Origin of the sequence: Acerihabitans arboris (assembly GCF_010131535.1) — a bacterium.
GTDB lineage: Bacteria > Pseudomonadota > Gammaproteobacteria > Enterobacterales > Enterobacteriaceae > Acerihabitans > Acerihabitans arboris.
This window is the reverse complement of the sequence record NZ_WUBS01000002.1, coordinates 115344-346029: the sequence shown is the minus strand read 5'-3', so window position 1 is coordinate 346029 and position 230686 is coordinate 115344. Positions and strand designations below refer to the sequence as shown.

Here is a 230686-nt window from a genome sequence, read left to right as displayed (position 1 = left end):
TATCTGGATGGCGAAGACCAGGAACCAGCCGTGGGCCAGGGCGCTGTGCCAGGTCCCGGGCAGCTCAATAAACCGCATGCTGATCAAAAAGGCGGTGAACAGGATCAGCACCCGTTTGGTATTGTCCAGCATTTCAACCGCTATCTGGTAGAGAGCGCTGTGCCTGCCGGTGCTCCATTGCTTTACCCTGCGGCCCACCAATTGGATAGCCCTGGAGATAACCCAATGGATGATGAGGGTGGCGGCGATAATAATGGCGATATTCAGCCAAAAATCGCCGGAGGTGATAAGCCGGAAAAAATTGAGGTTCCTTAACATCTCCATACGGACTCTCCCAAGCGAAAAAATTAAAAAAAATACTTATTATAAAAATTATGATGATTACAAAGTGGCACATGATCGTCGATGCGGCAAATGCGGCCCGCGCAGGGATCGCCGTCAGCCATAACGCTGCTGATGGGACTTCTTGCGCCGCAGGTAATCGTCGTCCGCGCGCAGCCGGTCCCAATAGAGCTTAAATACCGCGGCGGCGTCGGCCTTTTGCCGGTCAAGGCCATAGGGCAGCACCGTGCCGTCGGCGGCATATTTTCTACCGCCCTGGTGGTTGGCATAACGCCGGGCGCGGGTATACCCCATCTGGATAAATTTGCGCGCCATATCCATGCCGACAAAATCGTCCTGCCGACGATAATGCTCGAACATGGCATGAATTTTTTCGGCGGATGCCCTGGCGATGTCGGCGTTTTTGAACCGCCAGTGGGGCAGTATCTCGCTTTTATAAGGCTGTACCAACAGCACGCCCTGTTCGCCGCGCCCTACCTGGTATAGCTCGGGATGTTGCCGAAAATCCGTATTGTCAAAATCCTGCTGGTAATTGAATGCTCGCATGGCGTGATATATTTTCATGGATGTAGTCCAAGGATAGTCAAAGAGGAGAAAAAAATGAATGTCAACCAACCCCGCGCCCGCCCGCCTTATCAGGCGCTGCGCGACAAGATGGCGTGTCCCGGCGCGCTGGCCCATGCCATGGCAGCGCATAATCCCCTGTCGGCGAAGCTTGCCGGGCAGGCGGGCTTTGATGCCGTTTGGGGCAGCGGCTTCGAGCTCTCGGCAAGTTATGCGGTGCCGGACGCCAGCATCCTGTCCATGTCCACCCACCTGGAGATGATGCGCGCCATCGCCGCCACGGTTGAGATACCGGTAATCGCCGATATCGACACCGGCTTTGGCAACGCGGTCAACGTCGCCTTCGTGGTGCCGCAGTATGAGGCCGCCGGGGTCAGCGCCATCGTCATGGAGGATAAGACCTTCCCCAAGGATACCAGCCTGCGCGCCGACGGCCGCCAGGAGCTGGTCAGGGTGGCGGAGTTCCAGGGTAAGATAGCGGCGGCCTGCGCCAGTCGCCGCGACGTGGGGTTGATGATTATCGCCCGCACCGAGGCGCTGATTGCGGGACTCGGGCAGCAGGAGGCGCTGATGCGGGCGCGCGCTTACGTTGAGGCGGGAGCGGACGCCATCCTGATCCACTCAAAACAGCCCGCGCCGGATGAAATCCTGGCCTTTATCGCCGCCTGGCAAGGGGAAGCGCCGCTGGTGCTGGTGCCCACCGCCTACCCGCAGCTGACCGAACGGGACATCCGCAGCCTGGGCAAGGTTGGGCTGGTGATTTACGGCAATCACGCCATCCGCGCGGCGGTGGGGGCGATGCGGGAGGTTTTTGCCCAGATTCGGCGGGACGGCGGCATTAATCAGGTCGATCGGACGTTGCCGACGGTAAAGGACATTATTGAGCTGCAGGGCGATGCGGCCATGCGTGTCCTGGAACAACGCTACCTGCGCTGAGGCTGGCGGTCGCGCCATGCGTGCCGGGCGGGGGGCTTTGCCCCGCCGGTAACTTGGGCTGGAAACGCTATACTCCTGAGACAAGCCGCTACATGTTGGCGTTGATGATATTTGAGGAGAGAAGCATGACTCAGCCCGCAGCAAAAGTCGCCGTGGTCACGGCATCCGATTCGGGGATTGGCAAAGCCAGCGCCGTCGCGCTGGCAAAGCAGGGTTATGATATCGGCGTTACCTGGCATTCAGACCGGGAAGGGGCCGAAGAAACCGCCGGCGAAGTCGAAAAACTCGGCCGTAAGGCGCAGGTGCTGCAATTGGACCTGACCCAACTACCGGCGGCGGCGGAGGTCATCGATCAATTCAGCCGGTCTTTCGGGCGTCTTGATATGCTGGTGAACAATGCCGGCGCCAGCGCCGCCGGTCCTTTTCTGGATTTGTCCTTCGCGGATTGGCGCTCGACGTTTTCCATCGTGCTGGACGGCGCCTTCCTTTGCGCGCAGCGCGCCGCCAGGCAAATGGTCAACCAGGGGCGGGGCGGGCGGATAGTCAACATCACCTCGGTCCATGAACATACCCCCTTGCCGGAGGCCAGCGCCTATACGGCGGCGAAACATGGGCTTGGCGGCCTGACCAAATCCATGGCGCTGGAATTATCCCCTTATGGCATTTTGGTCAACTCGGTGGCGCCCGGCATGGTGGCCACCCCCATCAACAATATGCGCGAGGATGACGCCTGGACGATCAAGGAGCCGGGCATTCCATTGGGGCGCCCCGGCCATGTCCTTGAGATTGCCGCGCTGGTTGCCTGGCTCGGCTCCGACGGCGCCGCCTATACCACCGGGCAGTCGCTGATCGTCGACGGCGGTTTTATGCTGGTCAATCCGCAGTTCAAGGCGCAACAAGAGCAGGCCGGCAAATAAGCGCCGGCTCCACGCCGCGGCGGGGCGACATCGGGCGGGGCCGGTGATCTTACGCTAATTAGGATGTATATACTTTTACGCGTCATATATCTCATGTATGGTTATAAATACGTTCCCTTTTTTTATCTGACCTATGCCTATTTCGCTATTGTTGCATGTCGATATTCCCGCCGCGCTCCGGCCCGCCTTCGAGCAGGCCGGTTTTCGCCTTTGCCCCGCGCTGCGGGAAAACGAGCATAGCCCGATCCTGCCCGCCGACGGCGCCTTTGACCCTTCCTCCATAAACGCGGTGCTGACCATCGGTTCCATCGGCCTGAGCGAGGCGCACATGGCCGCGCTGCCCAACCTGCGCCTGATCTGCTGCCAGGGCGTGGGGTATGAAAAAGTGGATCTGGATGCCGCGCGGGCGCGGGGCATTATGGTGGCCAACGGCGCGGGCACCAACGATACCGCCGTCGCCGATCACGCGCTGGCGCTGCTGGCCGCCATGGTGCGCGATATTCCCGGTCTCGATCGGGCAGTCCGCCGCGGGGAATGGCAGCAGGCGCGCCAGACCCGGCCACAGTTGACGGGCAGGCGCGTGGGGATCCTGGGCTTGGGCAATATCGGCCTGAAAATCGCCAAACGATGCGCCCAGGGGTTTGATATGGAGGTGGCTTACCATAACCGGCAGCCGCGCGCCGACAGCGAACTGCGCTATTGCGACACGGTGGATGCGCTGGCGCATTGGGCTGATTTCCTGGTGGTGTGCACTCCTGGCGGCGCGGGCACCCGGCATCTGGTTAATGCCCGCACGCTTGAGGCGCTGGGCGCCGACGGCTTTTTGATTAATGTATCCCGCGGCAGCGTGGTGGATACCGGCGCGCTGATCGATTGCCTGCGGCGCCGCGCCATTGCCGGCGCCGCGCTGGATGTGGTGGAGGGCGAACCAGAGGTTCCCGCCGCGCTGACGGCGCTTGATAATATTATCCTGACGCCGCACGTGGCCGCGCGTTCACCCGAGGCGCTGGAAGCGATGTTCGCGCGGGTGTTGGATAGCCTGACCTGCTATTTCTCCGGCAGGCCGGTGCCGGCGCCGGTACCGGGCATGGCATCATCAACAGCAGCTTAGTCAAACAGTACGATGCTTCACAGTCATAGTAAGGAACAGGCATGACGGATTACCGTGAACTCATAAGTCCCCCCTCGCTAAAACTCTCGTTACAGCTGGAAAGCGATGCGCCGGCCATATTTAACCTGGTGCGCGAAGAACGCGAGCGGCTGGGCAGGCATCTGTCCTGGCCGCCGCTGATCAATGAGGTCGGTGATACCCTGGCCAATATACGTCATAACCGGGCCGATTTTGCCGAAGGGCGATCGGCGGTATACGTGGTGCGCTGGGATGACGCGATCGCGGGCATCCTCTCCTTTAACACCATCAACGACAAGCAGGCGGAAATCGGCTACTGGCTGGCCGCGCGGTTTGAAGGCCGGGGCGTGATGTCCCGGGCGGTGACGGCGCTGATGGCGTGGTATGGCGATACGGGCAAACTGGACCAGTTTATCATTCGCTGCGGGGTGGCCAACCGTCCCAGCAACCGGCTGGCCCAGCGGCTGGGGTTTGTGTTCGACTATTGCCAGGTGCGGGCGGAAAAGATCGGCGATCGTTATGTGGATCATAACGTCTATTGCCGCCAGTATAAAAAACGCCAGGCCTAGCGGATCGGCCCGCCGCGCAGGCGGATATCCTCCAGCAGGCGGCGCAGTACCGAGGCCGATTGCCGCAGGCCGTCATGCTGGTATTCATTGGTCACCCAGGCCTGCAGATTGCCGACCCGGCCGGCGGTATCGAGCGACAGGCCGGCGTCGACGAACATATCGTCATGATACACCGCCGCCGCCACCGGCACCTCGTTGGCCGCCAGCCGAGTATGGTCATACAGCGGCGGATAGCCGCCGCGTCCGGCCAGCACCCCGGCCACCTCCCGGAAGGGCCGCAGCGAACGGATTTCCTCGAACATCCAGGGATACATCATCTCGCCGGTAAACAACAGCGGCCGGCGCTCCGGGGCAAACTCAGGGAACTGCGTGCGCATGCGCTCCGCGCTCCACCGGCCGGCACGGTCGTCATGGCCGTAAATGATTTCCTGCAGCACGGCGTAAAGCGGGTTGCCGTCATACGAGGTCAGCGCCATGACCGACGCGAGGAAATGGTCGGATAACCGTGTTTCTTCCTGGTCGCTAAAGGCTTCGTCCATCAGCCAGTGGATATTTTCGAACCCCGGCGCCATGCCAAAATCGTTGCCCAGGGTTTGCAGGCGCCGTACGCTCAGGCGATCGCCGTCCGGCAGGCGCACGTCATGGGCGGCGATCGCTTCCGCCACCCGGGCGATACGGGAGTCGTCATCCGGGTAGCGCCGGTAATAGATGTCATTTTTCGCGGCAACCCGCGGGTAGGTGCGGCGATAGACATCGTCCGCATCGGCGTCAAGCCCGGCCAGGCCGCCGGTGATATAACAGGCCGCCAGGCCCTGCGGCGCCATTGACAGATAGCTCAGCGAGATGAATCCCCCGTAGCTCTGGCCCAGAATTTCCCATCGCCCGCCGCCGAATACGCTGGTGCGCAGGTATTCATAGTCATGCACGATACTGTCGGCGCGAAACAGCCAGAGATAATCGGCGGCCGCGTCGGCATGCCCGAACGCGGACAGGGTGGCGGATTCCACGCGGGTGCTGCGCCCGGTGCCGCGCTGATCGACCAGGATCACCCGGTGGGTTTTCAGCGCTTCCGCCAGCCACGCCGGACCGCCGCCGCCGGGGCGCGGCCCTTTGCCGCCGGGGCCGCCCTGGACATAGGCCAGCTTGGGTAAATCGGCGTCGCGCAGCAACGGATCAACCACTTCCCGCGCGAAGATCTTGATGGTGCGGCCGTCTTCGGGACGGGTCCAGTCCAGCGGCACGGTGACCAGGCGATCGCGTATCAACATCCCTGGAATAGTATATTCGGACAAAATCAACGTCGTCTCCTTGATCAAGTCATCCCCATGGCCGCTCTCTGCCAGGGCCTAGCGGGGCGATTTTGGCGTTTCCGGCGGCAAGGGCCTTGGCGTTTCAGCGCGAAAACCCAGGCCGATAATACGGCCGGTGATCAACGGCACCCAGGGCTGTCGCCGCATCCAGCCGCCGAAGGCGGACGCCCCGCGCGTCTTTTTTTGCGGCCGGTTGTTTTTACCGGTCATCATGATTTGCAACGATTGCAAGGCCCAGGTGGGAAAGCGCCTGCGCCGCTGCACCCGGTTTAACTGCCTCAGGCTGACGCGGCCTTTTAACAGGGGGGCGGCCAGCAGATTGGCCGTCGCCACCGCATCCTGGATCGCCAGGTTGACCCCGATGCCGCCGATGGGCGACATGGCATGGGCGGCGTCACCGATACATAATACGCCGGGCGCGGCCCATTGTTGCAAACGATCGATGCGAATCACCAGCAGTTTAGCCTGCGGCCAATCGCCGATCGCGTCGGCAAAACGGTCATAACTGAACGGCGCAACATCGGCCACCTGCCGCAAAAAAGCCGCCAGCCCCTGCCGGCGCAGGCTGTCAAAACTGCCTTTTTCGATGCTATAGCCGCACTGCCAGTAGTCGCCGCGATCCAGCATGATAAAATTATTTTTGGGGCCGCCGTGGCCGCTGGCCTGGTTCGCATCGCCGGATTGCTTGGGCAGCTTGATCCATACCACGTCGCGGGGCGCGCCGAATTCACGCACCGGCAGGCTCGCGGCGGCGCGCACCATGGACTGCCGGCCGTCGGTCCCGACCACCAGGGCGGCGTGGATGCGCAGCGGCGTCCCGTCCGTGCCGGCGGCCACGACGCCGCATACCCGCCCGTCGGCGTTGAGCAGTTCCCGCGCCGTGGTGGAGCGCAGCAGCGTGAAGCCCGGCAGAGCCTCGGCGTGGTTCGCCAGGAAATTCAGGAACTCCCACTGCGGCATAAACGCCATGAATTTACACCGGGTGGGCAGGTGGGAGAAATCCGCCAGGGTGACGGTTTCGCCGTGAAATTCACCGCGCAGTTTTTCCACCCGCTGGTGCGGCAGGGCCAGGAACTCCGTCAGTAAACCGAGATGATGCATTATCTCAAGCGTCGATGGATGAATGGTATCGCCACGGAAATCACGCAGGAAATCCGCATGTTTTTCCAGTACCGTGACGGCGACGCCGGCCCTGGCCAGCAGGTAGCCCAGCATCAGGCCCGCGGGACCGCCGCCGACGATGCAGCAGCCGGTGTGAACGTCCGGCAGGAGCATGGCGGGCGGGGAGAGGTCGGGACGGGACGGATAAACAGCCATAAGGGAGTGCCGCGGCGATGAATAGATGATAATTGATAATACGTATCAATTATCATCTTGCAAGCGAATCAGGCGCTGAGCGGATTGGCGCCAGGACGCGGCATCACCCCGCCGGGGGCGGGTAAAAGCCGATATTGCCCAGGCTGATCGCGCCCCTGTCGGCCGACAGCGGACCGAGGAAACGCAGCAGCGCCTTATGGATGGCGGCCTGGCCATGGGTTTGATCGACGGTGACGTAGCTTTTTTTCTGCGCGTCAACCAGATGGATGATATCGCCGGTCTTGATAATATTGCAGGCATGTCCGGCCACCGGGCTGAACAGCCGGCGCCAGCGTGGCCGCACCAGGGTCAATACCGCGTTGATATCTCCGCCCTGACCGAGCCTGCCGGCTAATTCACCGGTGGAGTCGAACAGCGTCCTGGATACGTTGCCGAAGGTGGCAAACTCATCGGGACTGCCGCCGCGCAGATGCGGATCGGCACGGTGCAATACGCCCTGCCTGAGGGTATCGGCCACCGCCGTGGCGCATGACAGGCAGTTGGTTTGCCCTACGCCGTGAATACCCAGCCAGGAGGCGACGGCCGCCAGCGGCCTTAACCATAGGGGTGGCCTGCCGTCGGGGTTGACCTCATTGAGCACGGTTTCCCGGATATAGGTTTTCAGCCTGATGGCGTAGACGGTATTTTCACCCGGTAAGGCGGGATAACGGGGCGGACGGGCACACTTCGGCTGCGCCGGATTGCGATAGGCGGTTTTAACGGGAAGGCTGTCGACGGCAGCGCGCAATGAATCTGCGACGCTCGTCCAGTCTTCATCATCATCGGGGACAGGGCGCGAGCCGGCGTGATTCGCCGCTGCCATTGCGCCGGCCGCGTGCCGGTTGCCGGCCACCAACCGGCCTTGAGGCAAGCGGTCATCGGCGCGAATCCCGGTGAACAGGACAAAAAACTTATCCCATATCTTTTGCTGCAGGTTTTTAGCCGTTGGTATAGCGATCGGCTGTACGGCGTTTTCCAGCGGGTTAATTATCATAACCGAGGTGTCATCAGCCGCTGCTGCGCTACGACGAGAATCGGTTTGGTCGTTGCGTATATTGTTACACCGCCCCGTTAACGCATTGGCAGTGTTCTCGCTGGCGCCGTCGAGGATGACATTGTCGTTCGATAAAAAAAAATTTACAGGTGCATTATTATATACATCAGTCATACAAAGCTATTTTTCCTAATAAATGATTTCACGAATTTAATGCTATAAAAATAATGGTAAGTGAAATAAATTTTGTTTCCAGTAAAATAAGTTTACTGAAAATATTTTGACGAAGATAATACGTCTGTAGCGTGAAAAGAAAACGATCCAGGCACCTTATTCTAACGGCAAATAACACAACGGCTGATAAACAGCGCTGATAATTCAGCGCCGTTTATCAGTAAAAATCATAAAATTATTTGCCGGTTTTATCTTGCAGCTGCGGCAGGCCGCTGTTGTCCGTGGCGGACAGCAGGCCGGTGCTCATGTAGTTGATCAGCTTTTCCCGGGTATCGGCGATATCCAGGTTGCGCATGGTCAACTGGCCGATCCGGTCTTCAGGCGAGAAGACGGAATCGCCTTTTTCCATGGTCAGGCGTTCCGGCATATAGGTCAGGTTATCCGAAACGGTATTGAGAATGGAATAATCATTGCCGCGCCGCAGCTCCAGGGTCACCTCGCCGGTGATCTCGCTGGCAATCCAGCGCTGCGACGAGTCGCGCAGCATCAGCGCCTGCGAATCGAACCAGCGGCCCTGGTAGAGCAGGCGGCCCAGCTGACGTCCGTTAGCGTGGTATTGGGCAATGGTATCCTCATTATGGATACCGGTGACCAGGCGCTCATAGGCTATATGCAGCAGCGCCATGCCGGGGGCTTCGTAGATGCCGCGGCTCTTGGCTTCGATAATGCGGTTTTCAATCTGATCGCTCATGCCGAGCCCATGGCGGCCGCCGATCCGGTTGGCTTCCAGCATCAGTTCAACCTGGCTGCCGAAGGTGGCGCCGTTAATCGCCACCGGCAGGCCGCGCTCGAAGCGGAGCGTAACTTCTTCCGCCGCCACCCGCACGTTCTCGTCCCAGAATTTGACGCCCATGATCGGGTTAACGATTTTTACGCTGGAGTTAAGGAACTCCAGTTCCTTGGCTTCATGGGTGGCGCCGAGGATATTGGAATCGGTGGAGTAGGCTTTTTCAGCCGACATTTTATAATCGAACCCGGCCTGGGTCATGAATTCCGACATTTCATGGCGTCCGCCCAGTTCATCGATAAAGTCGGTGTCCAGCCAGGGTTTATAGATTTTCAGGTCGGCATTGGTCAACAAACCATAACGATAGAAACGTTCGATATCGTTCCCTTTATAGGTGCTGCCGTCGCCCCAGATGTTCACCCCGTCCTCTTTCATCGCGGCCACCAGCATGGTGCCGGTTACCGCGCGGCCCAGCGGCGTGGTGTTAAAATAAGTTACCCCGGCGGTGCTATTGTGGAATGCGCCGCATTGCAGCGCGGCAATGCCTTCCGCCACCAGTTGCCGGCGACAGTCGATGAGCCGGGCTTTTTCCGCGCCGTAGGCCAGCGCCTTGCGCGGGATGGCGTCGTAATCTTCTTCATCCGGCTGGCCCAGGTTGGCGGTATAGGCATAAGGCACCGCCCCTTTCTGACGCATCCAAAGCAGTGCGGCGCTGGTATCCAGGCCCCCGGAGAAGGCGATACCTACACGTTGGTTGACCGGAAGGTGCCTGAGAATCGTTTCCATGAATATGAACCCTATAAGAAAATATACAGCAAAATGTGCCGTCACCCGTCATCGCGATACCTCTGATCGCCAATGCGAGCCAAACCTTTTGCAATCAGATGATATCTTCATATTAAGGAAACTGGAGCCCAAACGCCACCCTGCAATGCGCCGTATGTTGCGTAGGGGGCGGCTATCCGGATTTTAGTCCCGGTTGCCAGGAGCGGGCGGCCATGCCGGGCGTTGCAAAACGCGGGTATGGACCTTGGTCTGATTACGGCGAAATAATGCCCGCGATAAAGCCGTTCGGGGAAAATAATTAAAGGAAAATAGCGGTGGTGGATAATAAAAAAGCTATTCCACCCAATGGGCTTGTCGGGTGGAATAGTAGACATGATAATAAGGATAATCCTATTTTTAATGGAACAATTTAAGTCTTTTCTTGGATCTGATTTCTGTATATCTGTTCGGTAATCTTGTTTTATCTTTATTTTTTTGATGCATTAACAGGGAGAATACCATTAACGCAATCAACAAGAATAAACCTATTACAGGTAGCATGATTTGCATTTTATCACCTAGTGCAATAATAACGTAATATAACTATGCTGTGTGCCTTATACTTTAACGAGCGGACGCTGGCAGGGTGCTTTTGCTACCCGCCAAAAAGTCCGGCGGTCAGCACTCTACTGGAATGAAGTGTACGGATTACGCGGGCGGGACGCATACCCTGTTTAGGGTATTATCGTGAAATAATATCATCCCTATCCGAAAAGTGGGAGATAAAGCACTATTTCCGTGCCCGCCGGCCCGCCCTGTATCGTCAGGCGCGCGCCAAGCTTATTGGCCCGCGAATGCATGCCGGCCAGCCCGTGGGAGCCGGGGCGGACAATCTCGGGCAACATGCCGTGGCCGTCGTCGGACACCCGGATGACCACTTCCTCACCCACCGGTTTGATCTCGATGCGGATACGGGACGGCTGCGCGTGCTGCAACGCATTATTAATGGCTTCCTGCACTATCCTCAGTATGGACAGCGCGGATTCCGGCGTCAGGTAGTTCAGGGAAGGGATCGGCGACACATCCCACTCCAGGTTGATGCCCAGCGCGCTCAGGCGCGGCTGCAGGCGAAAGCGCAGGTTTCCCAGCAGCGGCAGCAGGTCGTGCTCGGTCAGATCCAGCGAGTCGATAATCAGGCGTAAATCCTGCAATGACTCCTCGATATGGCGGGCCAGTTCCTCCGGGTCGCTGTCATGACGGCGCGCCAGGCGCAGGGCGGTAATCAGCTGCGCGCCCATGCCGTCGTGCATATCCTGCAGGATGCGCGCCCGTTCGGCGACAATGGCCGCGCGCTTTTCAATCTGGCTGCCTTCGCGATCGATAATAAACCGCTCGGCAAAGAAGTAGATCATGACAATACAAAACGGCAGGGCGCCGACAAAACTCCAGCGGAAGCTATCCCAGGGCAGCCATTCCATGATGATTAAATAGGACTGCGCGACGGTGAGCGTCCATAGCAGCCCGGTCGAGGATAAGGCAATGAGCTTAACCGAGCGCGTTTTCAAGCCACGGGCCAGCAACAGGCCGATGGGCACCAGGCGAAACGCCACATGGGGCCAGGTGATAAGCCAGGTGCGATCCGTCGCCTCGCCCACGATCATCGTGGCGATGACGATAATGATCGTCAGCAGGGTAAGCCCGTGCAGCAATGGCGGGAACCAGCGCAGCCGCGCGCCGGAAAGACGATAACCCGCCACGCACAGCGCCCAGTACATGATGGTGGTAATAATGACCCGCAGGGCCTCCTGGGCGCCCAGGGGAATAGCCAGGTCGGCCAGGTAGGCGAGCAGCGTGGCCAGTGAGGCCAGCAGGGCGAATTGGATAATAAACAGGCGCCTTTGCCGCCAGGTATAGGCCACCAGGAAACACAGGGAGCCGGCAATGAGCACCAGGAGCACATAAGGCACAATGACCTGCAGCAGATACCGCTCGAACCACACGGCGCGCAGCGACAATGCCGGCCCCAGGCGGATGGCGGAAAGACCGCTGCGCAGCGCGCTGTCCCCCTCCAGCCTGACGGCCAGCTGGTTATCGCCGTTACGGAATAAACCGGCTGGTAATACTATATATAACGGCGACTCATTCATCGGCACCACATGCCGCCCGGCGATGTCGTTGAACCGTACCCCCGGATTAAGCAGCGATCCGTTAAGCCAGATTTCCCCCGCCACCGAAAGATGCGGCAGGTATAAGGCCAGCGGCTGCTCCGGCAGCGAGTCGAGATGAAAGGCCAGCCGATACCAGGCGATACCGTTTAGCGTCGGCGCGCGCAAACGCCAGTTATCCGGCAACGTCACCGTGGCGCCATGCCGCGCCGGCGGCGTGCAGTCGCTGTTGATGATAAATTCGGCGCGATCCAGCAGTACCGTGTTATGCGGTTCGTCGGGATCGATGTCCAGCGGCGCCGCGGCGTCGGCAAGCAGCGCCAGGCTTGACAGCAGCGGCAGCAGGAGCGCCGTTGCACACCACGACCACATCCATCGCCTGCGTGTCGCGCGCATTAAATCAGGCCCTGGTTCCGTGCCTGGATAATGGCTTCTACCCGGTTGTGAACGGCCAGTTTACTGTAGATATTTTTGATATGGGTAGCGACGGTATGCGTCGATATATTAAGCATGCGCGCGGATTCCGCCACGGTAAATCCCTGTGAAATATGCCGGAGGATATCGACTTCGCGCGCGGTCAGGGCATCCGGCCGCGCCGTCGCGCTGGATTTTTCCACCGGTTCAAATCGTTTTAGCAGATGACGGGCGATTTGCGGCGATAACGGCGCGCCGCCGGCATGCACCAGCTCCACCGCCCTGGCGAATTCATCAAGGGATGTATCTTTGAGCAGATATCCGCGCGCGCCGGCTTCGATGGCGCGGATCACATGGGCCTCGTCGCCGAAGATGGTGGCCACCAGCACCGCCGTCCGGGACGCCTGCTGCTGCAACGATTTGATCAGTTCAATCCCGTCGCCGTCGTGCAGGCCCAGATCGATAATGGCGACATCCGGAACGGTATGCCGCAGCAGCGTCCATGCATCGCTTAAGGTAGAGACGCTGCCCGCCAGCGTCAAGCGGGGATGGCTTAATACCATGGACTCGAACTCCATGCGCATGGGTTCATCGTCTTCAACCAGTAAAACCGTGATGCTGGAAGTATTCATGATTACGCCAAAGGATTGGAATTAAATCAATAAGTCCAATAGGGATTATCTATGGCCCTAACCTGTGAATACTGTCCACGGGCCAGGGGCTATTTGATTATTTATCTTGATGAAATCGGTGAATTTAGTTTTACATGTAATGGACCCATTGTGAAGATCTGGTCAACGCCGGGTTAGCAATATTTTCGTTATCTTTACCTGTAAAAGACGTTATAAATAGTGATTCTCGCGGGCGGCTGGCCGGCCGGGCGAAAAATGCGGCTGGATGTTGATGTTACCGCCGTATATAAAGTTTTAGCATGGCGTGGCCCAGCGTTTTAATAATCAACATGCCTGCCGAATAACCATTAAATTTATTGATGATTGATTTTTCCCGGCCATGGAGGATATCGCGTTAGTTTATTAGCGCACCCGCGCAAATGCGGCGGGCGGGCGGCGGTAAAAACATATTCTTGCCCTTTATTCTTGGGTATCATGGCGGTGACCTGCATCAACTTGCTAGGGATATCCTTATGCTGGAAACCTCTCAATTCCTTCCTTTTGCCGCCATTGCGCTGGGTCTGGTGCTGACGCCGGGGCCGAATATGATTTATCTGGTTTCCCGTTCGGTATGCCAGGGGCCAAAAGCCGGAATGATTTCGCTGGGCGGCGTGGCGCTGGGGTTTGTATTTTATATGCTCTTTGCCGCGTTGGGCATCACGGCGTTATTAATGGCCATTCCTTTTGCCTATGACTCATTGCGCTTTGCCGGGGCGTTATACCTGCTTTATCTGGCATGGCAGGCGGTAAGGCGTGATGGGTCTTCCCCCTTCCAGGTCAGGCGGCTGTCGCGAGACAGCACGCCAAGGCTCTTCGCCATGGGACTGCTCACCAGTATATTGAATCCCAAGGTGGCGATACTGTATCTGTCGCTGCTGCCGCAGTTTATCATTCCGGCTCACGGCCATATATTCAGCCAGTCGCTGATGCTCGGATTGACGCAAATTATCATCAGCGTCAGCGTTAATGCGCTGATTGCGTGGTCGGCGGCCAGCATCGCCGCCTTCTTCGGCGCCCGGCCGTTATGGCTTACCCTGCAGCGCTGGATAATGGCCAGCGTATTGGCGGGGCTTGCCCTGCGCATGGCGGCCGAAGGGCGGCGCTGATACCGAATTATCACCTTAACGCTGAAGCCGGCTTTCGCCATCCCCCCTGCTGAGCACAGGACCCGTATGGGTCCGTTTATCTACAAATCCTGAAAGCTAATCTTTTATTGAGAAGTAAAAATCAATTAATAATATTTCATTTCAAAAGAAATAACTTTCATAATGTGATGCATATCTAACAAAACATAAGCTAAGACGGATATCTTAAGCAGCGCAATACGTCGATGCCCCCCATCGGCAAAGGTGCTTTTCCGCCTATTTACCACGAATGGAGAAAAATATGATTGAGGTGATCGCCCACGGCGCCGAGTGGTTTATCGGCCTGTTTCAAAAAGGCGGGTCGGTGTTTGTCGGTATGGTGACCGGCATCCTCCCGCTGCTTATCAGTTTATTGGTTATCATGAACGCCCTGATCGTCTTTGTCGGCCAGGGCAGGATCGAACGCCTGGCCCAACGCTGCGCGGGTAATCCGGTATCGCGTTATCTGCTGCTGCCGGTGATTGGCACCTTTGTTTTTTGTAATCCCATGACCTTGAGCCTGGGGCGTTTTATGCCGGAAAAATACAAACCCAGCTATTACGCCGCCGCCTCGTACAGTTGCCATTCCATGAACGGCCTGTTTCCCCATATCAATCCGGGTGAGTTATTTGTCTATCTCGGTATCGCCAACGGGTTGACTACGCTAAACCTGCCGCTGGGGCCGCTGGCGGTGAGTTACCTGCTGGTGGGGATGTTCACCAACTTTTTCCGCGGGTGGATAACCGATCTGACCACCTCGATTTTTGAACGCAAAATGCGTATCCAACTTGATCAGCATGTCCGCTTGTAACCCCAGGAGAAGGCGATGAACACGTTTATTCGTATTGAAAAAGGCGAAAGCGGTTGGGGCGGTCCCCTACTGATCGAGGCCGTGCCGGGCAAAAAAGTGGTGTATATCACGGCGGGCACGCGTCCGGCGATTGTCGATCGCCTGAGCCGGCTCACCGGCTGGCCGGCGGTGGATGGTTTCAGGGAAGGCGAGCCGCCGGCGGACGAGATTGGCGTGGTGGTGATTGATTGCGGCGGCACGCTGCGCTGCGGCATCTACCCCAAGCGCCGCATTCCCACCGTCAATATCCATGCCACCGGCCGCTCCGGACCATTGGCGCAATTTATCCTGGAGGACATTTACGTCTCCGGCGTGCGTGAACAGAATATTCAACGGGTGGCGGATGACGAATCCGACCTTGACGCCGCGCCATCGCCGCAGCCGGGCGCCCATCAGCCCACCCGGGACGAAAGCCCGCCGGCCAAGGCCCCGGGCCGCGATTACGACACCAGTAAAAAAATTACCGAACAAAGCGACGGACTGCTGGCGAAAGTCGGCATGGGCATGGGATCGGTGGTGGCGGTGTTCTTCCAGGCCGGACGTGAAACCATCGATACCGTGCTGAAAACCATCCTGCCTTTTATGGCCTTCGTGTCGGCGCTTATCGGCATCATCATCGCCTCGGGCCTGGGTGACTTTATCGCCCACGGCCTGACGCCGCTGGCCAATAGTCCCATTGGCCTGGTGACGCTGGCGCTGATCTGCTCCTTTCCGCTGCTGTCGCCGTTTCTCGGCCCCGGCGCGGTAATAGCGCAGGTTATCGGTGTTCTGGTCGGCGTGCAGATTGGCCAGGGCCATATTCCTCCCCATCTGGCGCTGCCGGCGCTGTTTGCCATTAATGCCCAGGCGGCCGCCGATTTTATCCCGGTCGGGTTGTCATTGGCCGAAGCCAAGCAGGATACGGTCCGGGTTGGCGTGCCTTCGGTGCTGGTCGGCCGTTTTTTGACCGGCGCGCCCACCGTCTTGCTGGCCTGGGCGGTGTCCGGGTTTATTTACCATTAATATCAACGGATTTTGGAGTATGTATGCAGACGATTTACCAGACCACCTTTACGCGTGTCGGTGATTATGCGCGCGAATCGCTGGCCGACAATATGCTCATTACCTTTCGGGAAGGCGCGCCGGAAGATATCGAGGCCTACTGTTTTATTCACCGTCCCGGCGATATGCAAGGAGAGTTGGAAGCCGGCGCCACCTTGACCCTGGCCAACGAGGTGTTCCCCATTACGGCGGTGGGTGAGGTGGCGGATAACAACCTGCGCGAGCTGGGCCATATCACCATAAGGTTTGATGGCGCGGCGCAGGCCGAATATCCCGGCACCATCCATGTCGCCGGTGCGACCCCGGTTGATGTTCCGGTTGGCAGCGCGTTAACCATTCAGGCTTAATTTATTATCATGTAGGAGCAGTATATGAAGCAGGTTGCGGTAGTCATTGGTGGTGGCCAAACCCTTGGGGCCTTTTTATGCGCGGGCGTGGCAGAGGCCGGTTATAGAGTAGCGGTGGCCGATTTAAATGCGCAGCATGCCTGGCAGGTCGCGTCCGATATCAACGCACGTCTGGGTGAGGATACGGCATTTGGTTTTGGCGTCGACGCGACGAATGAAGAGAGCGTGATACGCTTGTCCAAGGCGGTGGACGGGCAGTTCGGTCAGGTGAACCTGCTGGTCTACAGCGCGGGCCTTGCCAAGGCGGCGCCCATTACCCAGTTTAACCTGGTGGATTTCGATCTGTCGTTACAGGTTAATCTGGTGGGGTATTTCCTGTGCGCGCGCGAGTTTACCAAATTGATGATCCGTGACGGCGTCGCCGGGCGGATTATCCAGATAAACTCCAAATCAGGTAAAGTGGGCAGTAAGCATAACTCGGGTTATAGCGCCGCCAAGTTCGGCGGCGTGGGGCTGACCCAATCACTGGCGCTGGATCTGGCGGAGTACGGCATCACCGTCCATTCGCTGATGCTGGGCAATTTGCTTAAATCGCCCATGTTCCAGTCGCTGTTGCCGCAGTATGCGCAAAAGCTCGGGCTGCGCGCGGATCAGGTCGAACAATATTATATCGACAAGGTCCCGTTGAAACGCGGCTGCGAATATCAGGATGTGCTGAATATGCTGCTGTTTTATGCCAGTGACAAAGCGTCCTACTGTACCGGTCAATCGATCAATATTACCGGCGGGCAGGTGATGTTCTGACCGGCGCGGCCCCGCCGGAAGCCTCCGGCGGGCAATTTCCCCCCAAGGAGAACGACGGATGGGCGCAACCTCGCTGCTGGTGTTGATTGCGGTACTGGCCTGGATGGGCCAGATTATCCTGGGCGGATGGCAAATCCGCAGCTTTAACCGCGCCTTTGACGCCCTGTGCCGCCAGGGCGCGGTGGGCGTGGGCCGCTCCGCGGGCCGTTTTAAGGCCAGGGTGGTGCTGGCGCTGGCCTTTGACGGCGAGCACCGGGTATGCGACGGCTTTATCCTGCGCGGCATCACGGTATTTGCGCGCCCGCGGCGGTTGACGGCGCTTATCGGCCTGTCAAAAGAGCAGCTTATCCCTTATGCGCTGTTCCCAAAAGATCCGGCATTGCAAACCGCGCTGTCGTTGGCGATTAAACCGAAATTGTGATATTTTCATTTTAAAAGGTAACACCTTTTATTTGGAATGATGTTCAGGGTATAATATCCCCCGGAACGTTATTTTACCTGTCGGTTCGGAAATCGTTATGAAACCAAAGCAACGCCACGCAGCAATTCTGGAACACTTGCAAACGTACGGTAAAACGGCGGTGGAGGAACTTGCCAGCCGTTTTGCCACCACTGGTACCACCATTCGCAAGGACTTGACCTTATTGGAAGAGGAAGGGGCGGTTATCCGTACCTATGGCGGGGTAGTCCTGAGCCGGGAAGAGGGCGATCAGCCCATCGACCGGAAAACCCATATCAACACCGCCAAGAAAAAACAGATTGCCCGCCGGGCGGCCGGCCTGATCAATGACGGCGATTCCCTGATCTTCGACGCCGGCAGCACCGTGCTGCAAATGGTGCCGTACCTCGCGCAGTTCAACAATATTACCGTGATGACCAACAGCCTGACGATTGTCAATGAACTGGTGGAATTGGATAACGATCAAACCATTCTGATGCCCGGGGGCACCTATCGTAAAAACTCCGCATCGTTTCACGGTAGCCTGGCCGAGGCGGCGTTTTCCCATTTTAGTTTCGATAAGCTGTTTATCGGCGCCGACGGGGTGGATTTGAACGCCGGGGTCACCACCTTCAACGAAGTCCATACGGTTAGCCAGGCCATGTGCCGGGCGGCGCAGCAGCTGATCCTGCTGGTGGATTCATCGAAATTCGGCCGTAAAAGCCCGAATGTCGTCTGTGAGCTGAGTGCCGTGCATCTGCTGATCACCGACCGCGATATCAACCCCGTTTACCTTGCCGCGCTGCGGGAAATGGGCATCGAGGTGATGTTGGTGGGAGAAGATGATGAATGACATATTATTGGAATATGCGCGGGAAACCCTGGATATCGAAATAACCGAAGCGCGGCGCATGCGCGATCGCCTGGACGGCAGCGTGTCGCGCGCCTGCAGGCTGCTGCTGGACTGCCGGGGCAAAGTGGTGATTTCCGGTATGGGCAAGTCGGGGCATATCGGCAAAAAAATTGCCGCGTCGCTGGCCAGCACCGGCACGCCGGCCTTTTTTGTCCATCCCGCCGAGGCGCTGCATGGGGATCTGGGCATGATAGGCCGGCAGGATGTGGTGGTGTTTATCTCCTACTCCGGCCGCGCCCAAGAGCTGCGCCTGATTTTGCCCCTGCTGGCGGAAAGCGACATACCGGTGATTGCCGTTACCGGCAACGCCGATTCGCCGCTGGCCCGGGCCGCCGCCTGTGTGCTGGACGTCGGGGTGGCGCGGGAGGCCTGTCCGATGGGGCTGGCGCCGACCTCGAGCGCGGTGAACACCCTGATGATCGGTGACGCGCTGGCCATGGCGCTGATGCGTTACCGCGGATTTGACGCCGAGCAGTTTGCCCGCTCGCATCCCGGCGGCAGTCTGGGCGCCAGGCTGTTGAACCGGGTGCATCATGTGATGCGTCGCGGCGGGCAATTGCCGAAGATCGACCGGCAGGATAGCGTGATGGCCGCGATGCTGGAACTGAGCCGTACCGGCCTGGGGCTGGTAGCGGTCTGTGATGCTGAAAACCGGGTGGCGGGCGTGTTTACCGACGGCGATCTGCGCCGCTGGCTGGTAAAAGGGCGTAGGCTGGATGAACCCATCGCGCCGGCCATGACCCGGCCGGGCTACCTGTTGCCCGAGGAATGGCGCGCCGGGGCCGCGCTGGAGGCGTTGCATCAGCAACATATCACCGCCGCGCCGGTGGTGGATGTTAAGGGGAGGCTGGTCGGCGCGCTTAATCTGCACGATCTGCATCAGGCCGGGATAGGCTGACCGGACGTCATTGCCGGCAGCGGGTTTTACCGCCGGTTATATTTTCATGTAAGGCGCACGCATAAACCGGTAATTCGGCATTCTTTTTATTATTTGGTTGCAGAAACATTGAACGGCTATAATCAACCGCGGTATTATCACCCGCGGACGCGGGGTAAATTATATTTTTATATTGCCGGGAAAATAGGATATTTATACCGGTCAGGTAAATGTATTTATTATCAGCATACTTTTTTGATTAACTTTATCAGTTTATTTGATTAGATACCTGAGTGAATGTCGGGTAACGTAGCCCTACATTGTGACGAATATCATAGAAGATAACCCTTATGTTTACTGCTATTAATAATGGATTTGCACGTTTCGTTGATGGCCCCAATGCGGGTAAGCTGTTGCTACGCCTGACTTTCGGCATATTGATGTTGTTTCACGGTTATGCCAAAACCCAGCACGGCGTCGGCTGGATTGCAGATTTATTGCAGAGCCACGGCCTGCCCGGTTTTATTGCCTATGGCGCATTTATCGGCGAAATCATCGCCCCTATTATGATTATTGTCGGATTTATGACCCGCCTAGCGGGATTTATTTTTGCGTTTAATCTGCTGGTGGCTACATTATTGGTCGGCATGGGACATTTTTATAAACTGACGGAAGTTGGCGCCTGGGCGCTGGAAACGGAAGCACTCTATTTTTTCGGCGGCCTGATTATCATGCTGGTGGGACCGGGTAAATACGCGGTAATGAAAAACTGATATCGGCGGCGCGGTCCGGTTGCCATGGCCTGGCCGCGCCTCAGGTCAATGATGGCACGATAATCTCAGCGCCAGCGCCACCAGCGTGACCAACAGTACCGGCAAGGTCATCACCACCCCGACGCGAAAATAATATCCCCAGGAAATGTTCAGGTTCTTTTTGGCCAGGACATGCAGCCAAAGCAGTGTTGCCAGGCTGCCGATGGGCGTGATTTTGGGGCCGAGATCGCAGCCGATGACATTGGCGTAGATCATCGCCTGTTTAATGACCCCGGTTGCCGTGCTGCCTTCGATGGACAACGCCCCGACCAGCACGCTGGGCAGGTTATTCATGACGGAGGATAACAGCGCCGTCACGAATCCCGTGCCAAGGGTGGCCGCCCACAGGCCATGGGCGGCGAACCGGCTTAACAGCGCGGACAGCGAGTGGGTCAGCCCGGCGTTGCGCAGCCCATACACCACCAGGTACATTCCCAGCGAAAAAATAACGATTTGCCAGGGCGCGCCGCGCAATACCCTGCCGGTGTCGATGGCATGGCCCTTTTTCGCCACGGCAAACAGTATCAGCGCCCCTACGGCGGAAATCAGGCTGACCGGGACACCCAAGGGTTCAAGGCCGAAAAATCCCCCCAACAGCAGCAGTAAAACCACCCAACCGGCACGGAAGGTGGCCTTATCGCGAATGGCGTCCTTTGGCGCCGGCAGGCGCGTTAGATCATACTTTACCGGTATCTCGCGGCGGAAAAACAAGTGCAGCGTGATAAGGGTAGCGGCAACCGCGGCGAAATTTACCGGCACCATGACCGAGGCATAGGCATTGAACCCCAAGGTAAAATAATCCGCCGAAACGATATTCACCAGGTTCGACACCACCAGCGGCAGGCTGGCGGTGTCGGCGATAAAGCCCGCCGCCATGACAAACGCCAGGGTGGAGCTGCGCTTGAAACCCAGCGCCAGCAGCATGGACATGACGATAGGGGTGAGGATCAGCGCCGCGCCGTCATTGGCAAACAGGGCGGACACCGCGGCGCCCAGCAGGATGGTGTAGCTAAACAGCAGCCTGCCCCGTCCGTTTCCCCAGCGGCCGACGTGTAACGCCGCCCAGGTAAAGAAGCCGGATTCATCCAGCAGCAGGCTGATGATAATGATGGCGATAAAGGTGGCGGTGGCGTTCCAGACAATCTGCCACACCACCGCGATATCCGCCACGTGCACCACCCCGCTCAGCAGGGCAAGCACGGCGCCGAGCATGGCGCTCCAGCCGATGCCCAGTCCCTTGGGTTGCCAAATAACCAATACGATGGTGAGGATGAATATTGCTACGGCTGCTGCCATGACGCCCCTCTTTACGGACAGCGGGCGATTATCGTTGAGAAGCTGTCCGGCAGGTTATTAGTTGGCTAAATATAGCCATAAGTTATAAAAATGGGTATTCATTACCGCCTAAACCTGCGATGGCGCATCGGCAACCTCCCTGCGCGGCCGCCGGGCCGCCGGTTTATTTGGCGATGATCCTTAACGGCAGCAGCAGCGGTATCACGCCGATAAGCATCAGCGCCACAATGCTTAACGCGGGGACAATACCGATATGATCGCCAAGCGCGCCGTAAGCGATGGGCATTATCGCCCCGCAGCCAAGTGAAATGGTGTAGAAAATAGAGAACGCACGGGTCTGCTGGCCGGGTTTGGCGAGCTCCGCCACGGTGCCGTACAATATGGACGACGTGCCGTTCAGCGCAATGCCCAACGGAATAAATAACAGATAACTGACCGATAAGGGAGTAAATAACAACGCGATGATCAATCCGGCGGTTAGCGCTTCGCTGACGGCCACGGTGCGTAATATTCCCAGCCATGGCGCCAGCGCGCCGCAGGCTAATTTACCGCAGGCGCCGCCGATAAAAATGGCGGTTAACGCGAAGCCGACTTCAGCGTGCGTCGCCCCTTTGGCCGCCAGTAAAAAGGGCAGGAAGGTCAGGGTGCCCGCGCGCGTGGCGTTATCCAGGCTGCCGATCATACATAAACAAGCAAAGGCGAACTTACGCCGTGCCTCCGGCAGTAGGGCGTTTTCCGGGGCGGCGCCGGCGGGCGGGGCGGCGCGCGGCGCGGCGGATAGCGGCCCGGTGACTTTTCTGGGCAGTAAAAAACGCAGGCCGGCCGCCGTCACGCAACCCAGCGCCGCGATAACCTGTACCGATGTGCCCCAGGAGACGATCAATAACAAGCCTGAGATGGCGCTGGGAATCAGGCTTTTGCCGACATCGCCAAAAAAATTATAGGTACTTAGGGCCAGCCGGGTTTGCCGGGCGGCGAAACGGTGTGAAATATAGCTCGAGGCCAATGGGTGCTGCACGCTGGCCCCCATGCCGCCGAGAATAATCAGCGCCATAAGCTGAATGATGCCGCTGGAGAAAGCATATAAAAATAACGCCGAGGATAATAACAGCGTGCCGGCTATCAGCAGTTTGCGCTCGCCGAACTTTTTGCCCAATTCGCCCGCCGGGATTTGCCATACGGCCAGGGATCCCGAAAAAAGCGTCTTCAGCAACCCGATCTGCATCATCGACAGGCCGAACTGCTGCTGCCATATGGCAAACAGCAGGTAGTGCATGTCGGTGGCGCCGTCATGATATAAATGCGCCAGGCTGGTGGCGCTCAACACCCTTCGGCCGGCGCGGGCATCCGTTAACGTTTGCGCGGTGGCGTTATCTTTCGCTATCGTCATAAAAATCCTGATGGGGCATGGCCGGATACCCGCATGCGCGGCGTCGTTTGGCCTAACCGGCCCGGGCCGGTCAGCTGAATAAATGACAGGCAACATGATGCCTGTCGCCGAGGATGCGTTCAACCGGAACCTGCTCAAAACAATGCGCCGCCGCATGCGGGCATTTGCCGCTGAAGACACAGCCCCGGCCGGACGTGCGATCCGCGCCGGCGTTGGCTGCCGGCGGGCGGGCCGGGGCAATCCTCAAACCCGGATGGGACGGCGGAATCGAGGCCAGTAAATACTGGGTATAGGGATGCCGGGCGGCGGCAAACAACGTATCCGTCGGTGCTTCCTCAACCAGGCGTCCCCGATACATCACGCCGATACGATCGGCGATATGGCGCACTACGCCGAGATCGTGCGCGATAAACAGATAAGCAAAGTTGTTTTCCCGCTGCAGCTGCAGCAGCAGGTTAAGGATCTGTGATTGAATGGAGACATCCAGCGCCGAGACCGGTTCGTCGCAGACAATAAGCCGGGGATTAAGGATCAGCGCCTTGGCGATGCCTATCCGCTGTCGCTGTCCGCCGGAAAATTCATGGGGATAGCGTTTGGCGTCCGCCGGGCTGAAGCCGACCCTGGTGAGCAGCCGCCCGACCCGGTCCTGGCGTTCTGCCCGGTCGCCGATGCCATGGATCAGCAACGGCTCCGCCACGCTGTAACCGATGGTGCGCTTTGGATCCAGGGATGACAGCGGGTCCTGGAATATCATCTGGATATCTTTGCGCAGTTCGCGCAGCGCCGCCGCCGACAGGCTGAAAATATCCCTGCCGGCAAAATCGGCGCGCCCCGAGGTGGCGTCGATAAGCCGCAGCAAGGTCCTGCCGGTGGTGCTTTTGCCGCTGCCCGATTCGCCCACCAGGGCGTAGGTTTCCCCCGCGTTGATATGAAAGCTGACGTCATCCACCGCATTGACCCTACGGCGGCGGAATCCCTCCCGGACCTTAAAGGTTTTGGTAAGATGCCGGACGCTCAGCAGGGGAGGCGAACCAGGGTGGTTTTGGTCCATTACGCGGTCCCCCGGTCGAGTTCCCCGGCTTTCCAGCAGCGCACGGCATGGCGGGGGGAGTCCGGGCCGCCGGTCGCGCCCCCGTCCGATACCATGTCAAGCGGCGGATGCCGGCGGCAAATTGCCCCGGCAAACGGGCAGCGGGGCGCAAAACCGCAGCCGGCCGGGCTTTCGCTCGGCGGCGGCACGCTGCCCTTGATTTCCGTCAGTATCGACTTACGCGCGGCGCGCGTACCCGGGATCGCCGCCATCAAACCACGGGTATAAGGATGACGTGGCCGGTCAAACAAGGTCATGACATCGGCTTCCTCCACGACTTCCCCTAAATACATAACGATAACCCGCTGGCACATTTGTGCGACCACCGAGAGATCGTGGGTAATGAGGATGATGCCCATGCCGTTGGCCGCTTTCAGGGATTCCAGTAGCGCCAGGATCTGCGCCTGTATCGTCACATCCAGGGCGGTGGTCGGCTCATCGGCAATCAGCAGCGCCGGATGACAGGCAATGGCCATGGCGATCATTACCCGCTGGCGCATGCCGCCTGAAATTTCATGCGGATAGGCGGTGGAGCAGCGCAGCGGATCGTTAATGCCCACCTGGGACAGCAGCTCGATAATCCGCGCCTTCCGCCGCCCTTGGGGCAGGCCGGCGTGAAGCCGCAGGCTTTCGTCGATCTGGCGGCCGATGGTCATCAGCGGGTTTAAACTGGAAAGCGGATCCTGGAAAATCATCGACAGCGTGTTGCCCTGTATGGCGCGCCGCGCGCGCGCGGACAACCCGAGCAAATCCCGGCCGTTGAACCGCACGCCGCCCCGCACGGCGGCGATCCCGGGATCCAGCAATCCCATGATGGATTCGGCGGTGACGCTTTTGCCGCAGCCGGATTCGCCGATGATTCCCAGGGTTTCATGTTGTTGCACCTCGAAGGAAACCCCGCGCACCGGCCTGACAACGCCATTTTCGGTGGCTATCATTACCGACAGGTCATTAACCGTCAACAGCGGGCCGGTGCTGGAGATCATGGTCTACGGCCTGGCTCTTAACAAACCCAGCACGCGCCGGGACAGGGGGCGAACGTTGGGGTCAAGGAGATCCCTGAGCCCATCGCCGATGATATTGAGCGCAAAGATCAGGATAATAATCGATATGCCGGGAAAAAAGGTCATCCACCAGGAGGTGAAGATGACCTTTTTGCCTTCCAGTAACAAATTGCCCAGGCTCGGCATGGGCGCCGGAACGCCGGAGCCGAGAAAACTCAACGCCGCCTCGGTTAGGATGGCTACGGAGAAGATAAAGGTGATCTGCACGATAAAAGGCGATATCACATTCGGCATGATATGGCACCAGATAATGCGGCCATCGGTTGCTCCCTGCGACCGCAGGCCCTCGATGTAATTTTTCTCCTTTATCACCAGCGCCGCCGAGCGCACCACCCGCGCAACCGAGGGGATATAGACCAGCGCCAGCGCCAGCACCACATTCAGGGTGTTCGGTCCCAGGATGCCGACGATGGCGATGGCCAACAGCAGCGAAGGGAAGGCGAACAAACCGTCACAGATGCGCATGGCAATAAGGTCCACCTGCCGGTACCAGGCCGACAGCAGGCCGGTTATCATGCCGAACACGCCGGCGGCCACGGCGACCGAAAGCCCCACCAACAGGGAGATGCGAATCGCGTAGGCCACCCGCGCAAACAGATCGCGGCCGAAGTTATCGGTGCCGAACCAGTGTTGCAGGGTCGGGCTTTTTAAGCGGCTGAGCGGATCGAGGGCATAAAGATCGTACGGGCTGAAATACCCGCCGGCCAGGGACAGTATCACCATGAAAAGCAGTATGGCGCCGCCGGATAGCATCATTTTATTGTGGTATAACAATGGCATCTGCGTTTTCCTTGTGTTTGAATTAACGTCGCGCATTGGCATTTACCCCTTGGAAAACTTCATGCCTTAACGTTGATACGCGGATCGATAAACCCGAACGACAGGTCGACTACCAGGTTAATCAGCACATAGCTGGTGGTAATCAATAATACCGACCCTTGGATAACGGTAAAATCCCGCCGCTCAATAGAGTCGATAATCAATGACCCGACGCCTGGAATGCCGAACACGCTTTCAATCACGATGGCGCCGGTCACCAGGGATCCGAAGGATTCGCCGCAGATATTAAGCACCGGGATCCAGGCATTTTTAAACGCATGGCGCAGCAGTACCGCCCGCTCGGAAACGCCTTTGGCCCGGGCGGTCTTGATATAGTTCTCATTAAGCACGTCCAGCATCACCGCGCGGGTCATCCGCGCCAGCAGGGCGGCGATGCGGATGGCCAGCGCCAGCGCCGGCAGGCACAGGTAATACAGGTTTTGCCACAGGCTCAGGTGGTCGGATTTATAGCCGATCACCGGAAACCAGCGCAGGTGGACGGCAAAAAAGAAGATCAGGAACAGGCCGAGCAAAAAGCCCGGAATCGAGAGGCCGAAGGTCGACAATCCCATAATCAGGCGATCGGTAAAGCGTCCGCGCCGGTAAGCCGCCGCGATGCCGCCCAGGATACCGAGCAGCATGGCCATGCTTTGCGCCAGCAACGCCAGCGACAGCGTGGGTTTCAGATGTTGCGTGAACAAAGAGGCCACGCTTTCCTGCATAAACAGGGAACGGCCCAGATCGCCTTGCAGGATCCGGGAAAACCATAACCAGAACTGTTCAATTAACGGCCGGTTAAGGCCGAGCCGATCGCGCATCGCCAGTATGTCCTCTGGCCGGGCATCATTGCCGAGAATCACCAGCACCGGGTCACCCGGCGCAAGATGCACCAGGCAGAACACCACGACGGCCACCACCAGCAACACCGGGATCAGCGCCAAAAGGCGGTGCATCGCATACCATAACATCGGTTTATCCTTGCCTGCCGTCGGCGGGGCGATGGTTATTGTTTATCCGTAACCTGGACATTCCATAACACCGGGCCGATTAAATCCGTATAACCTTTCACGCTGTCCTTGACGGCGATAGGCTCAGGCTGGGTATGGCCCAGTACAATCACCGGCAGATATTGCCAGGTCAGGACGTGCAGCTTATCCACCAGGGGTTTGGCCTCCTTGAGCGAGGGCGCCTGTTTAATCTGATCGAGGACGCTGTCGATCCCGGGGCTGTTCGACCAGCCGGGGAAGTTGGCGCGCGAGTCGAGGAACGGGTATTGATGCAGCACCTGGCGCATGGAAAATTCCAGGGCGCACAGATCAAAGTTTTTGGGATCCTGGCGCCGCTGCAATACCGTCGGCCAGTCATATACATCCAGCCGCGACTTTACGCCGATTTGCTTGAGCACCTGTTGGGCGACTATCGCCAGGTTGTAAAGTTCGGCATATTCCTTGGTGGCGATGATCACCACCTCTTGCCCCTGGTATCCGGATTCCTTGACCAGCTTCCTGGCCTCGTCGAGCTTATTGACGTTATAGAAAGGCTTGCCGACCCCGCTATACCAGTCCACCTGCTGTGGAAATCCCAGCGAGGAATCGGCGCGAAAAAAACGGCGATCGCTGTATCCGGCCAGCAGGACGCTATCGACATCCAGCGCGGTATTAAACGCCTGGCGCAGTTTGACGTCGGCAAAGGGCCCGGTCTTTTTATTAAATAAATAGGTGATAAGCGAACCGCCGGTATCAGGGGTAAATAACGTCACGCCGGGGGCCTGTTTCAGGGTATCGATATTGTCCTTGGGCAGGTTGAACACCAGATCGTATTCACCGGTCAGCGCTCCCGCCAGCCGCGTGGATTCATCGGTAACATAACGGAAATAGATATCTTTCACGTAGGCGTTCTTTTTACCCGACAGGCCGCTGGCCGGTTCGCTGCGTGACACATAACCATCATTGCGGGCGAGATGCAGAAACTCGCCCTGCTTAAACTCCGCCAGCCGGTAGGGTCCGGTGCCAATCAGCTCGGTCACCGGACCTTTGGTTTCATTGGCCCGGTCGATAATGCTTTTGGGCATGATGGCGGCGATATTCTTCACATCGGCCAGGATATTAAGCGTAATCAGCGACGGCGTTTTCAGCGTTAATCGCACGGTTAACGGATCGATCTTGGTAAACGCCGCGCCCGGCAGGTTGGCCTTGCCCTGGGTGGACAACGCCAGCCAGCGGTTCATGGACGCGACCACGTCATCCGCGGTCAGCGGCTGGCCGTTCTGGAAAACGATATGGTCGCGCAGGGTAAAGGTATAGACCAGCCGATCGTCGCTGAGCTGGTACCGATCGACCAGCTCGGGCACCGGCTCAAATTTATCGTTAATGACAAACAGCTCTTCGAATATATGGCGGTCGACGTCCGAGGTGGCGTTATTGGTGGTGAGATAGGGATCCAGCGTGCCGGGCCGGTTGCCATAAGCGATATTCAGGGCGCCGCCGCCGGTTGCCGGGGCGGCGTGCAGCGCATTGGCGTACCAGGGCAGGGCCGAGCACATAACAAGCAGGGCCGCATTTAACCGCGTGGTGTTCATCAACATCATCCTTGCCAAGATTATTGTGGTGAGGGTGGCAAACTTGCGCAGCCTTTGAGGCGGGTTTGTCATCAGTGGTAACTATTTTCTTTCTTGTCTCTGAGTCCCGCCGCCGGTCAGCGGCAAGGCTTCCGCCAGCGCGATGGCGGCGGCGATGCTGGTGACGCCGATAATATTGTGTCAACAGGCGTGGCCGATGGCGATCAGGGCGCCATATTCCGCCAGATAGGCAATGCCCGGGCCGGGTTTTCCGCTATCCTTGACGGCATAGAACGCGGTTTCATGGCCGGCCACATTCGAGGTGACGTCAAATCCCGCCTGGGCCAGCAGGCCGGTCAATACGCGGTTGGCATAACATTCATTATTGCCGGTTTCAGGATGCGCGTGTATATCATTGCTGACGGCGATATAGTAATCCCGCCGACGGTCAATGGCGCCGTCTATCCGTTTTATGGCGTTATCAGTGGTCATTTTTAACCTCATGATGAGATAGGTATTCCTGGAGCATGGTCAAAACCATACACCACTTTGCATTTGACCTTAAAATGAGAATAGCGCATAACCATAGCTAATTTCCGCACAGCCCGAACCGCCGCGATACTACCCGCTAATAAATAAATCAGGCGCGGCGACACCCTGGGTTTAGCTGCTTCAATTATTTTGCTATAAAAAAGATATAATAATAAAAAGTATTAATATCAATTAAATAGGAAAGTAATGGTTAAATAATGAACGTTTTCATCAAGACGTCAGGTTATTAGTTGTTTGTTTATTCATCCGTGGCGGCTGAATTTATCTTCATAAAGAATGTTTTTATTCCACGCGGGCGTATATTGCCATTTATTCACTTTAGACATCTATATCTTTGCTAAAAAGACCCGCTGTTTTGCCCTTATACTGTGCGCCTTGATAATACCGTAACGATAAAATTATTCGTTATCATTTCACAGGATACAGTATGCGAAAAATATTGACGGCCGCGCTTGGCGCGGCCAGCTGGTTAATGGCTTTATCCCCGGCCTTTGCTGCGGCGGTGCCGGATGAAGTGCGCATTGCCTACAGCGGCGGTTCCCAGGTGATAATGCTGGCGAAAGCGGACGGCAGCCTGGAAAAGGCGCTGGGCACCAAGGTAAAATGGGTACAGTTCGCCTCGGGCGCCGATGCGCTGAACTATTTCGCCAGCGACGCCATTGATATCGCCAACTTTGGCTCCAGTCCGGCCACCGCCGGTATCGTGCGCAAGCTGCCGGTGGAGATTGTCGGCGTTTCCGGCGTCATTGCCACCTATGAACGCCTGATCGGCAAGCAGGGTATCGATCGGTTGCAGGATATCGAAGGCAAACGGGTCGGCTACCCGCCCAATTCCACGTCCCAGTACGCGCTGGAAGCGGCCATTGCCGTGCATAAACTCGATCGCGGCAAGATTACCCTGATTCCGCTGCGTCCGGCGGAGATGGTGGCCGCATGGAAACGCGGCGATATCGACGCCGGTTATGTCTGGGCGCCCTTTGCCCAGGAGTTGGAGTCTTCCGGCGGCCATCAGGTGTTCGCCACCAAGGATCTGCAAAAAGACGGTTACCTGATTTATAACAACTATGTGGTCCGCAAAGCCTTTGCCCGGCAATATCCGCAGGTGGTGACCGATTTCCTGAAGGTGCATCAGCGCAAGGTGGATGAGTTCCGCCGCGATCCCGAGGCCGCCGCCGCCATCGTCGCCCGCGAAGTGGGCGCGCCCGTGGCCACCGCCACCAACACCCTGGCCGGCCTGGAGTATCCTTCCATCGCCGAGCAGGGCACCGCCGCCTGGCTGGGCGACGGTGCCGATACCGACCGCAGCGGCATCGGCCAGGCGGTGAATAAAACCGCCCATTTCCTGGAAAGCACCGGCGAGGTGCGTAAACGCGATATCCCCGCCACCTGGAACGAGGCGATTAATTCCAGTTACATTCGCCAGGCCGCGGGTAAATAAATACTGATATGAAAGCGGTTAATCATGTCGCCATTAGCGTCGTTTCGGTGACGCTGTTTTTCCTGTTGTGGCAAATCGCCGGCGAACGGCAGTGGGTCGACCCCTTATTGCTGCCGCCGTTATCCGATCTGGCCGAAACCACCGTTGAGCTGCTCCATGACGGCTATCGCCAAGTGCCGCTCTGGCAACATATCGCCATCAGCCTGGCGCGGGCGCTGAGCGCTTTCGCCGTCGCCATCGCCTGCGGCATCCCGCTGGGGCTGCTGATGGGGTTGTCGGAGCCGATCGCCGCCGCGCTCAATCCGTTTGTGCAGTTTTTGCGGCCGCTGCCGAAAATTGCCCTGATCCCGCTGGCGGTGGTGTGGCTGGGCATTGGCGAGTCGTCGAAATTTTTCCTGATTTTTATCGCTACCTTTCTTAGCGTCGTGGTGGGCGCAGCCGCCGCGGTGGAGCGGGTCGGCGGTGCACGGATCCGCGTGGCGCAGAGCCTGGGCGCCTCGCGCCGGCAGATTTTCTGGCGGGTGGTGCTGCCGGAGACCCTGCCAGAGCTGTTTACCAGCGTGCGCCTGTCCATCGGCGTCGGCTGGACGTCGCTGATTGCCGCCGAACTGGTGGCCGCCACGTCGGGCCTGGGGTGGATGGTGATCAACGCCAGCGCCTATCTGCGCACCGATATCGTGATGATTGGCATCCTGCTGCTGGGCGCCATCGGCTATATGCTGGACCTGGCGATCGTGGGCTTGCAGAAATGGCTGGTGCCCTGGGCGGGGAAGGACGCATGACGCCGCATATCGATGTTGAACATATCACCCTGGCCTTTGCCGGTAAACATGCGTCCCTGACGGTGCTGGACGATGTCTCGCTTACGCTTGCCAAAGGCGAATTCGTGGTGCTGCTCGGCCCCTCCGGCTGCGGCAAATCCACCATCCTGAATTTGATTGCCGGCTTCACCCCGGTGCGGCAAGGCCGGATCCTCTGCGCGGGCCGGCCGGTCAAAGCACCGCACCCGAGCCGGGGCATGGTGTTCCAGCAGCCCAACTTATTCCCGTGGCTGTCGGTATTGGATAATGTCACCTTCGGCGCGCGCATGGCGGGCCGGAAAAAAGCCGCGGCCGACGCCGATGCCAACGCCTGGCTTGACCGGGTGGGATTGAACGGGTTTGGCCAGCATGCGCCCTGGCAACTGTCCGGCGGCATGAAACAACGGGTGGCGCTGGCGCGGGCCTGGCTGCCCGACCCCGAGGTGCTGCTGATGGACGAGCCCTTCGGCGCGCTGGATGCGCAAACCCGGATGATGATGCAGGAGCTGCTGCGTGACGCCTGGCGGCAGACCGGCACGACGATTTTGTTTGTCACCCACGACGTGGAGGAGGCGCTGTTCCTCGCCGACCGGATACTGGTGATGTCGGCGCGGCCGGGTAACATTGTCGAAGAGGTGGTCCTGCCTTTCGGCCGGGACCGGGATATCGAGACCCTGGCGCAGGCCCCCGGCTACAGCCATATCAAACAACAGGTGCTGCATCGGGTGCGGGCCGAAGCCCGGCGCCATATGCTGTAACCCCTTGGGATGTCCGAGCGGGACCCGATCATCCGGTCCCGCAGGAAGAGAGGGACGCTATCGTGACAGCGGCTTCGGCGCGCCCAGTTTGGCCGCAAGCAGGGACAGGCCATAACACAGCAGGTAATAAATCAGGCCGATAAAGACAAAAATCTCGGTGGGATATATCTGCTCGCGATTATTGACCTGGCCGGCGACGGTGGTCAGCTCCGGCACGTTGACGATAAACGCCAGCGAGGTGTCCTTCACCAGGGAGACCATCAGCCCGATATAGGACGGCAGCAGGTTCGGCATCGCCTGCGGCAATAAAATCGTGCGCAGGATTTGCCACTCGCCAAGCCCCGAGGCGATGCCCGCCTCCACCTGCCCGGCAGGCAGGGCGTTCAGACCGGACAGCGTGGTGTGCATCACCGCCGCCGAGGTAAACCAGGCCAGGGCCAGGATCACCGTCAGCGGGCCGGGAATCGAACCGCCGAACAGGACAGGCAACAGGAAAAACATCCAGAAGATGACAAAAATCAGCGGGATGCCGCGGATAACCTCGGCCCAGATAAACAGCGCCCGGCGCGTCCAGCCCTGGTAGCGCCAGGCCAGGCACGCCAGCAATACGCCGGCCGCCAGCGCCAGCACGCCGCCGGAAAGCGCCATGATAATCGTCAGCAGCACGCCGCCCGGCTGGCCGTCGGCCAAACGGCCCCACAACAGGTAGGTCAGGTTATTGAGGATCACGTCGATATTAAAGGTCATGGCGCACCCCCTTGCCCCGAACGGCCGGCTGCGTCGCGGCGTCGACGGCCGCCACCAGGCGCTGCCGTCCGCCGCGTCGTTTCGGCCCGGATAACATCAGTAGCGATCCCATCGCCACGCCCAGCAGCAGGTAAAGCGCGGTGCCCACCGCAAAGCCCTCCAGCGCGTGGGCGTTGTAGCTCTCCACATGGCCGACCTGATAGGTTAATTCGGCAAAGCTGATGCCGCTGGCCAGTGAGGAGAGCTTCATCAGGTTCAGGTACTGCCCGACCAGGGGTTGCCAGGCGTTAAGCAATCCCTGCGGCAACAGCACATGGCGTAACATCTGTCCCTGGCTGAACCCCTGTGACAGCGCGGCTTCCTTTTGCCCCGCCGGCACGGAGTTCAAGCCGGCCTGGACCTCTTCGATTAAAAACGCCGCGCAGAACAGCGCCAGTCCCCAGCAGGCGCAAAGAAATTCCGGCGCCAGCCAGGGCACGTTGCCCGGCAGCACCGACCACGGGTGCATATCGCCGATGTAAAACCGCAGGCGCTGCGGCAGGGCGCTCCAGGCGGCAAAGTACCAGAACAACAGCTGCACCAGCAGCGGCGTGTTGCGAAATACCGCAACATAGGCCGCCACCAGGGCGTGGCCTGCGCGTCCAGGCGCCAGGCGCAGGCCCAACATCAGCAGGGCGATAAGGGTAGCCAGCAGGCTGGCGAGCAGGGTGACGTACAGGGTGGCGGCGAGACCGGAGAGGATCCATTGCCACGGCTGGCCGGTCAGCACGCCGGCCCAATCCAGATGCCAGGCCATCAGAGGTCTTCCACCCGCGCATGCAGCGGATTCAGTACCTTTTGCAAAAAGCGCCGCGCGCGCGGATGCACCGGCGCGGTGAAAAAGCTTTCCGGGTCGGCCTGCTCCAGGATGATTCCGCCGTCCATAAACACCACCCGATCGGCGATCTCGCGGGCAAAGCTCATTTCATGGGTGACCACCACCATGGTGATGCCGCTATGCGCCAGTTCCTGCATCACCTGCAGCACTTCGCCGATCATTTCCGGGTCCAGCGCCGAGGTGGGTTCGTCAAACAGGATAAGGCTTGGGTCGGTGGCCAGGGCGCGGGCAATCGCCACCCGCTGCTGCTGGCCGCCGGACAATTGCGCCGGAAAAGAGGACGCCTTGCCGCCCAGGCCCACCCGTTCCAACAGGGTGTGCGCCTTGGCATGCGCCTTGGCCCGCGTCCAGCCGTGCACCTTGACCAGCGCCAGGCTGACATTGTCCAGCGCGCTGAGATGGGCATACAAATTAAACTGCTGGAACACGAACCCGATATGGGTGCGTAACTCGCGCAGCGCCCGGCCTGTCAAGGCCGAGGTTGGCCGGCCGTTGATCAGGATTTCACCGCCGCTTACGCTTTCGAGCTGGTTAATCAGGCGTATCAGGGTGGATTTGCCCGATCCCGAGGGGCCGCAAATCGCCACCACTTCGCCGCGCCCGACGCTGAAATCCACCTGGCTGATCACCTGGTGCGGCCCGAAAAATTTATCTACCTGGCGGAATTCGACGGCGGGGGAAGCATGTGGGGCAGGGGTATCCGCCACCGGGGCGGCGGATGATTGCATATTGTCGTACTTGGATTGCATTAGTTCAGCCCGATCAGTTCGCTTTTATTTTAAACAAACGTGGTTGAGGCGACTTAGTCTGCGGCCCAAACCAAATATTATAAATAGAGGTGGCCTGGCCGTTTTGCTCCAGTTTCAGCAGCTCATTATTAACAAAGGAGAGTAACGCGGTTTCGCCTTTTTTAACGCCGACGCCGATCTCTTCTTTACTCAGCAACTCCGGCAGCACTTTATACTTGGCTTTATCCGGCGCGCCGTCGAGCAGGCCGGCCAGGATGGTGCTGTCCTGGGTGATGGCCTGCACATTGCCGTTGCGCAGCGCGGTCAGCGCCAGCGGGATATCGTCATAGGACAGGACGCGGGCATTCGGGAAACGATGATGCAGTTCCTGCTCGCCGGTGGTGCCTTTCACCGCGCCGATGCGGGCATCGGCATAGCCGTCCAGCTTGTCCGGTGAATTCACCGGCGCCAGGAACTGCTGCCCGGTGACAAAATAGGGGATGGAAAAAGCGATCACCTTGGCCCGCTCCGGCGTGATGGTGATATCGGCAACAATAATGTCGGCTTTGCCCGACTGCAGCAGCGGAATGCGATTCGCGGGATTGGTGGGCACCAGCTCCAGTTTTACGCCCAGGGCGGTTGCCAGCGCCTTGGCGAAATCCACGTCGTAGCCGACGATGGCATGGGTTTTGGCGTCCACGGACCCGAACGGCGGGTTGGAATCAAAGGTGGCGACGCGAATAACGCCGGCCTGTTTAATATCGGCCAATTGATCGGCATGGACGGCAACGGAAGAAAGACTGCCCAGGGCCAGTAAGGTCAATAGCGATAAAACGGCGGGCCGTTTATTGATTAATAAAGCCATTTGCTTTTCCTTGATATAATTATTAAATAATTTAACCACTTCATGGGGTTATCCCAAGAGCATGGTTTTCTGCACAGGAATATTGCATAGGCAAAGATAATTAACCACGTATAAAAAAGCATATGTTTATCACCGCTAAGCATAAGAATAACTTATGACCCGCGGGGCCGCGTCTCATAAGGCTCTTTCCCGTCGGGCGGCGGGAAATGAAGACAAAAAAGGGGCGTTTCAAATAAGAATAATTATTACTTCGGGGAGCACAGGCTTATTAACATCGCCGTCCAGGAAATGGACATTTATAACATCGATAAATAATGTTGTTTAATTAATAACCATGGTTATTCACTTTGGCCGGTTATATTGCCAGGAAATGATGCAGTTTTGCATAAAACGTTAATGTGTAAAGCGGCGCAGCTTACGCGCCCACCCGTCCCCCGTGTTAATTGGTCGGGGGATCGGTTAAATTAAGCCGGCCGACGGTTTGCTGGAACTGGGCTTCGTCCCCGGCGGGTAGTTTTTTAAACGACACCTTGCCGCGATAGACGTCGCTGTCTATTCTAACAATTTGCGGGCGCGTGCTCAGGTTCCCGACGGCAACGCAATAGTTTGACACTTGGCTGAGCGAGGCATCCCACACGTCGGCCATTTTGTTGCAGTCATCAATCCACAAGAATTTATCCTTGGCATTGAGCTTGGCCAACTGCTGTTTTAACGGAGCGGATAAATACACATCAAACATCGGCTCGATATTATTATGGTCAATTTTTAAAATCAGCGGGATCTTGAATTTTACCCCGGAAAACCCGATGGTTTTGTCATTAACATCTATTTTGTATTTTTTTATCCTGGTCGGGAAATCCCATTGCCGGATAACATCCGGTATCCAGGCGGTTATTTTGTCATCGATATTTAAAAAATAGGTCGATAACGAGGTGCCGGATAAGCTGCTCCTGCCTAAGCCGATATAATTATCACCCCCCATCACGTCCAACACGGTAGCGCCGTTATCCAGCGTGCTCCTTTTGACGTTGCTGACCTGCCGTTCATCCCGATCGCCGCGAATGATAAAAAACAGGTCTTTTCTGTCGTGCTGGTTCAAAATATCATAGGCGGTGTTATTCATGGCCAGGTGGTCGGAAGACACCACGATCACCGTATTTTTAAAATAACCGGATTCCCTGATTCTTTTTATCAACCGCGCGATATGCTCCTGGCTACAGGCCACGGCGCTTAGGGAACTGTTCTCCGCGTTGTCATACTGATAAGACCGGTTTACGCACGACTGCGAAATATATCCGTCGGGATGATGGGTATCAACCGTTAGCGCGAATAAGGCGAACCGTTGTTTATTGCGCGACAAATCAATGAATTTATCATAAACCAGGTCCAGCAAGGTATCGTCGTACCAGCCCCATTCGTTGCGGTAGTCCGGGTCCTTGACCAGCCCCTTAAGCTCCTGGAAGCCATAGATATGATCAAAACCATGCGACTTCAGGAACAGGCCCTTGCCCGCAAAGGCCAGGTCGGCCCCCTGATAAAAATAGTTATCATAGCCGGAGGCGCGCAGGATATCGCCAAGACAAATATCGCGGGGATAAAAGGTGGATAATGAACTTGACGCATTGCCATCGAAGGGCGCGAATAGGGGAATGCCGCATTGCGACGCCACCATCCCGGCAATGGTATAACCGGTGCCCGGCAGTTGGGCGGTATTGCTGAAGTCAATCGAATTATCTTTCTGGCTGTTGAGCGCGGTGGTTAAACCGGCAAAATTATCCTGATCAAAGTAGGTTCTTTCAAGACTTTCGGCATAGATGTAAATAAGATTAGGGCTGTTACCTGATAACAGTTTGTTAGGGGTTTTATAATAGACATGAAAGTCCGTATCCCCATTTGCCATCTGGGATTTAACCAGGCCGGCGATTTCCCTGCTGGCCGGGGTGGCAATCACGGCGCCGGCGGCCAGTAACAAGGCCAACAGGCTGTAAGCGTTGCGGCCGCCGCCGGATTTACGTAATAACAACAGCCATGACATCAGGGCGAACACCAGCAGGGACGCCAGCAGGAAGCCGGCAAAAGGCAAAATATATTTACCCAGGCCGGCGCCGGTCAAGCTGCTGGTGACGGTATACAACACCGAATCGTTAATGCCGGCACCGGTAAAATAATTACTGGCTACCCGGATCAGATTAAGCAGAATATAGATGCCCAACAAAAACAGCACCAAAAAAAATACATATTTGTTTTTTTTAGCTTTGGCTGAATAGAGAATAATTGCCGCTAAAAAAAATCCTATCGATAATGTTTCCGTAGGCATTATTCCCCCTCCATCAAACAATAAGGGACAAACCCCCGGCCAAAGCAGCAGCGTTTCAAGGTAGTCTTCCGGTAAGCTCTTGGTGATGACTATCTGTATCTATATAGCAATTTATCCGCGCCGGCGCGAGAGATTATTACCCTGATGTGACAGCGGTAGACAGGCCGGGCCGGGCGGCGGCGGGCGAAAAAAAGGGGGTCGGCAGCGGGGTGAAAAGAAGCGTGTCTGTAATGTGTTGATTTCAATTATGTAAAGCGCTTATTAAGCGGTGGATGCGCGGCGTTGAACCGCGTTCTTGTTGACAAAAAGTTACATAATTTTCCGGGACGCAGGGCCGGCGAGCCGGGAAGAGGATGAAAGGCAAAACGGCCCTCATGGGCGAGAGCCGCTGCGGTTAATGCTTATTTAGGCAACGCATAGGCCTGGCGGGCCAGTAGTTTCCACGCGCCGGACGCATTTTTCTGCCATACCTGCATGACGCCGATTTTCACTTCGCCCGGCTGCTTGCCGGCGTCGGCGGTCTTGGCCTGCAGGATATGCCTGACAATGGCCACATCGCCGTCGACCTGTACGGTCTGGTTCTTCAGGTCCAGCGTCAGGAATTTGGATTGGCCGGTGACGATGGCGTCGACAAATTCGGCGTTATTCTGGATTTTACCGCTGGAATGGCCATAGCTCAGCGTCGGCGCGCCGACTTTCTCCAGATCGGCTTTTTTCGCGCTGACCATGGCCTGGCGCATGGATTCCACGGCTTTGGTCACCGACGTTGTATCGGCGCTTTGGGCAAAACAGGTGCTGCTTAACAGCAGTGAAAAGAGGGCCGCGCCTACAATTTTTTTCATGGTTATTCCTTACCAGTTAAGTACTTAAAGAGCGGCAATACTACCCAATTCCATCGGCTTTCAGTTGTGATCAAGTTCATGTATTTCAAAAAAAATGTATTTCAAAAAATTTTATTAAAACATTGTTTTGAAAGCATCCCTATCGATCCATCCGCCGCATCGGCCGCAAGAACCCACCGGCGGCCCGCCCTAAGCGTGACGCTCCTTAAGCAGATGACGACCGATTTTGGCGTGCACGCCCTGTCTGCCGTCCACCACCTGGGTCACGGAAAAATCGACGGTGACGCTCATCAGTGAGTACGCGTCGTCACGGCTTAAGCCAAAATGCTCGGTCAGCAGCGTCAGCATATTGATGCTGGCCTGGCGCATGGCTAAATCAAGGTCTTCATTAAAACCATGGGTGATGAAAAACTCCTGCGTTTCCAGTAAAGGCGATGGAAAATGGAAATCCTTGCGTACCTTGATTTGCATAATAACGCTGAGCGAGGCTTCGATGGCGGTGCCGCTGATTTCACCGTCACCCTGGGAAATATGCGGATCGCCGATGGAAAACAGCGCGCCCGGCACCTGCACCGGATAATACATGGTGGCCCCGGCGCCGATGCGCCAGTTGTCGATGTTGCCGCCATGCTCCCCCGGCGGAACGGTGCTGACCCGACCCTGGGCGTTGGGCGCTACGCCGGCGGTGCCCAGATGCGGACGCACCGGCACCCGGATCCCGTCCGTTATCTCGGCGCGGCAGCAGTCGCAGGCCGGGGTAATGGTGCCAGGTATTTCGTATTTACCGGGGAAGTCATAGGCGAACACCGGGGTGGCGGTTTGGCTGAAATCATCCATTCTGTAAATAGTCACTCGCTCCTTTTCGCCCATTTCCTTAAACAGATGCCCCCAACTGGCCGCCAGGTTGGAGCCGTACATAAAGCGCGGTTTCATTTGCAGATAGCGCACTTCCAGCATATCGCCGGGCTGGCTATCCTGAATATAAATAGGTCCGGTCATGATATGGACGCCGGGGGCGCGATCCGCCTTCGGCACTTCACGGTAGATGCGGTCGATCTCCGCATCCATCATCAGTTCCGGCGCGTCGCCGGCATGTTGGGTCACCGCCTCGGCGCAGACGATATCCCCGGAGACAATGGTCAGCGCGGGGGGCAGGGCGGCGTCAAAATAACCCCAGTGCACGGTGGCGGGGGTGGCTTCCAGCACATGGGTGCGCGGCTGATGTTCCGGGCGCAGGCTGTCGTGTTCGGGTTTGATCAAAGACATGGGCTTCTCCTGTGTTTTATCCGCATGGCGTGGCCGATAATCAACTGATACCGGCAATCAGATCGATTTCAACCAGGGCGCCGACCGCCAGTCCCGTGGTGCCCACGCAGGTCCGGCTGGGCAGGGGGCCTTGGAACCAGGAGGCATACTCCTGGTTAAAGGCATCGTAATCCTCGAAGGAGGCGAGGTACACCCGCACCATCAGCGAGGCGTCTAGGGTAAGGTTGAACTGTTTAAGCACCGCCTCCAGGTTGCGCCTGACCTGGCGGGCCTGCGCCGTCACATCGCCGTCAACCATCTTGCCGCTGCTGGGGGAGGTGGGCATCTGGCCGGTAATAAACAACATATCCCCCCAACGCGTTGCATGGGAAAATGGGCCGACCTGCGGCGGCACGCCGGTATCGGCGGCGAACTGAAAACTTTTCTTTTCCATGGTCCTGTTCCTCCGGGCTATTTCGATTGTTCCATAAGGGATAAAAAACGTTGGGTGCGTGGATTTTGCGGTTGGTTGATAACCACCTTGGCCGCGCCTTCCTCCACCACCACGCCGCCGTCCAGGAACACGCAATAATCGGCGACCTGCTCGGCAAAGCGGATTTGGTGGGTAGAGATAATCATAGTGAGGCCGTCGACCTGGGCCAGGTCTCGGATGATTTCCAGCACTTCGCCCACCAGTTCGGGATCCAGCGCCGAGGTGGGTTCATCGAGCAACAGCAACTGCGGGCGGGTGGCCAGGGTGCGCGCGATGGCCACCCGTTGCTGCTGGCCGCCGGACATCTGGCCCGGCAGCGCGCCGTAGCGGTTTTCCAGGCCTACCCGTTTGAGCAGGCCGAAGGCGTGCTGATACGCCGCCGGCGTGGTTTCGCCGTAAGTCCAGATGAGCGGCATGGCGACATTTTCAATGGCGTTGATATGCTGGAATAGATTGAAATTTTGGAAGACCATACCGATTTTATTTTTAATGCGTTGCCGGGCCGCCTCTTTTTCCAATAAAAACGTGCCTGCAAGGGTTTTGCCAATCAAATCACCGCCAATGGTAATAGACCCGCCATCATACTGATCCAGGCCGTTGATACAGCGCAGCAGGGTGCTTTTCCCCGATCCGCTCGGTCCCAGCAGGGCTACGATCTGGCCCTTTTTAACGCGCAGGTTTAATCCTTTGAGCACCGGCGTTTTGCCGTAGGATTTATGCAGATCTTTTATATCAATCAAAATCTCGTCGCTGGCTTCGGTGGACACCATATCAGCATCGCTGATTTTTTCTTTTTGCCGGGCGGGCAGTGATGTGAGGATGGCGTCAATCTTTTTAATTTTATGATTATTTTTAAAATCAAAATCGAGGAAACGCTCAAATACCAGCTGCAGGGCGGTGATAATGCCGGTCAGGGCTAAATACATGACCCCCGAGGCGATAAAAATGGAAAAAAAATCAAAGGTCGATGATGCCAGCTGGGTGCTGCGCAGTGTTAATTCCTGCACGGAAATAAACGATGCCAACGAGGAGTTTTTTAACGCCGATACCGATTCGCTGCCAAAGGCGGGGATCATGGTCCTGATAGCCTGGGGGAAAACAATTTTACGGGTAATGACATGGGGTATCATGCCCAATGCCTGGCCGGCGACGATCTGGCCCCGATTAATGGATAGGATGCCCGAGCGAATAATTTCGGAAATAAACGGGGCTTCATTCAGCGATAAGGCAATAGCGCCGGCGGCAACGGCGCTGAATTTCAAACCGATATAAGGCAAGGCGTCATAAACGAATACCAGTTGCAATATCAGCGGCGTGCCGCGGAAAATAACCGCATAACCCCGCGAAATACCGGCCAGCAGCCTGAAGCGGGACAGCTGCATGGTAGCCAGCAGCACGCCGATAATAGTCCCGCCAATCAAGCCATAGACCGTGATTTGCAGGGTGAACAGGATACCCTGCAAGAGATAACCGAGCGTCAAATAATGTAAAAAGTGTTCCATGGTTAACCTTTGCTAAACGGCTATAGCGGCAGTCTGCCGCTATATAAGACCAAGGATGGAAAAAATCAGTTAAGTATCAGCCTGGGCTTTTCCAGGTTACTTGCGCCCAGCGCCCATTTATCAAGGAGTTCGGTCTGGAGGCCCAGGTTTTGGATTTCCACCAGCGCATTCAACATCGCCGTCCTGAATTTTTCCTTGCCTTTAGGCACCGCGATGCCCACCGAATAAGGCAATGTCACCGCCACGGCTTTCTCCAGTTTGTCCGGATAGGCCTTTACCGCCTGTTCAACGGTGTTGATATCATTGATGTAGGTATCGGCGCGGCCATTCAGCACCGCCTGGATACAGCTGGCGTTATTATCATAAAGCTGGATTTCCGGCGCCGGCTTGCCGACGGCCTTGCACTCGCTTGCCAGGGCCTGGATCAGCGGTACTTCGACAAAACCGGTATTTTCCGCCGCGGTGGCCGCGCATAACGACGTGTTGATGCCGGTGATTTTTTTCGGGTTGCCCTTGGCGACCAGCACTCCGTCAAAGACTTTAGAATAGGTAATGAAATCAGCGGCTTTAGCGCGATCGGAGGTGGCGTAAATATCCGATATCACAAAATCGGCCTGGCCGCTTTGCAGCGTGGGCAGCAATGCTGCGAAGGCCACCGATTTATATTCCACCTTAAAGCCCAGGCATTCCCCCATCATTTCGCCCAGATCGATATCGAATCCGATGTATTTACTGGGATCGTTAGGGTCCAGCGCTTCGTAGCCCGGTGTATGGGGATTAATGGCATTAACGAGCGTTTTCCCCTGCAATTCGGGATTATCCGCCTTTAGCTGTTTGCAGACCGCCGAATCGGCTATCCCAGCGGCAAAAACCGTGGAGGAAATAAAAGTTGAAGACAACAGTAAACCGCTCAAGATAATTAACTTGAGATTATTCATGACATTCTCCCCTGGAGTAAAAGGTTGGATTTATACCGCTGTTAAAGGATCATCTTTTCAATTCACTCGTTATCGCTTGCAATAAAGTTCATGTAAATCCGGGATGGTATTCATGATGTGGTCCCGCATAACCTGCTCGCATTCATCGGCGCTTTTGTTATTTATAGCGTTGAGGATTTCCCGATGCCCCAGCAGGGCATGCTGCTGAAAAGTCGTGTCGCTGATCCAGACTTTCATATAAGGCTCCACCATGGTCAATAAATTGGAAATTTGCTGCAATAACATTGGGCGCCCGCAGCCACGATAGATATCTTCATGAAAACGGCGATGCAATATGCTCCACTGGTCAATATTACCGATCAGCTGTTCCATGGCGACCAGATTGTCCTCACGCAGCTGTTTAAGCCGGGCATCCTTATTTTCCATAGCCAGCCGGGTAGCCAGCCCTTCCAGCACGGCGCGCATTTCGAATATTTCCTTCATCGAGGCTAAATCTATTTCGCTTACCACCAGACGGCGATTGGGCAGCGAGGAAACAAAACCTTCGGTGGTTAATTTTCTCAGCGCTTGGCGTACCGGCATACGGCTTACGCCAAATTCGGCGGCCAGCGATTCCGGGACCAGTCTCATACCCGAAGGATATACACCTTTACGGATGCGCATTTTAATATGCTTATACATCTGTTCTTCAGTGGTTTCAGCCATATTGTATTTACTATGGAAGCATCCGTTTTTGAAATAAACAAAACTGGATCCAGTTTTATGTATTTTTCAAAGCATAATCTGTGCCAGTATTTTATTCAGTTTAAATACAACGACTTATAAATAACCATAAAAATACTGCTGTTGTGTTTTAGTGCAGGAAAAGCACGGTTGGTGCAATCAGTGGGGCGGATTGGGGTGGCGACGGCGGCTGGGGGATCGCTATGGCGCAGACTAGTGCGCAGGGATGCGGGAGCGTCGTTACGCAGCCAGGTTCCAGATCAGGATGATCATGATAACGGCTATCGCCGTGACCACTTCGATGTCTTCGATATACATAGCCACCTCTTTTTTCTGACGTCTTCAGCATGGCGATATTTTGTCCGGGCCTCTGTGATCAAGTGTACAAAACCGCGTATTGAGCAAAATTTTTCGCCGCCGGATGTCCAGATCGCTTCCGCCTAAGGCGGCAGGCGATTTTCGGGTGTTAACAGACGCGATTCCGCAGGGCTAGACACCGAGGAAATTCTTAAAAACACGGGATTTTCAGGAGAGCAACAGGATTTAATGCTGTGGAATTATGGCGTTAGCAAAAACACCAAATCAGGCCGGCAAATGCCGGCCCTAACCCTGATGTTTGTTCTATTCTTATTAGGTGTTTAGTAATTCTAAACAACTGTGATGTTAAGTGATGCTAAACAGATTATCAAGTTAACATTATTAATGTATTAAGATGATTCCAAAACGCCTGAGAGAAGCCCGGCATCGGGCCAAGCTGACACAGGAAAAATTGGCGGTCATGGCAGGTATCGATGAGTCCACCGCCCGTTCCAGGATCAGTCAGTATGAAAATGGGATCTACCGTCCCAACTTTGAGACCTGCTGCGCGTTTGCCCGAATCCTCGACGTGCCGGAGTGCTATTTCTATACGGTGGATGATGAGTTTGCCGCCGCGTTGATGGTGCTTTACACCTCCCATTCGGCATCGAATCGTTCCCACGAGGCGTCGAATGAAGGGGAAGAAGACGCGTCCGATATGCAGAAACGGGGATAAGCCTGCGCGGCGAGCCCCCCGGTCCCTATAACAGGGCGCCATCGGGGACGGTAATCCACCACCTGCCGGCGAAGGCGCGCGTGGCCGTTGCCCGGGTTGCTCGCGCCGCTGCGGCGGCGATACCCTCCTTTTATTGACCCATCATCCAAAGGCGCAAGTCTTGGCCGTTCATGATCCATTATCCGATGTGTTTTTGCCCGCCAAATGTTATCTATTAATTACTTATTGAAACATTAATTAATAAAGATAATAATTCTCATTGCGTTTTACTAACGCGTGCCTGACCTTTACCCACACCCCGCCCTCATCGCGAGGTTTTGTTACCCGCCGGGGTTATTGCGTCACTCACCTGTCAATGGAAAGATATAATGAGAAGGGTTTTTAGCTTACAGCGCTTCACTCTGCTTTGCACACTCGCGTTTACGGCGCCGTTGTTCTCCTATGCCGGGGATACCCTGGTGGTCACCGCCGCCCAACCCGCCGATACCGCCGATTCGCCGACCCAGGGCTATACCGCCAAAACCAGCCGTGGCGCCACCAAGACCGATAAACCGCTGATCACCACCGGCCAGTCGGTATCGGTGATTACCCGCCGGCAAATGGACGATCAGGGCGCCCTGACGGTCAACAGCGCCCTGAACTATACGCCGGGGGTATTTACCAACTTCGCCGGCGGCGCAACGCGTTATGAGACCGTTTCCCTACGCGGGTTCCACGGCGGCGACACCAATAATACCTTCCTGGACGGCCTGCGGCTGATGAGCGACGGCGGCAGTTATAACAACCTGCAGATCGATCCGTGGTTCCTGGAACGGGTCGATGTGATACGCGGTCCGTCGTCGGCGCTGTACGGCCAAACCATTCCCGGCGGACTGGTGATGATGACCTCCAGGCGGCCCCGGTTCACCAGCGAAGGGCATTTCAAGCTTATGGCCGGCAATAACGCCACCACCGGCGCGGCGTTCGACTATACCGACGCCATCAACGATCAATGGGCCTTCCGCCTGACCGGCATTACGCGTAATAGCGATACCCAGTACGATCGCCAGCGCGAGGAGCGCTATGCCATCGCGCCGTCGCTGTTATGGCAGCCGGATGACAATACCTCGCTGCTGTTAAAAGCCTATTTGCAAAAAGATCCCTCGGGCGGCTATCACAGCGCGGTGCCGGCGGACGGCAGCCTCTATGCCAGCGGCGGCTCGAAGCTGGGCCGGGGATTTTTCGACGGCGAAAGCAGCCTGAATGAATTCAAGCGGCGCCAGCAAATCTACGGGTATGAATTCGACCATGTCTTTGACGACGTGTGGTCGTTTCGCTCCAACGGCAGTTACACCCATGCCAACGTCGACCAGCAGCAGGTGTACCAGATTGGCTGGAATACCGACCGCTCGGCCCTGAACCGCTATTATTCCGGCGAATCATCCTCGCTTTCCGCCTATGCCGTCGATAACCAACTGGCGGCCGACTTCACTACCGGCGGCATCCGCCATAAAGTCGTGCTGGGCGGTGAATACCATGAATATACCAATGATCTGTGGGACGACGGCGCCTATGCCACCCAGCTGGATCCGGCGACCGGCGCCAGCGGCGGCCCGGGGCTGTTTACCGACTATGGCCTGACCGTGCCGGGAGCGACGCGCGTCGACGCCAAACGCCGCTACTCCCAGAGCGGGGTGTATTTGCAAGATGAGATGGTATTGGATAAATGGCATCTGGATGTGTCGGGCCGCTACGATCGTATCGTGGCCAATAATACCACCCTTAACACCGACACCACCTACCGGCGCCAGGATGACCACGTTAGCGGCCGCGGTTCGCTGCTCTATGCCTTTGACAGCGGCGTCTCGCCTTATGTCAGCTATAGCCAGGCCATCACTCCCCAGGCCCTGTCGGGCGCCGACGGCAATTTGCTCAAGCCCACCACCAGCGAGCAGTATGAGGCCGGGGTAAAATACCAGCCGCCGGGCACGTCCTCGCTCTATACGGTGGCCTTGTACGACCTGACGCAAAAGGACGTGGCCAACCGGATAGTACAGGGCAGTTATTATGTGCCGGCGGGCAAGGTGCGTTCCCGGGGTATCGAACTGGAGGCCCGTACGCAGCTTACGGAGCGCCTGAGCGGCATTGCCGGGTATACCTATAACCGGGTGAGATTCAAGGACGCGGTGGACGGCAACGACGGCAATACGCCGTATGTGACGCCGGATCAGATGGCGTCGCTCTGGGCGCAGTACCGGGCGGATTACGGCATTAACCTGGGGGGCGGGGTGCGTTATATCGGCCGGCAATGGGCGGACAATGAAAATACGCGCCGCGTGCCTTCGGCGACCCTGCTGGATCTGTCGGTGCGCGCCGACCTGGCCGCCTGGAACCCGCGGTGGAAAGGCGCCTATGCGCAGCTGAACGCCAATAACCTCACCGACAGGAAATACGTGGCCGCCTGTTATGGCACCGGCTACTGCTATTGGGGGGCTGAACGCTCGCTGGTGGCAACCCTGGGCTACGATTTCTGAACAAGAAAAGGCCATCGAAAGATGGCCTCATGCCAGGGACAAACCGGGATGTGCGGTCATGATGGGCAAGATGGTAAATACGCCGTAGATCCGTCCCAGGGACGCCGCGCCTTACTCTTCTTGCCCGCCATACCCGCTTCAAGTCCTGGGCAGGCGGTCGCCGGCCTATGCCGGAACTTTTTTCAGTTCCAGCCGCTGGATTTTACCCACTACCAGCAAATAGCACAGCATCGACATGATGGCCGAACAGCCGACAAAAATCAGCGCGCTATTAAAGGAGTGCAGGTTTTTCACCAGGAAACCAATCAGCAGCGGCGTAACGATGGACGCGATATTACCGAACACGTTGAAGATGGCGCCGCACAGCCCAATCACTTCTTTCGGCGCGGTATCCGCAATCACCGGCCAGCCCAGCGCGCCGAAGCCTTTGCCAAAGAAGGCCAGCGCCATCAGCGCCACCACCAGCACCGTATTATCGGTGTAGTTGCATAAAATCATGCTGGACGCGAGCAGCATGCCGAAGACAATCGGCGCCTTACGGGCGAAGGTCAGCGAACAGCCGCGCTTAAGCAGGAAATCCGACACCACGCCGCCCGATATCCCGCCCACGAAGCCGCATAACGCCGGGATGGAGGCGATAATGCCCACCTTCAGGATGCTCATGCCTTTTTCCTGCACCAGGTAGATAGGGAACCAGGTCAGGAAGAACCAGGTAATGGTGTTGAGGAAATACTGGCCGAAAAAGATGCCCAGCATCATGCGGCTGGTGAGCAGCTGCTTAACGTAATTCCATTTAGGACCGGTATCGGCCGCTTTCTTGCTATCCATATTGACCACGCCACCGCCTTGCTCGATGTAATCCAGCTCGGAACGTGACGCGTAGGGAGATTCAAACGGGTTATGCACGAACTTTATCCACAGGAACGTCAGGATAAATCCGATGATACCCATTACGGTAAAGACGTGTTTCCAGCTCCAGGCATAGACCAGCCATCCCAGGAAGGGGGAAAAGATCGCCAGCGAGAAATACTGCGCCGCGTTAAAAATCGAGGATGCCGTGGCGCGCTCCCTGGCGGGGAACCAGGCGGCGACAATGCGGGCATTGGCCGGAAAGGCGGGCGCCTCGGCAAAACCCAGCAGGAACTGCAGCATGAACAGCGAAAATACCGCCATCGGCACCGACAGCGCGCCGACAAAGCCCTGCAGCAGGGTGAACAGCGACCAGAAGAACAGGCTATAGCTGTAGACCTTGATCGACCCGAACCGGTCCAGCAACCATCCGCCGGGGATTTGCATCAGCAGATAGGCAATGCCGAACGATGAAAAAATCATGCCCAGGTTGACCACGTCCAATCCCAAATCATGGGAAACCGCGGTGCCGGCTATCGACAGGGTGACCCTGTCGGCATAGTTAACCGCTGTAATAATAAAAATAAATAACAGCACCACATAACGAACATGGGTTCTGCCTTTGCCGTCCAAGGTGGACTCGATTGCCATTGTATTTCTCCGCGTCAACGCTTCGAGCCTGCGGCATGAATGCACGGGCAAAAACAGCCCGCCTCCGCCATAGGCCTCATTATTAAAATTCTGTTTGTCGGTAGGGGTCCGGGTATGTTTTTAATAGGTGTCGGCGCGATACAAAAATAGTAAAAGTATCAATCGCCATTCGAAATTTGAGCTGGCAGTATAAAAATGGCGTCAGGGGAAGTCATTATGCAAATGACCAATATTTGGCGGTAAAATGAGGCTATGTTTGTAATAATGGAGTGTCTGTGCTGTGGATCATAGTTATATGTTTTAGCGATTTTAAATATCAATTATTAGATGTTGATCACTTTAATATGTGCATATGCACAATTAAAAGATTAAATTTCACTTAAGTAGACGTTTTTGCCCTAACTTAAGGTCACGTTTTGCGTTCTCACAAGTATTGTATTATTTGTTGATAATTTAAAATAAATTTATATTTTGATGCCGACGCCGCCTGGCGGAATAAGTTTAATATACGCCGTTCTTTTTCTGGTCTATTTCGGACGGCCAGTGCAGCGGGTCATGTATCGAGTAAAAGTTAATAAAAATGAAACGCCGGTTTGATTTTATCATTAATCAGCTTGCTAGCTGGATTTACGGTCGTGCGTTTATATCAAAGTCGGGCAAGCGCGGGGATAACCGATGCCGCCGTCTGAATTTGCGCGGCGGGGATATTGTGCCGGCTTGTGACCCCCGGCGCGTCGGCCGGGGGACAGGTTTAACCCAATTGGTTGCAGGCCCGCGCCCTGTACCGGCTCGGGTAACGCCAACGCCGGGGCATCATCAGTAAGGCGCGTCCGGCGTGGTGATCCGGATCAATTTTTCATTGACGAATTCATGGATCCCCGCCAGGGACTGCTCACGGCCGTAGCCGGAGTTTTTAGTGCCGCCAAACGGCAATTCCGCCGCAATACCGGTGGTATGGTTAATATAGACCATGCCGGTATCGATTTGCCGCGCCACCGCCACGGCTTTGGCGGTGTCGGTACCAAAGACGGTGCCGCCTAGCCCGAAGACCGTATCGTTGGCCAGCGCTATCGCCTCGGCCTCATCCTTGACGGCGTAAACGCACAGCACCGGCCCGAAGATTTCCTCTGAATAGGCCGCCGTGCCGGGTTTGATGCCGGTCAGGATGGTCGGTTCCATATAGGCGCCCGGGCGATCGACGCGGTGGCCGCCGTAAACCAGCTTGGCGCCTTGCTTTACTGCGGTTTCCACCTGCTGGATAATTTCCTGCGCCGCTTTTTCACTGCTTAAGGGCGCGAGCTGGGTAGACGGATCCAGCGGGTCGCCTATCCTGATATTTTCATAAATGGCCCGCGCTTTGCTGATAAAGGCTTCGGCAACCTCTGCCAATACGATAATGCGCTTGGGCGATACGCATACCTGGCCGGCGTTCCATAAACGGCCGAGCGCGGCGGTTTTTACCGCCAGATCCAGATCGGCGTCCGCCAGGACCACAAAGGCGTCGCTGCCGCCCAGCTCGAGGGTCGATTTCTTGACATGTTTTCCCGCCTCGGCGGCAAAACTGGCGCCCGCCGCTTCGCTACCGGTCAGGGAAACGCCTTTGATGCGCGTATCGCCTATCAGCTGCGATACTTTGGCGCCGGGGACGAACAGGTTGGTGTAAATGCCGATGGGCGCGCCGGCGTCAATAAAGATCTGCTCCATAATAGCCGCGCACTGCGGTACGTTGGAGGCATGTTTCAACACCATGGTATTGCCGGCCATGATATTCGGCGCCGCCGAACGGGTGATCTGGTAGAACGGGAAGTTCCAGGGCTGTACGCTTAGCAGCACGCCGATAGGCTGGTAGCTGAGAAACGCGCTGCCAATCGCGGTTTCCAGAGGCTTGTCGGCCAGGAACTGTTCGCCGTGGTCGGCGTAATAATCAAAGATATCGGCGCACAGCTGCACCTCGCCCACGCCTTCGGCATGCAGTTTGCCCATCTCCAGGGTGCACAGCTTGCCCAGTTCGTCCCGGCGGTCGCGCATGATGGCGGCCACGTTGTGCAATAGCGTGGCGCGCCGCCCGAACGGCGTTTTTTTCCATTGTTGAAATGCGCCGTGGGCCGAGGCCAGGATATGTTCGATGTGTTCTTCGGACATCACATCAAATTGTTTTTCAACTTGGTTGGTGGCGGGATTAACCGTTTTGATCGAGGATGTTGTTGGTGTCTTGACGCTCATGATAGCAATGTCCTTATGAAACTACCGATAAAGGGAAGGAGCTGACGTTGGATCCTGTCCTGGCAGTATAGTCCACGCCGAGGTTATTCCTCATCGTCTTGAACTATCAAAGCCATTGGTCATATGAACAACCCGGATGTTTTTTATTATTCCGGTTCGGCGTCGTATTCCTGACGCTCCAGCGCCATGGAGAGCGGATGGCGGGTGGCGATTTTGAACGCCACGCGGCCCGGATGGTTAATCGATACCAGGTATTCGTTCGGCCGGTTATGCTGGTCGAAGATCACGCCGCGATAGGTCAGCGCCGGGGTGCCGGCCTCGGCCTGCAGTAACGCCTGCTCCTCCTCGGTCATCACTCCCACGCGGATGGTGCCCCGATCCGAGGTGCCGACAATTTGGTAGCGTTGCGCCAGCAGGAGATTGAGCGAGGCGTCCTGGCGCATATCCTCGGCGCATAAACCCGGCACCCGTTCCCGGGGCAGGTAGCTGGTTTCCAGGCAAAACGGCCGGGTATCGGCCAACCGCAGGCGTTTGATGATAATGACCGGCATGCCGGTCTCGATCGCCAACAGCCGGGCGATGCGCGCGCTGGCCGTGGTCTGGTGAAAAAAGATCAGCCTGCTGCTGGGCACCGCGCCGTTAAGTTCGACAATTTTGCTGATGCCATGCTCGAGCGGCTCGTTCAGCGGTCGCTCGATGGCCATTCCGGCGAGATACGTGCCGCGATTGCCTTTGCGCGCCAAAATGCCCGAACCTATCAGTTCATCGAGGATTTTGCGCAGCGTCATGCGGCTGATGTCCAGCGTCTGCGCCAGTTCGCGCTCGGCGGGGATCTGATCGCCGGGATTGTATTCCGGCGTTTCCAGCAGCATCAGCAGAGCCCGCCGGGCGGCCAGGTAGGCCTTGCGTGGCCGCCTGGCGGCCGGGAAATGACTTTGTGTGTCCATGGTCTATTTTACCTTGGCGCAGTAACGCTGTTGATGCGCGGGAACACGCGTATATTCCCGGACCATAGCCCGGGCGGCAAGCATGCCAACATGACCTAATCATACCACCCGCCGCCAGACGCCGCCAGAGCGCAGGCTACTGCCGCCGGTAACGTCGGAGCCACGGCATCGCGGGCCGCGGCGCGGATTAAATTTTTCCGGCGGCTGTTGCCAGCGCCGGCCCAATCGGTTATACCAGTAGATGTTGGTCTATTTTTTGGTATGTTTTTGCCAGCACACAGCGCCATTGTGGTTTTAAATGGTCGCGCCTGAGGGTCATATAATTTTGGAGCCGCTCTAATGATGCCTATGCGTAAAATAAGACATTGGTTACCCGCCGCGCTTGCCCTGTTTGCCTTAAGCGCGCAGGCGCAGGAAATTCGCTTTGGCGTGGACCCCACGTTCCCCCCGTTCGAATTTAAGACCCAAAACGGCGAACTGGCCGGTTTTGATATTGATCTCGGCAACGCCATTTGCCACGAGCTGCAGGCCAAATGCCGCTGGGTGGAAAACGGTTTTGACGGCCTGATCCCGGCGCTGAAGGCCAAGAAATTCGACGGCATCCTCTCGTCGCTGAGTATTACCGAAGAGCGCGCCAAGGCGATTAATTTCAGCGATAAGCTGTTCAACACCCCGGCGTTCCTGGTGGCCGACAAAAGCGGCGGCCTGAAGCCGACGGCGGAATCGCTGAAAGGCAAGCGCGTCGGCGTGCAGCAAGGTTCGGTATTTGAAGCCTATGCGAAAAAATTCTGGGCGCCGGCAGGCGTGGAAGTCATCCCTTATCCCAGCGCCGACGCGGTCTACGCCGATTTAGTGGTCGGACGGCTTGACGCCACCCTTGACGATGCCACCGTGGTTACCGAGTCCCTGCTCAGCAAACCGCAGGGCCAGAAGTTCGGACTGATCCAGCCGCGCGTCAATGACCGGGAAATCTTCGGCCCCGGTACCGGTATCGGATTGCGCAAAGAGGATGGCGAATTGCAGGCCTCCCTTAACCGGGCGATCGCTAAAATCAGAAGCGACGGCACCTACGACAAATTGTCCGCCAAATACTTTAACTACAATATCTACGGCGACTGACGCCATGCGGGCGCGGCGCCGGCCGCGCCCTGACTCCTGACCGCCCGGGCGGACGCTGGAGGTTGATCTTTCTTTGCCCTCGCTATACCATACCCCCCTATACTATATTACATCAGCGGCGGGACCGGTTATGCCACGTTCAGCAGAAGATAAAAAACGCGCCCTGTTGCGGGTCAAACGCATCAAAGGGCAGGTGGAGGCGCTGGAACGCGGGGTGGCATCGGGCGTGGACTGCGGCGCCTTGTTGCAGCAGATTGCCGCCATCCGCGGCGCTTCGCACGGCCTGATGTCGGAAATAATGGAAATACATATTCGCGACGAACTGGGCGAGGACGGCCTGACGGAAGCGCAAAAAATCACCCGGCTCAATGATGTCGCCAGCCTGGTGCGTTCCTATTTGAAGTAATAATGCCGTCAACGGTAAGATGTTGGCCGGTGTCGTTTATGATTGGAGAAACCCTATGAAATCTCGTGCAGCCGTTGCCTTTGGGCCGGGCCAGCCCCTTAAAATCGTTGAGATTGACGTTGCGCCGCCGCAAAAGGGCGAGGTGCTGGTTAAGATTACCCATACCGGTGTCTGCCATACCGATGCCTTCACCCTGTCGGGAGACGATCCCGAGGGACTGTTTCCCGCCGTGCTGGGCCATGAGGGCGGCGGCATCGTGGTGGCCTTGGGCGAGGGAGTGACCAGCGTCAACGTCGGCGACCATGTGATCCCGCTCTACACCGCCGAGTGCGGCGTATGTAAATTCTGCACCTCCGGCAAAACCAATCTTTGCCAGGCGGTGCGGGCCACGCAGGGCAAGGGACTGATGCCGGACGGCACCACCCGTTTCTCCTATAACGGCCAGCCGATCTACCACTATATGGGCACCAGCACCTTTAGCGAATATACCGTGGTGGCTGAAATTTCCCTGGCGGTAGTCAACCCCAAGGCGCCGCTGGAAAAAGTCTGCCTGCTGGGCTGCGGCGTCACCACCGGCATCGGCGCGGTGCATAATACCGCCAAGGTCAAGGCGGGCGACACCGTGGCCATCTTCGGCCTCGGCGGCATCGGCCTGGCCGCCATCCAGGGCGCGTCGCAGGCCAAGGCCGGGCGCATTATCGCCATCGATACCAACCCGACAAAATTCGATCTGGCCCGCTCCATGGGCGCCACCGACTGCATTAATCCCCAGGATCACGCGCGTCCCATCAGGATGTGATCGTCGAACTGACGGACGGTGGGGTGGATTTCAGTTTCGAATGCATCGGCAACGTCGATGTCATGCGCGCGGCGCTCGAGTGCTGTCATAAAGGCTGGGGCGAAAGCATCATTATCGGCGTGGCCGGCGCCGGCAAGGAGATCCGTACCCGCCCGTTCCAACTGGTCACCGGCCGGGTATGGCGCGGATCCGCCTTCGGCGGCGTGAAAGGGCGCACCCAACTGCCGGGCATGGTGGAGCAGGCGATGGCGGGCGTTATCAATCTCGATCCCTTTATTACCCACACCCTGCCGCTGGAGCAGATTAACGACGCGTTTGATTTGATGCACGAAGGCAAATCCATCCGCACCGTAATATATTTCTAACGCCGGTCTCAAAGCCGGCCGGTTAAAGGAAGAGCGCGCCAGTGAGGCCGGCCCGGGCAGGGTTCTTCCGCCCGACCGGGCGGCCCCATGGCGCGGTATGCCGGCCCACGCTTAACGTCAATCCTGCGTGTTACATCTCCTTGCCCATGCGGCAAATAATGATTGCTCAGCATGCATTTTTTGAGGCTGTAAAAATAACCCGGCGGTGGTATCAATAACCTCAGGTATTTCATTCAGTGTAATGCAGGCAATCATGACCCATTAACCAAAGGCTCTATTCAACGAGAATTCTCTTCAACTAAAAGAGATGAATACGCCTTATTTTATTGTTAACTTCCGCGCCGAATCATTATTACCCGTCCGGCAAGGCAGCCCATTGTCCCGCATTGACAAGAAGATGAAATAAACATTATTTAATTCCATTTGGAGAAATATAATGGCTCAGTCAGGGGCATGGGAAACACTTGCCAATAAAGAATTGGGGCGATTGGGTAAAAACGTTGCCGATTTAAATACCCTTACCGCGGAAGAAATCACCATCAAGCCGCTTTATACCGCCGAAGACCTGTCCGATCTTGAAGTCACCGGCTCGCTGCCGGGCATGGCGCCCTTTGTGCGCGGACCCCGGGCGACGATGTATGCCGCCCAGCCCTGGACCATCCGCCAGTACGCCGGCTTTTCCACCGCCACCGAATCCAATGCCTTTTACCGCCGCAACCTGGCGGCGGGCCAAAAAGGGCTGTCAGTGGCCTTTGATTTGCCCACCCACCGCGGCTATGACTCGGATAACGAACGCGTGGCCGGCGATGTCGGCAAAGCCGGCGTCGCCATCGACAGCGTCGAGGATATGAAAATATTGTTCGACCGGATCCCGCTGGACAAAATGTCGGTCTCCATGACCATGAACGGCGCGGTCATCCCCATCATGGCGTTTTATATCGTGGCCGCCGAGGAACAGGGCGTGCCGCCGGCGCAGCTCACCGGCACCATCCAAAATGATATCCTGAAGGAATACCTCTGCCGTAATACCTATATATATCCGCCCAAACCCTCGATGCGCATTATTTCCGATATTATTGCCTACTGCTCCGGCAATATGCCGAAATTCAATACCATCAGCATCAGCGGCTACCATATGGGGGAAGCGGGCGCCAACTGCGTACAACAGGTGGCGTTCACCATCGCCGACGGCATAGAATATATCCAGGCGGCGCTGGCCGCCGGACTGGATATCGATGATTTTGCCCCCCGCCTGTCATTTTTCTTCGGCATCGGCATGGATCTGTTCATGAATGTCGCCATGCTGCGCGCCGCCCGCTATTTATGGAGCGAGGCGGTAAGCGGTTTCGGGTCCACCAATCCAAAATCCCAGGCGCTGCGCACCCATTGCCAGACCTCGGGCTGGAGCCTGACGGAACAGGACCCCTACAACAATGTCATCCGCACCACCGTCGAGGCGTTGGCGGCCGTACTGGGCGGCACCCAGTCGCTGCATACCAATGCCTTTGACGAGGCCCTGGGGCTGCCCACGGATTTCTCCGCCCGCATCGCCCGCAATACGCAGATCATCCTGCAGGAAGAGTCGGCGGTATGCCGTACCGTGGATCCCCTGGCCGGCTCCTATTATGTGGAAAACCTTACCGACCAGGTCGTCAAGGCGGCGCGCGAGATTATCCACCAGATAGGCGAGGTGGGCGGCATGGCCAAGGCCATCGAGGCGGGCCTGCCGAAACGCATGATCGAGGAGGCGTCCGCCCGCCAGCAGTCGCTGATCGATCAGGGCAAACGGGTCATCGTCGGGGTCAACAAATATAAGCTGGCGCGCGAAGACGCCACCTCGGTGCTGGAAATCGATAACGTCAAGGTGCGCCAGGAACAGGTCGAGCGCCTGCGGCAAATCCGCGCCGACCGCGACCAGGCCGGCGTGGCCGACGCGCTCGGCATGATTAAGCGCGCCGCCCGCGACGGGGGCAACCTGCTGGAAGCGGCCATCCACGCCGCCCGCCAGCGCGCCACCCTTGGCGAAATTTCCTCGGCCATCGAGGACGCCTTTGGCCGCTATCTGGTCCAGACCAACTGCGTGACCGGCGTGATCGCCAACAGTTACCACCAGAGCGCGGAAGGGGCGGAGGAGTTCGATCAGATCAAGGCCGCCACCGACCGTTTTCTGGCCGAACAGGGCCGGCGGCCGCGCATCCTGGTGGCAAAAATGGGCCAGGACGGCCACGATCGCGGGGCCAAGGTGATTGCCAGCGCCTATTCCGATCTCGGGTTTGATGTCGATCTCAGCCCGATGTTCTCCACGCCCGGGGAAATCGCCAAGCTGGCGGTGGAAAACGACGTGCACGTGATCGGCGCCTCCTCCCTGGCCGCGGGACATAAAACGCTGATCCCGGCGCTGCTGGACGCGCTGGCGGGGTACGGGCGGCAGGACATCAAGGTGGTGGCGGGCGGGGTGATCCCGCCGCAGGATTACGACTTCCTGTTCAGCCGGGGCGTGACGGCGATCTATGGGCCGGGCACGCCGATGCTGGCCAGCGTGCGCGATGTGCTGGACAAAATCGGGCTGTGCCATGCTTAGCGCCGGCCAGCTTGACCATATCGTCGGGCAACTGCTGGCGGGCGATCGGGTGGCGCTGGCGCAGGGCATGACGCTTATCGAGAGCGTCCATCCCGCGCACCAGGCGCTGGCCACCCAGCTGCTGGATCGGATCATGCCCCATACCGGCCGGGCGAAACGGCTGGGTATTACCGGCGTGCCGGGCGCGGGCAAAAGCACCTTCCTCGAGGCCCTGGGAAGCTACGTGCTGACGCTGGACCTGAAGGTGGCGGTGATCGCCATCGACCCCAGCAGCCCGCTCAGCGGCGGCAGCATTCTCGGCGATAAGACGCGCATGTCGATGCTTTCCCGCGCGCAGCGGGCGTTTATCCGGCCGGTGCCCACCGGCGGCTACCTGGGCGGCGCCAGCCGCCGCACCCGGGAACTGATGCTGCTGTGCGAGGCGGGGGGGTATGACCTGGTAATTGTGGAAACGGTGGGCGTCGGACAAAGCGAGGTGGATATCGCCCAACTGGTGGACTGTTTCCTGTCGCTGCAGTTGGCCGGCGCCGGCGACGAATTACAGGGCATCAAAAAAGGCATTATGGAAATGGCCGATATTATCGTCATCAACAAGGATGACGGCGATAACCGCGCCCGGGTAATGCTGACCCAGCAGATGTATCGCGCCTCGCTTGCCATTACCCGGCGCAAATATCCGGCCTGGACCCCGCCGGTGCTGGCCTGCAGCGCCCTTGAGGGCCGGGGCGTCGCCGAAATCTGGCGCGCCGTCGGCGCCTTTTATGATCTGATGGCGGTTGACCGGGGCCTTGGGTTATTGCGCCAACGCCAGCAACTGGACGCCATGCGTAAACAAATCGAGGAGAACACCCTCGAGGCGCTGTTTGCCCGCCATGATATCCAGGACCGGTACCGGCAGGCGCTGGAGCAGGTGGAAAACCACCGCGTATCGCCGCGCGCGGGCGTCAACAGCGTCACCCAATATATCGTCGAAATGTTAAACCATTAAGGAAGAAGAATTATGGCGTATGAATTTGTCAAAGTGCTGATAGAAAATCGCGTGGGTATTATTGAATTCAATTATGCCAAAAAACTTAACGCGCTGAGCGCGGTGTTTATCCGCGATATCCTGCAGGCGCTGGAAGATCTGAATAATATCGACATACGCTGCGTTATTTTACGCGCGCCGCGGGGCACCAAGGTATTTTCCGCCGGACACGATATCCATGAGTTGCCGAAAACCCGGCGCGACCCGCTGGCCTACGACGACCCGCTGCGCCAGATTACCCGCGCCATCCAGAAATTCCCCAAGCCGATTATTTCCATGGTGGAAGGCAGCGTCTGGGGCGGGGCGTTCGAACTTATTATGAGCTCCGACATCATTATTGCCAGTAACCAGTCCACCTTCTCCATGACGCCGGTTAACCTCGGCGTGCCCTACAACCTGGTGGGCATCCATAACCTGATCCGCGACGCCGGGTTCCATATCGTCAAGGAGCTCATCTTTACCGCCGCGCCGATCACCGCCGAACGCGCGCTGAACGTCGGCATTCTTAACCATATCATCGACCCGCAGGAACTCGAGGCGTTCACCATGAGGATGGCCAGCACCATTGCTGAAAAGGCGCCGCTGGCGGTGGCGGTCATCAAGGAGGAGCTACGGGTGCTCGGAGAGGCCCACACCCTCAATTCCGATGAGTTTGAACGTATCCAGGGGCTGCGGCGGGTGGTGTACGACAGCCAGGATTACCAGGAGGGGATGTCGGCCTTTTTGGAAAAACGCAAGGCGAATTTTCTCGGCCATTAGGCCGCGCCGCCAGCCGGCGCAAGGAGTGACGAGTATGAACCAGGATTTTACGGTAATGACGGCGGATGAAGCCGCACGGTTAATCTCCCATGGCAATATGGTGGCCTTTAGCGGCTTTACCCCGGCCGGCGCGCCTAAAGCCCTGCCGGAAGCCCTGGCCCGGCGGGCGGTTGCGCTGCATCGCCGGGAACAGCCCTTCCGGATAAAACTGCTCACCGGCGCATCCATCGGCGCGCTGGCGGATAACCAACTGGCGGAGGCCGATGCCGTGGAGTGGCGCGCGCCGTACCAGACGGCGCCGGCGTTGCGCGATAAAATCAACCGGGGCGAGGTCAATTTTGTCGACCTGCACCTGAGCGAAGTGGCGCAAATGGTCAATTATGGCTTTTTCGGCCCGATCGATATCGCGGTCATCGAAGCCTCGGCCGTGACCCCTGAGGGGCGGGTCTACCTGACCAGCGGCATCGGCAACGCGCCGGTTTACCTGCAGCAGGCGCGGCGGGTGATTATCGAGCTTAACGCTTATCACTCCCCGCGCATCCGGGAAATGAGCGATATCGTCTCCCTCGGCGCGCCGCCGCTGCGCACCATGGTGCCGATTTTCCATACCCTCGACCGGGTCGGCGAAGGCTATGTGCAAATCGACCCGAAAAAAATCGTCGCGGTGGTGCATACCCATCTGCCGGATCAGATTACCGAATTTGGTAACGAGAACCCGCTGTGCCTGCAAATTGCCCGCAACGTCGAACGGTTCTTGCTGAAGGAACTGCATGCCAAACGTATTCCCGCGGGTTTCCTGCCGTTGCAAAGCGGCGTCGGCAATATCAACAACGCGGTGCTGAAGGTGCTGGGCAGGAATCCGGATATTCCGCCGTTTATGATGTATTCCGAGGTACTGCAAACCTCGGTTATCGAACTGCTCGAGCAGGAGAGGATTATTGGCGCCAGCGCCTCGAGCCTGACCGTGCCGCCGTCGGTATTGGAGCATATTTATCAAAATATGGATTTTTTCAGCGAACGCGTCGTGCTGCGGCCGCAGGAAATTTCCAATAACCCGGAGATTATCCGCCGCCTGGGCGTGATTGCCCTGAACGTCGGGCTGGAATTTGATATCTACGGCCACGCCAACTCCACCCACGTGGCCGGCGTGAATTTAATGAACGGCATCGGCGGCAGCGGGGATTTTGAACGCAATGCCTATCTGTCGATTTTTATGGCGCCGTCCATTGCCAAGGGCGGCAAGATTTCCACCATCGTGCCGATGTGTTCCCATGTGGATCACAGCGAACACAGCGTAAAGGTGATCATCACCGAACACGGCGTGGCCGACCTGCGCGGGCTTTCGCCGATCCAGCGCGCCGAGGCCATTATCGGCAACTGCGCCCATCCGCTGTACCGGGACTACCTCTATGGTTACCTGGCCCGGGGCAAGAGCGGCCATATCCACCATGACCTGGCCCACGCCTTCGACCTGTACCAGAACCTGGAACAGCACGGCAGCATGCTAGTATGACGGCGGCGGGGCCGCGGGGGTGGTGCCGTTGCGGTCGTGCTCGATGGCCTCCGCCAGCCGGCCGATGGTCTTGCAGCCGCGCAGCGAATAAAGATATTCCGGCATGTACATCGGCTGGTTGGGGGCGTCGAAGTATTTCAGGCTGGCCGGGTTGACAAACCGATAGGCGAAATGGGGCACCACCGTCAGGAATTGCCCCCGGCTGACGGCGCTGATCTTGGCCAGGAAGCTGTAGGGACGGTAGATAATGGTCGGCGTAATGCCGGCAAAACGGAAATGCGAGTCGATAAGCGACTCGAAATTGGCCCGGTGCTGGAAGCGCATCTGCAGCCAGGGCAGGGTATGCAGCAGCACGCTGGCCTGCACATTGTCATGGATGCGCGACACCAGGAAACCGAGCCTGAGCGGTTCGAGCCGGGTGATCAGCATACTGGACATTTCAGCGGTGCGTTTTGACGCCTGCTGCGGCGAGATCACCATGTCCACGTCATGGTCAAGCAGACCGGAGACCAGATCGTTTTCATTAAACTCGAACGGTTTGGTGGTGAAGCCGTCGAACTTGTCGCCCAGGCTAATCAGCTGGTCAAAAATCATCGTCGGGTAAGCGGTGTCGATGCCGATCACGCAGTTTTTCTGATGGTGGCTGGCCGCCAGCATGATATCGGCGTCGATACCCGCCAGGCGCTGGTAAATGGGGTAGAGCATCTGGTACAGCTCCTGCCCGGCCTTGTTCAGGCTGATGCTGTTATCGGTGCGCGAGAACAGTTCATAACCGACCATCTCTTCCAGCGCGGCAATGCTCTTACCGAAAGGCGAGGCGGTCATATGCAGTTTTTCGGCGGCCTTGGCGATATTATTGGTTTGGGCCAATACGATAAAGTTAACCAGTTTCTTGGAAACAAAAATACTCATAATCGCTGTTTACGCCCTGCTGCCGACACGTCTCTTCCGCCCGCCGCGCCGCCGGGGCATTGCCAAAAAAAGCCCACGACAAAACGGCTACCACGCCATTGCCGTAGGTAGAATTAACAAAATCCCAGGGGAGGAAACGAGAAACCCATCACACAACGCCGGGCTTGACGATTTTTTGCTATCGCCGGCGGCCCCGTCGGCGGCAAACCGCGATGCCGCGGGCGGGACCGCGGGTTTAGGCCCGCCGCAGCTCAAGCCTGTAGCGACGGAAGATAAACAGACACCATGCCAGGGAGATGCAGGCGAGCAGGGCGCCCAGGTAACCGATATTGCCGATATCCGCGCGCAGGATAAACTGATTACCCAGCAGCGCGCCGGCGCCGATGCCCAAATTGAAGATGCCCGAGAACAGCGACATGGCGACGTCGGTGGCGTCCGGCGCCAGGGCCAGGACCTTGACCTGCATGCTCAGCCCGATGGCCATGAACGCCATACCCCAAATCACGCTGAGGGCGGCAAAGCTCATCAGTTGGCCGGCGGCGGGGTGCAAAATCATCAGGCACAGCGCCACCAGGACGATTGCACCCACCAGCAGGGCGGTCGGGTATCTGTTGCTGCATACGCCGAACACCACGCTGCCGATGATGCCCGATCCGCCGAAAATCAGCAGCAGCAGGGTGGTGTCATCGTCTCCCAGCGCCGCGGCATGGCGGATAAACGGCTCAATATAGCTGTAGACGGTGTAGTGCGATGTGACAATCAGCACCGCCAGCAGATAAAGCGACATCAGCGCCGGGCGCTTGAGCAGCATGGGCACGCTTTTAAGCGAACCCGAGTGCTCGCTGGGCAACTTCGGCAGCAGCTTAATGATAAACACCAGCGTTGCCAGGGCGCAAACGCCAATCAGCAGGAAGGTAATCCGCCAGCCCAACAGCTGGCCGACGATGCGGCCCAGCGGTAAACCCAGCACCATGGCCAGGGCGGTGCCGGTGGACAGCATGCTTAGCGCCTGCGTTTTTTTGCCCATCGGCGCCACCCGGATCGCCAGCGACGCGGTTATTGACCAGAATACCGCATGGGACAAGGCAATACCGATACGGGAGATGACCAGCACCCAGAAATTCCAGGCCATAAACGACAGCAAGTGGCTGGCGATAAACAGGATGAAAATTTTCACCAGCAGGCCGCGCCGTTCAAGATTACTGGTCAGCAACATAAACGGCAGCGACATCAAGGCCACCACCCAGGCGTAGATGGTCAGCATCAACCCGACCTGCGCGGTTTCCATGGAAAAGCTTTGGCCGATGTCGGTCAGCAGGCCGACGGGCACGAACTCGGACGTATTGAAGATAAAGGCGGCAAACGCGAGGGTTATGACCCTCAGCCAGGCGGTCGAACGTGAGACATCAGAATTATTCATTGAAATTAGCAGGCTATTATTTACGATCGATTGGTTGAACGTGCAATCAAGGTTACACAAAAATCCGACAGTCCTTTCTGCAAGACGACGTGCTGGCGCGGTAATGATAATAAAATGAACAGCCGATAAACGCCTAACATTAGTTGTCGATCTGCCAAAAAAGTCTTTTTTACGCCCCCAATTCATTAACCATTCAATTACAGGAAGTTAATATATTTTTCTGGCACGGGCTGCGCCGCGCCCGTTAACGTTTTTGGAGCGGAGATAATCTTGCGAACACACCTCATGACCTTATGCGCCGCCGCGCTCTTGACCGCGGGCGTATTTAGCCTCCCGGCCCCGGGCGCGGACCTGCTGGCGCGCATCAGGGCGGACAAAACCCTGACCGTGGCGACGGAAGCCCGTTATGCGCCCTTCGAGACGGTCCGGGACGGAAACATTATCGGTTATGATGTGGATCTGATGAACCATATCCTCCATAAACACCTGCCGGGGGTGCGCGTTAAACAGCTGGACTTGCCCTTCCAGGGGATCCTGGCGGGACTGGACGCCAGGAAATTCGATTTGGTGATCACCGCGGTGATGGTGGACCGGCAGCGCATGGCGCGCTTCGCGTTTACCGTTCCGGTGGCTGAAGCCACGGTGGCGCTGCTGAAACGTGAGAACGACACGTCCCTCGCCACCCTGGAGGATTTGGACGGCAAGGTGGTGGGCTCCCTGGCAGGCTCGGCCCACCTGCGGGTGCTGCAGGCGTTCAACCAGCGGCTGCTGGATGGCGGCAGGCCCGGTATCAAGGAGATCCGGCAGTATATCGCCTTCGACGAGGCCTATGCCGACCTGGCCAATAAGCGTCTTGACGGCGTGGCCCAGTCCCTGGCCAATCTCGGGCCGCTGATCAAAAGCCGTCCCGGCGTGTTTGCCGTGCTGCAACCGATGCTCGGGCCCACCGCGTATTTTGGCTGGGCGGGGCGCCAGGACGCGGACAGCGCCGCCCTGGTGCAGCTATTCAGCGACGGCATCGCCGAGGCTAACCGCGACGGCACCCTGAAACGGCTGCAGTTAACATGGTTTGGGGCCGAGACGGCGCTGCCGCACGACGCCATGCCGGCGCCGGCGCTGTAACGGAAAACCGACATGGACGACTTTTTGCCACTGTTTGTGTCCTGGCTGCCGATGCTGGCCCAGGGGGCGGCGACCACCGCCTCGCTCTGCGCGGTCGCCATGACGGGCGGCTTTTTTGCCGGCGTCGGCATCCACCTGCTGCAGGACGCCCGCCCGTATGCCTGCCGGATCTTTGCCCGCGTCTATATCAGCCTGTTTCGCGGCACGCCGGTGCTGGCGCAGGTGCTGCTTTGCTATTACCTGCCCTGCGAGCTGGGCGTGGATATCGGCGCTTATGCCGCGGCCGCGCTGGCGCTGGCGCTGAACAGCGCCGCCTATCAATCGCAGATCCTGCGCGGCGGCCTGGCGGCCATCCCCGCCGGACAGCTGGAAGCCGCCGTTGCCTGCGGGCTGGGCCCGTGGCAGGCGCTCCGGCATATCCGTCTCCCGCAGGTGCTCAGGCTGACGCTGCCGGCGACGATCTCCGAGCTGATTGATGTGATCAAGGCGTCTGCGGTGGTATCGGCGATCGCCATCACCGACCTGATGCGGGTCGGGCAACAGTTGGCGTCCTCCAGCTATCACATGCTGTCGGCCTATCTCGCCGTCGCCCTGGCCTATCTGGCCCTGACCAGCCTGCTGGCCCTGGCGGGACGCCATATCGAACAACGCTGGCGCAAGGAGGCATTGTGAGCGATATGCTGCTTTACCTGCCTGATTTTGCCCGCGCCATGGGGATGACCCTGGCCGTCAGCCTGTGCGCGGCCGCGGCCGGCGCCGTGGGCGGCTTTATGTTCCAGGCGCTATGCTGCCGCAGCCCCCTGGTGTACTGGCCGTGGCGCGCTTATGTGTGGCTGGTACGCGGCACGCCTTACCTGGCGCAGCTGTCGGTAATCTACTTCGGCCTGCCGGCGCTGGGGCTGACGCTGAGCGCCGTGCAGGCCGCCATCCTGTCGCTCGCGCTCTACAGCGCGGCCTACTTCGGCGAAATATTCCGCGGCGCGTGGTTGTGCATCGGGCGCGGGCAGAAAGAGGCCGCGCAGGCGCACGCCATCTCCGCCTGGCAAAGCTTCTGGCATATCCAGACCCCCCAGGCGTTACGCTTTAGCCTGCCGCTATTGGGCAACCAGGCGATTTTAACCCTGAAGGAAAGCGCGGCGGCGTCGATTATCACGGTGCCCGAACTGACCATGACCACCGGGCGGATCGTCGCCAGCACCTATGGCTATATCCTGCCTTATGCGCTGCTTATTGCCAGCTACTGGCTGCTGGCGCAGGCGATCAGCCTGTGCATTGGTTGGCTCGGCCGCAATTGGTTATCCGGAGGACACTAGTATGGGCGGGCAACCGATCCTTGAATTGCGCGGCGTCGGCAAGACTTTTGGCGGCCACGCGGTACTGCATGATATCAATCTGGCGGTACATGCCGGGGAAGTGGTGACCCTGATCGGGCCGTCGGGGTCGGGTAAAACCACCGCGCTGCGCTGCATGAATTTCCTGGAAGCCTATGATCGTGGCGAGATCCTGATCAAGGGGCGCCTGCTGGGCTACAGCGGGCCGGGCCGGGGGGCAGGGGACCGGGACAGCGCCGCGCTTATCGCCCGGGTGCGGCGCCCGTTGGCCATGGTGTTCCAGCAATTTAACCTGTGGCCGCATATGACGGTACTGGAGAACGTGGCCGCGCCGTTGATCCTGGGCAAACGGCTGCCGCGCCAGGAGGCCCGCCGCCGCGCCGCCGCCGCCCTGGCGCAGGTGGGCATGGGCGGGAAGGCCGGCGCCTGGCCGGGCAGGCTGTCTGGCGGGCAGCAGCAGCGCGTCGGCATCGCCCGCGCGCTGGCGCTGGAGCCGGAGCTGTTGCTACTGGATGAACCCACGTCCGCCCTCGATCCCGAACGGGTTGAGGAGGTGCTGGAGGTGATCAGGGCGCTGGCGCAAAAGGGGATTACCATGGTGATGGCCACCCATGAAATGTCCTTTGCCGCCCATATTTCCACCCACGTGGTGTTTATGGCCGACGGCGCCATAGTGGAACAAGGGGCGCCCCTGAGGCTGTTTCGCCGTCCGGCGAGCGGTCGCCTGAAAACGTTTCTGGCTCCCTGGCTTAAACGTCCGCTGCAGCCTGATGAACCCGAAACCGGTGCTCCTGGCCACCGGCAGCGTTGAAAGGATGGATTTTTTTAACAACTGCCCGCCCTAATACCGCGCAAATAACGGTAACATGGTGGTGTACCGCGCTTGTTCTCCATCCGGAGGCCAATGGGCGCGGCGCCGTCCGGGAAGGGTATGCCCGCCGGGATCTTGGGATTGATAGCGATGAGGCCTTATGGATTATCCCCTTACCAGCAACACTCAGCAGCTCAAGCTGATCAATGTTGCCCACGTGATTGAAGCGCTAAAGGCGCTGAACGGGGCCACCAAATCAGCCGTGGCGCAGGCGACGGGATTAAGCGTCGCCACCTGCGGCACCATCCTTAACGGCCTGTGCGCAACGGGAGAAGTGCTGCAGCAGGCGCTGGAAGAGTCAAGCGGGGGGCGGCCGGCGCAGCGCTTCGTCTATAACGAACACTTTTTTTATGTGCTCAGCCTGTTTGTCGCCGATGTGTACAGCGACCACGTCATTTCTTATAGGGTGACGTCGGCCGGGGGCAATATCGTCTGCGCCGGCAAGGAACCGGGCGCGGTCGCGGACACCGGCGGCATTATCGCCTGTATCGCCGAACACGCCGGCCGCTACAATATCCAGGCCGTCGGCATCGGCCTGCCCGGCGTGATTGTCGGCGGTAAAGTATTGACCTGCGATATTCCCGCCTTCGAGGGCGTGGCGCTGCAGCGGATCCTCACGGACCGGTTTGGCCTGTTTACCAAGGTCGGCAACGATATGAACTACACCGCCTACGGTTTTTATAAAAACCGGGGCCTGGGCAAAGACCAGCCGCTCGCTTACCTGATGTTTCCGGAAAAACACTGTCCCGGCTGCGGTATTATCGTGGGGGGTAAAGCGCTGGAGGGCGCCACGCAGTTTGCCGGCGAGGTTGCCCATTTACCTTGGCATGTCGGCGTCGGCGAGGTTGCCGCCGATGGGGCGCGATACGGCGGGCCCGCCGACGGGCTGGCGCGCACCGTGGCCGATATCGCCATCTCGCTGATTTCGATTATCAATCCGGGCATCATCGCCATAACCGGCGCGCGTATCGGGCCGGAGACGATGGCCACCGCCGCGCGGCTGTGCCAGGCGGCCATCCCCAGGGAACACCTGCCGGAAATCATCTACCGTGAAGGCATGGAAGACGACTATCTGAAAGGCATCGCCGAAATGACGCTGGAGAGCGCCAATTACCAGCGGCTGTTTGGCGCGGCCGTTTCCCGTTGATCAGATGTGCGCCGATAGCCAACCCAAACGCTATTTCACCGTCAGCGCGCGATAGGTATTCCACCAGAGCGCGATCAGGGGAAAATAGGGATCCCGCCGGGTGCTGAGCCGGTCGGGGGCGTATTTCCATGGCTTGGTAAGGATATAGTGCAGGTTTTTGATTTTATTGATATCCCATATTTCCTCATGCTGTACCGACAGCGTCTTCAACGCATTATAGCCATACGGCAGCGCCAGCCAGCGTCCCTGGAAATAGCGGTTGAGCAAATCCTGCTCCGGGAATGGGAACCCGGCCAGATCGTCAATCTGCGCCAACTGCCCGGCCAGTTCGCTATAGGTTTTTTCATCCGGTGATAACACGATAGTGCCGGAGTTAAAATAGGGCGAAAATTCCCCGGGCAGCGGCGCGGCGTTCTGGCCGTGGCAATAGGTGTAATAACAGTTTTCCGGCACCCAGCTTGCCGGGTAGGTGGCGATATGGTTGGGATTGCATCGGCAGGCGTGGCAGGCGGCTATGCCGCCGGCGGGCAGGGCCAAGTCAAACAGCTCATCCATGTTTTTCAGCGCCAGCATATCGGCGTCGAGCAGCACCAGCCGGGTGAAGTCGGTAAGATGCCAGGCGCACAGCTTGCTCCATACCTCGGCGAAACGGGCGTAGGCATAGTTGCCGGCTACCCCGTCCCTGGGGCTAAGCGGCGTAATGGCGCGTACGTCGCACCCCCCGGCCGCCAGGCTATCCCGGGTTTTCTGACTGATATCAGCGGTAACCATTACCACCAGCGGATAACGGGTTTGCGTATTTTTTAATGATTGATGCAGCGTCCTGACCCCTGCCAGATAAGCAGGATCGGTCAGTAACGTAATCCAGGCCTTCATCAGTCACTCTCCCGGTCAAAGCACGCTCATCAGGACTTGAAGATATCCGCGATAAACGCGTTGGCGAATTTTCCTTTGGGGTCGAGATCGGCTTTCGCCTGGCGAAAGTGTTCCCACCGGGGATACATTTCGCGCCACGGGTAAAGATGGCGGTTATAATATTTTCCCCAATGCGGTCGTCCGCCCTCCCGGGCCAGCAATTTCTCGACCTCGCCGAGAAAATGCACGCCGTCACGCGACAGGGTGCCGTCCTCGGCGTAATACACCACAAAGCCGAAAAAGCAGGTGGCTTCCCCATAGGCGGGGCTGAGCCAGGCTGACGAAGGGCCGGTGCAGCGCAGGATCACCGGATAGTGCATATGGGGGTGCGTCTGCGCATACCAGCGTTTTATTTTCTGGATCACCTCGCCGGCGCGGCTGAAGGGAATGCCGATTTCGATATTGATCTGCGGCGTGGCGATGCCCCGGCAAAACACCTGGTAGACATCGCCGGTGATGTCGGAAAAGTCCTTGAAGCGCGCGACGGTTTTAAACGGCGTGCCGTCTTTGCCCAGGATTTTAGTGTCGGCACGCATATGGCCCAGCGTGCGTTCAACCGTGGCGTTCATGGATTCGTCGCCGGTGGACAACGCGACGGTCCGGCCGCCGTTATCCCGGTATGATTTTTCCTCGGCCTCATTGGCCTGCCGGGCGGACCAGACGTGGACTTTATCCTCCTCGGGAAACCACCAGGCCTTGCTGAGCGGATATCCTTCGTTCCAGTCATACAACAGGGATTCCAGCTCACCGGCGGCGCAGGCGCTTTTGAAACAGGTAAACAGCGTCGTCGGCACCGTCCTGAGCGTCACCTCGGTGACCACGCCCAAGGCGCCCAGCGCCAGCTGCGCGGCGCCGAACCAGGCGTGGTCGCGATCGAAAACCGCAATGCCGCCGTCGGCCAGGATCATGCGGATACGCAGTACCTCATCGGCAATGGAGCTTTGCCGCAGTCCCTGGCCATGGGTGCCGGTGGCGATGGCGCCGGCCAGGGTTTGCAGGGCTATCACGCCGGGTGAGGAGGGCAACATGCGGCCCATGGCCGTCAGCGTGCGGTAAACCTGATCCAGCGGGGTGGCCGCGGCGAAGGTGGCCGAGTCGTCGGTGGCTGAGATCAATCCCTCCATCCGGCCGGTATCCAGCAGGATATCCTGCGGTCCGTCGGCGCGCAGCAGGCTGCCCGTGGAGAGCCGGCTGCCCATGACCCTGATTTTTCCGCGCTGCCCGGCGACCAGTTCCCGCAGCTGGTCTTCATTGCCCGGCCTGCGGATACTGGCGCGTGAACCCAGCGTCGCGTTTTGCGCCCAGTTCCAGACCTGTTGATCGCTGGCTGACGGCTGGGTTTGTCTGGTGGGGAAAAGTTCCCCGGCATAATCCAACAACGCATTCCTCTCTGTAATAAATGTGTTACTTATACATAGTGTAGCCTAGATCATGTGGCGGGTGGCGGCGCGGCGGGGACGACAATACCTATTGAGCCGCATTCCCGCGCCGGTCCGCCGGCCGACGGGCACCGGCGCCGTTCGGCTGCGAGACACGTCGGTTCAGGTCATTTTGGCCAGCGGCGCGCTGAACTGGATGCTGCGCTCGGTCGGCAGCCCGTCGAATTTTATGGAATAGGCGCTTTCATATCCGTTCACCGCGATAACGGTGCCGCCGCCGAACACGCCGTGCGCCACCCGATCGCCCACCCGGAAGCGGGACGCGCCGGCGGCGGGCGGCGGCGGGCCGGGCCGGGCCACGTTTTGCATGCCGCCCAGCAGCGCCTGATCCAGTGGGACATCGAACGCCACATTCTCGCTGCCGGCGTCAAAGATAAAGCGCGACGGATACTTAAAGATACCGTCATTGGCCACCCCTGCCGAATCGCTTAAAAACAGCCCGTCCATGGCCCGGGTCATGGCGACATAGGCCAGCCGCCGCTCCTCCTCCATCTCCTCGGCGGAGCTTATCTTGCGGCCGGGGAACACCCCTTCGTTCATGCCGCAGATAAACACGTAGGGAAACTCCATGCCCTTGGCGCCATGGATGGTCATCAGCTTCACCCGGTCGTTTTTGCCTTCGTTATCCAGGGTGGTGAACAGCGCTATCCGCGCCAGGAAGTCCTCGAGCGTGGCCTCTTCATCCTCGCCTTCGTTTTGTACCGCGCGCTTGAGCTCCGCCACGTTATCCAGCCGCTCCTGGTCGCCCTGCAGGCGCAGGAAGGCTTCGTAACCGCTTAAATCCAGCAGGGCTTGCAGCGTATTGCCGAGCGACCATCCAGAGCGCTGCGCCCGCACCTGTTCGATAGCGTCCACGTAGCGTCTGGCCTGGGTGCCCTTCAGCAGATCCGTATCCAGGTTTTCCTTCAGCGCCCGGTACAGTGACAGGTTGCGCGCCTCGGCATAGGCGGCCAGGGTCTCCAGCCGCTTTTTGCCAAACTTGCGCGCCGGCACGTTCAGGGTGCGCAGGAAGGCTACGTCGTCGCCGGCGGTGACCATGCGCAGATAACAGATCACATCCTTGATTTCCCGCCGGCCGTAAAATTCGATACCGCTGAAGATCTGGTAGGGCACGCCGCGCTCGATAAACCTTTCCTCCAGGGCGCGGGTCAGGTAATGGGCGCGGTAGAGTACGGCGATATGGTCCGGCGGGACGCCGGTATTGCGCAATCGGGTGATTTCGCCGACGATCCATTGCGCTTCCAGCTTATCGCTTTTGGCATGGAAATAACGCGGCCGCCAGCCGCCGGCTTTTACGGCGTGCAGGGTTTTGGGAAACCTGACCTGGTTTTTTTCAATCAGGCAGTTGGAGGCGGCCAGGATTTCCGGCGTCGAGCGGTAGTTGGTGCCGAGCGCGATGGTTTCAGCCCCCGGATAGACCTGGTCAAAATCCAGGAACAGCCGCAGATGGGACCCGCGCCAGGAGTAGATGGTCTGATCGGGATCGCCGACGATAAACAGATTGCCGTGCTTGCCCGCCAGCAGTTGGGCCAGCCTGTACCGCCGTTTGCTGACATCCTGGAACTCGTCCACCATCACATACTGCATCCGGTCCTGCCATTTTTGCCGCACGGCGGGGAATTTTTCCAGGATCCAGGTGGCGAAGTTAATCAGATCGTTGAAATCGCAGCCAAAGCATTTTTTCTGCTCATACAGGTAGCGCAGGAAGATTTCCTCGTCGCGATCCCGGGCGTCGGCGAACCGGGCCTTAAGCTGCTCGTTGTTTAGCTGGTAGATATCGTCGATATAGGTGGTGGCGTACAGTTTCCTGGCCTCCAGCACGTCGTCCAGGGTGCGTTTCACGGTGGTGTCGCGCAGCGTCAGCCCCATATCGGCAAAAATTTTCAGCAGGATCTGCTTAAGATCCTCCATGTCGAGAATAATAAAATTGCGCGGGTAGTTGAGCAGATGGATATCTTCTTTCAACAGCTGCACGCAGAAGGCGTGGAAGGTGCAGATGGTGCCGAGATCCCGATCGCCCAGCACCGCCCGTACCCGGCGCTTCATTTCGTTGGCCGCCCGGTTGGTGAAGGTGACGCACAGGATATTTTTCGGCGCGATGCCGAGCCTTGACACCAGATAGCAATAACGCTCGGTCAGGGTGCGCGTTTTACCGGTGCCGGCGCCGGCGATTACCCGCAGCGCGCCTTCGGTGGTCACCACCGCCTGCCGCTGCCCGGCGTTCATGCTATCGATAGGGTCAACCACCGGCCGTTGATTTGCGTTATCAGAGCCTGGAGACAAAATCACGGCGCTCCTCGCCGGTATAGACCTGGCGCGGCCGGCAGGCTTTCAGCGGCCGGCTGTGCATTTCATTCCAATGGGCAATCCAGCCGGTGGTGCGCCCGACGGCGGTTATCACCGTAAACATGGAGGACGGCAGCCCCATCGCCTTGAGGATCAGCGCGGTATAAAAATCCGCGCTGGGATAAAGCTTGTTTTCCAGGAAGAAGGCGTCGGTCATCGCGATATGCTCCAGCTCCATGGCCACCTGCAGCAGGTTGTCCTCCATGCCCAGCGCGCTGAGCACTTCATGGCAGGTCTTGCGCAGGATGGCGGCCCTGGGATCGAAATGATGATAGATGGAGTTGCCGAAACCCATCAGCCGGAAGGAGTCATGGCGATCTTTGGCCCGGTTGACAAACGCCGGGATGCGATCGACGGTGCTGATCTCTTCCAGCATGCGCATGCAGGCTTCATTTGCCCCGCCGTGCAACGGCCCCCACATGGAGGCCAGCCCCGCGGCGATGCAGGCAAACGGGTTGGCCCCGGACGATCCCGCCGTCCTGACGGTGGTGGTGGACGGGCACTGGCCGTGGTCGGCATGCAAAATCAAAATGCGGTTCATGGCCCGCTCAAGGATGGGATCGACCTCATATTTTTCCGCCGGGATGGCAAACAGCATATGCAGGAAATTGCCGGTGTACGAGAGCGAATTGCGTGGATAGGCCGAGGGCTGCTCGATGGAATATTTATAACACATGGCCGCCACCGTGGGCATTTTCGCCAGCAGCCGCAGCGCCGCCAGCTCCCGGTCCCCGGCATTGTCGACGTCCAGCACGTCGTGGTAGAACGCGGCCAGCGCGCCCACTACCGCGCACATCAGCGCCATGGGGTGGGAGTCGCGGCGAAAGCCGCTCAGCATGCGGGTCATCTGCTCATGGATCAGCGTATGCCGGGTAATGGACTCGGTAAACCGGTCGTACTCTTCCCTGGACGGCGCCTGGCCGTGCAGCAGGATATAGCAGACTTCGGGAAAGGAGCAGTGCTCCGCCAACTGGTCGACCGGAAAACCGCGGTGCAGCAGCACGCTGTTGCGCGCGTCAATATAGGTGATGGCCGATTCACAGCCGGCGGTATTGACGAAACCGGGGTCGTAGGTATAGAGGTCTTCCCCAAGGAAAGGGCGAATGTCCAGGGCCGCGGGGCCGAATGAGCCGGCATTAAAATCCAGCTCGACGGATCGTTGATCGTTGAGCGCTAGGGTCGCTTTTTTCTCGGTCATGTGTAGGTCTCCAGCCTGGCTGTAAAATAGCAATAAGAATGTCTCGACCGCCTGAATACCACCTGGGTCTAATTATTTAACATTACTCGCGTGGCGCGGACTTGACCAGAGAAGAGATGAGGCAACCAGCATTAACGAATGCCGGCGCGCATAAAGGATTGCACGAACTGGCGCTGAAACACCAGGAACAAGATCAAAAGGGGAAGCGATGTCATCAGCGTGGCGGCGCCGATCAACGCCCACTGCACGCCCTGTTCCGGCGCGGAGAACAGCTGCAGGCCCACGGTCAGCGGCCGCACCCGCACCGAGTCGGTAATCACCAGCGGCCAGAGGAAGTCGTTCCAGTGAAAGCTGATGGACACCAGCGTAAAGGCAATATAAACCGGTTTTGCCAGCGGTATATAAATGCGCCGCAGGATAGTTAACCGGCCGGCGCCCTCGATTATCGCCGCCTCTTCCAGCACCAGCGGAATACTTTTAAAGGTCTGGCGCAGCAGGAATATGGCAAACGCGGAGGCAAAATAGGGCAGGGCAATGCCCCAGAGAGTATCGCGCAGCCCCAGCGCGCCGATAGTGTGATAATTAGTCAGGATCAGCACGTCCGGGCTTATCATCAGTTGCAGCAGTATCAGCGAAAAGATAATCCCCGCGCCTTTAAGACGGAAACGCACCAGCGCATAGGCGGCCAGGGTCGCCAGGATTAGCTGGCTCGCCACGATGATCAGCACTAATAAGAGAGTGTTGATAAAGTAGCGGCCAAACGGCGCCGCCTGCCAGGCGTGGATAAAATTCTCAAGCGTCGGCATGGACAACGGTGTAAAGCCGCCCTGCTGCGAGGCGGGATGGATCGCGACCCAAACGGAAACCATTATCGGCAGCATCCACAGCAGCGCTCCCGCCCAGATAATGAGGGTGCCGCATCGGCGCCGAAGGCCGGCTGCCCGGGCCGGTTGACCATGGAGGCCGGGCGGCGGAGCTGTTTTTGCGGCGGCGGGCGGCGGGCGGCTCATTGATAATGGATCCGTTTATCCAGCAGGGTAAATTTCAGCAGCGCGATGGCGGCCAGGATCGCCAGCAGTACGGTGGTCATGGCGGCGGCGTAGGGCAGGTCCCAATAACCGAACGCGGTACGGTAGATATAAAACAGCAGCAGATGGGTGCTGTTGTCCGGCCCGCCGTTGGTCATGGTGATCACCTGATCGACAATGCGAAAGGCGTTCATGGACGCATTGATCAAAATGAACAGGGTGGTCGGCATCAGCAGCGGCCACTGGACGCGCCGGAAAAAATAGCCGCGCGACGCGCCTTCGATCCCGGCGGCTTCCGCCAGCCGGGGGGCTATTTGCTGCAGCGCCGCCAAATAAAAAATCATAAAAAAGCCGGCTTCCCGCCATACCGATACCGCCATCAGGCAGTAGAGCGCGTAATCGGGATCCCCCAGCCAGTTAATCGCCGGCAGACCGAACCAGGCGAGAAATCGGTTAAGCAGGCCTATTTGCGGACTATAGAAAAACAGCCACAGATTGGCAATCGCCACCATTGGCAACAGCGATGGAATAAAAAAGACGGCGCGCGCCATGGCGCCGCCGCGCATCCGGCGGTTGACCGCCAGGGCCATCAGCAGCGCCAGGCCGACCGACACCGGAATGGTAATCGCCGCGTAGAGAATATTATTACGCAGCGCCAGCATAAAGGTCTCGTCGTTAAGCAGCGCCCGGTAGTTCGCCAGCCCGACAAACGGCGCCGGTTTGCCGTTGCGCGCCGCGCCGAAGGCGCTTTCCCACAGGGTCGCCAGGGCCGGGTAGTGGGTAAAAGCGACCAGGAACGCCATCGCCGGCAGCAGCAGCAGATAACCGTATGCCTGGCCGGCAAGGCCGGCATAACGGATCCTGAACGCTAGCGGGGTCATAGGTATCGGCGCTTACTGATAACGTTTCAACAGGCGATCGGCCTGCTGTTGCGCGGCGGCCAGTCCAAGCCCGGGCGTTTTGCCGTGGGTCACGGCCGCTTCCACCGCCCGGTTCATCAGGTCCTGGATTTGCACGCTGTTATAGGTGGACAGCTCGGGCTGCGAAAACTGCAGCTGTTCGCGCGCCACCAGCGCCTGCGGTACCTTGACGGCATACTCTTTCATGGCCGGGGTTTGCCACGCGGCGGGCGAGGTGGCGACATAGCCGGTGGCAATGCTCCATCTTGCCGCCTGTTCCGGCGCGGATACCCAGCGCATAAAGGCCAGCGCCGCCTGCTGCTGCGGCGGCGTGGCGCTGCTGAATAAATAGAGGTTGCCGCCGCCGGTCGGGCTGCCGCGCTGGGTCTTCTGCGGCAGCATCGCGATGCCGAACGGGAATTTGGCATTATCGCGCACCGTCGCCAGGTTACCGGTGGTGGTCACCATCATCGCGGTTTTTCCATCGATAAAGTCTTGCGGCGTGGTACTCCAGGCGATGGCGCCTTTAGGCGAAATTTCATGTTTCCAGGCCAAATCGCTCAGCCAGGTCAGCGCCTCAACATTGGCCGGGGTATTGAAGTTCACCGCGGTGCCTTTACCGTTGTCCAGCCGGCTGCCGTTGGTGGCCGCTATGCCCTGGAACGTCCAGTAGCCGTTTGGCGTGGAGGGTATTTCAATTCCCCATTGCCTGACCTCGCCGCCGTTGCGAATCACCAGCTTTCGGCCGAAGTCCACTACCTCCCGCCAGTCGGCCGGCGGCGTATCGCCATCCAGCCCGGCGGCCTGGAAAGCCTGCTTGTTCCAGTACAGCACCACGGTTGACCGCTGGAACGGAATGCTCCAGATTTTATTATCGATTTTACGTATAAACGCCGGGTAGAAGCCGTCGAGCCACGCCTTGCCGGCCTCGTCATCGACCAAGTCGCTGACCGGGGTAATGGCGCCGGCATCCATCAGCGAATAGACCTCGATATCGCCGATGACCGCCATCTGCGGGGCGTTGCCGCCGCGAAAGGCGGTTAACGCCTTGGTCACCGTGGTGGCGTAATCCCCGGTATACACCGGCTGGATATGGATATCGGGACGGGTTTTTTCAAAATCATTCACTAATTCCTCCACGGTGTGGCTCACCTTGCCCCCGACCGCGATGGGGTAATACATTTGCAACTGCACGGGATCCGCCGCCATGGCCGCAGGCGGCAGGGAAAGGAGTAGCCAAACCAGCGCCGTCGCGCCGTCGCGTCTGGATTTGCGGGTGAATAGAGACATTTTTTTCCTCTGCGTTAAAGGTCAGGGTTAATCAGCGCCGCGCCTCGGCCGGGACCCGGCGACCGGCCATTACCGCGCCGCGACCTGCGGCCACAGCCCGGCCGGCCGTGGGACGCCTGATCCGGCAGTCTTTTCCCGGTCAGGGTTGAAAAACGGTATTCCGCCGCGGCGGGCCAGCTCAGCCCGACGATGTCGCCGGGGCAAAAATGCCGCATGCCCGCCACTTTTATGGTGATGCTTTCCGCCGTCCCCGGCAGGGCGCCGATCAGCAGCGTATAGGCGCCCATATATTCATAATGCGCGACCCGGCAGGCGATGTTACCGGTGCCCGCGGGGGTAACGGCTATTTCCTCTGCCCTGACGCCCAGGCTTATTCCCGCCGCGTTGTTTTCCGGATGCGGAATGATATTCATCGACGGCGAACCGATAAATTGCGCGGTAAAGATATCGGCCGGATGGTTATAGAGTTCGCCCGGCGCGCCGTGCTGCACCACGCGGCCGTGATTTAGCAAAATGATTTTATCCGCCATGCTCATGGCTTCGGTTTGGTCATGGGTAACGTATACCATGGTCAGGCCGAGCTGGCGTTGCAGGGCGCGGATCTCCCGGCGCATGCTCTGGCGCAGTTTGGCGTCCAGGTTGGACAACGGCTCATCCATCAGGCAGAGCTGGTGATTGGCGATGACCGCCCGGCCCAAGGCTACCCGTTGCTGCTGGCCGCCGGAAAGCTGGGCGGGCAGGCGATCCAGCAGCGGACCCAGTTCCATCAGCCCGGCCACGTCGGCCAGGCGCGCGGCGAAGGCGCGTTTATCCTCGCCCCTGGCCCGCAGGCCGAACAGCAGGTTTTCCCTGACGTTCAGGTGCGGGAACAGGGCATAGGATTGGAATACCATGGATAACCGGCGCTGCGAAGGCGGCAGGGCGGTGACGTCCGCCTGGCGAATATGAACCGTGCCGCTGTCGGCCAGTTCCAGGCCGGCGATAATGCGCAGCAAGGTGGTTTTGCCGCAGCCGGACGGCCCTAATAACGCGACAAAATCCCCGGCGGCCGCCTCGAAGCTGACGGCGTCCAGCGCCTGGTTATTTCCCCAGGATTTACGAATTTCCCGCAGCGCTAAATAGGTCATTGTTTTAATCCGGCGATAAGCAGACATCAGGATAGGGCGGTAAAATGACGTTTTTATAACGGCGGCATGACACTTGGGATCTGTTTGGGGTTTTGTGGCCAACCGCGCCGCGCAGCCAACCCTGGCGCGGTAAGAGGATGTCCGGCAAGTTTTACCCGGCGATATCAGCCGGGCGGCGCGGGTGATGCCGGAAGGCGCCAGGCGTCGCCAGACGGCCCCGGGCAAGCGGCGTTGCGCGATGTGTCGTGCTTTAGGCCGTCAGGAGGCCGGCCACGCGATAGCTGTCTATTATTTCGTCATAGAGCGCGATATCAGCGCGGCTCCTCGCAATAAGCTGCGCGCCGGCGACGGCGGCAAAGATGGCGCGCGCCCGTTTCTCGCTTTCGCCGGCACCGATGGTCGCCGCGGCGGCGAGTACGCGGCTCAACCATGCCACATTGACGTCGGCAAAGGTTTGCACCTCTTTTTTTACCGTTTCCGGCAGGTCTTGATATTCGGCGGACATAAAGCTGCAGAGGCACAGGCGGTTTTCACTCTCGAGCGACCGGCGGAATATATCGGGATATTGGCGCAGGCAACGGAGCGGATCCGGGGTTTCGGCCAGCATGTCCTGCAGGACTGCCGCTGTATCCTCCCAATAGCGTTTGGCCACCGCGGCGCCCAGATCGGCCTTGCTCGGGAAGTGATAGTAGATGCTCGCGCTTTTTATGCCCACGGTTTGCGCGAGTTCCCGAAAATTCAGGCCGCTGTAGCCATGCGCCTGCGCGGCCCTTTTGGCGGCCGCCAGGATGGCTTCCCGAGAGTTGGAATTCATTTCACCGCCTTTTCTGCCATGTTAAATGTTCGCTCCGGTCGGTACCGACATCGCCACCCGGTTCTTTACGCTGGGACGCTCCTGCATCCTGGCGTACCAGGCTTGCAGCGCCCCGCACTCCTCAGGCACCGGCAGCTCCACCAGCTGCGCAAAGATCAGGCCGCCGATCACCGTGATGTCGGCCATCGAGAAAACCTCGCCGGCGACGAACGGCTGGTTTTTCAGAACGGCATTGAAGTAGTGCATCCCGCGCAGGGCCTTGTCGCGCTGACGGAACCCCCACTCGGCGTTCTGGTAACTCTCCACGGCGGGTCCGAGCCCCGGCGTCGCGTGGTGGAAATACACGCTTATGGCGTCGAGCAGCTCCAGCTCGGCGCGCTTGCTCATCATATGGATCACGCCCTTTTCGCGCGGTGTCACGCCGGTGAGTATAGGGGCGCCGTCAAGCGCGTCAAGGTATTCGGTAATGGCCGTGCACTCGGCGATAAAGGTCCCGTCGTCGAGTTCGAGCACCGGTAGCGTGCCTGAAAAATTCTTGGCGAGGAACCCGGCCTGCTTGTGCTCGCCTTTCCACAGATTGACCGACACAAAACGGGCGCGCGATTGCAGGTTCTTCTCGGCCAAAGCGATGCGGACGCGGGCCGGATAAGGGCCGGTGTGCCAATCGTGGATCTTCATCATCGCCGGTTTGGCGGTGTCAAAATTATTGATGTCTGAGTTCATTGCAAACCTATCTACCTGTCACTTGGTAGATAAACTTTAGAAGCATTACCCTGCCCTGTCAACCCTATCTGTCGCCTGGGCCGGTGGGGATCCTGCCGGTCAAGCTAGGTTTCCTGCGGCTCTGTCGCCCGATGGGCCGGCGCCAGCAGCTGGATAAAGCGCGCCAGACGCGGCGTCTGGGCGACATTATGGCGATAAAGCAGCCAGGTATGATTGACGATCGGCTGATGGCGTTCGTCGAGCAGCGGGCAGGGGTGCAGGTCGGCGTCAAACGGCAGGTAATCCGACAAAATGGCGTAGCCCAGGCCGTGCTTGACCATTTCCAGGCAAATTTCCATCTTATCCACGGTCATGGCGATGCGCGGCGGGCGGGAAAAGTTGGCGTTCCACCAGCGGTCGAGCAGGGTGCTGATATGCGGGCCGTGGCTGATGCGGATCTGCGGCCAATGGGGCAGGTCCGCCAGCTGAAGCGGCCGGCGGCTGACGATATAGAAGCGGTTCCGGTCCACCAGATGTTTGCCTTCTTTCCAGTTCAGGTCGTCCTTGACCAGCGCCAGGTGCACCTCATTGTGCTGTAGCTGGGCGAAGACCTCCTGGCTAAGGCCGCTGGTGACGTTGACCGCCACCTGCGGGTACTGCTGGTTAAACCGCTGCAATATTTTCGGCAGCCGGTAGGCGGCGTAATTGCTGGCGGCGCTGATGCGGATTTCGCCGCGTAGCCTGTCGCCGGCATGCTGCAGGTCGTCCTTCATTTTCTGGTAGTCCCGCAGCACCTTGACGGCATAGTAGGCAATCTGTTCGCCCTGCAGGGTAAACGTGAGGATTTTATGACTCATGTCGAACAGCTGGACATCGAGCTTTTTCTCGATCTGCCGCAGCCGGTAGCTGAGCGCCGGCTGCGAGGTATGGAGCGCCTCCGCCGCGCGGGTGACGTTTTTTAATTCATAAAGGGTACGAATAATCAGCCAGTCTTTATCATCCATCACCGCAATCCTCGACCCGGTTATGACAGCATAATGTGCTAACGGACCCGCGCAAGGCGCGGGTCACAACGCCTGCGACGCGCGCGGGCCGGGTCGCCTTAAGGCAACGAGGCGGCAAGGGCGAGGAACAGCGCGGCAATCACCAGCAGCACGGCCAGCAGCGGCAGCACCCATAGCAGGTATTTGCTGTAGCTGACCTTGGCCAGGGCCAGGCCGCTCATCACGATGGCCGACGTCGGGGTGACCAGGGCGACAATGCCCACCGCGCATTGGAACGCCGTCACCACCACCTCGCGGCCGACCCCGGCGAAATCCGCCATCGGCGCCAGCACCGGCATGGCAAGCGTGGCCAGACCCGAAGAGCTCGGCACCAGGAACGAGAGCGGCATGATCACCAGCATCATCACCACCGAGAAGACCGACGACGCGGTGCCGCCGATCAGGCTTTCCACCGAGTGCAGCACCGTATCGGTGATAAACGCGTTGTGCATGATAACCGTGATGCCGCGCGCCAGGAGGATCACCAGCGCGGCGCCCATGAAATCGGCGATGCCGCCGATCATCGCGGCCACCAACGTCTCGCCGTACAGCCCCCCCACCAGGCCGATCGCCAGCGCCATCAGGAAAAACAGGGCGGTCAGTTCCGGAAAGTACCAGTCGAGCTGCCAGGGATAGGAGGCGGCATCCGGCGCCACTATCACCTGCGCCCAGGGCACCAGGGCGAAAATCATAAATACGAAGGTGCCGGCAAAGCAGGCCATGACCGCTTTTTGCGCGCCGGTCATCGGCGCGAGGTTTTGATCGCAGGCCGCCGCCAGCAGCGCGTCCCCGGCGCTGATGCCGACCGGAGAGCGCGACGGATCGCGTTTTACCCGGCGGGCGTAACGCAGCACATACCCGACGGCGACGGCGGTGAGCACGATAAACATCACCGCCCGCAGGCCAATCCCCTGGCCGAGCGGGATATTGGCCCCGGCCGAGGCGGCGCCGGTCATAAAGGGATTCACCGTCGAATTCATATTGCCGACCACCGATCCCACCAGGATTACGCCCACGGCGGTGAGCCGGTCATAGCCCAGGCTCAGCAGCAGCGGGATCAGGATGGCATAGAACCCGAGCGTCTCCTCGCCCATGCCGAAGGTCGACCCGCCGATGGCAATCAGCAACATCACTATGCTTATCAGCAGCGCGCCGCGCTGTTTAAAGCGGGCGGCCACCCGGCCGATGCCGGCGTCTATCGCGCCGGTGCGCAGGGTGGTATTGACGAAGGCGCCGATGGCCAGGACAAAAAAGAACACCCCGATAGCGCCGAACATGCCGCCGCTTTCATACGGGCCGACGTGGCCGCTCTCGGCATTGACCATGCCGTACAGGCCGTTGACCGGCGCCAGGAACAAATCCAGCAGTTTGGCGCCAAAGGAGCGCAGGTTGTCGATATGCTGATAGGAACCGGCGACGGGTTTGCCGTCGGCCAGTTGATATTTGCCGCTGGGAATGACAAACGTCAGCGCCCAGACCACCAGGGTGATGGCCAGCAGCACGGCGTAGGTGCTGGGGAATCGTACGGTTTTGGGCGCGGCAACCGCCGCGCTTTGCGCGGTGGTTGCCTGGCCCGGCAAGTGTTTTTCAGATGTGGACATATCATACCTTCGCAAAAAGTCGCGCTGCGTAACCGCGCTACGTAACAGGGTGCCTTGGCGACAAGGCCGTATAAAAGCGACTGCAACCGCGCGGTCGCGTCCGCGTCCGGCTACAGCAGCGAACGGGCCAGCGACAGGGCGCCGTTTACCGGCGCGACCCCGAGCAGTTCCAGGGAGGCCGGCGGCTGGCGGGCGCTTAACGCCGCGGCCAGCGCGGCAAACATCCGCGGCTGGTGTGAAATCACCCCGCCGGCGGCAATCACCCGGCGGCTGGCGACGCCGCGGCGGTGCAGGCGATCCACCAACCCGGCCAATGCCTCCACCGCCCGGTTTATCACCGCGGCGGCCAATAACGACCCCTCGCGTTCGCAGGCGAAAACAAGGGCCGCATGGCGGCTCCACTGGGCGACGTCGCCCTTCAGCAGCTGCGACGGCAAATCAATGACGTGCCCGGCGCCAAATGCGGCGAGCAGCGCGTGGGTTAACGGGTCATCCAGGTTGCCCCGATCGTAATCTTCCAGCAGCGCCCGGATCGCTTCCCGCACCAGGCCGCTGGCGCCGCCTTCATCGCCCAGCATCCAGCCCCAGCCGCCCGCCGACACATATTCGCCACGCGCGTCAAGGGCGATGGCGACCGAACCGGTGCCGGCGATAAGGCCGATGGCATGGGGTTGGCCGGCGGCCGGCGCCACCAGGGCGACATCGCTGACCACCCGGCAGCGCGCGGCCGGAAAACAGGGTTGCAGCAGGCTTGCCAGCGCCAGGCACTCTTCGGCCAGATCGCAGCCATGTGCGCCGACGGCTAGGGCGCGCAGCCGGCGGTTGCCGCCCTGGCACGTCAGGGCCTGCTCCAGCGAGCGCGCCAGCAGAGCCGCCTTGGCGGCAAAGGATTCACCGCGCCAGCGCCGGGTAGGGCTGGTGTGATCCAGCAGGATCGCGCCCGACGCGTCTTGTAGCATCAGGCGGGTTTTGGTGCCGCCGACGTCGATACCGGCCAGGATGTCGGTCATAATGGTCCGTTCCCCGCCGGCGCGCCCTGTTGGTCAAGCTTGGTATCAAGGCGTTTCACCACCCCGGCGTCGATATCGCCGCCCCACACCCCGGCAAGCGACAAGGCCAGCAGTTCCATGACCAGGATCTCCAGCAGGACGCGCGGACCGGCCGCCAGGGGCGGGATATACAGGATTTCCACACCCGGGATAACCACATCCTTCTCATCGGTCACCAGCAGGATGGGCACGTTGAACTCGGTCAGCTGCCGCGCCAGCAGCGCTTCGCGCGCGCCGCCGATAATGACATGCGCGGTATTGCCCACCGAGTCGGTCATGCCGTGCAGGTAATTACGCGTGCCCGAGGCCATGGCGGGAACCTTCGGCCCCTCGCGCAGGAACAGGGCCCCTTGCTCGGCGGCGGTCAGGCTGCTGGCGCGGGCGGCGAAATCCACGCACCCGATACCGGCTGATTGCTCGGCGAAGCGTGCCACCACCGGCTGGGCGGCGGCTCTCAAGGCGACCAGCCGTTGCGGCAGTTGCCGCCAGTCGGCCAGTCGGTGGTCGCCGGTGATGTAATCGCCAAGCATGCCGAGCGCCAGCGCGGTGGCCATCAGCGCCACCGACGACATGCCCGAGTCAACCAGGCCGCCCAGGCACAAGGCGACGCCGCACTCCCGCTCCAGCGGCGAGTCCGGCTGGTTGACGATGGACAAGCGCCGGCGCGGGTCGGGCTGGTGCCGGGCCGCCTGTACCACCTCGGGGCTGCGGCCGCTTTGGGATACGCAGATGTACCAGTCGGCCAGTACCGGGCAGGCGGGAGGAAGATCGTCGCCGTCGCTGCGCAACGCGTAGACGCCCGCGCCGCGCAAGGTATCGACGGTGGTCGCCAGCAGGGCGTGGGAGGCGCCGATGCCGATAAACAGCAGGCGGGCATGGCGCAGCGCCTCGATATCCAGGGTGTCCAGCCAGCGCAGCGTAGCGGTACAGGTGGTCGCCACGGCGTCCGGCTGCGCGTCGATGCCCGCGGCAAAGGGGATCAGAATTTCCTGTGGTTGAAGCATGGTTCCGGCTCTGATTGCTTAATGTAAAATGATTTTACGATGTGAAAACCGTCGCCCGCCAATAGTATAAAACTATGGTATGAAATGATTAAATATTAATTGGTTAGCGCTTAATGGCTGCTTTTTGATGACGGTAGATGGCCGGCGATGGGTGCCGATAGCGGATTATCTGAGCTTATAACTTGACCATTTAATAATAATTGCCTATAAAAACTGACCGATATGCCATTTTATTGACCGTTAAACGGCATTTTTGCTTTTCCGGTCAAGTTTTTGGAGATAAAAATTGTCGCGAGCGCCCTGGCCGGATCTGGTCTTTGCCCATGAACACGATGCCGCGGTTATCAGCCGCGCCACCCGGCGGGGCACGCTTAAACGCCTGGCGCGCGGTGTGTACAGCGGTGCGGTCAACGAAGACGGCGAGCGGATTGTCCGTCGTTTTATCTGGCATATTATCGGCCAGGCCTTTCCCGGTTGCCTGGTGGTGGGAGAATCCGCCATGCTCGCCGATCCCGTGAGCGGGCGGACGCTGTTTATCGTCCATTCCCGCCGGCGCGAGCTGGCGCTGCCCGGCATCACCATAATTCCCCGGCCGGGCGTCGCAGGCCTGGCGGGCGACAGCCGGATCGGCCCTGACGTCTGGATGAGTTCGCCCGCCCGGGTGGCGCTGGATTATTTTGCCTTGCCGCCCGAACGGCGGCCGGAGGCGCTGTTTGCCGACTGGTTCCTGCGCCAGCGGCAGCTGATGTCGCTGGGTACGTTAAGGCAGCTGTCGGCCCGGCTACGCAAGACCGCGGCGGCGACAGGCAGGGAAAAAGCCTTGCCGGAAGCGCTGTCCTTTATTAGCCATCACCTGGCTTATCAGGCGGAACAGCAGCCCGACGAGCAGGACGGTTCATCGATGCCGGTATTGGGCGGTATCGCCAAATTGCTGGGCATGACCTTGCTGACGCAGGGCCCGGCCACGCGGCCGGAACTGGCGCTGGGGGCCGGGTTGTCCAAACCGACCGTCTCCGCGGGCATCGATGAGCTGCAAAAGCTGCGGCTGGTGCGGCCGCTGTTTATGCAGACGCAGCCCAAAGGCCGGGCGGCCAAGGTTTATGGTATCGCCAAGACCGCGGGCTGGGTGCTGGGCGCCGATATCGGCAACTACCAGGCGTTGTTTATCGCCCGCAGCCTGGAGGGGAAAGTACTGGCGCAGCGGCGCATTACCAATACCCCGTTTAACCAGCTGATCGGCGGGGCGGCGTCGTTGCTGGAAGCACTGCGGCAGGGACTGCGCGAATACGGGCCGCTGTGCGCCGTGACGCTGGCCCTGTCGCAGGCGATACGCCAGGATATCGTGCTGTCCGGTCGCGAGGGACCGTCACAGTCCGGGTTGACACCCGATGAAATCCTGTCGCGCCTGCGGCTGGCCTCGCCGGCCAGGCTGGCGCTGGAAAACAATGTCAACTGCGCGGTGGCGGCCGAGGCGGTCAACGGGGTGGCAAAGGGCTTGCGCGACGTGATTTTTTTGCAGGTCGGCACCCATATCGGCGCGGGCATCATCGCCGGCGGACAGCTGATCCGGGGCGTACGGGGCTGCGCCGGCGAAGTGGCGGATATCCCTTTTCCATGGAGCGCCACCGAGCACCCGGTGGAACTGATGCTCGAGCAACACCTCGGTTATCCCGATTACCTTAGCCGCACCAGGCCGGTTTCACCGCCCAGCAACGCGCGCCGGTTGCCCGAATTGCTGACGCGGGCCGACGCCGGCGAGCCCGCCGCCGTCAAAGGGGTACAGGAATATGCTACCCAGGTGGGTTACCTGGCCACCGGGCTGGTGGCTACCCTCGATCCGGCGATGCTGATCCTGGGCGGCCCGGTGGGCGGCCATCGGCTGGTGTGCGCCACGGTGCGCAAAATCGTCCAGCGCCTGTCCGCCCATACCGAGGTGGTCGCCTCGCTGTATGGCGAAAGCGCCACGGCGGAGGGGGCGGTGACGCTGGCGCAGGACAGCGCCCTGCGCCGGTTGTTCGGCGGCTCGTTTATCAGCAAGGTTAACCTGACCGGCGGGGTTGACCGCTAAAGTATCGCTAACCCGGGCGGCGGGTTGATCGCCAATCTATCCGCCTGGATAACCCGGGCTGCGGCAACCGATCGCTAACGATTTAGCCCATCCCCCGCGGCGCGGCCGTTCCGCCGGTTCAGCGCTCCGGCACCCGCGCTTCCAGCTCTTCGATCCAGATGCGGGCGTTGCCGTCCGACGGCGCGCGCCAGTCGCCGCGCGGGGACAGGCTGCCCCCGGCGGTCACCTTCGGACCGTTTGGCGAGGCTGAGCGCTTAAACTGGCTCAGGGTGAAAAAGCGGCACAGGAATACCTTCAGCCAGCGGCGTATTTCCACCAGCGGATAGGCGCGGCGTTTTTCCTGCGGAAAGCCCGGTGGCCAGTCGCCGGCGGCGGCATCTCCCCAGGCATGCAGCGCCATAAAGGCAATTTTTGACGGCCGGAAACCGTAGCGCAGGGTATAGAACAGGCTGAAATCCTGCAGGTCGTAGGGACCGATAATGGATTCGGTGCTTTGCAGCTCGCCGGCATCGTCGGCGGGCACCAGCTCCGGCGAGATTTCCGTCGCCAGGATGGCCTCAAGGGTGGCCATGACCGGCGGCGCGAACTGGCCGGAGGCGATCGCCCAGCGGATCAGGTGCTGGATCAGGGTCTTGGGCACGCCGGCGTTAACGTGATAATGGGACATCTGGTCGCCCACGCCGTAGGTGCACCAGCCGAGCGCCATTTCGGACAGGTCGCCGGTGCCCACCACCATGCCGTTTTCATGATTGGCCAGGCGAAACAGGTAATCGGTGCGCAGCCCCGCCTGCACATTCTCAAAGGTTACGTCGTAGACCTTCTCGCCCCGGGCATAGGGATGGCCGATATCCTCGAGCATGCGCGTCGCGGCCGGGCGGATATCAATTTCACGGTGGGTGACGCCGAGCGCTTTTATCAGGCTTGCCGCGTTGTTATGCGTGCCGGCGCTGGTGCCGAAGCCGGGCAGGGCGCAGGCGATGATATTTTCGCGCGGCAGGTGCAGCCGGTCCGCCGCCTTGGCGATAACGATCAGCGCCTGGGTGGAATCCAGCCCGCCGGAGACGCCGATCACCAGGCGCTTAATGCCGGTGGCGGCGATGCGCTGCGCCAGGGCGTTAACCTGGATGTTGTAGGCTTCATAACAGTCCTGGGCCAGGAGATCGCGGTCGGCGGGCACAAAGGGAAAACGCGCCACCCGGCGCTCAAAGCCGATATCGCCCGGCGGCGGCGCCAGCTCGAAGGCGACATGGCGAAACGCGCCGACCCGCGCTTCATGGGTGCGCCGGTTATCGTCAAAGGTGCCCATGCGCATCCGTTCCTGGCGCAGCAGATCGAGGTCGATATCGGCCACCGCGCTTTGGCCCTGGGTGGCGAAGCGCTCGGTTTCCGCCAGCAGGCTGCCGTTCTCGTAGATCACGCACTGGCCGTCCCACGCCACCTCGGTGGTCGATTCGCCCATGCCCGCCGCGGCGTAAAGATAGGCCGCCAGGCAGCGCATGGATTGCGAACGGCACAGCTGACGGCGCGTATCCGCGCGACCGATGGTGATGGGGCTGCCGGACAGATTGGCCAGCACGGTGGCGCCGGCCAGCGCGGCTTCGGCGCTCGGCGGGATCGGCACCCATAAATCCTCGCAAATCTCCACGTGCAGCACCAACCCAGGCACATCGCGCGCGCTGAACAGCAGATCGGGACCAAAAGGCGCCTCCTGCCCGGCCAGCCGGATGACGCCGCCCCGCGCCGTATCGCCCGGAGCGCACTGGCGGCGTTCGTAAAATTCCCGGTAGGTCGGCAGGTAGGATTTCGGCACCACGCCCAGCAGCCGGCCCCGGTGCAGCACCAGCGCCGTGTTATAGATCCGGCCCGCGTGGCGCAGCGGCGCTCCCACCACCAGCACCGGCGTAAGTTCGGCGGTGGCGGCGAGCAGTTCCCCGGCGGCGCGCTCCACCGCGTCCAGCAGCACGTCCTGCAACAGCAGGTCTTCGATGGAATACCCGCACAGCGATAATTCCGGGAAGATGGCCAGCGCGACGCCGCGGGCGTCAAGCGCCCCGGCCGCTTCAGCGATGGCGCGCGCGTTGACCGACGGCTCGGTCAGCGCGCAGGGCAGGGTGCAGGCCGCCACGCGGGCAAAACCGTGCTGATAAAGGGAATGGAAGTTGTGTGGCATAACGGGTTCTCACGTTGGGCGGCGGTCATCGCAGAATAGATCAACTATAGCAGAATGGGGTATCCGATCGGCAAGGTCGAGTTGATCACCCCGCGTTTTTGCGGGCGTTAAGCCGCTATCGCCACGTACCGCCGGGGCGGATAAATCCTGCGCGCACGCGGCGAAGGATTTATCCGGCGGGAAACAGAAAGGGATTGATGCCGCTGCGGCTAAAGCCTTTTTCTTCCAGTTTGGCATCCAGCATAATCGAGGCCAGATCGTCCGCCACGCTTTCGGCGGCGGCGTCTTTATCCTGCCTGACCACCTTCAGGTAGCTGTGGCAATGACCGCAGCTTTCCGCCGTGACCGCCGCCCGCCGGTCGTCCAGCGACCAGTAAACCAGATCGTCGGTTTGCTCGCAGCTGCTGCACACCGCCCGCACCAGATGCCATTCGCTTTCGCATAATGCGCAGTGCAGGTAACGCAGGCCGGGGACGGCGCCTTTCGCCTGGATGACGCTTGCCACCGGCGCGCCGCCGCAGACCGGGCAGTATTGCCGCCGTCCGCCGTCCGCCAGGGCGTGCCCCTGGATGCGGCCGGCCAGCTGCGCCCAGTATAGCGACAGGGCCGCCCACAGGAACGGCGCGCGGGCGCTGTCCGCCCGGGCAAAATCCCCGTTCAGCAGCGCCTGCGCCTCGGCGTCCGCCACGCTGTCCGGCAGCGAGGACAGGGTCTCCAGCGCCCGGCGCACGGTGGGGGCGGCGGCCGGCAGCAGTTGCAGGATCAACGCCCGCAGCATGTCGCGCCACCGCGGCGAGCGCGGGAACACCGCCGCGTCCAGCGGGGGCGCGCCGTTATCCGGCGCGGGAAGGGGCGCGCCGGCGTCCAGCGGCAGGGCCTCGAGCACCCGGCGCTGCGCCTGCACCACGCCGGCGGCGAAACGCAGGTAATCGCCGAACGGATGATCGGCGGACAGACGCAGCAGCCGATCGGCGCGCTGTTGATAGAGACGCGGCAGGTCGGCGATCAGCAGCGGCGGGATAGCCGTGGAGGAGGATACCTGCCGCTCGGTTAAGTCTTGTTCGGCCACGATATGTATCGCCATCAGGTCCGGTCCTTGCGGTTTTCCGCCGGCAGCGCATTTTTTTCCTGCAGCTCGCGATACCAGCGGGGATGGTGTTTTTTCGCCCAGGCGGCGGGCACCCAGCCCTCCACCATGGCGGTGATGGTGCCCTTGACCCACAGGGCCGCATAGATATGCACCATGATGACCATGATCAGTCCCACCGCCGCCAGCGAATGTACCAGCAGGGCGGCGCGGATCAAGGGGATGGGGAAATACCCGGCAAACCAGGGGCGCCAGATCATCACGCCGCTGGCCACCAGCAGCAGCAGGCACGCAATCGCCGCCCAAAACACGCATTTCTGGCCGAAGTTATACCGGCCGGTATCGCCCACTTCCTGGTTAAGGGCGATTTTATGAATGTTTTTTGCCCAATACAGATCGTCGCGGGTGATCAGGTTATGTCGCCAGTAGCGCAGGAACATCAGCATAAAGGCGCAAAACATAATCACCCCGGCAAAGGGGTGCAGGATCCTGGCCAGTTGCGGGGTGCCGAAGATATTCAGCAGCCAGTTGAACGACGGAAAAAAAAAGCCCAGGCCGCTGAGCGATACCAGGATAAAACAAAACGCCACAATCCAATGGTTGATGCGTTCCGGCGCGCTGTAACGCACAATCCGCTGCTGAGGTTTCATTTACGGGTCTCCCGTTCGTCATCAGGTTCTTGATGTTCATTGTTATCGTCGTCTTCGGCGCGGTTGGGGCCTACGCCCACGTAATGGAATACCGTGGCGGCGAAAATGGCGGCGAAGCCGACGGCCGCCAGCGGTTTCCATACCCCTTTCCAGAAGGTAATCGCCGGGCTGATGGTGGGATTGTCCGGCAGGCCGTGGTACAGCTGCGGCCGGTCCGCGTGATGCAGCACATACATTACGTGGGTGCCGCCGACCCCGGCCGGATCGTACAGGCCGGCGTTATGAAAGCCCCGGGTATTAAGTTCGGCCACCCGTACCGCCGCCAGGGTGGTCATATCCTCTTTACTGCCGAAATGAATGGCGCCGGTGGGGCAGGTCTTCACGCAGGCCGGCTCCTGGCCCACCGCCACGCGGTCAACGCACAGCGTGCATTTATAGGCGCGGTTGTCCTGTTTATTGATGCGCGGCACGTTAAACGGGCAACCGGCGATACAGTAGCCGCAGCCGATGCAGTGCTCGGACTGGAAATCGACGATGCCGTTGGCGTACTGGATAATGGCCCCTTCCGCCGGGCAGGCCTTCAGGCAGCCCGGATCGGCGCAGTGCATGCAGCCGTCCTTGCGGATCAGCCACTCCAGCCGGTCGTCCTGCTCCACTTCTGAAAAGCGCATCACCGTCCAGGACTTGGCGCTCAGGTCGAGAGGATTGTCATACACGCCGACGTTGATGCCCACCTCGTCGCGCAGATCGTTCCATTCCGAACAGGCCACCTGGCAGGCCTTGCAGCCGATGCAGGTGGTCACGTCGATAAGCTTGGCCACCGGATCCTGGAAATCCCGGGCGCGCGGCGCCGGCGTTAACCCATTGGTGGCGGATTTGCGGATAATATCCTGTGATTGCATTGCCATAGGTCAGCCCCCTATACCTTTTCCACGTTGACCAGAAAGGCCTTGTATTCCGGCGTCTGCGAATTGGCTTCGCCGACGTGGGGCGTCAGGGTGTTGGCAAGGAACCCTTTTTTGGTGGTGCCCTCGTACCCCCAGTGGCAGGGGATGCCGATGGTATCGATTTCGCGGCCGTCCACCAGCAGGGTGCGGATACGTTTGGTCACCACCGCCTTGGCCTTGATATAACCACGCTTGCAACTGATCTTGACGCTATCGCCGGCCTTGATGCCTTTGCTGGCCGCCAGCCTTTCGCCAAGCTCGATAAACTGTTCAGGCTGGGCGATGGCGTTCAGCCGCGCGTGTTTGGTCCAGTGGCGGAACAGCTCGGTAATGGAATAGGTGGTGGCGACATACGGAAAATCAGCGGCCACGCCAAGACGCAGCCTGTCGGCGTCAAACAGGCGCGCCGCCGGGTTCATAATTATCGCCCCGTGCAGTGGATTGGTGCCGATGGGCGATTCCGCCGGTTCGTAGTGCTCGGGGAAGGGGCCGTCCACCAGCTTGTCGATGGCGTACAGCCGGCCCATGCCTTCGGCCTGCATGATAAACGGGCCGACGCCGCTGTCCGGCGCGGCGTTGCCGTAGTCGGGAATATCAATCCCCGTCCAGCGCGCGCCGTCCCAGTGGATCAGCTCTCGTTTCGCATCCCAGGGTTTGCCCTGGGCGTCGGCCGAGGCGCGATTATATAAAATTCGGCGGTTTTGCGGCCAGGCCCAGGCCCAGCCGGGCGTGCAGCCCAGCCCCGACGGATCGCTGTTATCGCGCCGGGCCATCTGGTTACCCTGCTCGGTCCAGCTGCCGGCGAAAATCCAGCAGAAGCTGGCGGTGGTGCCGTCGTCGCGCAGCTGGGAAAAATCGGCCAACTGCTGGCCTTGTTTCAGGATAACCGCGCCCCGATCGTCTTTTATGTCCGCCAGCGCCCGCCCGTTGCTCTCGCGGGCCAGCTCCTCCGGCGTAGGGTCTTCGGCATCGCGATAGTCCCAGGCCATGTTCATCAGCGGCGCCGGGTTGGCCCCGCCCTCGCGGGCGTACATCTCGCGCAGGCGCAGGAAAATGCCCGCCAGGATCACCCCGTCGTTACGGGCTTCCCCGGGCGGCTCGGCGCCTTTGAAATGCCATTGCAGCCAGCGCCCGGAGTTGACGATGGTGCCGTTTTCCTCGGCAAAGCAGCTGGAGGGCAGCCGGAACACCTCGGTCTGGATGGCCGCCGGATCGACATCGTTGAATTCGCCGTGATGCTGCCAGAAACTGGAGGTTTCGGTGGCCAGCGGATCGATAATCACCAGGTATTTCAGCTTTGACAGCGCGCCGGAAGCCTTGTTTTTATCAGCGAACGCCGCCACCGGATTAAACCCCTGGGCGATATACCCGTTAACCTTGCCCTCGCTCATCATCTGGGTAAAGTTGAGCGCGTCATAGCTTTGGTCCCATTTCGGCAGCCAGTCGAATCCCCAGTCATTCTCTTTGGTGGCGTTGTCGCCGTAAAAGCTTTTCATCAGGCTGACGAAAAATTTCGGCGTGTTTTTCCAATAGTTGACCTGATCCGGCAGCAGGGCCTTGGGCGTTATCTGCGCCAGATAGTCGGCCAGCGTGGTTTGCTTTTCCGAGGGCAAATCCATATAACCGGGCAGGCGCAGCGACAACAGGCCCAGGTCGGTATAACCCTGGATATTGGAGTGGCCGCGCAGCGCATTGACGCCGCCGCCGGCCATGCCGATATTGCCCAGCAGCAGCTGGATCATGCCGGCGGCGCGGATAATCTGCGCGCCGGTGGTGTGCTGGGTCCAGCCCAGCGCATACAGGATGGTGGCGGTTTTGTCCGGCGCGCTGGTTTCGCCCAGGATGCGGCAAATCTTCAAAAAGTCCGCCTGCGGGGTGCCGCAGATGCGCGAGACCATTTCGGGCGTATAGCGGCTGACGTGCTGCCGGAGCATATTCCAGACGCAGCGCGGGTCGCCCAGGGTCGGGTCGCGCCGGGCGAAGCCGTTTTCATCAAGCTGGTACTGCCAGGCGGATTTATCATAGCGATGTTTTGCCGCGTCATAACCGCTGAACAATCCCTCGTCGAAGCGGTACGCTTCGCCCACCAGCAGGCTGGCGTTGGTGTAGGCCTTGACATAGTCCATTTGCACTTTATCGTTGGCCAGCAGATAGTTAATCACGCCCAGCAGGAAGGCGATATCGGCGCCGGCGCGGATGGGCGCGTAAAAATCGGCCACCGAGGCGGTGCGGTTAAAGCGCGGATCGACCACGATCACCTGGGCGCCGTTGCTGATTTTGGCTTCCATCACCCATTTAAAACCCACCGGATGGGCCTCCGCCGGATTACCTCCCATCACCAGCACCACGTTGGCGTTTTTGATATCCACCCAGTTATTGGTCATGGCGCCGCGGCCGAAGGTCGGCGACAGGGCGGAAACGGTAGGGGCATGGCACAGCCGGGCCTGGGTATCGATGGCCAGCATGCCGAGCGCGCGGGTGACGCGCTGGTCGAGCATGCCGGTTTCATTGCTGGCGGCGGAGGAGCACAGCATGCCGGTGGTGACCCAGCGGTTAACCGTGACCCCGTCCGCGTTCTTTTCGACAAAATTGGCGTCCCGATCGGCCTTCATCAGGCGGGCGATGCGCTCGTAGGCGTCCTCCCAACTGATGCGCCGCCATGTATCCGCGCCGGGAGCGCGATATTCGGGATACTTTAGCCGCTGGTCGCTGTGGATAAAATCCACCAGTCCGGCGCCTTTGGGACATAACGAGCCCCGGCTGACCGGATGATCCGGGTCGCCCTCGATATGATAGATCGAGGATTTGGCGTTTTTGGCGCCGTCGCCCAGGCTGTACATCAAAATGCCGCAGCCCACCGAACAGTAGGTGCAGTTATTACGGGTTTCGTGCGAACGCAGTAATTTGTACTGGCGGGTTTCCGCCAGCGCGATATCCGGCGCAAACCCGAGCGCGGCCGCGCTCGTGCCCGCCATTCCGCCCGCGCAGATTTTAAAGAATTGCCGTCTGCTGAATTGCATGGACGCTCCTGAATACGACATTAGTCACATAATAAGGGAATCAAACAAGGGCATTATTTATTGCGCCGGGGCCGCGCGGGAATTATTCATATTTTAGCCCGGCCAATACCTTATATTTTATATGGTTATTATCGATTAATTTTTACAGGTTGCAAATCTTTTTCACGGTTGTTAATAAAATAATCAAATTGTTATAGTGGCAAAAAACAGGCTTTATCACTAAAGATAGCCGTCGGCATAAAACTGACAAAAAAGATGTGATTAACCTCGCGGAATCCCCTATTACCTGGTGAATCCCGGCCTGCCGCTAAGATCCGCGGATGCTGCCGATCTCTGCTAACACCGCCTCAGTTTGATTTATATCATCATGGGCCAATGCCATACACGTAAAATGAATGCATTCACTGAATTTATTCATTAATAATAATGCGTGGGGAACGTGAGCATGAAAGAATCCCATAACATCCTTTTCGAGCCGTTTACCATAGGCAAACTGACGCTGAAAAACCGTTTTGTGATGGCGCCGATGGGACCCGGCGGCCTGTGCGATGCGGACGGCACCTTTAACCAGCGCGGCGTTGATTATTATGTGGAGCGCGCCAAGGGCGGCACCGGCCTGCTTATTACCGGCGTCACCATGGTGGAAAACGAGATTGAACGCTGCGCGCTGCCGTCAATGCCTTGCCCCACGCTAAACCCGACTCATTTTGTCAAGACCGGCAAGATGATGACCGAACGCATCCATGCCTGGGGAGCAAAGATTTTCCTCCAGCTGTCCGCCGGTTTCGGCCGGGTGAGTATCCCTGCGATTGTCGGCAATACCGCCGTCGCCCCGTCGCCCATTCCCCACCGGTGGCTGCCGGATGTGACCTGCCGCGCGCTCAGCGTCGGGGAGATCCACACCTATGTGCGCAAATTTGCCGAGTCGGCGCTGATTGCCAAACGGGCCGGGTTTGACGGTATCGAGGTGCACGCGGTGCATGAGGGCTATTTGCTCGATCAGTTCGCCATCGCTTTTTTTAATTCCCGTACCGACCAGTACGGCGGCAGCCTGGAGAATCGCCTGCGTTTCGCCATCGAGATTGTCCAGGCGATCAAAGCGGCCTGCGGCGAGGATTTTCCGGTGTCGCTGCGCTACAGCATTAAAAGTTTTATCAAGGACTGGCGGCGGGGCGGGCTGCCGAACGAAACTTTCGCCGAACGGGGGCGGGATATCGAGGAGGGGATCGAGGCGGCAAAAATGCTGGAGGCCGCAGGTTACGACGCCTTTAACGGCGACGTCGGCTCCTATGACTCCTGGTACTGGGCGCATCCGCCGATGTATCAGGTTAAAGGACTGTATTTGCCTTATAACCAGATTCTGAAGCGCATTTTGCGCGTGCCGGTGATCACCGCCGGGCGCCTGGACGATCCCGATCTGGCCTCGCAGGCGATCCGGGACGGCCAGACCGACATGATTGCCCTCGGCCGCCCGCTGCTGGCCGACGCGGATATCCCGAATAAAATCCGGGCGGGCCACCCGGAACGTATCCGCCCTTGCCTGTCATGCCAGGAGGGGTGCATGGGGCGGCTGGCGCAGTTCGCCGCGATTTCCTGCGCGGTCAATCCCGCCTGCGGCCGCGAGCGGGAGTACGGCACCGGCACGGCCGTGCGGCCGAAACGGTTGCTGGTGATCGGCGGCGGACCGGCCGGATGCGAGGCCGCCCGGGTGGCGGCGCTGCGCGGCCATAGCGTGACGTTAATGGAACAGCGCGATCGGCTGGGCGGCAATCTGATCCCCGGCGGCATACCTGACTTTAAACAGGACGATCATCTGCTGGCCGCCTGGTATGAGCGCGAACTGGCCGGGCTTGGCGTGACGGTCAAACTTAACAGCCGGGCCACCCGCCGGGAGCTGCGCGACGCGGCGGCCGACGCGGTGGTGTTCGCCACCGGCTCGCGGCCCCGAACGCTGGAACTGGCGTCGGCCACCGGAGTGTATACCGCCGAGGAGGTGCTGTTGGGACAGCAAGATCCGGGCGACAACGTAATTATTATCGGCGGGGGGCTGGTGGGCTGCGAAACGGCGCTGTGGCTGGCGAATCAAGGGAAAACCGTTACCCTGGTGGAAGTCCGGCAGGACATCCTGCAGGTGGGCGGCCCGTTATGTCATGCCAATGAGGATATGCTGCGCGATCTGGTGGCGTTCAAAGGGATCAGGGTGCTGGCCGACACCCGGCTGGAACCCGCCGAAAACGGGCGGCTGATGTTAAAGACCGGGCAGGGCGCCGGGGTGGCGATCGCGGCTGATTCGGTTATCCTGGCCATCGGCTATGCGCCGGAGCAACGTTTATACGATGAGCTGCGCGACGAAGTGCCGGAAAGCTACCTGCTGGGCGATGCCAAAAATGTGCAGAATATTATGTATGCCGTATGGGATGCCTACGAAGTGGCGCGCAATATCTGATTGACCGGCACGCTCTCCCTTTAACACGCGCCGGGCTTAATCCCGGCGCTGACGATCTCGTTTATGGCGGGCAATAGCTTTGCAGCAGGCGTCCCAGGTGATCGCGCATCCTGCCGGCCAAATCAAAATCCCCCTCGTGCAGGCACCAGTGGTAGATCATGCCCCGCGCGGCGATAAACAGGTCCTCCGCGATATAGGCGGCGGAAAACCGGCGGGTAATTTCCTGTTGGTCCTGCCCCTGGCTGATATAGGACTCCAGCTTGCGCTGCATGTAGCGGCCCTTTTCAATGAACAGCTTGTTATCTCCGACATAGAGTTGTTTTACCGTCTCCAGCCCGGTCGACTGGTTATAGCCGGCATAAAAATCAAAGTAGCGCAGGATCCGTTCGCCGCTATTGCCCGCCGACGTATCCTGCTCAAAGCTCTCGGCGAAAAAACTGTCGGCCTGGACATACAGCTCGATAAATATATCGTTTTTGGTATGGAAGTGGTTATAAAAAGACCCGACCGAAAACCCGGCGTCCGAACAGATATCCTCGATGGTGATATCGCCCAGGCTACGTTGTTTCATTAACTTCAGCGCGCTGGCGGAGAGTTTATGTTTGGTGTCGTTGCGGTTTTTCTGGCGTTGGGTTAACGGCTTGTCGGTCATTTTTCCCTCAGGAAGCACGGTCATCGGGGACGTATGTGGATTGTCGCCCAGTATAGTCGGATGCGGGGACCCGAGGGAAGGCGGCGACGTTATGCATGCAGCGCAATTTGTCGCCCGATGAAATACAAATCATTAAAATCAAGACCTCAATCGCGATCCAGGTCGCGCGCCGCCTTTGCCGCGTATATAAATGCGCAGATAGTTACCCTAATGGAGTGGTGAAAATGAAGAGTTTGTATGCCGTGGTTATCCTGTTGTCCCTGTTGGCCGCGACGATGCGCGCGCAGGCCGATATCGGCTTTCATCAGTCGCTGGTAGGCGATGCCGGCGGCAGGCGGATGGAAATGGCGGTCTGGTATCCCGCCGCCGGCGGCGGCAAGACCCGATTGGTAGGGGACAATGCGGCCTTTATCGGCTTAACCGTGGCCGAAGATGCCGCGCCCCTCGCCGGCCCGCATCCCTTGGTGGTGATTTCCCATGGGTACGGCGGCAACTGGAAAAACCAGCTCTGGCTGGCCGGGGTGCTGGTGGGGCAGGGATATATCGTTGCCGCGCCCAATCACCCGGGCACCACCACCGATAACCGGGATCCGGCTCTAGCCGCCCGGTTATGGCAACGGCCCGGCGATATCAGCCGGGCGATCGACAGGGTCAGCGCGCAGCCGCAACGCTACGGCGCGGTGGCGACTGGACGCATTGCGGTGGTCGGCCACTCCCTGGGCGGCTGGACCGCGATGGAAATCGCGGGGGCGCGATTTGACCCGGAGCTGTTTGCCCGCGACTGCGCCGCGCGCCAACGGTTGGCCTCTTGCCAGGCTTACTGGCAGATGAACGCGGGCGGTACCCCGGCCCTGCAAATGCAGTTGGCCCGTGATTGGCGCGACCGGCGGGTCGGCGCGGTGATTACGCTGGATACGGGCTTAGCCAGGGGGTTTACCGGCGCCAGCCTGTCCGGACTGCGGGTACCGGTGCTGATCATCGCCGCCGGCACGCCGTCGGAAACACTGCCTGCGAGCCTGGAATCCCATTATCTGGCGGGCCTGTTGCCACCGGAAGTCATCACCTATCATGAAATCGGCGATGCCACCCATTTTAGCTTTATGGCGATATGCAAACCCGGCGCGGCGGCGCTAATCGATCAGGATTCACCGGGGGACGGTATTATCTGCCAGGACGGCGATACCCGCCGCACGCGCGCACAAATCCAGCAGCAAGCGGCGGCGTTTATCACGCAATTTCTGGCCCGCTCATTACCGGGACGATAAGTCCCGGCGGAGGGAGGCCTGCCCGCCGGCGGATAGTCGAAACTCGCTGGGGCTAACGCCGGCGACACGGCGGAACTCGCGGTTAAAATTGGATTTGGTCTGGAAGCCGCAGGCCAGCATGATGCCGGTAATATTGTCATCGGTTTCGGTAAGCAGCCGCTCGGCCTCTCTGATACGGTATTCATTGATCACCTGGGAGATGTTGCGGCCGCATACCCGGTTAACCGCCTCGGAAAGCTGCCGACCGGGCAGGCCGAGGCGTTTTGCCAGCCGGACCATGGTCAGGCCGGGGTCGGTAAAATATCGCTCGCGCCGCATCAGCGCGTCCAGCGCCATGACCCGCTGACGGTCCTGTTCGGTCGGCGCCGGGGCCGGGGAAGGGGCGGCGGACGCCGCCGCCGCGCCGTCGCCGCGGGCTATTATGGCGGCCAGCGTCAGCAGCGCCAGCAGGTTGGCGCAGGCGACGATATGCACCGCGTTTTTACCCTGATCCAGGCCGAAATCCAGCGCGACCCCAACGTCCAGCAGCCCCGACAGGATAAGCATTGCGCCCGCGGCGCCCCGGCGCCGGTGAGCGCCGTCCGGCAGGCGCGGCATACGCAGCAGGCGCGGTATTAGAGTCCGCGCCGCGGGCCGGGTTGCCGGCATGATTGCCGGCTTAGCCGCCGCCCGCAGCAACGCCGCGCCGTAACCCAGGTAGGTAAGGATCAACGTCATATCGATAAGCGGCAGGGGCAGCGCGCGGCGCAGGATAATCGCCATGCCGGTGATAACGACCGGCAGCCACAGCAGGGCGAGGGTTGGGACGGTATGCCCGTTGGTCGTGGGGCCATGGGGCCGTAAACAGTGCCAGCAGATAATCGGCAGGGCGGCCGCGGCCAGGGGTTGGATCACGGCGACCCACGGCAGGCTGCCCTGCCAGCGCAGCCCCACCAGCAGCGTGGCAACGGCGCAGGCGGCGATAAACACCAGCGCGCCGCGGGCGTCGGGTTCCCGTCGCCGGCTGAACACCCGCAGCCCCAGCAGCGCAAGCAGCAGGGTATTGATAAAGGGCAGCGGCAGTTCGGGCATGGTCGGCCTCATTAACAGGCAGTGTGAGGCCGGCATAATAGCATATCCCGCCGCCGCGCTGGCCCGGGATAACGCGCCGTCAGGGCAGTTCGGCGGCGCGGCGGCGCGGCCTGGCGGGATCCGGGCGCAGGCAGGGCAGGAATTGTCCGCGTCCCGCCGCGCCGCGCGGCTGGCCGTCCCATACCACCTCGCCGCGCGATAACGTTATCGCGGGCCAGGCGCTCAGGCACATGCCCGCATAGGGGGTGTAATCAACGTTGTGGTGCAGCATGGCGTTATCCAGATGAATGTGTCCGCCCTCGTCCCATATCACCAGATCGGCGTCGGCGCCGATGGCGATACTGCCTTTGCGCGGATAGAGGCCGTAGAGCCTGGCGGCGTTGGTGGCGGTGAGCGCCACGAAGTCTTGCGGCGTAATGCGCCCCCGCCGCACGCCTTCCGACCACAGCAGGGCCATGCGGGTTTCCACGCCGGGTATGCCGTTGGCGACCTGATTGAACGCGGCGTTGTCGCCGTGGGCGCGCTTGCCGTCCGGGCCGTGATAGCGAAACGGCGCATGATCGGAGGAGAACACGGCAAACGAGCCGTTTTCCAGTCCGTCCCAAATTACCTGCTGATTGGCCGCGTCGCGCGGCGGCGGGCTGCAGATGCATTGGGCGCCCTCGAAGCCGTCGTCGCAGCCTAAGGCGTCGGCGGTGAGGAACAGATATTGCGGGCAGGTTTCGGCATAGACTTTCAAGCCCAGGTTTTGCGCCTGCCGGATCTGATCCACCGATTCGCGCCCCGAGACATGCACCACCAGAATGGGCACATCCACCAGCTCCGCCAGGGCGATGGCGCGATGGGTGGCTTCCCGCTCCACCAGCATCGGCCGGGAGGCGGCGTGATAGCGCGGCTGGGTGTGCCCCGCCGCCAGCAGGCGTTCGGTCAGCCAGGCGATACAGTCGCTGTTTTCGGCATGCACCATGACCATGGCCCCTTCGCGCCGGGCGACCGACAGGGTTTCCAGGATGTCGCGATCGCTGAGCTTCAGCGCGTCATAGGTCATATAGATTTTAAACGAGGTATAACCTTCATTGATCAGCGCGGGCAGTTCGTCACGCAGCACCCGCGGGGTGGGATCGGTGACGATCAGGTGAAACGCGTAATCGATAACCGGCTTGCCGTCGGCGCGGCGATGATAGTCTTCCACCGCCGCGCGCAGCGTCTGGCCTTTCTGCTGGCAGGCAAAGGGGATAACGGTGGTCGTTCCCCCGCAGGCGGCGGAGGTGGTGCCGCTGAAAAAATCATCCGCCATCACCGAGCCGTCGCCGGTGGGCTGATCAAAATGCACATGGCTGTCGATGCCGCCGGGGGTGACATAACGGCCGGCGGCGTCGATTTCACGTTGGCCCGCGGGCAGGCCGACGGCGAGGGCGGCGATGCGCCCGTCCAGAATACCGATATCGCTGTGGAATTCGTCGGCGGCGGTGGCCACCCGCGCATTACGGATTACCGTATCGAACGACTGCATGTCAAGCCTCCTGGAATAACCGGCCCCAGCCGGCAATGGGGCGGGTATCCACGCCGCACCGGCGCAGCATGTCCCACACGACGGTTATCACGGTATCGAACACCGGCAGCCGGTGGCGCTGTTCCCAATATGCCACGCGCTGCGCCGCGCGCAGGTTGGTGCAAAAGGTGGCGATCCCCTGCGCGCCGCCGGTCGCCACTTCGGCCACCTGACGATCCAGGGTGGCTTCATCCACCAGGCCGAAGGCGAAATTTTCGCTCAACGACAGATGGCTCTCGGGACCCAGTGCAATACCGGCGGCGGCATAGTTGGCGATAATGTTATCCTGCACGTCGGGCAGATAAGGCGAAACCAGCGCCAGACGCCGGATGCCGAAGGCGGCCAGCGCCTTGTTCAGCGCCAGCACCGAAGTGGCGGCGGGCACGCCGGTGGCGGCGGTAATTTCCCGGCACAGCGTCTCGTCTGAGGCGAAACCCAGCCAGCCGGCGGACGTGCCGCTCCAGCCGATGGCGTCGACATGGGCGTCGGCCAGCAGCCGCGCCGCCGCGATAATCGGCCCGTGCCGGAACTGGGCCAGCGCGTCGGCGCCGAGGGCGATCCGCGTGACCGGAAAACGGGCGAAATGAACGCTGACGCCCGGCAACCCGGCCACCAGCGCCTGGGTCAGGGGTTCCAGCGCCGTATTGGACGAGGGCGTCAATATCCCCAGGCGGATCCGTTTATCTATCATAACCATTCCAATAAATTGACAAAAATGGGCGGGCCACGGGACAAACCCGGGCGCGACAGGCCATAGCCTCACACCGGCGCGATCACGTTTTCAGGGCGCAGCAGAGAGAGGATATGGCGTTTATAGTCGTTAAACGCCGGGCTGGTCGGGTCGCGCGGACGCGCCAGGTCAATGGGCATCAGTTCGCGTATCCTGCCCGGGCGCGCGGTCATCACGGCGACGTGCGTACCCAGCGCCAGCGATTCGTCAATGCCGTGGGTGACAAAAACAATAGTGCTTTTGCTTTCGCGCCAGATGCGGATAAGTTCGCCGTGCATATCCATCCTGGTTTGCTCATCCAGGGCGCCGAACGGTTCGTCCATCAGGATAACCTCCGGGTTCATCAGCAGGGCGCGGGCAATGCCGACGCGCTGGTTCATGCCGCCGGACAGCTCGCTGGGAAAGTAGTTTTCAAAACCGGTCAATCCCACCATATCGATAAATTTCTGTGACTTTTCACGTCGGGTTGCCTTGCCGGCGCCGCTCATCTTCAAATGGAACGCGACGTTCTCCCACACCGGCAGCCAGGGCATCAGGTTGGCCTGCTGGAACACCACGCCGCGATCCGCGCCGGGCCGGCCGATAACCTGCCCGCCGACGCTGACCGTGCCGGCGGAGGGAAGATCAAACCCGGCAATCATGTTAAGCAGCGTGGATTTGCCGCAGCCGCTGGGACCGAGCAGGCAAAGGAAATCGTTACGCTGTACCTCCAGGTTGATATCGTCGAGCGCGATCACGCCGGTTTTGCGTTTTGGATCGTCGAACACCCTGGAAACGCCGTTGATACTGATAAGCGCCATGGTTAACCCTCCCTTGTCCGCAGGATGGAGCCGTTTTGCCAGCGCAGGACGCGCGCGGCGATGGTTTTGATCAGCATATCGCTTAAAAATCCCAGCAGCCCGATGCTGACCATCGCGGCAATGACGATGTCGTAGCGCAGGAAATAATAAGAATCCCACAGCACATAGCCGACCCCGCTTTTTACCGCCACCATCTCGGCGGTCACGGTCAGCATCCAGGCCGAGCCGATGGCGATGCGCAGGCCGGAAAAAATACTCGGCAGCGCCGCCGGGAACAGGATATGCCGCAGCAGCTTGGCCGGTGTGCCGCCGGTCATGGCGCCGGCCCGCAGCAGATTGCGGTCGCAGGATTTTACGCCGTGGATGGTGCTGAGCAGCACGGGGAAAAACGCGCCCATGAACACCAGGAAAATGGCGGGCTTGTCGGCAATGCCGAACCAGATAATCGCCAGCGGGATCCAGGATACCGGCGGTATCGGCCGCAGCATCTGCAACAGCGGCTCGAACAGGTTTTCCGCGCGCCGGGACCAGCCGATGGCCATGCCGATCGCCACGCCAAGCCATGTTGCCAGCAGAAAACCGGAAAACACCCGCAGCGCGCTGGCGGCGATATCCCAAACCCAATGGCCTCAATAGCTCTGGGTATTGCCGTCGGTATGAAAAATCCAGTCCAGCCAGGCGACCATCACCTGCGACGGCGCCGGCAGCAGGGCGGCGGGGAGAATACCCGAACGGGAGAACAGCTCCCATCCGCCTATCGCCAGCACCGGCACGATGCCGCGTTCTATGCGCTGATAAACACGCGTCAAGAAGGAAGTGCGCATGCGGTCATCACCTCAATAGCCAAGTTCAGTTTTGGGTTTGCCGGTGACCTCTTCCAGGAAGCTGTAGTCCAGGTTTTTTTCCACCGCCGCCGTGACATCGCCGTTAATGTATTTCAGCTGTCGCATCATGGCGGCGATGGCCGCCGCCGAGGCGCGGTACATTTTGTAATCCGGATAAAGATTCTGCACCGCGCCGGCGGCAATGGTTTTATCCAGTCCGGTCACTTTCTGGATGGTGTCGATAAACAGCGGCTGGTCCGCGGCCATCAGGTCGTTTACCTTGACGATGGCGCGCACCGTTTCCAGCACGCCCCGGCGATTGGACGCGATGACGTCCGGACGGGTGACGATCAGGTTGGTGAGCTTGCCGGCCGCCTGATCATAAGGAAAAGCAAAGAATTTGGCCGCCTTCACCTCGCGGATCTGCGTGGCGAACGGATCGACGGAGCAAATCAGCTCCACTTCGCCGCGCCGCAACGCCTGCACGTGGTCGGAAGGGTTGGGAATATTAATGAACCGGACATCTTTGTTCACGTCGATGCCGTGTGCGGCGAATGCGCCGCGCATATGCAGGTCCTGGGCGTTGCCGCGCGATGCCGCCACGCGAAAGGGCTTGCCCTGCTTTTTATACTCTTCAATCAGGTTTTTCAGACCTGCCCAGTCACCGGCGGCCACCGGCAGGCTATTGCCGATCAGGATTTGCGAACCGCCGTTGATCTGCCCGGAAATACCGACGATGGCAAAACCTTTATCCAGCGCCGTGGCGTAATGAAGATAGGTGACCTGGGCGACATCGATGCTTTTCGACAGCAGCGCGGTCAGCACGTCGTTGCCGGTATTAAAGGAAATGGCGTCGATTTTGACGCCGGTGGCGTACCGGGGCGTCAGCGACAGCGGGGTACAATGGGCGCATTTCGAATAACCCAGCTTGACCGGCGGCGCCTCATCGGCCCGGCTCGGGCCGGCGAGGGCGGCGGAAAGGAGCAGCGGCGCCAGCATCAGCGCCGCCCCGCGTTTAATGACGCCCATCAGGAGGTGGGGAAATAGCATATCGATCTCCAATTGTCACTATTAAACAAAATATTGTGACAAAGCATCTGCAATACATATGCCAATTTTGTGACACTTTTTCACCCTCATCTGCCGGTGAAGTAAGACGAAGCGCGTTGGCGCGCGTTTCATATCCGGCCGGCCGGGCTAAAAAATCAGCAAATACCCGGTGTTAAGCGATCCTTTTGGGCTTATATCGCCTGTTTACAGGTGCCGTTGGTGCAACAGGTTGGTGCAATGTTCCATCATGGATCGTTGCGGCCTTCTTTTACAATCCCTCTTTGTTTTGTGACAATTTTGAGGGATACTGCTACCAAAGCGTTTTTAACCTGCTGGACAACCTGACGTGTTTATTGAAAAAGATCCTTCGGGCGCCCGTAAGGTACGGAGCACCGGACAAATATTGGGCACGGCGGATAAGCTGGATGCGATTTACGAACGCATCTTTACCGCCGTCATGGAGCACCGGCTGATACCCGGCACCCGGCTGGTGGAGGAAAAGCTCGCCGGCGTATTCAAGGTCAACCGCACGCGGATCCGCGAGGTCCTGGCGCGTCTGGCCTATGAAGGCATCGTCGCCACCATCCCCCATCGCGGCGCCTTTGTCGCCAGTCCGTCGGTGGAGGAGGCGCGGCATGTGTTCCAGGCGCGGCGTATTCTGGAGCCGGCGCTGATCCGCAGCCTGGCCGCGCGGGGGGACAAAAAAGACCTCAAGCGCCTGCATGCCCATGTCGCCAGGGAGCGGGCAGCCCGCGAGAGCGGCGATAAACGCGCGGTGATCCGCCTGTCGGGCGAATTTCATTTGCTGATAGCCGAAATGGTGGCCAGCCCGCCGCTGATTAAGCTGATGCGGGAGCTGGCCTCGATTACCTGCCTGATCATCCTGCTCTATGATTCCCCCAACGTCCCGGCCTGTCCGAACCATGAGCATACCGATATCATCATGGCCATGGAGCGGGGCGAGATTGACGCGGCCAGCGCCATCATGCTCGGTCATCTCGATCATATCGAGGCGACCCTTGACCTGTCGCTGCCGGAAAATACCGACGTCGATCTGGACGCCATCTTTGGCTGAGGGACCGCCGTGAACGCCGGCCCGATATCTTGCCCGCCCCAAACGGAGCCTGAATGAAACTGCTGATTATCAACCCCAATATCTCGCGCGGCGTTACCGATCTCATCGAAGCGGAAGCCCGCCGCGTGTCCGCCCCCGACACCCGTATCGAAATGGCCACCGCCCGCAGCGGCGTGGCCTATATCGAAACCCGGTTCGAGGCCTTGCTGGGAGCGCACGCCGTGGCGACGCTGGCCGGCGAACGCCTTGGCCATTATGACGCCCTGCTGATTGCGGCATTTGGCGATCCCGGCCTGGCGGCGCTGAAAGAGGTCCTGGACGTGCCGGTGGTCGGCATGACGGAAGCGGCGCTGATGACCGCCGCCCAACTGGGACAACGTATCGCCATTATCGCGATTTCCCGGCGCATTACCGCCTGGTATCGGGAATGCGTCGACCGCTGCGGATTGCTCGGCCGGCTGGCGGCCATCCGTTACCTGGACCATCCTTTAGGGGACCCGGGCACGGTGCAGCAGGATCATGCCGCCCGGCTGCTGGCGCTAAGCCGCCTGGCGGTGGAGCGCGACGGCGCGGATGTGCTTATCCTCGCCGGCGCGCCGCTGGCGGGGCTTGCGCGCGGCCTGAAGGGGCAGCTTAAGGTGCCGGTGGTGGACGGGGTGTCCAGCGGCGTTTGCCAGGCCGAGGCCTTATTCTGTCTCCGGGCGGGCGCCGCGCTGCGGGGGAGCTTTGCGCCACCCCCGGCGAAACCACATCTGGGGCTGGCGCCGGGTCTCCGGGCATTGCTGGACGCCGGCGGGTCATAGCTTATAAGGTAGGGTAAATTTATCAGGCATCGGCACCGTACCGGCGTAAGGGTGCCGCTGCGTCATCAACGCGTTCGTCCTTTTTTACGTTGCAAGCCATAAGGATTTTTATCATGAACAGTCTTCCCGTTGTCGCCGTGCTTGGCCTGGGGGCCATGGGCCACGCTTTTGCGGCAAACCTGGTTAAGAAAAACTTTAACGTCCGCGGCTGGAACCGCACCCGCCGGCGCGGCGAGGATCTGGCGGCGGCGGGCATGACGTTGTGCGATGCGCCGCGGGAAGCGGCCGGCGGGGCCGATGTGGTTATCGTCATGCTGCCCGACGCGGCGGCCACCGAAGCGGTGATAACCGGTGCCGGCGGCATCCTCGCCGGCCTGAAGCCGGGGGCGATTATTGCGCAGATGGGCACCATCGGCGTCGAATCCACCGATAAACTGTATCGCGCCATCAGCGCCGCGCGTCCCGACGTGGTGTTTATCGACGCCCCGGTGTCCGGCACCAAGGCCCCGGCCGAAAACGCGTTGATAACCGTGCTGGCCGGCGGCGACCGCGCCCGGGCGGCGGCCGTCGAGCCGGTATTCGGCGCCATCGCCAAGGGCACCCAATGGCTGGGCGACGTCGGGGCCGGATCGCGGATGAAGCTGGTGGTCAACGCCTGGCTTATCTCGATGGTGCAGGGGATGGCGGAAAGCGTCGATCTGGCGCGGGAACTGGGCTTTTCGCCGGATGATTTCTGGGGCGTGCTGGAAGGCGGCCCGCTGGCGGCGCCGTACGTGAAAAACAAGCTGGCGATGATCAAGGCCGACGACTATACGCCGCAAATGCAGCTGACGCTGGCGCTGAAGGACGCCAACCTGGCCCTGGCCGCCGCCGGGGATCGTCCCATGCCCGGCCTGCGCGCCATCGCCGGCCTGTGGCGCGACGCGGTGGACGCGGGCCTCGGCGAACAGGATATCTCGGTGGTGTACCGTTATCTCGGCGCGAAAAAGTAATCTCCTGGCGCAATCCGGCCGGCATCCCGCCGCGGGAAACGATAACCCGGCAGGCAAGCGCGCGATGTGGCGCGCTTAGCCGGTCCCGTTGCCGATTGGCCGACCTCAGCGCGCCGTCTGGCCGCGTGGGGCGCATGACGTGAGCGCCCTCAGGCGGTCCCGGCGCCGGTTGGCCAGCGCCAGGGCTATCGCCAGCAACGCCAATGCGATGATCACCACGCCGTAACTCGCGGCCGTCGCCAGCAGGCCGGCGCGCCGGACCAGGTAGCCGGCGGCGATGGCCGGCAGGCTGTTGGCGAGATAACATTCAATATAAAAAGCGGCCATCAGGCCGGCCCGCTCCGCGGGCGCCGCCAGCGCCATAACCGTGCGCAGCGCGCCCAGGAAACCCGCGCCGAAACCCACCCCGGCAATCACCGAGCCGGCCAGCAGCACCGGCGCCAATCCGCTATCGACCCCCAGCAGGATCGCCAGCATACCCAGCGCCAGCATAACGGCGCCCGCCAGCAGCGCGGTGAACGGGGGGCGGCCCCGCGCCACCATAATCGCCGCGGCCCCGCTGAGCGTCAGCGCCGCTACCGCCAGGCCGCCCAGCCAGACGGAGGAGGAGTGGGTCACCTTGGCAATCAGCGACGGCATTAACGACAGATAAAATCCACCCAACATCCAGATGGCGACGTTGACCGGCGTCACCGCCAGCAGGGCGGCCCGCGCCTGCGGGGGAACAACGACGCTCGGGCGCAGCGAGGCCCACGCGCCCGGACGCCCCGCGGCGGTTTCAGGCGTACACCAGGTCAGCCCCGTTGCAAGCAAAAAGGCCAGCAGCAGCAGGACATACACCAGATGCAGCGGCGCGGGCGCGAACCGCAGCAGCGCGCTGGCGCCCAGCGCGCCCAGCGCCATGCCGACCATCGGCGTTATGCTGTTGGCTAACGCGCCGCGTTCATGATGCAGGTCCAGCAGCGCCGCGCCTATGGCCGCCGCCGCCAAGCCGGTGGCCAACCCCTGCAGCGCCCGCGCGGCGATAAGCCATACGGGGCCGGTGGCGCCGAGGAACACCCCCATCGCCAGCAGCTCCAGCAGCAGCGCCAGGCTGATGACCGGGCGCCGGCCGATATAATCGGACAGGGCGCCGGCGCTTAGCAGTGATGTCAGCAACGCCAGGGCATAGGCGCTGAAAATAGTGGTCAGCAGCATGGGCGAGAACGACCACGAGGCCTGATACAGCCGGTAGAGCGGGGTAGGGGCGCTGGACGCGGCGAAAAAGGTCATCAGCGTGGCGGTATGTACCGCCGCGGCCAAATGGGGCCGCAAGCCGCTCTTGGAATGGCGTGCCGGCGCGGGAATATTTGATTTGGACATGGCGATGCTCGTATAATAAACGCAAATATTTTGCTTTAAGCATCCTAGCGGATGCTGGGCGCTAACGCAAATAATTTGCTTTAGTGCGGATGAAACGCGCTGGTCAAGAGTGTTGACGCGCAGTGTCGATGCACAGTGTCGATGAGCAGCGCCGGTACCAGGCCGACAGACGACTCGGTCGCGCCGGCGGTGGACATCCGCAAAAAAAGGAGGGAAGGGTAATGGTTGAAAAAAACGGTGTCCGGCCGGGCGGTCGCAGCGCCCGCATACAGGCGGCGGTGCACCAGGCGGTGCGTCAGTTGCAGCAACAGGAAGGGCAAGGCGAGCTCACGGTGCCGGCAGTCGCGGCCTGCGCGGGCGTTACGCCGTCCACCATCTACCGGCGCTGGGGCGATCTGGCGCAGTTATTGTCCGACGTCGCGCTGGAGCGGGTGCGTCCGGATGGCGAGCCGCGCGATACGGGGTCGTATCGCGAGGACCTGCGCGCGTGGCTGGAACAATATATCGATGAACTGGCCTCAGAGCCGGGCCGGGCCATCGTGCGCGATATCCTCGCCTGTCCCGCGCCGGGCAACGCCGGGAAATGCGCGGAGTTTATCCGCCGGCAGCTTGATGTCATCCGCGACCGCGCCCGGGCGCGCGGCGAACCGGTGGTGGACAGCGACACCCTGATCGACCTGGTAGTGGCGCCGGTGGTGTATCGTCTGCTGTTTTCGATATCGGCGCCTTCGATCGGGCATGCCGTCGGCCTGCTTGACCACACGCTGGGCTCCGCCGCCCTGAGGCGCGCGGGGTGACAACAGAGCGGCGCGGGGCCTAACCGCCGCGCCGGGCGTAAAGACCCCAACCGTTCGCCCACGTATTTGACCGTTCGTCCGCCTATTTGACCGCTTAATAATAATTTGCCTCTTTTTTCATCGGTTCTGGCCTAGAGTACGCGCACATGTACCCTACAACAGAAGACCGCATCAAGATGAAAAATAAGATCCTCAAGCATATCCCCTGGCTTATCATCGGCATTATCGGCGCATGCTGCCTTGGCGTCGTGGCATTGCGCCGGGGCGAGCATGTCAGCGCCCTGTGGATTGTCGTCTCGTCCGTGGCCGTTTACCTGGTCGCCTACCGTTACTACAGCCTGTATATCGCCACCCGGGTCATGGGACTGGATCCCTCCCGTTCAACGCCGGCGGTGGTGAATAACGACGGCCTTAACTACGTGCCGACCAACAGGAATGTGCTGTTCGGCCACCATTTTGCCGCCATTGCCGGGGCCGGCCCGCTGGTCGGCCCGGTACTGGCCGCTCAGGTAGGCTACCTGCCGGGCACCCTGTGGCTGCTGGCCGGGGTGGTCATCGCCGGCGCGGTGCAGGACTTTATGGTGCTGTTTATGTCCTCGCGCCGCAACGGGGTGTCGCTGGGGGAGATGATCAAGGAGGAAATGGGTCCCGTCCCCGGCACCATCGCCCTGTTCGGCTGTTTCCTGATTATGATTATCATCCTGGCGGTGCTGGCCCTGATCGTGGTCAAGGCGCTGGCCGAAAGCCCGTGGGGCGTGTTTACCGTCTGCTCGACCGTGCCCATCGCCCTGTTCATGGGCATCTATATGCGCTTTCTGCGTCCGGGCAAGGTGGGCGAGGTGTCGGTTATCGGCGTGGTGTTGCTGCTGCTGGCCATCTGGTTCGGCGGCGTGATTGCCCACGACCCCTACTGGGGACCGGCGCTGACCTTTAAAGACACCACCATCACCTACACCCTGATTGGCTACGCCTTTGTCTCGGCGCTGTTGCCGGTATGGCTGATCCTGGCCCCGCGCGACTATCTGGCCACGTTCCTGAAAATCGGCGTGATTATCGGCCTGGCGGTGGGTATCGTCATTATCAACCCCGACCTGAAAATGCCGGCGATGACCCAATTTGTCGACGGCACCGGCCCGGTATGGAAAGGCGCGCTGTTCCCCTTCCTGTTTATTACCATCGCCTGCGGCGCCGTATCCGGTTTCCACGCCCTGATCGCCTCCGGCACCACGCCTAAACTGCTGGCCAGTGAAAATGATACCCGGTTTATCGGTTACGGCGCGATGTTAATGGAATCCTTTGTCGCCATCATGGCCCTGGTGGCCGCGTCGATTATCGAGCCGGGACTGTATTTCGCCATGAACACCCCGCCGGCGGCGCTCGGCATCACCATGCCCGATCTGCACCGCCTCGGCACCGGGGATGCGCCGATGATCCTGGCCTCGCTGCGCGATGTCTCCGCCCATGCGGCCGCCACCGTCAGCTCCTGGGGTTTTGTGATCTCCCCCGATCAGATCATGCAGACCGCCAGGGATATCGGCGAGCCTTCGGTGCTCAACCGCGCCGGCGGCGCGCCGACCCTGGCGGTGGGCATCGCCCACGTATTCCATAAGATTATCCCCGGCGCCGACATGGGCTTCTGGTATCATTTCGGCATCCTGTTCGAGGCCCTGTTTATCCTGACGGCGCTGGACGCCGGCACCCGCTCCGGCCGCTTTATGCTGCAGGACCTGCTGGGCAACTTCGTGCCGTTCCTGAAAAAAACCGATTCGCTGGTGGCCGGCATGGTGGGCACCGCGGGCTGCGTCGGCCTGTGGGGCTATCTGCTTTACCAGGGCGTGGTCGACCCGCTGGGCGGGGTGAAAAGCCTGTGGCCGCTGTTCGGCATCTCCAACCAGATGCTGGCCGCCGTCGCGCTGGTGCTGGGCACGGTAGTGCTGATTAAAATGAAACGCACCAAATATATCTGGGTGACCGTGGTGCCGGCGGTCTGGCTGCTGATCTGCACCACCTGGGCGCTGGGCCTGAAATTGTTCAGCCAGAATCCGCAGCTCGAAGGCTTCCTGTACCAGGCCAGCCTGTATAAGCGCCGCATCGCCGAGCAGGGCGCCGATCTGACCGAACAACAAATTAGCAACATGCATCACATTGTTGTCAATAACTACACCAATGCCGGGTTAAGCGTCCTGTTCCTGATTGTCGTCTACAGCATAATCTTCTATGGTATTAAAACCGCGCTGAACGCCCGTAACAACGCCGGGCGCACGGATAAGGAAACACCTTATGTCGCCGTGCCGGAAGGGGGGATCATCACCTCGACCAGCCATTAATACGGCCTCACATTCACCGTCCCGCATAACCTGATCGGTTATGCGGGCGTTTTCCGGAGACACCGCATGTTTGGAAATTTGGGTCAGGCAGGTAAGTATTTGGGCCAGGCTGCCCGGATGTTGGTCGGTATTCCGGACTATGACTATTATGTTCAGCATATGAAGACCAATCATCCCGATCTGCCGGTGATGGACTATGAAGCGTTTTTCCGCGATCGTCAGGAAGCCAGGTACGGCGGCAGCGGCAAAGGCGGTTTTCGCTGCTGCTAGAACCAGAGGACATCAGCATGGATAAGCCCCTGCCGGCGACGATTTTGACCGGCTTTTTCGGCGCGGGGAAAACCACCCTGCTGCGCCATATCCTGCAAGCCGAACACGGTGAAAAGATAGCCGTGATAGAAAACGAATTCGGCGAAGTGCCCATCGACAACAGCCTGCTGGGCGACCGGGCCACCCGTATTACCACCCTCAGCAACGGCTGCATTTGCTGCAGCAGCGCCAACGAACTGGCGGATGCCCTGTTGGATTTGCTTGAGGGAATCGATCGCGGCGACCTGGATTTCACCCGTCTGGTGATTGAATGCACCGGCATGGCCGACCCGGGGCCGGTGATCCAAACCTTTTTTTCCCATCCCGCCATCAGCGAACGCTTCCTGCTTGACGGCGTGATTACCCTGGTGGACGCGGTGCACGCCGACGGGCAGCTCAATGAATTCGCCCTGGCCCAGGCCCAGGTGGGGTTTGCCGATCGCATCCTGCTTACCAAAACCGATATCGCCGGCGAGAGCGGGGCGCTGGTGGAGCGCCTGCAGCATATCAACGCCCGCGCGCCGGTGTACCGGGTGGTCAACGGCGAGGTTGATATCAGCCTGCTGTTCAACGTCGAGGGTTTTATCCTCAACGACCGGCTCACCGTGGCCCGGCCGCGTTTCCGGCCGCTTATCGAGCCGCAAAATACCATCCGCTCCATCGTGGTGAACCTGGCCAAGCCGCTGGAGCTCCAGACCGTATCGGACGTGATGGAACGCCTGCTGGCGACCTATGCCGATAATTTATTGCGCTATAAAGGCATCCTGGCGATAGACGGCGACTCCAGACGCCTGCTGTTCCAGGGCGTGCAGCGCCTGTACAACGCCGATTGGGACCGGGACTGGCGCGACGGCGAGCCGCGCGCCAGCGTGCTGGTGTTTATCGGCGTATCGCTGCCGGAACAGGAAATCAGGGACGCCTTCGCCGCATTTGAATAAACCGGCAGGGGCCGCCCGGGCGGGTTATCCCCGCAGCAGGGCATTGCGGAACGAGAGGATATGCGCCTGCGTCGCGGCGCCGCCGCCATCCTGCCCGGCCAGGGCGGCGATAATCGCCTGGTGTTCGGCGATGATCTGCCGCATATGGCCCTCCTTCGACAGGAGCTGGCCCAGAAACGTTGCGCCTTGGCATGCGGCACGCTCAGGATATCCATCGGCATGGCGTTGCCCGCGATACGCGCCGGCAGCTGGTGGAACTGATAATCCAAAATCATCATCTGGTCGTGGTCGCGCGCGTCGCGCGCCTGGCCGATGCGCCGGCTTATCGCCTCCAGGAAAACCGCGCATAAACCCCAGGTGACAACAGGCGGGCCGCCAAGACCGCCGCTGCGATGACATCAAGCCCGCCCGGGAAACGGGGCGGGCTTTTTGGCATCGGCGGCTATACTTAACCGACCCCTGACCATTGACCCTGCGCCGCGCCGGTTAATCATGCCGGGTTTTGCGTCCGGTGCGCGCGTTAAATCCTGAGCGTGCGGCCCTGTTAACCTGTTCACAAGAAGTTGTGAAGGTATGATATTTTATAAAATGTTTATTTATCATAAAATTAAGTGTATTTACTCCATAAAAACCTGTATTGGTTTTGTGATATCCATCATCTCAATGTGAAGCCAATGCGTACAAAATTTCACACATGTTCACAACAACCCGGATGACAGGAAATGACGTTATCGTTAGGCGTTATTGCTGATGATTTTACCGGCGCCACCGACATTGCGAGTTTTATCGCCAGGGCGGGCTGGCGCGTGGTCCAGCTTAACGGTATTCCCCGGCAGCCGCTGCCGCTGGACGGCGTCGACGCGGTGGTGATTTCCCTGAAGACCCGCTCCTGTCCGGCGCCGGAAGCCATAAGCCAGTCGCTGGCGGCGTGCCGGTGGCTGCGGGATCGGGACTGCCATAGGATCTATTTCAAATATTGCTCGACCTTTGATTCGACGCCGCAAGGCAACATCGGTCCGGTGACCGACCGCCTGCTGGCCGAGACCGGGTCTGCGCTTGCCATCCTGTGCCCGGCATTACCGGTCAACGGCCGCACCCTGGTCAACGGCTATCTGTTCGTCAACGGCCAACTGCTGAACGAATCCGGCATGCAAAACCATCCCCTCACGCCGATGACCGACGCCAACCTGTTAAGGGTGATGGACGCCCAGGCCGCGGGCAACACCGGGCTTATCCCGCTTGCGACGCTGCGCCGGGGCGCCGGGGCCGTGCGTGAGCACCTGGAGGCGCTAAGGCGGCAGGGGATACGCTATGCCGTGGCCGACGCGCTTGACGATGCCGATTTAACGCTCCTGGCGCAAAGCCTGCCGGACGATGTGCTGTTGACCGGCGGTTCCGGCCTGGCCGGCGCGTTGGCGGCGCTCGCGCCCCGCGATGCCGAAAGGTCGGCGACGCCGGCCGTGCCGCCGTCCACGGGACGCGCCGTGGTGCTGTCGGGTAGCTGCTCGCGCATGACCAATATGCAGGTCGAGCAGTATCGCCGGCAGGCGCCCGCCCGGGCGATTGACGTCACCCGCTGCCTGGAGAACGGCGCGCTGTATGCGCGGGAACTGGCGCAGTGGGTAGTGGAGCAACCCCATCGGCCGGCGCCGATGCTGTTCGCCACCCAGGCCGTCGACGTGGTCAGGGCGGTGCAGGCCCGCTATGGCGCAGCCGCCACCGGCGCCGCCATAGAAGGGTTGTTTGCCGATATCGCGCTGTCCCTTTTCGGGCAGGGTTTCAGTAAATTTATTATTGCCGGCGGCGAGACGTCCAGCCTTATCACGCAGCGGCTCGGCGTGGGCGGCTTTGCCATCGGGCAAACCATCGCCCCCGGCGTGCCCTGGGTCAGGGATATCGGGCGGCCCCTCTGGCTGGCGCTGAAGTCCGGCAATTTTGGTGATAAAGATTTTTTTAACCAGGCACAGGAGCTTTATCAATGACGGAAGCCGAATTACGCGAACAGATGGCGACGTTGGCCCATTCCATGTTTATGCGTGGCTATAGCAGCGGCGGGGCCGGAAATATCAGCTGTCGCCTGCCCGACGGCGGTTTCCTGGTGACGCCCACCAACTCCAGCTTCGGTACCCTGGACCCGGCGACGCTCAGCAAGCTCAACGCCGCGGGAGAGCATATCGCGGGCGCCAGGCCCTCCAAGGAGTCGGTAATGCACCTGAATTTTTACCGGCAACGGCCCGATATCGGCGGGGTGGTGCATTTGCATTCGCCCGCGCTGACCGCGCTATCCTGCATGCCCGGCCTGAACGCCGAAAACTGCCTGCCGCCGATAACGCCCTATTACGTCATGCGCGTCGGCAAGCTGCCGCTGGTGCCGTATTTCCGCCCCGGTCATCCCGGACTTGCCGAGGCGATTGGCGCCCTGGCCACGACGCACAATGCCATGCTGCTGGCCAACCACGGGCCGGTGATCGGCGGCGGCGGCCTGCTGGAGGCGGTGTTTAATGCGGAAGAACTTGAGGATACGGCGCGTCTGTATATTACACTGCTACCCCATGGCATGGTGACATTAACGGGTGAACAAGTTGCAGAACTGGAACGGACCTTTAAAAAAACCTGATGCGGGATGTGCTTATGTTGCCCGATGAACGACGCAATTTCATCTACAGCCACCTGCATCAATATGCCCGGGTGACCATCGGCGACCTGGCCAAACTGCTGGACGTGTCCCATATGACCATCCGCCGCGATGTGCAGTTTATGGAGAACGAGGGCAAGGTCACGGTGATAAGCGGTGGGGTAAAACTCAACGAGGCGGTGAAACAGGAATTGCCCTATGTTGAAAAAGCGTTATTGCATCATCGCAGCAAACGGCATATTGGCGCGGTGGCGGAAATGTTGGTCGAGTCGGGGCAGGTAATATACCTGGATGCGGGCACCACCACCTATGAAATTGCCCGCTGTATCGCGGCGAAATTAAAAAAGATAACAATTATTACTAATGATTTCACAATTAGTGATTTTTTAATGAAAATGCCGCACGTTAATTTATTTCATACCGGCGGCCAGGTGGATATGCGCAATCGTTCCTGTGTCGGCAATAGCGCCGCGCAGTTTATTCGCGGCCTGAATATCGACATTGCGTTTATCAGCACCAGCTCATGGGATATCGAGCACGGCCTGTCCACGCCCGACGAAGGCAAGGCGCAGGTCAAGCAGGCGGTGCTGGCCTCCGCCCGGCGCAATATCCTGGTGACCGACAGCAGTAAATACGGCAAGTATGGCATGTTCCATATTTGTCCCCTGGCGCAGCTGACCGATATTATTTATGACGATCGGCTGTCCGATGAAATTGAAAACCGATTACGGCTATTGCCGATCCGGTTACATAAAGCCATTAGTCAATAATATGCCGGGAAGCCTATGGGAAAATCTGAGACAGTTTTACGCCGATAATGTCTAACACACCGCCTCAATTACGCTTGGGCGGTTAAAAATAATAATGATCTGTACTCTATCTGTCCGGAGGGGATATGCAATTCGATATTTCGCAATTTTTTGCTTTAATCAGCGCCATTGCCTTGTTAATTGTACTCATTACCTATTTTAAATTTCATCCTTTTTTGGCCCTGATTATCACCGCCGGGTTTTTGGGACTGGCGGCGGGCCTCAGCCCGACGGCCACGATTAAAAGCTTTGAAAAAGGCTTCGGCGGCGTATTGGGATCCACCGGGCTGGTGGTCGGATTGGGCACCATGCTGGGCGGATTGTTGCTGGAATCGGGCGGGGCGGACAAAATCGCCAATACCTTTATCCGCCTGGGGCCGGTGCGCGCCATACCGGCCACCATCTGCGTCGCGGCGTTGATCATCGGTTTGCCCCACCTTTTCGACGTTAGTTTTGTGATGCTGGTGCCGCTGGTCTACGCCATTGCCCGCCGCACCCATAGCCAACTGCTGCGCATCGGCATTCCCATGGCCGCCGGCCTGTATGTGGCGCACGGCCTGCTGCTGCCGCATCCGGCGCCGACCCTGGCCATGACCACCTATCATGCCGATGCGGGCATGGCGATGTTTTTCGGCCTGCTTATCGCCGTGCCGATGGCGATATTGTCCGGTCCGGTGTTCACCCATTTCGCCATGAAATATTTTCCGGAACTGGGACGCCAGAGCTTTGGCGCCGGCGATGCGCAGGAAGAACAGCCGGCCGGCAAAACCACCCGCAGCCCGTCGTTCTGGCTGGCGATGCTGACCATTTTACTGCCGCCGCTGTTGATGATGACGCGCTCGTTATGCATTGGTTTTATCAGCAAGGAAAACCCGCTGTATGAAGCGGTTAACGCCATCGGCGATCCGATCGTTTCGCTGTTGATCGCCGTGCTGTTCGCTATCTACGCCCTGGGCATACGCAGCGGGTTCACCATGGCGCAACTGCAGAAGATACTTGGCAAATGCCTTGGCCCCTGCGCGGTGATTATCCTGATCCTGGGCGCCGGCGGCGGCCTGAAAGAGATGCTGCTGGCCACCCATGTCAGCACCCTGATCGCCGATTGGGCGGTGCACTGGAATATTTCGCCGCTGATCCTGGCCTGGCTGGTGGCGGCGTTGATCCGCATCGCCATCGGCTCCGCGACGGTTGCGGTGGTCACCACCGCCGGGATTATCGCCCCGCTGGCCGCCAACAGCGGCGTCAACCTGGAACTGCTGGTCCTGGCCACCAGCACCGGCGGCCTGATGCTGTCGCATGTTAACGATTCCGGCTTCTGGCTGTTTAAAGAATATTTTCATCTCACCGTGGGCGAGACCCTGAAAAGCTGGACGCTGCTGGTTTCATTCCAGTCGGCGCTGGGGCTGGTTTTTGTCCTGCTGCTTAACCTGGTTGTCGGCTGAGTCACCCTACATTTAATCCGAGGTAAGAGTAATGAACTACGAACTGTTGTTTGACGAACTGAAGGGTCGCCGCATCCGGGTGGCCATTACCGGCGCCTGCGGCGGTTTCGGCCGCTCGCTGCTGGTCCAGTGCCGTAACATTCCGGCCATCGAGATCGTGGCGCTGTGCGATATCAATACCCGGGGCACGCAGGATCTGCTCGCCGATCTGCGCTACCGCCATGATAAGAACCGGCTGTGCGGTACCCCGGCCGAAGCAGCGGCGGCACAGGCCGCCGGGGAAACCGCCATTATCAGCGACTTCGCGCTGCTGGACGCCCTGGACCTGGATATGGTGGTCGAATCGACCGGCAAACCGGATATCAGCGTCAGCATCGCCGTGAACGCGTTAACACGCGGTGTCCACGTCGGCATGGTCAGCAAGGAAACCGATTCGGTCGCCGGCCCCTGGCTCAACCAGCTGGCGCTTAAGCACCACGCGGTCTATACCACGGTGGACGGCGATCAGCCCAGCAACCTGATTGGCCTGGTCACCTGGGCCAAGGTACTGGGTTTTGAGATTATCGCCGCCGGCAAGTCCAGCGAATACGATTATATCTTCCACCCGGCCACCGGCAGGCTGGATTACACCAGCACCCAGGTGGACGCGCCCGCCTTGGCGGACCTGTGGGCGCTGGATGACAAGGACATCAAAGGCACGCTGCGCCGGCGGGCCGAGGCGTTGTCGATGCTGCCGCAAAGCGCCACCCCGGATTATTGCGAGATGAACGTGGTAGCCAACTCCACCGGGTTCGCGCCCGCCACGCCGGCGCTGAATTACCCCCTGTGCCATATCGGCGAACTGGCCGACATCTTTATCCCCGAGGAAGACGGCGGCATTTTGACCCGGACCGGCGTGGTGGACGTGTTCAACTGCCTGCGACGGGATGACGAGGTCAGCTTTGGCGGCGGGGTGTTTATCGTCGTGCGCTGCCAGGACCAGGAAACCTGGCGCATGCTGGCCGATAAAGGCCATGTGGTCAGCAAAAACCTCAAGTACGCCTGTATCTACCTGCCATACCATATTATGGGGCTGGAGTCGCCGCACAGCCTGTTTTCCGCCGTGCTGCACCGCAGGGCGTCCGGCGCCGTAGACCAGCAGGTGCATGCGGTGATGGCGGGTTACGCCGATCGTCCGCTGAAAAAAGGCGAGACGCTCGCCATGGGCGGCCACCACCACTCCATCGAGCATGTCAGCGCCCGCCTGCTGGCCCGGGCCGATGCCAAAGGGGTTGCTCCGTTCTACCTGCTGGCCAACAAGACCCTGACGGCGGATGTGGCCCAGGGAGAGCTGATCCCGCTGTCCGCGCTGCCGGAGGATGACTCGCTGCTCTACCAGGCCTGGCGGCAAACCGGTCTGTAATTTAGCGGCCGGCACACAACATCACGCCCGGGAAACCGGGCTTTTTTGGGTCCATGGCATGCCGGCGGCGATTATGGGTATAGCATTTCCGGGCGGAACAGGCCGCGCCGGCTGACGATCTTGCCGGCCACCATAAACACGCCGTCACCGGTGTAATGCAGGGTTTCCGGGTGCTTCGGCGTAGCGGCCGCCTGGGCTTTGACGATCTCGAAAATAAAGAAATTATACCGGTCCACCATGGCGTCATCATACAGGCGGCATTCAAAATGCGCGTGGCACTCGCGGATCAGCGGCGCCTTTACCCGGCGCGCGGGCGCCGCCGTCAGGCCGAAGCGGCTGAATTTATCCACCTCCGCCCCGCTGGTATTGCCGATGCCCACCAGGGTATCGGTCAGTAGCGTGGTGGGCAGGTTGATCACGCACTCGCCGCTTTGGCGAATCATCTCAAAACTGTGATTGCCGCCGGAAATCATGCAGCCGACGAGCGAGGGCGAAAACTCCAGCATCACATGCCAGCCCAGGGTCATGATATTGGCTTTACCTTGCCAGGCCGATGAGATCAGGACGATGGGGCCGGGTTCAAGATAACGGCGCGCCAGGCTGACCGGTAAATCGCTTTTGCGGGGAAATTCGGCCATATAAGCTCCTTTTTTACCCATGTTTCGCATAATTTAACTTTAACATGAGATCGACGGTTGTGGCGCCCATGTTCCCGGTCGGTAACGGCGGCTGGCGGTAAAAGAAGGCGATAGCCGGCAGGATATTGTGATACCCTTTTACACAATACACAGCAGGTACCTTTATGAAGCTCACGCGTTATACCGACTATGCCGTCAGGGTGATTATTTATCTCGGCGCCCATCAAGATCGGCTTTCGTCGATTGCGGAAATCTCGCGCCAATATGATATTTCGCATAATAACCTGATGAAAGTGGTGCAGGATTTGGCGCGGCTGGGCTATATCGATACCCTGCGCGGGCGCAACGGCGGCATCAAATTAGGCCGCGCGCCGCGGGACATCAATATTGGCGCCCTGATCCGCCACACCGAAAAAGGCGACACGCTTATCGACTGCGCCAATTGTGTTATCGCGCCGGCCTGCGGCCTGCCGGGCGTGCTGGCCAAGGCGACCAATGCCTTTTTTGCCGTGCTGGACGGTTACACCCTGGCGGATTTATTAGGCCGGCGCGATCAAATCGAACAACTGTTTACCTTTATCGAAATCGAGGGCTGAAGTTCTGCTGCCGGTAGTTATTCCATTATTAAATAATAAGTTACATCATTTTCGCACGCTATTCCCACCCTCCTGATATCCCGGAAATTGCGCTAAATCAAACAAGCGGCGAATATCGCCAAAAGCCCTGTCAATCCCTGCCGACCGCGTTTACCCTTAAACATGCATTTAAAATGAATATTATAAGGAAGCAATTATGTTTTGTGTGCAATGTGAACAAACCATCCGTACGCCCTCCGGTAACGGCTGCTCCTACAGCCAGGGCATGTGCGGCAAAACGGCGGAAACCTCGGATCTGCAGGATCTGCTGGTGGCGGTATTGCAGGGACTGTCGGCCTGGGCGGTAAAAGCCCGTACGCTTGGGATTAGCGACCATCGTATCGACAGCTTCGCGCCGCGCGCCTTTTTCTCCACCCTGACCAATGTGAATTTTGATTCGCCACGCATCGTGGCCTACGTCCATGAAACCCTGGAGTTGCGTGACGAGCTTCAAACCCGCTGCCTGCGGGCCGACCCGACGGCGGCGGTGGATCACCCGCTGGCGGCGCTGCATTTTGCCTCTCCCTTGTTAGCCGATTTGCAACAGGAGGCGCGGCGTTTTGCGCTGGATAGCGATAAAACCGCGGTGGGCGAGGATATCCACGGCCTGCGCATGTTATGCCTGTACGGGCTGAAAGGGGCGGCGGCCTATATGGAGCATGCCCATGTGCTGGGGCAGTATGATGAAGATATTTATCGCCGGTATCACGAGATCATGGCGTGGCTGGGCACGCAGCCGTCAGAGATGGGCGAGCTGCTGGCGCAGGCGATGAATATCGGCAAAATGAATTTTGCCGTGATGGCGATCCTCGATCGCGGCGAGACGTCGACCTATGGCAATCCGGTGCCCACCAGCGTTAACGTGCGCCCGGTGGCGGGCAAGGCTATCCTGATATCCGGCCATGACCTGAAGGACCTGGGTTCGCTGCTGGAGCAAACCGAAGGCATGGGCATTAATATCTACACCCATGGGGAAATGTTGCCCGCCCACGGCTACCCCGAACTGAAAAAATTCGCCCATCTGGCCGGCAACTACGGCAGCGGCTGGCAAAACCAGCAGACGGAGTTTGCCCGCTTCCCGGGACCGGTGGTGATGACCTCCAACTGCATTATCGATCCGACCGTCGGCCAGTATAACGACCGTATCTGGACGCGCAGCATTGTCGGCTGGCCGGGCGTCAAACATCTGGACGGGGAGGACTTTGCCCCGGTGATCGCCCAGGCCCGGGAGATGGCCGGTTTCCCCTATGATGAAATTGAACACCTGATTACCGTTGGCTTCGGCCGCCAGACCCTGCTGGATGCGGCCGATACCGTTATCGATCTGGTGGCGCGCAAAAAACTGCGCCATGTGTTCCTGGTGGGCGGGTGCGACGGCAGCCGCGATGAGCGCAGTTATTACACCGACTTTGCGCGCGACGTTCCCGATGATTGCCTGATCATGACGCTGGCCTGCGGCAAGTATCGCTTTAACAAACTGGATTTCGGCACCCTTGAGGGCCTGCCGCGCCTGCTGGACGTCGGCCAGTGCAACGATGCCTACGCGGCGATTACGCTGGCGGTGAAACTGGCGGAAAAACTGGGCTGCGGCGTTAACGATCTGCCGCTGAGCCTGGTGTTGTCATGGTTTGAGCAAAAGGCGATTGTCATCCTGCTGACCTTGCTGTCGCTGGGGGTAAAAAATATCTATACCGGCCCGACGGCGCCCGGTTTCCTGACGGAGAACCTGATGGCGGTCCTTAACCAGCAGTTCGGCATGCGTTCAATTACCACCGTGGCGCAGGATCTGCATACCATTCTTGCCGCCTGAGACGGGCATAAGGAGATATCCCCATGACGATGCCCTCATCGCTTTGTCCGTACCGGATGCAGGTACACCATATCATCCAGGAAACGCCGGATGTCTGGACGCTGGCGCTGATCAACCATGATGTTTATCCGTACCAGCCGGGGCAGTTCGCCCTGGTCAGCGTTAATAACAGCGAGGCGGTGCGCGCCTACACGCTCTCTTCCTCGCCCGGCGGCAGCCGTTTTATCACCCTGACCGTGCGGCGACTGGAAGACGGGCTGGGATCCCGCTGGCTGACACAACAGGTAAAACCCGGCGATTATCTATGGCTGTCGGCGGCCCAGGGTGATTTTAGCTGTATGCGCCACGTCGGCGATCGTTACCTGTTCCTGGCGGCGGGCTGCGGCATTACCCCGGTGGTTTCCATGTGCCGCTGGCTGGCGGCCAACCGTCCACAGGTGGATGTACAGGTCATCTACTGCGTGCGTTCGCCGCGGGATATTATTGCCGCGACCGCCTGGACGGCGTTAGGGAAATGGCTGCGGCTGACCCTGTTTGCCGAGCAGGGCGCCACGGGCGACATCCGGCCGGGACGGCTGGAGATTGACGCGCTGCGCGCCCTGGCGCCGGATATCGCCGAACGCACGGTAATGGCCTGCGGCCCGGCCCCGTGGATGGCCGGGCTGGAGGCGGACGCACGGGCGCTTGGCGCCGGCGAATTCCTGCAGGAGCATTTTCACACGCCTTTGGCGCACGCGACGTCCGGCCGGTTGAAAATTACCCATCCCCGGCCCCTGCAAACCATCGACGCCCCGGCGGGCCTGACGCTGCTGGCGGCGCTGGAAGCGCGCGGCATCGCGGTAAACGCCGCCTGCCGCGCCGGGGTGTGCGGCTGCTGCAAAACCCGCATCGCGCAGGGGCAATACCGCACCACCAGCGCCATGACGCTGAGCGCCCAGGAGATAACCGAAGGGTACGTCCTGGCCTGCAGCTGTTATCCGCAAAGCGATATCGTGATTGCCTGAGCATCATATCCGGCGTTGAAACGCCGGATATTCCCGTCAAAACGCCGTCGTTCACGGTTATACTACCCGCTCGTGGTTAAACCCACCGTGGTTATGCCGGGCTGCCTGCCGGCGCTGTTTATCCGCCGGGCAATCGGAGCGCGGTCCGCGTTTTAGCGTACTGCATACCGCCGTCGGCAGTTCGTACGGCTGCCGGCGGCAATTGTCCGCGTTGCCGCGCTGAAAATCGTTCTCCAGGGCGACACGGCAAGCCGTGCTAATAAGACGGCCTTAGGTTGCCGAAATGTTGGCGTGAAGTTGTCAGTTTGCGAGTTATATCGCCTAACCGGCCCGCGCCACCGTCTATGCTAAGGGTGAAAAAACGGCATGGCATCGTCACTGGAACGGAACAAATCATGAAAATAATCGCCCTTGGAGAACTGCTGTGGGACTGTTTACCCGCCGGCCGCGAAATCGGCGGCGCCGCGGCAAACTTTGTTTATCATGCCACACAGGCCGGCGCCGACGCCCGGCTGATGTCCGCCGTGGGCCGGGACAAGGCGGGGGACGCGCTGGTGAGGGAACTGGCATCCCGCGGCGTGCCGCACTATATCCAGCGCAGCGCGCGTTATCCCACCGGCACGGTGGAGGTGACGCTGGATAAGCGTGGTGCCCCGCAATACGATATCCTCGGCCCGGTGGCGTGGGACGATATTCAACCGGACGTGACGCTGTTCAGCCATGTCCGCGCGGCGGATGCGCTCTATTTCGGCAGCCTGGTGCAGCGCTACGGCCCCAACCAGCGGCTGCTGCGCCAACTGGTGGGACTGCTGCCGCCACAGGCGAAAATCCTGGTGGATATCAACCTGCGCGCCGGGCATTACCAGCCGCCCACCCTCGGTTTTTGCCTGCGTCACGCCGACATCCTCAAGCTTAATGACGAGGAACTGCCGCTGATTGCCGCCATGTTTGGACTGCCGCGCGATCCGCAGGATTTTTACCAGCATCTGCGGCGCCATGAGCATCTGGACATGATGATCTATACCCGCGGCGAAAGGGGCAGCCGGCTGTTTCGCGGCAACGACAGCCACCGGCACCCCGGCCTGAAAGTGACGCCGGTGGACACGGTCGGCGCCGGCGACGCTTTTACCGCCGTCGCCTGCGTCATGGCGCTGCGCAACGAGCCGCTGGCGGACATTAACCGCGCGGCCAATCAGGTGGCGGCGTACATATGCACCCGCGCGGGCGCCATGCCGGCGCTGCCCGCCCATACCGGCGGGTAAGGGGAACGCCGCGGGGATGTCCGGCCGATGCCGCCTGCGCGCGGACATATTTGTGCCGCCGGCCTTGTTCTCCTCCTCCTTAATACATGTGCTCACTGTATACAATACGCGGTGGGACGGCATCCCTTATGGCCGGATGTCTTTGCTTTGGCAATCAATACAGCCGTGCATCGCCCAGACGTGGTTATTATAAATTGATCAACCGGCGCCCGTCAGCCCGGCGGAACGCGATGTTATCCAGCAACTGCAGCGCGATATTCCCTGAAAAAGTGCATGGTTTTAACATTGGTATGTTTACATCACGACTTCGTCTTGCGGGCGACATGGCCACTCCCCGGCTCCAGATGCATTGTCTCAATAAGCACAGTACCCACGATCCGGCTATGAACGATCTTAAACAAAATTTTAGACTACCGCTAAGAGTGGTTTGTGAAATTAAGGATCCAGAACCATGATAAACAAAATCAACGTGATACAAGGCGATATCACAAAAATCCCCGCCGAGGCCATTGTCAACGCCGCCAATTCGTCCCTGTTCGGTGGCGGCGGGGTGGATGGCGCCATACACCGCGCCGGCGGGTCCTTGATTCTGGACGAATGCCGGGAGATCAGAAACCGGCAAGGCAATTGCAATACCGGCTGCGCCGTTATCACCGGCGCGGGTAATCTGCCGGCTAAGTACGTGATCCACGCCGTCGGTCCTCATTGGCGCGGCGGCAAACATCAGGAAGCAGAATTATTAAAAAGCGCCTACCTCAGTTGTTTTAAACTTATCAGTGAGTATCAGATCACGTCGGTGTCCTTTCCTAATATCAGCACCGGAATTTATCATTTTCCCAAGCAATTGGCCGCTGAGATTTCATTAGCCACCATTATTGATAGCTTAGGTGAGAATGATACTATCGAAACTGTAAATTTGGTCTGCTATGAAAAAGAAAATCAGGATATATATAGTTTATTGATAAATAATGGGCTTGCTAAAGGTTAAATTTAGTTATGCAAAACGTTAACACTATTTCTTCCTCAGCAAAAAAACTAAATATTTCCTTATTATTGCCGATAACCTGTTTGGCTTAATGTTCTTCCTTGCATGCTATGTCGTGGAGGACATAATAAAAATATAACCAAACGGAATGGCAATGATGCGAAAAATGAAAAAACTGCTTTTAGTCATGATTCCTTTTATCTTTTCTGGTTGTGCTTTATTCAAGGCTCCGCCGATTGCAACCGATAGTGAGAGCACGATTAACCAAAATATCACTGATGGAAAAACAACCAAAGATGAAGTGGTTAAACTATACCGGCGAGGATCGTCATTTGGCATGCCATCGCAAAAAAATGTTGAATTCGTGTCTTATGATAGAGATTACGCAACGCCGTTCGGTACTTTTATAACCCATACAAAATTGATACTTCTTTATAAGAATAATATTGTCATGAAGCATCATTTAATCCGCTACAAAGACCGAGGTAAAAGCGATTTTCTTTTCAATACTACCAAGGATCAACTGGACTCCAAAATCAGCAACGGAGTGACTACACTCAAAGATATACAGCAAAGATATGGCGTACCTTATAATATTGGTTATACAGGAGATAATGATTTATATTATGAGTACTATACAGATAATATGAGTCTGTTCCATTTTTCAATCAACGGAGTAGATAGCCGAGATTATGAAAAAATTAAAAAAACAACACTATCAATTTATTTTTCCGGAAACAATGTGGTGACGCATCATAGCCTGATAATACCAGAATAAATCTTACTATGTATATTATACATATGCATGAAATAATGAATTATGTTTGTCTCATGGTATTTTTAGTCCCTGAAGCATGGGTGAAAGCGAAATTGGGGAGCTATTTCTCAGAGCTCTACTGCGCGCCTTGAATTTAACCCAGGCGCGCATGCCTGGCGTCGTTTTTGCGACATTGCCCAAGTAGAGTGTCAATAGCGGGCGATGCCGTATGTACCCAACCGCGCTCAGCTGCGCGGGCTGACATCAAACGTAAAATACTGCTTATTAAGCCGGCTGAAGGTGCCGTCGGTTTTAATTTCCGCAATCGCCTGGTCGATGCTCTCCCTCAGCTTATCGTCGCCTTTACGCAGTCCCAGCCCCGTGCCTTTGCCAAACAGGTCTTTATCGAACACTTCCCTGCCGTTTAACTCAAAGCCCGCGCCCTGGAGTTTATCCAGGAACGCCACGGTTGCCGAGGCGGCGTCATCCAGGGTGGCGTCCAGCCTGCCCAGGGCCAAATCGGCGTACACCTGATCGGACGACGCGTAGGGGACCACGTTAACGCCGTTATCGCGCCAGTATTTATTGGCATAGGTTTCAAATACCGAACCTTGCTGCACACCGACCCGCTTGCCTTTTAACGTGTCGGCGCTGGCTGATAGCCCCGACTGCCTATGGGTTATTAAATACACCGGCGTGGTGAATAACGCGGAAGAAAAATCGATCGATTTTTTCCGTTCTTCATTGATAGACAATGATGAAAGGATGGCGTCGAATTTTTTGGCTTTCAGCGCGGGGATTAAGCCGTCGAAGGTGTTTTCCACGAACACGCACTTTCTGTTTATTTTTTCACAGATGGACTTGCCCAGGTCGACATCAAAGCCGACCAGATTGCCCTGGGCGTCTTTAGATTCAAAGGGAGGGAAGGTTGGATCGATACCCAGCCTGAGCTCAGCCGGCGCGGAAAAGACGCTGGAGCTGACGGCCAGTAAAACAAACACCAATGCTATTTTTTTCATTACTTCACCTTGGGTTATACAACAGGGCTATTGATGTTTGAACCTGCCGGGCCGGAACGGCGCCAGCATCGGGTGCGGCTTGCCCGTGGTGATTTCCCAACTGAGCAGTTCGCCGATAATTAACGCAAGCGTCGCGCCTGAATGGGTAAAAGCGACATAACATCCCGGCGCTTGCTCAAGCTCGCCCAGTACCGGAAAACCATCGGCGGGAACGGGTTTCCAGCCGGCTTTATAGCCTGCCAGCGCAAGCGGCGCTCCGGTCTTGAGCAGATGGTCGGCCTCGGATAACAGTTGGGTAATTATGCTGTCGGGAACCGTGCAATTTCCATTTTCATCTTGTTCAATATCATCGGTATACCAGCTATGATCCACCGCCAGCGTATTGCCGGGATTAGGCCGCATCGCCACCCTGGGGGTATTCAGTACCACGGTGGGGCGGTGGTCGGAGGGCTGGGTAATGGCGAGCATCGATAATACCGAGCCGTCCGGCAGATCAATTCCCATTCCCGCCAACACCCTGGCGGTGGCGGGGCCGCAGGCCAGCAAGACCTTGTCACACGGATATTCACCCTTCTGCGCGGAGCTAACGCCTTGAACAACACCCTGCGCATCGGTCAGCGGCATGGTGTTGCCCGCATCCTCGATAACGACGCCATCCAGCTGGATAAATTCCGCCGCCATATGGGCAATAACGTCGGGCAGGCTGACCCAGCCTTCCCCCGCATTATAAATACCATAGGCATTTACCGCGGCGGGATCGATATTGGCATCGATTTGATTAACGCCGGCGGCCTGGAACAGCACGGAATCATACCCGCGCCGTTGCTCAATCGCGTTTAATTCTAATACTTCATCTTGATCAGACCAGAATATCCCGCCGTCGAACTTTAGCCAGTCCACCCCGGGGTTGTTACGATACAGCGTGCGGTAACGGTCGATACCCGCCATCCTGAGTTTATAATACTCATCAGGCCAGGGGCCGGAGGCGTTTAACCACGAAAGTGAACGGCCCGAAGCGCCGGAGGCAAGCTTTTTTTCGGTGAATAACCTGACCTTCAAACCGGCGCGCGCCAGATGCAACGCGCATGACATCCCGATAACCCCACCGCCGATAACTGCAATGTTCATTAACTCCCTCGCCGCTTACGTTAACAACTATTCCTCGAATTATTAACAATAACCCTAAAGCCTGGCGCGAGGGTAATATTTTTAACTTATCCCGGCGCCGTCCACGCGGGCGTCGACCTGTCCGCGGGGGGCAGGCGGCGATACCCGCCGGTGCCGCCCTTGCCCATGCTGCACGTTGGTATTATCCCCGATCCAGGGAAGCCGCATGGCGATGAAAATAGGCGCGTCGCAGGGTGGGATAGAAGAGGTTAATTCACGAATTTAATTTTTATGGAAAGATATCTATCAATTTGTCATAATGCGTTATATAAAATATATGATTTTTATAGATATAATAATTATATTACTTATTTGAACATTCTCACAAAATAAAAATATCACATAAATTACAATTTTTGTAAAGTTTACCGGTGTGTGCTTTCCTTGAGGCCAGTTCAACGCCGGCCGCGAATAGTGTTAAAACCCAGGGGCGTAAAGATGAAAATAGCTATTGGATGCGATCATGTCGGGCTGATCCTTAAGCCGGAAATCATTCAATTCCTGCAATCGAAATCGATTGAAGTAATTGATAAAGGAACCCATTCCACCGATCGCACCGATTATCCCTTATACGCCAAACGGGTGGCCGACGCGGTGGTGTCAAGACAGGCCGATCTGGGCATATTGATCTGCGGGTCGGGTATCGGCATCTCCATCGCCGCGAATAAAATCGACGGCATCCGCGCGGTGGTCTGCAGTGAACCTTACTCGGCGAAGCTGTCGCGGGAGCACAACGATACCAATATCCTGGCCTTTGGTTCCAGGGTGATCGGCGGCGAACTGGCGAAGATGATTGTCGAGCAGTGGCTGGCGGCGGGATTTGCAGGCGGACGCCATCAAAATCGCGTTGATTTAATTAAAAAGCTGGAGCAGGGCGCGCAGATTGGCTAGCGCAGAGTCATCCCGATCGCCGTTGTCCGTCGATTAATGTCGATCGGTTATCATCCCTGATGCCGGCCGGCATCCTGATTATCAACATGCCTCTCGCTGCGGCATGGCACATTTTGTTCTTGAATTCTTTCCCATTTCAGTTATGTTATAACGTTTTATTTGACGGTCCTTATTGTTTGCCGCCCTGAACGACGCGACGGGGGACCATCGATCGTTATGCGGATATAAACGTTATGACCACTGACGATCCCAGGAGGGGTATGAACAATTCAGATACCGTGATACTTGATGAAACCACCCTGTTGGCCATGCCGGAAGATGATTATATGAACGCGCCTCAGCGTGATTTTTTCCGGCGCCGGCTGGTGGCGGAGCGGCGAAGGGTACTGGCGCATATCAATGACTTAAAACTGCTGATAGCGCAAAGCGACGGCGGCGGCGACGAGATCGACAAGGCCATGCATGAAGAGGATTTGCGCATGCAGCTGCGCCAAATCGACCGCGAAAGCCGCTTATTGCCGAAAATCGAGGCCGCGTTGATGCGTATCGAGCGGGGAACCTACGGCTATTGTATTGAAACCGGCGACCCTATAGGTATCCGGCGGCTGCTGCTGCGCCCGACCGCTGAAAGAAGCATTGATGCCAAGATGGTGCAGGAACAGCGCGAGCCGCTGTACAAAAAAGGCGGCCACGCGGACCATGCGGAAGAGGCCGTTTAAGCTAAGCGGGGGGCCGTCGCCGTGGAAGTGCTACGGGCCAGGTGATGGCCGATACCGCGCACCAAATCTTGAGCGAGATACTGCCGGGTAAAAAATCCTGGCGCCGGTAGCGCGGCGCCGCGGCAAAATCAGGCTGGCACCGGCGTCAAGGGTTTCCTCATGCAGACGCGACAGGCTACACCCGGCGCTAAGCCCCGGCGGCGCCCGGCGCGGCCGCTCCGCTTTTACGCAGCCGGGCGGCCAGTCCCTTCAGGAAATAGCGCAGGAGCTGATCGCCGCAGGCGCGGTAGTTTTTATGCTCCGGCGCGCGCATCATGGCGGTCAGCTCCGGCTGGGAAAAGTTAAAATCCTGCGACTGGAGAATTTCCTGAATATCGGTGCTCTTAAGCTCAAACGCCACGCGCAGCTTTTTCAGGATAATATTATTGGTGATTTTACGCTCGATTTTCGCCGCGGGGCGGCTCTCGTCCTTGCCTCGTTTATAGATGATCAGGCCATGCAGAAAATAGCCCATCACGATATCCGGGCAGGGCAGGTAGCCTTCTTCATCTTCCTTTTTGACAAACGCCGCCATCTCCTGCGGCGTAATAACGTTGTCCGCCAACGCCAGGATGGTCATTAAATGGTCATTATGCAGATTCAGCATATAGCGCAGGCTGCGCAGCACATCGTTATTCATCATTGCCGGAAATTCCCCGCCGCTTGATATGGTTTAAGACCGGCATTATAGAGGTATCCGGCGGCAAACGCAGAAATGATCGCGACTGCCGCCGGAAATGGCCTTGTTGTTACAATGTAATGGCTAAAAGCCCGCTATTTGTTACACTGTAACTATCAGCGGAACGGCGGCTCGTTAAAGGTGCGCAGCTTGCGCGAATGCAGGCGATCGCCTTCGGCGCGCAGCAGCTCTATGGCGCAAATGCCGATTTGCAGATGCTCTGAAATCGCCCCTTCATAAAAGCGGTTTGCCTGACCCGGCAGCTTAATTTCGCCGTGCAGGGGTTTATCGGAGACGCACAGCAGGGTGCCGTAGGGCACCCGGAAGCGGTATCCCTGCGCGGCAATGGTCGCGCTCTCCATGTCCACCGCCACCGCCCGGCTGAGATTAAAGCGCAGCGCCGAGGCGGAATATCTCAGTTCCCAGTTGCGATCGTCGGTGGTGACCACCGTGCCGGTGCGCAAACGCTGCTTCACCTCCTCGCCCGGCATGCCGCTGACCGTTTTGGTGGCGTCGTACAGGGCGCGCTGCACTTCTGCGATGCTGGGAATGGGAATATCGGGCGGCAGCACCGCGTCCAGCACATGGTCGTCGCGCAGATAGGCATGGGCCAGCACGTAGTCGCCGATCGTCTGGCTTTCGCGCAGCCCGCCGCAGTGGCCGATCATCAGCCAGGCGTGCGGGCGCAGCACCGCCAGGTGATCGCAGATGGTCTTGGCGTTGGAAGGGCCGACGCCGATATTGACCAGCGTAATTCCCCGTCCTTTGCGCGATATCAGGTGATAAGCGGGCATTTGATGATTTTTCCAGGCCAGGTCGGACACCGCCTGTTCGGGATTCGGGGTGTCGGCGGTGACGTAGGTGCCGCCGGCGCAGGACAACGCCTCGTAGGGACTGTCCGGATCGGCAATCTGGCCGCAGCCCCAGCGCACGAACTCATCAACATAACGGGTGTAATTGGTGAACAGCACAAAGGGCTGGAAATGTTCCACCGGCGTGCCGGTATAGTGCCGAAGGCGCGCCAGGGAGAAATCGGTGCGCAGCGCGTCGAAATGCGACAGCGGGTAAATATTGCCGGATGTAAACAGCCCGTCGGCGGTTTCGTCGCCGATTTGCGCCAGCTCGGTGGTCGGGAAATGCTGCGCAATCCCGGTGCTCATCGAACGGTCGAGGGCCAGATCCGAACCGTCGATGACATAAGGAAAGGGGATCTCCAGATGCGACGGCACCACGCTGATGGTGGCGGCGTATTCGCCCTCCAGCAGGGCCAGCTGTTCCGCCAGGTAGCGGCGAAACAGCTGGGGCCGGGTGATGGTGGTGCTGTAGCTGCCGGGATGGGTAAAACGGCCGAAGGCCCGCGCCTTGGGATTGCCGGGCGATACGCCGTCCCAGGTGACACGCAGCTCAGGATAGCTGAACGCGCCCTTTGCCCGCGCCTGTTCGTCGGGCAGCCGGCCGTGGCTGATAAACGCCCTGATGGACTCGCGAAGCGCCGCCACCGCGCCATCGTACAACTCTTCGAGCTTATCGATCGCCTGGGAGGCGGTGAGGTTTATGCCTGAATCGTTATTATTCACCATGACTCCTTTAGTCTCTGGATGCTCTTTTCGGAGCAATACTACCAATATTACCCATGATAGCATTACATTGTTTCAGACTAGCGGAAGACGAGATCAAAAGCGCAGTGGAAAATGGATTGTCCGTTTTCCATACTGATGCAGATGTTATTTTTCTGTTTGTTCGCATCACACATTGGCTTACCATAGACGCCATCTTATCTTGCGTGGTTTATGGATCTCCGATGCGTTACCTGGCTACACTGCTTCCCCTGCTCGCTTTACTTTCCGCCTGTAGCAGCAAGCCGAAGCCTGCGGAAAACCTGCCCATAGGCAGCCCCCCCCAGGGTGGATTCCTGCTTCAGCCCGGCCATACCGGCCCGCTCCTGAACGGTGATTTTGCGTCTAACCCGGCCACCGAGGCCTTTATCGACAAAATGGTGCGCGAACACGGCTTCGAGCGCCAGCAGCTGCATGACGTCCTGGCCCAGACCCAACGTCTGGACTGGGTGCTGCGGCTAATGGATCGCCAGGCGCCGGTCGGCCTGCCGCCGTCGGGGCCGAACGGGGCCTGGCTGCGTTACCGCGGTAAATTCATCACCCCCGACAACGTGCAAAACGGCGTGGCGTTCTGGAACCAGTATAGCGATGCCCTGGAACGCGCCCGACAGGTCTACGGCGTGCCGCCGGAGATTATTGTCGGCATTATCGGGGTGGAAACCCGCTGGGGACGGGTGATGGGCAAGACCCGCATCATCGACGCCCTGGCCACCCTGGCTTTTGCCTACCCGCGCCGCGCCGATTATTTTGCCGGCGAGCTGGAAACCTTCCTGCTGATGTCCCGCAGCGAAGGGGACGACCCGCTGGCGTTGCGCGGATCGTACGCGGGCGCCATGGGCTACGGCCAGTTTATGCCCTCGTCATTTAAAAACTATGCGGTCGATTTCGACGGCGACGGCCACATCAATTTGTGGGATCCGGTGGACGCCATCGGCAGCGTTGCCAACTATTTCAAGGCCCACGGTTGGGTCGAGGGCGGCGCGGTGGCGGTGCCGGCCAGCGGCCAGGCGCCGTTCCTCGACCAGGGCTTCGATACCCGTTATCCGGTGGCCACCCTGGCGGCAACCGGCCTGACGCCGCAGGGTTCCCTTGGCGGTTACCAGGAAGCCAGCCTGCTGCGCCTGGATTTCGGCAGCCAATACCAATACTGGTACGGGCTGCCAAACTTCTATGCCATCACCCGCTACAATCACAGCACCCATTACGCCATGGCGGTATGGCAACTGGGCGAGGCGGTCGGCCAGGCGCGCCAGGGCGGTATGTCGTCTTTCGCCAGTCTGTCGCCGGGGCAATAAACCGGCGGGAAGATGCCGCCGGCCGCATGCATGGCGTGCCGTCGTTGCCGGTGAGCGGCGCCTGTGTGGGCTGCCTGATCAGGCTAAGCGCGCCTTTTTGATGTCTTAGTTCACGTTTTTGCTTGCGGGCTATTGTGATGCAAAGTACAAATGCTAAGTTGGCAGAATAATTGGATTGTTACTGCGTAAGCAGGCAAAACCAGATCGTCGGTATCTATTATCCGGCTATCTGGTTTTTTTATTTCAAGAGCCGGGAAAATGAAGATTTCCAAGATACTCAACAATAACGTGGTCCTTAGCTTAGATGAACGCCAGCACGAACAGGTGGTGATGGGGCGCGGTCTTGGTTTTAGGAAGCAGGTGGGCGACAGCCTGGATCCGACGTTGATTGAAAAAGTCTTCGCGCTGAAAAGCGGCGAGTTGACCTCCAGGCTCAGCGAACTGCTGGCGGCGATCCCGCCGGAGGTCATGTGCGCCGCGGATAACATCATCACCCTGGCCAAGGCGCGCTTGCCCGGCACGTTGCAGGACAGCATCTATATCTCGTTAACCGATCACTGTCATTTTGCCATTGAGCGGCACAAGCAGGGGATTGATATCCGCAATGTGCTGCTGTGGGAAATAAAACGCTTGTATCAAAATGAATTCGCCGTGGGTATGGAGGCGCTGGTCATTATCGAGCGGCAGCTTGGTATCCGGCTGCCGGAGGATGAGGCGGGCTTTATTGCCCTGCATTTGGTTAATGCCCAGCTTGACAGTGAAATGTCGCAGGTCATGCATATTACCCGCATCATGCAGGAAATTTTAGCTATTGTTAAATATCAGCTTAAAATCGATTATAACGAAAAGGCGCTAAGCTATCACCGTTTTGTCACGCACCTAAAATTCTTTGCCCAGCGTTTACTGGGGAAAAACATTGTGCATAGCGACGATGAATCCCTGCACGATGTGGTAAAAGAAAAATATGTCCTCTCTTACCACTGCGCCGAAAAAATACAGACGCATATTGAACATCAATATCAATATTCCCTAACTAAGGAGGAGATGATGTTTCTCACCATCCATATTGAGCGGGTACGCACGGAATTGCTGGCAGGGTGAGAAATAGCAGGGCACAATCGTAAAAATTTGCGCTCGGTCACAAATTTTCCCTAAGTGATAAAAAGTGATTGAAGCCGTATTTAAAACGACCCATACTACTCCGGAGGTGAAGAACATTGCGTTATCAACATTAATATTGATGATTCATTTTTTACCATGAGGTTTATGTAGCCGATACCAGGATTGTTACTGCCGGGCCGTTATGGGCGTTGCAGGCAAAACCTAAATCAGTTTTTTCATATCCGGATTCCAGATATGAAAAAAGTGATTTAGGTTTTTTTTTGCTCTGAAAACAGCGTCGGGTCGGCGTGCCGCCCGGAATTACCTGTGAAATAACCGTGGGTTAAGGATAGGCGATGAAATATGAAGCATTAGCCAGTGAGATCGTTGAAGGCGTTGGCGGACGCGGCAATATCAATAGCGTGGTGCACTGTGCGACACGCTTACGATTTAAGCTAAAAAGCAATGAAAACGTAGATGTTGCCGGACTGAAAAATCATCCCGGCATTATTATGGTGGTGGAAAGCGGCGGCCAGTTCCAGGTGGTGGTGGGTAACCATGTCGGGGAGGTATATAAAGATGTCATCAGGCTGGCGGGAATCGATGAAAATACCGCCTCCGCGGCGAGGGAAACCAAAAAGGAAAATATTGCCGCCCGTTTTATGGACCTGATTTCTGGTATTTTTACTCCCATCGTCAGTATCATGATTGCCTCGGGGATATTAAAAGGATTTCTGGCGCTGAGCCTGGTCTGCGGCTGGCTAACGGAAGCTCATGGCGCCTATAAATTATTATATGCCGCCAGCGATGCTTTATTTTATTTCTTCCCGATAGTATTGGGTTATACCGCCGGAAAGAAATTCGGCGGCAACCCCTTTGTCACCATGGTTATCGGCGGCACGCTGGTGCATCCGACGATGATTGCCGCGTTTGACGGCATGCAGGTGGCCGGTCATCAGGCGCTCTATTTCCTGGGATTGCCCATTACCTTTATTAATTATTCATCTTCGGTTATTCCGATTGTATTTTCCGCCTGGGTATCCAGTCGGTTGGAAAAACCGTTTAATGCCATTTTGCACAGTAATATCCGTAATTTTTTTACGCCGCTGCTGTGCATCTGTATTACCGTGCCGCTGACATTTTTGCTTATCGGTCCTGCGGCCACCTGGCTTAGCCATCTGCTGGCCGGGGGCTACCAGGCGATTTACGGGCTGAATTCCGTCCTGGCCGGGGTGCTGATGGGCGGATTATGGCAGGTATTCGTGATATTCGGCCTGCACTGGGGACTGGTGCCGCTGATGATCAATAATCTCAGCGTACTGGGCCACGACACCATGCTGCCGCTGCTGGTGGCGCCGGTGCTGGGACAAGCCGGGGCTGCGCTGGGCGTCATGCTGCGCACCCGTGACAGCAAACTCAAGGCGATTTCCGGTTCGGCGTTTTCCTCGGCTATTTTTGGCATCACCGAGCCGGCGGTTTACGGGGTTACCCTGCCGTTGCGCCGGCCGTTTATCTTTGGCTGCGTCGGCGGCGGCATGGGGGCCGCGGTATTCGGTTATTTCCATACCACTATCTACTCCTTTGGTTTTCCCAGCATCTTTACCTTTGCCCAGATTATCCCGCCCACCGGCATGGATAACACCGTATGGGCCGGGATTATCGGTACCCTGGTGGCTTTTAGCTTCGCTCTGGCGGCTACCTGGCTGTTCGGCATTAAACGGGAGCCGGCCGCGCCCCCGGCGGAGGCCGAAGTGCCGTCCCAGGCGCCGGGCACGGATGCGACGGCCCGCCGGGTGGATATTTTCAGCCCGTTGGCGGGGGAGGTCTGCCTGCTGGCCGACGTCGGGGACGCCACCTTCGCCAGCGGCCTGATGGGGAAGGGCGTGGGTATCCTGCCCAGCGCCGGCCGGGTGGTGTCGCCGGTAAACGGTGTCGTGGCATCGCTATTCAAGACCCATCACGCCATCGGGCTGTTATCCGATGAGGGGGTCGAAGTGCTGATCCATGTGGGAATAGACACCGTCAAGCTGGACGGACGGTATTTTAACGCCCCTATCCATACCGGCGATCGGGTAAGCCGGGGCGATCTGCTGGTGGAGTTTGATACGGCTGGCATTACCGCCGCGGGTTATGACCTCACGACACTGGTCATTATCACCAACAGTGAAGATTATATCGATGTGTTGCCGGCCACCGCCGGAACGACCATTCAGGAACAACAGCCGTTGCTGGCGTTGGTACGGTAAATTTTTCAGGAGAAAAGACATGAGCACCATTTTTCCAGAGCATTTTTTATGGGGCGGCGCGGTCGCGGCCAACCAGGTGGAAGGCGCCTACCTGACCGACGGCAAAGGCCTGTCGACCTCGGATCTACAGCCGCAGGGCGTTTTCGGCCCGGTGGTGGAACGCCATGCCGGCGATAGCGGCATCAAGGATGTGGCGATCGATTTCTACCATCGCTATCCCGAGGATATCAAGCTGTTCGCCGAGATGGGCTTTCGCTGCCTGCGCACCTCCATCGCCTGGACGCGTATTTTCCCGCAGGGGGACGAAGGACAGCCGAATGAGGCCGGGCTGGCGTTTTATGACCGCTTATTTGATGAGATGGCCAGGTACCATATTACTCCGTTGATTACCCTGTCCCATTACGAGATGCCTTATGGCCTGGTCAAGAACCATGGCGGCTGGGGCAGCCGGGACACTATCGACTATTTTGAACGTTATGCCCGCACGGTCTTCCAGCGCTACCGGCACAAAGTGAAACATTGGCTGACATTCAACGAAATCAATATGTCATTACATGCGCCTTTTACCGGCGTTGGCCTGCCGGAAGGCAGTTCGCGCCAGGCTATCTACCAGGCCATCCATCATCAGCTGGTGGCCAGCGCCCGGGCGGTCAAGGCCTGCCATGAGATTATCCCCGACGGGAGAATCGGCAATATGCTGTTGGGCGGCCTGCTTTATCCCCTGTCGTGCAAACCGGAAGATATGCTGGAAACCTTACAGCAAAACCGCGAATGGCTGTTTTTTGGCGATGTTCAGGCGCGCGGCGCTTATCCCGCCTATATGGCGCGTTTTTTTACCGACCAGAACATTCAAGTAACCATTACCCCGCAAGACCGAACGGATCTGCGGGAAACGGTGGATTTTATTTCCTTCAGTTATTACATGACCGGCTGCGTGACCACCGATCAAGCGCTGAATAACCAGGCGCGCGGCAATATCCTCAATATGGTGCCGAACCCGCACCTGGCCAGTTCGGACTGGGGGTGGCAAATTGACCCGGTGGGATTGCGTTTACTGATGAACGAGCTGTACGACCGCTACCGGAAACCGCTGTTCATCGTGGAAAACGGCCTGGGCGCCAGGGATAAGGTGGAAGCCGACGGCAGCATTAACGATGACTATCGCATCCGCTATCTCAACGATCACCTGGTGCAGGTGGGCGAAGCAATCAAGGATGGGGTCGAGGTGCTGGGTTATACCTGCTGGGGGCCTATCGATCTGGTCAGCGCCTCGAAAGCCGAGTTTTCCAAGCGGTATGGTTTTATCTATGTCGATCGCGATGATCAGGGCAACGGCACGCTCGAACGCCGGCGTAAAAAAAGTTTCCATTGGTACGCCGGGGTAGTCAAGAGCAACGGCGCCACGCTCGAATAGCCAATGTCCTGGTATCGGCCGGCGGGGCGCCCGCCGGTCGACGTTATCGCTTTTACGCTATTCCCCAACACCGTTGAACCGATGGAATTGATGATGAATAGAAGAGAACTCTTGATCAAGGCGATGGTTGTGGCCTCCTGTGTGAAAGCGTGGCCATCGCCGGCGAAGGCCACGGGCGGGGCCGCGCCCATAACGTTGCCTGACGCGGGTATGGCGCCGCCGACGCCCCAGAAACGCTGGGTCGCGCTGGCCGAGGCCCTGAAGCCGTCGCTCGTCGAGGTGCCTTATCCGGCAATCGGCGTGGTCGAGCCGGCGATCGCCAGGGATGCCCCGGCGGGGTATGTCATGCGACAGCGTGAATCCATGGACGCGTTGGCCCAACGGACCTTTAACAGCGGCGACAGCTTTATCGTCGATTTCGGCAATCATTATACCGGTTACCTCGCGTTTCATGTCGGCTGGTCGGGCAAGTCGTCCGACGCGCCGGTAAGGCTGCGGCTGACTTTCGGCGAAGTGCCAGGCGATGTGGCCGAACCCCTGTACCCCTATAAAGGGTGGCTGAGCGCGTCCTGGCTGCCGGACGAGATCGTTAACGTTGATTTCCTGCCGCAGCAGGTCAGGGTCCCGCGTCGGCATGCGTTTCGTTTTGTCAAAATCGACGTGATTGCCACCTCGGATAATTTCAGCGCCACTTTCAGCGATATCAGCGTCGGCGCGGTATCCTCGGCCGGGGTGGACCGGGGACGGCCCGCCCGGTACGACAGCCCGTTATGGCGCGATATTGACAAGGTCAGTATCCGCACGCTGCATGAGTGCATGCAGACCAGTTTTGAGGATGGTCCGCGCCGGGATCGGCGGCTCTGGGTGGGCGACCTGCGTTTACAGGCGCTGACCAATTATGTCAGCTTTGGCAATCACGATCTGGTGCGCCGATGTCTTTATCTATTTGCCGGGCTGCAACGGGATGACGGCTATATTACCGCCTGCGTATATGAACAGCCGGCGCCGCGTATTGGCGAAGTGGTGCTGATTGATTACGCGGTGCTCTATGGCAGTATTTTGCTGGATTATTATCGGGCAACCAAGGATAAACAAACCGCCCTGGAATTATGGCCGATCGCCAAACGACAAATTGATTTAGCCCTGAAGAACGTCAATGAAAAAGGGATGTTTACCGCGCCGGAAAAGGACTTTGTTTTTATCGACTGGCAGGAAAGTCTTGATAAACAGGCGGCGATCCAGGGCGTAATGATCTACAGCTGCCGGCAATTAACGGCGCTGGGCGACGTGCTTGATCTTTCGTCCGAAACCGATGCTTATGCCGCCGGCATAGAAAAAATGATCCGGGCGGCCACGCGCGATCTGTTCGATGCGCGCCAGGGGGTGTTCATCAGCGGAAAAAACCGCCAGGTTTCCTGGGCGTCACAGGCCTGGATGGCGTTGGCCGGCGTACTGTCCCAACCACTGGCGGCGGCCTCTTTAACCAAGGTGATGGGCATGCCCGCGGCCGTGCGCCCGCTTACGCCCTATCTTTACCACCATATGGTCGACGCGCTGGTGGCCAGCGGCGCTCGCGCCGAGGCGCGCCGGCTGGTCGAGGATTATTGGGGACGAATGGTCAACGCGGGGGCGGATACGTTTTGGGAAGCCTTCGACCCGCAAAATCCATCCGCCTCGCCTTACGGCAGTAAACAAATCAACAGTTATTGCCATGCCTGGAGCTGTACGCCCAGTTATTTTATCCGCACCGGCTTTGCAAAAACAAAAGGAGATAAATAACCTGATATCCCTATGTAATAAGTGACGGGCCTGCCGGCCTGGCAAACCTAAAATAATAAAAACTCGATAAACTGCCGGGTGGTACTATGCCTGCCCGCTATATTATAGTCTGTGGAGAATAATATGTTGGGAAGGTATTTCAATAAATTAATTGTATTTTCTATTATTTTTGGCTTTTTTTCAAATAATGCCTTGGCGGTAAAATTAACGGTGGAACAACGACTCGAATTATTAGAAAAAGAGTTGATCGCCAATAAACAGGAATTAAAAGCCACCCGGCAGGAGTTAAACCTGTATAAGGAAATCGCCGAACGGCGTGATAACCCGCCGATGCCGGTTGCCGGGGCGCCGGCCAAGGTGACCGGCGGCGAGCGGGTCAGGGCGCAAACTCCCGCCCCGGCGCGTTCGGCCAAGGGCGCGGCGGCGGCCGATGTCGCCGACGGGGCGGGCGCGGCGAAAGAGACCTCGATCACGCTGGCGGATATCAGCAGCTATGTTAAAGATGATCTGGGTTTTACCTATTCCGGCTATTTTCGTTCCGGTTGGGCAACCGCGGCCCATGGCGTGCCGAAATCCTGGGCAATCGGCTCTTTGGGGCGTTTCGGCAATGAATATGGCGGCTGGTTTGACCTGATTCTCAAGCAAAAAGTGTATGACGCGGATGGGAAAACCGCGCACGCGGTGGTTTGGCTGGACGGCAACGTCGGCCAGTCTTACAGCAACGGGGTGTTTGATTCCACCAGCGATAATTTGCTGCAATTTTCCGATATGTACCTCACCACCACCGGCTTCCTGCCGTTCCTGCCCGACTCGTCATTGTGGGTCGGTAAACATTACCTGCGCAATTATGAAATCCAGATGCTTGACTGGAAAGCGCATAAAGCGGACTCGGCGGGCGGCGTCGGGCTGGAAAATATCCAGGCCGGTACCGGTAAACTGGACATCGCCCTGATGCGCCAGGATCTCAAGGTCTATGCCAAAGACTACAGTACCACGGAACAGGCCAATACCAACGCCGTCGACGTCCGGATGCGTGACATCCCGTTATGGGACAAGGCCACCCTTGGCGTTTACGGTAAGTACAATATGGCCAATAAAAGCGATACCCAACGCGAAAATGAGCAACGGGATACTTTTTTTGCCATGAAGGATGCTTGGCTCGGCACTGTGGTGCTAAGACAGAATTTCGCTAACGGCGGTTTTAATGAATGGACGGTCCAGGCGGCCAATAATTCGGTGGCCAGCGGTTTTATGCACATTTCCGACGCCAATCCCGATTATGGCTCCAATACCTACTATTACGGCGACCATACCGGGGGCACCGCCTATCGGCTGATATCACAGGGTGAAACCTACCTGCGCCCCGATGTCATCGTGGCCAACGCGCTGGTGTATGGGCGGGGTAACGATCTTTACAGCTACGAAACCGGCGCCCACACCGATTTTGAAACCTTCCGCGCCGTCGCCAGGCCGGCCTATATCTGGAATCAATATAACCAGACCGGGGTTGAGCTGGCCTATTTCAACCAGACCAATAACGCGAACAATACCGCCTATCACGAATCCGGCTATAAAACGACGCTATTCCATACGCTGAAAGTGAATACCAGCATGCTGACGTCGCGACCTGAGATTCGGTTTTACGCCACTTACCTGAAAATACTGGAGAACGATATCGACCAGTTTGCCTTTGAGGACGAAAAAGACGATCAGGTAAGCGTCGGCGTCCAGGCCGAGGTTTGGTGGTAACCCACGACATGAGGAGAGACCAATATGTTAATCAACTCGCTATTTCTGGCGCGCAACGGGCGACTTATCGCTTTGCTCTGGTTATTGGTGGCGCCGGGCTTGCAGGCTGATGCGGCCGCCGCGGGAAAAGCGCTGCCTTTTACCCCGGATGCCGATAAGCAAATACGGGTCATGATCAGCAGCGATGCCAAAAACGAGGCGGATGACGATTTTGCCATTGCCCACGCGCTGCTGACACCCACTTTTGACGTGCGTGGACTGATTGCCGCCCAGTATGCCCGCACCGCGCCGATGATGAAGCGGCAGGACGAGCAGACCATGGAGGAAAGCTATCAAGAGTTGAAACGGCTGACCGCCGTAATGGACCATAGCCGCACGCCGGTCTATCGGGGCGCCGCGCTCAATAGCCTGCCCGCGCGGCCGGCCGCGATAAGCGAAGGCGCGCGGGCGATAGTCAGCGAAGGGATGCGCGACGATAAACGGCCGTTATTTATATTGGTGCTGGGACCCGCCACCGATATCGCCGCGGCCCTGCGCGCCGAGCCGGAGATCGCCGACCGCCTGACGGTTATCTGGATAGGCGGCATGCCTTACCCCCGCGGCGGCTGGGAATACAACCTTTACAACGACCCCCACGCGGCCAATGTCCTGATGTCCTCATCGGTACCGGTGTGGCAGGTGCCGCATAACGTTTATATGTCCATGCGGGTTTCGCTGGCGGAACTGGCCGTGCGCGTCAAACCACAGGGCGCGGTGGGCAGCTACCTTTGGCGGCAAATGATTGAGTTTAACCAACGCGCCAGCAAACTGATCGCGGGCGTTCCCTGGCCGAAAAGCGAGGTCTGGATATTGGGTGATAACCCCGCCATATCGTTGCTGCTCGACGACGAGGAGTATCACTACCAGATGGTGAACGCCCCGCACATCAACGACGACCTGACCTACGGGCCGCAGGCGCATGCCCGTCAAATCCGGGTCTACAACGCCATCGACGCCCGTTTTACCCTGGAAGACTTCTACGCCAAGCTGGCGTTGGCCTTCGGCAAGGAGAACTGATATGTCCGTTATCCCTTTATGCGCTAAAATCGCCCTGTGCGCGGTGCTGCTGCCGGAGCCGGTCCCGCAATGACGACCCTGGGCCCGCAGGCTGTGGTGGCGCCCGCGCCGTCCCCGGCGGCCCGGCGCCGACCGATCGTTGCTGTTCGCCGTGGCGTGCTACGATGAGTATATGCCCTACGATCGGCTGGACGCCGACGTTAACATGATGAAGGAAACCGGCATCAACGTGGCGCGCATCGCGGAATCCACCTGGAGTACCTGGAGCCGCGCGAAGGCGTGTATGGACTCCAGCCATATCGACCGGGTGCTGTCGGCCACGGATAAGGCCGGCATTAGGGTGGTTATCGGCACTCCGACCTATGCGGCGCCGGTCTGGCTGGTGAAGAAGTACCCGGCCATCCTGGCCCCGACGCCGCAAGGACAGTATAAATTCGGCCGCCGGCAGAATAGGGATATCACTAATGCGGATTTTCGCCGCCATGCTGAAACGGTAATCCGGAAATTAATGCAACATCTCCTAGATCATCCGGCGGTGATTGGCTATCAGGTGGACAATGAAACCAAAGCCTATAAAACCAGCGGCGCCAATGTACAGGCGCGGTTCGTCGATTACCTGAAGCCAAACATTCCCCGATTGGCCGGCGTTTAATCGGGAGTTCGGGCTGGAGTACCGGAGCAACCGGGTTGACCGCTGGGAGGGTTTCCCATCAACCGAAGGCACGGTTAATGCCAGCATCGGCGCCGATTTCGCCCGCCTTAGCCCGCAACTGGTCAATCTGCAAAAGCATAACGACGTGGCGGTCTACCATCCGGTGTGGGGACAAGATGCGGCGGTGACCCGTGACCCTTGCGGCAAGGGCGACGCCACCTATATCGGGTTTATGCCGTCCGGCCCGCTGGTTGAAAAAATCTTCGCCGACGCGGTAAAGGACGCAGGCGCCTGGGGGAATGCGCCGCGGCACCAGCCAATGCGTCAGGACGTTGGCGATGGTGGTCAGGGTAAGCACGGACGGCAGCCGGTCATTCACTTTATTTAATTACAAATATTGTATTAAATTATGAATGCATTACTAATATCGAAATTGTTTAAATAATATTGGGAATGCATCTTATGACTAAGATGTTAATAATTTATGAACTTATTGATTGGATAGAACGAAATATCCATCAACCGCTGTCAATTGACGACGTGTCTGAGAAATCCGGTTATACAAAATGGCATTTGCAGCGGCTGTTTAAACAGTATTCCGGTTATAACCTCGCTGAATATATTCGTGCGCGCCGGTTATCTACCGCGGCGATCGAATTACGCTTTTGCCGAAAGCGGGTGTTTGATATTGCGCTGGAGTATGGCTTCGATTCCATGCAAAGCTTTTCGCGCGCGTTTAAACAACGATTTGGCATCAGTCCCGGCCAATACCGCGATCAACCCCACTGGATTTTGAGCGGACTATGCCCGCCGCTCAACGTTCCTTCCTCCGGCATACCGATCCAGCCGAGCGTGAAAAGCTTGCCGGACCTGTGTTTGTTGGGTATCACTGTTACCAGTACCTGCAGTTTTGAAGACGTGGTCAGCCGGCGGGAACAGCCGGGCTTTACCCTGTGGCAGACCTTATTCAAGGACTTCAGGATTATCCCGCCGGTGGCCTTCGGCCTGAGCCAGGTAAAGTTAACGGCGGAAGGTAATTTGGAGCATCATTATTTTATGGCGGTAAGCCAGCAGGAAAAAACAGGCTTACGGCGTGCCGAAACCATGAAATTGGCCGGCGGTACTTATCTTAGTTTTATTTATTGCGGGCATGCCTCGGCGTTGAAAGAATTTATCAGCTACATTTATCTAATCTATTTACCGACAAAACGGATAACCCGCCGCGAAGGCCCGGATATTGAATTATTTTATCTTAACGGCACTATGCCGGATGATACTATCACACATAATAATAATATTAAATGCGACTACCTGATCCCGGTAGTCGACTTGGCTTAACTGATTAATTTTGGATGCCGCCCGGTAGGGATGCCGTCCCCGTGTAGCCTTCTTGCCCAAGAGGTCCGCGGCCCCAAGGGGGTTGCCGTAATACCTGTGCTTTAGCCATCCGTTGATCGGGTGACATGTTCCCAGCTGGCGATTTGCGTCGCATAGTCCGCCAGCTTTTTGCGCACCAGCGCCAGCGCGTCGCTGCCCAGCAGCAGATGCGCCGGCGGCTGCGCGGCGGCAATCAGCGTCAGAATCGCCGTGGCCGCCTTGAGAGGATCGCCGGCCTGGCGTCCGCTTTTCTCCTCGCGCGCCTTTCTCATAGGATCGAATAATGTATCGTAGTCCGGGATATTTCTGGGCGAGCGCAACATGGAGCGCCCGGCCCAATCGGTACGAAACGATCCGGGCGCGACGGCGGTTACCGCGATATTGAATGGGGCCAGTTCCTTACCCAACGTCTCCGATATTCCTTCGAGCGCAAACTTGCTGCCGCAATAATAGGCAATACCCGGCATGGTAATAAAACCGCCCATCGAAGTGATATTGATAAGGTGCCCGGCCCGCCGCGCGCGCATATATGGCAGCACCGCCTTAATCACCGCCACCGCGCCAAATACGTTAACCTCGAACTGGCGTCGCATCTCCTCCAGCGGCGATTCCTCAAGGATGCCTTCATGGCCGTAGCCCGCGTTGTTGACCAGCACATCGATAGGGCCGATATTGGATTCGATATCATCGATAACGCCGGTAACGGCGGCAAAATCCGTTACCTCCAGGATGCGGCCCACGGCATGAGCGGGGTCGCGCGCTTCAAATGCCCGTCTGGCCGCTTCGCTGCGTACTGTCCCCACCACCCGATAACCCGCCGCCATAGCCTGCCCGGCAAGCGCATGGCCGAATCCGCTGCTGACCCCGGTGATAAAAAGCGTTTTTAACCTATTCATATAGTTTACTCCTGGCTGATGTTTAGCATGACCACGTCGGGCCGGTTCATTGCCCCGGCTGTTCACAGCGTAGCCGTGGCATGCATAGTAATCGGTTATAAGGATGGTGAAGATGCCCGTAAACCGAGATCTCTTGCCTAAAACTATAAATATGTTATTTTTTCGGGCTATGCCCACCAGGGCTTCATTACCGGATATTTTTGATGGCAATCCAGGATCGCGCCGAAAGCGAATATCATTTTGCCGACCAGGATCGGATGGTGGCGTTGCTCGATCGGCTGGCGCCCACCGAAGGCTATACGCTTTCGCCGCTGCCGGATGTGCGCTTTTTACGGTCTAACCGCCCGCTTTGCCGCGTGCCGGTGCTATACGATCCGGGAATTGTCATCGTTTGCCAGGGCAGAAAACGGGGTTACCTGGGCGATCGGGTATATTGCTATGACGCCCGGCACTATCTGGCGGTATCCGTGCCGGTGCCGTTTACCATGGAAACCGACGCCAGCGAGCGGGAGCCCCTGCTGGCTATCTATATGCACCTCAATTTTACCGTCGCCGCCGACCTGATGCTGCAGATAGACCAACTGAAAACCGACGACGGATCCCGGGCTAAACCGGAAAGCCTGATGTCGACGCCGATGGACCGCAAGCTGAGCGAATCCGTGCTGCGTTTGCTTGAAGCCATGGGGGATCCGATGGAAGCGCAGCTCCTCGGCCCGGCGTTAATGCGGGAAATTTATTTTCGCGTGCTGACCGAGGCGCAGGGTGGCGCGTTACGTTCGGCGCTGGCGATGCGCGGGCAGTTTGGCAAAATTGCCCGGGCGATCCGTCGCATTCACGCAACGTTTAATCGGCCGTTAACGGTGGAGCAATTGGCCAGTGAATCGGGCATGAGCGTCCCGGCGTTTTTTTCCCACTTCAGGTCGGTGACCAACACCTCGCCGAAACAATATCAAAAATCTCTGCGGCTACATCAGGCCCGGTTGCTGATGATGCGCAATAACATGACAGTGGCGGCGGCATGTCTCGACGTGGGCTACGAGAGCGCGTCTCAGTTCAGCCGTGAATTCAAACGGCTGTTCGGCCTGAGCCCGGTCGACGAGGTCCGGCGCATGAAAAGCCATTTTGGCGTGCCGCCGGCGCAGCCTGCCGCTATTTATATTTCGTCGCATTAATTGACCGTCGGTTATATTTTAAATTATAAGAATTGATAACAATTCGCTGATTTTAATTACTCAACAGAAAATTAAGTTATTTTAAACGAATTGCAGAAGCAATCACAAAAAATAACTTGGTTTAGATAATAAAGTATTTTTTATTCTTACCCAATGCTACCTTGCTGATGGGGTGTTGTACTGCGCCATCTTTATATTAATTATTCAACAATGCCCGTAAATAGGGCGATGGGCTTCTATCTGCATAATATACATTTAACTATGTATTTCGCTATGCATCCAATTTGCAGCCTGTTGAACGAATCTTCCTCTGTTCACACAATTATAGCAGGTGAGAAATGAAAAATAATCACGTTGATGAAATCTGCCTGGACCAACAAGCCGGCGATCGCGCGGTACAGTCCTTATTTCAACGGATGCTCGGTTATATAGGCAAGACCGATATCAGTAACGTCCCGTTGGCGCTATTTGCCGGTATTGCCGCGATCGTGGCGATTTCAGCCTGGGCGGGGTACCTGCCTAAAAACATGATCGGCGGCCTGGGCGTGATCATGACGCTGGGTTTTGTCCTGGCGCATGTGGGCCGCATTATCCCGGTGCTGAAGGATATCGGCGGCCCGGCGATATTGTGCCTGATGGTGCCGTCGGTACTGGTCTACTTCAACCTTTTCCAGGCGCACACGCTGGAGACGGTGCATTTGTTGATGAAAGAGGCGAACCTGCTCTATTTCGTCATCGCCTGCCTGGTGGTCGGCAGTATCCTCGGCATGAACCGCATCATCCTGATCCAGGGCATGATGCGCATGTTCGTGCCGCTGGCGATCGGCACCCTTGTCGCGGTATTAAGCGGCCTGATGGTCGGATCCCTGTTCGGCTACAGTCTCTATCACAGTTTCTTCTTTATTATCGTGCCGATTATCGGCGGCGGCATAGGCGAAGGCATCTTACCGCTGTCGCTGGCCTATTCGGCCATTCTGGGCCAGGCGCCGGATGTGTATGTCGCCCAACTGGCGCCGGCCGCGGTGGTGGGTAATATCTTCGCCATTATCAGCGCCGGCGTCCTGGCGCGTCTCGGCGCCCGTCGCGCGGACCTGAACGGCAACGGCATGCTTATCCGCAGCGCGCAGGACAATGCCCTGTTTGCCGGCGGCGAAAAAGCGCAGCAAACGGATTTTCATTTGATGGGCGGCGGGCTGTTGTTGATTTGCGCGTTTTTTATTGTCGGCGGCCTGCTGGAAAAAGTGGTGCATATCCCCGGGCCGGTATTGATGATCCTGATCGCGGTATTGTGCAAATACGGCAGGGTGATCCCGGCCAGGATGGAAATCGGCGCGCACAGCTGCTACAAATTTGTCTCGGCCGCCCTGGTGTGGCCGCTGATGATAGGGTTGGGAATGCTGTATGTGCCGCTGGAAAGCGTCGTGGCGGTATTCTCCGTGGGTTATGTGGTGGTGTGCGGGTCGGTGGTGTTATCCATGGCGTTGGCCAGTTTCTTTATCGCGCCGTATCTCAATATGTATCCGGTCGAGGCGGCCATTGTCACCAGTTGCCACAGCGGCCTGGGCGGGACGGGAGATGTCGCCATCCTTTCCGCGTCCAACCGCATGGGGTTAATGCCGTTTGCCCAGATTGCCACGCGTATCGGCGGCGCCTCTACCGTTATCGCCGCCACCTTGCTGCTGGGCTGGATGGTTTGATCTCCCGCGCCGGGCTTGGCCCGGGGCAGGTCACCGGCACGCGCCATACCGGTGATCAGAATGACGAATGCTTGTAAGGCCGGTAGCCCGCCTGCCAGAATTCCGCCTCCAGCGCCTGGCGCAGCGCGTCTTCGGACATCGGCGACGCCACGCCGTCCCGCTGAGCGGCAACGGCGACCCCGGCGGCTATCGCGCGCGACACGTACTGGATATCGGCGATGGCGGGCAGGAGCGAGCCCTGGCCGGTAGCGGCGAGCGGCGACAGGGCGGCAAGGGTTTGGCTGGCCGCCAGCAGCATGCCGTCGGTCACCCTGCGGGCTTTTGCCGCCAGGATGCCCAATCCCAGCCCGGGGAAAATATAGGCGTTGTTGCATTGCGGAATGTCATAACGCCGGTCTTGGTAATACACGGGCGCGAACGGGCTGCCGGTGGCCATCAACGCTTCCCCCTCGGTCCAGGCGATCACGTCCTGCGGGCGCGCTTCGGCGCGCGAGGTGGGGTTAGACAGCGGCATGATGACAGGATGCCGGCAATAGAGGCGCATTTCCCGCACGATCTCTTCGGTAAACAACCCCGGTTGGCCCGAGACGCCTATCAGGATGGTGGGCCTGGCGTGGCGTACCACATCCAGCAGCGAAATATTCTGTGCGTCGATAGGCCAGGAATCAGTCTTCCCGCGGTGGGTGACCAGCCGGCGCTGGAAATCGAGCAGGTTGGGCATGTCATCGGTTAACAACCCAAACCGGTCCACCATAAACACCTGGCCGCGCGCATCGGCGTCAGCGGCGCCTTCCGCCACCATCTGGGCGATGATCTTTTCCGCGATGCCGCAGCCGGCGGAACCCGCCCCGAGAAACGCCACCCGGTGGTCGCTCAGGCGGGACCCCGCCGCATGGCTGGCCGCAATCAGGCAGCCCAGGGTAACCGCCGCCGTACCCTGGATATCATCGTTAAAACAGCAAATCTCATCCCGATAACGCTCCAGCAGCGGCATGGCGTTGGTCTGGGCGAAATCTTCAAATTGCAGCAGCACGTCGGGCCAGCGCGCTTTTACCGCCTGGATAAAGGTATCGATAAACGCCATATATTCGCCGTCGGTAATGCGTGGGTGACGCCAGCCCATATACAGCGGATCGTCGAGCCGCTGCGCGTTATTGGTGCCCACGTCAAGCATAATGGGCAGCGTATTGGCCGGATTGACGCCGCCGCAGGCGGTATACAGCGACAGTTTACCTATCGGGATCCCCATGCCGCCGATGCCCTGGTCGCCTAAGCCCAGGATGCGTTCGCCATCGGTCACCACAATGACGCGGATATCGTTTTTCGAGAAGCTTTGCAGCATTTCATCGATATGGTCGCGATCGGGGTAGGCAATAAATAATCCACGCGCGCGGCGATAGATGGCGGAGAAATGCTCGCAGGCCTCGCCGACCGTCGGGGTGTAGATAATAGGCAGCATTTCCTCCAGATGGCTGCTTACCAGACTATAAAATAAGGTTTCATTGGTGTCCTGAATATTGCGCAGATATATATGCTTGGATATATCACGTTTAAAAACCGAGAACTGGGACCAGGCGCGTTCGGTCTGTTCATTAATCGTTTCAACCTGGTTGGGTAATAATCCCGTCAGGTTTAATGCCCGGCGCTCCTCAAGCGTGAAAGCTGAACCTTTATTCAATAGTGGGTTATCCAATAACATTGAACCGGTGTAATGCGTATAGAGCGGGCGTTGCTGTAACATCGCAGAAACCTCGTTTATTTATCTTATGCCATCCTTATCTTTGACAAACATGGCTTATTTTACGGACAGAGTTATTATTTTTTATATCATGCCGGCCATAAGCTGTATGGTTATTAAACTTATTTAAGCGTTTCAATAATTTTTTTTCGATTCTGACGTCATTCCGCCATAAAGGCATTAATACCCAATGATGCAATGGGCCAAAAAAATCACGGCGATGGATTAGGGTGAAGGGACCCCGCCCATAACGCGGGGTGCCTGATGATGCCGTTTAAATAATCAGGCCGAGGTAATGATGCGGTTGCCGCATCGCCAGCAGGTCCTTGCGGCGCGTCACATTGGTGGGATAAGCACCGCCGGCGTGCGACATCGGCGTTGCTCGACGGCGCCGCCGGCGTCATTGACCGCGGTGTTGATGAAATTGCCGCCGTGCTCGCCATAGCTCTCGAAGATGCGCCGCCGGCCGGTGGTTAACATTTTTACAACATGTTGACATGGTTTTACAATAGGGCAAGATGCTAAAGTCATCCTATACTTTTGACCTATAAACTCTTCTTATTGAATCAAGCCATTGAACACTAAAACGTCCGCGCTCATCCTGACCCCGTTGTTCCTGTTACCGCCGGCGGCGTCAAGTTTTGCGCAATCCGCCGGCGCGCCCGCCGATCCCTCTTCCTCGACGTTAATGGTGATAAAACAGCGCAGCGGGCTATCCGAACTCTATACCCCGGCGGCGGTCAGCGTGGTTAACGGCCAGGATCTGCGCAACGGCAATCCGCAGATCAACCTGTCGGAAGGGCTGGGCGGCGTGCCCGGCCTGCAGATCCAGAACCGGCAAAACTATTCCCAGGATCTGCAGCTGTCGGTGCGCGGCTTCGGCAGCCGGTCGATGTACGGCGTGCGCGGCGTGCGTATCTATGTGGACGGCATTCCGGCCACCATGCCGGACGGGCAGGGACAGACGTCGAATATCGATCTTAACTCGGTGGATAGCGTGGAGGTGCTGCGCGGCCCGTATTCAGCGCTCTACGGCAACTCCTCCGGCGGCGTGGTGAACGTCGAGACCCAGACCGGAAGCCAGCCGGCGACGCTTGAGGCCGGCACCTACTACGGTAGCTACGGCACCTGGCGCAACAGCGTCAAGGCCACCGGCGCCACCGGCGACGGCACCCGGGCCGGGGACGTTGACTACGCCGTTTCCGCCTCGCGCTTTACCACCCATGGCTTTCGCGATCGCAGCGCCACGCAGAAAAACCTGGGCAACGCCAGGGTGGGCGTGCGCCTGGACGATGTCAGCACGCTGACGCTGATGTTTAACAGCGTGTCCGTCGACGCCGGCGACCCGGGTGGCCTGACGGAGGATGAATGGCATGACGATCCGCGCCAGTCGCCGCGCGCGGATCAGTACAACACCCGCAAGACCATCGACCAGACCCAGGCGGGCCTGCGCTACCAGCGCGACATGAGCGCCAATGACCAACTGACCATGATGGCTTATCATGGCGAGCGGCATACCACCCAGTACCAGTCCATCCCCATGTCGGCGCAGCTTAACCCCGACCATGCCGGCGGCGTGATTGTGCTGGAGCGTAAATACCAGGGCATCGATACGCGCTGGCGGCACCAGGACAATCTGGGCGCGGTGCCGGTAACGCTTATCGGCGGGTTGGATTACGAAACCATGACCGAGCGGCGCCAGGGATTCGAAAACTATATCGCGGACGGCGACGGGGTTGAATACGGCGAAAAAGGCGCCCTGCGGCGCAACGAGAAAAACCGTATGTGGAACCTCGATCCCTATCTGCAAACCACCTGGAACCTGACCCCGCGCTGGACGCTCGACGCCGGGCTGCGCTACAGCACAGTCAGTTTTGATTCCGAGGATTATTACATCACCGGCGCCAATGGCGATGACAGCGGCAGCGCCCGCTACCATCGCCTGCTGCCGATGGGGTCGCTTAACTATGCGGTAAACCCTGCCTGGAACCTCTACTTCTCCGCCGGGCGCGGCTTTGAAACCCCGACTATCAACGAGCTCTCGTATCGCGCCGACGGCCGGCCGGGGCTGAACACCGCCCTGAAGCCCGCCACCAGCGATACGTTCGAACTGGGCAGCAAAACGCGCATCGGCAACGGCCTGTTCACCGCCGCCGTGTTCCAGACCAATACCGACCACGAACTGGTGGTCGCCGAGAGCAGCGGCGGGCGCACCAGCTACGCCAACGCCGGCAAGACCCGCCGCCGCGGCCTGGAGCTTGCGCTGGACCAGCAGTTCGCGCTGGGCTGGCGGCTAAAAATGGCGTGGACGCTGCTGGACGCCACCTACCGTAACGCTACCTGCGCTGCCGACGGCTGCACGCCGGGCGAGTCGGTGCCGGTGGGCAATCGCCTGCCGGGCATCGCTCGCAATATGGGTTACGCCGCGCTGGAATGGCGGCCGGAGGAGGGCTGGCACGCGGGGGCCGAGGCGCGCCATATGGGCAATATCCAGGCCAATGACGAAAACAGCGCCCAGGCGCCGTCCTATACCGTCGCCAGCCTGAATACCGGCTATCGGATCAACTGGCGCAAATGGTCGATGGATGTATTTGGCCGGGTGGATAACCTGTTCGATCGCCACTACGTCGGTTCCGTTATCGTCAATGAAGGCAACGGCCGCTATTTCGAACCGGCCGAGGGTCGCAACTGGGGCGGCGGCGCTACGCTTACCTACACTTTTGAATAATCAGGGCATAAAAAGAGCTATTTGACTTATTTGGCTTAGTATTTACATCAACGACATGACATTTTGGTAAGGTGCATATTATGCAAACACAGACCCTGTTAGCACGGATACTCGTCATAATTACAGCATTGTTCGCCGCGCTGAGCGGCCTCTATCTGCTGATTGGCGGCATCTGGCTGGCCACGCTTCACGGCTCGCCGTATTACATCATCGCCGGCCTGGCGATGCTGTTCACCGCCTGGCTGTTGTACCGCCGGCGCGCTTCCGCGCTGTTGCTGTACGCTATTTTCCTGCTGGGCACCACCCTTTGGGCACTATGGGAAGTCGGTTCCGACTTCTGGGCGTTGACGCCGCGTCTGGACGTGATCTTCTTTTTCGGCCTGTGGATAACGTTGCCCTTTGTTTACCGTCACCTGGCAGCCAAAGGCGGACTGGCGCGCGGCTCCCTGCTGGCCTCGCTGCTGGTCACCCTGGTGGTATTGGTGTATGCGGTATTCAACGATCCGCAGGAGATCAACGGTACCCTCAGCGCCGACCAGACGTCGTCCTCCGCCCAAAGCGCCAACGGCATACCCAACGGCGACTGGCCCGCTTATGGGCGCACGCAGGAAGGGACGCGCTATTCGCCGCTCAACCAGATCAACGATAAAAACGTCGGCCAGCTTAAGGAAGCCTGGACGTTTCGCACCGGCGATATGAAAACCGCCTCCGATCCGGCGGAGCTGACGGATGAAGTCACGCCGATAAAAATCGGCGATCTGCTCTACCTGTGTACCCCGCACCAGAAACTGTTTGCCCTGGACGCGGCCACCGGCAAAGAGAAATGGCGCTTCGATCCCCAGTTGAAAACCGATCCGTCCTTCCAGCACGTCACCTGCCGCGGCGTGTCCTACCATGAAACGCCGGACGCGCTTCAGGCCAAGGCCGGGGGCTCGGCTCCGGCGCTCTGTTCCCGCCGCGTCCTGCTGCCGGTTAACGACGGCCATCTCTATGCGCTGGACGCGCAAAGCGGTAAACTCTGTCCTGAATTTGCCGACAATGGCAAACTGAACCTGCAAAGCAATATGCCGTATCCAAAGGCCGGCGGCTACGAACCCACCTCGCCGCCGATCGTGACCGGCAACGTCATCGTTATTGCCGGCGCGGTGACCGATAACTACTCGACCCGCGAACCGTCCGGGGTGATCCGTGGTTTTGACGTCAACAGCGGCAAGCTGCTGTGGGCATTCGATACCGGCAGCAAGGATCCTAATATTATACCGGCAGGCGAGCAGCTTTATACGCCCAACTCGCCCAACTCCTGGGCCCCGGCCGCTTATGACGCCAAGCTGGACTTAGTCTACCTGCCGATTGGCGTGGCCACTCCCGACATCTGGGGCGGCAACCGTACGCCGGAAATGGAACGTTTTGCCAGCGGCCTGTTGGCGCTGAACGTCACCACCGGCAAGCTGGCGTGGTTTTACCAAACCGTGCATCACGATCTGTGGGATATGGACGTGCCGGCGCAGCCGACCCTGGCGGATATCACCGATGAGGGCGGCAACAAGGTGCCGGTGGTCTATGTGCCGGCGAAAACCGGTAATATCTTCGTGCTGGATCGCCGCACCGGTAAAACGGTGGTGCCTGCGCCGGAAACCCCGGTACCGCAAGGGCCGGCCAAAGGCGACCGCCTGTCGCCCACCCAGCCCTATTCCGATCTGACGTTTCGTCCGCGGCAAAATCTGACCGGCAAGGATATGTGGGGCGCCACCCTCTACGATCAGTTAATCTGCCGCGTGATGTTCCACCAGCTACGCTATGAAGGGCCGTTTACGCCGCCATCCGAGCAGGGCACCCTGGTATTCCCAGGCAACCTCGGCATGTTTGAATGGGGCGGTATTTCCGTGGATACCGATCGCCAGGTCGCCGTTGCCAACCCGATGGCGCTGCCGTTCGTTTCCCGGCTTATCCCGCGCGGCCCGGGCAACCCGATCGAGCCGGGGGAAGGCAAGGACGGGACCGGATCCGAAGTCGGCATCCAGCCTCAATACGGCGTGCCTTTCGGCGTGACGCTCAACCCGTTCCTGTCGCCGCTGGGTTTTCCCTGCAAGCAGCCGGCGTGGGGATATATCTCCGCGGTCGACCTGAAGACCAATGAGATTGTCTGGAAAAAACGCATCGGCACCGTCCGCGACAGCTCGCCGTTACCGCTGCCGTTCAAGATGGGCATGCCGATGCTGGGCGGCCCGATCTCGACCGCCGGCAACGTGGCCTTTATTGCGGCCACGGCGGACAACTATCTGCGCGCCTTCAGCGTCTCCAACGGTAAATCGTTGTGGGAAGCGCGTTTACCCGCGGGCGGACAGGCCACCCCGATGACCTATGAGGCCAACGGCAGGCAATACGTGGTGATTGCGGCCGGCGGCCACGGCTCCTTCGGCACCCGGCTGGGCGATTATATTATCGCCTACGCCCTGCCGGACGCTAAATAAGCGTAATCTCTCCCCGACCGGCCCGACCGGCCCGACCAAGGCCGGTCGTCATCAATCAATAAAGCTATAATCTGGCTATTAAATAAAAAATAAGTCATCTGATTTGCATTGAAATAATGGTCGGCACCTCAGTATTTTCTTAATATATCGTCACGATAACATCCGTATTTCCCGTCATGTCGCTTATGTTATTTATTGCCTGGAAGTAGTTAATTTGTAACGATAAATAACAACGCCACCATTAAATCCCAAACAAGCCATAAATAATCCGGATGGATTAAATAATAATAAAGTTTTTGCCCGTCCCGCCGATGAACCTGAAGCCCAATCGTCTTTTGATTCGCCTATTACCGAGGTGCAGATGAGAATTAACAATCCTGTTACTCTAAATGAGTATCAGATTGACAGTGAAACAACATTACAATCCGCCACCGATCCCCAGGGTAATATTTTTTATGCCAATGCGGCGTTTGTGAATGCGTCTGGATACCACTATCAGGATTTAGTTAATCAGCCTCATAATATTGTACGCCACCCGGATATGCCGCCGGCGGCGTTTGCCGATATGTGGCATACGCTGCATGCAGGGCATTCCTGGTCGGCGTTGGTAAAAAACCGTCGCAACAACGGTGATTTTTACTGGGTGCGCGCCAACGCCACGCCGATTTGCCATAACGGCCGGACGACGGGTTATCTCTCGGTGCGCATTGCCCCGACCCGTGAAGAGGTAAAGCGGGCGGCGGCGTTATATAGCGAGATTAATTCAGGTAAGGCCAAACGCCGGCGCCTGGCGCTCTACCGGGGGCTGCTGGTGCGCACCGGTATCCTCTCGCCGCTGTCGATAATGCAAAAAATGCCCCTGCGCTGGCGTTTGCGCATTGCCCTGCTGGTGGCCGCCGCGCTGCCGTCGGTGGGCGCGGGGGGCCTGGCGCTCGGGCCGGTGGCTCTCGGCGCCGTGACCCTGGGCGGACTGGCGCTAACGGCGTATTGGCTGCACCGGCAGGTGGAAAAACCGATTGTCACCATCCTGGCGCAGGCGCAAAGGTTGTCATCCTGCCAGGTCGGGGAGTATGTGCATTTTAACCGGGTCGATGAAATCGGCTATCTGCTGCGCAGCGTCAACCAGATGGGCCTGAACCTGCGCTCCCTGACGGATGACGTCAGCGGCCAGATCAACGATATCAACAACGCCAGCGGCGAGATTGCGGTGGGGAACCGACAGCTTAAAGTGCGTACCGAACAGGCCGGCGATAATCTGCAGCAGATTATCTGCGCCACCGAGGAACTGGCGGCAAGCGTCGGCAATAGCGCCGCCAGCGTGAATGAAACCCGGGCTCTGGCGGCGATGAGCGAGAGCGCCGCCGAAGAAGGCCGGGAACGGATGACCGAGGTGATCAGCACCATGGGCGCCATCAGTGATTCCAGCCGGCGCATCGTCGATATCATCAGCGTTATCGAAGGCATCGCGTTCCAGACCAATATCCTGGCCCTTAACGCCGCGGTGGAAGCGGCCCGCGCCGGGGATCAGGGGCGGGGGTTCGCGGTGGTGGCCGGCGAGGTGCGCCAACTGGCGCAGCGTTCGTCCACGGCGGCCAGGGAGATCAAAGACCTGATTGAAACCAGCGTGGAGCGGATACAGGACGGCAGCAAGCTGGTGCAGAACGCCGGCGCCGCCATGGACAGTATCGTCAGTCAGGCGGGCCAGGTAACGGGCCTTATCGGCGAAATCAGCATCTCGTCGCAGGAACAAACCAAGGCCCTGACCCTGATAGGCCAATCCATCGGCCAATTGGACCATACCACGCAGCAGAATGCGGCGATGGTGGAGCGATATGCCCAATCGGCGGAAGATCTGTCCCATAGCACGGTGCGCCTGGCGGCGGCGGTGAATGTTTATCGGCCCCACCGGGAACTGGCCGCGGCGTTGCCCGTCACGCGCCGTCTTTCCTGACGGCTTGATTATTTCTTTCCTCCCGGCGATAGTAAGTTGGGCGCGGGCGACATTTTCGCCGGCGCCGCCTTTGGCGATGCCGATTTTGGTATCGTCGACATCGCGCTGGGCAAATTTATGACGCTGTTTTATTAAATAACCGCTTATTAAACACCCTGCATTAATCGACCCGGCCGCAGGCAATTCCAGCGGCAGGGTCGGTCTGTTCATCACCGGATAACAGGATTTACCATGTATTCTTCCGCTCCCGCGAGCTCGGATTCGCTGTTGCGACACCCCTCTTTTGTCGCTTTCTGGCTGGCCCGCACCGGCTCCAGCTTTGGCTTCCAGATGTTGTCCATCGTCGTGAGCTGGCAAATTTATACCATGACCGGGCGCGCGTTCGATCTCGGCCTGATTGGCCTGGCGCAGTTCCTGCCCGCGGTGCTGCTGGCGCTGCCCGCCGGCCATGTGGCCGACCAGTTCGATCGACGGCGCATCGTGCTGTTCGGCCAGTTGGCCGAGTGGCTGGCCATTGCCGCGCTGGCGGTGCTGACCGTGACGCATTATGCCAATGAGCTGGTTATCCTGGGCCTGGTGTTTTTTATCGCGGTGGCCAAGACCATGGAAGCGCCGGCGCTGCAGTCGATGCTGCCGGCGCTGGTGCCTCCGTCCATGCTGGCGCGCGCCATGGCGGCCAATGCCGCCTCCGGCGAGGCCGCGATGATGGTGGGGCCCGCGCTGGGCGGTTTCCTGTATGTAGCGGGGGCGGGCACGGTCTATATGGCCGCCGGCGCGCTGTACCTGGTGTCGATTGTCATGGTCGCCCGGCTGCGTTATGAGCAGGCGCCGCCTAAGCGAGTGCCGGCCAGTGTCTCTACCCTGTTTGCCGGCGTGCGTTTTATCCGCGCCCGGCCCGATGTGTTGGGCGTGATCTCGCTGGACCTGTTTGCCGTGCTGCTGGGGGGCGCCACCGCGCTGTTGCCGATTTTCGCCAAGGACATACTGCACACCGGCCCCTGGGGCCTGGGGCTGCTGCGCGGCGCGCCGGCGGTAGGCGCGCTGCTGGTCGGCTTCTGGCTTAGCCGCCGCGCGCTCGAGCGGCGCGTGGGCATGATTATGTTCCTGTCGGTTGCCGGCTTCGGCGTCGCGACCATGGTCTTTGCGCTCTCGACCGCGCTCTGGCTGTCGCTGCTGGCGCTGTTTGCCCTCGGCGGCTTCGATATGGTGAGCATGGTGATCCGCGGCGCGCTGGTCCAGCTGGATACCCCCGACGAAATGCGCGGCCGCGTCAGCGCGGTTAATTCGATATTTATCAACACGTCCAACCAATTGGGCGAGTTCGAATCCGGCCTGCTGGCGGCATGGCTGGGCGCGGTGCCCGCCGCCGCCCTGGGCGGCATCGGCACGCTGGTGGTGGTCGGGCTATGGATGGCCTGGTTTCCCAATCTGCGGCGGCGCCAGCGGCTGCACAACGAAGAAACGTTCACGGAGGGCGCCATCGATACCCATTAGCGGCCTTTTAAGTTAAGCAGCGAAAAATATGTCCGGTGATTGTTTGCGTTTCTTCCATACTTTCCTTAGTCCTGTCAACGATGGAATCTTCGATGCGCAATCCCACGCTTATGCAGTTTTTTCATTGGTATTATCCCCCCGGAGGCACGTTATGGGGCGAAGCCGCCGAACGGGCCGGATGGCTGGCGGAAATCGGCATCACCATGGTCTGGCTGCCCCCGGCCTACAAAGCGGACACCGGCGCGGACTCCGTCGGTTACGATACCTATGATTTGTTTGATTTGGGCGAGTTCGACCAGAAGGGCGGCCACGCGACTAAATATGGCGACAAGGCGGCGCTGCTGGCCGCTATCGAGGCGCTGAAATCCCATGATATCGGCGTACTGCTGGACGTGGTGCTCAATCATAAGATGGGCGCCGACGAACAGGAGCGCATCCAGGTCAATCGTGTGGAAATAGAGGATCGGGAAGAGATAGAAGAACGGGCGATCGACGCCACCGCCTGGACCCGCTTTACCTTTCCGGCCCGGCAAGGCCAATATTCGCGGTTCGTCTGGGATCATAAGTGTTTCAGCGGTATCGACCTGATCGAAGATCCCGATGAAAAAGGCATCTTTAAAATCGTCACTGAATATACCCGTGACGGCTGGAATGAAGAGGTGGACGACGAATTGGGCAACTATGATTACCTGATGGGCGCCAATATCGAGTTCCGTAATCCGGCCGTCGCCGCGGAGCTGGCCCACTGGGGCCGCTGGGTGATGAATGAGACCCATTGCACCGGCTTTCGCCTGGATGCGGTAAAACATATCCCCGCGTGGTTCTATAAAGACTGGATCGATCATATTCAGGATGCCGCCGGGCAGCCGATGTTTATTATCGCCGAGTATTGGTCCCATAAGACGGAGATATTGCTGCAGTATCTTGAGCAGGTTGACGGTAAAACCATGCTGTTCGACGCGCCGCTGCAAATGAACTTCCATCGCGCCTCGACGCAGGGCGCGGAATTTGACCTCAGCCAGGTGTTTGCCGACACCCTGGTGGCCGCCGACCCGGCCCACGCCGTCACTCTGGTGGACAACCACGATACCCAGCCGCTGCAATCCCTTGAGGCGCCGGTGCAACCCTGGTTCAAGCCGCTGGCCTATGCGCTGATACTCCTGCGCGAGCAGGGCGTGCCGACGGTGTTCTACCCCGATCTGTTCGGCGCCTCCTATGCCGATACCGGCAACGATGGCGAAATCCACGCCATCGAGATGCCGGCGATCCCGGAGCTTGAGGCGTTGATACGCGCGCGGCGGCTGTATGCCCACGGCCGGCAGACCGATTATTTCGACGATGCGCACTGCGTGGCGTTCCGCCGCCATGGCACGGATCGGTTGCCCGGCTGCGTGGTGGTGATGTCCAACAGCGGCGAGGGCGAAAAAAAGCTCGAATTGGGCGCAGGTTTTGCCCAGGCCCGCTGGCGGGACCATGTGGGACAGCGCGAAGATATTGTCACCCTGGACGAGCATGGCGCCGGCATATTCAGATGTAACGCCGCCGGCGTCAGCGTCTGGATTGACGCTGGTTAAGCGGCGTGCGCCGCCGCGGGATCATCACCTGACCGCTGCCGTTTTTTTATCCTGAAGCCGCGTTTTTCACCGCCGGGCCGGAGGTGAAAAGCGTTGTATGCGCATAGCATCATCCCTCATTTGCCTCAACCTATTCCTGACGCTTGCCGGTCGCGATACAATTAGGGGCGGAATGAAAATGACAAGCTGGTTTTTTTATTAACTTGCCAGGCTATTTTTTTTGACGCATTAGTCTAAAAGAAATGCTTAAAACAGGAATGTGGCGCAGTGAATGTTATCGTTAACATCCGTGAGCAGGGAATGGCAGCCATAAAAAGGGCCAATGATTACTTTAAAGCGGCGGGAGTGGGCTTATCGGTGAATCTGATGACCAGAGAAGATTATGACGGGTGCGTGGCATTAAGCCGGAATGGTAAAAACCCGCTTCCATGGGGCATGGCGCGGGAAAATATGCACGATACGGATGGTGTTGATTTCTGCTGATGTTTTTCAATTCATTGATTAACACATTTTTTTGGTTGTTAAAAATAAACCATGTTTTTATTCGGAGTCAAATTAATAAAAAGTGGCCGATTATTATATCAGCATTCATGGTTTCGCAGATATTATTGGCGATAAATCTATTTTATCGCGCCCGGCAGAGGATTTTATTAATGGGTTTACGGCTGGACAAAACAGCCGGCAATAGCTTGATTATGAACGATTGATGCGCGATAGGTATTTTACGTTATTAAAAACAAACAAGAGGCGAGTATGACTGATAAATCGGCACGTTGCCTGCGCGGATAAAGTAAAAAGAATGCCCGCGTCTCCGGTAGAGAAAACTATGTGTAATACGGGGAAATACCTTTTCGTTACTAATTAATGTTTGTTTGAATGCCGGTGGGCCCCTGGCTTAAAACATAATTTAAGCTAACGGCAATGGCATTTGAATCATAGGCCTCAGTTTAGGGTAATCTATCTACCCTTAAACGAGGCTTTATCAGTTATAATTGAAAATTATATTAATTATTAGGCCAATTAATATCCATATGTTGTCAGTCAATTCAAATAAGCCGGCTATTCAACAAGCAGCGCATCCAGGTAACCGAGGTCGCCTGCATCTCCCAGGCTTTTAAGCCGATCAAACAGGCGGTCCGGCAGCTCCAGTCCGGCGCAGCAGTCGATGAATTTTTGCCGGCGTTCGGCCTCGCTAAAGGGTTCCGTGTTGCTGCCTTTCGCCAGGCGGCGTTCGGCTTCCAGCCGGCGGCCGTCGCGTAGGGTGAGGGTCACGCGATGCGGCAGCTTCCCGCCGGCCTCTTGCTCCGCCCTGTAGGCGCGCAGGGTGATGCGGGCCAATCGCGCCGGATCCGTTTGTTGCGCCACCCGGGCGGGGGTGAAATCGAGCACGCTCAGCGCGCCGTTGCGTAGCCAGGTATCGACGCAATAGTGCATGGAGAAACGCGCCTGCATTTCATTTTCCGGCACCGCATAGGCCAGGTTGCGCTGGTTGGCGATACCGACCAGCGTATCCGCCGACACCACGTCGGCGTCGGTAAAATCATGGGTATCGCGCAGGTCGGACAGCGCATCGATAATCATATGCGTGGAACCGCAGCAGGGGTGGCGCTTCGGCATCACGCCCACGCTTTCAATGACGTGCGGCCGCGTGCCGAGGATGGCTGGAATATCCCAGCCGGACGGCGCGGCGCCGCCAAACATTTCGCCGAACCCCTGGGGCGCCTCGAGGATATCGATCCTGCCGCGCATGCCCCGCTGCGCCAATACGGCCGCCTCTATCGCGTTGCGCGCCGCCCAGCCCGCGTGCAGCGGTTTTATGGGCGTGCCGAACTGCCCTTTGGTGCCGGAGGCAAAACTTACGGCGTTGCTTAGCGCGCGGGCGATCCCGGCCTGGTCCAGGCCCATCAGCCATGCGACGCCGGCCGCCGTGCCGATGCAGCCGACCGTGGACGTGCCGTGCCAGCCGGCGGTGTAGTGCGAAGGGCCAACCCCCGCGCCGATAAACGCTTGCGCCTGCAGGCCGATCAGATAGGCGTCGACCAGTTGGCCGCCGCCTGCGTTTAATTCATCCGCCGCCGCCAGCAGCGCCGGCACCAGCACCGCCGAGGCGTGACTCATGCCCGGCCCGAAGTTATCGTCATAGTCGATGGCGTGCGCCGACGTGCCGTTAATCAGCGCGGCAATCGCCGCCGGGGCGCGGCCGCCGCCGATAACCCGCGCCCGATAGTCGCGGCGCAGGTAAGGTTCGCCGGCCGTACGCACGGCGAGCGTGGAAAAATCGCCCCGGCCGGCATAAAGACAGGCCAGCGTGTCGACGATTGCCCGCCGCGCCAGCTCCCGCGCCGGCCGGCTGAATCCGTCCTGGGCGCGACTCCAGGCGGCAATGGCTTCGATCACATTCATGTTTGTTCTCCCGATGATGCAGCAAGGAACGCCAGGGTCAGGTTGATTAACCGGCCGAATTGAAAACGATTGATCTCGCGCGCCGCGATGTCGGTATTCACCCGGTGGACCACCACGGCGTCAAGGGTGGGCAGCATCAGGCAGTAATGGCCTCCCGCACCGTAGGCGAAATAGCTGCCGCCGGGGAGTTCACAGCCGGGCAATGCCACGCCGTCGCGGGCCAGCCACCACATATAGCCGTAGGCGCCGCGATCGCCGGCGTGGGAGTAGGGCATCAGGCTCCGGCGTACCCAGGCCGCGGGAATAATCTGCTGGCCCCGCCACATGCCCTGTTGCAGGAATAGCTGGCCGAAGCGCGCCAGATCGCGGGTCGACAGACGGAACGGATAGGCCGCGTGCCGGGAAAGCGCCCCCGGCTCCATCCAGCCATCTTCCCTCCTGAAGTCGGCCATGCCGAGCGGTTGGGCGATCTGGTCGAAAAACGCCTGATGGATATCCAACCCGGTCAGCTGGCGGTAAGCGCTTCCCAAGGCGTTGAAATCCCAATTATTGTAACTCCACCGGCAGCCCGGCGGCTGGCTGTGGCGCGGGGGCTTGATGCGCGTCATCCATGGTGTTTCATAGTTGGCGGGATGGTAAATTCCCGAACGCGCCGTCAGCAGGTCATGGAGCGTGGCGCTGCGCTCAATGTCGCTCAGCGCGTCAATATCGTCGATATCCAGGGCGGCCAGCGTCAGCGATAAATCGAAGCAGCCGCGCGTCGCCTGGATGCCTATCAGCGCGCTGAGAAAACTTTTACGCATGGAATGGCAGAGAAAGCGCTGCTGCATATCGCCATATTCCAGCAGGATATCGCCCCGGCGCAGGATCAGCAGCGCGTCGGTGTCCTGGCCGTCGCAGCACAGCAGCAGGGCGTCCCGGTCCGGGCTGGAGTGCCTATTGTTCATCATGGCGCGACTCCTGGGCCGTCAGTGGTTGCTGGCGGCGAGAAACTGTTGGGTATACGGCTCGGTTGCCGAACCGCGCCGGATTTCGTCGGCGGTCATTTCCTCGAGCAATTTCCCCTGGTGCATGATGGCTACCCGGTCGCATAAATGGGCCACCACCGCCAGGTTATGCGTGACCATTAAATAGGTCAGGTTGCGCTCGCGTCGTAGGGTTTTCAGCAGGTTCAGGATCTCCGCCTGCACGGAAACATCCAGCGCCGAGGTCGGCTCGTCCAGCAGTAACACCTGCGGCTCGATGATCAGCGCCCGGGCCAGCGCCACGCGCTGCCGCTGGCCGCCGGAGAGCTGATGCGGATAACGATAGCGAAAGGCGTCGCCCAGGCCGATCGCGTCGAGCACGTCGGAAATGCGCGTTTCGCGCCGGTCCATGCCGTGAATAACCAGCGGCTCCAGCAGGGTGTGGTAGACCATTTTGCGCGGATGCAGCGATGCGTAGGGATCCTGGAATACCATCTGGATCTGGCGATAGAACGCTTTGTCACGCACCGGATGCTGCTCGCGATTCTGATAGAGGATGGCGCCGGCATAGTGGGGGTTCTGGCCGGTCAGCGCGCGCAGCAGGGTGGATTTCCCGCAGCCGGACTCGCCTATCAGGCCGTAGCTTTCGCCACGCGCAATGCTGATGGACACGCCGTCCACTACCTGTTTGCGCTGGCGGCCCTTGCCGAAGGCAATGCCTAAATCGACGGTTTCAATCATACGGTCGACGGCCAGCGGCGGCGTTTTATCCGCCGTCGTCGACGCGGCCGTTGCGGGTTGGGCGGACCCGTTTATCGCAGATGTCATCAGCACGCGTCTCCATATCGGTATACCGGGCCGGACAGCCAGGCCGGGTCGCGTGCCGGGATCGCCAGCATGTCCACCGGACGGTGCAGATCCGGCTGGCTGGCGAGCAGCGCCCGGGTGTAGGGATGCCTGGCGTTATGCAACCGATCGGCGGCAATTTCCTCCAGGATGCGGCCGCCGTACATCACCAGCACCCGGTCGCAAAATCCCGCCACCAGCCCCAGGTCGTGGGTAATGAACAGCAGGCCGGTGTTACGCCGCGCCAGCAGGGCATCAAGCACGCCCAGCACCTGCTGGCGCACGGTGACGTCCAGGGCCGATGTCGGCTCGTCGGCGATGATCAGATCCGGCTCGGGTATCAGCATCATGGCAATCATGATGCGCTGGCCCATGCCGCCGGAAATCTCATGCGGGTACAGCCTGAACACCCGTTCCGGATCGCGAATGTTCACCGCTTCCAGCATCAGCAGCGTTTTGGCCCGCGCGGCATGTTCGCCGACGTTAAAGTGGGTGCGGTAGGCCTCATTGATCTGCTGCCCGACGCGCATCAGCGGATTGAGCGAGAATTTGGGGTCCTGCATGATCATTGAAATGCGTTTACCACGAATCTTGCGCATCCCGCGTTCGCTGGTGTTCATCAGGTCGGTATCGCCCAACCACATTTTTTCGGCGCTGACGCTGGCGCCCTGCGGTGTGAGTTTCAGCAGCGCGCGGCCGGTCAGCGATTTGCCGGAGCCGGATTCGCCGACGATGGCCACCTTTTCGCGCCCTATCGAGAACGAAATATCCCGTACGGCGTGATTTTCGCGGCGGCGGTCCTTGAACACCACGTTAAGATGACGTACTTCAAGCAGGTTATCAGTCATGGCGCAGATCCAGAACGTCGCGCAGGCCGTCGCCGAACAGGTTAAAGGCCAGGCTGGTGAGAAGAATAGACAGGCCGGGGATCGCGGCGATGGTCCAGTTGGTCATCATGAACTGACGGCCCGATGACAACATCGCCCCCCACTCTGGACTGGGCGCCTGGGCGCCGAGGCCCAGGAAACCGAGGCTGGCTGCGGTGAGGATAATTCCCGCCATGTTCAGCGTCAGGCGCACCACCACCGACGGCAGGCACATCGGGATAATATGGCGCAGGATAATGCGTATCTGCGACGCGCCCTGCAGGCGCACGGCGGCGACATAATCCATATTACGGATTGACAGCGCTTCGGCGCGGGCCAGCCGGGCGATAGGCGGCCAGGCCGAGAGTGAAATGGCGATAATGGCGTTTTCGATGCCGGGACCGAGGGCGGCGACAAAACCCAGCGCCAGGATAAGGCTCGGGAATGCCAGGAAGATATCCACGATGCGCATCAATACGGTGTCGACCCAGCCGCCGACCGTGCCGGCGATGGTGCCGACCAGCAGCCCTACCGGGCCGACAATCAGCGCCGACAGGCAGGTGATGTACAGCGTGATGCGCGCGCCGTAAATCAGGCGGCTGTAGATATCGCGCCCCAGTTCGTCGGTGCCCAGCCAGTATTCACCGCCTGGCGCGCCAAGACGCAGCTGCAGGTTTTGCGCGTAGATGTTGTGGGTCGCCAGCCAGGGCGCAAACAGCGCGGCGGCGGTGATGATAAGGATCACCACCAGGCCGAACAGCGCCGAGGTATTGCGGCAAAAACGGCGCCATTGGTTCAGGCTCTGCTGCATACGCGCCTGCCACGGCGTCGCTGGAACAGGCGCATCCAGCCAGTCGCGCAGCGAACGGCGCGAACGGCGGGTCAGGCGGGGTTTAGCAGAGTCGGTCATGATTGCTCCTGGCGGGTACGTGGATCGAAAATGCGGTAAAGCAGGTCGCACAGCAGGTTTAGCCCTACAAATATGACGCCGATCAGCAGTGAACAGCCGACCACCGCGTTCATGTCGCCGGCCAGCATGGCGTTGGTCAGGTAACGGCCGAAGCCGGGCCAGGCGAAAACGGTTTCGGTCAGCACCGCGCCTTCCAGCAGGAAAGCGTAGGAGAGGGCCACCACGGTCACCACCTGCACCGCCACGTTGCGAAACGCGTGGACCCATACGCTGCGCGCCCATGACAGCCCCTTGACGCGCGCGGTTATCACATATTCCTGCGACAGCTGTTCAATCATAAAGCTGCGGGTCATGCGGCTGATATAGGACAGGCCGCTGAGCCCGAGAATCGACGCCGGCAGGATCAGGTGGCTGAACACATTGCCCAGCGCCGCCCAGTTGCCGGCAAGCGCGGTGTCAATCAGGTAGAACCCGGTGACCTTCCGCACGTCGAATTCGTAGATAAAATCGATGCGCCCCGGTCCGCCTATCCAGCCGAGCGTGGCGTAAAACAGCACCAGCCCCATCAGCCCCAGCCAGAAATTCGGCGCCGAATGGCCGAGCAGGCCGATAAAGCGGATACAGTGATCGAACCAGGTATTGCGGTACATGGCGCTGAGCACGCCTGCCGGAATGCCCAGGCAGGTGCCGATGATCGCCGCCAGGCTCGCCAGCTCCAGGGTGGCCGGAAATACCCGGCCGATGTCCTCGGCGACCGGACGGCCGGTGGTCAGCGCATTGCCGAAGTCTAGTGCGGCGACGTTTTTCAGGTACATCAAAAACTGCTCCCACAGCGGTTTGTCCAGCCCCAACAGGTGATACATCTTTTGATAGGCTTCCTGGCTGGCATTGTCCCCCAGCACCGCCACCACCGGATCGATGGGCAGCAGGCGGCCGATGAAAAAGGTCAGCGCCGCCAGCCCCAACAGGGTACAGGACACGGAAACCAGCAGCTTGCCCAAGCGCGCGCCGTGTTCACCCAGCCTGAGCCAGAGCGGGTCAGCAGGATGTTCGCCCGCGGCGCTAGGATCGAGTAGCGACATCGGTGGCTCCTTCTGTGCGGACGACAATGTCGCCCCGGTTATTTGGCGGCCACGGCGTAATAAACGCGAAAGCCGTTCCAGGTCCAGTCTTTCACCTGTTTAGTCAACCCGGCGGTGTTGTACATTTGGAACATGATCGCCATCGGTCCCTGCTGCATCTGCTCTTCCTGCAGGGTGTGGTAGCGAGCGATGCGTTTTTGGGCGTCGGGCTCCAGCAGCGCGTCGGTGACCTGCCGGTTCATCGCCGGGTCAAAATAGGCCGCGCGCCAGCTCGGATACTGCGTTTTTTTGGCCTCCTTGCTGTTGTCCGGGTTAAACACCAGGCGCGAGGCGTTGCCATGGGCGTCCGGCACCGCGGTCTGCCACGCCATCATGGCGCTTTGGAATTCACGCCCGCGCACCCGGCTGAACAGCTGGGCATTGGCCATGCTCTCGATGGATAGCCTTACGCCGATTTTCGACGCGTTTTCCTGGGTGCTTTGCGCAATGGGCGCGGAGTGCGGCAGGGTGCCGATAATCAGTTTGGCGCTGAATCCGTCCGGATAGCCGGCTTCGGTCAGCAGTTGTTTGGCTTTGGCGAGATCGAGCTTGAACGGTTGTCCGGCATCTTTATCCAGCGCGCCGTAGGCGCCGAGCTGCGCGAAGCTGGCGCGGGGCACGCCGAGGTACGGCATGACGGTGGACGCCAGGCCCTGGTAATCGATCAGGTAACGCATCGCCAGGCGCACCTTGGGATTTTTAAAGATGGGGTCTTCGCTGTTGAAGGTCCAGAAAAACAGCTGCGGCTTAAGCACTTTTTCTATCTTCACCTGGCCGCCCTGGTCTAAATCGCGCAGATCGTCCGGGGCGAGGTCGCGCGCGATGTCCACGTCGCCCTGGGTCAGCAGCAAACGTTGGGTGCCCGTTTCCGCCACGTGGCGGATCAGGATACGCTGCAGTTTGGGGGCGGCGCCCCAGTATTCTTTATTCGCCTGCAGCATCACGCCTTCGCCGGCGTTCCAGCGCATCAGCTGATAGGGTCCGACGCAGGCGGTATGGGTGGTGAGGTATTTATTGCCCATATCGCCGTTAACGGCGTTTTGCTCCACCAGCGCGCGGTCAAGCGTGGTGGAGACGTTGTTGGCCGCAATCGCCTGCAGCACCAGGTTGGTTGGATACGGCTGATCAAAGCCCATGACCAGCGTATCGTCGTCCGGCGCGGTAATACGCTGGGTAACGTTATCCTTGTCGAAGCCGTATTCGGTCAGGGTGGCGGAATTGCCGAAGCCCAACAGCACCACCCGCTGCAGCGACCAGGCGACATCCTTCGCCGTGGCCTTATTGCCCGACGGGAACGTCAGCCCGCTGTTCAGATGGAAGGTAATCCGCCTGCGGTCCGGCGAAATGTCCCAGCTTTTTGCCAGACGGGGAATAACCTGGGATTCATCCTTGGGATCGAAGTCGACCAGCGTGTCGCAGGTGTTCTTGATGATTTCATTGGTGACCACTTCGCCGATCTGCGCCGGATCAAAGGTGCTGATGGCGTCGATATTCCATGCCATCACCAGCGAATCCGCGGGCGTTTGCGCCTGCGCCGCCAGGGGCAGCACGGCGCACCCCAACGTCAGTCCGATCAGGTTGTTCAGGGCTCGTTTCCGGGTGTTATGCATCAATTCCGCTCCTGTGAATGAAAATGGCGAAGTACCGCGGACGCGCGGCAAAAATGCCGCAAAAAATGCGGCACAGGACAATACCGCTATTCGGCCGGGCGCGGTTGCAGCGGCGGTTTCACGTCGGCGGGAATAGGGCAGACGTAAGGCGTTTGCGCGGTGAGTTCGTAATGCGCGGTTTTCGCCTGCGCCAGCAAGACCTTGTCGGTCAGGGTATCGATGGCGGTGGCGGCCATGACCTTGGCCGCGTGGGCTAGCCCTTTATGCGCGGCGGGCAGCATGCCCTGCGCGGTCAACTGCCATGAATGGCCCGGGGTGCCGATGGCGTAAGTCGGGACGTGGGCCTGCACGGTCGGCAGTATCCAACTGATGTCGCCGACGTCGGTGGAGCCGAGCATCAGCTCGCCGGCCGCGTCCAGGGGAACGATAAATTCACACAACGGGGCGGGATGTTGCGGTGTTTTAACGCCGATGCGGCGATAGGCGCTCTGTATATCTTCCGGAGTCAGCGTGGCCTGGATTTCGGCGGCAAAGGCTTTGTCGGCGTCGTCAAAGGCAATCGGGCCGAGCAGTTCGTAATTCCGCTGCATGGCCTGTTCCAGCGGCTCGTTGCCCAGCAGGTTGGCGACGGCGCTCATGATGCTGATATCCACCCGGGTCTCGGTCATCATCGCCGCGCCCGCCGCCACTTTTTTCACCCGCTCGTTAAGTGCGAACATGGCGTGAACGTCGCGGGCGCGGATCGCGTAACGTACCGCCGCGCGCGCCTGCACCACGTTCGGCGCAATGCCGCCGGAGTCGAGCATGGCGTAGTGGATCCGCGAATCGGACGGCACATGCTCACGCAGGTAGTTGACGCCGACGTTCATCAGTTCGACGGCATCCAGCGCGCTGCGCCCCAGATGCGGAGACGCGGCGGCGTGTGAGGCGCGCCCGTGGAAGACAAAGTCCATGCGGGTATTGGCCAGGGACTCGGCGCGCGCCACTTCGCTAAAGGCCGACGGGTGCCAGGTAATGGCGATATCCACGTCGTCAAACGCGCCGGCGCGGGCCATAAAGGATTTTGCCGCGCCGCCTTCTTCCGCCGGACAGCCGTAATAGCGTACGCGACCCGGCGCGCCGGTCTGCGCCAGCCAGTCTTTAATTGCCGTGGCGGCGAGCATGGCGGCGGAGCCGAGCAGGTTATGGCCGCAGCCATGGCCGTGGCCATTGCCGGGGATCGGTTCCGGCCTGGCGATGCCGGCCACCTGGCTCAGCCCCGGCAGCGCATCGTATTCACCCAGGATGGCGATGATCGGGCCTCCCTGTCCGGCTTCCCCCATGACGGCGGTGGGGATGCCTGCGACGTTTTCCGTTACGCGAAAAGCCTGGGACTTCAGCATGGCGGTGTGTTCGGCCACCGAACGGTATTCGGTATAGGCGATTTCAGGCATGCCCCAGATACGGTCGCTCAGGGCGGTGAACAGGTTCTTTTTGACGTCGACCAGATTCCAGACCAATGCTTTCTGCTGCGCTAATGCGTTATTCACCTGAATATCCTCGTGCCGGTGGATGAAGTCGTCGATGACGTGCTGGGTCGGACAATACGATGGGAACCCATTCAGGATGTGGGTGGAAGCGGCAAATATCCAATGAGACTTTAAACTGGCCTATTCCAAAATTGCATAGTTTGCCCGGGCCTGGTTTTTTGGCATGTGAAATGAATATTTATCTGATAAATAGACTTTTTATTTTGGCAATGGCACGCGCGTCCCACCGGGAAACAGCAAGGAAAGAAGAAGTTATCAGGCCGGATATGCCGCCGGACGCCGGGTGACGCGATTCAGGCCGCCGCGTGCGTCCGGTGCAGCAGGCAGGCCCGGTTCCACAGGCGTTCGGCCTGGATATTGCGGAATTTTTCCAGCCGGTAAAGGCGGATCCCGGCCTGGATATCCCAACTGCGATCGCCCGCGCGGGTCAGGGTGCCGGCGGCGATTTCCTCGGTGATCAGACTCGACGGCAGCCATGACGTGCCGCAGCCGGAAATCGTCATGGCCTTCAGGCCGCTGGAAATCGGATTTTCATAAATAGGCTTCAGCGGCAGCGGGCGCAAGGCAAACAGCGCGCTGAGCGCGTGGGCGAAAAATGAGCGTTTGCCATAGCTGAGATAAGGGATGGGCGCCTGGTTGCCGTCGGCGTCCCGGCGCTCATCGATCGGGTAAAGCGGTTTGCCGTCGCTGTCCGGCGCGCAGACGGCGATGGCCCGCTCCTCGCCCAGTTCGATGTACGGAAAACGCTGCAGTTGTTTCATCAACGGCACGGAGTCGTGCGCGTAGGTCAGCAGGAAATCGGTTTCGCCATCGAGCAGCAGGGAAATATTACCGCTGAAAGACGGCTGCTGGTCGCACAGCCGCAGGTAGCCGTATTGCTGGGACGGATCGATCGCGTTGATCCAGGCGGGGAAAAAGGTCAGCGACAGCGTATTCAGCGTGGCGAAATGCACGATGGCGTGTTTTTGCGCATGACGCTGGCGGATATCGTTGCGAAGCTGGGCCATGGAAAACACCATTTCCGACGCGGTTTGCAGAAAATCCCGGCCCTCGGGCGTCAGGCGAATCGGATAAGACTTGCGATCGAACAGCGGTACCCCCAGCCACTCCTCAAGCTGTTTGATACGGCGGCTCAGCGCGGACTGGGTGATGTTTCTCTCATTAGCCGCCCGCGTAAAGCTATAGCACTGAGAAACGCTGAGAAAATCTTCAAGCCACTTCAGTTCCATCGGATAACCCCTGGCTAGTTATGATCAACATATCTACGGGAGAAAGCGCATCGCGCCCGGGTCGCTGTTGGCAACGCCACATGGCGGCCATGAATGCAGCAAGATCCACGCCAATGCGGAAAAAGATTAATGACTATCTTATTTTCAACCGGTTACGCATGGGGGCCCGGCTAAAACCGGGCCAGGGATGGGGCGTGCGGCGGAATATTGCGCCGGGCCGCACCGTAACGGGGCAAGCGTCCGAACCTTGTCCCGCCGGCGTGCCGGCGCCCCGAGGCGGTAGGCGTGGGTGACGGCCGGCCGTCGGCACCCGCCCGGGCGGGGACTTGCCTATCCCCGCCGCTTGGCTGGTTTGTCGTTTCAGACCTTACCCCGCCGCCTTGCCCGGTTGCTCGAAATCCAGTTTATCGGTAAGGCAGATAGACAGAATCGAGGCGTCCCGCTCCCCCTGCGTCACAAAGGCGTGCGGCATCGAACTGTCGATATAGGCGCTGTCGCCGGGCATCAGGCACAGCGGGGCATACCAGGCGGTATGCAGGATGGTGGTCCCGCTGATCGCATAAATAAATTCTTCGCCTTCATGGCAGGACCATTGCTCCTGCGGCGGCGCCTCGCGCGCGGTAATCTGCATTACTATCGGGATCATGCCCTTATGGGTTAATTCCTCGGAGTGCACATTGTAGATATAGTGGGCGTTGGTAAAGACCAGCCCCTCGCCCGCGCGGGTGACGGTACGGCGCCCGGCCACCGGCGGGCGGGCATTTGGGGAGGCCGATGCGTTCTGCTTGAACAGATCGCTGAAGGAAAAATCGAAGGCGTTGGCAATTTTGGTGATGGTATCGAAGGAGGCCGATACCTGGCCGTTCTCGATCTTCGACAGCGTGGAGATGGACACCCCGCTGTTTTTTGCCACCTGATCCAGCGTCCAGCGCCGCTCCACCCGCAGCGCTTTAACCCGGTTGCCAAAATCCTGCTCCGTAGTCAACGCGGTCCTTATGCCTGCCGTTTTACTGAAGCTATTGTTCGCCATCGGCCCTCCGGATCCTTAACACATGCCTAGCGCTGGAGTGTACGTTATTTTCTTTAACACCGCTTATTTTTTACTATAAGAAAAACATTTTGGTCTTAACGAAAATTAAGCGGCATGATGTGAAAGCCAGCCTAACCCGCGCGGCCGGGCCAGCCGGCGGCGGTTAATCCATCAAACGACAGGAGCAGGGTGTGAGCGAAACCATCATTGCCACCGTTTCCATGCAGGCGTTTTATGACAAACAGCGCAACGTCGCCAATATTCTCGCGCTGCTGGCGCGGGCCGTCGACGCCGGCGCCGGGCTGGTGGTGTTTCCCGAACAGATTTTACAGGGCTACCTGACCGATACCCTGCGCCTGGATTTTGATAACGTGGCCTGGCAATTCGCCAACGCCGAGGTGATTGAAACCGGGGAGGGCATCGGCCGGATCCGCCAGGCGGTAATACAGCATCAGGTCTATGCGGTGGTGGGCATGACCGAACGCCATCCCCGTTTCCCCGAGGTATTGTTCAACACCGTGGTGCTGCTGGGGCCGGAGGGCGAGGTGGGCCGTTATCGCAAGGTACACCAGCCGGGCGACGAGAAGCATGTCTATTATCCCGGCGACCGGTTTCCGGTGTTTGATACGCCGCTCGGGCGCATCGGCATGCTGATCTGCTATGACAAGGTCTTTCCTGAAAGCACCCGCGAACTGGCGCTTCGGGGCGCGGATATCATGATCATGCCCACCGCCTGGGGTCTGGCGGGCGATAGCCGGGATCCGGAACAGGATTCCATGGTCGACAGCTATACCCTGTTTGGGCGGGTGCGCGCGATGGAAAATCAATGCTGGATGGTGGAATCCAATATGCATGGCGCCCACGGCAACCTGCTGTACCACGGCCACAGCCGCATCATAGATCCGCGCGGCAACATCATTGCCGATACCGGTAATGCCGCGGGCATCGCCATGGCGAGCGTCAACATCAGGGACGCTATCACCCACTCACGCAGCGTAGGTTATATGGGCTATTTTTTCCTCAAGGATTATGTGCCGGTGCGGGTATCCGATCCGGTGTTAACCGTGCGCCATCACCCTGCCCAGCACGGCGGGGAGTAGCGTCATGCCGCATACCCTGCAAGCAGTCAATATCTCGAAAAGCTACGCCTCGGCCTCGGGGCCGGTGGCGGTGCTCCATGCCCTGGATTTTCATGCCGATGAAAATGAGTTTATCTCTTTTGTCGGCCCCAGCGGCTGCGGCAAATCCACCTTGTTCAACATCATTACCGGCCTGCTGGCGCCCGACGACGGCCATATCATTATCAAAAACCGCGAGACCACCGGCAGCCCCTCGCCGGATCTGGGCTACGTATTGCAAAAGGATTTGCTGTTTCCCTGGAGGACCGTGCTGGAGAACGTCGTCCTGGGACTGGAGGTGCGGGGAATCAATAAAAAAATCGCCCGCGAACGCGCCGCCGACCTGTTGCGTACCTACCACATGGAGGGATTCGAGGATAAATATCCCGCCCAGCTGTCCGGCGGTATGAAACAGCGGGTGGCGCTGATGCGCACCATGGTCACCGAGCCTGAAATCATCTTGATGGACGAGGCTTACAAGGCGCTGGACTATCCGCTGAAAGTCGCGCTCGAGTCGGAACTGCTAACGGTGGTTAAACAGCAGAAAAAGACGGTGATATTTATCACCCACGATATCGAAGAGGCGGTCACGCTCTCGGACCGGGTCTACGTCATGAAAGCCAGTCCGGGTGAGATTGTGCATGAGATAAAGGTCGATCTGGAGACCGACAGCATGATTATTCCCGAGCGCCGGCTCTCGCCGCGCTTCAATGATTATTACGAAGTGATCTGGCGCAGCATCGGCGCCGCCCCGGTCAATATATGACTGTCTTTTGCGAGGCGCAATCATGAGCAGTATCCCGCAACCTACCCGGATGGACACCGCCCGCAAGAGCGAACGGCTGGAGTCCTTTTTCCGCACCCCGGCCGTGCGGCGCTATACCCTGCTGCTGTTGCAAATACTGATTGTGGCCGGCCTGCTGGCCGGCTGGGAAATCGGGGTACGCACCGGCGGCATCAGCAAGTTCCTGTTTGCCAGTCCCAGCATGGTGTGGGAGGTGCTGGTGCAACGCTTCCAGTCCGGCGAGCTGCTGGCCGATATCAACATCACCACCTGCGAGACGCTGATTGGTTTTGTGGTCGGGGCGGTCGGCGGGTCGATACTGGGGTTGCTGCTGTGGTATTCCCGGTTTATCTCGGATCTGGCCGCGCCGTTTATTGCCGCCGTCGGCGCCATCCCGGTACTGGCCATCGCGCCGATTACCATTATCTGGTTCGGCACCGAAATGCTGTCCAAGGTGGTGATCGTGGCCTTCTCCTGCGTGGTGGTCTCGCTGACCACGTCCTATAAGGGCGCGTTGCGCACCGATCCGGACCTGATCAACCTACTGCGATCTTTCGATGCCTCGCGCACGGTGATTTTTATCAAGCTGGTGGTGCCGTCCGCCATGCTGTGGGTGGTGTCCGGCCTGCGCCTGAACGTCGGTTTCGCCCTGGTGGGCGCCATCGTCGGGGAATACATTTCCTCCGATGCCGGCGTCGGCCATATGATCCTGCTGGGCAGCTCCAATTTCGGCATGAATATCGTCCTGGCGGGCATTGTGCTGGTAATGATCATGATGCTGGTTTTCAACGGGTTAGTCGCTTTACTCGAACGTATGATTCTCTCATGGGAAAGGGCCTGAAAATGAACATAAGCAAGCGGATACGGGGTATTGCCCTGGCAGTTACACTGGGTGCGGTGGCGGGACCGGCGCCGGCGGCGCAAACGCCGGTGCGCATCAACCAGGCCTTTCAGTCCTTGCTCTACCTGCCGCTCTACGTCGCGCAGGAGCAAGGCTTTTTTAAACAGCAGGGCGTCGAGGTCAAGATCAGCACCGGTGGCGGCGGTTCCCAGTCCTGGGCGGCGGTGATCGGCGGTTCGGCGGATTTTTCCATTCAGGACCCGGTGTTTGTGCCGAAATCCCATGAAAATGGCGGTGGCGGGGTGGTGGTGGCCGGGGTGCAAAACGCGCCGACGGTATTTATCTTCGGCAAGGACGCCACGCCGCTGCAGAACAACCTGGGCTTTTTGTCCAACAAGAGGGTAGTGACCAGCCCGCAGCCCGACACCACCTGGGCGTTTATGAGTTATCTGATCAAACAGCATAACTTAAGCAATGTGAAGCTGGTGCACGTGGCGATCGGCAATGAAATCCCGGCGGTGGCGGCGGATCGCGCCGACTATGCGCTGGCGGTGGAACCGCAGACCTCGATGGCGGAAAGGCAGAACGGCCTGCATGTGGTGTACTCGTTCGCCGCCAACCAGGACTGGTTTCCCTTTGCGTTTTCAAGCCTGACCACCACCCAGGACTATATTGATAACAATCCCGCGCAGGCGCAGGGCGTGGTGACCGCCTTTGAGATGGCGTCGCGCTTTATTTACCGCAATACCGATCGCGCGGTGGAAATCGCCGCCAAATATTTCCCCAACGTGCCCAGGGATCTGGTGCGCGCCGCGGTGATGCGTGAAATCGAGGCCAAGGGCTATCCGGAGAACGTACTGGTATCGCAGAAAGCCTGGGACAACAATATGCAGATCGCGTTATATGCCAAAAATATCAAAGCCTATCCCTCCGAGGCCACTTCTTATCAAAATAATGTCAATGTCGCGCTGGCCACCAAGGCCAAGGCAATGGCCGACGCGGCTAAATAACCCTGAGCGTACGCCGTATTTATCGGCGCGCGCTTGCCGGAGGAGGACAATACGCCATGACCGAGCATGCAAAAAAACGCCTGGCCCTGCTGGGCGCCTTAAGCCAGGGGCATCAGGACGCGGTGCTGCCGACGCTTGAGGATTGGGTGGCGCGCGCCGACGCGTTAAGCCGGTTTGTTAACCAGCACCTGGACGCCACGGTATTGCCGATAACGGTACGGGTGTCGCCCCTGCAGCCCATTAATCCACGCCGAGGCTGAATTATGTCGGATATCCTGGATCTCTCTATTGGCGAAGCCGGACGGCAGGTGCGGCAAGGCCGGCTGAGTTTCCCCGAACTGGCCGGCGCCTGCCTGGACCGGGAGCGCCTGACCCGACGGCTTAATGCGTTTAGCGAAATCTATGAACGGCAGGCCGTTGAACTGGCCGAGGCCTACCAGACCCTGCTGCGCAATGGCTACGATCTGGGCCCCCTGCATGGGATCCCGCTGGCGCTGAAGGCCAATATCGATATCCAAGGCCATGAGATGCACGCGGGCAGCCGTATCCTGCAAGGGAATATGGCCGGCCGGGACGCGGTGGTCAGCCTGCGCTTAAAGCAGGCCGGCGCACTGATCCTCGGCACCACCACCATGCATGAGTTTGCCTGGGGCGGCACCACCGATAACCCGCATTATGGCGCTTGTCATAACGCCTGGGACGCCGCGCGCATTCCCGCCGGCTCCAGCGGCGGCTCGGGCGTGGCGGCGGCGGTGCGCAGCGCCTTCGCCACGCTCGGCACCGATACCGGCGGCTCCATCCGGCTGCCGGCCTCGATGAACGGCGTCACGGGGCTCAGGCCCGGCGTCGGGCGCATCAGCACCGAGGGTATTTTTCCCCTGGCATGGAGCATGGATACCGTCGGTCCGCTGGCCCGTTCCAGCGAAGAATGCGCGCTGGTGTATACCGCGCTGTCGGGTGAAACGCCGTTATCCCTGGACGACGCGCCCTATCCGCTGCGCATCGGCGTCATCGAGGACTACAGCGACCAGGGCCTGCAGCCGGATGTCGCGCGCGCCTGGCAACAGACCCTGGCGCTGTTCGGCGAGATGGGGGCGACGATCGCGCCGGTGCGGGTAGACGGTCTGGAGAACGCCGTCGATGCGCAGGTGATTGTCGATGCCGCGGAACCGAGCGCCGTCCATGGGCATTGGCTGCAATCCCGGCCGGAGGAGTACGGCGAGGACGTGCGCATGTTATTGCAGGCCGGCCTCGGCTTCAGCGCCGTGGAATATTTGCAGGCCCAGCGCTACCGGACCTGGCTGCGCCAGCAGCTTGAGCGGCTTTTTCGCCAGGTGGACGTTATCCTGACGCCGACGCTGCCGTTTACCGCGCCGCTTAGCGGACAGGCGCAGGTGGTGATTGATGGACAACCGGAAAGCGTACTGACCGGCAATATGCGCTTTACCTGCCTTCCCAGCCTGACGGCCATGCCCGCCCTGAGCCTGCCCGCCGGATTCGACGCGCAAAACCTGCCCATCGGCATGCAACTGATCGGGCCGGACGGCGGCGAGCAAATGTTGTTAAAGGTGGCGCACCATTTTCAGCAGCGTACCGATTTTCATCTGCGGCGTCCCCCCTGCATTAACGACAGCCTGTCGCCATAATGCCGCGCGGCTACCGCCGCCGCGCGCCAATAACGGCGATGGGCTATTGCCGGACGCCCTCGACCGATAGGATTAAGTCCACCTGCTGGGACGCCGGGCCCAGATCGGTGGTGATGTTAAAGTCTTTCAGCGCCAGGGTGCCCTGCGCTTCGAAACCCGCGCGGTAGCCGCCCCAGGGATCCTTGCCCCGGCCGGTTAACCTGGCTTCCAGCGTAATGGGCTTGGTCACGCCGTTTAACGTCAGGTTGCCGGTGATATCCCATTCATCGCCGTCTTTTTTCACCTGGGTGGATTCGAAGGTGGCCTGGGGAAATTTCGCCGCGTTCAGGAACTCCGCGCTCCTGAGGTGTTTGTCGCGTTCGGCGTGGTTGGTATCGACGCTTGCGGTATTGATCACCACCTTGACCTTGTCGGCGGCGGGATTGTCGTCGTCGAAGGTGAAGCCGCCGTCAAAATCCTTAAAGCCGCCGTAGAGCCAGCTATAACCCAGATGTTTGATCTTGAACAGCACAAAAGCGTGCTGGCCTTGTTTATCGATTTTATATTCCGCCGCGCCGGCGATGCCCGAGACGAATAACATCGTTGCCGTTGCCGTTGCCAGGACAAGGCTAGTCTTTTTCAGCATGGGGTCTTTCCTTATGATTCGCAGGTGGGTGGGGGCGACACCCAAGCATCCGCCTGAGCGTGATGTCGCCGTCGATAAAATGATGTTTTAACGCGGCCAGGCCGTGCAATACCGACAGGATCACCACGCACCACGCCAGGTAAAAATGGATATCGCCCGCCACATCGGCCTGACCTCCCAGGCCGCTAAGGGTCGCGGGAACGGAAAACCAGCCGAAGACATCGATGGGCTGTCCGTCGGCGGTGGAAATCAGATACCCGCTGGTCAGCAGGGCAAACAGCAGGATATACAAGGTCAAATGCGCCAGCGCCGCGCCGGCGCGCGTCAGCGGCGAGTAATGGCTGAGCGGTTCGGGGGGCGGGGACATAAAACGCCAGATCAGGCGCAGGATCATGACGGCGAAAAGAAGACAGCCGATGCTTTTGTGCAGTTCGGGCGCGCGATGATACCAGGTCGCATAATAACCCAGCGTCACCATCCACAGGCCAAGCGCAAACATGCCATACACGGCGAGCGCCACCAGCCAGTGAACGCCGATGCTGATATAACCGAAATTTTCGGCTGAATTACGCCAGCGCATAAGGCGTTTCTCCCGTGGTTTTTCGTTACCATTGGGCAATAAATAAAACATACTGAAATAAAAAAGCAATTATAAGCGATGTTAAAGACGTTAAAGTTTTGTAAATCAAAAAATGCGCTTTATTATCATGGCGTGGGATCGATTGGTAACGGCGGGGGGATGGCAAGCCCCGACGGTTAGAAAGGCTATTAAAGCGCTTGTTGTTATGCGGATATGAAATAACTATAGCGTTTAATGTCATTTACGCTCAGAGGACGGCTCCCCTACACTCGCCAACAGTTTGCCGAATCGACCTTATCCGGAGCTTGCCATGAAATTAGCCGTTTCCTCGTTGCTTTTCACCGCCCTGGCGTGCGCGTTCAACGCGCGGGCGACCACGCCGGCCGATACCTTGGTTATCGTCCAGTCCATCGACGACGCGTCCAGTTTTGACCCGGCGGAAGGATTTGAACTGACCACCGTGCAGTCGTTTAACAGTCTCTACCAGCGTCTGTTGCAATCCAATCCGCATAACCCTATCGAGCTAAAACCGACCCTGGCGGACAGTTGGCAAGCCGGCGCCGATAACCGCAGCCTGACCTTCACCCTGCGGCCGCATACCCAATTCGCCAGCGGCCATCCGCTGCGCCCGGAAGACGTGATCTTTTCGCTGTCACGGGTGATCAAGCTCAACCTGGAGCCGTCGTTTATCCTGACCCAGCTCGGCTGGAACGAAAAAAACGTCGACGGCATGCTGCAAAAGGTGGACGACAATAGGGTGAAGATTAGCTGGACCGCCGACGTCAGCCCCGCCTACGTCCTTAGCCTGCTGTCCGCTCCCGTTTCATCGATTATCGACGCCGAAGAGGCGCTGGCCCATCAGCAAAATAACGATTTCGGCCACGGTTGGCTGGGCCGGCATTCCGCCGGTACCGGTCCGTATAAGATCCGCAGCTATGTCCCCCATGAGGTGCTGGTCTTGCAGGCCAATCCAAGCTCGCCGGAAGGCGCGCCGAAGCTTGCCAACGTGTTGATCAAGAACGTGCCGGAACCGGCGGCGCGGCGGCTGCTGGTGGAGCAGGGCGATGCGGATATCGCGCGCAATCTTGGCGCCGATCAGATGGCGGCGTTAACAGGCAAGTCCGGGGTCACACCCATGGCCGTTCCCATGGCGTCGCTGTATTTCCTGCAGTTTAACGCCGACGCTTCGCCGGCGCTGAAAAATCCGGCGTTCTGGGAGGCCGCGCGTTATCTGTTTGACTATCACGGCATTGCCGAAGACCTGATGAAAGGGCAATTCCAGGTGCACCAGTCCTTCCTGCCCGACGGGTATCCGGGCGCGCTGAGGGACGAGCCGTACCGCTACGATCCGGAAAAAGCCAAACAGATCCTGGCCAAGGCCGGGCTGGCCAACGTCAGCTTCACGATTTCCGTCAGCAACCAGCCGCCCTACCTGGACATCGCCCAGGCGTTGCAGGGCAGTTTCGCCAAAGGCGGCGTGGCCGTGGACGTGGCGCCCGGGCTGAGCTCGCAGATATCAACCAGCGTGAAAAGCCACAATTACCAGGCAACGCTGACCTCCTGGGGCCCCGACTATTTTGATCCCAATACCAACGCCGCCGCGTTTGCCTATAATCCGGAAGACGGCAGCAAAACCCTGGCCTGGCGCGCCAACTGGCATATTCCCGAACTGAGCAAACAGACGCTGGCGGCCACGGCGCAAAGCGATCCGCACCGGCGGGTGGAGATGTATCGGCAGATGCAAAAGCAGGTCATGCAAAGTTCGCCTTATGTCATCGGCTTACAGGCGCGCAACCTGATTGCGGTGCGCGATAACCTGAAAGGCTATATCCAGGGCATCAACCCGGATATGGTGTTTTACAGCCGGGTCACCAAATAATGTCGGCGTCGACGCCTTCGGCCGGCCTCGGCCGGCAAAGCTGGCGCTGGTCGGGCAACATCCTGACCGGCGCGCTGTCATTGGCGATGACGCTGCTCGGCCTGCTGGTTTTTACGTTTACGCTCTCGCAAATGGCGCCGATTGATCCGGCGCTGCAGATGGCGGGCGACCACGCCAGCGAAGCCACCTATGCCCAGATTCGCCGCCAGCTCGGCCTGGACCAATCCCTGCCGACGCAGTTCCGGCTTTATCTGCAACACCTGGTGCGCGGCGATATGGGCATCTCGCGCATTACCGGCCAGCCGGTGATTGACGATTTACTGCATACCTTTCCCGCGACGCTGGAACTGGCCACCTGCGCCATCCTGTTCGGCGCCATCGGCGGTATTGCGCTGGCGCTGCTGGCCGCCTGGAAGCCGGGCAACTGGCTCGATTCCATCGCCCGCCTGGTTTCGCTGCTGGGGTATTCGGTGCCGGTATTCTGGCTGGGCCTGCTGGGATTGCTGCTGTTTTACGCCGTACTGCACTGGGCCAGCGGGCCGGGCCGGCTGGATGATATTTATCTCTATACCCTGGAGCCGAAAACCGGTTTTGTGCTGGTGGATACCTGGCTATCCGGCGATCGCGCCATGTTCCGCAACGCCATCAGCCACCTGTGGCTGCCGGTTACCGTGCTCGGGCTGCTGTCGATGGCCGGCATTACCCGCCTGCTGCGGGCGTTGCTGCTGGAGGAGAGCAACAAAGAGTATGTGGTGCTCGCGCGCTCGAAGGGCGCCGGGCGGCTGCGTATTTTATTGCGCCATATTTTCCCCAACGTGCTGGGGCCGCTGGTGACCGTGCTGTCGCTCTCCTACGCCAGCCTGCTCGAGGGCGCGGTGCTGACCGAAACGGTGTTCGCCTGGCCCGGCGTGGGCCGCTACCTGACCGGCGCGCTGTTTGCCTCCGATACGCCGGCGATCCTGGGCGCCACGCTGCTTATCGGCCTCTGCTTTGTGTTGCTTAACGCCCTGGCCGATGCCCTGACTTATTTAATCGATCCACGAACCCGATGACGCAATCGATGACCGACTCATCCCTGCCGGCGCGAGACGGCGGAACGCCTGACTCGCCGCCGGCCACCTTTATCCGCCGCCGGCGCCTGACGGCGTTAACCGTTGGCGGCGCCATGGCGGCCGTTTTGGTGCTGATGGCGCTGTTTGCGCCCTGGCTGGCGCCCTTTGATCCGAACGTTCAGGAAATCGGACAACGCCTGCTGCCGCCTTCCGCCCATCATTGGTTAGGCACCGATGGCTTCGGCCGCGACCTGCTGTCGCGGGTGATTTACGGCGCGCGGCCGACGCTTATCCTGGTGGCGCTGATCCTGGTGCTGACGGTGCCGGTCGGCCTGCTGATCGGCATCGGCGCCGGTTATCTCGGCGGCTGGACCGAGCGGGTGCTGATGCGCGTTACCGACATCGTGCTGTCGCTGCCAAGCCTGGTGATCGCGCTGGCCCTGGTGGCGGTGATGGGACCGGGGCTGATGAACGGCGCGCTGGCGCTGGCATTGACCAGTTGGCCGGCTTTTGCCCGCCAGTCGCGCGCCGAAACGCTGGGGCTGCGCCGCAGCGATTACCTGGCGGCGGCGCGTATGCAGGGCATCGGCGGCATGCGGCTGATGTCCGGCCATATCCTGCCGCTGTGCCTGCCCAGCGCCGTGGTGCGCGCGGCGCTAAGCCTGGGCGGCATTATCCTGTCCGCCGCCGGCCTCGGCTTCCTGGGCATGGGCGTTCGTCCGCCGACCGCCGAATGGGGATCGATGGTAGCCGAAGGCAGCAAAGTGATCTTCGATCAGTGGTGGGTGGCCGCCGCGCCCGGCGGCGCCATCCTGCTGGCCAGCCTGGCGTTTAACCTGCTGGGCGACGGCCTGCGCGATAAAATGGATACCCGCAATGCCAACCGATAACACCTCGCTTCTAGTCGCGGACCGGCTTAGCGTCATCCTGCCTGACCGGCGGCCCCTGCCGCTGGTGAAGTCCATTTCATTTCGTCTCGGTCAGGAACGAGTGGCGCTGGTCGGTGAGTCGGGATCCGGGAAATCACTGACGGCGCGGGCGCTGATGGGCCTGCTGCCTTATCCGTTAACCGTCCAGGCGGGCCGGCTGAGCTTTGGCGGCCTGGATTTGACGCGGATGGCAAGCCGTCAATGGAACCAGCTGCGCGGCAATCGCATCGCCATGGTGATGCAGGATCCGAAGTATGCGCTCAACCCCGGCCAGACCATCGCCACGCAGGTGATCGAACCTTTGCTGCTGCATACCCGGCTCGGCCGGGCCGAGCGTAATGAAAAAATGCTCGATATGCTGGCGGCGGTGGGGCTGCCGGATCCCAAAACCCTGGGCCGGCGCTACCCCCACCAGCTTTCCGGCGGCATGGGCCAGCGGGTGATGCTGGCGATAGCGCTGATCAATCACCCGGACTTGCTGATTGCCGATGAGCCGACCTCGGCGCTGGATCATGAAATGCGCGATCAGGTGCTGAACCTGATGGAAAAACTGGTGGCGGAGCGCAATATGGGGCTGTTGCTGATAAGCCATGACTTACAGCAGGTGGCCCGGCATTGCGAACGGGTGCTGGTGATGTATCAAGGCCAATTGGTTGACCAACTGCCGGCCGGCGGGCTGGCCAGCGCCACCCATCCCTACACGCGCACCCTGTGGTCGTGCCGTCCCTCGGCGGCGACCCACGGCCTGCGCCTGCCGGTGCTGGATCGGGCGGCGCTGGAGGCGATGGAATGACCGGTCCCGCAGTGCAGCTTGCCCACCTTAACGTCTCGCACCGGCAGGGCAACCGCGTCCGTACCGTGGCGCATGATATCAACCTGTCCGTCCAGCCGGGAGAGTGCTTTGGCCTGGTGGGCCCGTCGGGGTGCGGTAAATCATCGCTGCTGTGGGTGCTGGCCGGGTTAAACAGCGGCTGGAGCGGCGAAATGCGCCTGCTGGGAGACAGCATCAGGCCCGGCAAACCCTTTACCGGCATCCTGCGGCGCAACGTGCAGATGGTGTTCCAGGATCCTTATTCGTCGCTGCATCCCAAACACAAACTGCTCAGGACGCTGGCCGAACCGCTTAAGCTGCTGAGGGAAGACCATATTACCGATAAGATTGTCGCGGGCTTTCGCCAGGTGGGGCTGGATCCGGACATGATAACCCGCTATCCGCACCAGCTTTCCGGCGGCCAGCGCCAGCGCGTGGCCATCGTGCGCGCGCTGTTGCTGCAACCGAAGCTCCTGTTGCTCGATGAACCCACCTCCGCCCTGGATATGTCGGTGCAGGCGGAAATCCTCAATGTGCTGAACGACCTGAAGGCCCGGGGCAACCTGACCATGATCCTGGTAAGCCACGATCGCGACGTTATCGATCATATGTGCGACCGGGGCGTATCCATGGCGCAGGGACGGATTGTGTAGGGCGGGAGCTGGAAAATGCCCGCCTTAAGTCCCTGCCCGGACCCTCGGCCGGGTAACGTCATCTAGGACTGTTAACCGCGCGCCCGGCGGACCGGGGATTATTGATGATGGCGTATTGCCTCGATAAACCTGGCGAAGGCGGTGGTATGCTGTTTCCGGCTGGGGTAATAGAGGTAATAACCCGGGAAATACGGGCACCATGCTTCCAGCACCCTGACCAGTTGCCCGCTCGCCAGTTCGTCTCTTATCGTATCATCCGGCACGTAGGCCAGGCCGAAACCGGCCACCGCGGCATCAATGCGCTGTCGCAGGCAGTTAAAGGTTAGCTGGCCGTCGACCCGGACCTTTAACTCCCGATGGTCTTTTTCGAATTCCCACGCATAGAGTCCGCCCAGGGTGGGCAGGCGCATATTAATACAACGGTGATGCTGTAATTCCTGCGGGGTGGCCGGTATGCCTTTATGGTCCAGATAAGCGCCGGCGCCGACCACCGCCATACGCATCATCGGACCGACGCGCACGGCGACCATATCCCTGGCGACCTGTTCACCCAGGCGAATGCCGGCATCATAGCGCCCGCTGACAATATCCGTCAGGCCGTTATCGACGGTGATTTCAACATGGATATCCGGATAATCGGCCAGGAAACTTTTTAATACCGGCCAAAGGACGGAATCCACCGCATGTTCGCCGGCGCTGATCCTGATATTGCCCGCCGGCCGGTCGCGCATTTCACCCAGGGCAACCAGTTCGCGTTCAATTTCGGCGAAACGGGGGCCGAGCGAATTCAGCAAACGTTCTCCGGCCTCGGTGGGCGCCACGCTGCGCGTGGTCCGGGTTAACAACCGGAGTTCCAGACGTTCTTCCAGGCTGCGAAGGGAATGACTCAACGCCGACTGCGAAATACCGAGTATAGCCGCCGCTTTGGTGAAGCTCCGCTCTTTTGCCACCACCAGGAAAGATAGCAAATCATTAAAGTTTTCTCTTAGCATTCAGTTACCCGGGTGGTCAGCATAATTATTATTACTCTTATTCAATACATCTGCGTCTATTACCGCCGACGCTGCAAGATCGCTAGCCAGGACATTAATCCTGCCGGGCGGCGTATGCCCGCGAGCGACGTAAAACAGCGCTGCGTTATCGGCAGGCTGATGGGCCATGATAACCCGGCGGTTTGACGGACAGCGGCGCTACATTACTGCCGGTACTGCTCGTCGGTGACCTTTTCCAACCAGTCGACCGCTTTGCCGTCCTGGGATTCGGCAATCGCGATATGCGTCATGGCCGAGGCCGCCGACGCGCCGTGCCAGTGTTTAACCCCCGCTTCAATCCAGACGATATCGCCTTTGTTCATGGCCTGAGCCGGTTTACCCCATTCTTGCACCAGCCCCTGGCCCTCGGTCACAATCAGCGTCTGGCCCAACGGATGGGTGTGCCAGGCCGTCCGGGCGCCTGGCCCGAAACTGACGGTGGCGCCGCCGACGCGCGCGGGCGCCGTCGCCTGGAAGGGGGAGTTGATACTCACCGTACCGGTAAAATAGCTCTCGGGACCACTGGCAGTGGGTTTAGAGCCGCTTTTGATAATATCGATCATGTGTGTTTCCTCTGCAATGGTGGCCGATTTTCGCTTTAGGCTGGCAGTGAACGCGCCCGTTTTATACGGATGCCACCTTTAGGATAAAGCAAACAGGATTCATGACTAAGGGACATTTATTGCTAGGACCTATGACTTAAGCTCATAAATCCCCCGGCTTAACTTCAATAGCCTATTAAGGTGCTGGAGATTAGCGACCTACATTAAAAATTATATTTAACTTCAATGAATTAAAACTTTAGCCTTCCGCCGGCCCAAACGCGCCGCACTGATTACCGTACCGTTATGCGTTTTTGCGCCTGTCGGCTACTTTGACCCGCGTGGGTTAACCTGGGCTGATTAGATAACGCATTGATGAATATTGTTCATAGGCCTATTTTCTCCGCGCCGCTAACCCTTGGATGCCGGTTCTGCTAACGTTAATCATCGACCGGGGGTAACCGTTGGGGACGGCGGTTAATCCATTTCCCGGTAACCATGATGATGCTCGCGGGCCGTTCAAACAACAAAACCGTTCAATACCGTTCCCGATGACGGGTATGCCGGGATAATTCCCGATGGAGAAAAAAATGCAGAAAAGAATGCTTGGCAACAGCAACCTGGAAGTGTCGGCCCTTGGCCTGGGGTGCATGGGCCTGAGCCATGGCTACGGACCGGCGCAAGGCCGGCAGGAGGCTATCGCGCTTATCCGCGCCGCCGTCGAACGCGGCGTGACCTTTTTCGATACCGCGGAAGTCTACGGCCCGTTTACCAATGAAGACGTGGTAGGAGAGGCGCTGGCGCCGGTGCGCGATCGGGTGGTGATTGCCACCAAGTTCGGTTTCGACCTGCCGAGCGCGGACGGCAAGCAGCACCTTAACAGCCGGCCGGAGCATATCAGGCAGGTGGTCGAGGCGTCGCTGAAACGCCTGCGGACCGATGTTATCGACCTGCTGTATCAGCATCGCGTGGATCCCGACGTGCCCATCGAGGATGTGGCCGGTACGGTCAAACAGCTGATCCAGGAAGGCAAGGTAAAACATTTCGGCCTGTCCGAGGCGGGCGCGCAGACCATCCGCCGCGCCCACGCGGTGCAGCCGGTGACCGCCCTGCAAAGCGAGTACTCCTTGTGGTGGCGCGAGCCGGAGACGGAAATCCTGCCGACGCTTGAGGAGCTGGGCATCGGCTTCGTGCCTTTCAGCCCGCTCGGCAAAGGTTTTCTTACCGGCGCCATCGATAAGGATACCGCCTTCGACAGTAACGATTTCCGTAACATCGTGCCGCGCTTTTCCGCGGCGGCGCGTGCTGCCAACCAGGCGCTGGTCGATGTGCTCGGCGAGCTTGCGGCAGGCAAGCAGGTTACGCGCGCGCAGATCGCCATTGCCTGGCTGCTGGCGCAGAAACCGTGGATTGTACCGATCCCCGGCACCACCAAGCTGCATCGCCTGGAGGAAAACCTGGGCGCCGTCGACGTGGCGCTGACGCCTGGCGATCTGCGCGAAATCAACCGCGTCGTATCGCACGTCACCGTGCAGGGCGATCGTTATCCGTCCGATCTGCAGAAAAACGTCGGCCGCTAAGCACGCCGCCCCGTCGGGGACGATGAGGGGGCGGCGAACGGCGGGCGGTGGTTAATACACCAGCGTCCGTCCTTGCGGGTTTCGGTCGCGGCGATATAGACGCCCTGCGCATCGCGCACGATGGCCTGGGCGCCGCCGAAGCCGTGGATCTGTAGCGGATCTTCCACGATAAGCTGATGTCCCATGGCGCGCAGGGCGGCCAGGGTATTGCGATCCAGCGACGGTTCCACCATCACCTCGCGTCTTTTCACCACCCGCCAGCGCGGCGCGTCGATGGCCGCCTGCGGATTCTGCCGGTGCCGCATAATGCGCAGCGCCAGCTGGAGATGTCCCTGCGCCTGCATGGATCCCCCCATCACGCCGAACGACATTAACGGCTGCCCGTTACCGTCCAGGGCAAACGCCGGGATAATGGTATGTAAGGTCCGCTTGTTGCCGGCGAGGCAATTGGGGTGCCCTGGCTCCAGCACAAAACTGGCGCCGCGGTTTTGCAGGCTGATGCCGGTATCCGGCACCACGACGCCGGACCCGAAACCCATATAGCTGAACTGGATAAAGGACACCATCATGCCGTCGGCATCGGCGGTGGACAGATACACCGTGCCGCTTTGCCGGGGCGCGCCGATGGCCGGCGCCCGTCCCGCGGGCGCCGGCGGGAATCATGTAGGGTAACGTCGTTGGACGGAGGGGGACGCACCACGGCCGGGCAAAATATGCACCGCGCCGCGTCAGGGTGTTACCGAAGGTAAGCAGGCTGAAATCATGGCCGCGCCCTATACGGCGCAGCCGGGGTCATTAATATCTTTCGAGCCAGTGGGCGTAAGGGGCGGGCAGCGTCCAGGAGGGGCGCTCAACCTTCAGCTCGCGCGCCGCGTGATAGCTCCAGTGGGGGTTGGCCAGATGCGCCTTGCCCACCATGACCAGATCCAGCTGCTGGTCCCGAATGGATTTTTCGGCCAGGTCCGGCGTGCCAAAACCCCAGGCGGAGGCCACCGGAATGCCGGCTTCCCCGCGCACCCGTTTGGCAATCGGGCCCATAAACGCCGGTCCCCACGGGATGTTGGCGTCAGGGGTGGAGAAGCCGATGCTGACGCTGAGCATATCCAGCCCGCCCTCTTTGAAGCGCCTGGCCAGTTCGATGGATTCAGTCAGGGTTTGCTCGTCGCGCCCGTCGAATTCAAGCACGCCGAAGCGGGCGGTCAGCGGCAGATGTTCCGGCCAGACTTCGCGCACCGCCGCCAGGGTTTCCAGCAGGAAACGGCTGCGGTTTTCCACGCTGCCGCCGTATTGGTCGGCGCGCTGGTTGGAGTGGGCGGAGAAGAAGCTTTGGGCCAGGTAACCATGGGCGAAATGCAGCTCCAGCCACTCGAAGCCGGCGTCGCGCGCCCGGCGCGCCGCGGCCACGAAATCATTACGTACCCGGCTTATGTCATCCAGGGTCATGGCTTTCGGCACCTTGGGCAAATTGGCGCCAAAGGCGATAGCGGACGGCGCAATGGTCTGCCAGCCGCGCGGATTGCCCTCGGCGATATGGTCGTCGCCTTCCCAGGGAATATTGGCGCTGGCCTTGCGGCCGGCATGACCAATCTGGATGCCGGGCACGGCGCCCGCCGCCTTGATGGCCCGCACCACCGGCACAAACGCCTGGGCCAGGGAGTCGTTCCAGATACCGGCGCAGCCTGGGGTGATGCGGCCCTCCGGGGATACCGCGGTCGCCTCGACGATCACCAGTCCGGCGCCGCCGCGGGCGAGGGCGGCCAGGTGGACCTGATGCCAGTCGTTGATCAGGCCGTCATTGGCGGAATACATGCACATAGGCGGAACCGCGATGCGGTTGCGCAGCGTAACGTCCTTGAGTTTAAACGGTTGAAATAAGGCGGACATGGGCTTTTCCTGTATTTGAGTGGGTCGATCGTACAACATTTCTTTATTCTGTAATTCGATAATATTCGAATTATGGCTTTTTGACAAGCCATTCGCTATACTCGGGTCATGCGCCCATTCAAACATCCGTCCATCACTGAATTCGCCCTTGAGCGCGTGCTTTACGCCTTGAGCGATCCGCTGCGACTGGACATAGTGCGGCGGCTGGACCAACTGGGCGAGGCCAGCTGCGGCGAGCTGGACGGCGGCCGGCCCAAATCCAGCGTTTCCCACCATTTTCGCGTATTGCGCGACGCGGGGCTGGTCTATACCCATAATGTCGGCACCACGCATATGAATACGCTGCGCCGCCGGGAGATGCAGGATCGTTTTCCCGGACTACTGGCGGCAATACTGGCGCAACATTAATTCCCGGACGGCGGGCGTCAGCCGCGCGGCTTATCCTCGATTCACCGCTCACCGCATAGTGTTTCTGTTCTAATGCCCAATGCTGGCCGCGATGCCGCGTCTCGTTACCGGCGATGGCGACGCGCGCCCGTTTTTATTCATTTCCGACTTCCCGCCAGATTTGTGATCCCTATCCTGCCGCCCAAAAAATAACTGTGAGTAACATCACATTAATATTTCATTAACATACCTACCATTGGTATTACCACTGGTTAGGGTTGATTGATGACTGATGATGATTAAACGCGGGAACGAAAAACAGGAAACGGGCAACGGCTATGATCGCGTGGTCGGCTTTTTGCGCGAGCAACTGCTGTCGGGGGAACTGAAGGCGGGGGACTGCCTGCTGCCGGAGCGCGAGCTTTCCTCCCAGCTCGGCGTGAGCCGGCCGGTCTTGCGCGAAGCGCTGCGCGCGCTGGCGATGATTGGCGCGGTGGAGATCAGGCACGGCATCGGCACGGTGGTGAAAAAACCCAGCGTGTCGATACTGGGCGAGTTTTTCACCTTTGTGCTGGCGCACCAGGCGGACGTTATCGACGACGTCATGCAGGCGCGCATCGCCATTGAGCGGCAGGCGGTACGGCTTGCCTGCCGCCGGGCCACCCAGGGCGATTATGACCGGTTGGCCGAATGCCTGCGCGCCATTATCGAAACCATCCATACCCCGGAAGTGGGCGGCCTGGCGGATTTTCATTTTCACGAATCCATTGTACTCGCGTCGGGCTCGGCCACGCTTATCAGCATTTATCAATCCATCAGCGCGCTGATGATGCGTTCGCATCTTGATCGGCGGGAACAAATCATCCAGGTCGAGGGCATCGAGGAATTTCTTATCGATCACCATCGCGCCATTTTTGCCGCCATTGTCGAGCGCGACGAAGCGCGGGCCGACGATCTGCTCGGGCGTCACTTCGAGATTGGCGCGGACTTCCGCCGCCGCGCCACCATCCGCATGGCGGGCGCGGCGCCTTTTTCCGAATAAACCACCCCCTACAAGGAATCCCGAATGAATATCGTTATTGGCAGCGATCACGCCGGCTTCCGGCTTAAGCAGGAACTGGCCGATTGGCTGCGCGAGACCGGTCATCAGGTGGATGACATCGGCAGCCACACGCCCGATCCGGTCGATTTTCCCGATATTGCCCATGCCCTGTGCGGCAAGGTGCGCCAGGACGCGAGCCGCCGGGGCATTCTGGTGTGCGGCACCGGCGTGGGCGCCGTGATTGCGGCTAATAAAATCAACGGCATCCGCGCCGCCGTGTGTCACGATATTCATTCAGCGCATCAGGGCGTAGAACATGACGACCTCAACGTGATGTGCCTGGGCGCGCAAATTGTCGGGCCATGGCTGGCGCGCGATCTGATCGACGCGTTTCTCCAGGCCCAATTTGTCCGCGATGAGGATTTCGTGCGCCGCGTCGACAAACTTAACCGACTTGAACAACAAAACCGATCAGGGGAGAACCGATTGCCATGAGCCATTCAACCATCTCAACAACAGCAACAGCCAGCGGTACCGTCGGTTTTCTCGGCCTGGGCGTCATGGGGCGCGAAATGGCCCGCAATCTTGCCCAGGCCGGATTCCTGGTGCGCGCTTACGATGTCCTGCCCGCGGCGGTTGAACCGTTGACGGCGTATGGCGTGGAGGCGGCGCGGGATGTCGGCGGCGCGGTGCGCGACGCCGACATCGTGATATCCATGCTGCCGGACACGCCGCAGGTGGAAGACGTGGTGCGGGGGAGCGGGGGACTGCTGGCCTGCCCGCCGCGCGGCGGGCTGTATGTGGATATGAGCACCATTGCCCCGGACGCCACGCGCCGGATGAGCCAGGCGCTGGCGGCGGCGGGCGTGACCATGCTCGACGCGCCGGTATCCGGCGGGCCGGTGGGGGCGAAAAATGCCGCCCTGAGCATTATGGTCGGCGGCGACGCCGAAGGATTCGCGCGCGCCGAACCCTTTTTGCGGGCGATGGGCACCACCATCAACCATGTCGGCCTGTCGGGCGCCGGCCAGACGGTCAAGCTGTGCAACCAGCTGATCTGCGGCATCAATATCCAGGCCATTTGCGAAGCGTTGGCGCTGGGCCGGGCCTACGGCATCGACCTGGACCAGATGCGCCAGGTGCTGCTGGGCGGTTCGGCGGCGTCCTGGATGCTCGACAAGCTGGGCGCGGCGATGATTGCGGGCGATACCTCGGCCGGCTTTCGCATCGATTTGATGATGAAGGATTTGCGCCTGGTGCTGGAAGCGGCGCAGAAGCGTCCGGTGCCGCTGCCGGCAACCGCGCTGGTGGCGACACAATACCAGGATGCGCAGGCGCATGGCGAAGGGTCACATGGCAATCAGGCGCTGTTTAAGGTTTACGACCGGATGACCGGGCGGGAAACTGCGGACGCGACAAAATAGGTACCGGTTATGAAGCTTGATTTCACGGCGATTTTCACGCAATGGCAGATGCTGATGGACGGCGCCTTGCTGACCGCGCAGCTGGCGGTCATCACCACCCTCTGCGGTTTTCTGATTGGGACCCTGTGCGCCATTGCGCGCCGTTCCCAATGCGCCTGGTGCTCCCGCATCGCGGGGGTGTATATCGAGGCCATCCGCAATACGCCTTTCCTGGTGCAGATCTTCCTGGTGTATTTTGGATTGTCCAGCCTGGGCTTCTCGTTTTCGGCCTTTACCGTCTCGGTGATTGCGTTGACGATTAACGTCGGCGCCTACACCGCGGAAATCGTGCGCGCGGGGTTTGAGTCGATCCATAAGGGGCAGTGGGAAGCGGCGGAAACGCTGGGGTTGTCAGCCTGGCAGCAATACTGGCATGTGGCGCTGCGACCGGCGATAGAACGCGTTTATCCTTCGCTCACCAGCCAGTTTATCCTGCTGATGCTGGCCTCGTCCGTGACCTCGCAGATTTCGACCGAGGAACTGACGGCCACCGCCAACTTTATCCAGTCGGAGACCTATCGCCCGTTCGAAACCTTCTTTGTCGTCGCCGGCATTTACCTGGGCTTATCGTTTTTAATGCGCTTTGCGTTTTGGCTGGTGGGGCTGCTGGCCTTTCCCCGCCGCCGCCGCCTCGGCACCAACATTTGAGGAGCAAGACATGAATTCCTCCCTTAACATGGCCCATATCCAATTCCTGCTGGAAGGCGCTTTCTGGACTGTTATCCTGTCGCTGATGGCGTTTGGCGGCGGTGGGCTGGTCGGTTTTCTGGTGGCCCTGGGCCGCATCGCGCCGCTGCGCGGCGTGCGTTTTGTGGTAAGCGCCTACGTCCAGCTTATCCAGGGAACCCCGCTGCTGATTATCATGTTCATGATTTATTTCGGCCTGCCGTCGCTGGGGTTTAACATTTCGCCGCTGTTAGCCGCCGGGGTCTCGCTGACCCTTTATGCCAGCGCTTATCTGGGCGAAATCTGGCGCGGCTGCCTGCAGGCGGTGCCGCGCGCGCAGTGGGAAGCGGCGGAATGCCTGGCGCTGTCCCGCACGCAGCGCCTGCTCAAGGTGATTTTACCGCAGGCCGTCAGGCTGGCGACGCCGCCCACGGTCGGGTTTTCGGTACAGATCATCAAAAACACCTCGCTGGCGTCGGTGGTCGGTTTCGTTGAGCTGGCGCGGGCCGGGCAGCTTATCAACAACTCGATATTCGAGCCGTTTATTACTTACCTGATTGTCTCCTTCCTCTATTTTTGCCTGTGTTTTCCTGTTTCGGTATTGAGTCGCCGGCTCGAGCGCCGCGCCTTGGTTAACAAAACGGCGCGGCAAAACGCCGCGATTGCCACAACCGCATGAGCGTTAAAGGAAATCATTATGTCGATTATCGTGCTCAACAACGTGAAAAAAAGCTTTGGACCGGTGCCGGTGCTCAACGATGTGTCTTTTTCGGTGGATCGGGGACAGGTGGTGGCGCTGATCGGCGCCAGCGGTTCGGGAAAAAGTACCGCCCTGCGTTGTATCGATCGGCTGGAGCAGATTAACGGCGGCAGCATCGAGGTCTGCGGGCATCGCGTCGAGGATCCGCATCTCGATCTGCGCAAACTGCGCCAGGATGTCGGAATTGTGTTCCAAAGCTACAACCTGTTTCCCCATTTAACCATTGAGCAAAATATTACGCTGGGGCCGGTCTCGGTAAAAAAACAGTCGAAAACCGACGCCAAGCGCCTGGCGCACTCGGTGCTGGAGCAGGTCGGGCTGGCCGACAAGGCGGATAACTACCCGGAGCAGCTTTCCGGCGGCCAGCAGCAGCGCGCGGCCATCGCCCGTTCGCTGGCGATGAAACCGAAGGTGATGCTGTTTGACGAGGTAACCTCCGCGCTCGATCCCAAACTGACCGGCGAAGTGCTGCGCGTTATCGAGCGGCTGGCCGGCAGCGGGATGACCATGATCATGGTGACCCATGAGATGAATTTTGCCCGGCGTATCGCCGACAAGGTGGTGTTCATGCACCAGGGCACCGTGCACGAAAGCGGCAATGCCGCCATTTTAAAACAGCCTGCCACATCCGAGCTGCAAGATTTTATCGCCAACGAGCTGTAGGCCGGCGACGGTAAAACATCAGACAACCCTGGAGAAAGAACTATGCGTACCATAAGACAGATAGCGGTAATGGGCACCCTGTTTTGTTTGCTGGCGTTTAACCCCGCCGCCGCGGCGTCGGATTCCTGGCAAGAGATCAAGGATCGCGGCACGCTGCGGGTGGCCACCGATCTTTCCATTCCGCCGTCCGGCATGCTGGACGCCGGCCTGAAGCCGATTGGATCGGACGTTGAGACGGCGCAGTTATTGGCCAGTGACTGGGGGCTGAAGCTGCAGTTTATTGAAACCACCGGCCCGACCAGGATCCCGAACCTGCAAACCGGCAAGGCGGATATCGTAATCTCGACCCTGTCGGTGACCCCGCAGCGCGCGCAGGTGGTGGACTTTACGCGCGCGTACGCCGGGTTACGTTCGGTGATAGGCGCGCCGGCGGCAACCAATATCAAGGACTGGAACGACCTGAAAGGCAAGGCGATTACCGTGACGCGCGGCACTACCCAGGACACGCAGCTGAGCGCGGAGGCGGCGAAACGCGGCTTTAGCGTGCAGCGCTATGACGACGACGCCACGCTGGTCACCGCGGCGGTGAGCGGGCAGGCTTTCGCGGTGGCGACGTCGGCTACCCTGGTCAACCAGATCAAGAAACAGGATCCTAAGCTGGCGTTTGAACCGAAGATGACGTTGCAGGTGTTTGATCTGGCGATTGGCGTGCCGAAGGGCCAGCCGGAGCTGAAAGCCAGGCTGGATGAATGGATTGCCGCCAACCTGAAAAATGGCAAACTGAACGCCATCTATCAAAAATACCATGGCGAGCCGATTCCACGGGAAATCATTAACCGGTAAATCCGCGGGTGGCGGGCCTGCGCGACCTTTGATTTAACATCGACGATAACAGGCCTGCCGTGCCATGGGGCGTTCTCCCGTCAACCGGCCAGGGTCAATATAGGCGCAGGGGCCTTAGCCGGGGAGATATAACCGGCTTTTATCCACCGAACCGAACAGGGCCATTTTATTGGCAATCACCCGGGCCGCGGCCTGCATCGGTTTAATATAAAGTGCGTTGGGTTCATGATCGCCGCTTTTCAGCTCCTGCTCCAGCGAGACGAAAAAGGCCTTTTTCATCTCGCTGGAAATATTGATCTTGCCGACGCCATAACGGATGGCTTCGGCCACCTCGCTGTCTTTGTTGCCGGAACCGCCGTGCAATACCAGCGGAATAGACACTAATTGCCTGATTTGCTGCAGCCGCTCGATATCCAGCTTGGGTTGTTTACCCTTGGGATATAAGCCGTGAGACGTGCCGATGGCCACCGCCAGGGTATCCACCCCGGTCCGTTCGGCGAAGATCTGCGCCTGCCGCGGGTCGGTAAACAATATCTCAGCCGTGCCGCCTTCCGCGCTGCCGTTCATCGCGCCGATGGTCCCCAGCTCCGCCTCGACCGAGATGTTCAGCGCATGGGCGATTTCAACGATTTTTTGCGTGACGCGGATATTGCCGTCAAAATCCTCGCAGGAAGCGTCGATCATCACCGACGTAAAACCGGCATAGATGGCCTGCATGACTTCCCGCAGGTTGCGTCCGTGGTCCAGATGAATCACCACCGGCACGCTGGCATTGATGGCCAGGGTCCTGAGATAGACGATAAAATCGGCGCCGGTAAAACGCATCTCGTCGGGATGGATTTCCAGGATCACCGGCGAGGCGTGTTCTTCCGCCGTTTCAATCACCGCGCGGGCAAATTCCGCGCTGGCGATATTAAAGGCGCCAACGCCGAATTTATGTTGGTTGGCCACTGTCAGTACGTCTTTCATGGTATAGAGCATAGCGATTATCCTTCCTGAAGGGACTGGGGAACATCTTTCTTGATAAAAAGCAGAATGAGCGCGGTAAGCAATGACCCGGCGGCAATGGCGAAGCTATAGGCCAGCACGTTGGTAATCACGTTGGGAATAAACATCACGAAAATACCGCCGTGGGGCGCCCGCGAGGCGCAGCCCAGCATCATGGACAGCGCGCCGGCCAGTCCTGAGCCGCAGACGATGGCCGGTATCACCCGAAAAGGATCGGCGACGGCAAACGGAATGGCGCCTTCGGTAATAAACGATAGGCCGAGGATGTAGGTAACCTTGCCGGTCTCGACTTCCTGGCGGGTGAACTTCCTTTTAAACAAGGTGGTCGCCAGGGCAATGCCCAGCGGCGGCACCATGCCGGCGGCCATGCAGGCGGCGATCGGACCGTATATGCCGCTCGACATTAGCCCGATGGCAAACATGCAGACCGTTTTATTCAGCGGGCCGCCCATATCGAATGCCACCATCATGCCGAATAACAAGCCGAGGATGGCTGAGTTGGCATTACCCAGCGAATTGAGAAAGGTGGTCAATAATCCCAGCAACAGCTTGATGGGCTCGCCGATTAACAGCGCCATCATGGCGCCGGTGATGAATACGCTTAGCAGCGGTACAATCAGGATCGGTTTTAAGCTGATAATGGATTTAGGCAGCTTGATATATTTATTGATCAATAAGGTGACATAGCCGGCCAGAAAGCCCGCCAGCAGCGCCCCGAGGAAGCCGGAGCCGGTGTGTATCGCCATCATGCCGCCCACGGCGCCGGCCACGATCCCCGCTTTGCCGCTAATGGACTGGCTGATGCCGAACGCCAGCACCGGCAGCATCAGCGCAAAAGCGGACCCGCCGCCGATATCCGACAGCATTTTGGCCAGCGGGTTAAAACTCGGGTCGCCGGGCGTCGCCGCTTTAATTCCGAAGGCGAAACTCAGGGCAATCAATATGCCGCCGGCGACCACAAAGGGGATCATCAGGTTGACGCCGGTGATCAGATGGACATAGATGTCGCCAATCGCCGAGCGTGTTGCCTGCCCGGCCGCCGGCGCGTCGCCGGCGTCGCTTAACCGGTGCGCGGTCAATTCTCCCCCGACGATGGCGCGCAGCAAGCCTTCCGCGTCCTTGGCGGCTTTGGTGACCGATACCTCGATGATATTTTTATTGATAAAACGGGATAATTCGATTTTTTTATCGGCGGCGATAAGCACGATGTCGGCGTTTTTTATATCCTCGTTACTCAGGATATATTCACTTTCCACCGCGCCCTGCGTTTCGACTAAAATAGGTATATTTAACTTCTTGGCGGATTTTTTGAGATTAGCCTCGGCCAGATAGGTGTGCGCGACACCCGTCGGACACGAGGTCACGGCGATAATGTTCATATGCCTTCTCCGGTAGGTAAATACAGAGTTATAGTTTTAGGATATTAACTTTCAGAACGGGTTACCAATAATCGATATAATTCGCTACGGCTTTGTAAATGGAGTAAATCATCAACGACTTCATCATCACCTAATGCCATTGATATTTTTGATAATATTTTTATATGCCGGGCATCGCTGTCGGTATCCTTTACCGCAAACAGAATCACTAATCGCACCCTGGTGCCGTCTATCGTTTCCCAAGGGATATCTCCATCGACCCGGCCGATGGCAATACGGGTTTTTAATACAGCGGTGGATTTGCCATGGGGAATGGCAATATGATTTTCGAAACCGGTTGAACCTAATTCCTCCCTTGACCAGACATCCTTTAAAAAACAGGTTTTATCCGCTAATGCGCCGCTGTCGAACAGGATGTCGGTGAGTTCATTAATAATCTGATCTTTGGTCCGGGCCTGTGAGTTGAGGATAATACATTCTTCCTGCAAAACATCGTCAATAGCCATGGTGAGAGTCATTCGTGGTCCTCCGCGGAATATAAATATTATCAGGTTTTTTCATAACGCTATTTCATATAATTGGCCACCAGGCATTCCGTCACCCGGCTGATATCTTTGGCGGTAAATAGCGCCGATACATACACCACCGGCCGGTTTATTTCCTCTAGCCGGATAGTCGATATGATGATGTCCACATCATGTTGTGTTATATATCGCGCTATCTCCTGCCCGGACACGATGCCGACAATCTCCCAGCAGGGGAAGGCCCTTATCACCCGCCCATGGAGCAGTTGCGACGTGCCCAGGCCGCTCGAGCACACCAGCAGCACGCGTTTTCTTTCGATATTATTTTCAATCGCCGCCTGGATGTGTACCGTCAGGTAGCCGATCTCATCGTCGGTGACCGGGCCGATGGCATGTTCCGCGGCAATGCCGTTGGCGGCATTTTTTACCGCGGCGAAAATGCTGCCCAGCTCATTTTTGATATCATGCAGCAGCGGATTTTTAATCCTGATATGATACTCAAGCCGGTTCAGCATCGGTTTGACATGGGAAAGCAGCGAGGTCATCAGATGGTTATCCATCGTGATGTCCACGTTGATCAGCGATGACACCCGCACGATCAGCTGGCGGGTAAAGGCCAGCGAACGGCCGGAACCGTTGGTTTTTACACTGCTGCTGTTATCAATATCGGTCTTGCCCGAGGAGACCAGATATTGGTAAATATATTCAGCTTCGATTGTGTTGATCCGTATATTATATTTATTTTCAATGGTATTGATTATTGATAGCGAAATTTCATACATTACCCGATCCTGAGCAATAAAATCATCGCATGGGATTTCGCTATCATTAATTCTCAGGTTAATTCGATGGATCAATACCAGGATATGAGTAAACAAATTGATGTAATAAGGGTCGCTGATACGGTACGCAAGCTGGTCTTCAATCGCGGTAATCAGATCGGTGGTAAATAATACATGCTGCTCGCCGAACTTCGCCGATAGCTCGCTGAGAATGGCCGTATCTATCCGGCTTTCCATCATGTTCATATTGCTGTAAATGGATTTTAACACCAGGGCCTTCATGGCGATTCGCATCGATTTCTCATTACCGATTATCCGCGTGCCGCTAAGGTCTTTAAACAGCGCCAGATCAAAATGTGCGAGCCAGGTTTCGATTTTTTTTAAATCATTGACGATAGATGCCCGGCTGATAAAATATTTTTTTGACAATTCACTGATGGACGTAGGCTGCGGTGAATTCATCAATAAATCCGACGCTATTTTTAACAAGCGGACGCTAGTGTTAAAGACATCACTGTCATTCATAAATACGTTTCTTGAGGTGATCTCCGCGGCATCGTTACGAAATTCGGCAATAATTCCACGTCCGGTCTTGCTGGCCAGAAAAATACCCTCGGTAGATAATTTATCGTTAATCATTTCAATATCCCTGCGTATCGTGCGTTTTGACGCGACCACTAAAGACGATATCGACTCGATGCTGATATACTCTTTGTGGTTAATCAGGTGCTTCATGATTTTTATCTGTCTGTCCGTCAGGTTCCTCATCATGGATTGGCTCCGAATTGCACTATTATCCGCCGGTTGCTATTTATGACTATAATAGCCTTGTTGACAAGTTGTAAATATTAAATAGTGGCCACAATGGCTATGGCTAATTGACCACCGGGGCAATATGGGCGTTAAAATATGATTGAGATCACGTTTAATAAGACAATGGCGATTATTAGAGAGAGGCAGCCCATGTTTTGACGCGTGGATTAACCGTTGCAAAACATGTTGCGTGACAGATAAATCGCATGGCGATGTGTATTGTACGGCGCCTATGCCGCGCAGGCGGCGGCGCGGCCTGACGTCCGCCCCGGCCATCATGCGGACGCAGGCGCTTTCCGCGGCCGGCAGGCGCTGGTATGCCAGGGGACGACCCGGCGGGAACCCCCTCCGGCTAGAGGGGCTCCTGGATAACGTGCCGCGCCAGCGACTCGCGCGTGATCCCGGCGATAGTCCCGGCGCCGGTGAGGGTCATGGCCACCCGCATTTCCTTGTCGATAAGGTCAAGCAGATTGGCCACGCCTTTTTCTCCCGCCGTCGCCAGGGCATAGATATAGGCCCGTCCCAGCAGCACGGTGTCGGCGCCCAGCGCTATCATGCGCACCACGTCCAGGCCGTTGCGAACGCCGCTGTCGGCGAGAATGGCGATATCGCCCTTTACCGCGTCGGCGATGGCGGGCAACGCGCGGGTGGAGGAGAGCACGCCGTCGAGCTGGCGTCCGCCGTGATTGGACACCACGATGCCGTCCGCGCCGAAGCGCACCGCATCCCGCGCATCCTCGGCATCAAGAATGCCCTTGATGATCATCGGTCCCTGCCAGAACTCGCGGATCCATTCCAGGTCGCTCCAGGAAATGGAGGGGTCGAAATTTTTCGCCAGCCAGCCGATATAGTCCGCCAGGCCGGTGGGTTTGCCCAGGTAGGCGGAAATGTTGCCGAGGTCGTGGGGGCGTCCGAGCAGACCGACATCCCAGGCCCAGGCGGGATGGGCCACCGCCTGCAGGTAGCGCCGCAGTGCCGCGTTCGGCCCGCTCATGCCCGAATGGGCGTCGCGGTAACGGGCGCCGGGAACCGGCATATCCACGGTGAAGACCAGCGTCGTGCAGCCCGCGGCCCTGGCGCGCTCAAGGGCGTTGCGCATAAAGCCCCGGTCCTTGAGCACATAGAGCTGGAACCACATCGGCCCGGTAATGGCCGAGGATACTTCCTCGATGGTGCCGACCGACACGGTCGACAGCGTAAAGGGAATGCCCTTGCTCTCGGCGGCCCTGGCCGCCTGCACCTCGCCGCGCCGGGCATACATGCCGCATAACCCGACCGGCGCCAGGGCCACCGGCATGGCGAGCGTCTGTCCAAACAGCTGCGTTTCCAGGCTCAGTGCCGACATATTGCGCAGCACCCGTTGCCGGAGCGCCACCTGCGCCAGGTCTTCCACGTTGCGCTTCAGGGTATATTCGGCATAGGCGCCGCCGTCCAGGTAGTGAAACAGAAAGGGCGGCAGCTTGCGTTTGGCCGCCGCGCGATAGTCGGTTGCTGCTGAAATGATCATTTATCCTGTTCTCGCATAATGTCGGTGTCGTGGTGGGGCAGCCGGGTGACGCGGGCCTGCCGGGCTTCGTCTTCGTGCAGGGCTCTGAGCGTGGTATCGACGCAGGCAAGATGGGCTATCGCCGCGGCGCGCGCGCGCTCCTGGGCGCCGGCCAGGATGGCCTGCAGCAGCTCATGGTGCTGTTCCGTTAATTGGGCAAAAATAACCGGCACCTGATACATGCGTCGGCGGCTTTGCATCACCGAGGATTGGAGCAGATCGAACAATCCGCGCATGGTTTGCAGCAGCACCAGGTTGTGCGAGGCTTCGGCAATCGCCAGGTGAAAACGTACGTCGGACTGCGCGGCCAGGTCGGGATCGTCGCTGTCGTTGACCCGCAGCGTGGCATCGAAACACATCCGCAGCCGGTCCTTGTCGGTGTCGGTGGCGCGCAGCGCCGCGTGCCATGCGGTGCTGGCCTCGATAGCCAGCCGCGCTTCCAATACGTCATAACGATAATCCGGATCGTCGGCCATCAGCATCTTCAGCGGCAGGACGATACGCTGCTCGGACCATTGATGGGTGTCGTTCTGGACGTAGGTTCCGCCGCCGCGGCGGCTGACCACCAGTCCCTGGCTGCTGAGCTTCTGGATCGCCTCGCGCACCGATGAGCGCGACACGCCAAGCTGGGCGGCCAGCTGGCGCTCGGCCGGCAGGCGCATGCCCGCCGCCAGCCCGCGTTCCGTTATCAGGCGTTTAAGACGTTCGACGATTTGGTCGGCCAGGCGGATATCATGTAAGGTCATGGGATCATCCAGGGCAGAATATAGGCCTGCAGGGTAGTGATAACCCCTACGATACAACAGAAGATCAGGCTGTGTTTCACCGTAAAGCGAAATAAATCCGGTTCATGGCCCACCAGCCCCACCGCCGCGCAGGCGATGGCGATGGACTGTGGCGAAATCATTTTCCCGGTGACGCCGCCCGAGGTATTGGCCGCCACCAGCAGCACGTCGGATACCCCGATTTGCTGCGCGGTGGTGGCCTGCAGCGCGGCGAACAGGGCGTTTGACGCGGTGTCGGAGCCGGTGAGGAACACGCCCAGCCAGCCGAGAAAGGGCGAGAAAAAGGTAAAGGCGTGGCCGGTATGCGCCAGGGCCAGGGCCAGCGTGGCGGAAAGACCGGAATAATTGGAAATAAACGCGAAGGCGAGCACCATGCCGATGGAGTAGATCGGCAGCGCCAGATCCCTGAGCGTTTCCTTAAAGGTCGCCGCCGCCACGCGCGGCTCCATGCGCAGATAGGCAATCGAGATAAATGCCGCCACCATGATGGCGGTGCCGGTGGCCGAGAACCAATCGAACCTGTATACCGCCGCGTACGGCAGGGCTTCCGCCACCACCGGCGGCGTCTTTGCCACCAGCTTGTCCAGGAAGGGCACGGAAATATTCACCACCCAGCCTTGCAGCGGCCCTCCCGCGACAAACAACGCCTTGAACGGCGGAACGCTCCAAAGGGTGACCGTGGCGGTCAGGAAAATAAACGGCATCCAGGCGCGGATAATCTGTCCGGCGGTATAGGTCTTGGCGGGCGTGAAGGCGTGGGCCGCCTGGTTGGCGTCATCGCTGAACCTGAAGATGCGCGCCGGGCGCCAGACGCGCAGGAACAGGGTCAGGCACACCAGCGACACCAGCGAGGAGATGATATCCGGCAGCTCCGGACCAAGGAAATTCGAGCTCAGGTACTGGGCCAGGGCAAATGAGCTTCCCGCCACCAGCACCGCCGGCCAGGTTTCCCTGATCCCGCGCCATCCGTCCATAATGGCCATGATCCAGAACAGGACGATGATGGTCAGGAACGGCAACTGCCGGCCGACCATTTGGCCGATGGTGAAGGGATCGATATTGGTCACCTGCCCGGCGACGATAATGGGTACGCCCATCGCGCCGAAAGCCACGGGCGCGGTATTGGCAATCAGGCATAAGCCGGCGGCATAGAGCGGCTTGAATCCCAGCCCCACCAGCAGCGCGGCGGTGATGGCCACCGGCGCGCCGAAACCGGCGGCCCCCTCCAGGAACGCGCCGAACGAGAAGCCGACGATGAGCATCTGCAGGCGCTGATCCGGCGTTACCGACAGGATGGATGAGCGGATAATGTCGAACTGGCCGGTCTTGACCGAAATCTTATAGACAAACACGGCGGCGACGATAATCCACGCGATAGGCCATAGTCCGTAGAAGAAGCCGTAGACCACCGAGGCCAGCGCCCGATCGGGCGGCATGCGAAACAGCAGCAGCGCCACCAGCAGGGCGAGGAACGTGGTGATGGTGCCCGCCAGGTAGCCTTTCAGGCGTAATTTAATCAGCGCGAAGAAGAAAAATACAATGGGAATGGCGGCAACCAGGCTCGATAGCCAGATATTGCCGAGCGGGTCATAATTTTGTGGCCAGATTGGCATGGATGCTCTCCTCGGACTCGGCTTGCGGCGGCGGGAATGCTCCTGGCCGCCCGGGCAGGTCATGCCCGGCGGAAAAGGTCGGCGAAGACTGCAAGCTTGGCCTTGATGGATAAATAACCGGTGTTAATAAAACGCATATTCATAAGGTTGGATGTTGATCATAATTGGTCCTACCACAACATTTCAGCAATTCATTTGATACATAAAATTAATTAATAAGTAACAAATAACAATGATGCCAGCGGCTTTTTTATCGATTTGCGAGCAATAGTCACATTTTTTCCGTTATTGGTCGGACCAAAAGGCTGCAAGAGGCTCCGCCGCATGTTCATCAAGAACAGCAAACGGATGAATGTCTTGTGGCGGCGGGAGGGCGCTTTGGAATGCCCGGAATGTCATGATGGGGCACAACGCGTGCAGAGAAGGCATCATAAGACGCCTTTTTTAAGCCAGTGCCCCTGGCGGTAAGGATAAAGCGCAACCGGTCCGCGCGTGGACCGATAAGGCGTTGCAAGTGAATTAACGATACACGCCTTGTCCAGTGGTTTAGATGATTCACCTGCGCAAGCAGATGAATTTAAAGGTAATCTAACTTTGGTTGGTGTCTAGCTCAGGATATAGGTTTCGTAGTGCTTTAGCCAGATTTAATAAATAAGGGTAACCTTTTGTTATATTTTCTATTTCTTTGTTATCTAAATTAGGGTGGTTTTTAAGTTTTAAATAGTCGATCACGCGTTTAATGGTCAAAGCACATAACAGTTTTTCTTCGCCTTGTTGTTTTTTAATGAGTCTATCGGCCGCATCCATAATGCATTTAAGATAGGTGGCGGCACATTCATTAGTGTCGAACATATTTTCAAAAGTTGTGAATTTTATAATTGTATTTTTTGGGTTGGCTTGGGATGGGCCGGAAGTAAATTTCACGCATAATTCACTTTCCCCGTCGTTATGAAAAGAACCTAATGACTCATTGGTTGATAGGGTTAACGCCAATAAGAAACGACTGTATTCTTGGTTATAGGCCGCTGGCATTGATATAGTGATATGATTTTCCCGATCATTATTATTTTCTAGATTATTTTTGTTACCCACAATGACTGTATTACTGATTTGTTTAATATAACTTGAAGTTGTTTCAGAAGGGTCAACTAAAATGGCACTACATACTTTTTTATAGAGATTTGGTATGCTTTTTTCATCCCAAATCACTCTTTTCAATTTTCTGGTGAAATACTCTATCGATGGGACGGGCGGTTTGGCGTTCATTTCTGTTAAGGCTTGGTGACATGCCGAATAATCATTGGGCTTTAAGTGGGAAAAAATCTGTCCCATGGTGCAGGGATAATAGAGCGATAAATGGCCAATATAATTATTTGTAGCTATAATTCTGTTACTTAAATCATTATTCAATCGCTGTGCCGGGATTGTTGAAACACGATTGCTATCATTACTGATAGCAGAGTTATTTATCTCATTCATCATTATATTTCCTTCAGTAAAAATTGGATTGCATAGTATGGTTTGTGCGCCGATTAATACTTGCAGAAAACGCTCATGCCATTATAAATATTCATACCATAGCTTCATGGAAAAAACTCCATCTTCAGCGCACAGGGAATGTTGTCGGGTATGCATAATACGCATCACCGGGATCCGAACCGGCATTAGCCTTGCCTGTAACGCCAGGATAGTATCAATGCGACTACAAGATTAATTATCGTTCAAGGGCTAAATAATGCGTATCACCGACGTGGTTGAAATAACCAAACCCATTGCCTCGCCTATCCGTAATGCCTATATCGATTTCAGCAAGATGACCGCCAGCCTGGTCGCCGTGGTGACCGACGTTATCAAGGACGGCCGGCGCGTGGTGGGCTATGGCTTTAACTCCAACGGCCGTTATGGCCAGGGCGGATTGATCCGCGAACGTTTCCGCGACCGTATCCTGCAGGCGGACCCGGACGGCGTGCTGGATAGCTCCGGCGGCAACCTTGACCCGCACCGGCTCTGGGACGCGATGATGGCCAACGAAAAGCCGGGCGGCCATGGCGAGCGCTCCGTTGCCGTGGGCACCCTGGACATGGCCATCTGGGACGCCACGGCCAAGATTGCCGGCCAGCCCCTGTTCCGCATGCTGGCGGAAATCAACGGCGCGCGGGCCAATCCACGCGTATTTGTCTACGCCGCCGGCGGTTATTATTATCCGGGCAAGGATCTGGCCGCGCTGCGCCATGAAATGCGCGGCTACCTGAACCGCGGTTATAACCTGGTCAAAATGAAGATTGGCGGCGCCTCCATCGATGAAGACCGCCGCCGCATCGACGCCGTGCTGGATGAAATCGGCAATGACGCGCGCCTGGCGGTGGATGCGAACGGCCGCTTTGATCTCGAGACCGGCATCGCCTATGCCAAAATGCTGCGCGATTATCCGCTGTTCTGGTTCGAGGAAGCCGGCGATCCGCTGGATTACTCCCTGCAGGCCGCGCTATCCGGGTTTTATCCGGGTTCGATGGCGACCGGGGAGAATCTTTTTTCCCATCAGGATGCCCGCAACCTGTTGCGTTACGGCGGCATGCGCCCGGATCGGGACTATCTCCAGTTCGACTGCGCCCTGTCTTACGGCCTGGTTGAATACCTGCGTACCCTGGAGGTGCTAAAACAGTTCGGCTGGTCCGCATCCCGCTGTGTTCCGCACGGCGGACACCAGATGTCGCTGAATATCGCGGCCGGGCTAGGGCTCGGGGGTAATGAAAGCTACCCGGATCTGTTCCAGCCCTATGGCGGTTTTCCGGATTCGGTGACCGTGGATAACGGCTATATCACCATGCCCGAACTGCCGGGGATCGGGTTTGAAGGTAAATCCGACCTGATAAGCGTGATGCGCGAACTGGCCGAATAACCGGCGGCCGGCGCAATAAAACGCCTGGGAACCACGTCGGCGACGTTGCCCGGATCCGATCACGGATACAGCGTATTTTGGGCGGCAATGGCGTCCCACAGTTGTTCCGCCGCCGATGTCATCATGGCGGCGGGGCGGAACACGCGTATCTGCACCGGCACCTCCAGATGCCGCTCCCCGGCGGCGGCCCTGACTAATGAGCCGTTAACCAGATCGGTTTGCGCCAGCGCCCGGGGGAGCCAGGCCACGCCGTCTCCCGCCCGGGCCATGGCCAGCAGCGTTGCGGCGAGATCGGACGTAAACACCGTTTTCATGCTTTTCAGCCGCGCGGCCAGGTTTCGGCTGCCGCTGATTATTCTGCCCAGCCCTGAGTCGGCGCTGTAGGCCAGGTGCGGTATTGCCTTGATATTGTCATCCATGGCCCATTGCGGATGCCTGCCGGTTTTATCGGGCGCGCAGAGCGGCATCAGGGTATCCTCGCCGACCTGGATACTGTTGAATTGCGCGTTTTCCAGCTCACGGGCGGCATCGGGATGATAGTGGCACAGTAAAAATTGCGCATCGCCGCGCACGAACATGCGTTCGCAGGCGCCCAGGGTATCAGACACCAGTTTTACCTGGTCATAGAGATAAGACAAGCCGCTTTTGCGCAGCCAGAAGGGGAAAAATAGCGTTGATAATGAATGCGTGGCGGAAAAGGTAATCATCGGCAGGCCTTTACCCGCCGCTTCCAGGGTTTTTTCCCGGATACTGTGGATCGAGCGCAGGAATTCGATGGCCTGGAGGTTAAACACCTCACCGGCCGCCGTCAGCCTGACGCCGCGGCGGTTTCTTTCAAACAGGGCGGTGCCCGCCCAGGACTCGAGAGCCTGGATCCGCCGGCTGAAGGCCGGTTGCGTGACATGCCGCTGTTGCGCGGCCCGTGAAAAATTCAGCGTATCCGCCAGCGCCACGCAGTCTTCAAACCACACCAGCTCGATTTGCGGATGATTAAACATACCCTGACCCCACGGTATTGATTAGCCACATTTGTATTATATATTAAACGCTACCCGCCTCCAGCCCGCGCGATCACAGTTCCCGCCGGACGCGTGCGCTGGCCCACGTGGTGCTGCCGCAAATGCTGTCGCCGCTGATGGGATTGCTGATTGGCCTGATCAAAGACTCGGCGCTGCTGTCGATTGTCTCGGTACAGGAATTTATGTACGCCGCCAGACAGGCTATTGCGCAGACCTATGCGCCGCTGGAAATTTATCTGGTGGTGGTGCTGTGCTATTGGGTTTTAAACAACATTATTGATTTTGCCGCTCGTCGAGTGGAGCATGACGCGCCATACCCGGCGGGCGCGGCATTTATGGCCGACTGCGATGCGCGCCGCCATGAGCCGCTCGGCTGCACCGAGCCGGACGGCATCCAGCTGAAAACGTTGCCTTACCGGCGGTTTTCCGGGCGAAGGCGTGAAAAGCCCCCGGGTGCCGGTGGCCGCCACGGCCGAGGGTTGACGGCGTTTGGATAGCCTTTAACGGGCGGCGAAAGCCGCCCTGGTCATGAATAAGGGGAACCGCCCGGAGGTTATTTTAAGGTTTTTAACTTTTTTACTTTTTTTGTCATGAATCGACGTTATGCTGGTAATGGCAACCTGGAATAAATTTATGCGACAAATAACATAAACCTTCAAGGTGGTTAATAATATACGCATTAGTTATTAACATTGTATATCCCCCTATGCGGCAAGGGATTGGTTATTTATTCTGGCCGCGAAAAACGGCAAAAAATATCGTTTTACGAGCAAAACTCCCGATCAAGAATGACCTTGATCAACATGGCATTTCTTTTTAAATTATAAAGTCGCCCTATTGATAGTGTTGTTGTCATAATTTTGAAAATACCCTGCCGGATAAAAACCAGAATGGAATAATGGTATGAACATAATGTCGCTGTTAAAAACAAAAATGGGGAAAATGCTGATCATCCTGCTGATCGGGGCGGGTATTTGGATAAGCCCGATCCCGCAAGGCGTCAACCCGATTGCCTGGCACCTGATGGCGGTGTTCGCCGCCACGGTTATAGGATTAATCCTTTCGCCTTATCCCCTCGGCGCCATGGCGGTTTTCAGCCTGACCGTGGTGGTGGCCACCGGTTTGCTGGATATGAAAGCGGTGCTGGCGGGATTCGCCGATCCGACCATCTGGATGATCGCCTGCGCATTTTTCATTTCGCGCGGCTTTATCAAGACCGGGTTTGGCCGGCGGGTCGGCTACCTGTTTATCAGCAAACTGGGCCACAGCTCGCTTGGCCTGGCTTACGGCCTGGTATTGACCGATTTGATATTTGCGCCCGCGATGCCTTCTACCTCGGCGCGCTGCGGCGGCATTATTACGCCGCTGTTCCGGTCTATTTCCGAGGCGTATGAGTCCACGCCGGAAAGAGGCACCGAACGCAAGATTGGGGCGTTCCTGGTGCAATGTATTTTCCAGTGTAATGCCATTACCTGCGCGATGTTCCTGACGTCAATGGCGGGTAATCCAATGGTCGGCAAACTGGCGGGCGAAATGGGCATCCATATTACCTGGACCAGTTGGGCGGTGGCGGCCATTGTTCCCGGCTTGATCTCGCTGGTGGTCATCCCGCTTCTGCTGTACCGTTTTTATCCGCCGGAACTGAAAAAGACCCCTGAAATGCGGGTCATGGCGATCGAAAAACTGCGTGAAATGGGGCGCATGAGCCGCAACGAGTGGATCGTTCTCGCGGTATTTATCGGTTTGGTCACGTTGTGGGTATGCGGAGCGGCGCTGAATATCGACGCCACCATGGTCGCGTTCATCGGGTTGGCCATTTTGCTGCTTACCGGCGCGCTGACGTGGGAAGACGTCATTTCCGAGAAAGAAGCGTGGCATACGGTTATCTGGTTCGCGGTGTTGCTCACGCTTGCCAGCCAGCTCAACAAGCTGGGGTTTATCGCCTGGTTCGGTTCGCTGATTGCCGGTTCGGTGCAGGGGATGAACTGGGTGCCGATGCTGGGTATCCTGCTGCTGGCTTATTATTACAGCCATTATATGATGGCGAGCGCCATTGCCCATATCAGCGCGATGTATGCCATATTTGTCTCGATCGCCATTGCCGCGGGCGCGCCGCCCATGCTGACGGTGCTGGTGTTCGGCATGTTCAGTAACCTTTATATGGCCACCACGCATTATTCCGGCGGCCCGGCGCCGATTCTTTTCGGCTGCAACTTTATCCCGCTGGCGACCTGGTGGAAGATTGGCTTTATGGTAAGCCTGGTGGTGATCCCCATCTGGCTGTTTATCGGCAGCGCCTGGTGGAAAGTGCTGGGATTCTGGTAACCATCAGCGCCGCAGCTCCGCGCCCAAGCCCGGCAACGCCGGCGTCAGGCTGGCCCCGTCCACCGGGCGCGGGAAATTATCGTTGATTAACCGCCAGAAGGCCGGCGTTTCATCAAACTGATGTTCCAACTGCTCGATGCTATCGCTGATGGCGCAGGCCACCAGGCTGGCGGCATGGGCGATCGGCCCGCTGGGATTATGCGGCGCGCAGCCGGTAGCGAAAGAGGCCGCCAGCCGCGCCACCGCCGCCACCCCGGCGATGCCGCGCGCGTATTTCACATCCGGCATCACCACATCATATGCCCCGGCGCCAAGCCAGGGCAGAAACCCGGCGGGATGCGTCAGTTCCTCCAGTCCGGCCAGCCGCATGCCCAGGGTATTGGCCTCGCCGCGCAGCTGTTTCAGGGCGGGGATATTCTCCAACGTTTCCATCAGCGGGCATTCAAACCAGCCCACGCCCAGCGCCGCCAGTTCCTTTAATACCGACGACGCGCCCAGGCGATCGAAACGCCAATGGCAATCGACATATAACTCGGTGTCGGCGCCGATGCCCGCGCGGGTCGCGGCCACCCGCGCCAGCCCGTCGTCCAGCAGTTTACGGCCGGTCGGCGTATGGATCTTTCCCGGCGTCAGGCCGTCAAAGGGCGCTATCTTGATACGGCCGAATCCCGCCGCCACCGCTTTTTGCCCCGCCCGGCGGAAGCCCGCCTCGTCGCGGTCGGTGATGCTGCGGTTGATATTGGCATACAGCGGAATGCGGCGGCGGTACCCGGCGACCGCCAGCGCCGCCGAATAATTGCCGTTGCTTTTGCCGCGGATATCCCACATGGCCTGTTCCAGGGCGCTGGCAATCGCCGCCTGCGGCAGCGCCGGGGTTTCCCCTTCAAGATAGCCGTCTAACGCCGCCCATGGTTGCCCCAGCAAGCGTTGCCGGGCGGCGGCATGGAAAACGTCAAGCACGCCCGGATCGCGCACCCAGCTGGCCTCGCCCCAGCCGCTCACGCCATCCGACCGGGTCAGGCGGATAAATGACCAGGTGGTCTTGGCCGTTACCGGGCAATGCACCAGATCCAGCGCGGAGATGCGCGAATTATTCATGCCGCCGCCCGAGGGGATGGGCGTCAGCGGCGGACGGCGGGGCGTTTTCACGCATGCGGCTGAGCAGCACCAGCTTGGCGCGCGCGGTATGGGCGGCGGTAACGGCGGCGGCCGATTCACCGTCGCCGGCGGCAAACGCCGCCAGCAATAGCCGATGGTCGGCCACCACGCCGGCAAAACGATCGGCTTGGTAACCGTAGCGTTTCCACAGGGCGCGGATCAGCCTCCAGTGCCGGTCGAGGATCAGGCCGGCGTCGCGGTTGGCGGCAACCTGATGAATGGCGGCGTGGAAATCCCGGTTGGCCGCCAGCGCCACGGCGGCATCGCCGCGGCCGACCGCTTCCTCGTGCCGCGCCCGCAGCGTCTCTAATTGCGCCAGCCGCTCCGGCGTCATCCGCTCGGCGGCGCGGCGCGCCAGGTAACTTTCAATCAACATGCGGATATCGAGCAATTCCCCGACGAACGTCTCATCCACCGACACCACCCGAGCGCCCTTATTCGGCTGGGCGACGATCAGTCCTTCACTTTCCAGCCGCTGTAACGCCGCCCGTATCGGCATATGGGACACGCCGAAACGCGTGGCCAGCGCGTCGATGCGCAGCGGCGCGCCGGCGTCGAATTCCTGCCGGTTTATGATGGCGTCTCTCAGCCGATCGGTAATATCCGTTTCGCTGGCCTGGGTGGGCTTATCTAATTTATGCATAACCATATTTGATCAAAATATATCTTAGTAAGGTTTATCTTCTGTTATAAATCGGCTTTATTCAATAGTATTCGCTCAACAGTAGAAAATAATTTGATCAAATAACGCGTCTGGCGTTGGTTGGTCCAGCATAAGAACGATGCCATGAGGGAATGTATGAAGTTAAAGACGTTTAGCGACTGGGTTCGCGCCGGCGGCGTTATCCTGCCGCTGTTATTGAGCCTCGGCCTGGGCGGCGGCAACGCGCTGGCGGCGGGCCGGAATACGCTGGTGATTGGGCAAAGCGCCGATATCACCTCGTTTGATCCCACCGAGCTGCGCATGGGCACCTTCGTGCTGACCCACCTGCTGTATAACTCCCTGGTGCGCCTGGACGTGAACGGACGTCCGCAGCCGGAGCTGGCGCAATCCTGGACCCGTTCCGACGACGGCAAGACCCTGACGCTCAAGCTCGCGGACGGCGTCAGCTTTCACGATGGGCGAAAGCTGACGTCCAAAGACGTGGCGTTCAGCCTGAACTATGCCCGTGACCCGGCCAACGGCGCAAATATCCTGCCGCTGGCGAAAATGATCAACAGCATCGATACCCCCGATGATCAAACGGTGATATTGAAGTTTGACGGCGGCTCCGACGCCATTTTCGATTTATTGGATTTGGCGTTTATTATCGACGGCAGCCAGCCGGAAAAAATCAAAACCGGCGGCAACGGCACCGGCCCGTTTAAGCTGAGCCGCTATATGCCGGGAGAGGATGCGGTTTTTGTGCGTAACGAGTCCTATTGGGGGCCGCGCCCGACGCTCAAAAAAATCACCATCAAAATCATTCCCGATCGGCAGTCGGGCGTGATGCAGCTGCGCGCCGGCACGGTGGATTTTTTGCCGTCCGTCGACCGGGAGACCGCCGGGCAGCTGTCATCGGCCGGTTTCGCCACCGGCGCCGCCACCGAGGAAGGCCGGGTGCTGGATATCACCCTCAATACCCTGTCTGCGCCGCTGGACAAACCGGAGGTGCGGCGCGCCATCGGGCTGGCGCTGGACCGCGCGCGTATCGCCCGTGATATAGCAGGCCCCGCCGCGAAGACCAAATGCCTGCCCTGGCCGGCGTTCAGCAAGCGCGAGGCGGCGGGGCATGAAAATGACTGTTCCTACGATCTGGCCCAGGCCAGGCAGCTGATCCAGCAGGCCGGCGCCGCCGGCGCGGAGATATCGCTGATGTCGCGCACCCAGTCGGAACCGCAGATCGGCGCCATGGCGCAGGTACTGCAAAACGCGCTGCGCGATATCGGCCTGAAGGCCAGCATCGTCGAGATGTCCGAAGCCGCCTACATTTCCCGTTTCCGCAAGGGTGACTTCCAGTTGGCGGCCCATGTTTATGCCCGCGCCGGGCGCGGACCCGCCGCAATCCTGCTCTCCGCGGTGATCTTTCGCGCCACCGATAACCTGGCGGGCATTAAATCGCGCCAGTATCAGGATGACGTGGCGCTGGTCACCTCGCAGCCGCCCGGGCCGGCAACCGACCAGGCCTGGCAGCGTATCGACGAATTTATGCTGAAGGAAAACTGGGTATTGCCGGTGGCGACGCTGCCGGTGCTGTGGGCCTCCGCGCCGGGCCTGACCGGCGTGCGGTTTAACCTGGACGGCATGCCGATCCTGGCCGATGCCGCATTCCAGCCATGACGCCGACCGCGGGGAGTAGCCTATGGCCGCCTATCTGTTACGCCGGCTGATGCAGTGGATCCCGGTGCTGCTGCTGTCAAGCGTCATCGTGTTTGCGGTGGTCCGCGCCATGCCGGGCGATCCGGCCGAACTTATCGCCGGACCGGACGCCACCCGGCAGGATGTGCAGCATATCAGGGCGGCGTATGGCCTCGGCCGCCCGCTACCGGTGCAGTATGCCGCCTGGCTGGGACATATGCTGCGCGGCGACTTTGGCGTCTCGTACATCTATCATCGCGATAACAGCGAGCTGATTTTCAGCCGCCTGCCGTTTTCGCTGCTGCTGGCCGCCACGGCGCTGCTGGCCGCACTGGCGGTTGGCGTGCCGTTGGGCCTGGCCGCCGGGCTGGGGCAGGGCAAGGCCATCGACTGGCTGGCGTCATTGCTATCCTCGCTGGCCGTCGCCACGCCCAATTTCTGGTTCGGCATGCTGGCGATTTTGCTGTTTGCCGTGACGTTGGGCTGGCTGCCGCCGGGGGGATTCGTCAGCGCCGATGATTCGGTCGCCGGTTTTTTACGGGCGCTGGTGCTGCCTACCCTGACCCTGGGACTGCACGGCGCGGCGGTGCTGATTCGCTCCACCCGCGGCGCGGTAATAGATACGCTGGGGGAAGGTTACATCCGTACCGCCCGCGCCAAGGGACTGGGCCGCGGGCAGATCATCTACTGGCATGTGCTGCGTAATTCCCTGCTGCCGATTGTCACCATGACCGGTATCCTGCTTGGCCGCATGCTGGGCGGCGCGGTGGTTATCGAATCGGTATTCGCCTGGCCCGGCATCGGCCGGCTGCTGGTGCAGTCCATCATCAACCGCGATTACGGCATGGTGCAGGGAATACTGATCGTGCTGGTGCTGTTTTTCCTGGTGCTGAACCTGGCGGTCGATTTGCTGTATGGCGCCATCGATCCGCGGATTCGCCTCGCGCGGGGAGGCGCGTGATGGGTGTGAACCTCTGCGCAACATCCGACGCGGCGCCCGGCCGGTTCAGGCTGGCAAAAGCGATGCTTGGCACGCCCTCCGGCCTGTTCGGCCTGGCCGGGGTGGTGGTGATTACGCTGGTGGCGCTACTGGCGCCCTGGCTGGCGCCCTTTGACCCCGATGCCCAGTTCGCCGGGCTGCGACTGGTGCCGGCCGGTACCGGCGGCCATCTGCTGGGCACCGACGAACTGTCGCGCGATCTCCTCAGCCGCGTGCTGTTCGGATCGCGCGTTTCGCTGCTGGCGGGGTTTGCCAGCGTCAGCGCCGGCGCCGGGCTGGGTATCGTGGCGGGGTTGATTGCCGGCATGGGCGCCCGCTGGCTGGACGCAGTGCTGATGCGCGTCTGCGATGTCCTGCTGGCCTATCCGGGCATTTTGCTGGCGGTAATCACCGTGGCGATCCTCGGCGCGGGGCTGGCGCAAATCTGCGTCGCGGTCGCCGTGGTGAATATTCCCATTTTTGCCCGCCTGATGCGTGCCTCGGTGCTGCGCGAGCGCGAGCTTGATTATGTTAAAGCCGCCGTGGTACAGGGCACCGGACCCTGGCGCATCATGCTGCGCCACGTTATGCCAAACAGCATCGGCGTGGTGGTCACGCAGCTGGCGTCGGCGGCGGGCCATGCCATTTTGCTGGAGGCCTCGCTGTCGTTTATCGGCCTGGGCATCAAGCCGCCGGCCGCCTCATGGGGATCGATGCTCAGCAACAGCCGGGATTACCTGGCGGTTGCGCCGCTGTACGCCGTCGTGCCCGGCCTGCTGGTGCTGGTGCTGGTGCTGGCGCTGAACCAGCTCGGCGACGCGCTGCATAAGGCCCTCGACCCGCGGGGTGACGCCTTATGACGCGTCTGGACAAACCGGGGCCGCTGCTGGCGGTGGAGGGGCTGAGCGTGCGGTTCGATACCCGGCGGCAGTGCCAGCGGGTAATCGACGATATCTCTTTTACCGTGGAACGCGGCGAAACCGTCTGCATCGTCGGCGAATCCGGCTCGGGGAAAACGCTGACCGCGCTGTCCCTGATGTCGCTGCTTCCGCCGGGCATGTCGGTTGCCGCCGGCGCGCTGCGTTTTAACGGGCAAGACCTGCTGGCGCTGGATGCCGGGCGCCGCGCGATGTTGTATGGCGATCGCATCGCCATGATCTTCCAGGACCCGATGTCTTCGCTCAATCCGGTGCTGACCATCGGGCGACAGATAACCGAAAGCCTCGCCCGCCACCAGCCGTCGCTGACCCGGCGCGAGCGGGAACTCCGGGCCGAACAGGCGCTGTCGCTGGCGGGCATCCCCGACGCCGGCGAAAAAATGCGGCGTTACCCCCACGAGCTGTCGGGCGGTCTGTGCCAGCGCAGCCTGATCGCCATCGCGCTGGTTAATCAGCCCCGGCTGATTATCGCCGATGAGCCGACCACGGCGCTGGATGTCACGGTGCAGGCCCAGGTGATGAACAGCATGCGCGCCGCCTGCCGGCAGACCGGCGCGGCGCTGCTGCTGATTACCCACGATATGGGGCTGGTGGCGCAGCACGCCGATCGGGTGGTGGTGATGTATGCCGGGCGTATCGTGGAGCAAGGGCGTGCGGGGCAGGTGTTTCGCTCGTCCCGGCATCCCTATACCAGGGCGCTGTTAAGCGCCATACCGCGCCTCGACAGCGACGTGGATCGGGAGCTGGAGGTCATCGCCGGCGAGCCGCCGCTCTTTTCCCGCTTACCGTCCGGGTGCGCCTTCCGCCCACGCTGCCGGCTATGCCGCGATCGTCCGGTCTGCGCCGCCACGATACCGCCGCCACGGGTGGAGCAGGGCGATCCGCTGCATGTTAGCGCCTGCCATTTTGCCCATGAGTTGGCCGTTCCCACGCGAATGGAAAGGAAATAGCGATGTCCGTCAGCAACAAACCGGCGCAGGAACACGGGCTGCCGACGCCTTTATTGCGGGTCGAGGGGATCAAGAAGCATTATCTGCCGTCCATGGGCGTCTTTCGTTACGCCGCCGCCGTGGTCAAGGCGGTGGACGGCGTAGATCTGACGCTGGAGGCCGGCGAGACGCTTGGACTGGTCGGCGAGTCGGGCTGCGGCAAATCAACCCTTAGCGCAATGCTGGTGGGGCTGACCAGGCCGACCGCCGGGCGGATCTGGTTCGACGGCCAGGACATTACCGCGCTGAAGCGCCGACGTAACGCCCGGCTGTGCCGTGAATTCCAGATAGTTTTCCAGGACCCCTACGCCTCGCTTAACCGCAGGATGACCGTCTTTGACATCATCGGCGAGCCGCTGATTGTGCATCGCATCGGCAACGCGCTTGAGCGGCAGGCCCGGATTTACGAATTGATGCGCCAGGTCGGCCTCAGTCCGGCGCAGGCGCGGCGCTATCCGGCGGAATTTTCCGGCGGCCAGCGTCAGCGTATCGGTATCGCGCGGGCGCTGGCCCTGAATCCCCGGCTGTTGATCCTTGACGAGCCGGTGTCCGCGCTGGATGTGTCGATACAGGCGCAAATTCTTAATTTACTGAAAAAGCTGCAGCGGGAGAATGGGCTGGCCTATCTGTTTATCTCCCACGATCTGCGCGTGGTGCGTTATATGGCGCCGCGTATTGCCGTTATGCACCAGGGGCGCATCGTGGAGATCGGGAGCAGGGAGCAGATTTTCAACCAGCCGGTCCATCCCTATACCCAGGCGCTGCTGGGGGCCATTCCCCCGGCGGAGCCGCCACCGCAGTTGATGGTTGCATGCTCACGCCCCTGATATCCCGCCGCTAAGCCGGCATAAATCGCCTGTTGCCGGCTAGCGCTGGACAGCGCCGCCTTTCCTGGCGGCGTTGGTGCTCTTGCGCGTCCATTACGATCTTCCTCCCGCGCTTGGCGCCGCGCGCCATTACAGGATTGCGATCGAATTGTTGTATATTTGAGTATGGAAAATAAATTTTTAACATTAATATTTTTAATCATATATGAAATATATAGGTATTAACTATATATTAATTAATAATTATAGATAAAAACAATTTACGCCTGCAATCTTTAGTGGCTAGTATAAGTTCGAATTAAATGTGATGAAGATATTATTATCGTCCAGTCCTGGAATAACATTAACGTTAAAACGAGTCTTTTTAAAAACCTTCCTGCCAATCTACGATGAACAGGAAATGGCGCTGTTTTCGCCATGTCAATCTCGTACCGGGAGAAAATATTGTTATGTACATGTTGATATTTGTGGCGGGAATGATGATCGGTTCCTTTATCGGGTTGCTGGCCGCCGGCTTGTGCCGGATGGCAAAATAATTTAGGCATAAAGAGACAGAGGTAGACCGCCTGTTAATAAAGCCGCGGATGGATATTAATGGCTTAAGGCCGGCAAATGTCTTGACCTTAATAATTTTGGTTTGTTGGGGAATACTACATGTATGATGATATAAGCACCTTCAAAAAAAAAGCCAACCTGGCTAACTTTAATTTTCGGGCGATAGCACATAATAATGATAACGACGCGCCCGAGGCGAGCGTTCATTCCGCTACCGTTAACCCGTTTGCAGACGCCGCCGGCGGGGAGCGGGCCGCTGCGGACGGCCCGCTTCCCGCCGAAGCGCCGCCCATGGCGGAGATAAACGCGGCGCCGGTGTATGCCCAGCGCGAGACGCCGGTTGCGGCGCGTCGGCCGCGAGCCGCCGTGACGGCGCTGGACGATATTTTCTCAAACGATCATAACACCGCCCGCCTGCCGGACGGCGGGTACGCGCCCGGCCAGGAAGAAAATGATGGCGCCGCGCATCATGCGGTTCCCCTGTTTGCTTTGTTTAAATCCATTGCCGCCAAAGCGTGAGCTGCCTAATAACGCGAGCTTTGCCATAACCTGGCTGTCATGAGCGCGGGGAGAGTGGATTGGTCTTCATCTCCCGGCCTTAGTTCATATATTAACGATAAATTATTGGCAAATATCGCAGGTTAATGATGAATAAGATGTTATTTTTATTTTTTTTATTGTTTTTTTTCCCCGCGGCCGCATTGGTTATAATGACGCCGATGGATAGTGATAAGCAATATGTCTTCGGTTTTATTAATATCGCCTTTATCCTGGTGCTGGGCCGGTTCAACGGACGCAAGACCCTCATTATCATGATCATGTTATCGCTGCTGATGTCTACACGTTATATCTACTGGCGGGCGACCACCACCCTGCATTTTAATTCCAACCTGGAATGTTTCCTGGGCATCGGGCTGTTTATGGCCGAAATCTATTCCTGGGTTATTTTGCTGTTGGGTTATTTGCAAACGTCCTGGCCGCTGGAGCGCTCTATCGCGCCGCTGCCGGCCGATATGACGACCTGGCCGACGGTGGATGTGTATATTCCCACCTATAACGAAAGCCTGGACGTGGTGCGGGATACGGTGCTGGCGGCGCAAAGCATGGACTACCCGGCGGACAAAATGAATATTTATATCCTGGACGACGGCAATCGCGGCGAAGTCGGCGAATTCGCCGCCGCCGCCGGGGCAGGCTATATTACCCGCAGCGATAACCGCCATGCCAAGGCGGGTAATCTAAACCACGCCATGGAGAAAACCCGCGGCGAGCTGATTTGCGTGTTTGATTGTGATCATGTCGCCACGCGCATCTTCCTGCAGGCCACGGTGGGCAGTTTTCTACTGGACGCGCGGCTGGCCTTGATCCAGACGCCGCACCATTTTTATTCTCCCGATCCGTTTGAACGCAATTTATCCGCCGCGACGCAGGTGCCCAACGAAGGCGCGCTGTTTTACGGTCCGGTCCAGCAAGGCAACGATAACTGGAACGCCACCTTCTTTTGCGGTTCATGCGCGGTTATCCGGCGCAGCGCGCTGGATGAAATCGACGGCTTTGCGGTGGAAACGGTCACCGAGGATGCCCATACCGCGTTAAAATTACAGCGCCGGGGGTGGAATTCGGCGTTCCTGGCCATCCCCATGGCGGCGGGACTGGCCACCGAACGCCTGGCGCTGCATGTTAACCAGCGCATTCGCTGGGCCCGGGGCATGACGCAAATATTCCGTATCGATAATCCGTTGTTCGGCCGCGGCCTGACCTGGCAGCAGCGGTTATGCTATCTCAACGCCATGCTGCATTTTCAGTATGGTTTGCCCAGGGTGGTGTTCCTTACCGCGCCGCTGGTATTCCTGCTGTTTAATCTCAATATCATCGCCTCAAGCGCCAGCCTGATTTTCGCTTACGCGTTGCCGCACCTGATGATGTCGATTTATGTTAACTCACGCATCACCGGCCGTTACCGTTATTCGTTCTGGGGCGAAATCTATGAAACCGTAATGGCTTTCCATTTGATTTTCCCCACCCTGCTGAGCCTGATTTCTCCCAAGCTGGGCAAATTTAATGTCACGGATAAAGGCGACCTGCTGGATAAAAACTATTTCGACGGCAATACGGTCAGGCCGCTGATTATCGTAACCCTGTTTTTGGCGCTGAGCATGATTTGGGTCGCGGTGCGCCTGGGGCTTGATGATTATCCCGGCATCGATCCCCGGGTTATCCTGTTTAACCTGGCCTGGGCCGGATACAGCGTGCTGGTGCTGCTGGCGTCGATCGCGGTGGCGAAGGAGAGCCGCCAAATCCGCAAAACCATCCGCATTATCGTCCAGGTGCCGGCGTTGGCGCATTTTACCGACGGCACGTCGCTTGCCACCCATACCGCCGATCTCTCCATGGGGGGCGCGCGATTGGTTATCCCCGCCGGCAGCGATATCGCGGGCAAACAGGTTGCGGAAATTGAACTGACCTTCCAGCAGGACGCCATCCGGCTGCCGGCCCGTGGCGTGGGCAATACCGGCGCCGATTTACGCCTCGAATTCGCCGCCATCTCGCTTAATCACCGCCGCCAGCTGGTGCGGGTGGTGCTGACCCGCGCCGACGCCTGGGTCAGCGAACCCTGCGCGCCGGACCGGCCGCTGCGCTCATTGGGCGGCATTGTGCGCTGCGTTTATGAGCTGTTTTTCGGCCGCAGGCTGTTTTCCGGCGCGGGGCCACGCCGGCCGCGGATCGCAGGTCAAAAAGGGAGCACGCAATGATATCCCGCAATCGTGCCGGCAGGGCGCAACGGCTGTTGCTGACCTGTTGCCTGCTTAACCTTTTTTATGCGGCCGGAGGTTATGCCTCGGCGGATGCGCCGGCGCTGCCGCCCCTGCTGCCGGCGCCGGGCACGGGCGCCGGGTTCGCGTGGCAAACGGAGCAAACGGCGGCGGGCAACACCGCGACGCCGGCGGCCAATACGCTGGCCGGCCTGACGATGACGCTTGCGGAAATGGGGCAAAAAGCGGGGCTGACGCTGAGCGGTACCCAATTGCAGTCCGGGGTTATGTTTACGCTGCCCCGCGACCTGGTGGTGACCGGGGCGAAGATTTCCCTGGCGCTGCAGGTCTCGCCCGAGCTTGCCGCCACCGACGCCAGCGTACAGTTGATGCTTAACGGCCAGCCGCTGGGATCGCTGCCGCTGGGGCAGGATGCCAATGATAACGGCGTTTTCCAGATGGATATCCCGGCATCGATCATGGTGGCGGTCAACAACCTGAGCTTTCGTATCCACCGCGGCGCCGACGGCGCGGGCGGCCAGGGGCAATGTGAGAAAGCGCTGCCGGATAATTACCGGCTTACCATCCTGCCGACGTCCGCTTTCCAGCTCAGCGGCCTGCGGCTGGACAGCGGACGGCGCCTGGACAATCTGCCCCGTCCATTTTTCGACCCGTCGCTAATGGCGCAAGCGCGCCTCCCCGTCGCCTTTGCCTTGCGGCCGACGGCCGATGTTATCGGCGCCGCGGCCACGGTGGCGTCCTGGTTCGGCGCGCAGGCGGGCTTTAGGGACGCGGATTTCCCGGTGCTGCTTAACGCGCTGCCGGAGGAAAACGGCATTATCTTCGGCAAACCCGGCGATAATATCGGCGACCTGGTGATGCCCGGGGGCGGCGGAGCGCAGCTGCGGATAATTGATAATCCCCGCAATCCGGTTTATAAGCTGCTGCTTATCAGCGGGAGCAACGAGTCTGAACTGCGCCAGGCGGCGTGGCGTCTGGTTTCCGCGCCCTTGCCGGCGGCGGACGCGCTGCGGGTGCAGGCGCAGGATATTCCCCGGCGCCAGCCTTATGACGCGCCGCGCTGGATCTCCACGCGCCGGCCCACCTCGCTGGCGTTAAACGAGGGACCGGAGCATCTGGCGGTAAAAGGCGGCTACCACGGCGCTATCCCGGTCTCGTTTCGCGCGGCGCCGGATCTGTTTATGTGGGACGACCAGACCATCGCGGTGGATCTGTTTTATCATTTCCCCACCGGCAGCTGGCTTGATGAAACGCAGTCCCACCTCAGCGTGGCGATGAACGGGGTTTTCGTGCGCAATTTGCCGGTTAACAAAACCGGGCCGATTGCCGCCCTGATGCGCTATGCCGGTTACGATACCCGCCAGGAACATGCCACCCTGCAGCTCGATCCTTATCTTATCTACGGCGATAACCAACTGGCATTTTACTTCGCGGTGAATCCGGCGGTCGATGCGCCCTGCGGCGTGCTGGACAACGACAATATCCGTAGCCGGATCGAGCCAGCGTCGACCATCGATCTGAGTCATGCCTATCATTTTGCCCAGTTGCCCAATCTGTCTTATTACGTCGGCGCATCGTTCCCCTTTACCCGCCGCGCCGACTTTGCCGACACCTTGCTGTTATTGCCCGACAATCCGGGCAGCGTCGATATCCAAACCCTGCTGGGTCTGGCGGCCCGCGCCGGCAACGCCACCGGCGTGGCCATCGGCCATGTCAGCGTGGCGCTGGGGGCTGGCGTCGACGAAACCCAGGCGCAGTCGTTCAGGGACAAGGATATTCTTGCCGTAGGCTCGCTGGCCCATGAGGAGTTTATCCGCCGGCTGCTGGCGGGCAGTCCGTTTACCGCGGCCGGCGCCGCGCTTGGGGTGGCGCGGCCCCACTGGCAGCAACAGCTGGCATCCTATCTTGCCGGCAATTGGTTCCCGCAATTTGTCCAGGCCAACCGGTATTTATCGTCAATGTATTCCTGGCGCGGCTTTGTCAGCTTCCGTTCCGGACAAAACCCCGGCCGTATCGTGATATTGGCCACCGCGACCGATGACGATCAGCTGGCCAAAATCCATGGCGACCTGCAGTCCCCGTATATCAATTCCAGGGTCAGGGGGGATATCGCCATCGTCACCAACGAGCGCGACATTCAGAGTTTCCAGGTCGGGCCGCAGTTCGCCGCCGGCGACCTGCCCTGGCACCTGCAACTGCTGTGGCACGCCGGCAGGCATCTCCTGGCCTTGTCCCTGCTGGGATTGGCGTTGGCATTGCTATTAGGCGCGCGCTGTTACGCGAATTTAAAAAATCACGCCGCCCGGCGATTGGGCACAGGGCCGGACCATGAATAAGCAATTAACGGCGCACAGCGACGCCTGGAATAAGCACCATGACTAAGCATAACCGGAACGCCTGGATTGGCGGCACGCTGTACATCGGGTCCGCGTTGGGCGTAGTGCCGTCGGTAAACGCCGCCGACGGCGACCCGGCGGTAAAAGTATTGTTGGATCAGGCGACCTACTGGCACGAAAAATCCCATGACGACCTGGCGAAGGCGGCGTTGCAACGCGTATTCCAGGCAGATGCCGATAATATTACCGCCCTATACCTGATGGCGCTGTATTCGTCGCAAAGTGGCGATGAGCGCGAGGCGGAACAATGGCGGCGCAAATTTAGCGCCGTTTCCCCCAACGATCCGCGCCTGGCCGCGCTTGCCGGCGCACAACGCCTGAAGTCCTTGGCGCCGGAACAGCTTGCCGCGGCGCGCAAACTGGCGGGCGCCGGCAAGATCAGGGAGGCGGTGGCGGCCTATCGCGCGCTGTTCAACGGCGGGGATCCGATAGACAGCCTGGCGCTGGAATATTACCAAACCATGGCCGGCAGCCCGGACCTATTGCCCGCCGCGGTGGGCGGCCTGCGCGGCCGCGCCGCGGCCCTGCCGCAGGACGACGCTACCCGGCTGGCATTGGCGAAGATATTAACCTATCAGCCGGCCACGCGCCGCGAGGGTAGCCAAATGCTGGCGGCGCTGGCCCCCGGCAATAAAGAGGCCGATCTGGCGCTGCGGCAATCATTGCTATGGCTTGCCCCGCAAAACGATGACGCCGGGCTTTACCAGAGCTATCTCGCGCGCCATGCCGACGACCAGACGGTGGTCGACCATTACCGCCAGGGGCTGGGGGGGATTGCCAAACAAAGCGGCTATAGCGCGCTTAGCGGCGGCGATTTGGCCAGTGCGCGGGAAAAATTCGCCGCGGTGCTGAAAACCAATCCCAATGACGGCGAGGCGTTGGCCGGCATGGGCTATGTCAGCCTGCGCCAGGGCGATTTCGCCGGCGCCGGCAAATACCTGCAACAGGCGGCCGCCCAGGGCGGGGACAATAAGGAGCAATGGCGCATGCAGGCGGAGGATGCGGAGTTTTACGGCCGGTTAAACCAGGCAAAAAACACCGCCGGACAGGGCGACCTTGCCGGCGCGCTCGCCCTGTCAGCGCCGCTGGCCCAGGCCGCCGGCGCGAAAGGCCTGGCGGTAAACCTGTTCCGGGCCGATACCCTGCGGCGCCAGGGCGACCTTGAGGCCGCCGAAGGGGTTTACCGATCGTTATCGACCCAGGCCCCGGGTAATAGCGATGCCAGGGCTGGGCTGTATTTTGTCCTGCGGCAGCAAAAGAAAACCGAGGAGGCGCAGCGCATATTGGCAACGCTGCCGGCGGCGCTGCGGGCGCGGCTGCAGCCCGCCGGGGCCAGCGTGGAACCGTTGCGCAAGGAGGCGGCGCGGGCGATGAGCGCCGGCGATGCGCAGCAGGCGTTAACCCTGCTTGGCCAGGCGATGGCCAGGCAACCGGACAATATCTGGCTGCGGCTGGATAAGGCGCGCATTCTGCAACGGCAGGGCGAGAGCGCGCAGGCCCGCGCACTGATAACCCAGGCGGCGCAAAAGTCGGGCGCCGCCAACGATACCCTATACGGCGCTGCCCTGTTTGCGACCGAGCAGCGGGACTGGGCATGGGCGCAGTCCCTGCTGACGCGAATTCCGACCGCGGCGCAAACCGCGGAAACGCGCGAGCTGGTCAAGCGCGTCGGTTTTAACCGACAGTTGGCCATCGCGGAAAACTACCTGCGTCAGGGCGATTACCTCGCGGCGTCCAATACGCTGCGCATCCTCGCGCAGGCCGCGCCCGCCTCGCCGGCGGATGTGGGCAATCTGGCCCGCTTAATGATGGCGGCGGGAGACGCCGGACAGGCGGTACGGCTGGTGCGCCACAATATCGCCGGCGGACCGCGCGGTACGGTGGGCGAATACGGCGCGCAGATAGGCGTGCTTAACCAGGCCGGCCTGTTCGACGAGGCCGACGCGCTGGCTAATAATCCCGCGCTGCTTGGCGACAGCTCCGCGCAGGAAGTGGCCGGCATACGCGCCGGCGCCGCTATCGTCACCGCCGACAGGCTTAGGGAACAGGGCAATATTGCCGCCGCCTATGCCAAGCTGAAGGCCGAGATTGGCAACAACCCGCATAACCCGGATCTGCTGCTGGCCATGGCGCGGGTTTACGCGGCAAGCGGCATGAATCAGGACGCCGAGCGCATCTACGTTTATGTGCTGACCCTGGATAACGGCAGCGCCGCCGCGCGCGAGGGGCAGATTAATGTTGTCCTGGCGCAGGGCGATGTGGCGCGCGCGCAGCGGCTGCTGGCGGCCGTCCCGGCGTCGCGCGCCCCGCAGTATCTTTATCTGGCGGCACAGGTGGCCGAGGCCGGCGGCAATCATAAGCAGGCCCTGGCCCTGTTGCGCACGGCGCTGTGGCGCAAAGGCGATAACGGCCTGACGGCGAAGGCGCCGGCCATCAATTCCATCACCGACACGCCGGACATTATCCCCGGAGCCCAGGCCGCGGAGCCGGTAAGCCTGGCCGATCGCACCCGGCGGCAAATCAGCGCCATGGCCGATGAGATCCAGGGAAAAATCGCCACCTGGACGCGGGGCGATATGGCGGTGCGCGCCCGCAATGGCGAAAGCGGCCTAAGCCAACTGAACGAAGTCAAAGCGCCGCTCACCCTCTCCGGCGTGCCCGACGACGGCTCCCGGCTTAGCTTGAGCATCACCCCGGTGTCGTTAAGCGCGGGCTCGATGAGCGGATTAGCGGCCAACCGTTTCGGCACCGGGGCGCTGCAACATGCCGAACGGCTGGCGGCGGCCGACACCGACGCCGACGCCAGCCAGACCAATGCCGACGCGCCGGCCGCCCAGCAGTCCAATGGGGTGGCAACCCATCTCACCCTGTCCGGCGACGGTTACCAGGCGGATATCGGCTCCACGCCGCTTGGGGCGGATATTACCCGGATCGTGGGCGGGCTGCGCTGGTCGCCGGCGTTGTCGACCTTCGGCCGGTTAAACCTGGTGGCGGAACGCCGCGCGGTGACCGACAGCCTGTTGTCGTATGTCGGCGTGAAGGACAGCAACAGCAATACCACCTGGGGCGCGGTGACAAAAAACGGCGCCGGCGTGCAGTACGCCTATGACAACGGCGTCGCCGGGATGTACGCCGGCGCCGGCTACTACGATTATGTCGGCAACAATATCGCCGGCAACCGCGAAGTGGAATCCTCCGCGGGCGTGTATACCCGGCCATACCGGACGCAAAAAAGCGAGTTTAAGGTAGGGGTGGGCATCGACTATAAAGATTATGCAAAAAACCTGAGTTATTACACACTGGGGCAGGGCGGTTATTTTAGTCCGCAAGATTACCTCAGTATCGCCATACCGATGGAATATAACCATCAATATGACAATCTCAAGCTCGGCCTCAGCGGGTCGGTGGGGTACCAATCCTATCATCAGGATAAAAGCGCCTATTTCCCGAATAATAAAGCGCTGCAATCGCAACTTGAAGCCCTGGCGGCAGAAAATGATGATGTTGACAGTTATTATTCCGGCACCAGTAAAAATGGCGTGGGTTATACGTTAAAGATAGATGCCGATTATAAAGTTAATGAGTATATTCATTTGGGTGGCAGGGTCGGTTATGATACTTTTGGCAAATACTCCGAAGGTACTGGCTCGATATATTTTAAATATTTGCTGGATGAAAAATAAGCATGAACGAGATTACACAACTGCAACCACAGCATGATGATTATTTACAACGTCGTTATCAGGCCGGCTGGCATGATTTGGTGCATATTATGTTCGCCAATATCCTGATAAAAAAAGATGAGGTGGATAATCATGAAGCCCTGCGAAATATAGGCCAGTCGCTTGCGCAATGGTATCCGCTACCCGGCTGTAATACGGTGCATGAGCTTGAAATTCATTTGAATAAAATCCTCGATTTTTTTAACTGGGGGTTTCTTAAAATAGCGCCGGCGGAGCGCGAGCTGATTTTGGTGCATTGCGCCTGGCCGCATGCGCCGCGTATGGAGGACGAGGGCCGTTGGCGGCAGGCCAGCGCTTGGGTATTGGAAGGCGCCTATTCCCAATGGCTGCTGTCCCAGGGCGGTGAAAACCAGGTGCCGGTGATCTGGAATAACCAGGATATGACCAAAGATGTGCTGATTTTCAGGTATGCCTTGCAGGAACGACCGCGCCGGTGATGCATAAATTCATCAACTGGATGCTCACTCTGTTACCCTAATAACCGGGAGTTGACCCTATGTCTGTTGATATAGCAATGCCATCGAGCATGTCAAAATTATCATTATTAGAATACATAATCGATAATGCATTAATGGTGACAATTACCGACGCGGAAGGTGTGATTCAGTATGCCAATCAGCTATTTTGCCAGTTTTGTGGTTTTACGCAGCAAGAGCTGATTGGCAACACCCATTGTATCCTTAACTCGGGAGTGCATGACGACATATTTTTTACCAAAATGCGCCGCTTGATCAAATCAGGCGATGTCTGGCGCAATGAAATTTGTAATAAATCAAAGTCGGGTAAGTTTTTTTGGGAGGATGTCACCATTATTCCAGAGCTTGACAGCCAGGGTAACGTCATACGTTATGTGACCATCAGGTTTGACGTCACCAAGCAGGTCCGCAGCCGGATGAAATTTTTTCATAAAAGCCAGCGGGATAATTTGACCCGGGTTTTTAACCGGCACGGTTTTTATAACCAGGCCGGGCAGGTGATTAAAAGCATGTCCGCCGCGGGCCAGACGTTTTATGTGGCCATATTCGACGCGGATAAATTTAAAATAATCAATGATACCTTAGGCCATAACCAGGGCGATAAGTTATTGCGGCTGCTGGCCGTCAGGACGAAAAATATTCTTGGCGATAATACGCTGCTGGGTCGGCTGGGAGGGGATGAGTTTGCCTTATTATTCCCGGGCAATACGACTTACCCTGAGCTTTGTCAACTGCTTGACAAATTACAGCACGCCATAAGCGAGGGGTTTATCCTTGATCGCAATAAACAGCGGGTATTTACCTCGCTCAGTATCGGCGTGGCGCACTATCCCCATGACGGCGATTCATTTTCCGAGGTTTTAAAATGCGCCGACATTGCGCTGTACAAAGTAAAAAATGGCGGCGGCAACGATTATCTATTTTACCATGCGCCGGCGTACGCCGTTATGGAGAGCGGAATCGCGGACGGTAAGGCGCCGGTCGATGCGGCGCGCGATGCTAATTGTCAGTACTGAAAGTGCTATAAATCCCTATGCCGGAAATCTCCGGAAATGTTGTTATGCGCAGTTTGTTTAATATTCCAAGGATGTTTGTTATGTTAAAAGCCGTTATCCCGGTTGCCGGGTTGGGAACGAGAATGTTACCGGCGACCAAAGCTATTCCGAAAGAAATGTTGCCTTTAGTCGATAAGCCGTTAATTCAATATATCGTCGACGAATGTGTCGCGGCGGGTATTAAGGACATTATTCTGGTTACGCATTCCTCCAAAAATGCGATTGAAAACCATTTTGATACGTCCTTTGAACTTGAATCGCTGCTGGAGCGCAGGGTCAAACGGCAACTGCTGGACAGCGTGCGGTCCATCTGTCCCGCCGGCACCACTATTATGCATGTGCGCCAGGGGCAGTCGAAAGGGTTGGGGCACGCCGTGATGTGCGCGTATCCGCTGATCGGCGACCATCCCTTTGTCGTTCTGCTGCCCGATGTGCTGATTGACGAGACGACGTGCGACGCAAGCGCCGATAACCTGGCCGGCATGATTGCCCGCTTTAACCATACCGGCAGAAGCCAGGTTATGGTGGATGCGGTGCCCCGGCGGGAGGTCGACAAGTACGGTATTGTCGATACCGGCAACGCTGCCTGCCCGCCGGGAGGCAGCGCCGCCATCGCCGGCATCGTGGAAAAACCGCCGGTTGACAAGGCCCCGTCGAATATGGCCGTGGTCGGGCGGTATGTGTTAACCCCGGCCATCTGGCCGCTGCTGCGCATGACGCCGCCGGGCAGCGGCGATGAAATACAGCTGACCGACGCCATCAGCCTGCTGCTTGGGCGTGAACGGGTAGAATCCTTCGGCATGACCGGTAAGTCCCATGACTGCGGCGATAAGCTCGGTTATCTCATGGCGTTCGTGGCGTATGGCCTGCGCCACCCGGTGCTGGGACCGGCATTTTCGTCTTGGGTAAAAGGGTTAAATCTCAGTTAGGCGACAAGCCGCGGCAATAAAAGTGCGTTGCGCGTTATCCGCTTATCCGAGCGGATATTTTCTTTTTCAGTAACCACCTGTGGGAGGCTAACGACGTGAAATTCCTTTATAGGCTGCTTTTTTCAGTATCGCTGGCAATAGCGGCCTGCTCCGCCAATGCCGGCGAAAGCGCCTGGCAACAATACAAACGGGCCTTTGTGTCGCCCGACGGCCGGGTTATCGATACCGGCAACCATGATATCAGCCATTCCGAGGGGCAGGGGTTCGGCATGTTGCTGGCGGTGTTTAATGATGACAAACCGGCTTTTGACCATATCTGGTCATGGACCCGGCAAACGCTCTATCGGGATGACGTGGGATTGTTCGCATGGCGTTACGAGCCGCAGGCGAAGGTACCCATTGCCGATGCCAACACCGCATCCGACGGCGATACGCTTATTGCCTGGGCGTTGCTGATGGCGGGACAAAAATGGAATGATAAGCGCTATTTACTGGTTTCCAGCCTGATACAAACGTCTTTGATTAATCATGCCATTGTTTCCTTTGGCGGCTACACCGTTATGTTGCCAGGCGTGGATGGCTTTACCCATCCAGGGCGCGTCACCTTGAACCCCTCCTACTTTATTTTTCCCGCCTGGCGCGATTTCTATCAGTCCAGCCACAATGAAATTTGGCAAACCCTGATCAACAGCGGCAGGCTGCAGTTAATCAACATGCGCTTTGGCGATGACGGCTTGCCCACCGATTGGGTAGACCTGGATCAGGCCGGGCAATTTTCTCCGGCGGTGGGCTGGCCGCCGCGTTTCAGCTTCGACGCTGTTCGCATCCCGCTCTATTTAAGCTGGGCGGGAATAGCGGACGATACCATGGCGCCCTACATCAAATATTGGTCAAAATATAGCCGCGGCGTAGCGCCGGCATGGATCGATGTGGTCAAAAACCAAACGGCGGAATATGCCATGACCACGGGTATGCTGGCGGTGCGGGACCTCATCCTGGCGGGCAAAGCGCCGATTGCCGCCACCCTGGCCAGGGATGAAGACTATTACTCGGCCAGTTTGCATCTATTGGCCTTTTATGCCCAACATCGACGGGTTGAATAAATTATTAAAACACAATAGCGCGCTATGGAAAATTAATCGTAAATAATGTTTCCAATTGCAATCGCGAATATTAACCAATTGCTTAGCATGGCTAATTAACAATAATTTGGTTTATAGTTGACGATTAAAACTCTGTTCTTTTCGCAAATTAAAAGCGAGAGCGGAGGTATTTTTATGCGCGTAAAAAATATCCGATTGATAGAATGAAAAGAGTTAA

Annotated in this window: 199 protein-coding genes and 4 pseudogenes (1 of these 203 running past the window's edge); 107 read left to right on the top strand and 96 right to left on the bottom strand. The window is 59.0% G+C overall.

Going from position 1 to position 230686, the window contains the following annotated elements; all coding sequences use genetic code 11:
* Window positions 1-324: the 5' portion of a mechanosensitive ion channel family protein gene (locus GRH90_RS03790; RefSeq protein WP_162364553.1), read on the bottom strand. 813 nt of this gene lie to the left of the window's left edge; only the first 324 of its 1137 coding nucleotides appear in the window; it begins with the start codon at window positions 322-324; the stop codon falls past the left edge of the window.
* Between the two features lie 114 nt (window positions 325-438).
* Complete coding sequence (locus tag GRH90_RS03785) at window positions 439-888, bottom strand: DUF4385 domain-containing protein (protein WP_162364693.1); 450 nt, start codon at window positions 886-888, stop codon at window positions 439-441.
* Between the two features lie 54 nt (window positions 889-942).
* Between GRH90_RS03785 and GRH90_RS03780 the strand changes: the two genes are divergently transcribed.
* The 4 genes from GRH90_RS03780 to GRH90_RS03765 all read left to right on the top strand — a co-directional run bounded on the left by GRH90_RS03780 (window position 943) and on the right by GRH90_RS03765 (window position 4457).
* A complete protein-coding gene (locus tag GRH90_RS03780; protein ID WP_162364552.1) occupies window positions 943-1842 on the top strand; it encodes a phosphonopyruvate hydrolase in 900 nt (299 codons plus the stop codon).
* 125 nt (window positions 1843-1967) lie between these two features.
* On the top strand, window positions 1968-2759 hold the full coding sequence (locus GRH90_RS03775; protein WP_246235855.1) for an SDR family oxidoreductase: 792 nt from the start codon (window positions 1968-1970) through the stop codon (window positions 2757-2759).
* A 133-nt stretch (window positions 2760-2892) separates the two neighbouring features.
* Window positions 2893-3870: a 2-hydroxyacid dehydrogenase gene (locus GRH90_RS03770; protein WP_162364551.1), complete on the top strand. Its 978-nt coding sequence runs from the start codon at window positions 2893-2895 to the stop codon at window positions 3868-3870.
* Between the two features lie 41 nt (window positions 3871-3911).
* Window positions 3912-4457, top strand: a complete 546-nt coding sequence (locus GRH90_RS03765) for a GNAT family N-acetyltransferase (RefSeq protein ID WP_162364550.1) — start codon at window positions 3912-3914, stop codon at window positions 4455-4457.
* Here the strand turns inward: GRH90_RS03765 and GRH90_RS03760 are convergent.
* The 6 genes from GRH90_RS03760 to GRH90_RS03735 all read right to left on the bottom strand — a co-directional run bounded on the left by GRH90_RS03760 (window position 4454) and on the right by GRH90_RS03735 (window position 13054).
* Window positions 4454-5755, bottom strand: a complete 1302-nt coding sequence (locus tag GRH90_RS03760; RefSeq protein ID WP_218586208.1) for an alpha/beta fold hydrolase — start codon at window positions 5753-5755, stop codon at window positions 4454-4456. The two genes, GRH90_RS03765 and GRH90_RS03760, sit on opposite strands and share 4 nt — an antisense overlap.
* 48 nt (window positions 5756-5803) lie before the next feature.
* Window positions 5804-7042 (bottom strand): FAD-dependent oxidoreductase, encoded by a 1239-nt coding sequence (locus GRH90_RS03755; protein ID WP_162364690.1) that lies wholly within the window; start codon window positions 7040-7042, stop codon window positions 5804-5806.
* 145 nt (window positions 7043-7187) lie between these two features.
* On the bottom strand, window positions 7188-8117 hold the full coding sequence (locus tag GRH90_RS03750) for a toxin glutamine deamidase domain-containing protein (RefSeq protein ID WP_162364549.1): 930 nt from the start codon (window positions 8115-8117) through the stop codon (window positions 7188-7190).
* Window positions 8118-8526: 409 nt separating this feature from the next.
* Entirely contained in the window at window positions 8527-9864 is a 1338-nt protein-coding gene (gene argG, locus GRH90_RS03745; protein ID WP_162364548.1) for an argininosuccinate synthase, read from the bottom strand.
* Between the two features lie 743 nt (window positions 9865-10607).
* Entirely contained in the window at window positions 10608-12380 is a 1773-nt protein-coding gene (locus tag GRH90_RS03740) for a sensor histidine kinase (protein WP_162364547.1), read from the bottom strand.
* A 23-nt stretch (window positions 12381-12403) separates the two neighbouring features.
* Window positions 12404-13054, bottom strand: coding sequence for a response regulator (locus GRH90_RS03735; RefSeq protein WP_162364546.1), 651 nt, complete (start codon window positions 13052-13054; stop codon window positions 12404-12406).
* 512 nt (window positions 13055-13566) lie between these two features.
* Between GRH90_RS03735 and GRH90_RS03730 the strand changes: the two genes are divergently transcribed.
* From GRH90_RS03730 to GRH90_RS03690, 9 genes are all read left to right on the top strand, one after another.
* Window positions 13567-14199, top strand: coding sequence for a LysE family translocator (locus tag GRH90_RS03730; RefSeq protein ID WP_162364545.1), 633 nt, complete (start codon window positions 13567-13569; stop codon window positions 14197-14199).
* A 280-nt stretch (window positions 14200-14479) separates the two neighbouring features.
* Complete coding sequence (srlA, locus tag GRH90_RS03725; protein ID WP_162364544.1) at window positions 14480-15028, top strand: PTS glucitol/sorbitol transporter subunit IIC; 549 nt, start codon at window positions 14480-14482, stop codon at window positions 15026-15028.
* 15 nt (window positions 15029-15043) lie between these two features.
* Window positions 15044-16069: a PTS glucitol/sorbitol transporter subunit IIB gene (gene srlE, locus GRH90_RS03720; RefSeq protein WP_162364543.1), complete on the top strand. Its 1026-nt coding sequence runs from the start codon at window positions 15044-15046 to the stop codon at window positions 16067-16069.
* A gap of 23 nt (window positions 16070-16092) precedes the next feature.
* Window positions 16093-16455 (top strand): PTS glucitol/sorbitol transporter subunit IIA, encoded by a 363-nt coding sequence (gene srlB / locus GRH90_RS03715; protein WP_162364542.1) that lies wholly within the window; start codon window positions 16093-16095, stop codon window positions 16453-16455.
* 24 nt (window positions 16456-16479) lie between these two features.
* Complete coding sequence (srlD, locus tag GRH90_RS03710; protein ID WP_162364541.1) at window positions 16480-17259, top strand: sorbitol-6-phosphate dehydrogenase; 780 nt, start codon at window positions 16480-16482, stop codon at window positions 17257-17259.
* Between the two features lie 58 nt (window positions 17260-17317).
* Window positions 17318-17680 (top strand): transcriptional regulator GutM, encoded by a 363-nt coding sequence (gene gutM / locus GRH90_RS03705; RefSeq protein ID WP_162364540.1) that lies wholly within the window; start codon window positions 17318-17320, stop codon window positions 17678-17680.
* Window positions 17681-17777: 97 nt separating this feature from the next.
* Entirely contained in the window at window positions 17778-18551 is a 774-nt protein-coding gene (gene srlR / locus GRH90_RS03700) for a glucitol operon DNA-binding transcriptional repressor SrlR (RefSeq protein WP_162364539.1), read from the top strand.
* Window positions 18544-19509, top strand: a complete 966-nt coding sequence (gene gutQ / locus GRH90_RS03695) for an arabinose-5-phosphate isomerase GutQ (protein ID WP_376766060.1) — start codon at window positions 18544-18546, stop codon at window positions 19507-19509. The genes srlR and gutQ overlap by 8 nt, the downstream gene beginning before the upstream one ends.
* 329 nt (window positions 19510-19838) lie before the next feature.
* The gene (locus tag GRH90_RS03690; RefSeq protein WP_162364537.1) at window positions 19839-20261 is read left to right on the top strand and encodes a DoxX family protein; all 423 of its coding nucleotides are present in this window, start codon (window positions 19839-19841) and stop codon (window positions 20259-20261) included.
* A gap of 45 nt (window positions 20262-20306) precedes the next feature.
* Here GRH90_RS03690 and GRH90_RS03685 read toward each other — a convergent pair whose 3' ends face one another.
* The 8 genes from GRH90_RS03685 to GRH90_RS03650 form a co-directional block, all read right to left on the bottom strand.
* Window positions 20307-21596 carry an arsenic transporter gene (locus GRH90_RS03685; RefSeq protein ID WP_162364536.1) on the bottom strand — a complete coding sequence of 430 codons (1290 nt, stop codon included), beginning with the start codon at window positions 21594-21596 and terminating at the stop codon, window positions 20307-20309.
* Between the two features lie 163 nt (window positions 21597-21759).
* Window positions 21760-22986, bottom strand: coding sequence for an MFS transporter (locus tag GRH90_RS03680; protein WP_162364535.1), 1227 nt, complete (start codon window positions 22984-22986; stop codon window positions 21760-21762).
* 70 nt (window positions 22987-23056) lie between these two features.
* Window positions 23057-24037, bottom strand: a complete 981-nt coding sequence (locus GRH90_RS03675; protein ID WP_162364534.1) for an ABC transporter ATP-binding protein — start codon at window positions 24035-24037, stop codon at window positions 23057-23059.
* Window positions 24037-25062 (bottom strand): ABC transporter ATP-binding protein, encoded by a 1026-nt coding sequence (locus GRH90_RS03670; protein ID WP_162364533.1) that lies wholly within the window; start codon window positions 25060-25062, stop codon window positions 24037-24039. Before GRH90_RS03670 ends, GRH90_RS03675 begins: the two co-directional genes overlap by 1 nt.
* 3 nt (window positions 25063-25065) lie before the next feature.
* A complete protein-coding gene (locus GRH90_RS03665) occupies window positions 25066-25920 on the bottom strand; it encodes an ABC transporter permease (protein WP_162364532.1) in 855 nt (284 codons plus the stop codon).
* A gap of 59 nt (window positions 25921-25979) precedes the next feature.
* Window positions 25980-26927: an ABC transporter permease gene (locus GRH90_RS03660; protein ID WP_162364531.1), complete on the bottom strand. Its 948-nt coding sequence runs from the start codon at window positions 26925-26927 to the stop codon at window positions 25980-25982.
* A gap of 35 nt (window positions 26928-26962) precedes the next feature.
* A complete protein-coding gene (locus tag GRH90_RS03655; RefSeq protein ID WP_246235853.1) occupies window positions 26963-28537 on the bottom strand; it encodes an ABC transporter substrate-binding protein in 1575 nt (524 codons plus the stop codon).
* 180 nt (window positions 28538-28717) lie between these two features.
* The gene (locus GRH90_RS03650) at window positions 28718-29008 is read right to left on the bottom strand and encodes a zinc-binding metallopeptidase family protein (RefSeq protein ID WP_376766056.1); all 291 of its coding nucleotides are present in this window, start codon (window positions 29006-29008) and stop codon (window positions 28718-28720) included.
* 487 nt (window positions 29009-29495) lie between these two features.
* Between GRH90_RS03650 and GRH90_RS03645 the strand changes: the two genes are divergently transcribed.
* Genes GRH90_RS03645 through GRH90_RS03635 form a run of 3 tightly spaced genes read left to right on the top strand, consistent with a single transcriptional unit; the run spans window position 29496 to window position 32064 of the window.
* Entirely contained in the window at window positions 29496-30506 is a 1011-nt protein-coding gene (locus GRH90_RS03645) for a taurine ABC transporter substrate-binding protein (protein ID WP_162364530.1), read from the top strand.
* An 8-nt stretch (window positions 30507-30514) separates the two neighbouring features.
* Window positions 30515-31288 (top strand): ABC transporter permease, encoded by a 774-nt coding sequence (locus GRH90_RS03640; RefSeq protein WP_162364529.1) that lies wholly within the window; start codon window positions 30515-30517, stop codon window positions 31286-31288.
* Window positions 31285-32064: an ABC transporter ATP-binding protein gene (locus tag GRH90_RS03635; protein WP_162364688.1), complete on the top strand. Its 780-nt coding sequence runs from the start codon at window positions 31285-31287 to the stop codon at window positions 32062-32064. Before GRH90_RS03640 ends, GRH90_RS03635 begins: the two co-directional genes overlap by 4 nt.
* 57 nt (window positions 32065-32121) lie before the next feature.
* Here the strand turns inward: GRH90_RS03635 and GRH90_RS03630 are convergent, their stop codons facing one another.
* From GRH90_RS03630 to GRH90_RS03580, 11 genes are all read right to left on the bottom strand, one after another.
* Complete coding sequence (locus GRH90_RS03630) at window positions 32122-32811, bottom strand: amino acid ABC transporter permease (RefSeq protein ID WP_162364528.1); 690 nt, start codon at window positions 32809-32811, stop codon at window positions 32122-32124.
* Window positions 32801-33607 carry an amino acid ABC transporter permease gene (locus GRH90_RS03625; protein ID WP_162364527.1) on the bottom strand — a complete coding sequence of 269 codons (807 nt, stop codon included), beginning with the start codon at window positions 33605-33607 and terminating at the stop codon, window positions 32801-32803. The genes GRH90_RS03630 and GRH90_RS03625 overlap by 11 nt, the downstream gene beginning before the upstream one ends.
* Window positions 33607-34416: an amino acid ABC transporter ATP-binding protein gene (locus GRH90_RS03620; RefSeq protein WP_162364687.1), complete on the bottom strand. Its 810-nt coding sequence runs from the start codon at window positions 34414-34416 to the stop codon at window positions 33607-33609. The genes GRH90_RS03625 and GRH90_RS03620 overlap by 1 nt, the downstream gene beginning before the upstream one ends.
* A 34-nt stretch (window positions 34417-34450) precedes the next feature.
* On the bottom strand, window positions 34451-35281 hold the full coding sequence (locus tag GRH90_RS03615) for an ABC transporter substrate-binding protein (RefSeq protein ID WP_162364526.1): 831 nt from the start codon (window positions 35279-35281) through the stop codon (window positions 34451-34453).
* Between the two features lie 439 nt (window positions 35282-35720).
* Window positions 35721-37598, bottom strand: coding sequence for a phosphatidylglycerol--membrane-oligosaccharide glycerophosphotransferase (opgB, locus tag GRH90_RS03610; protein ID WP_162364525.1), 1878 nt, complete (start codon window positions 37596-37598; stop codon window positions 35721-35723).
* Between the two features lie 401 nt (window positions 37599-37999).
* Window positions 38000-38440: a nuclear transport factor 2 family protein gene (locus GRH90_RS03605; RefSeq protein WP_162364524.1), complete on the bottom strand. Its 441-nt coding sequence runs from the start codon at window positions 38438-38440 to the stop codon at window positions 38000-38002.
* Between the two features lie 189 nt (window positions 38441-38629).
* Entirely contained in the window at window positions 38630-39706 is a 1077-nt protein-coding gene (locus GRH90_RS03600; protein WP_162364523.1) for an acetamidase/formamidase family protein, read from the bottom strand.
* 40 nt (window positions 39707-39746) lie between these two features.
* The gene (locus GRH90_RS03595) at window positions 39747-40139 is read right to left on the bottom strand and encodes a RidA family protein (RefSeq protein ID WP_162364522.1); all 393 of its coding nucleotides are present in this window, start codon (window positions 40137-40139) and stop codon (window positions 39747-39749) included.
* A 17-nt stretch (window positions 40140-40156) separates the two neighbouring features.
* Window positions 40157-41680: an amino acid ABC transporter permease/ATP-binding protein gene (locus tag GRH90_RS03590; RefSeq protein ID WP_162364521.1), complete on the bottom strand. Its 1524-nt coding sequence runs from the start codon at window positions 41678-41680 to the stop codon at window positions 40157-40159.
* Window positions 41681-41745: 65 nt separating this feature from the next.
* Window positions 41746-42618 carry an ABC transporter substrate-binding protein gene (locus GRH90_RS03585; protein ID WP_162364520.1) on the bottom strand — a complete coding sequence of 291 codons (873 nt, stop codon included), beginning with the start codon at window positions 42616-42618 and terminating at the stop codon, window positions 41746-41748.
* 69 nt (window positions 42619-42687) lie between these two features.
* Complete coding sequence (locus GRH90_RS03580) at window positions 42688-43299, bottom strand: GntR family transcriptional regulator (protein WP_281352705.1); 612 nt, start codon at window positions 43297-43299, stop codon at window positions 42688-42690.
* Window positions 43300-44053: 754 nt separating this feature from the next.
* Between GRH90_RS03580 and GRH90_RS03575 the strand changes: the two genes are divergently transcribed.
* Entirely contained in the window at window positions 44054-44374 is a 321-nt protein-coding gene (locus GRH90_RS03575; protein ID WP_162364518.1) for a helix-turn-helix transcriptional regulator, read from the top strand.
* Between the two features lie 368 nt (window positions 44375-44742).
* Complete coding sequence (locus GRH90_RS03570; RefSeq protein ID WP_162364517.1) at window positions 44743-46887, top strand: TonB-dependent siderophore receptor; 2145 nt, start codon at window positions 44743-44745, stop codon at window positions 46885-46887.
* Between the two features lie 165 nt (window positions 46888-47052).
* On the opposite strand, the gene GRH90_RS03565 is transcribed toward GRH90_RS03570, so the two are convergent.
* The 3 genes from GRH90_RS03565 to GRH90_RS03555 all read right to left on the bottom strand — a co-directional run bounded on the left by GRH90_RS03565 (window position 47053) and on the right by GRH90_RS03555 (window position 51557).
* On the bottom strand, window positions 47053-48387 hold the full coding sequence (locus GRH90_RS03565) for an MFS transporter (protein WP_162364516.1): 1335 nt from the start codon (window positions 48385-48387) through the stop codon (window positions 47053-47055).
* An 816-nt stretch (window positions 48388-49203) separates the two neighbouring features.
* The gene (locus tag GRH90_RS03560) at window positions 49204-50610 is read right to left on the bottom strand and encodes an NAD-dependent succinate-semialdehyde dehydrogenase (protein WP_162364515.1); all 1407 of its coding nucleotides are present in this window, start codon (window positions 50608-50610) and stop codon (window positions 49204-49206) included.
* A 146-nt stretch (window positions 50611-50756) separates the two neighbouring features.
* A complete protein-coding gene (locus tag GRH90_RS03555; protein WP_162364514.1) occupies window positions 50757-51557 on the bottom strand; it encodes a GntR family transcriptional regulator in 801 nt (266 codons plus the stop codon).
* Between the two features lie 348 nt (window positions 51558-51905).
* Between GRH90_RS03555 and GRH90_RS03550 the strand changes: the two genes are divergently transcribed.
* The 7 genes and pseudogenes from GRH90_RS03550 to scpC all read left to right on the top strand — a co-directional run bounded on the left by GRH90_RS03550 (window position 51906) and on the right by scpC (window position 60126).
* Window positions 51906-52676 carry an ABC transporter substrate-binding protein gene (locus tag GRH90_RS03550; RefSeq protein WP_376766055.1) on the top strand — a complete coding sequence of 257 codons (771 nt, stop codon included), beginning with the start codon at window positions 51906-51908 and terminating at the stop codon, window positions 52674-52676.
* A gap of 130 nt (window positions 52677-52806) precedes the next feature.
* Window positions 52807-53082, top strand: coding sequence for a metal/formaldehyde-sensitive transcriptional repressor (locus GRH90_RS03545; protein WP_162364513.1), 276 nt, complete (start codon window positions 52807-52809; stop codon window positions 53080-53082).
* Between the two features lie 55 nt (window positions 53083-53137).
* Window positions 53138-54246, top strand: a pseudogene (locus GRH90_RS03540) (S-(hydroxymethyl)glutathione dehydrogenase/class III alcohol dehydrogenase).
* Between the two features lie 436 nt (window positions 54247-54682).
* Window positions 54683-56827: a methylmalonyl-CoA mutase gene (gene scpA, locus GRH90_RS03535; protein WP_162364512.1), complete on the top strand. Its 2145-nt coding sequence runs from the start codon at window positions 54683-54685 to the stop codon at window positions 56825-56827.
* Window positions 56820-57815 carry a methylmalonyl Co-A mutase-associated GTPase MeaB gene (gene meaB / locus GRH90_RS03530; protein WP_162364511.1) on the top strand — a complete coding sequence of 332 codons (996 nt, stop codon included), beginning with the start codon at window positions 56820-56822 and terminating at the stop codon, window positions 57813-57815. The genes scpA and meaB overlap by 8 nt, the downstream gene beginning before the upstream one ends.
* A 12-nt stretch (window positions 57816-57827) precedes the next feature.
* Window positions 57828-58613: a methylmalonyl-CoA decarboxylase gene (scpB, locus tag GRH90_RS03525; RefSeq protein ID WP_162364510.1), complete on the top strand. Its 786-nt coding sequence runs from the start codon at window positions 57828-57830 to the stop codon at window positions 58611-58613.
* Between the two features lie 55 nt (window positions 58614-58668).
* A complete protein-coding gene (scpC, locus tag GRH90_RS03520) occupies window positions 58669-60126 on the top strand; it encodes a succinyl-CoA:acetate CoA-transferase ScpC (RefSeq protein WP_376766059.1) in 1458 nt (485 codons plus the stop codon).
* Here scpC and srsR read toward each other — a convergent pair.
* Both srsR and GRH90_RS03510 read right to left on the bottom strand, forming a co-directional pair.
* Window positions 60118-61038, bottom strand: coding sequence for a LysR family transcriptional regulator SrsR (srsR, locus tag GRH90_RS03515; protein ID WP_162364508.1), 921 nt, complete (start codon window positions 61036-61038; stop codon window positions 60118-60120). The two genes, scpC and srsR, sit on opposite strands and share 9 nt — an antisense overlap.
* A 235-nt stretch (window positions 61039-61273) precedes the next feature.
* Window positions 61274-62458, bottom strand: a complete 1185-nt coding sequence (locus tag GRH90_RS03510) for a sugar transporter (RefSeq protein WP_162364507.1) — start codon at window positions 62456-62458, stop codon at window positions 61274-61276.
* Between the two features lie 270 nt (window positions 62459-62728).
* Between GRH90_RS03510 and GRH90_RS03505 the strand changes: the two genes are divergently transcribed.
* The 5 genes from GRH90_RS03505 to GRH90_RS03485 all read left to right on the top strand — a co-directional run bounded on the left by GRH90_RS03505 (window position 62729) and on the right by GRH90_RS03485 (window position 66929).
* On the top strand, window positions 62729-63580 hold the full coding sequence (locus GRH90_RS03505; protein WP_246235847.1) for a transporter substrate-binding domain-containing protein: 852 nt from the start codon (window positions 62729-62731) through the stop codon (window positions 63578-63580).
* 12 nt (window positions 63581-63592) lie between these two features.
* Window positions 63593-64252, top strand: a complete 660-nt coding sequence (locus GRH90_RS03500; RefSeq protein WP_162364506.1) for an amino acid ABC transporter permease — start codon at window positions 63593-63595, stop codon at window positions 64250-64252.
* Window positions 64253-64257: 5 nt separating this feature from the next.
* Window positions 64258-64893 carry an amino acid ABC transporter permease gene (locus GRH90_RS03495; protein WP_178113008.1) on the top strand — a complete coding sequence of 212 codons (636 nt, stop codon included), beginning with the start codon at window positions 64258-64260 and terminating at the stop codon, window positions 64891-64893.
* Window position 64894: 1 nt separating this feature from the next.
* A complete protein-coding gene (locus tag GRH90_RS03490; RefSeq protein ID WP_162364504.1) occupies window positions 64895-65722 on the top strand; it encodes an amino acid ABC transporter ATP-binding protein in 828 nt (275 codons plus the stop codon).
* A gap of 160 nt (window positions 65723-65882) precedes the next feature.
* A complete protein-coding gene (locus GRH90_RS03485; RefSeq protein WP_162364503.1) occupies window positions 65883-66929 on the top strand; it encodes an ROK family protein in 1047 nt (348 codons plus the stop codon).
* Window positions 66930-66959: 30 nt separating this feature from the next.
* Here GRH90_RS03485 and GRH90_RS03480 read toward each other — a convergent pair whose 3' ends face one another.
* The 14 genes from GRH90_RS03480 to GRH90_RS03415 all read right to left on the bottom strand — a co-directional run bounded on the left by GRH90_RS03480 (window position 66960) and on the right by GRH90_RS03415 (window position 83384).
* Window positions 66960-67805 carry a glycosyltransferase family 8 protein gene (locus GRH90_RS03480; RefSeq protein WP_162364502.1) on the bottom strand — a complete coding sequence of 282 codons (846 nt, stop codon included), beginning with the start codon at window positions 67803-67805 and terminating at the stop codon, window positions 66960-66962.
* A 29-nt stretch (window positions 67806-67834) separates the two neighbouring features.
* On the bottom strand, window positions 67835-69220 hold the full coding sequence (locus tag GRH90_RS03475) for a D-arabinono-1,4-lactone oxidase (protein ID WP_162364501.1): 1386 nt from the start codon (window positions 69218-69220) through the stop codon (window positions 67835-67837).
* A gap of 165 nt (window positions 69221-69385) precedes the next feature.
* Entirely contained in the window at window positions 69386-71566 is a 2181-nt protein-coding gene (locus tag GRH90_RS03470; RefSeq protein ID WP_162364500.1) for an ATP-dependent helicase, read from the bottom strand.
* Complete coding sequence (locus GRH90_RS03465; RefSeq protein WP_162364499.1) at window positions 71550-72827, bottom strand: citrate synthase; 1278 nt, start codon at window positions 72825-72827, stop codon at window positions 71550-71552. Before GRH90_RS03465 ends, GRH90_RS03470 begins: the two co-directional genes overlap by 17 nt.
* A gap of 131 nt (window positions 72828-72958) precedes the next feature.
* Window positions 72959-73708, bottom strand: coding sequence for a carbohydrate ABC transporter permease (locus tag GRH90_RS03460; protein WP_376766054.1), 750 nt, complete (start codon window positions 73706-73708; stop codon window positions 72959-72961).
* Between the two features lie 125 nt (window positions 73709-73833).
* On the bottom strand, window positions 73834-74736 hold the full coding sequence (locus tag GRH90_RS03455) for a carbohydrate ABC transporter permease (protein WP_162364497.1): 903 nt from the start codon (window positions 74734-74736) through the stop codon (window positions 73834-73836).
* Window positions 74737-74748: 12 nt separating this feature from the next.
* Complete coding sequence (locus tag GRH90_RS03450) at window positions 74749-75963, bottom strand: ABC transporter substrate-binding protein (protein WP_376766058.1); 1215 nt, start codon at window positions 75961-75963, stop codon at window positions 74749-74751.
* A gap of 95 nt (window positions 75964-76058) precedes the next feature.
* Entirely contained in the window at window positions 76059-77171 is a 1113-nt protein-coding gene (locus tag GRH90_RS03445) for an ABC transporter ATP-binding protein (protein ID WP_162364495.1), read from the bottom strand.
* Between the two features lie 250 nt (window positions 77172-77421).
* A complete protein-coding gene (locus GRH90_RS03440; RefSeq protein ID WP_162364494.1) occupies window positions 77422-77985 on the bottom strand; it encodes a TetR/AcrR family transcriptional regulator in 564 nt (187 codons plus the stop codon).
* A 21-nt stretch (window positions 77986-78006) separates the two neighbouring features.
* The gene (locus tag GRH90_RS03435; RefSeq protein ID WP_246235845.1) at window positions 78007-78708 is read right to left on the bottom strand and encodes a glutathione S-transferase; all 702 of its coding nucleotides are present in this window, start codon (window positions 78706-78708) and stop codon (window positions 78007-78009) included.
* Window positions 78709-78812: 104 nt separating this feature from the next.
* The gene (locus GRH90_RS03430; RefSeq protein ID WP_162364493.1) at window positions 78813-79691 is read right to left on the bottom strand and encodes a LysR family transcriptional regulator; all 879 of its coding nucleotides are present in this window, start codon (window positions 79689-79691) and stop codon (window positions 78813-78815) included.
* 98 nt (window positions 79692-79789) lie between these two features.
* Window positions 79790-81331, bottom strand: coding sequence for a YfcC family protein (locus tag GRH90_RS03425; RefSeq protein ID WP_162364492.1), 1542 nt, complete (start codon window positions 81329-81331; stop codon window positions 79790-79792).
* Between the two features lie 110 nt (window positions 81332-81441).
* The gene (locus GRH90_RS03420; protein WP_162364491.1) at window positions 81442-82341 is read right to left on the bottom strand and encodes an N-acetylglucosamine kinase; all 900 of its coding nucleotides are present in this window, start codon (window positions 82339-82341) and stop codon (window positions 81442-81444) included.
* Window positions 82338-83384 carry a hypothetical protein gene (locus GRH90_RS03415; protein ID WP_162364490.1) on the bottom strand — a complete coding sequence of 349 codons (1047 nt, stop codon included), beginning with the start codon at window positions 83382-83384 and terminating at the stop codon, window positions 82338-82340. The genes GRH90_RS03420 and GRH90_RS03415 overlap by 4 nt, the downstream gene beginning before the upstream one ends.
* A gap of 286 nt (window positions 83385-83670) precedes the next feature.
* Between GRH90_RS03415 and GRH90_RS03410 the strand changes: the two genes are divergently transcribed.
* The gene (locus tag GRH90_RS03410; RefSeq protein ID WP_162364489.1) at window positions 83671-85452 is read left to right on the top strand and encodes an ROK family protein; all 1782 of its coding nucleotides are present in this window, start codon (window positions 83671-83673) and stop codon (window positions 85450-85452) included.
* Window positions 85453-85570: 118 nt separating this feature from the next.
* Here GRH90_RS03410 and GRH90_RS03405 read toward each other — a convergent pair whose 3' ends face one another.
* From GRH90_RS03405 to fdnG, 5 genes are all read right to left on the bottom strand, one after another.
* The gene (locus GRH90_RS03405) at window positions 85571-87622 is read right to left on the bottom strand and encodes an NAD(+) synthase (protein WP_162364488.1); all 2052 of its coding nucleotides are present in this window, start codon (window positions 87620-87622) and stop codon (window positions 85571-85573) included.
* Window positions 87623-87791: 169 nt separating this feature from the next.
* Complete coding sequence (gene fdhE, locus GRH90_RS03400; protein WP_162364487.1) at window positions 87792-88706, bottom strand: formate dehydrogenase accessory protein FdhE; 915 nt, start codon at window positions 88704-88706, stop codon at window positions 87792-87794.
* Window positions 88706-89359: a formate dehydrogenase cytochrome b556 subunit gene (gene fdoI, locus GRH90_RS03395; RefSeq protein WP_162364486.1), complete on the bottom strand. Its 654-nt coding sequence runs from the start codon at window positions 89357-89359 to the stop codon at window positions 88706-88708. Before fdoI ends, fdhE begins: the two co-directional genes overlap by 1 nt.
* The gene (gene fdxH / locus GRH90_RS03390) at window positions 89356-90267 is read right to left on the bottom strand and encodes a formate dehydrogenase subunit beta (RefSeq protein ID WP_162364485.1); all 912 of its coding nucleotides are present in this window, start codon (window positions 90265-90267) and stop codon (window positions 89356-89358) included. The genes fdoI and fdxH overlap by 4 nt, the downstream gene beginning before the upstream one ends.
* An 11-nt stretch (window positions 90268-90278) precedes the next feature.
* The gene (fdnG, locus tag GRH90_RS03385) at window positions 90279-93326 is read right to left on the bottom strand and encodes a formate dehydrogenase-N subunit alpha (RefSeq protein WP_162364484.1); all 3048 of its coding nucleotides are present in this window, start codon (window positions 93324-93326) and stop codon (window positions 90279-90281) included.
* A 445-nt stretch (window positions 93327-93771) separates the two neighbouring features.
* Here fdnG and GRH90_RS03380 point away from each other — a divergent pair, with 445 nt between their 5' ends.
* Window positions 93772-95772: an oxidoreductase gene (locus GRH90_RS03380; protein WP_162364483.1), complete on the top strand. Its 2001-nt coding sequence runs from the start codon at window positions 93772-93774 to the stop codon at window positions 95770-95772.
* 61 nt (window positions 95773-95833) lie between these two features.
* On the opposite strand, the gene GRH90_RS03375 is transcribed toward GRH90_RS03380, so the two are convergent.
* The gene (locus GRH90_RS03375) at window positions 95834-96424 is read right to left on the bottom strand and encodes a TetR/AcrR family transcriptional regulator (RefSeq protein WP_246235843.1); all 591 of its coding nucleotides are present in this window, start codon (window positions 96422-96424) and stop codon (window positions 95834-95836) included.
* A gap of 224 nt (window positions 96425-96648) precedes the next feature.
* Here GRH90_RS03375 and GRH90_RS03370 point away from each other — a divergent pair, with 224 nt between their 5' ends.
* Window positions 96649-97689: an alpha/beta hydrolase family protein gene (locus GRH90_RS03370; protein ID WP_162364482.1), complete on the top strand. Its 1041-nt coding sequence runs from the start codon at window positions 96649-96651 to the stop codon at window positions 97687-97689.
* On the opposite strand, the gene GRH90_RS03365 is transcribed toward GRH90_RS03370, so the two are convergent.
* From GRH90_RS03365 to GRH90_RS03340, 7 genes are all read right to left on the bottom strand, one after another.
* On the bottom strand, window positions 97675-98760 hold the full coding sequence (locus tag GRH90_RS03365; protein ID WP_162364481.1) for a helix-turn-helix domain-containing protein: 1086 nt from the start codon (window positions 98758-98760) through the stop codon (window positions 97675-97677). The genes GRH90_RS03370 and GRH90_RS03365 overlap by 15 nt on opposite strands.
* A 79-nt stretch (window positions 98761-98839) precedes the next feature.
* Window positions 98840-100273 (bottom strand): dihydropyrimidinase, encoded by a 1434-nt coding sequence (gene hydA / locus GRH90_RS03360; RefSeq protein WP_162364480.1) that lies wholly within the window; start codon window positions 100271-100273, stop codon window positions 98840-98842.
* A gap of 1 nt (window position 100274) precedes the next feature.
* Window positions 100275-101003, bottom strand: a complete 729-nt coding sequence (locus GRH90_RS03355) for a maleate cis-trans isomerase family protein (RefSeq protein ID WP_218586207.1) — start codon at window positions 101001-101003, stop codon at window positions 100275-100277.
* Window positions 101004-101071: 68 nt separating this feature from the next.
* Window positions 101072-101842, bottom strand: a complete 771-nt coding sequence (locus GRH90_RS03350; RefSeq protein ID WP_162364479.1) for an ABC transporter ATP-binding protein — start codon at window positions 101840-101842, stop codon at window positions 101072-101074.
* Window positions 101843-101844: 2 nt separating this feature from the next.
* Window positions 101845-102432 (bottom strand): ABC transporter permease, encoded by a 588-nt coding sequence (locus tag GRH90_RS03345; protein ID WP_218586206.1) that lies wholly within the window; start codon window positions 102430-102432, stop codon window positions 101845-101847.
* 39 nt (window positions 102433-102471) lie between these two features.
* Window positions 102472-102666 carry an ABC transporter permease family protein gene (locus tag GRH90_RS26035; protein ID WP_218586205.1) on the bottom strand — a complete coding sequence of 65 codons (195 nt, stop codon included), beginning with the start codon at window positions 102664-102666 and terminating at the stop codon, window positions 102472-102474.
* Between the two features lie 12 nt (window positions 102667-102678).
* Window positions 102679-103716 carry an ABC transporter substrate-binding protein gene (locus tag GRH90_RS03340; RefSeq protein WP_218586204.1) on the bottom strand — a complete coding sequence of 346 codons (1038 nt, stop codon included), beginning with the start codon at window positions 103714-103716 and terminating at the stop codon, window positions 102679-102681.
* A gap of 346 nt (window positions 103717-104062) precedes the next feature.
* On the opposite strand from GRH90_RS03340, the gene GRH90_RS03335 reads away from it, so the two are divergent.
* From GRH90_RS03335 to GRH90_RS03325, 3 genes are all read left to right on the top strand, one after another.
* Window positions 104063-104791, top strand: a complete 729-nt coding sequence (locus GRH90_RS03335) for a GntR family transcriptional regulator (protein WP_162364478.1) — start codon at window positions 104063-104065, stop codon at window positions 104789-104791.
* Between the two features lie 53 nt (window positions 104792-104844).
* Window positions 104845-105594, top strand: a complete 750-nt coding sequence (locus tag GRH90_RS03330; protein WP_162364477.1) for an aspartate/glutamate racemase family protein — start codon at window positions 104845-104847, stop codon at window positions 105592-105594.
* Window positions 105595-105707: 113 nt separating this feature from the next.
* The gene (locus GRH90_RS03325) at window positions 105708-106586 is read left to right on the top strand and encodes an NAD(P)-dependent oxidoreductase (RefSeq protein WP_162364476.1); all 879 of its coding nucleotides are present in this window, start codon (window positions 105708-105710) and stop codon (window positions 106584-106586) included.
* 105 nt (window positions 106587-106691) lie between these two features.
* Here the strand turns inward: GRH90_RS03325 and GRH90_RS03320 are convergent, their stop codons facing one another.
* Window positions 106692-107948, bottom strand: a complete 1257-nt coding sequence (locus tag GRH90_RS03320) for an MFS transporter (protein ID WP_162364475.1) — start codon at window positions 107946-107948, stop codon at window positions 106692-106694.
* A 221-nt stretch (window positions 107949-108169) separates the two neighbouring features.
* On the opposite strand from GRH90_RS03320, the gene GRH90_RS03315 reads away from it, so the two are divergent.
* The 4 genes from GRH90_RS03315 (at window position 108170) to yjiA (ending at window position 112319) form a co-directional block, all read left to right on the top strand.
* Complete coding sequence (locus GRH90_RS03315) at window positions 108170-108745, top strand: TetR-like C-terminal domain-containing protein (protein ID WP_162364474.1); 576 nt, start codon at window positions 108170-108172, stop codon at window positions 108743-108745.
* Between the two features lie 176 nt (window positions 108746-108921).
* A complete protein-coding gene (locus GRH90_RS03310; RefSeq protein WP_162364473.1) occupies window positions 108922-111072 on the top strand; it encodes a carbon starvation CstA family protein in 2151 nt (716 codons plus the stop codon).
* A gap of 66 nt (window positions 111073-111138) precedes the next feature.
* Window positions 111139-111342, top strand: a complete 204-nt coding sequence (locus GRH90_RS03305; RefSeq protein WP_162364472.1) for a YbdD/YjiX family protein — start codon at window positions 111139-111141, stop codon at window positions 111340-111342.
* Between the two features lie 17 nt (window positions 111343-111359).
* A complete protein-coding gene (gene yjiA / locus GRH90_RS03300) occupies window positions 111360-112319 on the top strand; it encodes a GTPase (RefSeq protein WP_162364471.1) in 960 nt (319 codons plus the stop codon).
* A gap of 24 nt (window positions 112320-112343) precedes the next feature.
* Here the strand turns inward: yjiA and GRH90_RS26150 are convergent.
* Window positions 112344-112612: pseudogene (locus GRH90_RS26150) on the bottom strand (FCD domain-containing protein); the annotation flags it as partial.
* A gap of 429 nt (window positions 112613-113041) precedes the next feature.
* Between GRH90_RS26150 and otnK the strand changes: the two are divergent.
* The 5 genes from otnK to GRH90_RS03270 all read left to right on the top strand — a co-directional run bounded on the left by otnK (window position 113042) and on the right by GRH90_RS03270 (window position 118607).
* The gene (otnK, locus tag GRH90_RS03290) at window positions 113042-114301 is read left to right on the top strand and encodes a 3-oxo-tetronate kinase (protein ID WP_162364469.1); all 1260 of its coding nucleotides are present in this window, start codon (window positions 113042-113044) and stop codon (window positions 114299-114301) included.
* The gene (gene otnC / locus GRH90_RS03285; protein ID WP_162364468.1) at window positions 114298-114936 is read left to right on the top strand and encodes a 3-oxo-tetronate 4-phosphate decarboxylase; all 639 of its coding nucleotides are present in this window, start codon (window positions 114298-114300) and stop codon (window positions 114934-114936) included. Before otnK ends, otnC begins: the two co-directional genes overlap by 4 nt.
* A 14-nt stretch (window positions 114937-114950) precedes the next feature.
* Window positions 114951-115724, top strand: a complete 774-nt coding sequence (locus GRH90_RS03280) for a DeoR/GlpR family DNA-binding transcription regulator (protein WP_162364467.1) — start codon at window positions 114951-114953, stop codon at window positions 115722-115724.
* Between the two features lie 125 nt (window positions 115725-115849).
* Window positions 115850-117205: a GntT/GntP/DsdX family permease gene (locus GRH90_RS03275; protein WP_162364466.1), complete on the top strand. Its 1356-nt coding sequence runs from the start codon at window positions 115850-115852 to the stop codon at window positions 117203-117205.
* A gap of 31 nt (window positions 117206-117236) precedes the next feature.
* A complete protein-coding gene (locus tag GRH90_RS03270; protein WP_162364465.1) occupies window positions 117237-118607 on the top strand; it encodes a homoserine dehydrogenase in 1371 nt (456 codons plus the stop codon).
* Window positions 118608-118678: 71 nt separating this feature from the next.
* Here the strand turns inward: GRH90_RS03270 and GRH90_RS03265 are convergent, their stop codons facing one another.
* Window positions 118679-119245: a flavin reductase family protein gene (locus tag GRH90_RS03265; RefSeq protein WP_162364464.1), complete on the bottom strand. Its 567-nt coding sequence runs from the start codon at window positions 119243-119245 to the stop codon at window positions 118679-118681.
* Window positions 119246-119409: 164 nt separating this feature from the next.
* Between GRH90_RS03265 and GRH90_RS03260 the strand changes: the two genes are divergently transcribed.
* The 6 genes from GRH90_RS03260 (at window position 119410) to GRH90_RS03235 (ending at window position 125719) form a co-directional block, all read left to right on the top strand.
* Window positions 119410-119841 carry an Rrf2 family transcriptional regulator gene (locus GRH90_RS03260; protein ID WP_162364463.1) on the top strand — a complete coding sequence of 144 codons (432 nt, stop codon included), beginning with the start codon at window positions 119410-119412 and terminating at the stop codon, window positions 119839-119841.
* A 196-nt stretch (window positions 119842-120037) separates the two neighbouring features.
* Window positions 120038-121690, top strand: a complete 1653-nt coding sequence (gene hcp / locus GRH90_RS03255; RefSeq protein ID WP_162364462.1) for a hydroxylamine reductase — start codon at window positions 120038-120040, stop codon at window positions 121688-121690.
* Window positions 121691-121713: 23 nt separating this feature from the next.
* On the top strand, window positions 121714-122694 hold the full coding sequence (gene hcr, locus GRH90_RS03250) for an NADH oxidoreductase (RefSeq protein ID WP_162364461.1): 981 nt from the start codon (window positions 121714-121716) through the stop codon (window positions 122692-122694).
* 395 nt (window positions 122695-123089) lie between these two features.
* Window positions 123090-123956, top strand: a complete 867-nt coding sequence (locus tag GRH90_RS03245) for a carbohydrate kinase family protein (protein WP_162364460.1) — start codon at window positions 123090-123092, stop codon at window positions 123954-123956.
* A 451-nt stretch (window positions 123957-124407) separates the two neighbouring features.
* The gene (locus tag GRH90_RS03240) at window positions 124408-124944 is read left to right on the top strand and encodes a macro domain-containing protein (RefSeq protein WP_178112991.1); all 537 of its coding nucleotides are present in this window, start codon (window positions 124408-124410) and stop codon (window positions 124942-124944) included.
* Between the two features lie 163 nt (window positions 124945-125107).
* Window positions 125108-125719 (top strand): hypothetical protein, encoded by a 612-nt coding sequence (locus GRH90_RS03235; RefSeq protein ID WP_162364459.1) that lies wholly within the window; start codon window positions 125108-125110, stop codon window positions 125717-125719.
* A 224-nt stretch (window positions 125720-125943) separates the two neighbouring features.
* On the opposite strand, the gene GRH90_RS03230 is transcribed toward GRH90_RS03235, so the two are convergent.
* Together GRH90_RS03230 and GRH90_RS03225 are read right to left on the bottom strand one after the other, a co-directional pair.
* Window positions 125944-126717 (bottom strand): transporter substrate-binding domain-containing protein, encoded by a 774-nt coding sequence (locus tag GRH90_RS03230; RefSeq protein WP_162364458.1) that lies wholly within the window; start codon window positions 126715-126717, stop codon window positions 125944-125946.
* A 27-nt stretch (window positions 126718-126744) separates the two neighbouring features.
* Window positions 126745-127845 carry an NAD(P)/FAD-dependent oxidoreductase gene (locus GRH90_RS03225; protein WP_162364457.1) on the bottom strand — a complete coding sequence of 367 codons (1101 nt, stop codon included), beginning with the start codon at window positions 127843-127845 and terminating at the stop codon, window positions 126745-126747.
* Window positions 127846-128322: 477 nt separating this feature from the next.
* Between GRH90_RS03225 and rpiB (GRH90_RS03220) the strand changes: the two genes are divergently transcribed.
* On the top strand, window positions 128323-128775 hold the full coding sequence (gene rpiB, locus GRH90_RS03220) for a ribose 5-phosphate isomerase B (RefSeq protein ID WP_162364456.1): 453 nt from the start codon (window positions 128323-128325) through the stop codon (window positions 128773-128775).
* Between the two features lie 260 nt (window positions 128776-129035).
* The gene (locus GRH90_RS03215) at window positions 129036-129494 is read left to right on the top strand and encodes a TraR/DksA C4-type zinc finger protein (RefSeq protein ID WP_162364455.1); all 459 of its coding nucleotides are present in this window, start codon (window positions 129036-129038) and stop codon (window positions 129492-129494) included.
* Window positions 129495-129681: 187 nt separating this feature from the next.
* Here the strand turns inward: GRH90_RS03215 and GRH90_RS03210 are convergent, their stop codons facing one another.
* Complete coding sequence (locus tag GRH90_RS03210; RefSeq protein WP_162364454.1) at window positions 129682-130176, bottom strand: YehS family protein; 495 nt, start codon at window positions 130174-130176, stop codon at window positions 129682-129684.
* 152 nt (window positions 130177-130328) lie between these two features.
* On the bottom strand, window positions 130329-131792 hold the full coding sequence (locus GRH90_RS03205; protein ID WP_162364453.1) for an AMP nucleosidase: 1464 nt from the start codon (window positions 131790-131792) through the stop codon (window positions 130329-130331).
* A 221-nt stretch (window positions 131793-132013) separates the two neighbouring features.
* Here GRH90_RS03205 and mltB point away from each other — a divergent pair, with 221 nt between their 5' ends.
* The 10 genes from mltB to GRH90_RS03155 all read left to right on the top strand — a co-directional run bounded on the left by mltB (window position 132014) and on the right by GRH90_RS03155 (window position 144458).
* A complete protein-coding gene (gene mltB / locus GRH90_RS03200; RefSeq protein ID WP_162364452.1) occupies window positions 132014-133123 on the top strand; it encodes a lytic murein transglycosylase B in 1110 nt (369 codons plus the stop codon).
* Between the two features lie 258 nt (window positions 133124-133381).
* Window positions 133382-134224 (top strand): BglG family transcription antiterminator LicT, encoded by an 843-nt coding sequence (gene licT / locus GRH90_RS03195; protein WP_162364451.1) that lies wholly within the window; start codon window positions 133382-133384, stop codon window positions 134222-134224.
* A 356-nt stretch (window positions 134225-134580) separates the two neighbouring features.
* A complete protein-coding gene (gene bglF / locus GRH90_RS03190; RefSeq protein WP_162364450.1) occupies window positions 134581-136470 on the top strand; it encodes a PTS beta-glucoside transporter subunit IIABC in 1890 nt (629 codons plus the stop codon).
* 19 nt (window positions 136471-136489) lie between these two features.
* Entirely contained in the window at window positions 136490-137884 is a 1395-nt protein-coding gene (locus GRH90_RS03185) for a glycoside hydrolase family 1 protein (RefSeq protein ID WP_162364449.1), read from the top strand.
* Between the two features lie 3 nt (window positions 137885-137887).
* A complete protein-coding gene (locus GRH90_RS03180) occupies window positions 137888-139663 on the top strand; it encodes an alpha-L-rhamnosidase-related protein (RefSeq protein ID WP_218586203.1) in 1776 nt (591 codons plus the stop codon).
* Window positions 139664-139786: 123 nt separating this feature from the next.
* Window positions 139787-141412, top strand: coding sequence for a carbohydrate porin (locus GRH90_RS03175; protein ID WP_162364448.1), 1626 nt, complete (start codon window positions 139787-139789; stop codon window positions 141410-141412).
* Between the two features lie 24 nt (window positions 141413-141436).
* Window positions 141437-142468, top strand: coding sequence for a nucleoside hydrolase (locus GRH90_RS03170; RefSeq protein ID WP_162364447.1), 1032 nt, complete (start codon window positions 141437-141439; stop codon window positions 142466-142468).
* A 139-nt stretch (window positions 142469-142607) separates the two neighbouring features.
* Window positions 142608-143120, top strand: coding sequence for a beta-galactosidase (locus tag GRH90_RS03165; protein ID WP_162364446.1), 513 nt, complete (start codon window positions 142608-142610; stop codon window positions 143118-143120).
* 145 nt (window positions 143121-143265) lie between these two features.
* Window positions 143266-143508, top strand: coding sequence for a hypothetical protein (locus GRH90_RS03160; RefSeq protein ID WP_162364445.1), 243 nt, complete (start codon window positions 143266-143268; stop codon window positions 143506-143508).
* Window positions 143509-143582: 74 nt separating this feature from the next.
* The gene (locus GRH90_RS03155) at window positions 143583-144458 is read left to right on the top strand and encodes a helix-turn-helix domain-containing protein (RefSeq protein WP_162364444.1); all 876 of its coding nucleotides are present in this window, start codon (window positions 143583-143585) and stop codon (window positions 144456-144458) included.
* A gap of 101 nt (window positions 144459-144559) precedes the next feature.
* Here the strand turns inward: GRH90_RS03155 and GRH90_RS03150 are convergent, their stop codons facing one another.
* A complete protein-coding gene (locus tag GRH90_RS03150; RefSeq protein ID WP_162364443.1) occupies window positions 144560-145393 on the bottom strand; it encodes an oxidoreductase in 834 nt (277 codons plus the stop codon).
* Window positions 145394-145596: 203 nt separating this feature from the next.
* On the opposite strand from GRH90_RS03150, the gene GRH90_RS03145 reads away from it, so the two are divergent.
* A complete protein-coding gene (locus GRH90_RS03145) occupies window positions 145597-146565 on the top strand; it encodes an AraC family transcriptional regulator (protein ID WP_246235841.1) in 969 nt (322 codons plus the stop codon).
* A gap of 416 nt (window positions 146566-146981) precedes the next feature.
* Window positions 146982-148262 carry a 2-hydroxycarboxylate transporter family protein gene (locus GRH90_RS03140; protein ID WP_246235861.1) on the top strand — a complete coding sequence of 427 codons (1281 nt, stop codon included), beginning with the start codon at window positions 146982-146984 and terminating at the stop codon, window positions 148260-148262.
* Between the two features lie 55 nt (window positions 148263-148317).
* Here the strand turns inward: GRH90_RS03140 and GRH90_RS03135 are convergent, their stop codons facing one another.
* Together GRH90_RS03135 and GRH90_RS03130 are read right to left on the bottom strand one after the other, a co-directional pair.
* Window positions 148318-150003, bottom strand: a complete 1686-nt coding sequence (locus GRH90_RS03135; protein ID WP_162364441.1) for an NAD-dependent malic enzyme — start codon at window positions 150001-150003, stop codon at window positions 148318-148320.
* Between the two features lie 333 nt (window positions 150004-150336).
* On the bottom strand, window positions 150337-150480 hold the full coding sequence (locus tag GRH90_RS03130) for a hypothetical protein (protein ID WP_162364440.1): 144 nt from the start codon (window positions 150478-150480) through the stop codon (window positions 150337-150339).
* Window positions 150481-150574: 94 nt separating this feature from the next.
* On the opposite strand from GRH90_RS03130, the gene pqqU reads away from it, so the two are divergent.
* The 6 genes from pqqU to GRH90_RS03100 all read left to right on the top strand — a co-directional run bounded on the left by pqqU (window position 150575) and on the right by GRH90_RS03100 (window position 160701).
* Complete coding sequence (gene pqqU, locus GRH90_RS03125; RefSeq protein WP_162364439.1) at window positions 150575-152728, top strand: TonB-dependent receptor PqqU; 2154 nt, start codon at window positions 150575-150577, stop codon at window positions 152726-152728.
* An 80-nt stretch (window positions 152729-152808) separates the two neighbouring features.
* A complete protein-coding gene (locus GRH90_RS03120; protein WP_162364438.1) occupies window positions 152809-155199 on the top strand; it encodes a glucose/quinate/shikimate family membrane-bound PQQ-dependent dehydrogenase in 2391 nt (796 codons plus the stop codon).
* A gap of 361 nt (window positions 155200-155560) precedes the next feature.
* Window positions 155561-157150 (top strand): methyl-accepting chemotaxis protein, encoded by a 1590-nt coding sequence (locus GRH90_RS03115; RefSeq protein WP_162364437.1) that lies wholly within the window; start codon window positions 155561-155563, stop codon window positions 157148-157150.
* A gap of 231 nt (window positions 157151-157381) precedes the next feature.
* Entirely contained in the window at window positions 157382-158644 is a 1263-nt protein-coding gene (locus tag GRH90_RS03110; protein ID WP_162364436.1) for an MFS transporter, read from the top strand.
* 92 nt (window positions 158645-158736) lie between these two features.
* Entirely contained in the window at window positions 158737-160218 is a 1482-nt protein-coding gene (gene amyA, locus GRH90_RS03105) for an alpha-amylase (protein ID WP_162364435.1), read from the top strand.
* Window positions 160219-160485: 267 nt separating this feature from the next.
* Window positions 160486-160701, top strand: coding sequence for a hypothetical protein (locus tag GRH90_RS03100; RefSeq protein WP_162364434.1), 216 nt, complete (start codon window positions 160486-160488; stop codon window positions 160699-160701).
* A gap of 576 nt (window positions 160702-161277) precedes the next feature.
* Here GRH90_RS03100 and GRH90_RS03095 read toward each other — a convergent pair.
* The 10 genes from GRH90_RS03095 to GRH90_RS03050 form a co-directional block, all read right to left on the bottom strand.
* Window positions 161278-162621 (bottom strand): MmgE/PrpD family protein, encoded by a 1344-nt coding sequence (locus tag GRH90_RS03095; protein WP_162364433.1) that lies wholly within the window; start codon window positions 162619-162621, stop codon window positions 161278-161280.
* The gene (locus GRH90_RS03090) at window positions 162618-163571 is read right to left on the bottom strand and encodes a serine hydrolase domain-containing protein (protein WP_162364432.1); all 954 of its coding nucleotides are present in this window, start codon (window positions 163569-163571) and stop codon (window positions 162618-162620) included. Before GRH90_RS03090 ends, GRH90_RS03095 begins: the two co-directional genes overlap by 4 nt.
* A gap of 18 nt (window positions 163572-163589) precedes the next feature.
* A complete protein-coding gene (locus tag GRH90_RS03085; protein WP_178113006.1) occupies window positions 163590-164327 on the bottom strand; it encodes an ABC transporter ATP-binding protein in 738 nt (245 codons plus the stop codon).
* An 86-nt stretch (window positions 164328-164413) separates the two neighbouring features.
* Window positions 164414-165280: an ABC transporter ATP-binding protein gene (locus tag GRH90_RS03080; protein WP_162364430.1), complete on the bottom strand. Its 867-nt coding sequence runs from the start codon at window positions 165278-165280 to the stop codon at window positions 164414-164416.
* On the bottom strand, window positions 165273-166208 hold the full coding sequence (locus tag GRH90_RS03075) for an ABC transporter permease (RefSeq protein WP_162364429.1): 936 nt from the start codon (window positions 166206-166208) through the stop codon (window positions 165273-165275). The genes GRH90_RS03080 and GRH90_RS03075 overlap by 8 nt, the downstream gene beginning before the upstream one ends.
* Entirely contained in the window at window positions 166205-167290 is a 1086-nt protein-coding gene (locus GRH90_RS03070) for an ABC transporter permease (RefSeq protein WP_162364428.1), read from the bottom strand. The genes GRH90_RS03075 and GRH90_RS03070 overlap by 4 nt, the downstream gene beginning before the upstream one ends.
* A gap of 38 nt (window positions 167291-167328) precedes the next feature.
* Complete coding sequence (locus tag GRH90_RS03065) at window positions 167329-168939, bottom strand: ABC transporter substrate-binding protein (protein WP_162364427.1); 1611 nt, start codon at window positions 168937-168939, stop codon at window positions 167329-167331.
* A gap of 86 nt (window positions 168940-169025) precedes the next feature.
* Window positions 169026-170468: a M20 family metallopeptidase gene (locus GRH90_RS03060; protein ID WP_162364426.1), complete on the bottom strand. Its 1443-nt coding sequence runs from the start codon at window positions 170466-170468 to the stop codon at window positions 169026-169028.
* Between the two features lie 293 nt (window positions 170469-170761).
* The gene (locus GRH90_RS03055) at window positions 170762-171697 is read right to left on the bottom strand and encodes a LysR family transcriptional regulator (RefSeq protein ID WP_162364425.1); all 936 of its coding nucleotides are present in this window, start codon (window positions 171695-171697) and stop codon (window positions 170762-170764) included.
* A gap of 367 nt (window positions 171698-172064) precedes the next feature.
* Entirely contained in the window at window positions 172065-172727 is a 663-nt protein-coding gene (locus GRH90_RS03050) for a helix-turn-helix domain-containing protein (protein WP_162364424.1), read from the bottom strand.
* 191 nt (window positions 172728-172918) lie between these two features.
* Here GRH90_RS03050 and GRH90_RS03045 point away from each other — a divergent pair, with 191 nt between their 5' ends.
* The 6 genes from GRH90_RS03045 to GRH90_RS03020 are packed head-to-tail and all read left to right on the top strand — an operon-like array spanning window position 172919 to window position 178126.
* Window positions 172919-173827: a carbon-nitrogen hydrolase family protein gene (locus GRH90_RS03045; RefSeq protein WP_162364423.1), complete on the top strand. Its 909-nt coding sequence runs from the start codon at window positions 172919-172921 to the stop codon at window positions 173825-173827.
* Window positions 173828-173831: 4 nt separating this feature from the next.
* On the top strand, window positions 173832-174611 hold the full coding sequence (locus tag GRH90_RS03040; protein WP_162364422.1) for an ABC transporter ATP-binding protein: 780 nt from the start codon (window positions 173832-173834) through the stop codon (window positions 174609-174611).
* Between the two features lie 22 nt (window positions 174612-174633).
* The gene (locus GRH90_RS03035) at window positions 174634-175470 is read left to right on the top strand and encodes an ABC transporter permease (protein WP_218586201.1); all 837 of its coding nucleotides are present in this window, start codon (window positions 174634-174636) and stop codon (window positions 175468-175470) included.
* Between the two features lie 2 nt (window positions 175471-175472).
* On the top strand, window positions 175473-176480 hold the full coding sequence (locus GRH90_RS03030) for an ABC transporter substrate-binding protein (RefSeq protein WP_162364421.1): 1008 nt from the start codon (window positions 175473-175475) through the stop codon (window positions 176478-176480).
* Between the two features lie 56 nt (window positions 176481-176536).
* Entirely contained in the window at window positions 176537-176740 is a 204-nt protein-coding gene (locus GRH90_RS03025) for a hypothetical protein (RefSeq protein ID WP_162364420.1), read from the top strand.
* A gap of 3 nt (window positions 176741-176743) precedes the next feature.
* Window positions 176744-178126: an amidase gene (locus GRH90_RS03020; protein WP_162364419.1), complete on the top strand. Its 1383-nt coding sequence runs from the start codon at window positions 176744-176746 to the stop codon at window positions 178124-178126.
* A gap of 43 nt (window positions 178127-178169) precedes the next feature.
* Here the strand turns inward: GRH90_RS03020 and GRH90_RS03015 are convergent, their stop codons facing one another.
* Window positions 178170-178751: a YceI family protein gene (locus GRH90_RS03015; RefSeq protein WP_162364418.1), complete on the bottom strand. Its 582-nt coding sequence runs from the start codon at window positions 178749-178751 to the stop codon at window positions 178170-178172.
* A complete protein-coding gene (locus GRH90_RS03010; RefSeq protein WP_162364417.1) occupies window positions 178735-179331 on the bottom strand; it encodes a cytochrome b in 597 nt (198 codons plus the stop codon). Before GRH90_RS03010 ends, GRH90_RS03015 begins: the two co-directional genes overlap by 17 nt.
* 310 nt (window positions 179332-179641) lie before the next feature.
* On the opposite strand from GRH90_RS03010, the gene GRH90_RS03005 reads away from it, so the two are divergent.
* From GRH90_RS03005 to GRH90_RS02985, 5 genes are read left to right on the top strand one after another with little or no spacing between them, the layout of a single operon-like run.
* A complete protein-coding gene (locus GRH90_RS03005; RefSeq protein WP_162364416.1) occupies window positions 179642-181210 on the top strand; it encodes an ABC transporter substrate-binding protein in 1569 nt (522 codons plus the stop codon).
* The gene (locus GRH90_RS03000; RefSeq protein ID WP_162364415.1) at window positions 181210-182262 is read left to right on the top strand and encodes an ABC transporter permease; all 1053 of its coding nucleotides are present in this window, start codon (window positions 181210-181212) and stop codon (window positions 182260-182262) included. Before GRH90_RS03005 ends, GRH90_RS03000 begins: the two co-directional genes overlap by 1 nt.
* An 8-nt stretch (window positions 182263-182270) precedes the next feature.
* Window positions 182271-183152 carry an ABC transporter permease gene (locus GRH90_RS02995; RefSeq protein WP_162364414.1) on the top strand — a complete coding sequence of 294 codons (882 nt, stop codon included), beginning with the start codon at window positions 182271-182273 and terminating at the stop codon, window positions 183150-183152.
* Window positions 183139-183984, top strand: a complete 846-nt coding sequence (locus tag GRH90_RS02990; RefSeq protein WP_162364413.1) for an ABC transporter ATP-binding protein — start codon at window positions 183139-183141, stop codon at window positions 183982-183984. The genes GRH90_RS02995 and GRH90_RS02990 overlap by 14 nt, the downstream gene beginning before the upstream one ends.
* Window positions 183981-184655, top strand: coding sequence for an ABC transporter ATP-binding protein (locus GRH90_RS02985; RefSeq protein WP_162364412.1), 675 nt, complete (start codon window positions 183981-183983; stop codon window positions 184653-184655). The genes GRH90_RS02990 and GRH90_RS02985 overlap by 4 nt, the downstream gene beginning before the upstream one ends.
* Before the next feature lie 98 nt (window positions 184656-184753).
* Here GRH90_RS02985 and GRH90_RS02980 read toward each other — a convergent pair whose 3' ends face one another.
* Both GRH90_RS02980 and GRH90_RS02975 read right to left on the bottom strand, forming a co-directional pair.
* Window positions 184754-185647, bottom strand: coding sequence for a LysR family transcriptional regulator (locus GRH90_RS02980; protein ID WP_162364411.1), 894 nt, complete (start codon window positions 185645-185647; stop codon window positions 184754-184756).
* A 203-nt stretch (window positions 185648-185850) separates the two neighbouring features.
* On the bottom strand, window positions 185851-186246 hold the full coding sequence (locus GRH90_RS02975; protein WP_312857168.1) for a (R)-mandelonitrile lyase: 396 nt from the start codon (window positions 186244-186246) through the stop codon (window positions 185851-185853).
* 572 nt (window positions 186247-186818) lie between these two features.
* Here GRH90_RS02975 and GRH90_RS02970 point away from each other — a divergent pair.
* A complete protein-coding gene (locus GRH90_RS02970; protein WP_162364409.1) occupies window positions 186819-187808 on the top strand; it encodes an aldo/keto reductase in 990 nt (329 codons plus the stop codon).
* Here GRH90_RS02970 and GRH90_RS02965 read toward each other — a convergent pair.
* Together GRH90_RS02965 and GRH90_RS02960 are read right to left on the bottom strand one after the other, a co-directional pair.
* Window positions 187805-188431 (bottom strand): annotated as a pseudogene (locus GRH90_RS02965) (gamma-glutamyltransferase); the annotation flags it as partial. The gene GRH90_RS02970 and the pseudogene GRH90_RS02965 overlap by 4 nt on opposite strands.
* Before the next feature lie 172 nt (window positions 188432-188603).
* Window positions 188604-189692, bottom strand: coding sequence for an NADH:flavin oxidoreductase/NADH oxidase (locus GRH90_RS02960; RefSeq protein ID WP_162364408.1), 1089 nt, complete (start codon window positions 189690-189692; stop codon window positions 188604-188606).
* Between the two features lie 108 nt (window positions 189693-189800).
* Between GRH90_RS02960 and GRH90_RS02955 the strand changes: the two genes are divergently transcribed.
* The 8 genes from GRH90_RS02955 (at window position 189801) to GRH90_RS02920 (ending at window position 195516) form a co-directional block, all read left to right on the top strand.
* Window positions 189801-190100, top strand: coding sequence for an ArsR/SmtB family transcription factor (locus tag GRH90_RS02955; RefSeq protein WP_162364407.1), 300 nt, complete (start codon window positions 189801-189803; stop codon window positions 190098-190100).
* A 271-nt stretch (window positions 190101-190371) separates the two neighbouring features.
* On the top strand, window positions 190372-191121 hold the full coding sequence (locus GRH90_RS02950; RefSeq protein ID WP_162364406.1) for a FadR/GntR family transcriptional regulator: 750 nt from the start codon (window positions 190372-190374) through the stop codon (window positions 191119-191121).
* Between the two features lie 24 nt (window positions 191122-191145).
* Window positions 191146-191616, top strand: a complete 471-nt coding sequence (gene rpiB, locus GRH90_RS02945; RefSeq protein WP_162364405.1) for a ribose 5-phosphate isomerase B — start codon at window positions 191146-191148, stop codon at window positions 191614-191616.
* Window positions 191613-192545, top strand: a complete 933-nt coding sequence (locus GRH90_RS02940) for an NAD(P)-dependent oxidoreductase (RefSeq protein WP_162364404.1) — start codon at window positions 191613-191615, stop codon at window positions 192543-192545. The genes rpiB (GRH90_RS02945) and GRH90_RS02940 overlap by 4 nt, the downstream gene beginning before the upstream one ends.
* A gap of 9 nt (window positions 192546-192554) precedes the next feature.
* Window positions 192555-193232 carry an amino acid ABC transporter permease gene (locus GRH90_RS02935; RefSeq protein ID WP_162364403.1) on the top strand — a complete coding sequence of 226 codons (678 nt, stop codon included), beginning with the start codon at window positions 192555-192557 and terminating at the stop codon, window positions 193230-193232.
* A 10-nt stretch (window positions 193233-193242) separates the two neighbouring features.
* On the top strand, window positions 193243-193929 hold the full coding sequence (locus GRH90_RS02930; RefSeq protein ID WP_162364402.1) for an amino acid ABC transporter permease: 687 nt from the start codon (window positions 193243-193245) through the stop codon (window positions 193927-193929).
* 18 nt (window positions 193930-193947) lie between these two features.
* Window positions 193948-194673: an amino acid ABC transporter ATP-binding protein gene (locus tag GRH90_RS02925; RefSeq protein WP_162364401.1), complete on the top strand. Its 726-nt coding sequence runs from the start codon at window positions 193948-193950 to the stop codon at window positions 194671-194673.
* Window positions 194674-194715: 42 nt separating this feature from the next.
* Window positions 194716-195516 carry a transporter substrate-binding domain-containing protein gene (locus tag GRH90_RS02920; RefSeq protein ID WP_162364400.1) on the top strand — a complete coding sequence of 267 codons (801 nt, stop codon included), beginning with the start codon at window positions 194716-194718 and terminating at the stop codon, window positions 195514-195516.
* A gap of 114 nt (window positions 195517-195630) precedes the next feature.
* On the opposite strand, the gene GRH90_RS02915 is transcribed toward GRH90_RS02920, so the two are convergent.
* The 8 genes from GRH90_RS02915 to GRH90_RS02880 all read right to left on the bottom strand — a co-directional run bounded on the left by GRH90_RS02915 (window position 195631) and on the right by GRH90_RS02880 (window position 205448).
* Window positions 195631-196497: a ketose-bisphosphate aldolase gene (locus tag GRH90_RS02915; RefSeq protein ID WP_162364399.1), complete on the bottom strand. Its 867-nt coding sequence runs from the start codon at window positions 196495-196497 to the stop codon at window positions 195631-195633.
* 5 nt (window positions 196498-196502) lie between these two features.
* Window positions 196503-197903, bottom strand: coding sequence for a PTS fructose transporter subunit IIC (locus GRH90_RS02910; RefSeq protein WP_162364398.1), 1401 nt, complete (start codon window positions 197901-197903; stop codon window positions 196503-196505).
* 44 nt (window positions 197904-197947) lie between these two features.
* On the bottom strand, window positions 197948-198409 hold the full coding sequence (locus GRH90_RS02905) for a PTS sugar transporter subunit IIA (protein WP_376766057.1): 462 nt from the start codon (window positions 198407-198409) through the stop codon (window positions 197948-197950).
* A gap of 59 nt (window positions 198410-198468) precedes the next feature.
* Window positions 198469-199980, bottom strand: coding sequence for a BglG family transcription antiterminator (locus GRH90_RS02900; RefSeq protein WP_162364396.1), 1512 nt, complete (start codon window positions 199978-199980; stop codon window positions 198469-198471).
* 394 nt (window positions 199981-200374) lie between these two features.
* Entirely contained in the window at window positions 200375-201529 is a 1155-nt protein-coding gene (lldD, locus tag GRH90_RS02895) for an FMN-dependent L-lactate dehydrogenase LldD (protein WP_162364395.1), read from the bottom strand.
* Window positions 201526-202314, bottom strand: a complete 789-nt coding sequence (gene lldR / locus GRH90_RS02890) for a transcriptional regulator LldR (RefSeq protein ID WP_162364394.1) — start codon at window positions 202312-202314, stop codon at window positions 201526-201528. The genes lldD and lldR overlap by 4 nt, the downstream gene beginning before the upstream one ends.
* On the bottom strand, window positions 202311-203966 hold the full coding sequence (lldP, locus tag GRH90_RS02885; RefSeq protein ID WP_162364393.1) for an L-lactate permease: 1656 nt from the start codon (window positions 203964-203966) through the stop codon (window positions 202311-202313). The genes lldR and lldP overlap by 4 nt, the downstream gene beginning before the upstream one ends.
* 588 nt (window positions 203967-204554) lie before the next feature.
* Window positions 204555-205448 carry a hypothetical protein gene (locus GRH90_RS02880; RefSeq protein ID WP_162364392.1) on the bottom strand — a complete coding sequence of 298 codons (894 nt, stop codon included), beginning with the start codon at window positions 205446-205448 and terminating at the stop codon, window positions 204555-204557.
* A 253-nt stretch (window positions 205449-205701) separates the two neighbouring features.
* Here GRH90_RS02880 and GRH90_RS02875 point away from each other — a divergent pair, with 253 nt between their 5' ends.
* A complete protein-coding gene (locus GRH90_RS02875; RefSeq protein WP_162364391.1) occupies window positions 205702-206865 on the top strand; it encodes a mandelate racemase/muconate lactonizing enzyme family protein in 1164 nt (387 codons plus the stop codon).
* A 59-nt stretch (window positions 206866-206924) separates the two neighbouring features.
* On the opposite strand, the gene GRH90_RS02870 is transcribed toward GRH90_RS02875, so the two are convergent.
* Window positions 206925-207863: a LysR family transcriptional regulator gene (locus GRH90_RS02870; protein ID WP_162364390.1), complete on the bottom strand. Its 939-nt coding sequence runs from the start codon at window positions 207861-207863 to the stop codon at window positions 206925-206927.
* 113 nt (window positions 207864-207976) lie between these two features.
* On the opposite strand from GRH90_RS02870, the pseudogene GRH90_RS02865 reads away from it, so the two are divergent.
* Both GRH90_RS02865 and GRH90_RS02860 read left to right on the top strand, forming a co-directional pair.
* Window positions 207977-208186: pseudogene (locus GRH90_RS02865) on the top strand (amino acid ABC transporter permease); the annotation flags it as partial.
* A 610-nt stretch (window positions 208187-208796) separates the two neighbouring features.
* Entirely contained in the window at window positions 208797-210209 is a 1413-nt protein-coding gene (locus tag GRH90_RS02860; RefSeq protein WP_178113002.1) for an anion permease, read from the top strand.
* A 3-nt stretch (window positions 210210-210212) separates the two neighbouring features.
* Here GRH90_RS02860 and GRH90_RS02855 read toward each other — a convergent pair whose 3' ends face one another.
* Window positions 210213-211307, bottom strand: coding sequence for an enolase C-terminal domain-like protein (locus GRH90_RS02855; protein WP_218586200.1), 1095 nt, complete (start codon window positions 211305-211307; stop codon window positions 210213-210215).
* On the bottom strand, window positions 211300-212010 hold the full coding sequence (locus tag GRH90_RS02850) for a GntR family transcriptional regulator (RefSeq protein ID WP_162364388.1): 711 nt from the start codon (window positions 212008-212010) through the stop codon (window positions 211300-211302). The genes GRH90_RS02855 and GRH90_RS02850 overlap by 8 nt, the downstream gene beginning before the upstream one ends.
* Window positions 212011-212166: 156 nt before the next feature.
* Between GRH90_RS02850 and GRH90_RS02845 the strand changes: the two genes are divergently transcribed.
* The 13 genes from GRH90_RS02845 (at window position 212167) to GRH90_RS02785 (ending at window position 230469) form a co-directional block, all read left to right on the top strand.
* Window positions 212167-213687, top strand: a complete 1521-nt coding sequence (locus GRH90_RS02845) for an ABC transporter substrate-binding protein (RefSeq protein WP_162364387.1) — start codon at window positions 212167-212169, stop codon at window positions 213685-213687.
* Between the two features lie 22 nt (window positions 213688-213709).
* A complete protein-coding gene (locus GRH90_RS02840) occupies window positions 213710-214666 on the top strand; it encodes an ABC transporter permease (RefSeq protein ID WP_162364386.1) in 957 nt (318 codons plus the stop codon).
* Complete coding sequence (locus GRH90_RS02835) at window positions 214666-215544, top strand: ABC transporter permease (RefSeq protein ID WP_162364385.1); 879 nt, start codon at window positions 214666-214668, stop codon at window positions 215542-215544. The genes GRH90_RS02840 and GRH90_RS02835 overlap by 1 nt, the downstream gene beginning before the upstream one ends.
* The gene (locus GRH90_RS02830; protein WP_162364384.1) at window positions 215541-216572 is read left to right on the top strand and encodes an ABC transporter ATP-binding protein; all 1032 of its coding nucleotides are present in this window, start codon (window positions 215541-215543) and stop codon (window positions 216570-216572) included. Before GRH90_RS02835 ends, GRH90_RS02830 begins: the two co-directional genes overlap by 4 nt.
* 2 nt (window positions 216573-216574) lie before the next feature.
* Complete coding sequence (locus GRH90_RS02825; RefSeq protein WP_162364383.1) at window positions 216575-217438, top strand: ABC transporter ATP-binding protein; 864 nt, start codon at window positions 216575-216577, stop codon at window positions 217436-217438.
* A 654-nt stretch (window positions 217439-218092) separates the two neighbouring features.
* On the top strand, window positions 218093-218512 hold the full coding sequence (locus tag GRH90_RS02820) for a hypothetical protein (RefSeq protein ID WP_162364382.1): 420 nt from the start codon (window positions 218093-218095) through the stop codon (window positions 218510-218512).
* A gap of 128 nt (window positions 218513-218640) precedes the next feature.
* A complete protein-coding gene (bcsA, locus tag GRH90_RS02815) occupies window positions 218641-220746 on the top strand; it encodes a UDP-forming cellulose synthase catalytic subunit (protein ID WP_162364381.1) in 2106 nt (701 codons plus the stop codon).
* Window positions 220743-223103, top strand: a complete 2361-nt coding sequence (gene bcsB, locus GRH90_RS02810) for a cellulose biosynthesis cyclic di-GMP-binding regulatory protein BcsB (RefSeq protein WP_162364380.1) — start codon at window positions 220743-220745, stop codon at window positions 223101-223103. Before bcsA ends, bcsB begins: the two co-directional genes overlap by 4 nt.
* 38 nt (window positions 223104-223141) lie before the next feature.
* Window positions 223142-226846 carry a cellulose biosynthesis protein BcsC gene (locus GRH90_RS02805; protein WP_162364379.1) on the top strand — a complete coding sequence of 1235 codons (3705 nt, stop codon included), beginning with the start codon at window positions 223142-223144 and terminating at the stop codon, window positions 226844-226846.
* A 2-nt stretch (window positions 226847-226848) separates the two neighbouring features.
* Complete coding sequence (gene bcsD / locus GRH90_RS02800) at window positions 226849-227343, top strand: cellulose biosynthesis protein BcsD (protein ID WP_162364378.1); 495 nt, start codon at window positions 226849-226851, stop codon at window positions 227341-227343.
* A gap of 59 nt (window positions 227344-227402) precedes the next feature.
* The gene (locus tag GRH90_RS02795) at window positions 227403-228398 is read left to right on the top strand and encodes a sensor domain-containing diguanylate cyclase (RefSeq protein ID WP_312857164.1); all 996 of its coding nucleotides are present in this window, start codon (window positions 227403-227405) and stop codon (window positions 228396-228398) included.
* A gap of 80 nt (window positions 228399-228478) precedes the next feature.
* On the top strand, window positions 228479-229366 hold the full coding sequence (gene galU, locus GRH90_RS02790) for a UTP--glucose-1-phosphate uridylyltransferase GalU (protein ID WP_162364376.1): 888 nt from the start codon (window positions 228479-228481) through the stop codon (window positions 229364-229366).
* 95 nt (window positions 229367-229461) lie between these two features.
* Window positions 229462-230469, top strand: a complete 1008-nt coding sequence (locus tag GRH90_RS02785) for a family 8 glycosyl hydrolase (protein ID WP_162364375.1) — start codon at window positions 229462-229464, stop codon at window positions 230467-230469.
* Window positions 230470-230686 lie beyond the last annotated feature (217 nt).

Bases quoted from the DNA above. Each gene is read 5' to 3' on its own strand.
- GRH90_RS03785 (WP_162364693.1), bottom strand. From the start codon at position 888: ATGCGAGCATTCAATTACCAGCAGGATTTTGACAATACGGATTTTCGG.
- GRH90_RS03780 (WP_162364552.1), top strand. From the start codon at position 943: ATGAATGTCAACCAACCCCGCGCCCGCCCGCCTTATCAGGCGCTGCGC.
- GRH90_RS03775 (WP_246235855.1), top strand. From the start codon at position 1,968: ATGACTCAGCCCGCAGCAAAAGTCGCCGTGGTCACGGCATCCGATTCG.
- GRH90_RS03770 (WP_162364551.1), top strand. From the start codon at position 2,893: ATGCCTATTTCGCTATTGTTGCATGTCGATATTCCCGCCGCGCTCCGG.
- GRH90_RS03765 (WP_162364550.1), top strand. From the start codon at position 3,912: ATGACGGATTACCGTGAACTCATAAGTCCCCCCTCGCTAAAACTCTCG.
- GRH90_RS03755 (WP_162364690.1), bottom strand. From the start codon at position 7,042: ATGCTCCTGCCGGACGTTCACACCGGCTGCTGCATCGTCGGCGGCGGT.
- GRH90_RS03750 (WP_162364549.1), bottom strand. From the start codon at position 8,117: ATGATAATTAACCCGCTGGAAAACGCCGTACAGCCGATCGCTATACCA.
- argG (WP_162364548.1), bottom strand. From the start codon at position 9,864: ATGGAAACGATTCTCAGGCACCTTCCGGTCAACCAACGTGTAGGTATC.
- GRH90_RS03740 (WP_162364547.1), bottom strand. From the start codon at position 12,380: ATGTGGTCGTGGTGTGCAACGGCGCTCCTGCTGCCGCTGCTGTCAAGC.
- GRH90_RS03735 (WP_162364546.1), bottom strand. From the start codon at position 13,054: ATGAATACTTCCAGCATCACGGTTTTACTGGTTGAAGACGATGAACCC.
- GRH90_RS03730 (WP_162364545.1), top strand. From the start codon at position 13,567: ATGCTGGAAACCTCTCAATTCCTTCCTTTTGCCGCCATTGCGCTGGGT.
- srlA (WP_162364544.1), top strand. From the start codon at position 14,480: ATGATTGAGGTGATCGCCCACGGCGCCGAGTGGTTTATCGGCCTGTTT.
- srlE (WP_162364543.1), top strand. From the start codon at position 15,044: ATGAACACGTTTATTCGTATTGAAAAAGGCGAAAGCGGTTGGGGCGGT.
- srlB (WP_162364542.1), top strand. From the start codon at position 16,093: ATGCAGACGATTTACCAGACCACCTTTACGCGTGTCGGTGATTATGCG.
- srlD (WP_162364541.1), top strand. From the start codon at position 16,480: ATGAAGCAGGTTGCGGTAGTCATTGGTGGTGGCCAAACCCTTGGGGCC.
- gutM (WP_162364540.1), top strand. From the start codon at position 17,318: ATGGGCGCAACCTCGCTGCTGGTGTTGATTGCGGTACTGGCCTGGATG.
- srlR (WP_162364539.1), top strand. From the start codon at position 17,778: ATGAAACCAAAGCAACGCCACGCAGCAATTCTGGAACACTTGCAAACG.
- gutQ (WP_376766060.1), top strand. From the start codon at position 18,544: ATGAATGACATATTATTGGAATATGCGCGGGAAACCCTGGATATCGAA.
- GRH90_RS03690 (WP_162364537.1), top strand. From the start codon at position 19,839: ATGTTTACTGCTATTAATAATGGATTTGCACGTTTCGTTGATGGCCCC.
- GRH90_RS03685 (WP_162364536.1), bottom strand. From the start codon at position 21,596: ATGGCAGCAGCCGTAGCAATATTCATCCTCACCATCGTATTGGTTATT.
- GRH90_RS03680 (WP_162364535.1), bottom strand. From the start codon at position 22,986: ATGACGATAGCGAAAGATAACGCCACCGCGCAAACGTTAACGGATGCC.
- GRH90_RS03675 (WP_162364534.1), bottom strand. From the start codon at position 24,037: ATGGACCAAAACCACCCTGGTTCGCCTCCCCTGCTGAGCGTCCGGCAT.
- GRH90_RS03670 (WP_162364533.1), bottom strand. From the start codon at position 25,062: ATGATCTCCAGCACCGGCCCGCTGTTGACGGTTAATGACCTGTCGGTA.
- GRH90_RS03665 (WP_162364532.1), bottom strand. From the start codon at position 25,920: ATGCCATTGTTATACCACAATAAAATGATGCTATCCGGCGGCGCCATA.
- GRH90_RS03660 (WP_162364531.1), bottom strand. From the start codon at position 26,927: ATGTTATGGTATGCGATGCACCGCCTTTTGGCGCTGATCCCGGTGTTG.
- GRH90_RS03655 (WP_246235853.1), bottom strand. From the start codon at position 28,537: ATGAACACCACGCGGTTAAATGCGGCCCTGCTTGTTATGTGCTCGGCC.
- GRH90_RS03650 (WP_376766056.1), bottom strand. From the start codon at position 29,008: ATGACCACTGATAACGCCATAAAACGGATAGACGGCGCCATTGACCGT.
- GRH90_RS03645 (WP_162364530.1), top strand. From the start codon at position 29,496: ATGCGAAAAATATTGACGGCCGCGCTTGGCGCGGCCAGCTGGTTAATG.
- GRH90_RS03640 (WP_162364529.1), top strand. From the start codon at position 30,515: ATGAAAGCGGTTAATCATGTCGCCATTAGCGTCGTTTCGGTGACGCTG.
- GRH90_RS03635 (WP_162364688.1), top strand. From the start codon at position 31,285: ATGACGCCGCATATCGATGTTGAACATATCACCCTGGCCTTTGCCGGT.
- GRH90_RS03630 (WP_162364528.1), bottom strand. From the start codon at position 32,811: ATGACCTTTAATATCGACGTGATCCTCAATAACCTGACCTACCTGTTG.
- GRH90_RS03625 (WP_162364527.1), bottom strand. From the start codon at position 33,607: ATGGCCTGGCATCTGGATTGGGCCGGCGTGCTGACCGGCCAGCCGTGG.
- GRH90_RS03620 (WP_162364687.1), bottom strand. From the start codon at position 34,416: ATGCAATCATCCGCCGCCCCGGTGGCGGATACCCCTGCCCCACATGCT.
- GRH90_RS03615 (WP_162364526.1), bottom strand. From the start codon at position 35,281: ATGGCTTTATTAATCAATAAACGGCCCGCCGTTTTATCGCTATTGACC.
- opgB (WP_162364525.1), bottom strand. From the start codon at position 37,598: ATGCCTACGGAAACATTATCGATAGGATTTTTTTTAGCGGCAATTATT.
- GRH90_RS03605 (WP_162364524.1), bottom strand. From the start codon at position 38,440: ATGAAAAAAATTGTAGGCGCGGCCCTCTTTTCACTGCTGTTAAGCAGC.
- GRH90_RS03600 (WP_162364523.1), bottom strand. From the start codon at position 39,706: ATGTCTTTGATCAAACCCGAACACGACAGCCTGCGCCCGGAACATCAG.
- GRH90_RS03595 (WP_162364522.1), bottom strand. From the start codon at position 40,139: ATGGAAAAGAAAAGTTTTCAGTTCGCCGCCGATACCGGCGTGCCGCCG.
- GRH90_RS03590 (WP_162364521.1), bottom strand. From the start codon at position 41,680: ATGGAACACTTTTTACATTATTTGACGCTCGGTTATCTCTTGCAGGGT.
- GRH90_RS03585 (WP_162364520.1), bottom strand. From the start codon at position 42,618: ATGAATAATCTCAAGTTAATTATCTTGAGCGGTTTACTGTTGTCTTCA.
- GRH90_RS03580 (WP_281352705.1), bottom strand. From the start codon at position 43,299: ATGTATAAGCATATTAAAATGCGCATCCGTAAAGGTGTATATCCTTCG.
- GRH90_RS03575 (WP_162364518.1), top strand. From the start codon at position 44,054: ATGATTCCAAAACGCCTGAGAGAAGCCCGGCATCGGGCCAAGCTGACA.
- GRH90_RS03570 (WP_162364517.1), top strand. From the start codon at position 44,743: ATGAGAAGGGTTTTTAGCTTACAGCGCTTCACTCTGCTTTGCACACTC.
- GRH90_RS03565 (WP_162364516.1), bottom strand. From the start codon at position 48,387: ATGGCAATCGAGTCCACCTTGGACGGCAAAGGCAGAACCCATGTTCGT.
- GRH90_RS03560 (WP_162364515.1), bottom strand. From the start codon at position 50,610: ATGAGCGTCAAGACACCAACAACATCCTCGATCAAAACGGTTAATCCC.
- GRH90_RS03555 (WP_162364514.1), bottom strand. From the start codon at position 51,557: ATGGACACACAAAGTCATTTCCCGGCCGCCAGGCGGCCACGCAAGGCC.
- GRH90_RS03550 (WP_376766055.1), top strand. From the start codon at position 51,906: ATGCGTAAAATAAGACATTGGTTACCCGCCGCGCTTGCCCTGTTTGCC.
- GRH90_RS03545 (WP_162364513.1), top strand. From the start codon at position 52,807: ATGCCACGTTCAGCAGAAGATAAAAAACGCGCCCTGTTGCGGGTCAAA.
- scpA (WP_162364512.1), top strand. From the start codon at position 54,683: ATGGCTCAGTCAGGGGCATGGGAAACACTTGCCAATAAAGAATTGGGG.
- meaB (WP_162364511.1), top strand. From the start codon at position 56,820: ATGCTTAGCGCCGGCCAGCTTGACCATATCGTCGGGCAACTGCTGGCG.
- scpB (WP_162364510.1), top strand. From the start codon at position 57,828: ATGGCGTATGAATTTGTCAAAGTGCTGATAGAAAATCGCGTGGGTATT.
- scpC (WP_376766059.1), top strand. From the start codon at position 58,669: ATGACGGCGGATGAAGCCGCACGGTTAATCTCCCATGGCAATATGGTG.
- srsR (WP_162364508.1), bottom strand. From the start codon at position 61,038: ATGAGTATTTTTGTTTCCAAGAAACTGGTTAACTTTATCGTATTGGCC.
- GRH90_RS03510 (WP_162364507.1), bottom strand. From the start codon at position 62,458: ATGAATAATTCTGATGTCTCACGTTCGACCGCCTGGCTGAGGGTCATA.
- GRH90_RS03500 (WP_162364506.1), top strand. From the start codon at position 63,593: ATGGACGACTTTTTGCCACTGTTTGTGTCCTGGCTGCCGATGCTGGCC.
- GRH90_RS03495 (WP_178113008.1), top strand. From the start codon at position 64,258: ATGCTGCTTTACCTGCCTGATTTTGCCCGCGCCATGGGGATGACCCTG.
- GRH90_RS03490 (WP_162364504.1), top strand. From the start codon at position 64,895: ATGGGCGGGCAACCGATCCTTGAATTGCGCGGCGTCGGCAAGACTTTT.
- GRH90_RS03485 (WP_162364503.1), top strand. From the start codon at position 65,883: ATGGATTATCCCCTTACCAGCAACACTCAGCAGCTCAAGCTGATCAAT.
- GRH90_RS03480 (WP_162364502.1), bottom strand. From the start codon at position 67,805: ATGAAGGCCTGGATTACGTTACTGACCGATCCTGCTTATCTGGCAGGG.
- GRH90_RS03465 (WP_162364499.1), bottom strand. From the start codon at position 72,827: ATGACCGAGAAAAAAGCGACCCTAGCGCTCAACGATCAACGATCCGTC.
- GRH90_RS03460 (WP_376766054.1), bottom strand. From the start codon at position 73,708: ATGCTGCCGATAATGGTTTCCGTTTGGGTCGCGATCCATCCCGCCTCG.
- GRH90_RS03455 (WP_162364497.1), bottom strand. From the start codon at position 74,736: ATGACCCCGCTAGCGTTCAGGATCCGTTATGCCGGCCTTGCCGGCCAG.
- GRH90_RS03450 (WP_376766058.1), bottom strand. From the start codon at position 75,963: ATGGCGGCGGATCCCGTGCAGTTGCAAATGTATTACCCCATCGCGGTC.
- GRH90_RS03445 (WP_162364495.1), bottom strand. From the start codon at position 77,171: ATGACCTATTTAGCGCTGCGGGAAATTCGTAAATCCTGGGGAAATAAC.
- GRH90_RS03440 (WP_162364494.1), bottom strand. From the start codon at position 77,985: ATGAATTCCAACTCTCGGGAAGCCATCCTGGCGGCCGCCAAAAGGGCC.
- GRH90_RS03435 (WP_246235845.1), bottom strand. From the start codon at position 78,708: ATGAACTCAGACATCAATAATTTTGACACCGCCAAACCGGCGATGATG.
- GRH90_RS03430 (WP_162364493.1), bottom strand. From the start codon at position 79,691: ATGGATGATAAAGACTGGCTGATTATTCGTACCCTTTATGAATTAAAA.
- GRH90_RS03425 (WP_162364492.1), bottom strand. From the start codon at position 81,331: ATGTCCACATCTGAAAAACACTTGCCGGGCCAGGCAACCACCGCGCAA.
- GRH90_RS03420 (WP_162364491.1), bottom strand. From the start codon at position 82,341: ATGACCGACATCCTGGCCGGTATCGACGTCGGCGGCACCAAAACCCGC.
- GRH90_RS03415 (WP_162364490.1), bottom strand. From the start codon at position 83,384: ATGCTTCAACCACAGGAAATTCTGATCCCCTTTGCCGCGGGCATCGAC.
- GRH90_RS03405 (WP_162364488.1), bottom strand. From the start codon at position 87,622: ATGCCACACAACTTCCATTCCCTTTATCAGCACGGTTTTGCCCGCGTG.
- fdhE (WP_162364487.1), bottom strand. From the start codon at position 88,706: ATGGCGATACATATCGTGGCCGAACAAGACTTAACCGAGCGGCAGGTA.
- fdoI (WP_162364486.1), bottom strand. From the start codon at position 89,359: ATGAAACCTCAGCAGCGGATTGTGCGTTACAGCGCGCCGGAACGCATC.
- fdxH (WP_162364485.1), bottom strand. From the start codon at position 90,267: ATGGCAATGCAATCACAGGATATTATCCGCAAATCCGCCACCAATGGG.
- fdnG (WP_162364484.1), bottom strand. From the start codon at position 93,326: ATGCAATTCAGCAGACGGCAATTCTTTAAAATCTGCGCGGGCGGAATG.
- GRH90_RS03380 (WP_162364483.1), top strand. From the start codon at position 93,772: ATGAAAGAATCCCATAACATCCTTTTCGAGCCGTTTACCATAGGCAAA.
- GRH90_RS03375 (WP_246235843.1), bottom strand. From the start codon at position 96,424: ATGACCGACAAGCCGTTAACCCAACGCCAGAAAAACCGCAACGACACC.
- GRH90_RS03370 (WP_162364482.1), top strand. From the start codon at position 96,649: ATGAAGAGTTTGTATGCCGTGGTTATCCTGTTGTCCCTGTTGGCCGCG.
- GRH90_RS03365 (WP_162364481.1), bottom strand. From the start codon at position 98,760: ATGCCCGAACTGCCGCTGCCCTTTATCAATACCCTGCTGCTTGCGCTG.
- hydA (WP_162364480.1), bottom strand. From the start codon at position 100,273: ATGCAGTCGTTCGATACGGTAATCCGTAATGCGCGGGTGGCCACCGCC.
- GRH90_RS03355 (WP_218586207.1), bottom strand. From the start codon at position 101,003: ATGATAGATAAACGGATCCGCCTGGGGATATTGACGCCCTCGTCCAAT.
- GRH90_RS03350 (WP_162364479.1), bottom strand. From the start codon at position 101,842: ATGGCGCTTATCAGTATCAACGGCGTTTCCAGGGTGTTCGACGATCCA.
- GRH90_RS26035 (WP_218586205.1), bottom strand. From the start codon at position 102,666: ATGCGCACTTCCTTCTTGACGCGTGTTTATCAGCGCATAGAACGCGGC.
- GRH90_RS03340 (WP_218586204.1), bottom strand. From the start codon at position 103,716: ATGCTATTTCCCCACCTCCTGATGGGCGTCATTAAACGCGGGGCGGCG.
- GRH90_RS03330 (WP_162364477.1), top strand. From the start codon at position 104,845: ATGAAACTGCTGATTATCAACCCCAATATCTCGCGCGGCGTTACCGAT.
- GRH90_RS03325 (WP_162364476.1), top strand. From the start codon at position 105,708: ATGAACAGTCTTCCCGTTGTCGCCGTGCTTGGCCTGGGGGCCATGGGC.
- GRH90_RS03320 (WP_162364475.1), bottom strand. From the start codon at position 107,948: ATGTCCAAATCAAATATTCCCGCGCCGGCACGCCATTCCAAGAGCGGC.
- GRH90_RS03315 (WP_162364474.1), top strand. From the start codon at position 108,170: ATGGTTGAAAAAAACGGTGTCCGGCCGGGCGGTCGCAGCGCCCGCATA.
- GRH90_RS03310 (WP_162364473.1), top strand. From the start codon at position 108,922: ATGAAAAATAAGATCCTCAAGCATATCCCCTGGCTTATCATCGGCATT.
- GRH90_RS03305 (WP_162364472.1), top strand. From the start codon at position 111,139: ATGTTTGGAAATTTGGGTCAGGCAGGTAAGTATTTGGGCCAGGCTGCC.
- yjiA (WP_162364471.1), top strand. From the start codon at position 111,360: ATGGATAAGCCCCTGCCGGCGACGATTTTGACCGGCTTTTTCGGCGCG.
- otnK (WP_162364469.1), top strand. From the start codon at position 113,042: ATGACGTTATCGTTAGGCGTTATTGCTGATGATTTTACCGGCGCCACC.
- otnC (WP_162364468.1), top strand. From the start codon at position 114,298: ATGACGGAAGCCGAATTACGCGAACAGATGGCGACGTTGGCCCATTCC.
- GRH90_RS03280 (WP_162364467.1), top strand. From the start codon at position 114,951: ATGTTGCCCGATGAACGACGCAATTTCATCTACAGCCACCTGCATCAA.
- GRH90_RS03275 (WP_162364466.1), top strand. From the start codon at position 115,850: ATGCAATTCGATATTTCGCAATTTTTTGCTTTAATCAGCGCCATTGCC.
- GRH90_RS03270 (WP_162364465.1), top strand. From the start codon at position 117,237: ATGAACTACGAACTGTTGTTTGACGAACTGAAGGGTCGCCGCATCCGG.
- GRH90_RS03265 (WP_162364464.1), bottom strand. From the start codon at position 119,245: ATGGCCGAATTTCCCCGCAAAAGCGATTTACCGGTCAGCCTGGCGCGC.
- GRH90_RS03260 (WP_162364463.1), top strand. From the start codon at position 119,410: ATGAAGCTCACGCGTTATACCGACTATGCCGTCAGGGTGATTATTTAT.
- hcp (WP_162364462.1), top strand. From the start codon at position 120,038: ATGTTTTGTGTGCAATGTGAACAAACCATCCGTACGCCCTCCGGTAAC.
- hcr (WP_162364461.1), top strand. From the start codon at position 121,714: ATGACGATGCCCTCATCGCTTTGTCCGTACCGGATGCAGGTACACCAT.
- GRH90_RS03245 (WP_162364460.1), top strand. From the start codon at position 123,090: ATGAAAATAATCGCCCTTGGAGAACTGCTGTGGGACTGTTTACCCGCC.
- GRH90_RS03240 (WP_178112991.1), top strand. From the start codon at position 124,408: ATGATAAACAAAATCAACGTGATACAAGGCGATATCACAAAAATCCCC.
- GRH90_RS03235 (WP_162364459.1), top strand. From the start codon at position 125,108: ATGAAAAAACTGCTTTTAGTCATGATTCCTTTTATCTTTTCTGGTTGT.
- GRH90_RS03230 (WP_162364458.1), bottom strand. From the start codon at position 126,717: ATGAAAAAAATAGCATTGGTGTTTGTTTTACTGGCCGTCAGCTCCAGC.
- GRH90_RS03225 (WP_162364457.1), bottom strand. From the start codon at position 127,845: ATGAACATTGCAGTTATCGGCGGTGGGGTTATCGGGATGTCATGCGCG.
- rpiB (WP_162364456.1), top strand. From the start codon at position 128,323: ATGAAAATAGCTATTGGATGCGATCATGTCGGGCTGATCCTTAAGCCG.
- GRH90_RS03215 (WP_162364455.1), top strand. From the start codon at position 129,036: ATGAACAATTCAGATACCGTGATACTTGATGAAACCACCCTGTTGGCC.
- GRH90_RS03210 (WP_162364454.1), bottom strand. From the start codon at position 130,176: ATGATGAATAACGATGTGCTGCGCAGCCTGCGCTATATGCTGAATCTG.
- GRH90_RS03205 (WP_162364453.1), bottom strand. From the start codon at position 131,792: ATGGTGAATAATAACGATTCAGGCATAAACCTCACCGCCTCCCAGGCG.
- mltB (WP_162364452.1), top strand. From the start codon at position 132,014: ATGCGTTACCTGGCTACACTGCTTCCCCTGCTCGCTTTACTTTCCGCC.
- licT (WP_162364451.1), top strand. From the start codon at position 133,382: ATGAAGATTTCCAAGATACTCAACAATAACGTGGTCCTTAGCTTAGAT.
- bglF (WP_162364450.1), top strand. From the start codon at position 134,581: ATGAAATATGAAGCATTAGCCAGTGAGATCGTTGAAGGCGTTGGCGGA.
- GRH90_RS03185 (WP_162364449.1), top strand. From the start codon at position 136,490: ATGAGCACCATTTTTCCAGAGCATTTTTTATGGGGCGGCGCGGTCGCG.
- GRH90_RS03180 (WP_218586203.1), top strand. From the start codon at position 137,888: ATGTCCTGGTATCGGCCGGCGGGGCGCCCGCCGGTCGACGTTATCGCT.
- GRH90_RS03175 (WP_162364448.1), top strand. From the start codon at position 139,787: ATGTTGGGAAGGTATTTCAATAAATTAATTGTATTTTCTATTATTTTT.
- GRH90_RS03170 (WP_162364447.1), top strand. From the start codon at position 141,437: ATGTTAATCAACTCGCTATTTCTGGCGCGCAACGGGCGACTTATCGCT.
- GRH90_RS03155 (WP_162364444.1), top strand. From the start codon at position 143,583: ATGACTAAGATGTTAATAATTTATGAACTTATTGATTGGATAGAACGA.
- GRH90_RS03150 (WP_162364443.1), bottom strand. From the start codon at position 145,393: ATGAATAGGTTAAAAACGCTTTTTATCACCGGGGTCAGCAGCGGATTC.
- GRH90_RS03145 (WP_246235841.1), top strand. From the start codon at position 145,597: ATGGCAATCCAGGATCGCGCCGAAAGCGAATATCATTTTGCCGACCAG.
- GRH90_RS03140 (WP_246235861.1), top strand. From the start codon at position 146,982: ATGCTCGGTTATATAGGCAAGACCGATATCAGTAACGTCCCGTTGGCG.
- GRH90_RS03135 (WP_162364441.1), bottom strand. From the start codon at position 150,003: ATGTTACAGCAACGCCCGCTCTATACGCATTACACCGGTTCAATGTTA.
- GRH90_RS03130 (WP_162364440.1), bottom strand. From the start codon at position 150,480: ATGTTAACCACCGGCCGGCGGCGCATCTTCGAGAGCTATGGCGAGCAC.
- GRH90_RS03120 (WP_162364438.1), top strand. From the start codon at position 152,809: ATGCAAACACAGACCCTGTTAGCACGGATACTCGTCATAATTACAGCA.
- GRH90_RS03115 (WP_162364437.1), top strand. From the start codon at position 155,561: ATGAGAATTAACAATCCTGTTACTCTAAATGAGTATCAGATTGACAGT.
- GRH90_RS03110 (WP_162364436.1), top strand. From the start codon at position 157,382: ATGTATTCTTCCGCTCCCGCGAGCTCGGATTCGCTGTTGCGACACCCC.
- amyA (WP_162364435.1), top strand. From the start codon at position 158,737: ATGCGCAATCCCACGCTTATGCAGTTTTTTCATTGGTATTATCCCCCC.
- GRH90_RS03095 (WP_162364433.1), bottom strand. From the start codon at position 162,621: ATGAATGTGATCGAAGCCATTGCCGCCTGGAGTCGCGCCCAGGACGGA.
- GRH90_RS03090 (WP_162364432.1), bottom strand. From the start codon at position 163,571: ATGATGAACAATAGGCACTCCAGCCCGGACCGGGACGCCCTGCTGCTG.
- GRH90_RS03085 (WP_178113006.1), bottom strand. From the start codon at position 164,327: ATGATTGAAACCGTCGATTTAGGCATTGCCTTCGGCAAGGGCCGCCAG.
- GRH90_RS03080 (WP_162364430.1), bottom strand. From the start codon at position 165,280: ATGACTGATAACCTGCTTGAAGTACGTCATCTTAACGTGGTGTTCAAG.
- GRH90_RS03075 (WP_162364429.1), bottom strand. From the start codon at position 166,208: ATGACCGACTCTGCTAAACCCCGCCTGACCCGCCGTTCGCGCCGTTCG.
- GRH90_RS03070 (WP_162364428.1), bottom strand. From the start codon at position 167,290: ATGTCGCTACTCGATCCTAGCGCCGCGGGCGAACATCCTGCTGACCCG.
- GRH90_RS03065 (WP_162364427.1), bottom strand. From the start codon at position 168,939: ATGCATAACACCCGGAAACGAGCCCTGAACAACCTGATCGGACTGACG.
- GRH90_RS03055 (WP_162364425.1), bottom strand. From the start codon at position 171,697: ATGGAACTGAAGTGGCTTGAAGATTTTCTCAGCGTTTCTCAGTGCTAT.
- GRH90_RS03050 (WP_162364424.1), bottom strand. From the start codon at position 172,727: ATGGCGAACAATAGCTTCAGTAAAACGGCAGGCATAAGGACCGCGTTG.
- GRH90_RS03040 (WP_162364422.1), top strand. From the start codon at position 173,832: ATGCCGCATACCCTGCAAGCAGTCAATATCTCGAAAAGCTACGCCTCG.
- GRH90_RS03035 (WP_218586201.1), top strand. From the start codon at position 174,634: ATGAGCAGTATCCCGCAACCTACCCGGATGGACACCGCCCGCAAGAGC.
- GRH90_RS03030 (WP_162364421.1), top strand. From the start codon at position 175,473: ATGAACATAAGCAAGCGGATACGGGGTATTGCCCTGGCAGTTACACTG.
- GRH90_RS03025 (WP_162364420.1), top strand. From the start codon at position 176,537: ATGACCGAGCATGCAAAAAAACGCCTGGCCCTGCTGGGCGCCTTAAGC.
- GRH90_RS03020 (WP_162364419.1), top strand. From the start codon at position 176,744: ATGTCGGATATCCTGGATCTCTCTATTGGCGAAGCCGGACGGCAGGTG.
- GRH90_RS03015 (WP_162364418.1), bottom strand. From the start codon at position 178,751: ATGCTGAAAAAGACTAGCCTTGTCCTGGCAACGGCAACGGCAACGATG.
- GRH90_RS03010 (WP_162364417.1), bottom strand. From the start codon at position 179,331: ATGCGCTGGCGTAATTCAGCCGAAAATTTCGGTTATATCAGCATCGGC.
- GRH90_RS03005 (WP_162364416.1), top strand. From the start codon at position 179,642: ATGAAATTAGCCGTTTCCTCGTTGCTTTTCACCGCCCTGGCGTGCGCG.
- GRH90_RS03000 (WP_162364415.1), top strand. From the start codon at position 181,210: ATGTCGGCGTCGACGCCTTCGGCCGGCCTCGGCCGGCAAAGCTGGCGC.
- GRH90_RS02995 (WP_162364414.1), top strand. From the start codon at position 182,271: ATGACCGACTCATCCCTGCCGGCGCGAGACGGCGGAACGCCTGACTCG.
- GRH90_RS02990 (WP_162364413.1), top strand. From the start codon at position 183,139: ATGCCAACCGATAACACCTCGCTTCTAGTCGCGGACCGGCTTAGCGTC.
- GRH90_RS02985 (WP_162364412.1), top strand. From the start codon at position 183,981: ATGACCGGTCCCGCAGTGCAGCTTGCCCACCTTAACGTCTCGCACCGG.
- GRH90_RS02980 (WP_162364411.1), bottom strand. From the start codon at position 185,647: ATGCTAAGAGAAAACTTTAATGATTTGCTATCTTTCCTGGTGGTGGCA.
- GRH90_RS02970 (WP_162364409.1), top strand. From the start codon at position 186,819: ATGCAGAAAAGAATGCTTGGCAACAGCAACCTGGAAGTGTCGGCCCTT.
- GRH90_RS02960 (WP_162364408.1), bottom strand. From the start codon at position 189,692: ATGTCCGCCTTATTTCAACCGTTTAAACTCAAGGACGTTACGCTGCGC.
- GRH90_RS02955 (WP_162364407.1), top strand. From the start codon at position 189,801: ATGCGCCCATTCAAACATCCGTCCATCACTGAATTCGCCCTTGAGCGC.
- GRH90_RS02950 (WP_162364406.1), top strand. From the start codon at position 190,372: ATGATGATTAAACGCGGGAACGAAAAACAGGAAACGGGCAACGGCTAT.
- rpiB (WP_162364405.1), top strand. From the start codon at position 191,146: ATGAATATCGTTATTGGCAGCGATCACGCCGGCTTCCGGCTTAAGCAG.
- GRH90_RS02940 (WP_162364404.1), top strand. From the start codon at position 191,613: ATGAGCCATTCAACCATCTCAACAACAGCAACAGCCAGCGGTACCGTC.
- GRH90_RS02935 (WP_162364403.1), top strand. From the start codon at position 192,555: ATGAAGCTTGATTTCACGGCGATTTTCACGCAATGGCAGATGCTGATG.
- GRH90_RS02930 (WP_162364402.1), top strand. From the start codon at position 193,243: ATGAATTCCTCCCTTAACATGGCCCATATCCAATTCCTGCTGGAAGGC.
- GRH90_RS02925 (WP_162364401.1), top strand. From the start codon at position 193,948: ATGTCGATTATCGTGCTCAACAACGTGAAAAAAAGCTTTGGACCGGTG.
- GRH90_RS02920 (WP_162364400.1), top strand. From the start codon at position 194,716: ATGCGTACCATAAGACAGATAGCGGTAATGGGCACCCTGTTTTGTTTG.
- GRH90_RS02915 (WP_162364399.1), bottom strand. From the start codon at position 196,497: ATGCTCTATACCATGAAAGACGTACTGACAGTGGCCAACCAACATAAA.
- GRH90_RS02910 (WP_162364398.1), bottom strand. From the start codon at position 197,903: ATGAACATTATCGCCGTGACCTCGTGTCCGACGGGTGTCGCGCACACC.
- GRH90_RS02905 (WP_376766057.1), bottom strand. From the start codon at position 198,409: ATGGCTATTGACGATGTTTTGCAGGAAGAATGTATTATCCTCAACTCA.
- GRH90_RS02900 (WP_162364396.1), bottom strand. From the start codon at position 199,980: ATGATGAGGAACCTGACGGACAGACAGATAAAAATCATGAAGCACCTG.
- lldD (WP_162364395.1), bottom strand. From the start codon at position 201,529: ATGATCATTTCAGCAGCAACCGACTATCGCGCGGCGGCCAAACGCAAG.
- lldR (WP_162364394.1), bottom strand. From the start codon at position 202,314: ATGACCTTACATGATATCCGCCTGGCCGACCAAATCGTCGAACGTCTT.
- lldP (WP_162364393.1), bottom strand. From the start codon at position 203,966: ATGCCAATCTGGCCACAAAATTATGACCCGCTCGGCAATATCTGGCTA.
- GRH90_RS02880 (WP_162364392.1), bottom strand. From the start codon at position 205,448: ATGATGAATGAGATAAATAACTCTGCTATCAGTAATGATAGCAATCGT.
- GRH90_RS02875 (WP_162364391.1), top strand. From the start codon at position 205,702: ATGCGTATCACCGACGTGGTTGAAATAACCAAACCCATTGCCTCGCCT.
- GRH90_RS02870 (WP_162364390.1), bottom strand. From the start codon at position 207,863: ATGTTTAATCATCCGCAAATCGAGCTGGTGTGGTTTGAAGACTGCGTG.
- GRH90_RS02860 (WP_178113002.1), top strand. From the start codon at position 208,797: ATGTCGCTGTTAAAAACAAAAATGGGGAAAATGCTGATCATCCTGCTG.
- GRH90_RS02855 (WP_218586200.1), bottom strand. From the start codon at position 211,307: ATGAATAATTCGCGCATCTCCGCGCTGGATCTGGTGCATTGCCCGGTA.
- GRH90_RS02850 (WP_162364388.1), bottom strand. From the start codon at position 212,010: ATGCATAAATTAGATAAGCCCACCCAGGCCAGCGAAACGGATATTACC.
- GRH90_RS02845 (WP_162364387.1), top strand. From the start codon at position 212,167: ATGAAGTTAAAGACGTTTAGCGACTGGGTTCGCGCCGGCGGCGTTATC.
- GRH90_RS02840 (WP_162364386.1), top strand. From the start codon at position 213,710: ATGGCCGCCTATCTGTTACGCCGGCTGATGCAGTGGATCCCGGTGCTG.
- GRH90_RS02835 (WP_162364385.1), top strand. From the start codon at position 214,666: ATGGGTGTGAACCTCTGCGCAACATCCGACGCGGCGCCCGGCCGGTTC.
- GRH90_RS02830 (WP_162364384.1), top strand. From the start codon at position 215,541: ATGACGCGTCTGGACAAACCGGGGCCGCTGCTGGCGGTGGAGGGGCTG.
- GRH90_RS02825 (WP_162364383.1), top strand. From the start codon at position 216,575: ATGTCCGTCAGCAACAAACCGGCGCAGGAACACGGGCTGCCGACGCCT.
- GRH90_RS02820 (WP_162364382.1), top strand. From the start codon at position 218,093: ATGTATGATGATATAAGCACCTTCAAAAAAAAAGCCAACCTGGCTAAC.
- bcsA (WP_162364381.1), top strand. From the start codon at position 218,641: ATGAATAAGATGTTATTTTTATTTTTTTTATTGTTTTTTTTCCCCGCG.
- bcsB (WP_162364380.1), top strand. From the start codon at position 220,743: ATGATATCCCGCAATCGTGCCGGCAGGGCGCAACGGCTGTTGCTGACC.
- GRH90_RS02805 (WP_162364379.1), top strand. From the start codon at position 223,142: ATGACTAAGCATAACCGGAACGCCTGGATTGGCGGCACGCTGTACATC.
- bcsD (WP_162364378.1), top strand. From the start codon at position 226,849: ATGAACGAGATTACACAACTGCAACCACAGCATGATGATTATTTACAA.
- GRH90_RS02795 (WP_312857164.1), top strand. From the start codon at position 227,403: ATGTCTGTTGATATAGCAATGCCATCGAGCATGTCAAAATTATCATTA.
- galU (WP_162364376.1), top strand. From the start codon at position 228,479: ATGTTAAAAGCCGTTATCCCGGTTGCCGGGTTGGGAACGAGAATGTTA.